196 protein-coding genes, 7 tRNA genes and 2 pseudogenes (1 of these 205 cut by a window edge) are annotated in these 229,590 nt (G+C 72.5%); 107 read left to right on the top strand and 98 right to left on the bottom strand.

Translation table 11 applies throughout. From position 1 onward, the window contains the following. Positions 1-102 precede the first annotated feature (102 nt). Positions 103-738, bottom strand: coding sequence for a uracil phosphoribosyltransferase (gene upp, locus IO40_RS0100200; protein WP_016472207.1), 636 nt, complete (start codon positions 736-738; stop codon positions 103-105). 148 nt (positions 739-886) lie between these two features. On the opposite strand from upp, the gene IO40_RS35400 reads away from it, so the two are divergent. The 9 genes from IO40_RS35400 (at position 887) to IO40_RS0100240 (ending at position 7,672) form a co-directional block, all read left to right on the top strand. Further along, the gene (locus IO40_RS35400; protein WP_016472206.1) at positions 887-1,105 is read left to right on the top strand and encodes a hypothetical protein; all 219 of its coding nucleotides are present in this window, start codon (positions 887-889) and stop codon (positions 1,103-1,105) included. Between the two features lie 249 nt (positions 1,106-1,354). After that, the gene (locus IO40_RS0100205) at positions 1,355-1,906 is read left to right on the top strand and encodes a tRNA adenosine deaminase-associated protein (protein ID WP_016472205.1); all 552 of its coding nucleotides are present in this window, start codon (positions 1,355-1,357) and stop codon (positions 1,904-1,906) included. Positions 1,907-1,940: 34 nt separating this feature from the next. Beyond that, positions 1,941-2,543: a tRNA adenosine(34) deaminase TadA gene (gene tadA, locus IO40_RS32910; protein WP_016472204.1), complete on the top strand. Its 603-nt coding sequence runs from the start codon at positions 1,941-1,943 to the stop codon at positions 2,541-2,543. Between the two features lie 10 nt (positions 2,544-2,553). Beyond that, positions 2,554-2,640: transfer RNA gene (locus IO40_RS0100215), tRNA-Ser, on the top strand. Between the two features lie 532 nt (positions 2,641-3,172). After that, on the top strand, positions 3,173-4,120 hold the full coding sequence (locus tag IO40_RS0100220; protein ID WP_016472203.1) for an NADP-dependent oxidoreductase: 948 nt from the start codon (positions 3,173-3,175) through the stop codon (positions 4,118-4,120). A gap of 136 nt (positions 4,121-4,256) precedes the next feature. After that, positions 4,257-4,421 carry a hypothetical protein gene (locus IO40_RS37865; protein ID WP_016472202.1) on the top strand — a complete coding sequence of 55 codons (165 nt, stop codon included), beginning with the start codon at positions 4,257-4,259 and terminating at the stop codon, positions 4,419-4,421. A gap of 229 nt (positions 4,422-4,650) precedes the next feature. Then, positions 4,651-5,496 (top strand): RNA polymerase sigma factor SigF, encoded by an 846-nt coding sequence (locus IO40_RS0100230; protein WP_016472201.1) that lies wholly within the window; start codon positions 4,651-4,653, stop codon positions 5,494-5,496. Between the two features lie 197 nt (positions 5,497-5,693). After that, positions 5,694-6,677: an RNA polymerase sigma factor SigF gene (locus tag IO40_RS0100235; protein ID WP_016472200.1), complete on the top strand. Its 984-nt coding sequence runs from the start codon at positions 5,694-5,696 to the stop codon at positions 6,675-6,677. Positions 6,678-6,772: 95 nt separating this feature from the next. Next, on the top strand, positions 6,773-7,672 hold the full coding sequence (locus tag IO40_RS0100240; RefSeq protein ID WP_225841358.1) for a hypothetical protein: 900 nt from the start codon (positions 6,773-6,775) through the stop codon (positions 7,670-7,672). A gap of 489 nt (positions 7,673-8,161) precedes the next feature. Here IO40_RS0100240 and IO40_RS0100245 read toward each other — a convergent pair whose 3' ends face one another. Further along, entirely contained in the window at positions 8,162-8,383 is a 222-nt protein-coding gene (locus IO40_RS0100245; protein WP_016472198.1) for a hypothetical protein, read from the bottom strand. A gap of 265 nt (positions 8,384-8,648) precedes the next feature. Here IO40_RS0100245 and IO40_RS0100250 point away from each other — a divergent pair, with 265 nt between their 5' ends. The 3 genes from IO40_RS0100250 to IO40_RS0100260 all read left to right on the top strand — a co-directional run bounded on the left by IO40_RS0100250 (position 8,649) and on the right by IO40_RS0100260 (position 12,818). Then, positions 8,649-9,125 carry a MarR family winged helix-turn-helix transcriptional regulator gene (locus IO40_RS0100250; protein ID WP_016472197.1) on the top strand — a complete coding sequence of 159 codons (477 nt, stop codon included), beginning with the start codon at positions 8,649-8,651 and terminating at the stop codon, positions 9,123-9,125. A gap of 172 nt (positions 9,126-9,297) precedes the next feature. After that, entirely contained in the window at positions 9,298-11,790 is a 2,493-nt protein-coding gene (locus IO40_RS0100255; protein WP_225841357.1) for an MFS transporter, read from the top strand. 161 nt (positions 11,791-11,951) lie between these two features. Then, the gene (locus IO40_RS0100260) at positions 11,952-12,818 is read left to right on the top strand and encodes a YceI family protein (protein WP_016472195.1); all 867 of its coding nucleotides are present in this window, start codon (positions 11,952-11,954) and stop codon (positions 12,816-12,818) included. Between the two features lie 280 nt (positions 12,819-13,098). Here the strand turns inward: IO40_RS0100260 and IO40_RS0100265 are convergent, their stop codons facing one another. The 4 genes from IO40_RS0100265 to IO40_RS0100280 form a co-directional block, all read right to left on the bottom strand. Further along, positions 13,099-13,914, bottom strand: coding sequence for a TetR/AcrR family transcriptional regulator (locus IO40_RS0100265; protein ID WP_030409604.1), 816 nt, complete (start codon positions 13,912-13,914; stop codon positions 13,099-13,101). 124 nt (positions 13,915-14,038) lie between these two features. Beyond that, positions 14,039-14,404, bottom strand: coding sequence for a winged helix-turn-helix domain-containing protein (locus IO40_RS36705; protein ID WP_106967387.1), 366 nt, complete (start codon positions 14,402-14,404; stop codon positions 14,039-14,041). Between the two features lie 523 nt (positions 14,405-14,927). Continuing rightward, positions 14,928-15,000: transfer RNA gene (locus IO40_RS0100275), tRNA-Arg, on the bottom strand. Positions 15,001-15,193: 193 nt separating this feature from the next. After that, positions 15,194-15,284, bottom strand: a tRNA-Ser gene (locus tag IO40_RS0100280). 378 nt (positions 15,285-15,662) lie between these two features. Here IO40_RS0100280 and IO40_RS0100285 point away from each other — a divergent pair. Together IO40_RS0100285 and IO40_RS0100290 are read left to right on the top strand one after the other, a co-directional pair. Then, a complete protein-coding gene (locus IO40_RS0100285; RefSeq protein WP_030409023.1) occupies positions 15,663-16,118 on the top strand; it encodes an SSI family serine proteinase inhibitor in 456 nt (151 codons plus the stop codon). Between the two features lie 323 nt (positions 16,119-16,441). Next, positions 16,442-21,850, top strand: a complete 5,409-nt coding sequence (locus tag IO40_RS0100290; RefSeq protein ID WP_031174599.1) for a PAS domain-containing protein — start codon at positions 16,442-16,444, stop codon at positions 21,848-21,850. A gap of 46 nt (positions 21,851-21,896) precedes the next feature. On the opposite strand, the gene IO40_RS0100295 is transcribed toward IO40_RS0100290, so the two are convergent. From IO40_RS0100295 to IO40_RS0100340, 10 genes are all read right to left on the bottom strand, one after another. Continuing rightward, a complete protein-coding gene (locus tag IO40_RS0100295; protein ID WP_031174600.1) occupies positions 21,897-23,552 on the bottom strand; it encodes a long-chain fatty acid--CoA ligase in 1,656 nt (551 codons plus the stop codon). Positions 23,553-23,716: 164 nt separating this feature from the next. Further along, positions 23,717-24,343, bottom strand: a complete 627-nt coding sequence (locus tag IO40_RS0100300) for a SigE family RNA polymerase sigma factor (RefSeq protein WP_030409020.1) — start codon at positions 24,341-24,343, stop codon at positions 23,717-23,719. Positions 24,344-24,510: 167 nt separating this feature from the next. Continuing rightward, on the bottom strand, positions 24,511-25,773 hold the full coding sequence (locus IO40_RS0100305) for a glycoside hydrolase domain-containing protein (RefSeq protein ID WP_031174601.1): 1,263 nt from the start codon (positions 25,771-25,773) through the stop codon (positions 24,511-24,513). 569 nt (positions 25,774-26,342) lie between these two features. Further along, positions 26,343-27,503, bottom strand: coding sequence for a lipid-transfer protein (locus IO40_RS0100310; RefSeq protein WP_016472177.1), 1,161 nt, complete (start codon positions 27,501-27,503; stop codon positions 26,343-26,345). Continuing rightward, complete coding sequence (locus tag IO40_RS0100315) at positions 27,500-27,961, bottom strand: MaoC family dehydratase (protein WP_031028026.1); 462 nt, start codon at positions 27,959-27,961, stop codon at positions 27,500-27,502. The genes IO40_RS0100310 and IO40_RS0100315 overlap by 4 nt, the downstream gene beginning before the upstream one ends. Continuing rightward, positions 27,943-29,196 carry an acyl-CoA dehydrogenase family protein gene (locus tag IO40_RS0100320; protein ID WP_031174602.1) on the bottom strand — a complete coding sequence of 418 codons (1,254 nt, stop codon included), beginning with the start codon at positions 29,194-29,196 and terminating at the stop codon, positions 27,943-27,945. Before IO40_RS0100320 ends, IO40_RS0100315 begins: the two co-directional genes overlap by 19 nt. Then, on the bottom strand, positions 29,196-30,269 hold the full coding sequence (locus tag IO40_RS0100325) for a Zn-ribbon domain-containing OB-fold protein (protein ID WP_041969172.1): 1,074 nt from the start codon (positions 30,267-30,269) through the stop codon (positions 29,196-29,198). The genes IO40_RS0100320 and IO40_RS0100325 overlap by 1 nt, the downstream gene beginning before the upstream one ends. A 38-nt stretch (positions 30,270-30,307) precedes the next feature. Next, positions 30,308-31,444 (bottom strand): acyl-CoA dehydrogenase family protein, encoded by a 1,137-nt coding sequence (locus IO40_RS0100330; RefSeq protein ID WP_031174604.1) that lies wholly within the window; start codon positions 31,442-31,444, stop codon positions 30,308-30,310. 153 nt (positions 31,445-31,597) lie between these two features. Then, complete coding sequence (locus IO40_RS0100335) at positions 31,598-31,879, bottom strand: hypothetical protein (protein ID WP_016472172.1); 282 nt, start codon at positions 31,877-31,879, stop codon at positions 31,598-31,600. A 552-nt stretch (positions 31,880-32,431) separates the two neighbouring features. After that, positions 32,432-34,807, bottom strand: coding sequence for an ATP-binding cassette domain-containing protein (locus IO40_RS0100340; RefSeq protein ID WP_031174605.1), 2,376 nt, complete (start codon positions 34,805-34,807; stop codon positions 32,432-32,434). 743 nt (positions 34,808-35,550) lie between these two features. Here IO40_RS0100340 and IO40_RS37430 point away from each other — a divergent pair. Beyond that, a complete protein-coding gene (locus IO40_RS37430) occupies positions 35,551-36,012 on the top strand; it encodes a hypothetical protein (RefSeq protein ID WP_137034393.1) in 462 nt (153 codons plus the stop codon). 385 nt (positions 36,013-36,397) lie between these two features. Here the strand turns inward: IO40_RS37430 and IO40_RS0100345 are convergent, their stop codons facing one another. The 3 genes from IO40_RS0100345 to IO40_RS0100355 all read right to left on the bottom strand — a co-directional run bounded on the left by IO40_RS0100345 (position 36,398) and on the right by IO40_RS0100355 (position 39,138). Continuing rightward, entirely contained in the window at positions 36,398-36,868 is a 471-nt protein-coding gene (locus IO40_RS0100345) for an NUDIX domain-containing protein (protein ID WP_030409011.1), read from the bottom strand. 266 nt (positions 36,869-37,134) lie between these two features. Further along, a tRNA-Ser gene (locus IO40_RS0100350) sits at positions 37,135-37,221 on the bottom strand. Between the two features lie 42 nt (positions 37,222-37,263). Further along, positions 37,264-39,138 carry a S1C family serine protease gene (locus IO40_RS0100355; protein ID WP_031174606.1) on the bottom strand — a complete coding sequence of 625 codons (1,875 nt, stop codon included), beginning with the start codon at positions 39,136-39,138 and terminating at the stop codon, positions 37,264-37,266. A gap of 652 nt (positions 39,139-39,790) precedes the next feature. Between IO40_RS0100355 and IO40_RS0100360 the strand changes: the two genes are divergently transcribed. The 3 genes from IO40_RS0100360 (at position 39,791) to IO40_RS0100370 (ending at position 42,874) form a co-directional block, all read left to right on the top strand. Then, a complete protein-coding gene (locus IO40_RS0100360; protein WP_031028013.1) occupies positions 39,791-40,657 on the top strand; it encodes a glycerophosphodiester phosphodiesterase family protein in 867 nt (288 codons plus the stop codon). 245 nt (positions 40,658-40,902) lie between these two features. Then, positions 40,903-41,436 (top strand): ATP-binding protein, encoded by a 534-nt coding sequence (locus IO40_RS38170; protein ID WP_033228225.1) that lies wholly within the window; start codon positions 40,903-40,905, stop codon positions 41,434-41,436. Between the two features lie 439 nt (positions 41,437-41,875). Further along, complete coding sequence (locus tag IO40_RS0100370) at positions 41,876-42,874, top strand: DUF5926 family protein (protein WP_031174609.1); 999 nt, start codon at positions 41,876-41,878, stop codon at positions 42,872-42,874. A gap of 258 nt (positions 42,875-43,132) precedes the next feature. Here IO40_RS0100370 and IO40_RS0100375 read toward each other — a convergent pair whose 3' ends face one another. Both IO40_RS0100375 and IO40_RS34625 read right to left on the bottom strand, forming a co-directional pair. After that, positions 43,133-43,666 carry a hypothetical protein gene (locus tag IO40_RS0100375; RefSeq protein ID WP_016472164.1) on the bottom strand — a complete coding sequence of 178 codons (534 nt, stop codon included), beginning with the start codon at positions 43,664-43,666 and terminating at the stop codon, positions 43,133-43,135. Positions 43,667-43,944: 278 nt separating this feature from the next. Continuing rightward, a complete protein-coding gene (locus tag IO40_RS34625) occupies positions 43,945-44,670 on the bottom strand; it encodes a bifunctional DNA primase/polymerase (RefSeq protein WP_031174610.1) in 726 nt (241 codons plus the stop codon). An 803-nt stretch (positions 44,671-45,473) separates the two neighbouring features. Here IO40_RS34625 and IO40_RS0100385 point away from each other — a divergent pair. From IO40_RS0100385 to IO40_RS0100395, 3 genes are all read left to right on the top strand, one after another. Then, positions 45,474-47,012, top strand: coding sequence for a PP2C family protein-serine/threonine phosphatase (locus IO40_RS0100385; RefSeq protein ID WP_078659676.1), 1,539 nt, complete (start codon positions 45,474-45,476; stop codon positions 47,010-47,012). A gap of 171 nt (positions 47,013-47,183) precedes the next feature. Further along, positions 47,184-48,626 (top strand): aminopeptidase P family protein, encoded by a 1,443-nt coding sequence (locus IO40_RS0100390; protein ID WP_016472161.1) that lies wholly within the window; start codon positions 47,184-47,186, stop codon positions 48,624-48,626. 297 nt (positions 48,627-48,923) lie between these two features. Next, complete coding sequence (locus tag IO40_RS0100395) at positions 48,924-50,003, top strand: PP2C family protein-serine/threonine phosphatase (protein WP_016472160.1); 1,080 nt, start codon at positions 48,924-48,926, stop codon at positions 50,001-50,003. A gap of 35 nt (positions 50,004-50,038) precedes the next feature. Here the strand turns inward: IO40_RS0100395 and IO40_RS0100400 are convergent, their stop codons facing one another. After that, positions 50,039-50,482, bottom strand: coding sequence for an ATP-binding protein (locus tag IO40_RS0100400; protein ID WP_016472159.1), 444 nt, complete (start codon positions 50,480-50,482; stop codon positions 50,039-50,041). A 221-nt stretch (positions 50,483-50,703) separates the two neighbouring features. Here IO40_RS0100400 and IO40_RS0100405 point away from each other — a divergent pair, with 221 nt between their 5' ends. From IO40_RS0100405 to IO40_RS0100455, 11 genes are all read left to right on the top strand, one after another. Then, positions 50,704-51,582 (top strand): hypothetical protein, encoded by an 879-nt coding sequence (locus tag IO40_RS0100405; RefSeq protein ID WP_016472158.1) that lies wholly within the window; start codon positions 50,704-50,706, stop codon positions 51,580-51,582. 348 nt (positions 51,583-51,930) lie between these two features. Then, positions 51,931-52,647, top strand: coding sequence for a YcnI family copper-binding membrane protein (locus IO40_RS0100410; RefSeq protein ID WP_016472157.1), 717 nt, complete (start codon positions 51,931-51,933; stop codon positions 52,645-52,647). Positions 52,648-52,745: 98 nt separating this feature from the next. Next, entirely contained in the window at positions 52,746-53,414 is a 669-nt protein-coding gene (locus IO40_RS0100415; RefSeq protein ID WP_030409004.1) for an SCO family protein, read from the top strand. Further along, complete coding sequence (locus IO40_RS0100420) at positions 53,411-53,932, top strand: copper chaperone PCu(A)C (RefSeq protein WP_030409003.1); 522 nt, start codon at positions 53,411-53,413, stop codon at positions 53,930-53,932. Before IO40_RS0100415 ends, IO40_RS0100420 begins: the two co-directional genes overlap by 4 nt. Positions 53,933-53,942: 10 nt before the next feature. Next, positions 53,943-56,126 carry a copper resistance CopC/CopD family protein gene (locus IO40_RS0100425; protein ID WP_033228223.1) on the top strand — a complete coding sequence of 728 codons (2,184 nt, stop codon included), beginning with the start codon at positions 53,943-53,945 and terminating at the stop codon, positions 56,124-56,126. 19 nt (positions 56,127-56,145) lie between these two features. Continuing rightward, positions 56,146-57,690, top strand: a complete 1,545-nt coding sequence (efeB, locus tag IO40_RS0100430) for an iron uptake transporter deferrochelatase/peroxidase subunit (protein ID WP_016472153.1) — start codon at positions 56,146-56,148, stop codon at positions 57,688-57,690. Positions 57,691-57,732: 42 nt separating this feature from the next. Next, positions 57,733-58,662 (top strand): prephenate dehydratase, encoded by a 930-nt coding sequence (gene pheA, locus IO40_RS0100435; protein ID WP_016472152.1) that lies wholly within the window; start codon positions 57,733-57,735, stop codon positions 58,660-58,662. 954 nt (positions 58,663-59,616) lie between these two features. Continuing rightward, positions 59,617-60,894, top strand: a complete 1,278-nt coding sequence (gene serS, locus IO40_RS0100440) for a serine--tRNA ligase (protein ID WP_031174616.1) — start codon at positions 59,617-59,619, stop codon at positions 60,892-60,894. Next, entirely contained in the window at positions 60,891-61,760 is an 870-nt protein-coding gene (locus tag IO40_RS0100445) for an HAD family hydrolase (RefSeq protein ID WP_016472150.1), read from the top strand. Before serS ends, IO40_RS0100445 begins: the two co-directional genes overlap by 4 nt. A gap of 230 nt (positions 61,761-61,990) precedes the next feature. Next, positions 61,991-62,599, top strand: coding sequence for a TetR/AcrR family transcriptional regulator (locus IO40_RS0100450; protein WP_016472149.1), 609 nt, complete (start codon positions 61,991-61,993; stop codon positions 62,597-62,599). 129 nt (positions 62,600-62,728) lie between these two features. Next, the gene (locus IO40_RS0100455; RefSeq protein ID WP_016472148.1) at positions 62,729-63,610 is read left to right on the top strand and encodes an alpha/beta fold hydrolase; all 882 of its coding nucleotides are present in this window, start codon (positions 62,729-62,731) and stop codon (positions 63,608-63,610) included. 138 nt (positions 63,611-63,748) lie between these two features. Here the strand turns inward: IO40_RS0100455 and IO40_RS0100460 are convergent, their stop codons facing one another. Then, the gene (locus IO40_RS0100460) at positions 63,749-64,885 is read right to left on the bottom strand and encodes an FAD-dependent oxidoreductase (protein ID WP_031174617.1); all 1,137 of its coding nucleotides are present in this window, start codon (positions 64,883-64,885) and stop codon (positions 63,749-63,751) included. Positions 64,886-64,992: 107 nt separating this feature from the next. On the opposite strand from IO40_RS0100460, the gene IO40_RS0100465 reads away from it, so the two are divergent. Continuing rightward, positions 64,993-65,799 (top strand): TetR/AcrR family transcriptional regulator, encoded by an 807-nt coding sequence (locus IO40_RS0100465; protein WP_031028001.1) that lies wholly within the window; start codon positions 64,993-64,995, stop codon positions 65,797-65,799. Here the strand turns inward: IO40_RS0100465 and IO40_RS0100470 are convergent. Continuing rightward, complete coding sequence (locus IO40_RS0100470; protein ID WP_031174619.1) at positions 65,796-66,803, bottom strand: Lrp/AsnC family transcriptional regulator; 1,008 nt, start codon at positions 66,801-66,803, stop codon at positions 65,796-65,798. The genes IO40_RS0100465 and IO40_RS0100470 overlap by 4 nt on opposite strands. Before the next feature lie 96 nt (positions 66,804-66,899). On the opposite strand from IO40_RS0100470, the gene IO40_RS0100475 reads away from it, so the two are divergent. Next, entirely contained in the window at positions 66,900-68,477 is a 1,578-nt protein-coding gene (locus IO40_RS0100475; RefSeq protein WP_030408996.1) for an MFS transporter, read from the top strand. 3 nt (positions 68,478-68,480) lie between these two features. Here the strand turns inward: IO40_RS0100475 and IO40_RS0100480 are convergent, their stop codons facing one another. Next, complete coding sequence (locus tag IO40_RS0100480) at positions 68,481-69,677, bottom strand: helix-turn-helix transcriptional regulator (RefSeq protein ID WP_234335546.1); 1,197 nt, start codon at positions 69,675-69,677, stop codon at positions 68,481-68,483. Between the two features lie 84 nt (positions 69,678-69,761). Here IO40_RS0100480 and IO40_RS0100485 point away from each other — a divergent pair, with 84 nt between their 5' ends. From IO40_RS0100485 to IO40_RS0100505, 6 genes are all read left to right on the top strand, one after another. After that, positions 69,762-70,379 (top strand): TIGR03086 family metal-binding protein, encoded by a 618-nt coding sequence (locus IO40_RS0100485; RefSeq protein WP_016472142.1) that lies wholly within the window; start codon positions 69,762-69,764, stop codon positions 70,377-70,379. A gap of 272 nt (positions 70,380-70,651) precedes the next feature. Further along, positions 70,652-70,999 carry an FAD-binding oxidoreductase gene (locus tag IO40_RS38400; protein ID WP_234336513.1) on the top strand — a complete coding sequence of 116 codons (348 nt, stop codon included), beginning with the start codon at positions 70,652-70,654 and terminating at the stop codon, positions 70,997-70,999. A 4-nt stretch (positions 71,000-71,003) separates the two neighbouring features. Continuing rightward, positions 71,004-72,107, top strand: a complete 1,104-nt coding sequence (locus IO40_RS32920; RefSeq protein WP_234336512.1) for an FAD-binding oxidoreductase — start codon at positions 71,004-71,006, stop codon at positions 72,105-72,107. 245 nt (positions 72,108-72,352) lie between these two features. Further along, complete coding sequence (locus IO40_RS0100495; protein ID WP_030408994.1) at positions 72,353-73,162, top strand: hypothetical protein; 810 nt, start codon at positions 72,353-72,355, stop codon at positions 73,160-73,162. 256 nt (positions 73,163-73,418) lie between these two features. Then, positions 73,419-74,129: a FadR/GntR family transcriptional regulator gene (locus IO40_RS0100500; protein WP_031174621.1), complete on the top strand. Its 711-nt coding sequence runs from the start codon at positions 73,419-73,421 to the stop codon at positions 74,127-74,129. Positions 74,130-74,219: 90 nt separating this feature from the next. Then, positions 74,220-75,575: a CynX/NimT family MFS transporter gene (locus tag IO40_RS0100505; protein ID WP_016472137.1), complete on the top strand. Its 1,356-nt coding sequence runs from the start codon at positions 74,220-74,222 to the stop codon at positions 75,573-75,575. A gap of 117 nt (positions 75,576-75,692) precedes the next feature. Here IO40_RS0100505 and IO40_RS0100510 read toward each other — a convergent pair whose 3' ends face one another. From IO40_RS0100510 to IO40_RS0100525, 4 genes are read right to left on the bottom strand one after another with little or no spacing between them, the layout of a single operon-like run. Further along, positions 75,693-76,415, bottom strand: a complete 723-nt coding sequence (locus tag IO40_RS0100510; protein WP_016472136.1) for an ABC transporter permease — start codon at positions 76,413-76,415, stop codon at positions 75,693-75,695. 22 nt (positions 76,416-76,437) lie between these two features. Further along, entirely contained in the window at positions 76,438-77,388 is a 951-nt protein-coding gene (locus IO40_RS0100515) for an ABC transporter ATP-binding protein (RefSeq protein ID WP_031174622.1), read from the bottom strand. Further along, positions 77,385-78,365, bottom strand: coding sequence for an ABC transporter permease subunit (locus IO40_RS0100520; protein ID WP_016472134.1), 981 nt, complete (start codon positions 78,363-78,365; stop codon positions 77,385-77,387). Before IO40_RS0100520 ends, IO40_RS0100515 begins: the two co-directional genes overlap by 4 nt. Beyond that, a complete protein-coding gene (locus IO40_RS0100525) occupies positions 78,355-79,311 on the bottom strand; it encodes an ABC transporter ATP-binding protein (protein ID WP_016472133.1) in 957 nt (318 codons plus the stop codon). Before IO40_RS0100525 ends, IO40_RS0100520 begins: the two co-directional genes overlap by 11 nt. Positions 79,312-79,796: 485 nt before the next feature. Between IO40_RS0100525 and IO40_RS0100530 the strand changes: the two genes are divergently transcribed. The 3 genes from IO40_RS0100530 (at position 79,797) to IO40_RS0100540 (ending at position 83,687) form a co-directional block, all read left to right on the top strand. Beyond that, positions 79,797-80,651: a M24 family metallopeptidase gene (locus tag IO40_RS0100530; RefSeq protein ID WP_031174624.1), complete on the top strand. Its 855-nt coding sequence runs from the start codon at positions 79,797-79,799 to the stop codon at positions 80,649-80,651. Next, positions 80,648-82,609: an SDR family oxidoreductase gene (locus IO40_RS0100535; RefSeq protein WP_234336511.1), complete on the top strand. Its 1,962-nt coding sequence runs from the start codon at positions 80,648-80,650 to the stop codon at positions 82,607-82,609. The genes IO40_RS0100530 and IO40_RS0100535 overlap by 4 nt, the downstream gene beginning before the upstream one ends. A gap of 73 nt (positions 82,610-82,682) precedes the next feature. After that, positions 82,683-83,687, top strand: a complete 1,005-nt coding sequence (locus IO40_RS0100540; RefSeq protein WP_031174626.1) for a MerR family transcriptional regulator — start codon at positions 82,683-82,685, stop codon at positions 83,685-83,687. 28 nt (positions 83,688-83,715) lie between these two features. Here the strand turns inward: IO40_RS0100540 and IO40_RS0100545 are convergent, their stop codons facing one another. After that, positions 83,716-84,630 (bottom strand): LLM class flavin-dependent oxidoreductase, encoded by a 915-nt coding sequence (locus IO40_RS0100545; protein ID WP_031174627.1) that lies wholly within the window; start codon positions 84,628-84,630, stop codon positions 83,716-83,718. Between the two features lie 162 nt (positions 84,631-84,792). On the opposite strand from IO40_RS0100545, the gene IO40_RS0100550 reads away from it, so the two are divergent. Together IO40_RS0100550 and IO40_RS0100555 are read left to right on the top strand one after the other, a co-directional pair. Next, complete coding sequence (locus tag IO40_RS0100550) at positions 84,793-85,323, top strand: hypothetical protein (protein WP_234336510.1); 531 nt, start codon at positions 84,793-84,795, stop codon at positions 85,321-85,323. Between the two features lie 263 nt (positions 85,324-85,586). Beyond that, entirely contained in the window at positions 85,587-86,054 is a 468-nt protein-coding gene (locus tag IO40_RS0100555; protein ID WP_016472127.1) for a hypothetical protein, read from the top strand. Between the two features lie 65 nt (positions 86,055-86,119). On the opposite strand, the gene arsC is transcribed toward IO40_RS0100555, so the two are convergent. The 4 genes from arsC to htpX all read right to left on the bottom strand — a co-directional run bounded on the left by arsC (position 86,120) and on the right by htpX (position 89,466). After that, complete coding sequence (gene arsC, locus IO40_RS0100560; RefSeq protein ID WP_016472126.1) at positions 86,120-86,473, bottom strand: arsenate reductase (glutaredoxin); 354 nt, start codon at positions 86,471-86,473, stop codon at positions 86,120-86,122. Positions 86,474-87,134: 661 nt separating this feature from the next. Further along, positions 87,135-87,758, bottom strand: a complete 624-nt coding sequence (locus tag IO40_RS0100565; protein ID WP_016472125.1) for a hypothetical protein — start codon at positions 87,756-87,758, stop codon at positions 87,135-87,137. Between the two features lie 192 nt (positions 87,759-87,950). Next, the gene (gene pspAB, locus IO40_RS0100570) at positions 87,951-88,535 is read right to left on the bottom strand and encodes a PspA-associated protein PspAB (protein WP_016472124.1); all 585 of its coding nucleotides are present in this window, start codon (positions 88,533-88,535) and stop codon (positions 87,951-87,953) included. 25 nt (positions 88,536-88,560) lie between these two features. Next, complete coding sequence (gene htpX, locus IO40_RS0100575; RefSeq protein WP_031174629.1) at positions 88,561-89,466, bottom strand: zinc metalloprotease HtpX; 906 nt, start codon at positions 89,464-89,466, stop codon at positions 88,561-88,563. An 843-nt stretch (positions 89,467-90,309) separates the two neighbouring features. Here htpX and IO40_RS0100580 point away from each other — a divergent pair. Next, positions 90,310-91,191, top strand: a complete 882-nt coding sequence (locus IO40_RS0100580; protein ID WP_016472122.1) for a Cof-type HAD-IIB family hydrolase — start codon at positions 90,310-90,312, stop codon at positions 91,189-91,191. Between the two features lie 117 nt (positions 91,192-91,308). Here IO40_RS0100580 and cydD read toward each other — a convergent pair whose 3' ends face one another. From cydD to hisC, 4 genes are all read right to left on the bottom strand, one after another. Next, entirely contained in the window at positions 91,309-95,142 is a 3,834-nt protein-coding gene (gene cydD, locus IO40_RS0100585) for a thiol reductant ABC exporter subunit CydD (RefSeq protein WP_031174630.1), read from the bottom strand. A 22-nt stretch (positions 95,143-95,164) separates the two neighbouring features. Beyond that, positions 95,165-96,172 carry a cytochrome d ubiquinol oxidase subunit II gene (cydB, locus tag IO40_RS0100590; RefSeq protein WP_016472120.1) on the bottom strand — a complete coding sequence of 336 codons (1,008 nt, stop codon included), beginning with the start codon at positions 96,170-96,172 and terminating at the stop codon, positions 95,165-95,167. A 54-nt stretch (positions 96,173-96,226) separates the two neighbouring features. Beyond that, positions 96,227-97,753: a cytochrome ubiquinol oxidase subunit I gene (locus IO40_RS0100595; protein WP_016472119.1), complete on the bottom strand. Its 1,527-nt coding sequence runs from the start codon at positions 97,751-97,753 to the stop codon at positions 96,227-96,229. 252 nt (positions 97,754-98,005) lie between these two features. Continuing rightward, positions 98,006-99,094 carry a histidinol-phosphate transaminase gene (hisC, locus tag IO40_RS0100600; protein WP_016472118.1) on the bottom strand — a complete coding sequence of 363 codons (1,089 nt, stop codon included), beginning with the start codon at positions 99,092-99,094 and terminating at the stop codon, positions 98,006-98,008. Positions 99,095-99,454: 360 nt separating this feature from the next. Here hisC and IO40_RS0100605 point away from each other — a divergent pair, with 360 nt between their 5' ends. From IO40_RS0100605 to IO40_RS32925, 5 genes are all read left to right on the top strand, one after another. Then, positions 99,455-100,639 (top strand): LacI family DNA-binding transcriptional regulator, encoded by a 1,185-nt coding sequence (locus tag IO40_RS0100605; RefSeq protein ID WP_031174631.1) that lies wholly within the window; start codon positions 99,455-99,457, stop codon positions 100,637-100,639. A 288-nt stretch (positions 100,640-100,927) separates the two neighbouring features. Next, on the top strand, positions 100,928-102,316 hold the full coding sequence (locus tag IO40_RS0100610; RefSeq protein ID WP_106963908.1) for a metallophosphoesterase family protein: 1,389 nt from the start codon (positions 100,928-100,930) through the stop codon (positions 102,314-102,316). A 315-nt stretch (positions 102,317-102,631) separates the two neighbouring features. Then, complete coding sequence (locus IO40_RS0100615) at positions 102,632-103,582, top strand: hypothetical protein (RefSeq protein WP_016472115.1); 951 nt, start codon at positions 102,632-102,634, stop codon at positions 103,580-103,582. Positions 103,583-104,169: 587 nt separating this feature from the next. Beyond that, positions 104,170-104,511, top strand: coding sequence for a PadR family transcriptional regulator (locus IO40_RS0100620; RefSeq protein WP_016472114.1), 342 nt, complete (start codon positions 104,170-104,172; stop codon positions 104,509-104,511). Next, positions 104,508-105,275: a hypothetical protein gene (locus IO40_RS32925; protein ID WP_016472113.1), complete on the top strand. Its 768-nt coding sequence runs from the start codon at positions 104,508-104,510 to the stop codon at positions 105,273-105,275. The genes IO40_RS0100620 and IO40_RS32925 overlap by 4 nt, the downstream gene beginning before the upstream one ends. A gap of 5 nt (positions 105,276-105,280) precedes the next feature. Here the strand turns inward: IO40_RS32925 and IO40_RS0100630 are convergent, their stop codons facing one another. The 4 genes from IO40_RS0100630 to IO40_RS0100645 form a co-directional block, all read right to left on the bottom strand. Continuing rightward, entirely contained in the window at positions 105,281-106,477 is a 1,197-nt protein-coding gene (locus tag IO40_RS0100630) for a cystathionine gamma-lyase (RefSeq protein ID WP_016472112.1), read from the bottom strand. 65 nt (positions 106,478-106,542) lie between these two features. Further along, positions 106,543-107,460, bottom strand: a complete 918-nt coding sequence (locus IO40_RS0100635) for a fructosamine kinase family protein (RefSeq protein ID WP_016472111.1) — start codon at positions 107,458-107,460, stop codon at positions 106,543-106,545. After that, entirely contained in the window at positions 107,460-107,954 is a 495-nt protein-coding gene (locus IO40_RS0100640) for a low molecular weight protein-tyrosine-phosphatase (protein WP_030406693.1), read from the bottom strand. Before IO40_RS0100640 ends, IO40_RS0100635 begins: the two co-directional genes overlap by 1 nt. A gap of 5 nt (positions 107,955-107,959) precedes the next feature. Continuing rightward, positions 107,960-108,331: a phage holin family protein gene (locus tag IO40_RS0100645; RefSeq protein ID WP_016472109.1), complete on the bottom strand. Its 372-nt coding sequence runs from the start codon at positions 108,329-108,331 to the stop codon at positions 107,960-107,962. Between the two features lie 273 nt (positions 108,332-108,604). Here IO40_RS0100645 and IO40_RS0100650 point away from each other — a divergent pair, with 273 nt between their 5' ends. After that, a complete protein-coding gene (locus IO40_RS0100650) occupies positions 108,605-108,922 on the top strand; it encodes a cupin domain-containing protein (protein WP_016472108.1) in 318 nt (105 codons plus the stop codon). A gap of 152 nt (positions 108,923-109,074) precedes the next feature. Continuing rightward, entirely contained in the window at positions 109,075-109,290 is a 216-nt protein-coding gene (locus IO40_RS0100655) for a DUF5326 family protein (RefSeq protein WP_016472107.1), read from the top strand. Positions 109,291-109,345: 55 nt separating this feature from the next. On the opposite strand, the gene IO40_RS0100660 is transcribed toward IO40_RS0100655, so the two are convergent. Continuing rightward, positions 109,346-110,635: a YibE/F family protein gene (locus tag IO40_RS0100660; RefSeq protein WP_033228214.1), complete on the bottom strand. Its 1,290-nt coding sequence runs from the start codon at positions 110,633-110,635 to the stop codon at positions 109,346-109,348. Between the two features lie 718 nt (positions 110,636-111,353). Here IO40_RS0100660 and thiC point away from each other — a divergent pair. Beyond that, on the top strand, positions 111,354-113,135 hold the full coding sequence (thiC, locus tag IO40_RS0100665; RefSeq protein ID WP_016472104.1) for a phosphomethylpyrimidine synthase ThiC: 1,782 nt from the start codon (positions 111,354-111,356) through the stop codon (positions 113,133-113,135). A gap of 262 nt (positions 113,136-113,397) precedes the next feature. Further along, positions 113,398-113,901 (top strand): NUDIX domain-containing protein, encoded by a 504-nt coding sequence (locus tag IO40_RS0100670; protein WP_016472103.1) that lies wholly within the window; start codon positions 113,398-113,400, stop codon positions 113,899-113,901. Between the two features lie 220 nt (positions 113,902-114,121). On the opposite strand, the gene IO40_RS39575 is transcribed toward IO40_RS0100670, so the two are convergent. The 4 genes from IO40_RS39575 to IO40_RS0100690 form a co-directional block, all read right to left on the bottom strand. Further along, positions 114,122-116,068, bottom strand: a complete 1,947-nt coding sequence (locus tag IO40_RS39575) for a pyridoxamine 5'-phosphate oxidase family protein (protein WP_324604481.1) — start codon at positions 116,066-116,068, stop codon at positions 114,122-114,124. A gap of 62 nt (positions 116,069-116,130) precedes the next feature. Further along, the gene (locus IO40_RS0100680) at positions 116,131-117,651 is read right to left on the bottom strand and encodes a globin domain-containing protein (RefSeq protein ID WP_078659675.1); all 1,521 of its coding nucleotides are present in this window, start codon (positions 117,649-117,651) and stop codon (positions 116,131-116,133) included. A gap of 220 nt (positions 117,652-117,871) precedes the next feature. Beyond that, complete coding sequence (locus tag IO40_RS0100685) at positions 117,872-118,582, bottom strand: HAD family hydrolase (protein WP_041968373.1); 711 nt, start codon at positions 118,580-118,582, stop codon at positions 117,872-117,874. 92 nt (positions 118,583-118,674) lie between these two features. Then, positions 118,675-120,027, bottom strand: coding sequence for an MFS transporter (locus tag IO40_RS0100690; RefSeq protein WP_016472099.1), 1,353 nt, complete (start codon positions 120,025-120,027; stop codon positions 118,675-118,677). 167 nt (positions 120,028-120,194) lie between these two features. Here IO40_RS0100690 and IO40_RS0100695 point away from each other — a divergent pair, with 167 nt between their 5' ends. Together IO40_RS0100695 and IO40_RS0100700 are read left to right on the top strand one after the other, a co-directional pair. Next, on the top strand, positions 120,195-120,653 hold the full coding sequence (locus IO40_RS0100695) for a MarR family winged helix-turn-helix transcriptional regulator (protein WP_016472098.1): 459 nt from the start codon (positions 120,195-120,197) through the stop codon (positions 120,651-120,653). Positions 120,654-120,837: 184 nt separating this feature from the next. Further along, positions 120,838-121,236 (top strand): GNAT family N-acetyltransferase, encoded by a 399-nt coding sequence (locus IO40_RS0100700; protein WP_041968384.1) that lies wholly within the window; start codon positions 120,838-120,840, stop codon positions 121,234-121,236. 164 nt (positions 121,237-121,400) lie between these two features. On the opposite strand, the gene IO40_RS0100705 is transcribed toward IO40_RS0100700, so the two are convergent. Then, positions 121,401-121,838 (bottom strand): MarR family winged helix-turn-helix transcriptional regulator, encoded by a 438-nt coding sequence (locus tag IO40_RS0100705; protein WP_016472096.1) that lies wholly within the window; start codon positions 121,836-121,838, stop codon positions 121,401-121,403. Between the two features lie 109 nt (positions 121,839-121,947). Between IO40_RS0100705 and IO40_RS0100710 the strand changes: the two genes are divergently transcribed. Then, positions 121,948-122,901, top strand: coding sequence for a quinone oxidoreductase family protein (locus tag IO40_RS0100710; protein ID WP_016472095.1), 954 nt, complete (start codon positions 121,948-121,950; stop codon positions 122,899-122,901). A 503-nt stretch (positions 122,902-123,404) separates the two neighbouring features. Here IO40_RS0100710 and IO40_RS0100715 read toward each other — a convergent pair. After that, the gene (locus IO40_RS0100715) at positions 123,405-123,848 is read right to left on the bottom strand and encodes a YunG family protein (RefSeq protein WP_225841326.1); all 444 of its coding nucleotides are present in this window, start codon (positions 123,846-123,848) and stop codon (positions 123,405-123,407) included. Between the two features lie 279 nt (positions 123,849-124,127). Between IO40_RS0100715 and IO40_RS38415 the strand changes: the two genes are divergently transcribed. Beyond that, positions 124,128-124,514 (top strand): ArsR/SmtB family transcription factor, encoded by a 387-nt coding sequence (locus IO40_RS38415; RefSeq protein ID WP_234336509.1) that lies wholly within the window; start codon positions 124,128-124,130, stop codon positions 124,512-124,514. A 72-nt stretch (positions 124,515-124,586) separates the two neighbouring features. Here the strand turns inward: IO40_RS38415 and IO40_RS0100725 are convergent, their stop codons facing one another. Together IO40_RS0100725 and IO40_RS0100730 are read right to left on the bottom strand one after the other, a co-directional pair. Then, complete coding sequence (locus IO40_RS0100725) at positions 124,587-125,195, bottom strand: class I SAM-dependent methyltransferase (RefSeq protein WP_031174635.1); 609 nt, start codon at positions 125,193-125,195, stop codon at positions 124,587-124,589. 340 nt (positions 125,196-125,535) lie between these two features. Then, entirely contained in the window at positions 125,536-126,210 is a 675-nt protein-coding gene (locus tag IO40_RS0100730; RefSeq protein ID WP_031174636.1) for a helix-turn-helix domain-containing protein, read from the bottom strand. 111 nt (positions 126,211-126,321) lie between these two features. Between IO40_RS0100730 and def the strand changes: the two genes are divergently transcribed. Together def and IO40_RS0100740 are read left to right on the top strand one after the other, a co-directional pair. After that, on the top strand, positions 126,322-126,987 hold the full coding sequence (gene def / locus IO40_RS0100735) for a peptide deformylase (protein ID WP_031174637.1): 666 nt from the start codon (positions 126,322-126,324) through the stop codon (positions 126,985-126,987). A 190-nt stretch (positions 126,988-127,177) separates the two neighbouring features. Beyond that, entirely contained in the window at positions 127,178-127,903 is a 726-nt protein-coding gene (locus IO40_RS0100740) for a dienelactone hydrolase family protein (RefSeq protein ID WP_030406681.1), read from the top strand. A 96-nt stretch (positions 127,904-127,999) separates the two neighbouring features. Here IO40_RS0100740 and IO40_RS0100745 read toward each other — a convergent pair whose 3' ends face one another. Next, complete coding sequence (locus IO40_RS0100745) at positions 128,000-128,605, bottom strand: hypothetical protein (RefSeq protein ID WP_031174638.1); 606 nt, start codon at positions 128,603-128,605, stop codon at positions 128,000-128,002. Positions 128,606-128,682: 77 nt separating this feature from the next. After that, complete coding sequence (locus tag IO40_RS0100750) at positions 128,683-129,222, bottom strand: hypothetical protein (RefSeq protein WP_016472088.1); 540 nt, start codon at positions 129,220-129,222, stop codon at positions 128,683-128,685. Between the two features lie 117 nt (positions 129,223-129,339). Between IO40_RS0100750 and IO40_RS0100755 the strand changes: the two genes are divergently transcribed. Further along, positions 129,340-129,795, top strand: a complete 456-nt coding sequence (locus tag IO40_RS0100755; protein WP_041968374.1) for a MarR family winged helix-turn-helix transcriptional regulator — start codon at positions 129,340-129,342, stop codon at positions 129,793-129,795. 77 nt (positions 129,796-129,872) lie between these two features. On the opposite strand, the gene dnaB is transcribed toward IO40_RS0100755, so the two are convergent. Beyond that, on the bottom strand, positions 129,873-131,441 hold the full coding sequence (dnaB, locus tag IO40_RS0100760; protein WP_016472086.1) for a replicative DNA helicase: 1,569 nt from the start codon (positions 131,439-131,441) through the stop codon (positions 129,873-129,875). A gap of 457 nt (positions 131,442-131,898) precedes the next feature. Between dnaB and IO40_RS0100765 the strand changes: the two genes are divergently transcribed. Next, positions 131,899-133,245: an MATE family efflux transporter gene (locus IO40_RS0100765; protein ID WP_031174639.1), complete on the top strand. Its 1,347-nt coding sequence runs from the start codon at positions 131,899-131,901 to the stop codon at positions 133,243-133,245. 126 nt (positions 133,246-133,371) lie between these two features. Here IO40_RS0100765 and rplI read toward each other — a convergent pair whose 3' ends face one another. The 4 genes from rplI to rpsF all read right to left on the bottom strand — a co-directional run bounded on the left by rplI (position 133,372) and on the right by rpsF (position 135,052). Further along, positions 133,372-133,818 (bottom strand): 50S ribosomal protein L9, encoded by a 447-nt coding sequence (gene rplI, locus IO40_RS0100770; RefSeq protein ID WP_016472084.1) that lies wholly within the window; start codon positions 133,816-133,818, stop codon positions 133,372-133,374. Between the two features lie 18 nt (positions 133,819-133,836). Continuing rightward, a complete protein-coding gene (rpsR, locus tag IO40_RS0100775) occupies positions 133,837-134,073 on the bottom strand; it encodes a 30S ribosomal protein S18 (RefSeq protein WP_003978893.1) in 237 nt (78 codons plus the stop codon). Positions 134,074-134,094: 21 nt separating this feature from the next. Continuing rightward, entirely contained in the window at positions 134,095-134,658 is a 564-nt protein-coding gene (locus IO40_RS0100780) for a single-stranded DNA-binding protein (RefSeq protein ID WP_031174640.1), read from the bottom strand. A gap of 103 nt (positions 134,659-134,761) precedes the next feature. Further along, positions 134,762-135,052, bottom strand: coding sequence for a 30S ribosomal protein S6 (gene rpsF / locus IO40_RS0100785; RefSeq protein ID WP_016472082.1), 291 nt, complete (start codon positions 135,050-135,052; stop codon positions 134,762-134,764). A gap of 265 nt (positions 135,053-135,317) precedes the next feature. Here rpsF and IO40_RS0100790 point away from each other — a divergent pair, with 265 nt between their 5' ends. From IO40_RS0100790 to IO40_RS0100800, 3 genes are all read left to right on the top strand, one after another. Further along, positions 135,318-135,620, top strand: a complete 303-nt coding sequence (locus tag IO40_RS0100790) for a hypothetical protein (protein WP_016472081.1) — start codon at positions 135,318-135,320, stop codon at positions 135,618-135,620. 235 nt (positions 135,621-135,855) lie between these two features. Continuing rightward, positions 135,856-136,986 (top strand): lipid II:glycine glycyltransferase FemX, encoded by a 1,131-nt coding sequence (locus IO40_RS0100795; RefSeq protein WP_016472080.1) that lies wholly within the window; start codon positions 135,856-135,858, stop codon positions 136,984-136,986. Positions 136,987-137,049: 63 nt separating this feature from the next. Next, the gene (locus IO40_RS0100800; protein ID WP_016472079.1) at positions 137,050-138,081 is read left to right on the top strand and encodes an alanine racemase; all 1,032 of its coding nucleotides are present in this window, start codon (positions 137,050-137,052) and stop codon (positions 138,079-138,081) included. Positions 138,082-138,155: 74 nt separating this feature from the next. On the opposite strand, the gene IO40_RS0100805 is transcribed toward IO40_RS0100800, so the two are convergent. After that, positions 138,156-139,238 carry an inositol-3-phosphate synthase gene (locus IO40_RS0100805; RefSeq protein ID WP_016472078.1) on the bottom strand — a complete coding sequence of 361 codons (1,083 nt, stop codon included), beginning with the start codon at positions 139,236-139,238 and terminating at the stop codon, positions 138,156-138,158. Positions 139,239-139,288: 50 nt separating this feature from the next. After that, positions 139,289-139,957 (bottom strand): PadR family transcriptional regulator, encoded by a 669-nt coding sequence (locus IO40_RS0100810; protein ID WP_031174641.1) that lies wholly within the window; start codon positions 139,955-139,957, stop codon positions 139,289-139,291. A gap of 396 nt (positions 139,958-140,353) precedes the next feature. On the opposite strand from IO40_RS0100810, the gene IO40_RS0100815 reads away from it, so the two are divergent. From IO40_RS0100815 to IO40_RS0100825, 3 genes are all read left to right on the top strand, one after another. After that, positions 140,354-143,020, top strand: coding sequence for a transglycosylase domain-containing protein (locus IO40_RS0100815; protein ID WP_031174642.1), 2,667 nt, complete (start codon positions 140,354-140,356; stop codon positions 143,018-143,020). Positions 143,021-143,490: 470 nt separating this feature from the next. Beyond that, complete coding sequence (locus tag IO40_RS0100820; protein WP_031174643.1) at positions 143,491-145,029, top strand: glycosyltransferase family 87 protein; 1,539 nt, start codon at positions 143,491-143,493, stop codon at positions 145,027-145,029. Positions 145,030-145,253: 224 nt separating this feature from the next. After that, positions 145,254-146,600: an MFS transporter gene (locus tag IO40_RS0100825; protein WP_016472074.1), complete on the top strand. Its 1,347-nt coding sequence runs from the start codon at positions 145,254-145,256 to the stop codon at positions 146,598-146,600. On the opposite strand, the gene IO40_RS0100830 is transcribed toward IO40_RS0100825, so the two are convergent. Beyond that, positions 146,566-148,065, bottom strand: a complete 1,500-nt coding sequence (locus IO40_RS0100830; RefSeq protein ID WP_397611683.1) for a CCA tRNA nucleotidyltransferase — start codon at positions 148,063-148,065, stop codon at positions 146,566-146,568. The two genes, IO40_RS0100825 and IO40_RS0100830, sit on opposite strands and share 35 nt — an antisense overlap. Before the next feature lie 265 nt (positions 148,066-148,330). Here IO40_RS0100830 and IO40_RS0100835 point away from each other — a divergent pair, with 265 nt between their 5' ends. From IO40_RS0100835 to trxA, 7 genes and pseudogenes are all read left to right on the top strand, one after another. Further along, a complete protein-coding gene (locus IO40_RS0100835) occupies positions 148,331-150,820 on the top strand; it encodes a DUF6049 family protein (protein ID WP_031174645.1) in 2,490 nt (829 codons plus the stop codon). A gap of 38 nt (positions 150,821-150,858) precedes the next feature. After that, positions 150,859-153,327 (top strand): murein biosynthesis integral membrane protein MurJ, encoded by a 2,469-nt coding sequence (gene murJ, locus IO40_RS0100840; protein WP_016472071.1) that lies wholly within the window; start codon positions 150,859-150,861, stop codon positions 153,325-153,327. Positions 153,328-154,115: 788 nt separating this feature from the next. Beyond that, positions 154,116-155,822: pseudogene (locus tag IO40_RS39580) on the top strand (protein kinase family protein); the annotation flags it as partial. A gap of 84 nt (positions 155,823-155,906) precedes the next feature. Continuing rightward, complete coding sequence (sigM, locus tag IO40_RS38425; protein ID WP_016472069.1) at positions 155,907-156,776, top strand: RNA polymerase sigma factor SigM; 870 nt, start codon at positions 155,907-155,909, stop codon at positions 156,774-156,776. Then, positions 156,773-158,167, top strand: a complete 1,395-nt coding sequence (locus IO40_RS0100855; protein WP_031174648.1) for a hypothetical protein — start codon at positions 156,773-156,775, stop codon at positions 158,165-158,167. The genes sigM and IO40_RS0100855 overlap by 4 nt, the downstream gene beginning before the upstream one ends. A gap of 105 nt (positions 158,168-158,272) precedes the next feature. Beyond that, complete coding sequence (trxB, locus tag IO40_RS0100860) at positions 158,273-159,259, top strand: thioredoxin-disulfide reductase (protein ID WP_016472067.1); 987 nt, start codon at positions 158,273-158,275, stop codon at positions 159,257-159,259. A gap of 91 nt (positions 159,260-159,350) precedes the next feature. Further along, the gene (gene trxA / locus IO40_RS0100865) at positions 159,351-159,680 is read left to right on the top strand and encodes a thioredoxin (protein WP_016472066.1); all 330 of its coding nucleotides are present in this window, start codon (positions 159,351-159,353) and stop codon (positions 159,678-159,680) included. A gap of 88 nt (positions 159,681-159,768) precedes the next feature. On the opposite strand, the gene IO40_RS0100870 is transcribed toward trxA, so the two are convergent. The 9 genes from IO40_RS0100870 to rpmH form a co-directional block, all read right to left on the bottom strand. After that, a complete protein-coding gene (locus IO40_RS0100870) occupies positions 159,769-160,389 on the bottom strand; it encodes a GNAT family N-acetyltransferase (protein ID WP_031174649.1) in 621 nt (206 codons plus the stop codon). Positions 160,390-160,437: 48 nt separating this feature from the next. Next, positions 160,438-161,610 (bottom strand): ParB/RepB/Spo0J family partition protein, encoded by a 1,173-nt coding sequence (locus tag IO40_RS0100875; protein ID WP_016472064.1) that lies wholly within the window; start codon positions 161,608-161,610, stop codon positions 160,438-160,440. Continuing rightward, entirely contained in the window at positions 161,607-162,779 is a 1,173-nt protein-coding gene (locus IO40_RS0100880; protein ID WP_078565951.1) for a ParA family protein, read from the bottom strand. Before IO40_RS0100880 ends, IO40_RS0100875 begins: the two co-directional genes overlap by 4 nt. 241 nt (positions 162,780-163,020) lie before the next feature. Then, the gene (rsmG, locus tag IO40_RS0100885) at positions 163,021-163,788 is read right to left on the bottom strand and encodes a 16S rRNA (guanine(527)-N(7))-methyltransferase RsmG (protein ID WP_016472062.1); all 768 of its coding nucleotides are present in this window, start codon (positions 163,786-163,788) and stop codon (positions 163,021-163,023) included. Next, positions 163,785-164,303, bottom strand: coding sequence for a Jag family protein (locus IO40_RS0100890; protein WP_030406663.1), 519 nt, complete (start codon positions 164,301-164,303; stop codon positions 163,785-163,787). The genes rsmG and IO40_RS0100890 overlap by 4 nt, the downstream gene beginning before the upstream one ends. A gap of 20 nt (positions 164,304-164,323) precedes the next feature. After that, positions 164,324-165,481 carry a membrane protein insertase YidC gene (gene yidC, locus IO40_RS0100895; protein WP_031026959.1) on the bottom strand — a complete coding sequence of 386 codons (1,158 nt, stop codon included), beginning with the start codon at positions 165,479-165,481 and terminating at the stop codon, positions 164,324-164,326. A gap of 3 nt (positions 165,482-165,484) precedes the next feature. Then, entirely contained in the window at positions 165,485-165,775 is a 291-nt protein-coding gene (gene yidD / locus IO40_RS0100900) for a membrane protein insertion efficiency factor YidD (protein WP_016472059.1), read from the bottom strand. After that, complete coding sequence (gene rnpA, locus IO40_RS35415; protein WP_033228208.1) at positions 165,772-166,200, bottom strand: ribonuclease P protein component; 429 nt, start codon at positions 166,198-166,200, stop codon at positions 165,772-165,774. Before rnpA ends, yidD begins: the two co-directional genes overlap by 4 nt. 24 nt (positions 166,201-166,224) lie before the next feature. Beyond that, complete coding sequence (gene rpmH / locus IO40_RS0100910; RefSeq protein WP_016472057.1) at positions 166,225-166,362, bottom strand: 50S ribosomal protein L34; 138 nt, start codon at positions 166,360-166,362, stop codon at positions 166,225-166,227. 455 nt (positions 166,363-166,817) lie between these two features. Between rpmH and dnaA the strand changes: the two genes are divergently transcribed. The 12 genes from dnaA to IO40_RS0100970 all read left to right on the top strand — a co-directional run bounded on the left by dnaA (position 166,818) and on the right by IO40_RS0100970 (position 182,841). Continuing rightward, positions 166,818-168,839, top strand: a complete 2,022-nt coding sequence (gene dnaA, locus IO40_RS0100915; RefSeq protein WP_031174652.1) for a chromosomal replication initiator protein DnaA — start codon at positions 166,818-166,820, stop codon at positions 168,837-168,839. An 820-nt stretch (positions 168,840-169,659) separates the two neighbouring features. Beyond that, positions 169,660-170,790, top strand: a complete 1,131-nt coding sequence (dnaN, locus tag IO40_RS0100920) for a DNA polymerase III subunit beta (protein ID WP_016472055.1) — start codon at positions 169,660-169,662, stop codon at positions 170,788-170,790. 169 nt (positions 170,791-170,959) lie between these two features. Next, a complete protein-coding gene (gene gnd, locus IO40_RS0100925; RefSeq protein ID WP_016472054.1) occupies positions 170,960-171,883 on the top strand; it encodes a phosphogluconate dehydrogenase (NAD(+)-dependent, decarboxylating) in 924 nt (307 codons plus the stop codon). Positions 171,884-171,893: 10 nt separating this feature from the next. Continuing rightward, positions 171,894-173,009 (top strand): DNA replication/repair protein RecF, encoded by a 1,116-nt coding sequence (gene recF, locus IO40_RS0100930; protein ID WP_031174654.1) that lies wholly within the window; start codon positions 171,894-171,896, stop codon positions 173,007-173,009. Then, complete coding sequence (locus tag IO40_RS0100935; RefSeq protein ID WP_031174655.1) at positions 173,006-173,536, top strand: DciA family protein; 531 nt, start codon at positions 173,006-173,008, stop codon at positions 173,534-173,536. Before recF ends, IO40_RS0100935 begins: the two co-directional genes overlap by 4 nt. Before the next feature lie 262 nt (positions 173,537-173,798). Continuing rightward, positions 173,799-175,901, top strand: coding sequence for a DNA topoisomerase (ATP-hydrolyzing) subunit B (gene gyrB / locus IO40_RS0100940; RefSeq protein WP_031174656.1), 2,103 nt, complete (start codon positions 173,799-173,801; stop codon positions 175,899-175,901). Between the two features lie 181 nt (positions 175,902-176,082). Continuing rightward, complete coding sequence (gene gyrA, locus IO40_RS0100945; RefSeq protein WP_016472050.1) at positions 176,083-178,695, top strand: DNA gyrase subunit A; 2,613 nt, start codon at positions 176,083-176,085, stop codon at positions 178,693-178,695. A gap of 65 nt (positions 178,696-178,760) precedes the next feature. Next, entirely contained in the window at positions 178,761-179,321 is a 561-nt protein-coding gene (locus IO40_RS32950) for a DUF3566 domain-containing protein (RefSeq protein ID WP_016472049.1), read from the top strand. A gap of 72 nt (positions 179,322-179,393) precedes the next feature. Beyond that, positions 179,394-179,467, top strand: a tRNA-Ile gene (locus tag IO40_RS0100955). Positions 179,468-179,690: 223 nt separating this feature from the next. Beyond that, positions 179,691-180,905, top strand: coding sequence for a YhjD/YihY/BrkB family envelope integrity protein (locus IO40_RS0100960; protein ID WP_031174657.1), 1,215 nt, complete (start codon positions 179,691-179,693; stop codon positions 180,903-180,905). A 104-nt stretch (positions 180,906-181,009) separates the two neighbouring features. Further along, complete coding sequence (locus tag IO40_RS38430) at positions 181,010-181,144, top strand: DLW-39 family protein (protein WP_016472047.1); 135 nt, start codon at positions 181,010-181,012, stop codon at positions 181,142-181,144. Positions 181,145-181,509: 365 nt separating this feature from the next. Next, the gene (locus IO40_RS0100970; protein WP_135567208.1) at positions 181,510-182,841 is read left to right on the top strand and encodes a hypothetical protein; all 1,332 of its coding nucleotides are present in this window, start codon (positions 181,510-181,512) and stop codon (positions 182,839-182,841) included. Between the two features lie 306 nt (positions 182,842-183,147). Here the strand turns inward: IO40_RS0100970 and IO40_RS0100975 are convergent, their stop codons facing one another. Further along, the gene (locus tag IO40_RS0100975; protein WP_016472045.1) at positions 183,148-184,467 is read right to left on the bottom strand and encodes a serine/threonine-protein kinase; all 1,320 of its coding nucleotides are present in this window, start codon (positions 184,465-184,467) and stop codon (positions 183,148-183,150) included. A gap of 131 nt (positions 184,468-184,598) precedes the next feature. Next, positions 184,599-185,150 (bottom strand): helix-turn-helix domain-containing protein, encoded by a 552-nt coding sequence (locus IO40_RS0100980; protein WP_016472044.1) that lies wholly within the window; start codon positions 185,148-185,150, stop codon positions 184,599-184,601. Between the two features lie 129 nt (positions 185,151-185,279). Between IO40_RS0100980 and IO40_RS0100985 the strand changes: the two genes are divergently transcribed. Then, a tRNA-Ala gene (locus tag IO40_RS0100985) sits at positions 185,280-185,352 on the top strand. A gap of 164 nt (positions 185,353-185,516) precedes the next feature. Here the strand turns inward: IO40_RS0100985 and IO40_RS0100990 are convergent. Further along, positions 185,517-186,203: a FadR/GntR family transcriptional regulator gene (locus IO40_RS0100990; RefSeq protein ID WP_031174659.1), complete on the bottom strand. Its 687-nt coding sequence runs from the start codon at positions 186,201-186,203 to the stop codon at positions 185,517-185,519. 137 nt (positions 186,204-186,340) lie between these two features. Here IO40_RS0100990 and IO40_RS0100995 point away from each other — a divergent pair, with 137 nt between their 5' ends. Beyond that, complete coding sequence (locus tag IO40_RS0100995; RefSeq protein ID WP_031174660.1) at positions 186,341-187,576, top strand: MFS transporter; 1,236 nt, start codon at positions 186,341-186,343, stop codon at positions 187,574-187,576. A gap of 240 nt (positions 187,577-187,816) precedes the next feature. After that, the gene (locus IO40_RS32955; RefSeq protein ID WP_234029896.1) at positions 187,817-188,278 is read left to right on the top strand and encodes an STAS domain-containing protein; all 462 of its coding nucleotides are present in this window, start codon (positions 187,817-187,819) and stop codon (positions 188,276-188,278) included. 33 nt (positions 188,279-188,311) lie between these two features. Here the strand turns inward: IO40_RS32955 and IO40_RS0101005 are convergent, their stop codons facing one another. Beyond that, positions 188,312-189,088: a DUF5324 family protein gene (locus IO40_RS0101005; protein WP_030406653.1), complete on the bottom strand. Its 777-nt coding sequence runs from the start codon at positions 189,086-189,088 to the stop codon at positions 188,312-188,314. A 213-nt stretch (positions 189,089-189,301) separates the two neighbouring features. Between IO40_RS0101005 and IO40_RS0101010 the strand changes: the two genes are divergently transcribed. Next, on the top strand, positions 189,302-189,829 hold the full coding sequence (locus IO40_RS0101010; RefSeq protein WP_016472041.1) for a peptidylprolyl isomerase: 528 nt from the start codon (positions 189,302-189,304) through the stop codon (positions 189,827-189,829). A 97-nt stretch (positions 189,830-189,926) separates the two neighbouring features. After that, the gene (locus IO40_RS0101015) at positions 189,927-190,826 is read left to right on the top strand and encodes a rhomboid family intramembrane serine protease (protein WP_055496092.1); all 900 of its coding nucleotides are present in this window, start codon (positions 189,927-189,929) and stop codon (positions 190,824-190,826) included. A gap of 207 nt (positions 190,827-191,033) precedes the next feature. Here IO40_RS0101015 and crgA read toward each other — a convergent pair whose 3' ends face one another. Beyond that, complete coding sequence (gene crgA / locus IO40_RS0101020; RefSeq protein ID WP_016472039.1) at positions 191,034-191,294, bottom strand: cell division protein CrgA; 261 nt, start codon at positions 191,292-191,294, stop codon at positions 191,034-191,036. Positions 191,295-191,396: 102 nt separating this feature from the next. Here crgA and IO40_RS0101025 point away from each other — a divergent pair, with 102 nt between their 5' ends. The 6 genes from IO40_RS0101025 (at position 191,397) to IO40_RS38435 (ending at position 196,592) form a co-directional block, all read left to right on the top strand. After that, entirely contained in the window at positions 191,397-192,134 is a 738-nt protein-coding gene (locus IO40_RS0101025) for a DUF881 domain-containing protein (RefSeq protein WP_016472038.1), read from the top strand. A gap of 15 nt (positions 192,135-192,149) precedes the next feature. Next, entirely contained in the window at positions 192,150-192,953 is an 804-nt protein-coding gene (locus tag IO40_RS0101030) for a class E sortase (RefSeq protein ID WP_031174661.1), read from the top strand. Positions 192,954-193,037: 84 nt separating this feature from the next. Further along, on the top strand, positions 193,038-193,247 hold the full coding sequence (locus IO40_RS0101035; protein WP_030406651.1) for a hypothetical protein: 210 nt from the start codon (positions 193,038-193,040) through the stop codon (positions 193,245-193,247). Continuing rightward, a complete protein-coding gene (locus IO40_RS0101040) occupies positions 193,244-193,921 on the top strand; it encodes an aminodeoxychorismate/anthranilate synthase component II (protein ID WP_016472035.1) in 678 nt (225 codons plus the stop codon). The genes IO40_RS0101035 and IO40_RS0101040 overlap by 4 nt, the downstream gene beginning before the upstream one ends. A gap of 833 nt (positions 193,922-194,754) precedes the next feature. Next, the gene (locus tag IO40_RS39585) at positions 194,755-195,543 is read left to right on the top strand and encodes a class E sortase (protein ID WP_324604479.1); all 789 of its coding nucleotides are present in this window, start codon (positions 194,755-194,757) and stop codon (positions 195,541-195,543) included. 374 nt (positions 195,544-195,917) lie between these two features. Continuing rightward, positions 195,918-196,592, top strand: coding sequence for a class E sortase (locus IO40_RS38435; protein WP_078616262.1), 675 nt, complete (start codon positions 195,918-195,920; stop codon positions 196,590-196,592). 117 nt (positions 196,593-196,709) lie between these two features. On the opposite strand, the gene pknB is transcribed toward IO40_RS38435, so the two are convergent. The 6 genes from pknB to IO40_RS0101080 all read right to left on the bottom strand — a co-directional run bounded on the left by pknB (position 196,710) and on the right by IO40_RS0101080 (position 204,802). Continuing rightward, positions 196,710-198,683: a Stk1 family PASTA domain-containing Ser/Thr kinase gene (gene pknB / locus IO40_RS0101055; RefSeq protein WP_016472032.1), complete on the bottom strand. Its 1,974-nt coding sequence runs from the start codon at positions 198,681-198,683 to the stop codon at positions 196,710-196,712. A gap of 159 nt (positions 198,684-198,842) precedes the next feature. Continuing rightward, positions 198,843-200,318, bottom strand: coding sequence for a peptidoglycan D,D-transpeptidase FtsI family protein (locus tag IO40_RS0101060; RefSeq protein ID WP_016472031.1), 1,476 nt, complete (start codon positions 200,316-200,318; stop codon positions 198,843-198,845). Then, positions 200,315-201,751 carry an FtsW/RodA/SpoVE family cell cycle protein gene (locus tag IO40_RS0101065; protein ID WP_016472030.1) on the bottom strand — a complete coding sequence of 479 codons (1,437 nt, stop codon included), beginning with the start codon at positions 201,749-201,751 and terminating at the stop codon, positions 200,315-200,317. The genes IO40_RS0101060 and IO40_RS0101065 overlap by 4 nt, the downstream gene beginning before the upstream one ends. A 14-nt stretch (positions 201,752-201,765) precedes the next feature. Then, complete coding sequence (locus IO40_RS0101070; RefSeq protein ID WP_263977211.1) at positions 201,766-203,418, bottom strand: Stp1/IreP family PP2C-type Ser/Thr phosphatase; 1,653 nt, start codon at positions 203,416-203,418, stop codon at positions 201,766-201,768. 36 nt (positions 203,419-203,454) lie between these two features. After that, positions 203,455-203,967: an FHA domain-containing protein FhaB/FipA gene (locus tag IO40_RS0101075; protein ID WP_016472028.1), complete on the bottom strand. Its 513-nt coding sequence runs from the start codon at positions 203,965-203,967 to the stop codon at positions 203,455-203,457. A gap of 10 nt (positions 203,968-203,977) precedes the next feature. Further along, positions 203,978-204,802, bottom strand: coding sequence for an FhaA domain-containing protein (locus tag IO40_RS0101080; protein WP_016472027.1), 825 nt, complete (start codon positions 204,800-204,802; stop codon positions 203,978-203,980). 478 nt (positions 204,803-205,280) lie between these two features. Here IO40_RS0101080 and IO40_RS0101085 point away from each other — a divergent pair. Beyond that, positions 205,281-205,364, top strand: a tRNA-Leu gene (locus tag IO40_RS0101085). Between the two features lie 596 nt (positions 205,365-205,960). On the opposite strand, the gene IO40_RS0101090 is transcribed toward IO40_RS0101085, so the two are convergent. After that, positions 205,961-206,617 (bottom strand): FMN-dependent NADH-azoreductase, encoded by a 657-nt coding sequence (locus IO40_RS0101090; protein WP_016472026.1) that lies wholly within the window; start codon positions 206,615-206,617, stop codon positions 205,961-205,963. 109 nt (positions 206,618-206,726) lie between these two features. Here IO40_RS0101090 and IO40_RS32960 point away from each other — a divergent pair, with 109 nt between their 5' ends. From IO40_RS32960 to IO40_RS0101105, 3 genes and pseudogenes are all read left to right on the top strand, one after another. After that, positions 206,727-207,131, top strand: a complete 405-nt coding sequence (locus IO40_RS32960) for a winged helix-turn-helix transcriptional regulator (protein ID WP_016472025.1) — start codon at positions 206,727-206,729, stop codon at positions 207,129-207,131. A 106-nt stretch (positions 207,132-207,237) separates the two neighbouring features. After that, positions 207,238-208,044 (top strand): annotated as a pseudogene (locus IO40_RS0101100) (hypothetical protein); the annotation flags it as partial. 364 nt (positions 208,045-208,408) lie between these two features. Further along, positions 208,409-208,756 carry a rhodanese-like domain-containing protein gene (locus IO40_RS0101105; RefSeq protein WP_016472023.1) on the top strand — a complete coding sequence of 116 codons (348 nt, stop codon included), beginning with the start codon at positions 208,409-208,411 and terminating at the stop codon, positions 208,754-208,756. 28 nt (positions 208,757-208,784) lie between these two features. On the opposite strand, the gene IO40_RS0101110 is transcribed toward IO40_RS0101105, so the two are convergent. From IO40_RS0101110 to paaA, 6 genes are all read right to left on the bottom strand, one after another. Then, positions 208,785-209,930, bottom strand: a complete 1,146-nt coding sequence (locus IO40_RS0101110; protein WP_031174664.1) for an acyl-CoA dehydrogenase family protein — start codon at positions 209,928-209,930, stop codon at positions 208,785-208,787. Between the two features lie 353 nt (positions 209,931-210,283). After that, entirely contained in the window at positions 210,284-211,354 is a 1,071-nt protein-coding gene (locus tag IO40_RS0101115) for a 2Fe-2S iron-sulfur cluster-binding protein (RefSeq protein WP_016472021.1), read from the bottom strand. 3 nt (positions 211,355-211,357) lie between these two features. Further along, positions 211,358-211,897, bottom strand: coding sequence for a 1,2-phenylacetyl-CoA epoxidase subunit PaaD (gene paaD, locus IO40_RS0101120; RefSeq protein ID WP_031174665.1), 540 nt, complete (start codon positions 211,895-211,897; stop codon positions 211,358-211,360). Between the two features lie 437 nt (positions 211,898-212,334). Then, positions 212,335-213,069, bottom strand: a complete 735-nt coding sequence (paaC, locus tag IO40_RS0101125; protein ID WP_016472019.1) for a 1,2-phenylacetyl-CoA epoxidase subunit PaaC — start codon at positions 213,067-213,069, stop codon at positions 212,335-212,337. Continuing rightward, positions 213,066-213,350 carry a 1,2-phenylacetyl-CoA epoxidase subunit PaaB gene (gene paaB, locus IO40_RS0101130; protein WP_016472018.1) on the bottom strand — a complete coding sequence of 95 codons (285 nt, stop codon included), beginning with the start codon at positions 213,348-213,350 and terminating at the stop codon, positions 213,066-213,068. Before paaB ends, paaC begins: the two co-directional genes overlap by 4 nt. A 3-nt stretch (positions 213,351-213,353) precedes the next feature. Then, complete coding sequence (gene paaA / locus IO40_RS0101135; RefSeq protein WP_063802375.1) at positions 213,354-214,385, bottom strand: 1,2-phenylacetyl-CoA epoxidase subunit PaaA; 1,032 nt, start codon at positions 214,383-214,385, stop codon at positions 213,354-213,356. Positions 214,386-214,759: 374 nt separating this feature from the next. On the opposite strand from paaA, the gene IO40_RS0101140 reads away from it, so the two are divergent. From IO40_RS0101140 to IO40_RS0101150, 3 genes are read left to right on the top strand one after another with little or no spacing between them, the layout of a single operon-like run. Next, a complete protein-coding gene (locus tag IO40_RS0101140) occupies positions 214,760-215,458 on the top strand; it encodes a DUF5819 family protein (protein WP_016472016.1) in 699 nt (232 codons plus the stop codon). A 17-nt stretch (positions 215,459-215,475) separates the two neighbouring features. Beyond that, positions 215,476-216,804 carry an HTTM domain-containing protein gene (locus IO40_RS0101145; protein ID WP_030406638.1) on the top strand — a complete coding sequence of 443 codons (1,329 nt, stop codon included), beginning with the start codon at positions 215,476-215,478 and terminating at the stop codon, positions 216,802-216,804. Positions 216,805-216,813: 9 nt separating this feature from the next. Further along, positions 216,814-217,647 (top strand): TrmH family RNA methyltransferase, encoded by an 834-nt coding sequence (locus IO40_RS0101150; RefSeq protein WP_031026933.1) that lies wholly within the window; start codon positions 216,814-216,816, stop codon positions 217,645-217,647. 61 nt (positions 217,648-217,708) lie between these two features. On the opposite strand, the gene IO40_RS0101155 is transcribed toward IO40_RS0101150, so the two are convergent. The 10 genes from IO40_RS0101155 to pdhA all read right to left on the bottom strand — a co-directional run bounded on the left by IO40_RS0101155 (position 217,709) and on the right by pdhA (position 229,024). Beyond that, positions 217,709-218,275 carry a bacterial proteasome activator family protein gene (locus IO40_RS0101155; protein WP_030406636.1) on the bottom strand — a complete coding sequence of 189 codons (567 nt, stop codon included), beginning with the start codon at positions 218,273-218,275 and terminating at the stop codon, positions 217,709-217,711. Positions 218,276-218,324: 49 nt separating this feature from the next. After that, a complete protein-coding gene (locus IO40_RS37880) occupies positions 218,325-219,362 on the bottom strand; it encodes a chromosomal replication initiator protein DnaA (protein ID WP_033228204.1) in 1,038 nt (345 codons plus the stop codon). 373 nt (positions 219,363-219,735) lie between these two features. Beyond that, positions 219,736-220,716, bottom strand: a complete 981-nt coding sequence (locus IO40_RS0101165) for an NAD(P)H-quinone oxidoreductase (RefSeq protein WP_031174667.1) — start codon at positions 220,714-220,716, stop codon at positions 219,736-219,738. A 250-nt stretch (positions 220,717-220,966) separates the two neighbouring features. Next, positions 220,967-221,134, bottom strand: a complete 168-nt coding sequence (locus tag IO40_RS37885; RefSeq protein ID WP_016472009.1) for a hypothetical protein — start codon at positions 221,132-221,134, stop codon at positions 220,967-220,969. A gap of 82 nt (positions 221,135-221,216) precedes the next feature. Beyond that, complete coding sequence (locus IO40_RS0101175; protein ID WP_016472008.1) at positions 221,217-222,308, bottom strand: potassium channel family protein; 1,092 nt, start codon at positions 222,306-222,308, stop codon at positions 221,217-221,219. Beyond that, complete coding sequence (locus IO40_RS0101180) at positions 222,302-224,047, bottom strand: molybdopterin molybdotransferase MoeA (protein ID WP_016472007.1); 1,746 nt, start codon at positions 224,045-224,047, stop codon at positions 222,302-222,304. Before IO40_RS0101180 ends, IO40_RS0101175 begins: the two co-directional genes overlap by 7 nt. Then, positions 224,044-225,060, bottom strand: coding sequence for a DUF6457 domain-containing protein (locus tag IO40_RS0101185; protein ID WP_078565943.1), 1,017 nt, complete (start codon positions 225,058-225,060; stop codon positions 224,044-224,046). Before IO40_RS0101185 ends, IO40_RS0101180 begins: the two co-directional genes overlap by 4 nt. Positions 225,061-225,063: 3 nt before the next feature. Continuing rightward, a complete protein-coding gene (locus IO40_RS0101190; protein WP_016472005.1) occupies positions 225,064-226,698 on the bottom strand; it encodes a dihydrolipoamide acetyltransferase family protein in 1,635 nt (544 codons plus the stop codon). After that, entirely contained in the window at positions 226,698-227,774 is a 1,077-nt protein-coding gene (locus IO40_RS0101195; RefSeq protein ID WP_031174668.1) for an alpha-ketoacid dehydrogenase subunit beta, read from the bottom strand. The genes IO40_RS0101190 and IO40_RS0101195 overlap by 1 nt, the downstream gene beginning before the upstream one ends. Next, the gene (gene pdhA / locus IO40_RS0101200) at positions 227,771-229,024 is read right to left on the bottom strand and encodes a pyruvate dehydrogenase (acetyl-transferring) E1 component subunit alpha (RefSeq protein WP_031174669.1); all 1,254 of its coding nucleotides are present in this window, start codon (positions 229,022-229,024) and stop codon (positions 227,771-227,773) included. Before pdhA ends, IO40_RS0101195 begins: the two co-directional genes overlap by 4 nt. A gap of 249 nt (positions 229,025-229,273) precedes the next feature. Between pdhA and IO40_RS0101205 the strand changes: the two genes are divergently transcribed. Next, positions 229,274-229,590 carry the 5' portion of an Lrp/AsnC family transcriptional regulator gene (locus tag IO40_RS0101205; RefSeq protein WP_030406628.1) on the top strand. 193 nt of this gene lie beyond the right edge of the window, so the window shows 317 of its 510 coding nt (coding positions 1-317); its start codon is at positions 229,274-229,276; the stop codon falls past the right edge of the window.

Genomic DNA, 229,590 nt, shown 5'->3' on the forward strand with positions numbered 1-229,590 from the left:
CCGACGCCGGCGCGCACGGCCGCAACGCGCACCAGGGGCACACACGCCACCGGCCGGGCGGCAGTCGCCGCCCGGCCGGGAAGAACAAGGGTGGGTGCGGGTTCAGCCCGCGGTGCCGTACATCCGGTCACCGGCGTCGCCGAGGCCCGGGACGATGAAGCCCTGCTCGTCGAGGCGCTCGTCGACCGAGGCGGTCACCACCGTCACCGGCGTACCGGCCAGCTCGCGCTCCATGACGGCCACGCCCTCGGGCGCCGCCAGCAGGCACAGGGCGGTCACGTCGTCGGCGCCGCGCCGGATCAGCTCCTTGATCGCGGCGACCAGCGTGCCGCCCGTGGCCAGCATCGGGTCCAGCACGTAGACCTGGCGGCCGGACAGGTCGTCGGGCATGCGGTTCGCGTACGTCGAGGCCTGGAGCGTCTCCTCGTCGCGGATCATGCCGAGGAAGCCCACCTCGGCCGTCGGCAGCAGCCGGACCATGCCCTCCAGCATGCCGAGCCCCGCACGGATGATGGGCACCACCAGCGGGCGGGGGCGCGAGAGCTGCACGCCCGTGGTCCGGGTGACCGGCGTGGTGATCCCGACCTCCTCCACGCGCACGTCGCGGGTGGCCTCGTACGCGAGGAGCGTCACCAGCTCGTCCGCCAGCCGGCGGAAGGTGGGCGAGTCGGTGCGCGCGTCGCGCAGAGTGGTGAGCTTGTGCGCGACCAAGGGGTGGTCGACGACGTGGATCCGCATGCTTCGACAGTATCCGAGCCGCGCGCGGGGGCTTCCCTCCGGTCCCGGTACGACCGTCTTCTCCCGTCACGTCCCGGCAACTGCCCGTGACACTGGCGTACGCCCGCCGCACCGGGGGAAGGTGGGCAGGTACACCGGAGGTGTGCGTATGACACAGGCACGAGAGCCCCGTCCACCGGCCGGGGAGCAGGACCGTCCCAGTGACCGTCCCACCCGTTCCACCGACGCGGAACGGCTGCGCGCCCGCGCCCGTTTTCTCCGAGAGCTGAACGAGGCCAGAGAGTTGCGCGAGCGCGTCCACCCGCGCCGCTCCCGCGCGGCCCGCAGGCGCCGCCAGGCGCTGCGGATGCGTACGTTCCGCTGGTGAGCGGCGGCGGACCCGGCAGTCGGGCAGCCGCAGGGCGGGCACCGTGCGGACAGCGCTGCGTGGCGAGCCGTCACGGTGCGTCGACCCAGGCGGGGCGCGGGTGAACGATCGGGCAACACTCGGGCAAACAGCGCGACGACGCACTGCCGAAGACCCTTCGCACGGCGCGGGTTTCTGCCACGATTCACGATGGGGCGGGGCACGTCCTCGTCAGCATCGGGCACATCTTGGATCAGTGGGAGAGTCACGGTGTATTTCGCCGCGCTGCTCGCGCGCACCGAAGACGGGTGGGAAGCGAGCGACACAGAGCTGGACGATGTGGAGACCCTGGCCGACCTGGCCGACCTGGCCCGGGAGGCCACGGCGGACGACGAGACGGTGCTGGTCTGCATCGAGCAGGAGGGGGAGTGGTTCGGCGTCGTCCGCGTGGACGGAGAGGACGACCCCCGCGTCTTCGTCTCCGACGCCGCGGCGGCGATGCGCAGCTCGTACGGCGAGATACTGCTCTCGGACGAGCTGCTGGGCCGCCAGCCGGAAGATCCCTCCGCCCTCGACCAACTCGTCGACCTCGACGGTACGGAGGAAGGCGAGCCGGAGGGCGCCGAGAACGACGACGAGGAGGCCGAACGCGCCGCGGTCGCCGAGGCGGAGGCCGCACCGGCCGGGCCGCTGGGCGACTCCGGACTGCTGACCGACCTCGGTATGGACGACAAGGCGCTGCTCACGCTCGCGCCCGAGGACGCCCTCGCCGAGATCGCCGACGCACTCGGCTGCACGGATGTCCTGGAGTCCGTGCGCTGAGACCGGTGCGGGTGCCAGGCGCGACACTGTCCCCATGACCCCCGCGCACGACGATCGGCCGACCGCCGCGTCCCCCTCACCCGCCCCCGGGACCCCCTCCGCGGTGGGCCCCGCGGGCGATCCCGTCCGCGACCCCTGGCACCGGCCCATGCGGCTGGCGCTCACGGAGGCCGCACGGGCGCCCGGAACGGGGGACGTGCCGGTCGGCGCCGTCGTTCTCGGGCCCGACGGGGAGGTCCTGGGCCGGGGCCACAACGCCCGTGAGGCGGACGGTGATCCGACCGCGCACGCGGAGGTCCTGGCCCTGCGCGAGGCCGCCCGCGCCCGCGGCGACAACTGGCGCCTCACCGGCTGCACCCTCGTCGTCACACTGGAGCCGTGCACCATGTGCGCCGGCGCGGCGGTGCTCTCCCGCGTCTCCCGTGTCGTCTACGGGGCGCGCGACGCGAAGGCCGGCGCCGCCGGCTCGGTGTGGGACGCCCTGCGCGACCGGCGCCTCAACCACCGCCCGGAAGTGATCAACGGAGTACTGGCCGAGGAGTGCGCCGCCCTCCTCACCACCTTCTTCCGCGCCCCCCACGCCCCGTCCCCGTCCGGCCCCCCTGTCGATTTCGACGGCGGGCCCTCGGTGGGCTAGAGTTCCTCTCGGTAGCGTGTCCGAGCGGCCGAAGGAGCTCGCCTCGAAAGCGAGTGAGGGGGCAACTCCTCCGTGGGTTCAAATCCCACCGCTACCGCTTCACACGACGAAGGGCCGGACCCCGCGGGGTCCGGCCCTTCGTCGTGTCCCCCTCCCCGCCCGCCGGGCCGGTACGACTGTCAACCGGCGGGCGCGGGCGCTATGTTGGGGGTGTCTCCCTCTCTGTCGGGGGCCGGGATCGCCCCGTGCCGAAAGGGCTCCGGGCGGGTCCGGTGAAGGAGGAGGAGATGCGGATGGCCGACGGAGTCGGAAGCGGGCGGCGCGTGGCGGACCGGGAAGCCGTTCCTTTGCGCCGGAGCGCATTGGGCGGTGTCCGTGGAATTGTCCCGTCGCGGTTCGTGACCACCGGTTAGGAGTCCTGCGCACAGTACGGCCGCCCCCGTCGTTCCCCGGGCGCCCGGGGCGGCACGCGCGCTCCCGTGCCGGGCGGAGCCACCCTCCGCGCAGGGGCGCACACCCTTCGTCGTCGGCCTGTCGCCGGTCCGTCGCCGGTCTGCGAGGGGCCGTGGGCTGTCGTACGTTGAGAGGGCGACCGCTGGTCCCAGGGGGGAGCAGGGAGGCGCGGGCGGATGCGAGCTGTCGGTGTGCGCGAGCGGAACGGGCGGCCCGAGGTTCTGCAGGCGCGGCGGCCCGAGCCGGGCGAGGGCGAAGTTCTGGTGCGGGTGGTGGCGGCGGGCCTCAACCCGCTCGACTGGAAGATCGCGGACGGCATGCTGGAGGACTTCGTGCCGTACGACTTCCCGCTGGTGATGGGCGTGGACTTCGCCGGCGTCGTGGAGGGCAACGGCCCGGAGGCCCGCCGGTTCGCGGAGGGCGAGCAGGTGTACGGGCACGTGGTGAGCGAGCCGGTGGGCCGTGGCACGTACGCCGAATACGTCGTGGTCAACGAGGCGGGCAGCATCGCGCCGGCGCCGCTGACGCTGCGGCTGACGGCGGCGGCGGGGGCGCCGACCGCCGGGATGACGGCCCTGGGGATCATGGAAGCCGCGGCGCTGCGGTCGTACGGCAGCCTGCTGATCATCGGAGCGGCGGGCGGTGTGGGCACGTTCCTGACGCAGCTCGCCGCCGCCGACGGGCTGTGGGTGCTGGCGGCCACGCACGGGCACGACAGCGCGCGGATGGCGGGCTTCGGCGCGTCCCGCACGGTGGACGTACGGGAGCAGTCGCTCGCGGACGCGGTGCGCGAGGAGTACCCGCACGGGGTGGACGCGCTGGTGGACCTCGTCTCGACCGAGCGGGCCGACTTCGCGGCGCACGCGGCGCTGGTGCGGGACGGCGGGGTGGCCGTCTCCACGCTGGACGCGGCGTCCGTCGACGCGCTGTACGGGCGGGGCATCGAGGGCATCAACTACCACATCGACCCGTCCGCCGAGTTGCTCGACCGGCTCGGCTCCGAGATCGACAGCGGGCGGCTGGCGGTGCCCATCGAGGCCGAGGTGCCGCTGGACGAGGCCCCGGGTGCGGTGGCCCGCAGCCGGGCGGGCGGTGCCCGCGGGAAGACGATCCTGCTGCCCTGACCGCCCCCGACCGCCCTGGTGGCCCCCGACCGCCCCGGCCGCCCCATGAGGGCTCCCTCTTCCCGCTACACTCTCAGCGCCGCACAGGTGTACGGGGCGGCCGGTTGCCGGGCACCCCGGGGGGAGGGACAGCGCGATGGCGCAGGCGAAGAAGCTCGTGGGCTACATCCTGGTCGTCTTCGTGCTGTACACGATCATCACGTCGCCCGAACGCGCCGCGGATCTGGTCCAAGTAGGTTTCGAAGGCATCTCCAGTGCGGCGCAGGGTGTCGGCCGCTTCATGACCTCGCTCGTGAACTGAGGGCCCGCTCAGCCCGTTGTGAATCCCTTTCCACCAGCGGTTTTCGGCTGCCCTGGAGCAGCAACACGGAGTGGTCCGGTGCTTGCGCACGGTGCACATGTCTTGTGATGCTATGACCGCTTTTTGGCGGAAGAATCGCGAATAGCCACGACGAGCGACCGATCCGAGCACCGATCCGAGCACGATCAGGACAGTTCCGCACCGTGAACCGTGAAGGGGTGGTGGCTGAGTGGACGGGACCCGTACCCCCACCCAGACTGCCTCCGGCGACGCCGAAGCGCCGTCCTCCCCCGCCGAGGCGCAGAGGGAACGTGCCGCGCGGACCCGGGCGCTGACGCAGTCGCTCTTCGAACAGCTGGCCAGGCACGAGCCCGGCTCGCCCGAACACGAACGCATCCGCGCGGCCCTCATCGAGGCCAACCTCCCCCTGGTGCGCTACGTCGCCGCCCGCTTCCGCAGCCGCAACGAGCCGATGGAGGACGTCGTCCAGGTCGGCACCATCGGACTGATCAACGCGATCGACCGGTTCGACGCCCAGCGCGGCGTGCAGTTCCCCACCTTCGCGATGCCGACCATCGTCGGCGAGATCCGCCGCTACTTCCGCGACAACGTCCGCACCGTGCACGTACCGCGCCGGCTGCACGAGATGTGGGTGCAGGTCAGCGGTGCCACCGAGGACCTGACGACCCTGCACGGGCGCTCCCCCACCACGGCCGAGATCGCCGAGCGGCTGAAGATCTCCGAGGACGAGGTGCTGGCCTGCATCGAGGCGGGGCGCGCCTACCGCGCCACGTCCCTGGAGGCCGCACAGGAGCGCGAGGACGGCATGCCGGGGCTGCTGGACCGGCTCGGCTACGAGGACCCCGAGCTGGACGGCGTCGAGCACCGGGACCTGGTCCGCCACCTGCTGGTGCAACTCCCCGAGCGTGAGCAGCGGATCCTGCTGCTGCGGTACTACCGGAACCTGACGCAGTCGCAGATCAGCGCCGAGTTGGGCGTCTCGCAGATGCACGTCTCGCGGCTGCTCTCCCGCAGCTTCGCCCGACTGCGGGCCGCAAATCGAATCGACGCGTAACCTCTTCGAGCGACCCAACTTCCGCCCCACTGCTCCCAGCTGTGCAGTTTTATCGACATGAGGCTACGTCGCGTTGCCTACTTGTGACATTCTGCAAGAGCTGCGTTTGCCGCGGCGGCGCGCCCGGTATGGAGGGGGAGGTGCTTCCCTCAGCCGAGGGCGCCGCAGCGACCCGTCCGCGACCTCAAGGGGGTGGCATGTCCGTAGAACTGGGCAGCTCCAAGGTGCTCACCGAGAACACGTCCCCGGCCCCGGGGGCACCCGACGGGCCGGCGGGGCCCGGCAGCCTGTCCCACACCCTCGACGGCGCACCCGTCGAGCCCGGCGCCGAGCTGCCGGGCGAGGCACCGGCGGAGCTGGCCGGCGTCGCGGCGGTGGCCGACAGCGAGGCCCTGGACACCCGCACCCTCTCCCGTTCGCTCTTCCTGCGGCTGGCCGCGCTGGACAAGGCGGCGGCCGAGTCCCCCGGCCGGGACGTGACGGCCGAGCGGATGTACGTGCGGGACACACTCATCGAACTCAACCTGCCGCTGGTCCGGTACGCGGCGGCCCGCTTCCGCAGCCGCAACGAGCCGATGGAGGACATCGTCCAGGTCGGCACCATCGGGCTGATCAAGGCGATCGACCGCTTCGACTGCGAACGCGGCGTGGAGTTCCCCACGTTCGCGATGCCGACCGTCGTCGGGGAAATCAAGCGCTTCTTCCGCGACACGTCCTGGTCCGTGCGGGTGCCCCGCAGGCTCCAGGAGCTGCGGCTGGCCCTGACGAAGGCGAGCGACGAGCTGTCGCAGACCCTGGACCGCTCCCCCACCGTCACCGAACTCGCCACCTGCCTGGGCGTCTCGGAGGAGGACGTGGTCGACGGGCTGGCCGTCGGCAACGCCTACACCGCCTCCTCGCTCGACTCCCCCGCGCTGGAGGAGGACGGCGGCGAGGGCTCCCTCGCCGACCGGCTCGGGTACGAGGACAGCGCACTGGAGGGCGTCGAGTACCGCGAGTCCCTCAAGCCGCTGCTGGCCAAACTGCCGCCGCGCGAGCGTCAGATCATCATGCTGCGCTTCTTCGCGAACATGACGCAGTCCCAGATCGGCGAGGAGGTCGGCATCTCCCAGATGCACGTCTCCCGGCTGCTGACGCGCACGCTCGCACAGCTGCGCGAGGGACTGATCGCGGAGGACTGACCATCATCACGACCGGGGGAACGCGTGCAGCGGGGGACACCGAGACAGACGGACAGAGGCTTCACAACTGACGAGGCGTCAGCAACACTGGCGCCATGCGAAGGCAGGGGAGCCAGGGCAGCCGGCAGAAGAACCGGAGTGGCCGCGCACACCACGAGCGGCGGCACAGCGGTACGAGGAACGGCGCGAGGAGCCGTCGGGGCGGTCGAATAGCCGCCTCGGCGGCTCTCGTCTGTATCGGGGTCCCGCTCCTGGGCGGGTGCGGCTCGGGCGACGACGAGGGGTATGTGGCGGTCGGCGCGGGAGGCCGGTCGGACGACGCCGGCACCGTACGCCCCGACGACAAGGTGCGGATGGTGCCGCTTCCCGACGGCAAGGACCACCGCGCCGGGAAGAACGGCGACGACGGCCGCACGGCGGACGGGGACCGCACCGAAGCGGCGGACGGCGACAGCCGGACGGAACGGAAGACGGGCACGAGCGGCAGCGGATCCAGCGGCAGCGCCAGGGGCGGCAGCGGCTCCGGCGGCGCGGGAGCCGGCGGACCGTCCTCCACGACCGGCCCCGGCGACGGTTCCGGCGGCGCGGGCGGCTCCACGGGCACGGGCGACGGCAGCGGGGGCAGCGGTGGCGGCAGCGCCCCGGACGACGGCTCCCCCAGCCCCTCGCCGGGGACCCCGCAGGGCCCGGCCGTACTGGAGGCGAGCGAGCCGGAACGGGCGAAGGGCGAGCACCGCTGGTGCGAGAAGGTGACCGTCCGCTTCTCCAACACGGGCGGCAGTCCGGTCACCAAGGGCAAGATCACCTTCGGTACGCACATCATCGGGGGCCTGGGCGTCGACTGGGACACCCGGGAGACCACCCGCGCCCTCCCCGTACCGATCGGCCCCGGGGAGAAGAAGGAGAAGACCTGGACGGTGTGCGTGGACGCCTGGCGGGTCCCGCTGGGCATGCACATCGAGACCCGCGACGTGAAGCTCACCGGCTGGCGCTGAGCCCCTGCCGGGGCGGCGTCGGGCGGCCTTGAGAAGGCCGGGCGGCCTTGAAGAGGCAGGCCGGGCGGTCCCGGAGGCGCCGGGCGGTCACCAATGGCGCCTCGGCGGCCCCCAAGGCACCGGGCCGGTCCCGAAGGAGCCGGGCCGCCGCGTGGGGCCGCCCTCGTGCGCGCGCCCAGAACACCGGTCAGCCCCGAGCCCCGGGACCACCAGGGCCGCCGGGGCCGCCCAGACCCCCGCGAGCCCATCAGGCCGCCCGCACCCGCACAAGGACAACGACAACGGCAAGGGCAACGACAAGGGCAAGGGCCAAGCACCCCCGCAAAAAACAACGGGCACCCCTCGAAATCGACGGGTGCCCGGCGGAATACGACGGGTTCTCCAGTTGTTGCTGACGAGCGCCGCACCGTCCGCTTCCCGTTTCCCGGGGAGCCGTCGGCCGCGACGGGTGCCGGACCGGACGGTGCTCGCCCCGGACCGGCGGGTCCGTCAGGAGAAGGCCAGCCAGGCCACGCCCGCCAGGACCAGGACGGCGACGACGACGCCGACGATCACGCCGATGCGCGGTCCGGCCGGAGCCGGAGCGGGCTGGCGCCTGCCCTGCTGAGGGGCGCCTTCGTGGACGAAGGCGCGGAACATCTGGGTGCTGCCTGCCGGGTCGGGGTGGCCCTGGGCGTCGGGGCCCTGCGGCATGTGCGGATTGTGAGCCATGCCCCAGGACCCTAGCGAACCCTCCCTCGGATGGCACAGTCCGGACGGGGCGGGGGATGTGCGGTCCCTCACATCGGGGACGGGCACCGGGTGTGACCCGGGGTACCCCCTCTCACCTGGGGGTTTCCGGGCGGGCTTGACCGGGGCTTGAGGCCGGGCACACGGAGACTTTATTGAGTGTTTGCCTCGGTTGCCCGGAATCAACTTGCCTACAGCAACCAACCAATCGTATGGTTGCCTTAAGCAACAAGTTCATGGGGTGCAGATGGCCGAACGCAGTCAGTACGAGGAGCTGGCCCGGCAGATCAGCGCCATAGGCGCCGTCAAACGAGAGATGGCGCGCGGTCTCCCCCCGGAGTGCCCGCCCGCGTCGGCGGCCGTACTGATGCTGTTGCAGAAGCACGGGGAGATGCGCACCAGCCAGCTGGCCGAGCTGATGGCGATCGACATGTCGGTGACCAGCCGGCACGTCGCGCACGTCGCCGACCGCGGCTGGATCGAGCGCCACCCTGACCCGCAGGACGGCCGCTCCCGGCTGCTGAGGATCAGCGAGCGCGGCGAACGGTTCCTCACGGAACTGTCCACTCACACGACCGAGGCGCTCGCCGCCCACCTGGGTGACTGGAGCGACGAGGACGTCGCCCAGCTCAACACCCTGCTCCACCGGCTCCGTACGAGCTTCGGGGACTGCCGCGCCCGCGGCGGGCTACCCCACGAGACGAAAACGACCGCAACACACTGAGTGAGAAGGACGCCGAATGGCAACAACCCGACCCCAGCCGCCGGTTGGGGGGCCCCGCGACGCCGTGCAAGGGGCCGGCAGCGGGGCCCGACACGCGGCTCACGGACACGCCGCCCACACCCCGGCAAAGGGTGCGGGTGCCGCCGCCGCACCGGCATCCGGCGGCACGACGATGTCCCACCGGCAGATCATGGAGGCGCTCTCCGGGCTGCTGCTCGGTATGTTCGTCGCGATTCTGTCGTCGACGATCGTCTCCACGGCACTGCCCAAGATCATTTCTGATCTGAACGGCAGCCAGAGCTCCTACACCTGGGTGGTGACCGCATCGCTGCTGGCGATGACCGCGTCCACCCCGCTGTGGGGCAAGATGGCCGACCTCACCAGCAAGAAGATGCTGGTGCAGATCTCGTTGGTCCTGTTCGTCCTGGCCTCGGCGGGAGCCGGTCTCTCGCAGAACCCGTCGATGCTGATCACCTTCCGGGTGTTCCAGGGCATAGGCATGGGCGGTCTGTCCGCCCTGGCCCAGATCATCATGGCCGCGATGATCTCCCCGCGTGAGCGTGGACGGTACAGCGGCTACCTCGGCGCCACGTTCGCCATCGCCACCGTCGGCGGCCCGCTGCTCGGCGGCGTCATCACCGACACCAGCTGGCTCGGCTGGCGCTGGTGCTTCTACGTCGGCGTTCCCTTCGCCGTCATCGCACTGATCGTCCTGCAGAAGACCCTGCACCTGCCCGTCGTCAAGCGGCCGGACGTCAAGGTCGACTGGCTGGGCGCGTTCCTGATCGCCGCCGCCGCCTGCACGCTGCTGCTGTGGGTGACCTTCGCCGGCGACAAGTACGACTGGCTGTCCTGGCAGACCGGTGCCATGGTCGGCGGTGCCATCGTGCTGGCGCTGCTGTTCATCCTCGTCGAGTCGAAGGCCAAGGAGCCGATCATTCCGCTGCGGCTGTTCCGCAACGGCACGATCTCGCTGGCCGCCGTAGCCTCGCTGTTCGTCGGTATCGCGATGTTCGGCGCGACGGTCTTCCTGAGCCAGTACTTCCAGCTGGCGCGCGGCAAGTCGCCGACGATGGCCGGTGTCATGACGATCCCGATGATCGCCGGGCTGTTCGTCTCCACCACCGTCTCCGGCCAGGTCATCAGCCGGACCGGCAAGTGGAAGCGGTTCCTGATCGCCGGTGGTGTGCTGATGACCGCGGGCATGGGCCTGCTGGGCACCATGCGCTACGACACCGAGTACTGGCACCTGGCCATCTTCATGGCGCTGCTCGGCCTGGGCGTCGGCATGATGATGCAGAACCTGGTCCTCGCCACGCAGAACCAGGTCGCCGCCAACGACCTCGGGTCCGCGAGCTCCACCGTCAACTTCTTCCGCTCCCTGGGCGGTGCGGTCGGTGTCTCGGCGCTCGGCGCCGTGCTCTCCAACCGGATCACCCACTACATGGAGGACGGCTTCGCCAAGCTCGGCATCAACCCGGGCGGCGGCGCCACCGGTGGCGGCGGCAGCGCCCTGCCGGACCTGGACAAGCTGCCCGGGCCGGTGCGCACCGTCGTGGAGAGCGCCTACGGACACGGCATCGGCGACATCTACCTGTACGCCGCGCCGGTCGCCCTGCTCGCCCTCATCTGCGTGCTGTTCATCCGTGAGGTCCCGCTGCGGACCACCAACGCGAACGAGGCGCAGGAAGCCGCCGACACCGCGGCACCGGCCGCGGTCGCCGCGGGGGCGGCAGCAGCCACGGCCGAGCAGCCGGCGGTTGGCCGACAGGCCGCCCAGGGCGGCCCGACCCAGCCTGCCCAGCAGGTGCAGGACGCACAACCGGGGGGCGACACTCAGCAGTTGAGGGAGTACGCAGCCATGGCCACAGCCCAGTCCCCGGCACCGATGCCGACCAGCGACTACGGGGTGTACGGCACCGTCCGCAACGCCGACGGCGTCGGCGTCGCCCGCGCCGCCGTCACGCTGATCTCGCTCAGCGGGCGCCAGCTCGGCCGGTCCGTCGCCCACAGCGACGGCTCCTACGGGCTGGACGCGCCCGGGCCGGGCTCCTACGTCCTGATCGCCGCCGCCGACGGCCACCAGCCGCAGGCGTCCACGATCGTGATCGGCGAGGGTCCCCTCAGCCACGACCTGCTGCTGTCGGGCACCAGCGGCCTGGCGGGTCAGGTCCGCGGGCGGGCCGACGGCGCGCCGGTGAGCGGCGCCATGGTCGTCGTCACCGACGTGCGCGGCGAGGTGCTCGCCACCGGGGTCACCGGCGAGACCGGCGAGTTCCGGTTCGACGAGCTGGTCACCGGCACCTTCACGGTCGCCGTCAACGCCACCGGCTACCGGCCCACCGCCCTGCCCGTCGAGGTACAGGGCCAGGGCGTGACCCGGCTGGACGTCGACCTGGCCGCCGGCGCCCGGGTGACCGGCACCGTGCGCGCGGGAGCCGCCCGTACGCCGCTGCCGGACGCGCGGGTCACGCTCGTGGACGCCGCCGGCAACGTCATCGCCACGTCCACCACCGGTGAGGACGGCGCCTACGCCTTCACCGACCTGGACGCCGGCGACTACTCGGTCATCGCCAGCGGCTACCCGCCCCAGGCGAACGCGCTGCACGTGACCGGGCCCGGAGTGGACGCGTACGACATCGAACTGCACCACCCGGACGAATGACCCCCCGCCCGGACGGCGCGCGGCACGAGCGGAGCGCGCGCCGTCCGGCCGGGTCGGGAAGGGCCCCGGCCGCCCGGCGACCGCACTGAGCGAACGCGGGCAAGGGACGGCCCGCCGCCGAGGCGCCGGGGCCCGTCGTATGCGAGAAGGAGCATGAAGAAATGACAGTCGGGGCAAGCGGAGCAGACCGCGGCCAGGGCGCCGCGGGCGGCGCCGGTGTCCGCGCACGCGTGCGGACACGGGACGGCTGGGCGGTGCAGCACGCCGTGCTGACCGTCACCGACATGACCGGCACCCAGGTGCTGCGCGCCGAGGCCGACGACGAGGGCATCGTCCGCAGCGCGGAACCGCTGCCCGCGGGCCCGTACACGGTGATCGCCACCGCCATCGGCTACGCGCCGGCCGCCTCCACCGCGATGGTCACCGCCTCCGGGCGGGCCGACCTGGGCACCCTCGTCCTGGCACGGCAGGGCGGCGTCGAACTGCCGCCGCCGGGCACCTGGACGATCGACCCGATGCACTCCACCGTCGCCGCCAGCGCCCAGCACCTGGGGATGACCAGCGTGCACGGCCGCTTCACCGAGTTCGGTGGCCGCATCGAGATCGCGCAGGACCCGGAGAAGTCGTCCGTGGAAGCCGTCATCAAGGCGGAGTCCATCAACACCGGCAACGACATGCGCGACCAGCACCTGCGGTCCGGCGACTTCCTCAACATCGAGACGTACCCGGAGATCACCTACCGCAGCACCGGCATCGACGTGGCCGGTCCCGACCGGTGGACGGTCCACGGCCAGCTCGGCCTGCACGGTGTCGTCCGCGACGTGGACCTCGACCTGACCTACCTGGGCACCGGTCCCGACCCGTGGGGCGGCGTGCGGGCCTCGTTCCGCGCCACCGCCGAACTGCGGCGCTCGGACTTCGCGATGAACTACAACCAGGTCGTCGCCGCGGGCATCGCCGCCATCGGCACGACCCTGCGGGTGGACCTGGACATCCAGGCCGTCCAGGGCGACTCCCTGCCGTTCTGACGGCCCCACCCACCGGCCGGCCGGTCCGGACGACGGGACGGCGAAGGCCGACAGCCCGGGTGCCGGGAAGGCCGAAGGCCCGCTGCCCGGCGCCGGGACGGCCGAAGGCCGACTGCCTGGGCGGCGCGAGGGACGAAGGCCACCGCCCGAGCGACGGGACGGCCGAAGGCCACCGCCCGCACGACGGAACGGCCGAAAGCCACCGCCCGCACGACGGAACGGCCGAAGGCCACACCGCCGGACGAGGGGACCGGCGGACCGCGGACAGCCCCTCCCCGCCCTACCGGTCCTCCGGGGCCGGCGGCTGGGGAGGGATCACGGGCGCGGCACGCTCCTGCGGGAGGGTGCCGCGCCCGCCGCGTACCGGGGCGGCCAGGGCCTCGATCCCGGCCAGCACACAGTCCAGCGCGACGCCGAAGTCCCGCTCCGGGACCGGACGTACCGCCTCCGATCCCGCCGCGTACTCCGGACGCGCCCCGAACGCCGACCGCAGCGCGTCGAAACAGTCCTGCGAGCTGACCCCCGCCTCACTGCACCGGCGCTGCCAGCTCGCCTCGACCGCGGCGTGCCCGTAGACGAACGAGAAGAACGCCGCCAGCGCCCCGTCCGCCTGCTCCTCGGACAGCCCCGCACGCAGCAGCACCCGCCGCACACCCGACTGGAACGACATCGCGCTCGGCCCCACGTTGAGGAAACTGCCCAGCGTGCCCGAGGCCCACGGATGACGCCGCAACAGGCCGCGCAGCGCCAGCGCCGCCTGCCGCAACTGCTCGCGCCAGTCGGCACCTTCGGCGTCGGCGTCCGGGACCTCCAGCTGGCCCTCGACCGCGTCCAGGGCCAGCTCCAGCAGATCGTCCTTGCGGTCCACGTACCAGTACACCGACATCGCCGTCACCCCCAGATCGGCGGCCAGCCGGCGCATGGAGAACTTCGCCAGCCCCTCGGTGTCCAACAGCCGTACGGCGGCAGCCGTGATCTTCTCCCGGTCCAGCCCCTCCGTCTGCCCGGCACCGGCCGCTCGGCGGCGCACCTCCGACCGCTCCTCCAGCCAGACGCTGGTCCTGCGCATCCGGCTCGTGCGGCTGCCGTCACTCATGGCACGCGCTCCTTCGGGGCCGGCCCGGCTGTCAAGAACCGGTCTCAGCGACGGGGACGGGACGGGCAACGGCCCCGACGACTCCGGACCGTTACCCCCTCGATGCTAATCCGTATCCGCCACCTCATCCGCCTTCGCCCCCCGAAAACGGGTATGCCGGACTTCCCACTCCCGCCCCGCCCGGCCCCGCCGGCTTGAGGACGTATCCCGCGCCGCGCCGGGTGTGGATCATCCGCTCCCGGCCCGCGTCGATCTTCCGCCGCAGATACGAGATGTACAGCTCCACGAGGTTGTGCCGGTTCCCCGGCCCCCGGCCCAGACCGTGGTCCCACACCCGGTCCAGGATCTGCGTCTTGCTGAGCACCCGGCGCGGATTGCGCATCAGGAAGCGCAGCAGATCGAACTCCCTGCGCGTCAGCCGGATCGCCTCCCCGCCCCGCCACACCTGCCGCCGCACCTCGTCCATCACCAGATCCCCGACGACGAGCACCCCCGCCCCCGCCCTCGCACCGCCGGGCCGGCCCCCGGGCCGCGCCCCCGCAACCGGTACGGCGTTGGCCGGTTCACCCCCGGGCCGCACCCCGGCAGCCCGCACAGTGCTGGCCGGTTGGCCCCCGGTGCGCACCCCCGCAACCGGTACGGCACGGCCGCCGAGAACATCGGGCCCGGCCACGGAACCGTCGAGGGCAACCCCGCCCCCGGTACCGCACGCGTCGGCCCGCCCACCGGGAGGGCTCCCCCTCCCGGCCTTCCCACGCTCCGCCCCGTATCCGTTCCCCACTGCCTGCGGCCCCCCGGCCGCGCTCACTCCGCTCCGGCTCATCCCCCCACCATGGGACGGCCACGTGAGAGGACCCTCAGCGGAACCTGTGAAATCGCTGAGAACCGCACCTCGCCCCCCATGCCCCGCTCGGCCGGCGACGCGGGCCTCCGCGTGGAGCGCCCGGCCAGAGGAACGCCTCGGCAGCAGCAACGCGAGAGGCCCCCGGGAACTCCCGGGGGCCTCTCTGCTGCGCGCTCGGCAGGATTCGAACCTGCAACCTTCTGATCCGTAGTCAGATGCTCTATCCGTTAAGCTACGAGCGCTTGTGCTTCCCGGCTTTTTCTTGCCGGTCGGCGTTGCGGGAACAACATTACATGACCTGCGGCCCGACGCGAAATCCGTTCACCGTGAGGGCGCTGACCTGCGGAAACGCGGGATCCGGGGGTGGGGAGGGCCACAGACGGCGAAAGCCCCGGCGCGGGGCGCCGGGGCTTCGGTGATCGAGAAGATCAGGAGCGGAGGCTGAGGGATTTGAACCCTCGATGGGGTGATAGCCCCAAACCGCATTAGCAGTGCGGCGCCATAGACCAGACTAGGCGAAGCCTCCAGAACACACCCGGGCCGCTCGAAAGAGCGGACAAAGTGTGTGCTGATGATGGCACAACCCGGTGGGCTGTCTCCAATCGACCCCCACCGTACTCGGTCTGCAGACCCCTGGGCAAAGCCTTTGGGCGGTGACTGCCGGTGAGGGGGCGCGCGGTGCGGGGTCCGGCGCGCGGCCGGTCGGGTCCGGATCCGCAACGGTGCGGCTGTGGCGGCGTTAGACCCCAGGGGCGTGCTCGCGGCGCCCCCTCCCTGCGCAAGCCCCTCCCGGCGGGTCCGCTTCCGGGTGCGGGGGGGCGGCGCGGGGCGGTCCGTAAGCCACTCGAAAGGCCACATCGCCCGTCAGTCGCACGGGCGGGCCCTCACTCGTTGGAGTCGCCCGATGTCTCGCCGTACCGTCCACTCCGTCACGTTCGCCCTCACCCTCACTTCACTCGCGGCCACCCTGCTGTCGCTCGCCGGTGCGCCGAAGGAGGCGTTCGCCGAGGGGCGGGGCGGCGAGTCCTCGCGGCCCGCCGACAAGTTGACCTTCGACGTGTCCGGCAGCGGTTCGGGGCGCGACGGGTCGTACACGCTGCGCTGCCACCCGGCCGGCGGCGACCACCCGGCGCCGGTGCGGGCCTGTGCGGCGCTGGACCGGGCGACGTCGGGCGGCCGGGACCCGTTCACGCCCGTCGCGGCCGACGCCACCTGCACGATGATCTACGGCGGGCCCGCGACGGCCCGGGTGACGGGGACCTGGCACGGCCGGGACGTCGACGCGCGGTTCGGGCGCGACAACGGCTGCGAGGTCGCGCGGTGGAACAGTCTGGTTCCCGCCTTGCCGAAGACCGCCTGAACGAGTCCGGCCGGCGCGTGGCGGCGGTGCCGCGCGCCGGTCCGGCCACCCGCACAGCGGCCCGCGACGGAGGTGCCGTATCCGTACGCGGTGGCGGCCGGGGCGGGGTGCGGCGCGGGCGGGGTCCCGCGCATCCGTCGCCGCGCCCGGCACCGCGGCCCGTAGACTCCCCCCTAGTGACGCGCCCGGGGCGACCGGCAGACTGGCAGCCGTGACCTTGCTCCGGACCGACGCCGGACCAGCGGAGGCAGGCGCCGGACCAACAGGGAAGGAACGGGCGGAAGGTCACGCGCACGTGAGGTCAGCAGGAGGGAATTGTCGCCGTGAGCAGCAGGCCATCCCGAGGCGCTGCTCGCCTCGCCGCCATACTCGACGCCCTGCCCGACGCGCTGCTCCTGGTGAACTGCAACGGCACGGTGGTGAACGCCAACGCCATCGCGCTGGAGGCCTTCGAGACGCCCGGTACGGCGCTGGTGGGGCGCGGACTGCTCGACCTGCTGCCCGAGTTCGACTCGAAGCGGATCCCAGGCTCGATGCGGCGTCCCGCCGAAGCCGCGGCGGCCCAGGGCCGCCAGAAGCCGACCCGCATGGTCGCGCGGCGTACCGACGGCACCGAGTTCCCGGTCGAGGTGACCAGCGCCAACCTTGAGGACGGGCGGACGCCTTACGCCTCCGCGATAGACGCGGCCTTCGCCGACTACCCCAGTGGCGCCGGGTACACGGGGGACGAGCTGCTGATGCTCGTCGTACGGGATCTGACGGGCACGCTGGACACCGAGGCGGAACTGGCCCGCCAGCAGCGGCAGACGGAGATGATCCTGCGTGCCGCCTCCGAGGGCGTGGTCGGGGTGGACGCCGCCGGCCGTGTCGTGCTCGTCAACCCCGCCGCCGCGCAGATCCTGGGCTACCGCGCCAGCGATCTGGGCGGCCAGGAGCTCCACCCGCTGGTGCACCACTCGCGGCCGGACGGCAGTCCGCTGCCGTTCGAGGAGACGCCGCTGGCCGACACGCTGCGCTCCGGCCGCAAGCACCGGGTCAGGGCCGGGCAGGTGCTGTGGGCCAAGGACGGGCGTGCGGTGCCGGTGGACATGACGACCGCCCCGGTGCGCGACGGCGACCAACTGGTGGGCGCGGTGCTCACGTTCGCCGACCGCCGCCCCTACGACGCCGTCACCGCCCGGCAGTCCCAGCTGCGGGCCGTGCTGGAGGAGTCGTTGCGCGGGCCGCTGGAGGAGCTGCGCGCGGAGCTGTCCGGTCTGGCGTCCGACCCCGCCGGGCAGCTGTGGCCCGAGGCGAACCAGACCCTCCACCATCTGTCCGCCGGCTACGCCCGGATGACGACGCTGGTGGACAACGTACTCAGCTACCAGCGGCTGGACGCCGGCCAGGAGCGGCTGCGGACCGAGCCGGTGCCGATGGACGCGGTCGTCTCCGCGGGGGTCGAGGGCGCCATCGAGCTGATCGGGCCGGGCCGCGCCCAGTTCGCGGTGCACGCGCCGCCGATCGAGGCCGAGGTCGATCCGGAACGGCTCGCCGTCGCGCTGGCGCATCTGATCGCGGACGTGGCGGGGGTGGATGCGACGGGCCGCGCCCCGTCGGCCCCGTCGGCCGGTACGGACCAGACGATCGTGGTCGCCGCGGCGCAGCGCGGGGAGGTCGTCCGTATCGAGGTGCGTGGCCCGCACGGCGGCGGCAGCCCCGTGCACGAGCCGCTGGTGCGCGGTGTGGTCACCAAGCACGGCGGGGTGCTCCAGACGCACGAGGTGCCGGGTTCGTCGGGCGGCAGCGCCTATGTGCTGGAGGTCCCGGTCAAGGCGGTGGGCAACACCGCGCGGACCTCGGGCAGCCGCGCCCGCAAGGCTCCCGCCGGACCGGCGGCCGGCACGCCCGCTTCCGGGACGCCTGGCGCGGGGACGCCCGCTTCCGGGACGTCCGCCGCGGAGGCGTCCGGTTCCGGTCCGTCCCGTCCCGGGGCCGGGAGCGGTCCGGGCGGTGACGGTGGCGCCCAGGGGGGCTCCACAGGTGGTGGCCGTCGGGCGCGGGGCCGGGGCGCCGGTCGTGCGGGGGGTGCCGGTCACTCCCTCGGCGGGGCCGCGGGTGCCCGGGAAGGCGCCCGGGAGGGTGACGGCGGCGGTTTCGGGGTGCCGAGCGTGGTGCACGGCGCTGAACACGGCGAAACAGCGGTCATGCCCATGCCATCCGCCCCGATGCGCGGCACCATGAACGCTCCAGCCTCCGCCCCCGCCGACAGCGCGCAGGGGCCCGGCCCGTCCCGCGCCCTCGCCCTGCCCGGCCAGGACGACGCGTCGCACCCCGGCCCGTCCGCCGACGCCCAGGCGGCGCCCCACGGTGCGGCGGCACCCGGCGCGCTGGAGCCCGTCGCCGGCCCGCGCCCGGCCCAGCCCGTACCCCCGGGCCGGGGCGCCGCACCCGAGCCCCGGCCCAGCATCGCGCTCGGCCCCGGCCCCTCCGGCGCCCCCGTCCCGCCCACGCCGCCGGCCTCCCCCGCGGGACCCGGTGGTGCGGAGCAACCCGCACTGCCGGGGCCGCCCGCGCTGCCGTCTCCGACGGGGGAGCAGGCGGCGGCGCCGGGTCAGCCGGTGCCCGCGGAGCAGGCGGCGCTGTCCGGTCGGCCCGGGGCGGCGGAACAGCCCGCGCTTCCGGGGCAGTCCGGTCAGCCGACGCCGCCGGGGCAGCCGGTTCCGCCCGGGCAGGCCGCGGCGTCCGGCCGGCCCGAGCTGGGGCCCGCGCAGCCGGGCGGCGGTGTTCCGGGCGGCCACGTGGGTGCCGGGCCCGAACCGGCACCCGGCCCGCAGCCGCCGAACGCGCCCGGGGCAGCCCCGGCTCCCGGCGCCGGCATCGGCATTCCCGCGCAGGCGGGCCCGTACGACGAGGCGGGTCCGTACGACGAGGCAGCCGCCATGCCGCGCCCCACCGGGCGGCGGCGCCGGCGGCCGAACCCGGCCGAGGAGCAGGAGCAGGCCCCCGCCGGGCCGGAGAGTGACGCGGGCGGCGCCGCGGGCGCCCTCGCGCTGCCGGTGGGCCCGGGCTCGGCGCACGCCGAGGGCGCGCAGGCGTCCGTCCCCGCGCAAGGCGGCAGGCGACGTGCCCGGCGCGCGCTGGGCGAGCCCCCGCATGATGCCCCGCACGGAGGTCAGGCGTCCGGCCCGTCCCACCCCGGCGGCCTGCCGGGGCAGGAGGCGTACGCGCTGCCGGGCGGGCAGCCGCCGGGCGGGCCCGTCGAGCAGACGGGCACGGCCGGTGGGCCGGCCGTGCCAGGTGTCCCGGGCATCCCGGGGCAGTTCGTGCCGCCGGGGCAGCCGGACGCGGAGGCCGGGCCGGGCGGGCAGCCGGGCGCGGCGACGCAGCCGGGCGCGGAGGGCCCGGACAGCGGTCAGCAGGCGGCGGACGATCCCGAGCACGCCGGTCAGGGGCGCAGGGCGCGGCGCATCGCAGCCGCTCGTGCGCGGGCGCAGGCGCAGGCCGAGGCCCAGCAAGGGCCCCATCACGCGCCGTTCGCGCTGCCGCCCGCCCCTTCGTCCGAACCCGCCGGCGAGCCCACCGCGGACCCGAGCACCGCGGCCTCCACCACGGCCACGGTGCCGGGCCCCGAGGCGGACGGTCCCGCTGCCGGGGCGGGCGCGGGCGAGCCCGGATACGCGGCGTACCCGGCCCCCGCGGCAACCGGCACCGGCGAGCAGCCGTCCGGCGCGCAGGCACCGGGTGACCAGGCCGCCGGTGCGCCCGCATCCGGTGGTCAGCCGTCAGGCACTCAGCAGTCAGGCGCTCAGCAGTCAGGCGCTCAGCCGTCACCGGCCGTGGGTGCGGGCACCGGTCAGGGTGAGCCCGGGGGTGAGGCGTCCCGTCGGCGGGAGCACCCTGTCGTCGCCGCCAGTCCCATCCTGGGCGGTGGTCAGTTCCCGCAGCAGGCACAGCAGCCGCCGCAGCAGTCCCCCGGCCTGCCCCAGCACGAGCAGGGCCGGCAGGGCGCGGGTCCCGCCGGGTACGGAGCCGACCAGGGGCCGCGGGTGCGGACCCTGGGCCAGGGGCTGCCGTTCGCCGAGCGGCTGGCCGAGCAGGGGGCGCAGCAATGGCCCAACCCGCCGTCCGCGACGCCGTCGGCGGCGTCGGCCATACCGTCCACTCCCTCCACCCCGACGCCGCCGCCCGGCACCGGCAGGCGGCGGAAGCTGGCGACCCCGCAGGAGCGCCCCCCGTCGGGCGCGGCCGGCCGGCCGCAGTCCGGGGGTGCCGCGCCGTCGCGGGGCGACACTCCGGCGCCCGGGCAGCAGACGGGACAGCCCTCCGGCGGCCCGCGGCCGTACGGCGCCGAGGCGCCCGGCGGTGTCTCCGGCGGGCAGCCGGGCGAGGGCACGGGTGACATTCCCCTGGGGCCGGCGCCGGCCCAGCCGTGGCAGACGGGGCCGACGGCAGCCGCGTCGTCCGCCGCGCCCGCGCCCTGGGGCACGGCGCCGGGCCCGCACGCGCAGACCGGCGGACAGCAGGAGCAGCCGGCCCAGGAGGCGGGCCGCCCGACGGTGCCGCAGCCTCATGCGGCAGACCCGCAGCAGTCCGCGCAGGCCCTGGGACAGCCCGGAGCCCAGCAGCCCGTGCACCAAGCCCCCGGTCAGCCGGGCGTGCACGAGGTACCCGGGCAGCCGGGAGCGCAGCAGATGCCGGGGCAGCCCGCCCCGCAGGCGCAGCCCGGCCAACCCGCCCCGCAGACCCAGCCGCCGGGCCGACCGGGCGCGCAGGCACAGGCCGGACCACAGGCACAGGCCGGACCGGAAGCGCGGTCCGGACCACCGGCGCACCCCGCCGCCCAGGCGCACCCCGCCGCCCCGGCGCAGCCCGGCGGTGTGCCGCAGGCCGGCGGTCCGGTGCCGTCCGCCGCGCACGGCGGGGAGGTGACGGAGGAGCCAGAGCCGCTGGACGGTCCGGACAGCCCCGTCGAGATGTCCGACGGGCGCGGTACGGCCGGCCCGCCGCGGCTGATGGACGACGAGCTGCCGCCCGAACCGCTGGACAACCCGCGGCGGCTGCTGGTGTGGCCGGAGCCGGACGTCTCCACCCAGGAGGCGCTCTCCGCGCGGGGCTACCGTCCGGTCCTGGTGCGCTCCCGCGAAGAGGTGGACGCGCAGATCGCGGCCTACCCGGCGGCGCTGTTCGTGGACCCGCTGACGGGGCCGATCACCAGGACGGCGCTCCAGTCGCTGCGTACGGCGGCGGTGGCGGCCGAGGTGCCGGTGCTGGTGACGGCCGGTCTGGGGCAGGCCACCCGGGAGGCGGCGTACGGCGCCGACCCGGCCGTGCTGCTGAAGGCGCTGGCGCCGCGCGACAGCGAGCAGCACCCGCCGCGGGTGCTGCTGGTCGAGGAACGGCAGCCCATCGCCGCGGCGTTCGCGGGGACGCTGGAGCGGCGCGGCATGCAGGTCGCGCACGCTCCGTCGGACACCGACGCGGTGAACATCGCGGGCCAGGTGCGGCCGAACCTGGTGGTGATGGACCTGATGCAGGTGCGGCGGCGCCGGGCGGGCATCATCGACTGGCTGCGCGTCAACGGGATGCTCAACCGCACCCCGTTCGTCGTCTACACCTCCGCGGACCTGGACCCGGCCGAACTGCCGCGGCTGGCCTCCGGCGAGACGGTGCTGTTCCTGGCGGAGCGGTCGACCAGCGGCGAGGTGCAGTCGCGGATAGTGGATCTGCTGACGAAGATCGGCGCCAACTGAGGAGACGCTCCGGGGCCGGCCGGCGCACCGTCCGGCCCCGGGGTACTCACAGCTCGGTGACCGCCAGCTCGCCGGCCGCGTACCGGGCGCGCAGCACCTTCTTGTCGAACTTTCCGACGCTGGTCTTGGGCACGGCGTCGAGGGTCGTCCAGCGCTCGGGCAACTGCCATTTGGCGACGCTGTCCGCCAGGAAGGCGCGCAGTTCCTCGTACGGAACGGCCTCGCGGCCCTCCTTCAGGACGACGGCGGCCAGTGGCCGTTCGCCCCACTTGTCGTCGGGGACGGCGATGACGGCCGCCTCGGCGACGGCCTCGTGCGCCATCAAGGCGTTCTCCAACTCGACGGAGGAGATCCACTCGCCGCCGGACTTGATGACGTCCTTGGCCCGGTCGGTGAGCGTCAGATAGCCGTCGGGGCTGATGACGCCGACGTCCCCGGTGCGCAGCCAGCCGTCCGGGCTGAACCTGTCCTCGGGCCGCAGCGGGGGTTCGCCCGCGCCGCCGAAGTACGCGGCGGCGATCCACGGACCGCGCACCTCCAGCTCGCCCGGCGATGTCCCGTCCCACGGCGCGAAGCCGCCGTCGGGGGCGGCCAGCCGGGCCTCCACACCGGCGGGGAAGCGGCCCTGGGTGATGCGGTACGGCCACTCCTCCTCCGGGCTGAGCCCGCCGGGCGGATGGGCCAGGCTGCCCAGCGGTGACGTCTCCGTCATCCCCCAGGCGTGGCAGACGCGTACGCCGTGCCGCTCCTCGAAGGCCCGCATCATGCTGGGCGGGCAGGCGGAGCCGCCGATGGTGACGGTCCGCAGGCTGGAGATGTCGCGGGGCGTGGCGGACAGCTCGGCCAGCAGGCCCTGCCAGATGACGGGCACGGCGGCGGCGTGGGTGGGCCGTTCGGCCTCGATCATCTCGGCGAGCGGCGCGGGCTGGAGGAAGCGGTCGGGCAGCAGCAGGCCGACGCCCGTCATGAACACCGCGTGCGGCAGCCCCCACGCGTTCACATGAAACATGGGCACTACAGGCAGTGTGGTGTCGGCGGTGGTGAGCCCCATGGACTCCGCCATGTTGACCTGCATCGAGTGGAGATACACCGAACGGTGCGAGTAGACGACGCCCTTGGGGTCGCCGGTGGTGCCGGACGTGTAGCACATGGCCGCCGGGGTGCGCTCGTCCACCTGGGGCCAGTCGTAGCTGGTGGGCCGCCCGGCCAGCAGGTGCTCGTACTCGTGCACGCGCGGGGCGCAGCCCTCCAGGAGGGAGGTGTCGCCGGGGCCGACGACGACCAGGTGCTCCACCGTGCTCAGCCGCGGCAGGAGCGGCGCGAGCAGCGGCAGCAGACTGCCGTTGACGAGGATGACCCGGTCCCGGGCGTGGTTGACGATGAAGGCCAGCTGTTCGGCGGGCAGCCGCAGATTGAGGGTGTGCAGCACGGCGGCCATCGAGGGCACCGCGAAGTACGCCTCGACGTGTTCGGCGTTGTTCCACATCAACGTGCCCAGAACATCTCCCGGCCGCACGCCGAGTTCGTCGCGCAGGGCGTGGGCGAGCTGGGCGGCGCGGGCTCCGGTCTCCGCGAAGCTCTGGCGCCGGGGTTCCCCCTCGCCGGTCCAGGTCGTGATCCGGGACCGCCCGTGGACGGTCGACCCGTGGGTCAGTATCCGGGAGACCAGCAGCGGTACGTCGTCGTGCATCGTGCTCTGCATCGCGGAGCCTCCGCAGGGCTGATTACGCGCGGGTAGGTTCCGCCGATTGTTACGGCATACCGCTCGGTATGTCACTACCCGCGGAGCACTCGGCTCGACGACCGCGCACGGCTCCGGCTCCCGCGCCCCCTGGCAGGCCGCCGGTTCGCGGTGCGCCCCGCGGGTCAGGCCGCCAGGCGGGTTTCCTGGGGGCCTGCCGCGGCCTCAGCGCGGACGTCCGCGGCCAGCTGGGGGTCCTCGCGCAGCTTGGCCAGGGCCCGGGAGACGGCGCTCTTGACGGTGCCGACGGAGACGCCCAGCACCCGCGCGGTCTGCATCTCGCTCAGGTCCTCGTAATAGCGCAGCACCACCATGGCCCGCTGCCGGGCCGGCAGTTTGAGCACGGCCCGCCACATGGCGTCCCGCACCGCCTGCTGTTCGGCGGGGTCCGGGGCGGGCAGCGGGTCCGGCTCGGGCAGTTCGTCGCAGGAGAACTCGTCCACCTTGCGCCGGCGCCACTGCGAGGTGCGGGTGTTGACCAGCGCCCGCCGGACGTAGCCGTCCAGCGCACGGTGGTCCTCTATCCGCTCCCAGGCCAGATACGTCTTGGTCAGCGCGGTCTGGAGCAGGTCCTCCGCGTCGCTCGGGTTGGCGGTCAGGGAGCGGGCGGTGCGCAGCAGCACGGGCCCGCGCGCCTCCACGTAGGAGGTGAACGTGAGCGGTGATCCCCCGGAGCCTGGCGGCATCGCAGGGGACCCCGCGTGCGTCGTGGTCGTGGTCCGGGGAGTCCGAACTGTCCCAGGCGTGGTCATGCCTCCACGCTAGGAGCCGCCCGGTTGTCCCGGATCGCCCCAAGGTCCCGAAGCTGCGTCCGCCTCAGGGTGTAGGGGTGGTGGTAGCTACACCTCCTCTGGGTGGAGGGGGTCCGCCGGGGGGATCAGGGTGGTCTCGGGGGCTCCCCCGGGAACCGGGCGGGGGCTCACTTGATGATGGCCACCGGGGCGTCGACCAGGTTGTGGTCGACGGAGACCGTACGTCCTCCGTAGGTGCGCTTCTTGTTGCCGGTGTGCTGGTGGATACGGCGGTGCGGCTGCCACGCCTTCGGGTTCAGATTGCGTTCCCCGTTCACCGACGGGCGTACCCGCCAGCGCGCGAACCACACGGCGGTCGGCAGCCCGCGCGCCCCCGCGGCGCGGGCCTTCTCCAGATGCGCGATCCCGGAGTTGGCGCTGCTGTAGAAGCCCGCCACATAGCCCTGGGCGCGTACCGCGCTGTTCCAGCCCTGCACGAACCGCAGCGTGGTGTCGGCGCACTTCTTGTTCTTGTAGCGGTACGCCTCCATGTCGAGGTAGACCGCGCTGCGCTGCGTCATGCCGAGCTTCCGTGCCTGGCGCACCGCGTCCTGCCCCTCCCGCCGCCCCTGGCCGTAGGGGTCCTTGCCGCTCATACGGACCTTGCGCTTGTTCTTGGCGATGACGCACGGGGACTGCGAGCCGACGTAGACGGGCAGCAGTTTCCAGCCCTGCTTGTGCACGGCGGCGACCCAGGCGGGGCTCAGATGCTTCTGCTTAGGGCAGGCCCGGCCCCGCCCGCCGATGTAGACGCCGACGGCACCGAACGGGGAGGCCCCCTTCCACGCCCGCATGGTCGAAACCGACGGGGCCTGGCAGGTGTCGAAGGCGTTGCCCCGGAAGATCTGCGCCCCGAAGTCGCGGGGGTCGCCGGTCACGAGGGAGGGCGGGCCGCCCGGTACGCCCGGGGCGCCGGGGGCGCGCGGGTCGAGAGGGGCGTCGGGCGCCGCCGGGTCGGGAAGAGCCCGGGGGTCGGAGGGCGAAGAGGGCGAAGAGGGCGAGGGGGGAGTGCCGGGCGCGTCGGACGCCGTACCGGACGGTGCGTCGGGAGGGGTGGAGGGGCTGCCGGACGAGTCGGGCGTGGTGGGCGGGGTCGGGGTGGTGGACGAGGAGGACGAGTCGGGTGCGCCGGGTGTGGCCTGCCCGGAGGGGGTCGTGGACTGCTGCGGGGCCGTCTCCTTGCCGGAGGACGCGCCGGTGGCGCCGGAGGACGCGCCGGAGGATGCCCCGGAGGGCTCGCCGGGCTGGCCGGAGCCGGACGGGCGGGCCGTGGTGGGGCCCGGCGGGGTGGGCTCCGCACCGGACGCGGGCATCACGCCGCCCGTCGCCATGCTGGCGAGCGCGGCGGAGAGGAGGACCGCTCTTCTGATCATCTGATTTTTTGTCGCCATGGGGCGAGTGAACGAGCAGCCCCCCTCGTCAGCGGTCAGGCACGCCCGTCGCACCGGCGGATTCAGCCATCTGCCCGGCGCCGTCGGGTGGTGCCCGCGGCCGGCGTCACCCGCCCGGACGTACGCCCCCCGCCGGGCGGCGGGGGGCGGCTCCTCCTGCGGAACGGCTGCGGGGTGGTCGCCGGTCCGGGAACCGGCCACCCGCTGGTCGGGGACCGACCACCCACCGGTGAGGGAACCGGCCACCCACCGGTCAGGGGGCCGGCCGCCGCCGGTCCGACGTCGGCCGCCGCTTCCGTGATCCGTCCGGAGGCCGGCCACCACCCCGGCAGCGGTCCGGAGGTCGGCCACCGCCTCCCTATCGGTCCGGAGATCGGCCCCTGCCTCCGCAACCGGTTCGGACAGGGCCGGCCACCGGGCGAACATCAACCCGGGGGGCCGGTCACCAGACGCGCACCAGCCCGGTCGAGCCCGTCACCGGATCAGGACCGCTCCGAAAGGGTCGGCCACGGCAGCACCAGCCCAGCCGGGCCCGTCACCAGGCCCGCACCGACCCGGGCGGGCCCCCGTCACCGGGTCAGGACCAGGCCGGAGGTCGGTACGCCCGTGCCGGCCGTCACCAGGACACGTGCGCAGTCGGCCACCTGGTTGACGGCTGTGCCGCGCAGCTGCCGTACCGCCTCGGCGATGCCGTTCATCCCGTGCAGGTACGCCTCGCCGAGCTGCCCGCCGTGCGTGTTGAGCGGCAGTGTCTCCTCCGCGACGAAATCGGCCGCCTGGCCGCGCGGGCAGAAGCCGAACTCCTCCAGCTGCATGAGCACGAACGGGGTGAAGTGGTCGTAGAGGACAGCCACGTCCATCTCGTCGGGCCGCAGTCCGCTGGTGCGCCACAGCTGGCGGGCCACCACGCCCATTTCGGGCAGCCCTGTCAGATCGTCGCGGTAGAAGCTGGTCATCTGCTCCTGGGCGCGTCCCGCGCCCTGCGCCGCGGCGGCGACGACCGCGGGGCGGTGCCGCAGATCGCGGGCCCGCTCGGGGGTGGTGACGACGAGGGCCTGGCCGCCGTCCGTCTCCTGGCAGCAGTCCAGCAGGCGCAGCGGTTCGACGATCCAGCGGGAGGCGGCGTGCTCGGCCAGGGTGAGGGGTCTGCCGTGGAAGTAGGCGGCCGGGTTGGTCGCCGCGTACTTCCTGTCCACCACCGCGACATGGCCGAACGCCTCCGGGGTGAGCCCGTAGGTGTGCAGATAGCGCCGCGCCGCCATGGCGACCCAGGAGGCGGGTGTCAGGAGTCCGAACGGCAGCGACCAGCCGAGTGCGGCGCCCTCCGCGGACGGTTCGCGCTGCTGGACGCCGGAGCCGAAGCGGCGCCCGGAGCGCTCGTTGAAGGCCCGGTAGCACACGACGGTCTCCGCGAGGCCGGTGGCGACCGCGAGGGCCGCCTGCTGGACCGTGGCGCAGGCCGCGCCGCCGCCGTAGTGGACCCGGGAGAAGAACGACAGCTCGCCGATGCCGGCGGCCTGGGCGACGGTGATCTCCGGGCTGGTGTCCATGGTGAAGGTGACCATGCCGTCCACGTCGGCCGGGGCGAGTCCCGCGTCGTCCAGCGCCGCCCGCACGGCCTCGACGGCGAGCGCCAGTTCGCTGCGGCCGGAGTTCTTGGAGAACTCGGTGGCCCCGATGCCGACGACGGCGGCCCGACCGCCGAGGGAGTCGGCCGCGCGCAGACTCATGCCGCTTCCCCCTCTCCGGGCCCGGCGGCCGGCAGCGTCACGGTCACGGTGCCGGTGACGTGTGCGCCGAGCCGGTTGGCCCCCCGTACGGCGACCTCCACGGTGGCGCCCTCGCTCCCGGGCGCCCCGGCCGGGGGCGGGGTGACGGCGGTGACGCGGCCGGACAGTGCCATGGTGTCGCCCGGGTAGTTGGGGGCGCCCAGCCGGATGGCGACCTTCCGCAGCACTGCCCGGGGGCCCGCCCAGGTGGTGATGTAGCGGCCCACCAGTCCGTTGGTGGTGAGGATGTTCATGAAGATGTCGGGTGAGCCCTTCTCCCTGGCCGCCTCCGCGTCGTGGTGGACGTCCTGGAAGTCGCGGGAGGCCAGGGCGCCGGAGACGATGAGCGTCCGGGTCACCGGTATCCGAAGGGGCGGCAGCTCGTCGCCCTCGCGCGGTGTCAGGGCTGGTCCCGCCATGCGGCGTCTCCTTCCGGATCGGCAAGTGCCTCGCCCAGTTCGGCCAGCAGTGCGGCCGGCGGGCCGAGGTAGGCGTCGAGCTGGCGTCCCCACAGGAAGTGCCGGTGCACCGGGTGGGTGATGTCGGCGCCGACGCCGCCGTGCAGATGCTGCCCCGCGTGCACGACGCGGCGGCCCGCCTCGGCGGCCCACCAGGCCGCCGTCAGCGCGTGCGGTCCGGCGGGCAGTCCCGCATCGTGCCGCCAGGCCGCCTCGTAGCAGGTGACGCGGATGGCCTCGGTTTCCATATGGGCGTCGGCGGCGCGCAGTTGCACCGCCTGGTTGGTGGACAGGGGCCGCCCGAACTGTTCGCGCTCGCAGGTGTGCGCCACCGCGAGGGCGAGGGACCCGGCGCACACGCCCGCCTGGAGCGCGGCGAACGCGGTACGGGCCCGCTCCAGCGTGGCCGCGTAGGCGCCGCCGTCCCCCAGCGGCTCCCCGCGCGCCGCGGACAGCTCCAGCCGTCCCGCCGCCCACGGTGCCGTCGTCTCCACCGGGGTGACCGCGACGGCGTCCTGGTCCGTGCCGACGAGGAAGAGCCGCGCCGTCCCGCCGCCGGCCGCCCGCCCGACGGGCACCAGGACGTGGGTGGCCGTCCGCAGCCAGGGGACGACCGGCACCGTTCCGGTCAGCAGCCCGCCCTCCTCCGTGACGGGTCCGGCGCCCTCGTCCGGCAGCGGGAAGGCACCGGTGGCCACGAGTGTGCCGTCCCGCAGTCCGGGCAGCAGGCGGGCGCGCTGCGCGGGGGTGCCGTGCGCCGCGACGGGCAGCAGCCCGTACACACTGGTGGCCGCGAGCGGCACGGGTGCGGTGCGTCTGCCCTGCTCCTCCAGGACGAGGGCGAGGCCCACCAGGCCGGTCTCCTCCGCCGCGCCGACGAGTCCCGCCCCGCACAGCGCCTTCCACAGCTCCTCGTCGACGCCGGTGCCGGGCACGGTCCGAGCGGCCGGCGTGCCCTGCGTGCCACCCGGCGCTGTCGCCGCGGACGGCTCCTGAGTGCTCGGTCGTTCCTGCGCGCTCGGCCGTTCCTGCGCGCTCGGCCGTTTCTGCGCACTCGATCGTTCTTGCTCGCTCAGCCGTGTCTGCGCGCTCGATCGTTCCTGCTCGCTCAGCCGCTCGTGTGTCGCCAGGTCGGCGAAGATCCCGGCCGCCAGATCGCGTGCCGCCGTCTGTTCCTCGGTGGGCGTGAAGTCCATCAGGCCCCGCCTCCCGCCGCCGCCCGGAAGACGGGCAGCACCAACTCGTCGTCCACCCGCAGGAACTCCAGCTCGACGGGCATGCCGATACGGATCCCGTCGAGGGCGACGCCGGTGAGGTTGCTGACGATCCGCACCCCCTCGTCCAGTTCGATCAGGGCGACCGCGTACGGCGGGTCGAAGGCGGGGAAGGGCGGATGGTGCATGACCACGTACGAGTAGACGGTGCCGTGCCCGGCCGAGGCGACGGGCGTCCACTTCGGGGAGCCGCAGGCGTTGCAGCCCGGCAGCCAGGGGAAGCGGGGCGTGCCGCAGTCGTCGCAGCGCTGGTGGAGCAGTTCGCCGCGGGCCACGCCCTCCCAGAAGCCGGCGTTGTCCCGGTTGACGACGGGACGGGGGCGCAGGGGCCGACCGGCCTGGGGCTTGGCGTCCTGGGGCCTGCTGTCATGGGGCTTGCCCAGCGCGGGCTTGCCCTGCGGGGACGCGGTGTCCTGGGGCTTGCTCCCCCCTGTTTCGGTGTCCCGCACCTGCTGGCCTGCGCCGGGCCTGTGCGCGGGGCGGTACTTGAGGATGCGGAAGCGGTGGGTGCCCGCCGGCTCGCTGTCCGCCCGCACCTCCATACGCGTGGTCACGAAATAGCCGGTGCCCAGCTTGGTGGTCTTGCGGGGGGAGACCGACTCGATCACCGCGTCGAAACCGATCTCCTCACCGGGCCGCAGCGGGCGCAGGTACTCCTGTTCGCAGTCCGTCGCGACCACGGAGGTGTATCCGGCCTCGTCCAGGGCGCGCAGCAGTTCGTCGTACGGTCCCGCGCGCCCCGTGCCGCCGCCGGCCGGACCGGCCATCGTCCACACCTGGAGCATCGTCGCGGGCGCGGAGCCGTCCGGCGGGACGGGATGGCCCAGCGCCTCGCACCAGTGGCGGATCATCACCGTGTTGACCGGGTCGGGGCCGTGCGCGGCGGCGGCTGCCGGGCGGCCCTCGTAGCCCCGCAGCCGCTCGAACAGATCGTCCGCCGCCGCCCCGTCGAGTCCCCCGGCCGGCCGCCTCTCCGTCCCCGGGGAAGCTCCCACGGCCGTCCCCGTAGCCGGGTTTCCACCGTCGTCCGTGCTCACCGGCGCCTCCTGAGCATGCCGAGCCGCATCGTCGCGACGATCTCCTTCTGGACCTCGCTCACACCGCCGCCGAAGGTGTTGATCTGGGCGGCCCTGTTCATCCGTTCGACCTCGCCGTCGGCGAACGCGCCCGGCGAGCCGGCCCGCAGCGTGCCCGTCTCGCCGAGCACTTCCTGGCAGAGGGCGTAGACGGCGACGGTGCTCTCCGTGCCCGCCGCCTTCACCCCGCTCGCGTCGCCCGGGGCGAGCGTGCCCGCGCCCACGTCCTGGACCAGCCGCCAGTTGAGCAGCCGGGTCGCCGCGAGGCGGGCGTGCGCCTCCGCGAGCCGGGAGCGCACCCACGGCCGGCGGATCAGCCCGCTCTCCCGGGCGTGGTCGAGTACTGCCTGGTAGTGGTCCTCGGCCTGCATACCGAGTGCGGCGAGCGCCACCCGTTCGTGGTTGAGCTGGTTGGTGATCAGCCCCCAGCCGCCGTTCTCCTCCCCGACGAGAGCGCCGGCCGGTACCCGTACGCCGTCGTAGTACGTGGCGGTGGTCGTCAGCCCGCCGACGGTCTCGATGGGCGTCCAGGAGAAGCCGGGCGCGTCGGTCGGCACCAGCAGGACGGAGATGCCCTTGTGCTTGGGCGCCTCGGGATCGGTACGGCAGGCGAGCCAGATCCAGTCGGCGTTCTGGGCGTTGCTGGTGAACGTCTTGGCGCCGTCGATCCGCCAGCCGCCGTCCTCGGTCCGCACGGCGCGGGTGCGGAGCGAGGCGAGGTCGGTGCCCGCCTCCGGCTCGGTGTAGCCGATGGCGAAGACGGTCTCGCCGCGCAGGATGCGGGGCAGGAAGTACGCCTTCTGCTCCTCGGTGCCGTACTTCATGAGTGTGGGGCCGACGGTGTTGAGGGTGACCATCGAGACGGGTGCGCCCGCCCGGTACGCCTCGTCGAAGAAGACGAACTGCTCCTCGGGGCCGCGCCCCTGGCCGCCGTACTCGACGGGCCAGCCGAGGCCGAGCAGTCCGTCGGCGCCGATCCGCCGCAGGACGGCGCGCGGGGAGTCGTCGGCCGTGTCCTGGGAGCGCAGCGCACGGAAGTACGCGCGCAGCTCGGCGCGGAGCGCGCGCTGGCGCTCGGTGGGAGCCAGATGCATTTTCTGACTGTCCGTCAGATACCGGAGGCATGTCAACAGCCCGGCGCCCGCACACGGACGACCGCGCGCCCGCGATCCGCAGATCACGAGCGCGCGGCCTCAGCCCATCCCCAAGGAAACCCGGCCCGTCAGTCCGGACGGCCGGTCACCCCGTCACCACAGGTTGCTGAAGATGACGGTGGTGGTCTCGTTGTGCGTCTCGTTGAGCTGGTTCACCACGGCGCCGTTGCCGTTGACGGTCGCGTTGTTGGCGTTGTTGGTGTTGTTCCCGTTGCCCACGGCCCCCTGCACCTGGGCGCTGGAACTCGCGTTGGAATTCGATCCGTCGTCCGCGATCGAGCCGTTGTCCGCCTGGGCCACACCGGACATCACGGCGAGGGCGAAGGGAAGGGCGGCGACTGCGGCGATGACGCGGGCGGTACGGACACGTGCCATGTTCATTCCTCCAGGAACCGTCAGGGCGCCACCATGGCGGCGCTGCACCGTAACTGCTGAGCTGCCGACGGCGGTTGGCCCACTGCCGCCGGTCTCGCTTGCGACGTCGCGGGACCAGAGTTGCCCATCGGATCCCGGGGGAATCCCTCGGATCCCGGCGTTTCCCCCGCACGTATGACGACGTGTCGATAAACCCGCGGCGCCTGCCCGCGCCGGGCACCGTGCTCCCGTACGCCCCGCCCGGCGGCCCCACCACGCCCTTTCCGGCTACGCGGCAGACTACGCGGTACGCCACGGCGCCCCCGGCCGTGACGGCACACCCGTTCGACAGAGGCAGAGCCGCGCGACCTCGGCGCCCCCTCGCCGCGTACCAGCCGCCCTCACCCCCGGAGGGGGACCCCACAACCGGCGCACCCACCCCCTCCCACCCCTCTCCGGGCGCCGCGCACGCCGCGGGGCAAGCGCCCCCGGTGCTTCCCGGCCACCCGCGCCGAGGGGGCCGGGACACACGGGGGCCGGAACACACGGAAGAGAACACCGGCGATGCCCGCATCACCCCAGCGACCGGCGCAAATACTCCGCCGTGTGCGTCTGCGCCGTGCGCGCCATCTCCTCCGGCGTACCCGTGAAGACGACCCGGCCGCCGTGCGCGCCCGCCTCCGGGCCGATGTCGATCACATGATCGGCATGCTTGACGACGTCCAGGTCGTGCTCGACGACGACCACCGTGTTCCCCGCGTCCACCAGCCGGTCGAACAAGGCCAGCAGCCGTGTCACATCGGCCATGTGCAGCCCCGTAGTGGGCTCGTCGAACAGGAGAACGGCGCCGCTCTCGTCCAGCCTGTGCGCCAGTTTGACCCGCTGCCGCTCCCCTCCGGACAGCTCGGACAGCGACCGCCCCAGCGTGAGGTACCCCAGGCCGACCTCACGCAGCGGCGCCAGCCGGCTCAGCACCAGCGGGGGAACGGACCTGTCGGGGCACTCCGGGTCGGCGGCAAGAGCGGCGAAGTGGTCCATCGCCTCGTCCACGGTCATGGCCAGCAGCTCCGCCACGTTCCTGCCCGCCACCCGGTGGCCCAGGACCTCCTCGCGGAACCGCCGCCCCCCGCACGCCTCGCACACCGTGGTCACCGGGTCCATGAACGCCATGTCGGTCGTGATCGTGCCCCGCCCCCGGCACTCGGGGCAGGCACCGGCGGAGTTGAAGCTGTACAGCCCCGGCTCCGTCCCGTGCGCCCGCGCGTACATCCTGCGCACCGGGTCCCAGATGTCGGTGTACGTCGCCGGGGTGGACCGCGACGAGATGCCCGCCGCCGACTGGTCCAGCACCGCCGCCCGCGGGCAGGCGGCGGCCAGCATCCGCGTCACCAGGGTGCTCTTGCCGGACCCGGCGACCCCGGTCACCACCGTCAGCACCCCGGTGGGGAAGTCCACGCTCACGTTCCGCAAGTTGTGCAGCGACGCGTTCCGCACCGCCAGCTTCCCGGTGGGGGGCCGGCGCCGTGCCGCCGGTTTGAGGCCGGTCCGCGAACGGAACCGCTCCCCTGTGACGGTCCCGCTCGCGGCCAGTTCCTCGACGGTGCCCTCGAAGACGACCTCCCCGCCGTCACCGCCCGCGCCCGGCCCCATGTCGATCACATGGTCGGCGAGCGCGATCACCTCCCGGGCATGTTCGACGACCAGCACCGTGTTGCCCTTGTCGCGCAGGGCCCGCAGCAGTCCGCCGAGCCGCTCCACGTCGCGGGCGTGCAGCCCGACGCTGGGCTCGTCGAAGACGTACGTCATGCCCGTCAGGCTGCTGCCCAGGTGCCGTACCGTCTTGAGCCGTTGGCCCTCGCCGCCCGACAGCGTCCGGGTGGGCCGGTCCAGACTGAGGTAGCCCAGCCCCACCGCGTCGATGCGCCGCAGCACCGCGAGCGCCGCCGCGACGGCGGGACCGCCCACCGGATCACGCGCCACCCGCGCCCCGGCCAGCCACTCCACCAGTTCGCGGATCTCCCACCCGCACAGCTCCGGCAGCGTGCGGCCCTCGATACGGGAGGCCCGCGCCCGCTCGTTGAGCCGGGTCCCCTCGCACCCGGGGCACTCGACGTCGCTGACGAACCGTTCGGCGTGCTTGCGGTCCCGCTCACTCAGCGACTCCACGCCCGGCGTGATGAAACGCCTGGTGAAGCGGGGCACCAGCCCCTCGTAGTCGTTCACCGCGATCGACTCGAAGCCCTCGCCGCCGGCCGGCCGGTGCGGGCGCTGCGTCCGGAACCCCTCGCCGTGCAACAGCAGTTCGCGCTCGGCGGGCGTGTAGGCACGCAGCGGCTTGTCCGGGTCGAACAACGGTGCGGCGTCCTCCCACCGGGGCCCGTCCGCACCCTCGTACCGGCGGGCCTCGGCGTACCGCTTCCAGTAGTTGGTGCCCACCGCGAACGCCGGGTGCAGGATCGCCCCCTCGTTGAGCGACCTCGACTCGTCCAGCAGCCTGGTCACATCCAGCCGCGCCGTACGGCCCAGCCCCTGGCACTCGGGGCACATGCCCTCCGGGTCGTTGAACGAGTACCGGTTGGAGCCTCCCGCACTCGGCCGGCCGCAGCGGGAGAAGAGCACCCGCAGCACGGGGTTGACCTCCGTCATGGTGCCCACCGTGGACCGGGCACCACCGCCCACCGGCCGCTGGTCGACCACGATCGCCGGGGTCAGATTCTCCATCGCGGCGAACTTCGGCCGCTCGTACCGCGGCAGCCGATTGCGTACGAACCAGGGGAACACCTCGTTCAACTGGCGCTGCGACTCCGCCGCCACCGTGCCGAACACCAGCGACGACTTGCCCGACCCCGACACCCCCGTCACCACCGTGAGCCGCCCCAGCGGTACGCGGAGCGTCACCCCCCGCAGATTGTTCTCCCACCCCTCGCGGACCACGATCTCCCCGCGCACCAGCACCCTCCGATCCAGCCGAAACGGCCCCCACCCTCCCTGGAAAACCTGACATCTTCTGTCGGGTTTTCCAGGCGCATGCACTTCTTGCGGCCCCGGCGTACGGCATTGAAAAGGAGAGGAGTCGGCATGCGAACCACACCGCACGTGCACGCCCAAGGTCTATCTCAGGTCTCACAGCGCGGGTTGAACGAACCGGGTGCCGCGATTCAGTAGACCCACCTGCGCGATTTGAGTACTCGTACTCATTCGTTCGGCTCTGTAGAGGATGGTTGACTCTACGAGTTCGCGAGTCCGCTCCGGCCGTTGACGCACCTGAGGCCGATACGAGTGTCACCAATACTGGCCGCACGGAGGCAGTGTCAAAGGACCTGCAGGATTTCATCAAAGGCTTTCGAGTAGGGAAACTCCTATCGGGGCCTCGGATCTCACTCTCAGCCGTGACCCCGCGTCGGAAGAATTCGGCGCTCAGCCCGTGCAAGCCAACGATGGAGGGCACAGCCACTACTGGAACGAGGGCCAGGAAAACCTGCTGAACCAGGGACGAGTAATTGCTGGTCTCGCCAGCCAGAATCGGCTCCTATCACAGGAGGGGACAAGTTGAACTGAGCCCCTATGGGCACACTCCGGGGATCGAATGATGGATGTGAAAGGTATTGACACGCATGCAGGGGACCAGAAAAACCAGGACTCGCCTGGTGGTGGCTGCGGCTGCCGCTGGAGTACTACTTGTCGGTGGGTGCATGAACGAAGAAGACAAGGACATCAACAAACCGTTGCCGCGAATGAGTCAGAAGGAAGCGGAGAAAAAGGCACACAGCGTCACCCAATCTCTTACGCATAGCGCTGGCCTTGAGGTCGACGAAAAGTCGATCAGCGCTGACTACACCAAGTGCGTCGGGGCGAACGATGAGGTTCCCGAAGATGGGCGGTTCGTTCTGCAGTACGGCGCTCGAACTCCGCTCGCCGGGGAGAAACATAAGTACGCCATACAGAAGATGCGAGAGCACCTCAAGGAGATCGGTTACAAGATACAGGGCTACCAGGAGACAAAGGGAGTGAACGGTTCCATAATCCTCGACGCATCAGACCCTGACAGTGGTTTCACCCTGGCTGTCGACGGCGTACCCAAAAAAGATGAGATCACTCTCAGGCTGGTTACTCCTTGCCTTCTTCCTCCCGGCGCGAAACAACAGCGGTATTAGACCACTCAGGAAGCTACGAAAGCTGTGCCCGGAGGCGCTGAAGCATTTTTCTGAGACGAGCGCTTGGACCACTTCCTCAGCGGTGCCACGGCGGAAAGGAGCGTCCCTCTCTCGCCCGGCAGCACCTCCTCATGGAGCACAAGTCCGTCACGTCGGCAACAACGGCTCCCCGGCAACGATCGCAGGCAGGGGGACGCCGGCCCGAGACGTATAAGTTTCAGCGCGGCAAGCGACTCACCTGGGCAGCGGACGCCACACCCCCTCGGCGGTCCGAGGCCACGACTGAGCATGGGGAAGAGAGACACCGCAATGCCTGTGAAAGGGACGAAGGGGTGACGCGCACTGCGCGGCACCCTTCGTCGGCAGCGGCCCGCGGAACTCCGGATCAGCCCAGGTACGGCCGCTCGCGGTGCTCCAGGAAGTGTTGGATCCTGAGCCGCTGGGTGTGGTGCATGGGGAGCTGATCGAGCTCCTCCGGCTGGATGAACCGCAGCTCGGTGGACTCGTCCGAGATCGTGAGCTGCCCGCCGACGACGCGGGCCGTGAAGCAGACGTTGAACTGCCGCCGCACTTCACCGTCCGAGTACGCGATGACATGGCGAGGGTCGGTGTATGTCCCCACCAGGCCGGTGATCTCCACGTCCAGGCCGGTCTCCTCCTTCACCTCCCGGACAGCCGTGCCCGGTAGTGAATCGGACATCTCCATACCGCCGCCGGGCAGCGCCCACAGGTCGTTGTCCCGTCGGCGCTGAAGCAGAACGCGGCCCTCGTCGTCGGTGACCACCGCTGACGCGGCAACCACCAAGCTGTTCGGTTCGGGTGCGGACGGATCGTCGTAGTACTCGGTTCGTGCCATGGTCACCCTTCGCGAACTGGCACAGCGGTCTCCCACACTGCGTCGCAGCTTTCGGCGTGCGTGTCGAACGTGCCGCCCTTCTCCTGCGCCGAAGTTGCCCCAACGGAGCGCGAACGGGCGCCAGGCCGGTTCCGACCCGTGCCATGCAGTCCCGTCCGCGATGAGGCGGCAGAGCCGGTACGCCGGAACAGAGCAGGGCCGACACCGCGAAGGGGCACCACCTGTGCGGTGGTGCCCCTTCGTGAGCTGGGTCTTCATCCAGGCTGCGGAGGCGGTGGGATTTGAACCCACGGAGGTGTTGCCACCTCTACGGTTTTCAAGACCGCTCCCTTCGGCCGCTCGGGCACGCCTCCCCGCGTCGTCCCGGGACGACGCGGGGACAGCCTAGCGTGTGGTCAGTCGTCGCCCTTCCGGGTGCCGAGGGTCACCTCGACGGTGCGCTCCTTGCCGTCCCGTTCGAAGGTCAGCTTGACCTTTTCGCCCGGCTTGTGGGACCAGATCGTGCCGATGAGGGTGGGGCCGCTGTCGATCACCGTGTTGTCGAGCTTGGTGATGACGTCACCGGGCTCCAGGCCCGCGTCGTCAGCGGGTCCGTTCGGGGTGACGGGGTCGGTCCCGTTCTCGCCGGTGCGCGAGATGGTGGCGCCGCGCCCCTCGCCGCCGAGCTCGACCGTCGCGCCGATCACCGGGTAGACGGGCTCGCCCGTCCTGATCAGCTGCTTGGCCACGCGGTCCGCCTGGTTGGAGGGGATGGCGAAGCCGAGGCCGACGCTGCCGGACTGGCCGCCGTCCATGCCGCCACCGCCGCCGCCCGACTGGATGGCGGAGTTGACGCCGATGACCGCGCCCTGTCCGTTCAGCAGGGGGCCGCCGGAGTTGCCCGGGTTGATCGAGGCGTCGGTCTGGAGGGCGTTCATGTACGACGCCCGGCTGCCCTGGCCGTCGCTGGAGGCCACCGGGCGGTTCTTCGCGCTGACGATGCCGGTGGTGACCGTTCCGGACAGGCCGAAGGGGGCACCGATCGCGATGGTCGCGTCGCCGACGGCCACGTTGTTGGAGTCGGCCAGCGGCAGCGGGTCCAGCTTGCGGTTCCCGACGCCGCTCAGCTTGAGCACGGCGATGTCGTACCCCTGGGCGTTGCCCACGACGTGTGCGTCGTACTTCTTGCCGTCGGAGAAGGTCGCCGTCAGCTTGCCGCCCTGCGCGGCGTTGGCCACCACGTGGTTGTTGGTGAGGATGTGGCCTTCCTTGTCGAAGACGAAGCCGGTGCCCGTCCCTTCCTCGCCGCCGCCGGAGGAACGGATCGTGACAACGCTGGGCAGCGCCTTGGCCGCTATCCCGGCGACCGACTTGGGGGAGCGGTTGAGCTTCCCGGGGTCGCCGGAGGAGCTGATCGTGGTGCTGCCGCCGTTGGCGCTGCGGTCGGCCACCCAGTAGCCGATCCCGCCGCCGACGCCGCCCACCACGAGGGCCGCGACGACTACCGCGGCGACCAGGCCGTTGCGGCGCTTCCGGCCGCCCGGCTCCGGGGCGCCCGGGCCCGGCGGCATCGCCCAGGGGTCGTGGGGCGGGACGCCGCCGCCGGGGGCGCCGCCGTACGGGGGCGGGGGCGGGGGCGTGCCGTCCCCGGCGCCGTAGCCCCAGCCGCCGGGCTGTCCCGTGCCGCCCGCGCCCGGCCCCGCGGGGCCCGCCGGGCCGCCCGGTCCCGTCGGGCCGGCGGTCGTCGGATCCTGCTTGCGCAGATCGGGCGACGCGGCTGCCGGGGACGCGGCCGGGACCGGCGGGGTGTCGGGCTGGGACGGGACGGACGACGGCGGTGCGTCGGCCGGCGCCGGGCGGACCTCGTCGGCGGCTGCGCGTTCCGCGGTGAGTGCTCCGGTTTCGCTACGCGGGTCGACGGAGGCTTCCTGCGACGTCTGTACGAGCGTGTCCGTCGCGGTGCCGCCCTGCCGGGCCTCCGCGTCCTGGACACCGGCACTGTTCGGCGTACGGCCGGCGGCGGTCTCGGCACCCGGCGTACGGGCGGCGGTTCCGTTGCTGCCGGCTGAGGCCGAAGGGGAGGAGGACGCGGCGGACGCTTCGGACGCGGCGGACGCTTCGGATGCGGTGGCGGACGCGGAAGCGGCGGACGGGTCGGGGGAGGGCAGCGAGAAGTCGCCGTCCTCGCCGCTCGTCGGGGCGCCGGCGGACGGGGCCTGGGCCGGCGCCGGAGGCGTGGGGTCCGACCCCGCCGCAGGCGGCACGGAAGCGCCCTCGTTCTCGGTGCTCACAGCTCACTCCTCATCAGGTACACGACATCGCAGGGACGGGTGCGGCCACGTATGCGGGTATCCAAGGACAGCTTTTCCCATCGCACGTCAGGCGGGCGTAAGCCGTTCCTGAGCGGTCCCGCCCACGTCCTTACATCGGGCCGATGCGGAACAGTACGGAAGAAACCGGACGTATCCCCCGAACCGTCCTCTGCCGACGCGTACGGCGCGCACCGCACGGACGGCCCACCGCCGTACCGCGCCGCCACCCGCGACGGCCCGTGATGTCCCGCGATCACAGCACCCAGCCTATGCGCGCCCCCACCGGACCGCCCCTCGGCGGCCCCGCGTCCGGACCTCCCGACGGCGACCACCCGACGGACGCGACCTCCCGGCGGACGCGGCCTCCCGGCGCGCGGGCAGTCACCCCCGGCCTGCGGCGAAACCGTCGGCGGCCCCCTGAGCACCGGAAAGGGGCCGCGGCGTATCCGCGGACGGGCCGCGGGCCGGGCGCAGTTGCGCCGCAGTCGGGCCGCGCGGCGGACGGACACCGTGCGCCCCGCGTCGCCCGTGCGCGGCCTACCGCACGGCGTACCGCACCGCACCGCCGACAGGCACTCCCGGGCCTCGCCCCGCACGGCGTACGCACCGCCCGCGGTGGCACCATGATCCGGTGAGCATCGACAGCGACGCCGGGCCGGGCCGCCGTCCCGCCCGCCGCCCGTCCGTCATCGCCCATCGCGGGGCGTCCCAGGAGGCACCGGAGCACACTCTCGCCGCCTACCGCCGTGCCATCGAGGAAGGGGCCGACGCCCTGGAGTGCGACGTGCGGCTCACAGCCGACGGCCATCTGGTCTGCGTCCACGACCGCCGCGTCAACCGCACCTCCAACGGGCGGGGCGCCGTCTCCGCACTTGAGCTCGCCGACCTGGCCGCACTCGACTTCGGCTCCTGGATGGACCGCCACGCCGACCCGTACGAATCGCCGGACACCACCTTGGACGCCGGCGACAGCGCCGCCCGGAACGGCACCGGCACGGCCGACCCCGAACGCACCTCCGTGCTGACCCTCGAACGGCTGCTCACGCTGGTGGAGGAGGCGCCGCGGCCGGTCGCGCTCGCCATCGAGACCAAGCACCCCACCCGCTGGGCGGGCCAGGTCGAGGAGCGGCTGCTGGAGCTGCTGGACCGGCGCAGGCCGCGCACACCCGTGCGGGTGATGAGCTTCTCCGCACGGTCCCTCCAGCGCATCCGTACGGCGGCGCCGCACATCCCGACCGTCTTCCTGATGCAGTTCCTGCTCCCCCGGCACCGCGACGGGCGCCTGCCCAACGGGGTGCGCGTGGCGGGGCCGAGCATCCGGCTGCTGCGGGCCCACCCGGAGTACGTGGCACGGGCGCACCGCGCGGGCAACGAGGTGCACGTGTGGACGGTGGACGAGCCGGAGGACGTCGATCTGTGCGTACGGCTCGGCGTCGACGCGATCATCACCAACCGGCCCCGGCAGGTCCTCGACCGGCTCGGTGTGCCCCCGTCCTGACGCCGCCGGTCCCCCGGCGCCGGGGTGCCGTGCCCCGGCGCATGCGCCGCCTACGGCAGTACGGCCAGTGCGTCAAGAGAACGGATGTGGCCGGTTTCCGCCGCACTCGTCGGGGGCATTCATCCGGATGGCGTGGGGCAAAGGAGGTCTCGGGGGTGGCGTTGGTGGTGGCACAGGAGGTGCCTACTTCGTCGACCATGGCCGTGCCCCATGGTCCGTCGGGTGTACGCGTCGCACGGCGCAGGATGCGCGAGGAACTCCGCGCATGCGGGGCACCGGACACGGTCGTCGACGATGCGATCTTGATTCTTTCGGAACTTCTCAGCAACGCGTGCCGTCACGCACGGCCGCTGGCGGAGGGTCCGACGGCCGCGCACGGGGCGGACGACGGCACCCCCACCGTGCGGGCCTCGTGGCGGCGTGACACACGGGGCGAGGTGACCATCGCGGTCACCGACGGTGGTGGTCCGACCCGTCCACTTCCGGCCAATCCGTCGGTCACCGCTCGCGGCGGCAGAGGGCTCGCCATCATCACGGCGCTGGCCCGTGACTGGGGCGTACGGTCCGAGCCGGCCGGCCGGGCCACCCGCGCCCCGGCCGCCGGTATCGCGGACCGTGCCGTCGCCGACGACGAGCCCGCAGTGACGGTCTGGGCGGTCGTACGCCCCGACACCTCCTTCAGCGGCCGGGTCGCCGCGAGTCTGGAGGGTCTCGACAGCGGCTTGGAAGGCGAACACGGCGGCGGCTTCGACCTCGCCTCCGTGGAAGAGCTCAGGTAACACCGCCGGCGACGTCCCGCCGGTAACGGCAACCACGGGCGAGCGACGTCCCGCCGGTCACGGTGGCGGTCGCCGCAGCCAAGACCGTGCGGCGCCCACCGGGGTACGGCTGCACGGTGGTACGGCTCCACGGCCGCACGGCGTCCACCCGGGGTGCGACTCCACGGCAGTACGGCGCCCACGGGCCGCACAGCTACGGCACCCACCGGCCGCACGGCGCGCCCCAACGGTGGTACGACGCGCGCCCCACGGCAGCACGGGGAAGCCCACAGCGTCCCCCGCACCGTCCCAGGACCGCCCCGAACGGCCCCGTACGGCCCCGGCACGGTCCCCGGCGGCGTACGGCGGCCGGGTCCGCGTCACGCGGGCAGCGCCGCGTACCCGGCAGCCACTAGGATCGCGGCGCCTACACATGCCGCACATCTGGAGAACCGCTCGCATGGCAAAGAAGCGCCGACCCCAGACAGCCACCGGGGCCCCCGCGAGGGCGGCGGCCGACGGGAACTACCCGGTCGTGGGGGCGCGCCAGCCGTGCCCCTGCGGTTCGGGACGCCGCTACAAGGCGTGCCACGGAAGGGCCGCCGCGCAGGCCGCGACCGAGCTGGTGCGTCGCCCGTTCGAGGGACTGCCGGGGGAAGCGGACTGGGTCGCGCTGCGCGAGCTGGTACCCGCGGCCACCGCCCGGCTGACTCTCAAGGACGGCCTGCCGGAGGGTGTGCCGGCGGTGACGCTGGCGACGGTGCTGCCGATGGCGTGGCCCGCGCTGCGCCGGGAGAGCGGCGAGGTGCTGCTGGGCCTCCAGAACGACACCGCCTCGGGTGACCTGAGCCGGGATCTGGCCGACACGCTGACCCGTGCGCTGGCCGCCGAGCCGGGCACCCCCGTCGACGCGGGCCGCGCCGATCCGCAGGGGCCGCGCCTCCAGGACCTGCTGGACCTGGACGCGCCGTTCACGCCGCAGGTGCACTCGGGGTTCGAGTTCTGGCTGGAGGGCGAGGAGCAGCCGACCGGCGAGGTCGCCGCCTCGCTGGAGAGCGCGAATTCGGCCGCCATCCCCACCGCCCGGCTGACCGGCGTGGAGGGCGCCTACTGGTGCCAGGTGCCGGACAAGAACCATCTGCGCTGGGTGATGATCCACCCGGAGGAGCAGCTGCTGGACGCGCTGGCGCGGCTGCACGCGGCGAGTGCCTCGTCGCTGGGCGGGCCCGCGGCCGGTACGGACGCCGAGAGCTCCCGGCTGGTGGGTTCGTTCCGTGCGCACGGGCTGACGGTCCCGGTGTGGGACCTGCCGTCCGGGATGACCGCGGAGGACTGCGAGAAGCCCGCCGCCGCGTTCGCCGAGCGGCTCGGTGAGGCGCTGGCGGTGACGGCGCCGCTGAAGGCGGAGGAGCGCCGGGCGCGCAGCGGTCTCATCAACCGTCAGGTGACGCTGAACTGAGGGCAGTCGGGAGATTCGGTAGAGGCTTCACGGAGAACCTGTGACCGTGAGTTGGCTCACATCGGGGGTCCAACTTGCCCTACTCCCAGGTAAATCGGCGTCCGGATCCGGGCGATCGAATTTGCTAACCGCCGATCTCTTGTTACGGTTCTAGGAGCCCGGTCGCTGGTGCATCCCCCGTCGCCAGCGACCGGGTTCTTTTTGTGGGCCGTGACGCCCGGTACGGGGCGTCCCCGTACGGGTGGGCGAGCGATCGCCCTAACTCCTTCTGACGGCCGGTGAGTTGCTCCCGGCCCGCAGCCAACGCCGCTCCCCCTCGGGTGAGCTGACCTCGGCGACGGCGGTGTAGGCCTCCCGTACCGCCGCTTCGCCGCGGACCTCCCTGGCGCCGGTGCGCTTCGTCTCGCACGTCCGGTGCCTGCCGTCGCCTTGGAGCGTGCAGTGCACCCGTACCGTGCGCCCGTCCGGTCCCCGCAGGGTGAGCACCGCCGGCAACGGGCTGCGGGTCGCGTTGCGGTAGGCGGCGCGGGCCCAGACCTCGTCACCCTGCGTGCGCACACAGGTGCGAAGGCTCACCCCTTCGGGAGCGGTGCTCTCCCTGCCGCAGAAGGACGCCGGACGTTCGGGCCCGGAGCGCACCTGGCGGGGCTGAGCGGCCTCGAACGCCTTGGCCGCCAGCCGGGCGTCCTCCCCGGCGACCGCCGCCGCGAGCGGAAGCGCGGCGATCAGCCCCACCGTGCTGGCGAGGGCGATCACGCCGAGCCGGGGCGCGCGCTGTTGCGGCTGGAGCATGAGAGGACCCACCTGGACGGAGCGGAACGGGGACGGACGTGGTGACACGGAGAAGCGGGGCGCGGGGATGCGACGCGGTGGTGAGCGGGCGGGAAGCGGGCCGACTGATGAGGTGAACATATCGGGGTCAAGGCGGCATACGCGCGCGTCGGGCGTCCGTTTTCCCCACAACTCCGCACCGCTGTGACCCGTTCGAGTGAACGGGTCGTGCACCTGTTTCCGGCCCGCCCCCGGCCGCCGCGAGCGGTCGGCAGCCGGGACGGCGGCCGGGCGGACGGTCAGTAGCTGAGCCGGCTGCCCGTGTCGGGGGTCGCCGCGCTCTCCCGTACGAGGACGTCGAGCAGCGTCTCCAGACGGGGCAGCCACAGGCGGCCCCGCGCGTCGCGCTCCGGCTCGCGCTCCCAGCGCACCTTGCCGGCCCCGGTGACCGAGCCGGGCAGCGCGACATAGCCACCCTCGCCGTGGAACCGCAGCGAACTGGGCACCCAGTCCTGGGCGTACAGCAGCTCGCCCAGCTCCTCCAGGGCGTACGGCTCGACCAGCACGGAGAAGCGGGTGGGGGTCGCCAGGACCGGTCCCGGCCGCACGCCGGTGCGCTCGAAGGCGGCCAGCGCGCGGGCCCCGGCGACGGCGGGCAGGCTCAGCGCGCAGGGCGCCGTGCCGCCGGTCGCGAGGATGACGGGGGCGTCGGGGCGGTTGGTCCACCACCAGCGCACCATCGCCTCGTCGGTGGTGGCCGCGAGCAGCACGGGGTCGAAGGGGTGGGCGCCGGGCACCACGCATTCGGGGTCGCGGCACGCGCAGACGGCCGCCTCACCGCGTCCCGCGCAGGACGCCAGCGCGGCGCCCGGGACGACGGGCCACTGCCACTCGATGGCCGCCGTCAGCGCCGTGTTCCACAGTTCGGAACCCTGGGGATACCGTCCGGGCCGCGTTCTGAACCGCCGACTCCACAGCTGCGCCCAGGGCCGCAGGGAGCGTCGCCTTCCGGGGATCTCGCGCATGAGCGCTCGTTCCTTTCCGTGAACGCCGAACAACGCCGGACAACGCCTACTAAGCAAACAATGCAAAGCCGAACACATCGAACACATCGACAACGCCGGATCCGCCGAACCACCTGCGAACGGCGCGGGGAACACCACCTGCCTGGGCCGGACGGACCGGCCCGACCGGGCGACCGCGCTGATCTTCGCTGACCGAACGCCGACTGACCGTGCCGATCGCCCCCCAGACCACTACACGACGTGATGCGATTACCGTGCGTGCCAAGCAGCGCGTCATGCTGCGGGACGAGCGTGGAACAGGGCGGGGGTGGCGCACACATGGCGTTCGCGTTCCGGGCTGCCACCTGCGCCGATACTGCTCGTACTTGCTCGTTGCCCGCCGAGAACTCCCCCAGCCCCGGGCTGGGAGGTACCCCGGAATCCGCTCGTACCGCGTCCGTGCTGCCTGGTGCAATCCCGCGACTGGTGCAGTCCCGTGAAGAGCGGGCGGGGCCCGCTGCTTACTAGGACGCCATGTTTCCCCACAGGGTTCCGTACCCGCAGCTGCGGTGCCAACGCGCTGCCGAATGGCCTCAGTCGACCGCAGTATGCATGCCAGGTAAGCAATTTTCAGCCAATCTTTCCGACCCTCGGCCTGCCCCCGTGAGCCGGCACCGTTCCCCGGACATGCTCGGCACCGCGGTACACATGCTGGACATGCCCCAGCAGCATGTGTACATGTAGTGGCATTGATGGCGGAGCAGTACGACATGGGGGTTCGCGATGCTATTGAGACAGTTCACCCGCAAACCGAGCCACCGCCCATGAGCTCCCGGCGCCTGCCGAAAGTGGCTGGAATCCAACCACCGGTTTCCCCGAACTCCCCGGCCGCGGCGGGTTCGTCCGGCTCGGCCGAGTCCCCGCCGACTCCGGCCTCCTCCCCGGCCACCTCCTCCCCGGCCTCCCCCGTGGCACCGTCGGCGGCGGCTCCCGGGCCGGCGGTCCCGGCCCCGGCGGCCGTGCCCGCCGCCGCCCGCGCCACCGTCGGCCGGGCCGGCAGCGGCGCACCTCCCGACGCCTGCGCCCCGGCCGAGAGCCTGCCGGCCGACCGCGACCGGATCTGCGATCTGTCCGCCCTCCTCGATCTGACCACCCGCCTCCTGCGCACCGACTGCCTCGGCAGTGCGCTGCGCGAGACGCTGCGCGCCGGTGCCGCGCTGCTGGGCGCCTCCCGCGGCATGGTCGTCCTCGCCCCCGGCACCCGGCCCACGGCCCGGCCCGGCCTCACCCCCGAACGCACCATCGGACTCGGCCTGGAACGCGCCGATCTGGGTGAACTCGAGACGGTTCCCTGCCCCACAGCAGGCAGCGAGCCCGCGCCCGCCGCCGGCCCCGGCGTCGCCTGCCCCGACATCGCCGCCGACCGGCAGCTCACCCCGCACCACCGGCAGGTCGCCGCCCGCCTCGGCTACGCCGCCACCTACGCCGTCCCGTTGCGCACCGATTCCGGCACCCGGCTCGGCGACGCCGTCTGGCTCTACGACGACCCCCAGGAACCGACCGCCCGCCAGCGCGAACTGCTCGGCGGATACCTGCGGCACGCCACCGAGCACTGCGCCCGCCTCGGCGAACTGGCCCGCACCCGCGCCGAGTCCGCCGTCCTCGGCGAGGAACTGCTGCCCGCCACCCTGCCCCGGCTCCCCGGGGTGACGCTGGCGGTGCGGCACCGCACGACGCCCGCGGGCGGCGGCGACTGGTACGACGCGCTGCCGCTGCCCGACCGGGCCGTCGGGCTCGCCGTCGGCTCGGTCACCGGCGAGGGCCCCGCGGCGGTTGCCGCCATGGGCCGGCTGCGGGCCTCCCTGCGCGCGTACGCGGTGATGGAGGGCGAGGACCCGGTCGCCGTCCTCTCCGATCTGGAACTGCTGCTGCGGCTGACCGAACCCGCCGCCTCGGCCACGGCGCTGTTCGCCTACGCCGAGCCCGCCACCCGCAAGATCCTGCTGGCCGGCGCCGGACACTGCGCACCGCTGATCGTGGGGCCCCGCCGGGTCGAGCCGGTGGAGACCGCCGTCTCCGCCCCGCTCGGCATGCTGGCCTGCTGGGAGGCGCCGAGCGCGGAGGTCGTCCTGGCCGAAGGCGAAACGCTTCTGTGTTACACCGACGGGCTGCTGCACCGCACCGGCCAGTCCATGGACCGCGCCTTCGCCCGGCTGCGCTCGGCCGCCGCCGGGGCGCCGCGGGCCACCCGCCAGGACCCGGAGGCGCTCGTCGACCACGTGCTGCGCACGGTGCTGCCCGAGCCCCTGGCCGATCTGCCGGACCACCCCGAGGACGTGGTGGTGCTCGCGGCCCGCTTCTGACCGCCCGCTTCCGGCCCGGCACCCGGCCCGCGGCCCCGGCACCCGGAGCCGCGGCGGGTCCGGCACGGCGCCGCGCCCCGCAGGCTGAAGGTCACATCCGCACGGCTCTGGACCAGCCGTGTGCCCCCCATACGATGGAAGGTGGTTTTATCCGTCCAAGAGGAGGCAGACGTGGCAGACGACGCCGCTGACGAACAGCCGATCAAGCAGCGGAAGAACGGCCTGTACACGGGCGTCTCCGACGAGCTGGCCGAGAACATGAAGTCCGGCTGGGCCGACACCGAGCAGCGGGACCTGGAGCCGATCGCCCAGGTCGCCGAGGTGGCCCGGCGCCGCGAGCGGCTGTCGGAACGGTTCCCCGGCGAGCGTCTGGTCATCCCGGCGGGCAACCTCAAGACCCGCTCCAACGACACCGAGTACCCCTTCCGGTCGTCCGTCGAGTACGCCTACCTCACCGGCAACCAGACCGAGGACGGGGTGCTCGTCCTGGAGCCCACCGGCGAGCGGGGGCACCGCGCCACGCTCTACCTCCTGCCCCGCTCCAACCGGGAGAACGGCGAGTTCTGGCTGGACGGCCAGGGCGAGCTGTGGGTCGGCCGTCGCCACAGCCTCACCGAGAGCGAGCAGCTGTACGGTCTGCCGTGCGCCGACGTACGCACGGTCACCGACGTGCTGCGCAAGGCGACCGGCCCGGTGCGCGTCGTGCGCGGCCACGACGCCGGTGTCGAGGCGGCGCTGGCCGACAAGGTCACCGCCGAGCGGGACGAGGAGCTGCGCGGCTTCCTGTCGGAGCTGCGGCTGGTCAAGGACGAGTTCGAGATCGGCGAGCTGCAGAAGGCCGTCGACTCGACGGTGCGCGGTTTCGAGGACGTCGTCCGCGTGCTCGACAAGGCCGAGGCCACCTCCGAGCGGTACATCGAGGGCACCTTCTTCCTGCGCGCCCGGGTGGAGGGCAACGACGTCGGCTACGGCTCCATCTGCGCCGCCGGGCCGCACGCCACCACGCTGCACTGGATGCGCAACGACGGTCCGGTCCGCTCCGGCGAGCTGCTCCTGCTGGACGCGGGGGTGGAGACCCACACCCTCTACACCGCCGACGTGACCCGCACCCTGCCGGTCAACGGCCGGTTCACCGAGCTCCAGCGGAAGATCTACGACGCGGTGTACGAGGCCCAGGAGGCGGGCATCGCCGCCGTCAAGCCGGGCGCCAAGTACCTCGACTTCCACCACGCGGCCCAGCGGGTGCTGGCCACCAGGCTGGTCGAGTGGGGGCTGCTCGAAGGGCCGGTGGAGCGCGTGCTGGAGCTGGGTCTCCAGCGCCGCTGGACCCTGCACGGCACCGGTCACATGCTCGGCATGGACGTGCACGACTGCGCGGTCGCCCGGCGCGAGACCTACGCCGAGGGCACCCTGGAGCCCGGTATGTGCCTGACCGTCGAGCCGGGGCTCTACTTCCAGGCGGACGACGAGACGGTGCCGGAGGAGTTCCGCGGCATCGGCGTGCGCATCGAGGACGACATCCTGGTCACCGAGGACGGCAACCGGAACCTGTCCGCGGCGCTGCCGCGCAGCAGCTTCGATGTCGAGAGCTGGATGGCCGAACTCCGGGCCTGAGGGCCGGTTCACGGCCTAAGATCCGAGCACAGCGGCAGGCCCCGGATCCGGGGCACAACGGGACGCACCGGGCAGGAAACGGACGGTACGGACGGGTGAGCCGGCGCGGGGGAGACCCGCTCCGGCCGCCCGGGCCGCCCCCGTCGGACGTCCGGGCCGGGCGGACCGGAGGACACAACCGGCCGGCAGGCGGGCCCACCAGGCCCGCCGGTACGGCACGGACAAGGGGACGGAGTGACGGCACAAGCCCGCTGAGCCTGTCACCGACGAGGAAGAGAGCGCGCTTTGGTCTCCCGGATGAGGACCGGACTGCTGTCCGCGTTTCCCTTCCTCGCCATGGCCGCGGTCGGTGCCGCCGACATGATGGGCGGGCCGGGGATCGGTCTCCAGCCGATGATGGCGCTCGGCCCCGCGTTCGCCGGCCTCACCGGCGGCAAGCGGCGCACCGCGCTGGTCGGGGCGCTGGCGATGGCGCTGTCGATCGCTCTGAGCCTCTACAACGACCAGTTCGGCGAACGCCGCGGCAACGCCACGCTGATATCCGTCGCGGGCGTCTCCGTCGCCGCCCTGGTGGCCACGGCCATGCGCCAGCGGCGGGAGGCCGAACTGGCCAACGTGCGCTCCATCGCCGAGGCCGCACAGCGCGTCCTGCTGCGCCCCGTACCGCGCGGCGCCGGCCGGCTGCGGGTCGCCGTCTCCTACACCTCCGCCGTCGCCGACGCCCGCATCGGCGGCGACCTCTACGAGGTGGTCACCTCCCCGCACGGGGTGCGCGTCATCATCGGTGACGTCCAGGGCAAGGGTCTTGAGGCCGTGGAGACGGCCGCCGTCGTACTCGGCGCCTTCCGCGAGGCCGCCTACGACGAACCCGACCTGCCCGCCGTGGGGGAGCGTCTGGAACGGGCCCTGGACAGACACCTGCTGGGCGAGAAGTTCGTCACCGCCGTACTCGTCGAGGTGCCGCACGGGCAGGGCACCCGCAGCGCCACACTCCTCAACTTCGGTCACCCCGCGCCGCTGGCGATCCGCCACGACGGCAGCGTGCACTTCGCCGAACCGCCGCGCCGCTGCCTGCCGCTCGGCCTGGGCCTGCACGGCAGCGACCCGCCCAGCCCGCACGAGGTGCCCTTCGCACCCGGCGACCAGCTGCTGCTCTACACCGACGGGGTCACCGAGGCCCGCGACGGCGACAATCACTTCTACCCGCTGGACCAGCGCGCCCATCTGCTCAAGGACCCCGATCCGGAAGGCGCCCTGGAGGCCGTGCACCAGGACATCCAGGAGCACGTCGGCGGCACCCTCAACGACGACGCGGCGATGCTGCTGCTGCGCTACCGCGACTACTCCGTACCGCGGCGGCCCGCCACCGAGGAGTGACCACCGCCCGCCGGGACACGGGCAGCAGGGGGCGGTCAGGACGCCGTCAGCAGGGAACCCCCGCGCCGGGGCAGGACCTTGTCGAAACTGACGACCGCCCCGCCCTGCCCGGGCCGGTTGCGGAACCGTACGTGGTCGGCGAGGGATTCGATCAGATACAGCCCCCGGCCGTTCTCCGCCTCGTCGGCGCAGCGGGCCCCGTCATGACCGACGGGGAAACCCGGCCCCGTGTCGGCCACCTCGATGCGGCACCGGTCGCCCTCCAGATAGGCGGAGACACGGTACGCGCCCGCGGGCTCACCGTCCGCGCTGCCGTGCTCGACCGCGTTCGCGCACGCCTCGGACAGCGCCAGGGACATGTCGTAGGCCACCTCGGGATCGACCCCCGCCGCCTCCATCGAGCTCAGCAGGAGATGCCGCGCGAGCGGCACACTGGCGGCTTCGCGCCGTAGCCGGAGAGACCACCACAGGCTGCTCATGCTCACCCTCCACGCGGCTCGACACACGGCTTACCTATTGCCTGCGCACCGGACGGGTACGCGGCGCCGTCACGATGACCCCCGTACGGCGGAAACGCCCGCGCCGCGCCGCGCCGCCCGCGCGGGCCCTGCCGGTGTTCCAGAGGTCTCTCGAAGCCCGGCGGAGCACTGCCGGACCTGCCGTTCACCGCAGCCGCGCGCGGTGAGATGATGGCGCGGCCATGACTGCCGGTACGGACCTGAGAGTGCTGCGGGCCGCGATCTTCGCCGCGGTCTGCGTCACCGTGTCCGCCGCCGGGCACCTCCTCGCCGCCGACGCGGCGATACCGCCGGGTCCGCTCGCGCTGGGCTTCGGCTGCGTCTTCCTCGTCGCCCTCGCCCTCGCCGGCCGGGAACGCTCCCTGCCGGGCATCGCCGCGCTCCTGGCCGTGGGGCAGTTCGCGCTGCACCTGGTCTTCTCCCTCGGCTCCACGCCGCCGGCCGGCGGCTCCGGGCAGGCCGCGGGCGGCTCCCCCGGGCACCCGGGCGGGGTCCGCGCGCTCGCCGGGAAACTGCTGTGCAACCACAGCGCGATGGGCATGAGCGAGGCCGAGGCCCGCCGTGTCGTCGCCCGCGCCGGACTGGACCCGCAAGCCGCAGCAGCCGCCACCGGCGGCGCCGAGGGCGCGGGCCACGCCGGGCACGCCGGGGTGCACGCCGTCACCGGCACGCCCTTCCCCGAAACGCCGCTCGACTGCCTGCGGGACGCGGCACGCGCCGCCGTCGGCATGTTCGACGCGCCCATGCTCCTCGGCCACCTGTGCGCCGCGCTGCTGCTCGGCCTGCTGCTGCGGCGCGGTGAGGCGGCCCTGTGGCGCCTGGTGCGGCTCTCCGCCGACACCGCCGCCGCGGCCGACGAACTCGTCGCGGCACTCGCCCTGGGCCGGGCCCTGGCCTACGTGAGGGCCCTGCACGCCGGGCTGCTGCCCAGGACGCCGCCGCGGTCCGCCTCCGGGCCACCCCGCGACGAGGTGGCACCGCCCTCCGTCACGCTGGAGCACTCGCTCGCCCGACGCGGACCGCCCGCGCGCCGGGCGGACGCCTTCCTGCTCGCGGCCTGACGGCCCGGCACGGACACAGCGCCCCTCCCGCGCCCCCACCCCCACGGCACCGGGCCCCGGCTCGCGTGCGGCCACTGACTGTTCGCGGTCGTGCACGGTCGCTCTCGGGCCGCCGACCGCCGTCGTCCCGTGACGCCCGCGGGGCACCGGTCCGCCCTCGTCACCGCGACGACGGCCCGGCTGCCCTCCGGGCCGACGACGGTCCGGTACCGGCTGCCGTGCCGGCCGAGTGCTGCGGGGACGCGGGGCGCGCGGGCCGGTTGCCTGCGCCGTACTGCCGTGCCGTGTGCCCGCGCGTCCGCCCGCTCCCGGTCCTGTCACTTCTCCGTGCCACTCAGGAGCACACTCATGAAGATCGCCAACCGTCGCGTCGTCACCGTCGGTGCGCTCGCCGCCGGCGCCGTCCTGCTCGTCGCCGGCCCCGCCTCCGCCCACGTCAGCGTGGACCCGCAACAGGCGCCCAAGGGCGGTTACAGCACGGTCAACTTCAAGGTCCCCAACGAGAAGGACGACGCCTCCACCGTCAAGCTGGAGGTCACCTTCCCCGCCGACCACCCGCTGGTCTCCGTGATGCCGCAGCCCGTACCGGGCTGGGACGTCAAGGTCGAGAAGAAGAAGCTCGACAAGCCGCTGGTCTCCCACGGCGAGAAGATCACCGAGGCGGTCTCGAAGGTCACCTGGAGCGGCGGCAAGGTCGAGCCGGGCCAGTTCCAGCAGTTCCCCGTCTCCATGGGGCAACTGCCCGAGGACGGCGACCAGCTGGTGTTCAAGGCCCTCCAGACCTACGACGACGATGACGTCGTACGGTGGATCGAGCAGCCGCGCAAGGGCGAGCCCGAGCCCGAGAACCCGGCGCCGGTGCTGAAGCTGACCGCCGCCCAGCAGGAGGAGACGGACGGTTCCTCCGCCGGTGACGGCAAGGCCGCCGAAGCAGCCGCGGCCTCCTCCGACAGCGGCACGGACTCCGATTCCGACACCACCGCCCGGGTCCTGGGCGTGGTGGGCATCGTCGTCGGCGCCGCGGGCATCGCCTACGGCGTCCTCGCCGGACGCCGTCGCGCCTGACCCACACCCGCGAGGGGCGGTGCGGCCCGGGCCACCGCGCCGGGGCCGCACCGCCCCCGCACCCTCCCCTGTCCCCCAGCACGATGCGGACCAGCACTATGCGCACCACGAGAACGGCCACCGCAGCAGCGACCCTCGCCGTGGCCGCCGCCCTCGCCCTGACCGGCTGCGGTTCCTCCGACAGCGGCGACAAGGCCGCCGACCGGCCCGCGAAGGTCGAAGGCGGGCAGCAGAAGAAGGGCGGCACGGTCCTCGACCAGCCCTTCGCCAAGCCCGATCTGAAACTGACCGACACCCACGACGAGACCTACGACTTCATCGAGGAGACGAAGGGGCACCCCACGCTCCTGTACTTCGGGTACACCAACTGCCCGGACGTGTGCCCGCTGACGATGAGCAACATCGCGGTGGCCAAGTCGAAGCTGCCCAAGGAGGAGCAGAAGGACCTGCGGGTCGTCTTCGTCACCACCGACCCGAAGCGGGACACGCCGAAGGAGCTCGGCAAGTGGCTGCGCGGCCAGGACCCGTCCTTCATCGGGCTGACCGGTGACTTCGACACCATCCAGGCGGGCGCCCGGAGCGTGGGCGTGAGCGTGGAGCCGTCGTACAAGAAGAAGAACGGCGACATCGTCTCCACGCACGGCGCCCAGCTGCTGGCGTTCTCGCCCAAGGACGACAAGGCGCACGTCCTCTACACGGAGGGCAACACCGACCCGCGCATCCTGGAGAAGGAACTCCCCAAGATCGTCAAGGGGGAGAAGCCGTGAGCGCCCGTCCGTCCCGCGCGGTGCGCCGGCCGCTCGCCGCCGTCGCGTGCGGCGCCGCCCTCACCCTGGCGCTCGGCGCCTGCTCCTCGTCCGGTGACGACGGCGGTGCGGGCGGCGGCAAGGGCAAGGGCACCGCCTCGGACAGCAGCCGCCCGCAGTTGAAGATCAGCGGCGCGTACGTGCCGCAGCCGCCGACCGACAAGATGGCCGGCGGTTTCCTGACCGTCCGCAACAGCGGCGGCACGGCCGACGAACTCACCTCCGTCAGCAGTGACGTGGCGGGCGAGGTGGAGATCCACAGGACCGTCAAGCAGCGGATGGAGAAGGTCGACTCCCTGCGGGTGCCCGCCCACGGCACCCTCACCCTGGGGCGCGGCGGCAACCATCTGATGCTGATGGATCTTGAGCGCAAGCCGGTGAAGGGCCAGACGGTCACCTTCGTCCTGCACTTCGCCGAGTCCGGTTCCGTCACGGTCAAGGCCCCGGTCGAAGCGACGAACTACACACCCGAGAAGTGAGGTCGCAGGCGTGCCGCACACCACCGAACCCCGCAGACGCACCGTCGGCCGGGCCCTGGCGCCCGGCCGGTCCGCCGCCCGGCCGGGCGTGCTTCCCCGCGCGCTGCTGGCCGCACTGCTGGGGGGCCTGGCGCTGCTCGGCGTCCTGGCCACCGCGTCCCCTGCCGCGGCGCACGCCGCGCTCACGGGCAGCGATCCGGCCCAGGGCTCGGTGGTGCGCGACGCGCCCGAGCAGGTCTCGCTCGACTTCTCCGAGGGCGTGACCATGTCCGAGGACTCGATCCGGGTCCTCGACCCGCACGGCGAACGCGCCGACACGGGGAAAATCCGCGACACCGGCACCGCCGGGAAGGTGCAGCGCACCGTCTCGCTCAAGCCGGGCGTCCCGCAGGGCACCTACACCGTCGCCTGGCAGGCGGTCTCCGCCGACAGCCACCCCGTCTCCGGCGCGTTCACCTTCTCCGTCGGCAAGCCCTCCAAGACCACCGCCACCGTCCCGCAGGAGGACAAGAACACGGGCGGCGGCGCGGTAGGCACGCTGTACGGGATCGGCCGGTACGCCGCGTACGCGGGGTACGTGCTGCTGATCGGCGGGGCCGCGTTCGTGCTGCTGTGCGCGCCGCGGGCCGCCTCCTCCCGCGCCGTGCAGCGGCTGACCGTCACCGGCTGGACCGTGCTGACGGCGGCCACGCTGGCGCTGTTGCTGCTGCGCAACCCCTACACCGGGTCCGGCAAGCTCGCCGATGTCGCCGACCTCGGCGGACTGGGCGACGTGGTGGCCACCAAGCCGGGCGCCGCACTCGTCTCCCGGCTGCTGCTGCTGGCGGCGGCCGGACTGTTCGTCTCGGTGCTGTTCGGCGCGTACGCACGGCGTGAGAACGGCGGCCGGGACACGGACGGCCGTACGGGCGGCGCCACGCAGGGAGCCGCCGCCGACGCGGGCACCGGCAGCGCGAAGCCCGACGGGACTGCCGCCGAGGGGACCGGGACCGACGGCGCGGAAGCGGTGCGCGAGCGGCGCGACCTGCGCTACGGGCTCGCCATCGGCGGCACCGTCGTGGCCGCCGGTCTGGCCGCCACCTGGGCGATGGCCGAGCACGCCTCCACCGGCCTCCAGACAGCGGTAGCCATGCCCGTGGACGTGCTGCACCTGCTGGCCGTCGCCCTGTGGCTGGGCGGACTGGCCGCACTCTTCTGCCTGCTGCGCTGGGGCCCGTCGCCCACCGGCGCCGAAGCGCGGCGCTTCTCCCGGGTGGCGTTCACCAGTGTGACCGTGCTCGCCGCGACGGGGCTGTACCAGTCGTGGCGGCAGGTGGGCACCCTGGACGCGCTCACCAGCACCTCGTACGGACAGCTTCTGATCGTCAAGGTCGTGCTGGTGGCCGCCTTGGTGGCGGTCGGCTGGTTCTCCCGGCGGTGGACGGCCCGTCTGACGGAGGACCCGGCGGCCGGCGAGCGCCCGCAGGCCGCCCGCGCGGCGGCCGTCCCCGGCAGCCGCAGCCCCGAACGCGCCGCCACGCCGGCCGGCACCGCACGGGCCGCCGGCACCACGCGGCCCAGCGCTCCCCCGGCCGGCGAGGGGGACGAGCCCGAGGGTGACGGGGCCGCACCGGCCGACCCCGTACGCGCCGCGCAGCTCGCCCGGCAGCGGGCCGCCGCCAACGCCGCCCGGCGGCGCCGGCAGCGCGAGGCCGATCCGCAGCGCAGCGGACTGCGCCGCTCCGTCCTCACCGAGGCCGGGATCGCGGTCGTCCTGCTGATCGTCACCACCGTCCTCACCAGCACCGAACCCGCCCGTACGGAGGAGCAGGCACGGGCGGCGGGCGGCGCCTCGCAGGGCGCTTCCGGGCCCGTCGACGTGAAGATCCCCTTCGACACCGGCGGCCCCCGCGGCAAGGGCACCGCGGAGCTGGAGCTCGACCCCGGTACCAGCGGCGAGAACACCCTGGAGCTGCGCACCACCGACCCCGCGGGCCGGCCCGTCGAGGCCCCCGAGGTGAAGGTCTCCTTCACCCTCCCCGCGAAGGACCTCGGGCCCCTGTCGGTGACGCCCGAACCGGTGAGAGGTGAGAAGGGGCGCTGGAAGGCTCCCGACGTCCGGCTGCCCCTGCCCGGAAAATGGAAAGTCGCCGTCACCGTCCGCACCTCGGACATCGACCAGGTGACCGCGTACAAGACCGCCACCATCGGCTGAGCCGGAACCGAGCGACACGATGAGCACGCACAGCGACAAGCACACCGCCGGGGACACCACCGGCGACGGCGCCGTCCCCGCCCCCGCACCGGGCGGCGGAAAGAAGACCCCGCGCGCCGGGCGGCCCGCGAAGACCCGGCGTACCGGGGGGCCCGGCACCGCAGGCGGCGGCAAGCCGGGCGCCCAGCGCGCCACGGCCCCGGACGACGCACCCGGCACCGCGGGGGCCACCCGGCGCAGGCCCGGCGCGCAGCGCGGTGCCCCGGACGGGCACGCGGAGGGGACTGCCGGAAAGACGGCCCCGCAACAGCACGCGGCGGGCGCGGGCAGCGGCGCCGGGGTGTCCCGCCGGCGGCTGCTGGGCGGCGCCTCCGCGGCGGGCGCGGCCGGGCTGGTGCTCGGCGGGGCGGGCGGCGCCTGGGCGCACTCGGCGGCGCAGGGCGACCCGCCGCCGGCACTGTCCTCGCTGGGCTCCTCCCGGGTGCCCTTCCACGGCACCCACCAGGCGGGCATCCTCACCCCGGCCCAGGCGCACGGCCATCTGCTCGCCTTCGACCTGGTGCCGGACGCGGGCCGCAAACAGGCCGCCGCACTGCTGCGCCGCTGGTCGGACGCGGCACGGCGGATGATGGCCGGACAGCCGCCGCGCGACGGCGACCAGGACACGGGGATCGCGCTGGACGCCGGCCCCGCGTCGCTGACGGTGACGTTCGGTTTCGGCCGGTCGTTCTTCACCCGTACGGGTATGAAGGACCGGCTGCCCGAGCAGCTGGCCCCCCTGCCCGACTTCTCCGCGGACGCGCTGGACAAGAAGCGCTCCGACGGCGACCTGTGGGTGCAGATCGGCGCCGACGACGCACTGGTCGCCTTCCACGCACTGCGCGCCCTCCAGCGGGAGGCGGCGGGCACGGCACGGGTGCGCTGGCAGATGACCGGTTTCAACCGTTCGCCGGGCGCCACGGACCGGCCCCGCACCACCCGCAATCTGATGGGACAGCTGGACGGCACCAACAACCCCTCCCCGGACGACGACGACTTCACCGAGCGCGTCTTCGTGCCCTCCTCGGGCGAGCCGTCCTGGATGGCGGGCGGCTCCTATGTGGTGCAGCGGCGCATCCGGATGCTGCTGGACACCTGGGACAAGCAGTCGCTGAAGGAACAGGAGAAGGTCGTCGGACGCCGTAAGTCGAACGGCGCCCCACTGTCCGGCGGGGACGAGCACACCGCGCCCGACCTGGAAAAGCGCGGCGCAGACGGGCTGCCGGTGATCGCGGCGAACGCCCACATCCGGGTGGCGGCGCCCGAGACGAACGGCGGGGCCGCGATGCTGCGCCGCCCCTTCTCCTTCCACGACGGCTTCCGCGACGACGGCTCCCCGGACGCCGGGCTGCTCTTCCTGGCCTGGCAGGCGGACCCGCTGCGCGGTTTCGTGCCCGTCCAGCGCAAGCTCGACCGGGGCGACGCGCTGTCGGCCTTCCTGCGGCACGAGGCCAGTGGTCTGTTCGCCGTACCGGGCGGCCCGGCCGAGGGCGAATACGTGGGGCAACGGCTGCTCGAAGGCTGAGACCGGCGCCCGGCGGGGGTGCGGCGGGACTACCGTTGCGGCATGTCATCTGCGAGCCGCTACACCTATCTCGGTCCCGAAGGCACCTTCACCGAAGCCGCCCTGCACACCCTCCCCGAGGCCGCCACCCGCCAGCTCACCCCGATGGTGTCGGTCCCGGCGGCGCTGGACGCCGTACGGAACGGAGAGGCGCAGGCGGCGTTCGTGCCGATCGAGAACTCGGTGGAGGGCGGTGTGACCGCCACCCTGGACGAGCTGGCGGGCGGCAGCCGGCTGATGATCTACCGGGAGGTGCTGCTGCCGATCGCCTTCGCGCTGCTGGTGCGGCCCGGCACCACGCTGGAGGAGATCAAGACGGTGACCGGGCACCCGGTGGCGCAGCCGCAGGTGCGCAACTGGCTGGCCGAGCATCTGCCGGAGGCGGTGTGGGAGTCGGCGGCCTCCAACGCGGACGGTGCCCGGCTGGTGCAGGAGGGCCGGTACGACGCCGCGTTCGCGGGGGAGTTCGCGGCGGTCACCTACGGGCTCGAACCGCTGGTGACCAACATCCACGACGCGGAGAACGCGACGACGCGGTTCGTGCTGCTGGGCGAGCCGGCCCGTCCGGCGGCGCCCACGGGGGCCGACAAGACGTCGGTCGTCTTCTGGCTGCGCGGGGACCAGCCCGGTGCGCTGCTGGAGGTGCTGCACGAGTACGCCTCCCGCGGGGTGAACCTGATGCGGATCGAGTCCCGGCCCACGGGCAAGGGCATCGGCCAGTACTGCTTCTCGGCGGACTGCGAGGGCCATGTGCAGGACCGCCGGGTGGGGGACGTGCTGATGGGGCTGAAGCGCTCCTGCCGCGCGGTGCGCTTCCTGGGCTCGTACCCGCGGGCCGACGAGCAGCCGCCGACGGTGCGCTCGGGGATGGCGGACAGTGACTTCGTGGCGGCGGCGGACTGGCTGACACGGTGCCTGGACGGGCGGGACTGAGCCGGACGGAGAGCCGGTGAGCGGGCCTGCGGGCCTGCGGGCCCGGGCTGGGGCTGAGTCGCACCGGGGGGCCGGACGGGCTGGAGCTGGGGCTGATTCGGGCCCCGGGGGCCGGGCGGGCGGGGACTGGGGCTGGAGCTGCGTCGGGTCCGGGGCCGGACGGGCGGGGACTGGGGCTGGAGCTGCGTCGGGTCCGGGGCCGGACGGGCCGGGGCCGCCCCGGAGCAGGGCGCGGAGGGCCGGGTCTGCCGGGGACCAGGGGTCCAGGAAGGCCGTGCCCGGGCCGGACCAGGCCCCCGGGAACGCCGTGTCCGCGGCGTGCCGGGGAGGGCGGACGGGTCGGGTCCGGGCCGGAGCGGGACGGGGATCACCGCTGTGCACAGCCGGGACGAAGTTATCCACAGGCGCGGATGGCGACCTGTGCACAAGTCGACAGGCGAACCGGGCTCTGTCGACAAAACGGCATGATGCTCACATCGCCGTCCACAGCCCACACACCGCCTCCCGTCACCACAATTCCTCTGATCAATCCTTTGGGGTGAGCTGATCCCCCTCGAATGAGTGGGTATTCCGGGTTTGCGCGGGGAATTTCCGGGTGGCCGAACAGGTGCCGGAACGCATTGCCACCATTTCCACAGCCCTTCTTCTTTCCCTGTGGAAAAGTCAGTGCACGGTCGGCCACGCTGTGGATAAACCACGGGAGGAGGGGCGCCAACTCGCCCCGGAGCACCCACAGTCCGCCAGCTCGGCAAGTGCCGCACCACGGCGTACGGGACCCGCGGTGGACCCGGATCACCGAAGAGGACCGGGGTACGGCGGGCCCACCACCGTACCCCCCGGACAATTCCCGGAATGCACCCCCACCCTCGGAGAGCAAAACTCTCAATTCGGACAAATTACATGCAAAGGGATTTCGCTTGGAGGCGCGTCGGAGCCCACCGGTACCCTGGCGGGGTGATTGACCTTCGCCTGCTCCGTGAGGACCCCGACCGTGCGCGCGCCTCGCAGCGCGCCCGTGGAGAGGACGTCGACCTGGTCGACGCGGTGCTCTCCGCCGACGAGCGGCGCAGGTCCTCCAGCGTCCGCTTCGACGAACTCCGCGCCGAGCAGAAGCAGCTCGGCAAGCGCATCCCCAAGGCCGAGGGCGAGGAGAAGGCGGAGCTGCTGCGCCGCACCGGCGAGCTGGCGAGCGCCGTCAAGGCCGCCGACGCCGAGAAGGACGAGGCGGCGGCCGAGACGCAGCAGCTGCTGCGCCGGCTGAGCAACCTCGTCCACCCCGACGTACCGGTCGGCGGCGAGGAGGACTTCACCGTCCTGGAGACCATCGGCACCCCGCGCGACTTCGCCGCCGAGGGCTTCGAGCCGAAGGACCACCTGGAGCTGGGCCAGCGGCTGGGCGCCATCGACGTCGAGCGCGGCGCCAAGGTGTCCGGCTCGCGCTTCTACTTCCTCACCGGCGTCGGCGCCCTGCTGGAGCTGGCCCTGGTGAACGCGGCCGTCGCACAGGCCACCGAGGCGGGCTTCACCCCGATGCTCACCCCGGCCCTGGTCAAGCCGCAGGCCATGGACGGCACCGGCTTCCTCGGCCAGGCCGCGCAGGACGTGTACCACCTGGAGAAGGACGACATGTACCTCGTCGGCACCTCCGAGGTGCCGCTGGCGGGGTACCACATGGACGAGATCATCGAGGCGGACCGGCTGCCGCTGCGCTACGCCGCCTTCTCGCCCTGCTTCCGCCGCGAGGCCGGCTCGTACGGCAAGGACACCCGCGGGATCTTCCGCGTCCACCAGTTCGACAAGGTGGAGATGTTCTCCTACGTCGACCCGGAGGACTCCCAGGCCGAGCACCGCCGGCTGCTGGAGTGGGAGAAGCAGTGGCTGTCCTCGCTGGAGCTGCCGTTCCAGGTGATCGACGTGGCCAGCGGTGACCTGGGCTCCTCGGCCGCCCGCAAGTACGACTGCGAGGCGTGGATCCCCACCCAGGGCAAGTACCGCGAGCTGACCTCCACCTCGGACTGCACCGAGTTCCAGGCGCGCCGGCTCTCCATCCGGATGCGGGAGGGCAAGCAGGTCAAGCCGCTGGCGACGCTGAACGGCACCCTGTGCGCCGTGCCGCGCACCATCGTGGCGCTGCTGGAGAACCACCAGCAGGCGGACGGTTCGGTGTGGGTACCGCCGGTGCTCCGGCCCTACCTGGGCGGACGCGAGGCGCTGGAGCCGGTCGCCAAGTGAGCGCAGCCGACACCGCCCCGGACGGCCCCGCGTTCCCCTACCGGCTGGTCGCCACCGACCTCGACGGCACACTGCTGCGCTCGGACGACACCGTCTCGGCGCGCACCCGTGCCGCGCTCGACGCCGTCGCCGGGCGGGGCGCGGCGCACATCGTGGTGACCGGCCGGGCGGTGCCGTGGACGAAGCAGATCCTGGCCGACCTCGGCTACCGGGGGCTGGCGGTGTGCGCACAGGGCTCCCAGGTCTACGACGCGGGCAGCGGACGGCTGCTGACCTCCGTCACGCTGGACCGGCGGGTGGCCCAGGAGGCCCTCGAGCGGCTGGAGAAGGAGGTCGGCACGGTGGCGCTGGCCGCCTCCCGGGACGGGGTGGACGGCGAGGTGCTGGCCGGCCCCGGCTACCGGGTGCACGACGGCCCCCTGCCGTACGTCCCCTTCCACGACCGTGCGGAGATCTGGCGGGAGCCGCTCAACAAGCTCTACGTCCAGCACCCGCGGCTCGGCGACGACGAGCTGGCCGAGGCCGCGCGGGCGGCGGTCGGCCACCTGGTGGGCGTGGTGATGGCCGGCGAGGGCATCGTGGAACTGCTGCCGCTGGGCCTCACCAAGGCCAAGGGGCTGGCCCTGGCCGCCCGCCGGCTGAAGGTCCGCGCGGCCGAGACCGTCGCGTTCGGCGACATGCCCAACGACATACCGATGTTCGCCTGGGCGGGGCACAGCGTGGCCATGGCCAACGCCCACGAGGAGCTGCTGGCCGTCGCCGACGAGGTGACCGCCGCCAACGACGAGGACGGCATCGCCCTCGTGCTGGAGCGACTGCTCGACGGGCGGGACGCCCCCGCCGCCGGGGCCCCCGTCTCCTCGTAGCCACCTCCCCGGCGGGCGGTTTTCCGGCCCGCCGGGCGGGCGCCGCCGGTCCGGGGTGCGCTTCCACCGGTCCGTACCGTCCGGCCGGCGCGTGGCCTTTCCGGTCGTCCGTGCGGCACCGGCCCCTGTGTGAACCGCCGCCTTCCCCTGTGTGAACCACCGCCATCCGGGCCGTCCGGCGGCACAGACAGATATTTGACTGGTCGGTCTCGAAAGAATAGAGTCCCGGCATGGCGCGAACGAAGGAATTCGATCCGGAGGCCGCCCTGGACGCGGCGATGCGGCTGTTCTGGCGCAAGGGCTACGAAGCGACCTCCACCAGCGATCTGACGGAGGAGCTGGGCATCGCCCGGGCCAGCCTGTACGGGACGTTCGGCTCCAAGCACGCCCTCTATCTGGCCGCCCTCGACCGATTCCTCGCCGGCGCCACAGGACCGACCCCGGCCGACATCCTGACCTCCCGCACCTCCGCGCTGGAGTCGGTCCGCGACCTGCTGGAGACCAGCCTGGTGCCCGAGCAGGGGGACACGCCGCCCGGTTGCTTCGCGGTCAACGCCACCGTGGAGCACGGCGACACCGACCCCGAGATCGCGCGGCGCACCACGGGCAACGTCAGCCGCCTGGAGACGGCGCTCTACGGGGCCCTCCTCCGGGCGCGCGCCGAGGGCGAACTAGCGGCCGGCGTGGACCCGAAGGCGGCGGCGACGATGCTGACCGGGCTCAACCACGGCCTGAAGGTGCTCGCGAGGGCGGGCGAGGGCCAGAGCGACCGCATCCGTACGGCGATCGATTCGGCGATGTCGCTGCTCGCCGCACCGCCGCGCGCCGACGCCGGCTGACCGTCCCGTCTGTGGCACCCCGGGCCGGGTGCCACAGGCATGCCCTGATTCGAGACCGGCCAGTCTCGAAAAGCCCTCCCGGACCACTCGCCGCGCCACAGCACACGCACAAGGAAGAAGGAACAGGACATGATCTCCGACCACCGCGGACAGCCCCTCGGCACCGGCCGCGCCGCCGTCAACGGGACGAGCCTGCACTACCGGACGGGCGGCTTCGGCCCGGCGCTGGTGCTGCTGCACGGCGTACCCAAGACCAGCTACCACTGGCGGCACCTGATCCCGAAGCTCACCGACCGGTACACGGTCGTCGCGCCGGATCTGCGCGGCCTGGGCGACTCGGCCCGCCCGGCGGACGGCTACGACTCCGCGACGATGAGCGACGACATCGCCGCACTGATGGCCCACCTCGGACACGAGACCTACGCCGTGGTGGGCGAGGACTGGGGAGCGGTCGTCGGCTACCAGCTCGCCGCCCGTCACCGGGACCACGTGCGGGCGCTCGTCTTCGCCGAGGCGCTGCTCCCCGGGTTCGGCTTCGAGGACCACACGGCACTCACCCGCGAGAACGTCTCCAGCGGCATGCACCTGTGGCACCTGGGCTTCTACTTCCAGCCGGACGTCCCCGAAATGCTGATCGCCGGGCACGAGCGGGAGCTGATCAGCTACATGATCAAGAACGAGCGGAGCCACCCGGACACGGCCACCCCCGACGCCATCGAGGAGTACGTGCGCTGCTACTCCATGCCCGGGGGCATCCGGGCGATGCTGGCGGTCTACCGCGCGATGCTGGTGGACGCCGAACAGAACCGCGAAGCGGCACGGAAGAAGCTGGACATACCAGTGCTGGCGCTCGGCGGCTCGGCCTTCATCGGCGAGCGGAACGAGGAGATGGCACGGCACGTGGCCCACGACGTGACCGGACAGGTCTTCACGGCGGGGCACGACCTCGCCGAGGAGGTCCCGGACGAGATGGCCGCCGCGGTGCTGCCGTTCCTGGCCGGGCACCTGTGACGGGAGGGGCGTGACCTGACCGCGGTCCCGGGACGCGCATCCCCCGCCGCGCCCCGGGACCGCCGTCCGGCCGGGAGCCGTCCGGGCGGGAGCCGTCCGGGCGGCCATGTGGCCGCTGCTCGACCGGCCGGACGAGTTCTAGTGGCCGGACGGGTCCTGGTCGTGCGCCTCGAACATGGCGATCAGGTCGTGCGGGGTGTTGTCGCCGTAGAGGAGTTCATGGAGTGCATACCCGTCCCTGGCGGCTGCGGCACTGCGGGGGAACATGTCCTGCTCGTAGCCGGTGAGTGCGGCCTCGATGTCGCCGGGGTGCGCGGCGATGGCCTTGGCCAGCTCGGCGCCGTCGTACATGGCCAGGTTGGCGCCTTCGCCGTTGGGGATCGAGAGATGGGCCGCATCGCCGATCAGGGTCACTCCGGCAGTGCGGTCCCACAGGTGGTCCACGGGTAGGGCGTTGAGGACGCGCAGGACCGGTGCCGTGTCGCCGTCGGTGATGAGGGCGGTGAGCTCGGGCGCCCAGCCGGCGAACTCCTGGGCGACACGGGCCGTGGCTGTGGCGGGATCGGTGAAATCGATGGCGCGGAACCAGTCCAGCGGCTTGGCGAGTCCCACATAGGCGTGGAGCGTCCCGCCGCTCTCCCGGTGCGCGTGGATTCCCTTTTCCGGCGCGAGCGCGTACATCGCCCCGCCGCCGACCGCCTTCGCGCTGGCCGGGTGCCGGGTGTCGCCGTCGTACAGCCACGTCTCGACGAACGAGGTGCCGGTGTACTCGGGCCGGGCTTCGGACAGCAGCGGCCTGACGCGCGACCACGCGCCGTCCGCGCCCACCAGCAGGCTCGTCGTCGTGGTGGTGCCGTCGGCGAAGGTCACCTCGTGACGCCCCTCACCGAGGGGGCGCGCTTCCCTGACCGCGCGCCCCCACCGGACGGTGCCGGCCGGCAGTGAGTCGAGCAGGATGCGCCGCAGTTCACCGCGTTGCACCTCGGGGCGCCCCCGCTCGCTGTCGTCGGCGTGCAGCAGGGCGCCGTCGGGGCCGAGGACCCGTATCGCCTCCCGGCCCTCCAGGATGATCCCGCGGAACGCGTCCATCAGGCCCGCCGCCCGGAGCGCCGCCTGGCCGTTCTCCTCGTGGATGTCGAGCATGCCGCCTTGTGTGCGTGCGGCCGGCAAGGACTCCGCCTCGTAGACGGTGGCCGGGATTCCGTGGACGTGCAGGACGCGGGCGAGTGTCAGGCCGCCGAGGCCGGCGCCGACGATCGTGACGTGCGGGTTCATGAGGCTCCTTCGGAGAGGTCGACGCAGCCGGAAGCGGTCGCGAACAGTGTGGAATGCCATTCCACAGCCAGTCTGGAATCCGATTCCAGCCATGTCAAAATGGTGGAGTGACATCACGGACGGACAAGAAGGCGCAGCGGCGGGCGGATCCGCTCACGCGGGAGCGGATCGCCGAGGCCGCGGTCGAACTGCTCGACACGGCGGGCGAGCGCGGGCTGACGTTCCCGGCGTTGAGCGAGCGCCTGTCGACCGGCCCCGGAGCGATCTACTGGCACGTGTCGGACAAGAACGACCTGCTCGGCGCGGCCACCGAGGCCGTCATCGGCACGGCTCTGCCCGCCCGGCCCGCCCCGTCACCGTCGTCGCAGCCGCAGCCGCAGCCGCAGCCGCAGCCGCAGCGGGAGCAGGTGCACGCCGTCGCACTGGCCCTGTACGACGCGATCGAGGCGCACCCGTGGCTGCCCGCGCAGCTCGCCGCCCAGCTCTCCCGCAACCCCTGGGGGCCGGTGACGGCTCGGATCTTCGAAGGCATCAGCCGCCAGGTCATCGCACTGAACGTGCCCGCCCACAGCTGGTTCACAGCGACGTCCGCGCTGATGCACTACATCCTCGGCGCCGCCGCGCAGAACGCCGCGAACACGGCGAGCGCCCGCGATCTCGGCCCCGACGTGAGCCGTGCCTCGTTCTTCGAGTCCGTCGCACAGGCGTGGCAGGAACTCGACCCGCACACCTACCCGTCCGCCCGGGCCGTGGCGGGACAGCTGGGCGATCACGACGACCGCGAACAGTTCCTCGCCGGGATCGACCTCATCCTCGCCGGCTTCGCCGCGACCTACCCTGCCGCCACCGAGCGGACACCTTCCGCCACCGAGCGGACGGCTCCCCGGCCACCACACCGGCCGGACAGCCCCTAGCCGCGCACCGGTCCGGGCGGCAGGGGGCCGGGGCCCTTGAGGGTGCGGACCAGTGGGTACGACTCGACGTGCTGGACGTCGGGCAGTTCGGCGACAGGGCCGGTCAGATACGCGTACAGCGCCTCGCTGTCCTTGACCACCACCGTCAGGAAGAGGTTCGCGGGGCCGGTGGTGGCGCAGGCGAACGCCACCTGCGGATGGGCGGCCAGTGCCTGGCCGGTGGCGTGCAGCTTCGCGGGCGGCACGGACAGCAGCACCGCGGCCCGCAGGCCGTTGTCGAACACGTGTGTGGCGTACTCGACGTCGAAGTACAGCACTCCGCTCGCCCGCAGCTCCGCCACGCGCCGCCGCACCGTGGAGGCCGACCAGCCCGTCGCGGCCACCAGTTCCGGGACGGGGGTGCGGCCGTCCTGTGCCAGCACGGCCAGCAGCCGCTCGTCCTCGGCCGTCAGCCGGACGGGTTCCGCAGGCGGGCGGGGCGCGGGCGGGGAGAGCGCCGCCACCTGCTCGGGGGAGAGCATCCCCGACTTGAGGATGAGCCCCTCCGCCCCGCCGAAGAACTGGTGGAGCCGGCAGTAGGCGGTCACCGCCAGCACGCGCGGGGTGCGCGGCAGCTCCCGCAGCAGCAGCGCCTCGCCGCCGTCCCGGGACCGCCCGCTCCCGGAGCGGGCGACCACACTGACCTCGGTGCCGCCCGCCATCAGCCCCACCCACGAGGTGTCCGCCCGGCGCGCGAGGGCCTCCGCGAGCGGGACGGCGGCGTCGGGCGTCGTCGAGACGCGGACGAGCCAGACCGTCTCGCCCAGCACATCGGGTTCCGTCAGACCGAGGACCCGCATGCTGCCGGTGGCGCGCAGCTTCGCCCAGCGCCGGGCGACCGTCTGGTCGGAGACGCCCAGCACCTCGGCGATCCGGGAGAACGCGGCACGCCCGTCGAGCTGGAGGGCGTGGCCGAGCCGGCGGTCGAGGTCGTCCAGCCGCGGGGGCGCGGCGGATCTGCGCATGTCGGTTCGCACCGCCAAGACGGTAGCCGATGTCGGATTCCGCCGTACGAACCGTCATGGCTCGGCCGAATGCCCGCGCTCGCGGAGTCTGGCGGCATGAAGCACAACAACGGGAACGGCGCCCGGGGCACCTCGTGGTGGCCCCTGGTCGCCCTGTCGCTCGGCGGTTTCATGCTGCTGATCGACGTGACGATCGTGAACACCGCACTGCCCAGAATGGCGACCGCGCTGGACGCCTCCTTCTCCTCCCTCCAGTGGGTGGTGGACGTCTACGCCGTCGCCCTGGCGGCCCTCCTGCTGGCCGCCGGTTCGCTGGCCGACCTGCACGGCCGGCGCCGGGTCTTCACCAGCGGGCTCGCACTGTTCGCGGTGGCCTCGCTGGCCTGCGGGCTCGCCCCGGACGCCGGCTGGCTGATCGCGGCCCGCGCCGTGCAGGGCATCGGCGCCGCGGCCGTCTTCGCCGCGAACGCTCCCCTGATCACCGCCGTCTACCACGGCCGCGCTCGGGGGGTGGCGTTCGGCGTGTGGGGCGCGGTCAACGGCGCCGCCGCCGGGTGCGGACTCGCACTGGGCGGGCTGCTGACCGAGTACGTCAACTGGCGGGCGATCTTCTTCGTGAACGTGCCGCTGACAGCGGTCGCCCTGTGGATCACCTACCGGACGGTCCCCGAGTCCCGGCCCCCGCGACGGGAAGGGGCGCGCGTGGACTGGGCGGGCGCCGCGCTGTTCACCCTGAGCGCCGGCGCGGGAACGTACGGCCTGGTGCGCGGCGGGGACGCCGGCTGGAGCGATGCGCTCACCGTCCTCGCCCTGGTGACAGCCGCGCTCGCCGCCGCCGCGTTCGTCCTGGTGGAGCACACCCTGGCCACCGCACGGCAACGGAACCCCCACACCGGCACGGCACCCCTGCTCGACCTCGCACTGCTGCGCAACCGCTCGTTCGCCGTCCTGATGGCCGCCGCGCTGCTCACCCAGGCCGCCGCCTTCACCCACTTCGTCTACAGCGCGCTGTGGGCCCAGTCCGTCCTGGGCATGAGCCCGCTGGGTGCCGGACTGGCGATGCTGCCCATGTCGGGCGTCTCCTTCCTGGTCGCCGGCGTCTTCGGCGGACGGCTCCAGCGGCTGCGGCCCCAGTACCCGCTCGGCATCGGCATCCTGGTGATCGGTGCCGGCGTACTGGCCCAGACCCTGGTGGCGCCCGGCTCGGACTGGACGGCGCTGCTGCCCGGCTGCGTCCTGATCGGCGTGGGGGTCGGCATGTCCCTCACCGTGCTCGTCTCCGCCGCCCTCAGCTCCGTACCGCCCGAACGCGCCGGACTGGCCAGCGGCGCCGTCAACACCTTCCGGCAGCTGGGCTACGCCCTCGGGGTCGCCGTGCTCGGCACCCTGTTCGCCACCCGCGTGCGCGAGGCCCTGACCTCGCACGGCATACCGCGTGAGGCCGCCGAGGCGGCGGGCGGCGGACGCGCCCGCGAGGCCGGTGTGCCGATGCCCCTGGTGCGCGAGGCGTTCGCCGCCGGGCTCGACCGCATCTACGTCGTCTGCGGCGCGGCGGCGCTGCTCGCCGGGGTCGCGGTACTGCTCTTCGTCCGGGCGCGGTCCGCGACACAGCACCACCCTCCGCAGGGCTCGGGCACGCCCGCACCGGAACCGGCCCACGCCTCCGCGGCCTGAGCCTCACGTCCCTCCCGGGGCGCCGGGCGCCCCGGGAGGAAGGACCGGCGCCGATGTGTCGCCGTCCGGCCCGTCGGACGGCGACGCACCGTACAGGTCCAGCACCTCGCGGGCGCGGCGGACGAGTTCGGCGCGGGCACAGGGCGGGTCGACGACCTCCACCCAGGGGCCGAACTGGAGGAGCTGGCCGACAGCGGGCAGCACCGGGTAGTCGAGGCGGACGGTGACCCACTCGTCCGCCGCCTCGGCTTCCCCTGTCCGCTCTCCTGCTTCCGCCGCCCCGGCTTCCCCGGTTTTCCCGGCTTCCTCGGCTTCCTCGGCTTCCTCGGCTTCCCCGGTTTTCCCCCTCCCCTCCGCCGCCTCTTCCGTACCGTCCGGTCCCGCCTGCGGTCCCGACTGCGGTCCCGACTGGGGTGTCTCGGCGAGCATCGGGCCGACGATGCGGGTGAACATGCCGTACCGGGAGCGGTGCACCCGTGCTGTCACCCGTATCCGAGCGGGCCGCTCCTCGACCCGGCGCCGCAGCACGCCCCACACCTCGGCCAGCTCGACCCCGGGCCGGCGGCGGACCGCCTCGTCGACGACGGAAGCGGTCACGACACGGTCCACGCGGAAGAGCGCCGGGGAGCGCCGCCGGTCGGCCACCAGATACCAGACGCCGGCCTTGCTGACGAGGCCGTACGGATCGACCGTGTAGGTGCGGGCGGGGCCCTCGCCGCCGTGCCGGTAGCGCAGCCGCAGCCGGCGGTCGGTGAAGACCGCGGTGTGCAGTTCGTCCAGCCGTACGTCGGCGCGCGGGCCGCTGAGCCACGGGTCGGGGTCCACCAGGATGCGGCGGCTGGTCAGTTCGGCGGCGGGGCGGTGCGGTGCGGGCAGCGCGGCCATCACCTTGCGCAACGCGGTGCCCAGCGCACCGTCGAGGCCGAGCGCCTGGTGCGCGCCCTGGGTGGCCAGCACGAACAGGGCGCGTGCCTCGTCGGAGGTCAGCCCCGTCACATCGGTGCGGTACCCGGGCAGCAGGCGGATTCCGCCGCTGCGGCCCCGCTCCGCGTACACGGGCACGCCGGCGGCCGACAGCGCCTCCACGTCCCGGTAGATGGTGCGTCTGGACACCTCCAGCTCCGCCGCGAGCCGGTCGGCCGTGATACGGCCACGGGTCTGGAGCAGCAACAGGACGGACAGCAGCCGGTCGGATTTCACGAACATCAAGAGTGGCCCGGATAGATGACGGGCGATGTCACATTTCGGCGGCAGACTCCTCACCAGTCGAACGAGGAGCGGACTGTGAACAGCACACACGACATCCCCGACCCGCGTCCGGTGTACGCCCGTGCCGCGGGGCAACTGGCACGGACCGTCGCCGCCGTCGGCCCGGGGCACCTGTCCGCCGCGACACCGTGCGCCGAGTACGACGTACGCGCCCTGCTGGGGCACGTGGTGGGCGGCACGCGGCGGATCGCGGCGGTCGCCGAGGGCGGCAGCGCGGAGGGCCCCGACGTCCCCGCGTGGACGTCGGAGGTACCGGCGGAAGAGTGGCCCCGCCTGTACGACGAGGCCAGCGCCCGCCTGACCGCCGCCTGGGCCGACGACACGCTGCTGGACGCCCCGGTCACCGTTCCGTGGGGGCGCGTACCCGGGCGCATCGCCCTGGCGGGCTCCGTGATGGAGACAGTCACCCACACCTGGGACCTGGCCCGCGCACTGGGGCGGGACCAGGAGCTGGACGAGGAACTGGCCGCCTTCGCGCTGACCGTCGCACAGCGGGCGCTCCCGGCCGAGGGCCGCGAGCACGTCCCCTTCGGCGCGGTGCGCAGCGCCCCGCAGGACGCCGGCGCCCAGGCCCGGCTGGTGGCGTGGCTGGGCCGGGACCCGGAATGGAGCGCTCCGACGGCGGACAGGTGAGCGGCCCGGGGCGGCCGGTACCGGCCGCCCCGGGGACGGCGCGCCCTGGAGCACGGGCGGGCGCCGAAGCACGGACGGGCGCCGGATGACACGTAGGCACCGGGCGGCACGTACGCACCCGGCGTCACGTACACGCCCAGCGGCACGTGCACGCCGAGCGGCGCATGCACGCCGGACGGCACGTACGCGCCCAGCGGCACGTACAGCACGGTCCGGCGCCACCGGTGCGGCACGGCGGCGGCTGCCGGGACAGCGGGAAGGCACGAGAAGCGATGAGGACGGACATGGGGTTCGCGGGAGCGGAGGCACTGCGGGAAGCGGTGCGCGGCAGCGTGCTCGTACCGGGCGATCCGGAGTACGACCAGGAGTGCGCCGGTTTCCAGGCGGGCGACCGGCACCGCCCTGACGTGCTGGTGGTGGCGGACGGGCCCGACGACGTACGGGCGGCAGTCGACGCCGCGCGACGGCACCGGCTGCCCGTCGCCGTCCAGGCGACCGGCCACGGGCTGGGCGAGGCGGCGCGCGGGGGCGTGCTCGTCTCCACCCGCCGGATGGCGGGCATCCGCATCGACGCGGAAGCGCGCACCGCCTGGGTGGAGGCGGGCGTACGCGGCCGGTGACCTGGTGGCGGAGGCGGCACGCCACGGGCTGGCCCCCGTCAACGGCTCGGCACCGGGCGTCGGCGTCGTCTCCTACACGCTGGGCGGCGGAGTCGGACTGCTCGGCAGGCGGTTCGGCTACGCGGCCGACCGGGTGCGGCGGATCGACCTCGTCACCGGGGACGGCCGGCCGCGCCGGGTGACCGCGGACAGCGACCCGGAGCTGTTCTGGGGGCTGCGGGGCGGCGGGGGCGGCCTGGGCGTCGTCACCGGCATGGAGATCGGCCTCGTCCCGGTGGCCGGGATCTACGGCGGACAGCTCGTCTTCGACGGCGCGCGGCACGCCGACGAGGTCCTGTCGGCCTGGCAGCGGTGGACGGCCACCGTGCCCGAGACGATGTCCTCCGCCGTGTCGCTGCTGCCGGTACCGGACATCCCCGCCGTCCCCGCACACCGGCGGGGCCGCTACCTGGCCCAGGTGCATCTCGCGTTCACCGGCAGCCGCGAGGAAGGCGAACGGCTGGTCGAACCGCTGCGCACGATCGGCGCCCCGCTGGCGGACGATTTGCGGGAGATGCCGTACGCGGAGTGTGCCTCGATCTTCAGCGAGCCCGACACCCCGCACGCGTACCGCAGCACCAACCTCCTGCTGGGGCCGGACGGTCTGGCGGAGGACGCGCTGCGGTCGGTGCGGGCTGCGACCGGTCCGGAAGCGGAGGCCATGTGCGTGCTGAGCATGCGTCACATGGGTGGTGCCTTCGCCCGCCCGCCCCGGGTGCCGAACGCCGTACCGCACCGGGACGCCGGGTATCTGCTGTACGTGCTCTCGCCGTTCACCGCACCGGGTGAGGGCTTGGACGCGGAGGCGGTGCGCGCACTGCACGAGAGGGCGCTGGCTCCCGCGGCGGGGTGTGCGGTGGGGCGGAACGCCAACTTCCTGTACGGGCCGCAGAGTCCGGGCACTCTGCGGGAGGTCTACGGGGACGGCCGGGCCGCGGGGGAGTGCAGCCGCCTGGCACGGCTGCGCGCCCTCAAACAGCAGTACGACCCCGAAGGGCTGTTCCGGTTCAGTCTGTTGGGTGCGGGGGGCGAGACGGGCGCGCCGAACGATGCTCCGGTAATCGCGTAACCGTACGAGTCGCATCTCGTTGCACAGGCTGCGCGGAGGCGACTGGAGCAGACGGCGACGAGAGTGCGTGAAGTGGTGGTGGCCGGCCGAGGCACAGCCCGCAACGGGCCCCTCGCCGGTAGTGCGGTACGCGGGAAGACATGAGCTGACCTCCGCTCCTGGTTCCTGGATACGGACACCTGACAGCCCCCAGGCGATCGGGGCCGACCAGACATGTCCGCAACCAGGACCCAGGAGGGTCTGCCATGGAACACACCTATCCCGAAACCGTGCTGCTGGAGTCGCGCAGCGCCCGCGGCGGGCTGGTGCACCGGGTCGAAGTCCTCGACAAAGTGAAGGCGTTGGCGTTTTCCACAGGCCGTGCACAGGCCACCACCCGGGATGTGGCCAACTACTTCGAAGTGCCCCTGAAAACTGTGGAAAAGTTGGCCGAGCGCCACCGCGAAGAGCTCGAAAGCAACGGCATGACCGTACTGCGGGGCTCTGACCTGCCAGAATTTGAGACCGACAAGATGTCGGTCGCCGATTTCCACAGGCCGAGTTATCCACAACTCCGGCGCAGTCTCACCGTCTTCGACCGCCGCGCCGTCCTCAACGTGGCCATGCTGCTGCGGGACAGCACCGTCGCACGGCGGGTCCGCGCCTACCTTCTCGACGCCGAGGGGAGCAGCCGTGCGGCCGTGTCCCCCGCGGGGGTCGAGGAAGTGCGGCGCTCCACGTACGAGTTGCGGCAGACGGTGCGCACCCTGGCGGCCGGGTACGGCTCCCTCGACCGCCGCGTCGGCACCCTGGAGGCGGCCGGCGCCGAACTGGGCGCCGTACTCCAGGAGCTGGGCCCGCTGATCGGCCGGCTGTCCACGCGGGTGGAGCGGATGGACCACCGGCTGGCGGAGACCGAGCGGCACACGGAGCGCACGGAGGAGCTGGTGTGCGCCATGAGCCAGCGGCTGGCCGGCATGGGTGAGGAGATGCGCGGGATGCGCCGGGAGCTGCGCGAGGTGATGCGGGCCGTGCAGGCCGGGCCCACCCCGCCGCAACCCCACGACGCCTCCTGATCCGCACGGGCCGCCCGGATGTGCGCCTCGGCCCTCCCCGCGGGGAGGGCCGAGGCGCCCCTTGGAGGCCGGGATCCCGGGGGCCGGTCCGCGGGCGCCCCGGGACGGTGTGAGGGGTTTCTCCCTCTCCCGGCCGTCGGACCGGCCGCAGGCAGTTGTAGGATGACTGGGCAACCGGGTGAATCGGGTGCCCGACCACCGGAAAGCCCGGTTGCCCACAAGCGCAGGATTCCGGGAACCGACAGGAGTCGAGGGCATGGCACTGCGGGCCGCCGGACGGCAGTCACTCGTCGACACCGTCGTCGCCCAGCTACGGGCCCAGCTCACCGCCGGTGAATGGCCGGTGGGCGAGCGCATCCCCACCGAGCACGCCCTCGCCGAACAGCTCCAGGTCGGCCGGAACACCGTGCGCGAAGCCGTCCGCGTCCTGGTGCACGCCGGGATGCTGCGGTCCCGGCAGGGCGAGGGCACTTTCGTCGTTGCCACCGCCGACCCGGGCGAGATCGTCCGCGGCGTGCAGCGCGCCGACGTACGGGACGTGCTGGAGCTGCGGATCGCGCTGGAGGCGGAAGGCGCCCGGCTCGCGGCCCTGCGGCACAGCCCCGCCGACCTGGAGCGCATGCGGGCCGCGCTCGCCGCCCAGGCCGCCTTCCGGGACGGCACGGGCGAGCCGGCCGACGGCCAGTACGAGTTGTACGCGGAACACGACATCGAGTTCCACATCGCGGTCGTGGACGCGGCGCACAACGCCGCGCTGAGCGCGACCTACGCCTGGTTCAGCAGCTCGGTGCGGGACGCGCTGGTCGCCTCGCTGCACGACCGGCACATGCCCCGCATCCACGCCAGGGACCACCACGACCTGGTGGACGCCATCGAGAGCGGCGACCCGGAGGCCGCGGAACGAGCGGCCAGGGCGCTGCTCGCCAAGCCGAAACAGGCCGTGGACGCGCTCCTCGGCACCGAGTGAGCACCCGTCCAGGCCGTGCGTGAACGGCCGCCGCCCGGCTGCGGGCGGCGCCGTACCGCGCAGCACCGTTCGTCAGAAAGGCACCACCCCATGTCCCCGTCCCCCAGGGAAGGACTCACATCCCCCGCGGAAGGACTCACGGCCGAACAGCTCCTCGAAGCCGAACTGATCGACGCCGAGGAGGACCTGTCCCCCACCCCGCCCGTCGCCGCGGCCCGCCGCCGCCTGCGGGCGCATCCGCTGCTGCTGCTCGTCGGCATCGTGCTGGCCTCGCTCAACATGCGGGCCGCCCTCGCGGGCGTCTCGCCCGTCCTGAGCGAGATCAGCGACGACTTCGGGATGACCGCGACCGTCAGCAGCCTGGTCACCACCATTCCGCTGATCTTCATGGGTGTGGTCTCGCCGCTGGCGCCCAAGCTCGCGCGCCGCTGGGGCACCGAGACGGTCCTGTTCGGGGCGCTCGTCCTGCTGGCGGGCGGCATAGTGCTGCGCGTGGCGCCGCCCGTCGTCGCGCTGTTCGCCGGGTGCGCGGTGGTCGGTGCGGGCATCGCGCTGCTGAACGTGCTGATGCCCGGCCTCATCAAGCGGGACTTCCCCGAGAAGGCCGCCGGGATGACGGCGCTCTACTCGACGGCGATGATCATGGGTGCGACCGTCTCGGCCGCCGCCGCCGTGCCGCTGGAGCACGCACTGGGCGGCTGGCGCGGCTCGCTGGTCTCCTGGGCGCTGCTGGCCGCCGTCGCGGCCTGCGCCTGGCTGCCGCAGGCAGTGCTCGCCCGGCGCGGCACCCGGCACGGACAGGCCGCCACCGTTCCCGCGCAGCCGGCCCCCTCGGCGGCCGGCGCGGGCTCCGGGGCCGGTCCGAAGCTGGCCCGCTCGGCACTGGCCTGGCAGGTGACGCTGTTCATGGGCTCGCAGTCGCTGATCGCCTATGTGACGATCGCCTGGCTGCCGACGATCTTCACCGACCACGGGATGAGCAAGGCGAGCGCCGGACTCGTCTTCGCGTTCAGCACGCTGGTGCAGATGGGCGGCTCGTTCGTGGTGCCGACGCTGGCCGGACGGATGCGCCGGCAGCGGCTGCTGTGCGCCGTGGTGGCGCTGTTCATGGCCGTCGGTGTGGCCGGGCTGCTCGTCGCCCCGGTCGGCGGCGCCTGGGTGTGGGCCACCCTGCTGGGGCTCGGCCAGGGCGGTGCGCTCGGTATCGCGCTGACCTTGATGGTGCTGCGCTCCGGTGACCCGCACACGGCGGCCCGCCTGTCGGGCATGGCCCAGACGTGGGGCTACCTGCTGGCCGCCGCGGGACCGCTGCTGCTGGGTGCGGTGCACCAGGCGACCGGGGGCTGGACGGTGCCGATCGTGCTGCTGCTGTGCGTGTGCGCGGCCCTGGTGCTGCTCGGGCTCGGCGCGGGCAGGGACCGCAGGATCGGCGCCGCGGCCGGCTGAGGCGACGTCCGGTACGCACGGGCCCGGACATGACGGCGGGTGGGGGCGCAAGCTGCGCCCCCACCCGCCGTCGTCCGTCTCCGCACGCCCCCGGTGGGCCGTGCCGTCCCGGCGCGGTTACTCCTCGGCCGCGAGCGTCAGCGAACGGAGCTTCTGCCCGGCCAGCACCGTGCCGCCCACCGTGACGACGACGATCAGCACCAGCGCCACCGGCAGCCCCACCGAGGAGTCGACGTCCGCGCCGGAACCGGCGACCTTCTCGGCCAGTGCCAGCGCCCACTGCTGCACGCTGAGGGTCTTGGCGCCCTCCACGAGGCTGCCGATCAGCGCCTCCCAGATCAGCGCGTACACCAGGCCGAGCACCACGGCGTGCCGGCTGACGGTCCCCAGCAGCAGGAACAGCGCGCTGTAGGCGACGGAGGCGACCACGGCGGCCAGCGCGTAGGCGACCGCCAGCTGCTGGCTGTTGCCGTTCAGCACGAAACCGGCGATCAGCACCGGGACGGCGGAGAAGACAGCCGTCACCCCGGTGGCGACGATCAGTTTGGTGACGATCACGGTGGACCGGCGTACCGGCTTGGACAGCAGATAGACGACCGAACCGTCGTCGATCTCCGGGCCGATGGCGCCGGTGCCCGCGATCACGCCGATCAGCGGCACCAGGGTGGCCAGTGCGAAACCGCCCAGCAGCTGGCTGGTGACCGCGTCGTCGGCGCCGTTCATCGCGCGGACGGCGGCGGCGACCACCAGCAGCAGCGCCGGCAGGACGCACAGGATGAGGGCGCGGCGGCGGCCCAGCAGCGCGCGGTAGGTGAGCCGCGCGACCGTCGGGTTGAACATCAGGTCAGCTCCTTTCCGCCGCTCAGGCCGCGACGAGGTACGAGAAGACGCTCTCCAGGGACTCGTCGGAGGGCGAGACGGTGTAGAGCCGGATGCCGTGCTCCTTGGCGACGCGCGGCAGCAGTGCGGTGAAGCGCACGAAATCGACGGCCTGGATGCGCAGCGCGCCTTCCGACCGGTCCAGTTCGATGCCCGCCGTGGAGGGGTCGGTGATGAGGGCGGCTGCCAGCCGCCGGTCGTCGCTGGAGCGCACCAGATAGCGGTGCGGCCGGTCGGTCATCAGCCGCCGGATCTTGCGGAAGTCGCCGCTGGCCGCGTGCCGCCCGGCCACGATCACCTCGATGTGCGAGGCGAGCTGTTCGACCTCCTCCAGGATGTGCGAGGAGAACAGCACGGTGCGGCCCTCGTCGCCCATCCTGCGCAGCAGTTCCATCAGCTGCATGCGCTGGCGCGGGTCCATCCCGTTGAACGGTTCGTCCAGCAGCAGCACCGAGGGGTGGTGCACCAGTGCGGACGCCATCTTCACCCGCTGGCGCATGCCCTTGGAGTAGGTGGCGATCCTGCGGTCCTGCGCGTGCTCCATCTCGACGGTGGCCAGCGCCTCGGCCGCCGCGGCCCGCGGGTCCGGCAGGCCGTGCAGTTCGGCGTTGGCCAGGACGAACTCATAGCCGGTCAGGTAGTCGTACATACCCTCCCGCTCGGGCACCAGGCCGATGTGCCGGTAGGACTCCTCGTTGCGCCAGATCGGCGCCGCCACCGGCTGCCCGCCGCCCGGTCCCGCGGAGGGCTCCAGGGTGACGCTCCCGTTGGAGGGCGCCAGGAAACCGCCCATCATGTGGATGAGGGTGGACTTGCCGGCGCCGTTGGGGCCCAGCAGGCCGGTGACACCGGGGCCGATGTCCATGGTGATGTCGTTGACCGCGACGACGTTCCCGAACCAGCGGGAGACCCGGTCGATGTGGATAACAGTCACAGTCCGGCCTTTCGGTAGCGGCGCAGCAGCAGGGTCGTGAAGCACGCCAGCAGCGCCACGAGGACGACGAGGTAGACGGCGCCCTGGGCGGCGTCGAGCGTCTGCGCCGCCGGGAACCCGGAGGGGCCGCCGAGGAACTTGCTCTGGACACCGTCCAGCAGGGTGCCGGGGGAGCCGACACCGAGCCAGCCGATGGCGGTGTTCTTGTCGGTGGTGGCGGCGATCCCCTGGAGCGCCGACACCAGGAAGTACGGCACGGTGATGGCGACGATGATCGCGGCGACGCCGAAGCCGCGGCGGGGGGTGAGAGCGGCGATCCAGGCGGCGATGGCGGCGTGCAGCAGGGCGAACAGCGCGCAGAAGACGAGCCCCTGTGCGAACTTCTCCGTCTGGTGGGCGACACCCAGCTTCGCCAGCAGCGCCCCCACGTACATGATCAACAGTGGCACAGCGGTGAAGACGAACAGCGCCGCGGTCAGGGCCGCGTATTTGGCCGCCACGTAGTCGCCGCGCGTCAGCGGCCGGGAGAAGTACAGCGGTGTGGTGCGGAACCGCAGGTCCAGGGAGAACGCCTGCGGTGCGGCGGCGGCCAGGTAGATACCGATGATCGGCTGCATCAGCAGCACGTACTCGGAGTAGGTGACCTGCAGGTCCTTGCTCTTGGCGAACACCGCGATGGCGACGACCAGCGCCGCCGGGACGCACATCGTCGCGAACAGCAGCATCGGCAGCACCTTGGACTTGGCCGAACGGCCCAGCCCGTACGCGCCGCGCAGCGCCTGGGTGAACAGCGCGCGACGGGCGTAACCGCGGCCCAGCCGGGGCCCCTCGTAACCGCGGTAGCCGATGTTGTGGATGACGTCCTGGCCGCGGCCGGCGGCGCCCGCGGACCCGGACTGCTCCCACTGCCCGGGCGCGGCCTGACCGGGTACGGCGTGCGGGCTGGTGGTGTGCGCGGGAGTGCGGTCAGGCGACATCGCCGGCGCTCCTTTCCGTGAAGACCTCGGAGATCTGGTGCCTGCGCTGCTCCATCCGCACCAGGCCCAGGCCGAGCCCGGCGGCGGCGTCGCGCACGGTGTCGTAGACCGACTCGTCGGCGGCGTCGAGCGTCACCAGATGCCCGGCACCGGGTGCGCGTCCGCCGTCGGGGCCCGGCTCGTGCAGCGCCACACCCGCCTGCCGGAGCGCCTCGCGCAGCGCGGCGGCGCCGTCCGGGTGCGTGTCCGTGTCGGTGACCTCGACTGCCAGGACGGCGGTGCGCTGGGTGAAGTCGGCCGTCGAGGAGGAGCGCAGCAGCTTGCCCCCGTCGATGACGACGATGTGGTCGCTGGTGCGCTCCAACTCGCCCAGCAGGTGCGAGGTGACCAGGACGGAGATCCCGAAGTCGCTGTGCACGCGCCGGATCAGGCCGAGCATCTCGTCGCGGCCGACCGGGTCGAGCCCGTTGGTGGGCTCGTCCAGCAGCACCAGACGCGGATCGTGCACCAGCGCCTGCGCCAGTTTGACCCGCTGCTTCATGCCGGTCGAGTAGCCGCCCATGGGCCGGTACCGCTCCTCGTACAGCCCGACATGGCGCAGCGTGTCCGCCGTCCGCTCGCGGGCCGCGGTGGCCGGCAGCCCGGACATGCGCGCCATGTGGACGACGAACTCGGTGGCGGACACGTCCGGCGGGAGACAGTCGTGCTCGGGCATGTACCCCACACGTTCCCGGATCGCGCCGCCCTGGGTGGCCACGTCCATGCCGAGGACGGTGGCGGAGCCCTCGGTCGCGGGTGACAGCCCGAGCAGAATCTTGATCAGGGTGGACTTGCCGGCCCCGTTGGCGCCGACCAGCCCGGTGACACCCGGCTCGATGCCGACGGTCAGCCGGTCCAGTGCGGTCACCCTGGGGAACCGCTTGCTGAGGCTTTCGATCGCGATCACAGTCACCCTTCGACGCTATGGGCGTCTCGCCGCGTCCGCGTCAGACACGGCGCCGGTTTCCGGGGCGGGGACGTACCTCTCAAGTGCTCCGAGCCGTCCCTCTCAGGGTGGAGAAACCCGTAGGGGAGGCCGCCGGGCGGGGGTGTGACCGGGCCGTACCGGGGAAGGGGCGCGGGCGGTCAGGAGGCGGGGCGCAAGCCTGCCGGGCGCGGGTCGGCGGGCCGGCCGGGGCGGTCCGCGGGAGTTATCCACAGGCGGGGAGGGGGCCTTGACCGGGCCACGGGCCGATGTCACATTCGTCGGTGTCAACGTGCTCACGCTGCGGCACGCCCCGCTCACGGAAGGCTCCCACGACCGCGCGCTCCGCGCAGCTCCTCGCGCGCCCGACGCTCCACCCGCCCCGGTTCTCCGGGTGTCCCGGTCGCTCCGGGCACCCCCGGCACTCCTCACCCCGCGCGTCCACGCGCCCGGACGGAAGGTTGGCGATGCTCCCGACGAAGACCGGCCGCACCACCGCCGAGCTGCCCGCGTTCCGCAGGGCACAGCAACGGGCCTACGCCTGCGCCGAGTCGGTCGCCGCCCGCCTGCGCCCGGGAACCACCGAGCGCGAGGCCGCGCGGATGCAGCTGGAGTGGCTGCGCGAGCACGGCGGCGTCAACCGTTCCCGGCCTCCCCTCGCCTGGTTCGGGGACCGCACCGTCCTCCCCGCCCCGGCCGGCCTGGGCCGGACTGCCGGGCTGAGCCGGACGGCGGGACTGGCGGGGTGCGCCCCGCCCCGCCGGCTGCTGCCCACCGACCGGAAACTGGCAGCGAGCATGCCCTTCGTCCTCGACATGGCGCCGGTACTCGCCGGCCGCACCACGGTCGTCGGCTACTCCGGCTGCCTGGGCCCCGACCCGGTGCACGAAAGGCTGATGACGGACCTGCGCGCCCACCGGGAGCTGCTCCTGCGGCGGGTGCGGGAACGAAGGACCCTGCGCGAGCTGCACGAGGAAGTGGAACGGCTGAGCGCGGTCCAGGGCTACGGCACCCCTCCGCACACCCGGCCCCTCGGCGCCCTCCTCCACCCGGTGGCAGCTTCCCCGTATGAACGGGAGAGCGGCCCCGCGCACCGCCTTCCGCCACGGTGGTCCGGACGGTACGGGTGCCGCGCCCCCGACCGGCCGCCCCGGCCCGGCCTGTGGGTGGCCGAACCCCACCTGTGGTTCCGGGGCACCGGCGCCAAGTTCGCGGAGCTGCTGGTCGTCACCGACTCGCGGGATCCGGAACAGAGCGCGTTCTGGCTGGACGACGATCTGCCGCATGTGCGGCGCTGGCAGGAGGAGGCACAGGCGGTATGAACACATCCCCCACGGGCCGTCCGGACGGCCCCGAGCCCGGCCGGCCGGACGGCCGCGGGCCCGATCAGCGGGCCGGCCACGGACCCGAGCGACGGGCCGGCCACGAACAGGGCCGGCGGAACACCCCCGAGCCCGGGCGGCGGACCGGCGGCGGAGCCGAGGGCACCACGCAGCCGGACGGCACCGCGCAGCCGGGCAACGGTCTGCCCGCGGACACACGCGTACGCCAGGTCGCCACCGGAGGGATCGAACTGTGCGTCGCCGAGCTGGGCGACCCCCGGCATCCGACGGTGGTGCTCCTGCACGGCTACCCGGACAACAAGGAGGTCTGGGCCCAGGTCGCGGATCTCCTCAAGGACCGCTTCCACGTGGTGCTCTACGACGTGCGCGGCTGCGGCCACTCGACCGCGCCCAAGCCGCTGCGCGGCGGCTTCACACTGGAGAAGCTGACCGACGACTTCCTCGCCGTCGCCGACGCGGTCAGCCCGGACGAACCGGTGCACCTGGTCGGCCACGACTGGGGCTCCGTGCAGGGCTGGGAGTTCGCGACGGTCGCCCGCACCGAGGGGCGGATCGCCTCCTTCACCTCCGTCTCCGGCCCCTCCCTGGACCACTTCGGCCACTGGATCGCACGGCGGCTGTCCCGCCCCACCCCGCGCCGCGTGGCGCAACTCCTCGGCCAGGGCGCCAAATCGTGGTACGTGTACGCGCTGCACACCCCCGTGCTGCCCGAGCTGGCCTGGCGGGGCCCGCTGGGCAAACGCTGGCCCCGCATCCTGGAGCGCACCGAGAAGGTGCCCGCCACCGGGCGCCCCACCACCCTGGCCCGGGACGCGGCACACGGCGCCTGGCTCTACCGCGACAACATCCGCGCAAGGCTGCGCCGCCCCCGCACCGACTGCTACGCCCACGTGCCCGTCCAGCTCATCACGCCCACCGAGGACGCCTTCCTCAGCACGTACCTCTACGACGACCTGGAGCAGTGGGCACCCCGGCTCACCCGCCGCACTCTGCGCGCCAAGCACTGGGTGCCCCGCACCCGGCCCGAGCAGCTCGCCTCCTGGATCGCCGGTTTCGTGGACGGCCACCAGCCGGGCCTGCCCGCCGTCGAGCCGGCGGCCACCGGTCCCTACGCGGACCGGTTCGCCGACCGGCTGGTGCTGGTCACCGGGGCGGGCAGCGGCATCGGCCGGGCCACGGCGTTCTCCTTCGCCGAGGCGGGCGCCCGCGTGATCGCGGTGGACCGCGACGGGGACGGCGCGCACCGCACCGCACAGCTCGCCCGCCTGGCGGGAGCGCCCGAGGCATGGGCGGAGACCGTGGACGTCGCCGACGAACAGGCGATGGAGAAGCTGGCGGAGAAGGTGGCCGCCGAGTACGGCACGGTCGATGTGCTGGTCAACAACGCGGGCGTCGGGATGGCGGGGCCCTTCCTGGACACCACGACGCAGGACTGGAAGCACACACTGGACGTCAACCTGTGGGGCGTCATCCACGGCTGCCGCCTCTTCGGCCGGCAGATGGCCGAACGCGGCCAGGGCGGCCACATCGTCAACACCGCCGCGGCGTCCGCCTACCAGCCCTCCCGGACCCTGCCCGCGTACAGCACCTCCAAAGCCGCCGTCCTGATGCTCACCGAGTGCCTGCGTGCGGAACTGGCCGACCAGGACATCGGGGTGACAGCCGTCTGCCCCGGCTTCGTCAACACCGGACTCACCCGCACCGCGCGGTTCGCGGGAGCGGACGAGCGGGCGCGGCAGCGGCTCAGGAGCCGCGCCGCACGGCTGTACGGCATACGCAACTATCCTCCGGAGAAGGTCGCCGAGGCCGTGCTGCGCGCCGTCGTCCGCAACCAGGCGGTGGTCACGGTCACCCCCGAGGCCCGCGCAGCCCGGCTGCTGTCCCGCCTCGCGCCGCGCGTCCTGCGCGGCATGGCCCGCATCCAGCCACCGGTATGACCCACGCCGTGGGGCCCGTCCCGCACCGGGCCGCACGGGGCGGGCCGCCGGCACCCACCCAGGAGCCCGCACGATGACCCCCACCCCGCCTCCGGCCCCCGAGTACCGCATCGAGGATCTGGCGCACCGCAGCGGGGCGACGGTGCGCACGATCCGCGCCTACCAGGACAAGGGCCTGCTGCCCAGGCCCGAGCGGCGCGGCCGGGCCAACGTGTACGACGACTCGCACCTGGCCCGGCTGCGGCAGATCGCCGACCTGCTGGAGCGGGGGTACACGCTGGCGTCGATAAAGGAGCTGTTGCAGGCGTGGGACGAGGGGCGCGGGCTGGGCCGGGTGCTGGGCCTGGTGGCCGAGGTGGACGGACCGTGGAGCGATGAGGAGTCCGGCCACGTCTCCCGCGCGGAACTGGACGAACTCTTCGGCGGCGAGCGGGACGAGGCGGCCGTCGCCGAAGCGGTGGCACTGGGCGTGCTGGAACCGCTCCCCGGGAAGGACGGCGTGTTCCGGGTCCCCAGCCCCCAGGAGCTGTCGGTGGCCGCCGAACTGCACAGGGCGGGCGTCCCGTTGCTGGCCATCACCGAGCAGCTGCGGGAGCTGCGCGGACAGGTCGAGCACATAGCCGCACGCTTCCTGGAGTTCACCGACGAGCACGTCTTCGCCCGCTACACAGGCCCCCACCTCGCCGGGGCGGACGCCTCCGAGGCGGCGGATTTGGTGCGCCGCCTCCGGCCGCTGGCGCAGCAGACCGTGGAGGCCGAACTCGCCCGGGCCATGCAGAAGCTGGCGACCCGCAGCCTGCGCGCCCATCTGCGCTCGGCCGGCGCCTCCACCACGGCGCCGGCGCCCGGTGCCGCCCCGCGAACCGAGCAGGTGCGGTTGCCGGCCGGCACGGTGGAGGCGGTACGCGATCTGGTCGGCGAGTCCCGCACGCCCGCCTTCATCGCCGCCGCGGCGGACCGGGAGGTACGGGCCCGCACGATGGACCGCATGGCGGCGGAACACGGCAAAGGTGGCACGGAACGTGTGGACCACGCTGAACACGCCGAACGCGCGGCCGACCCCGCCCCGGGGGACTAGCGGCCGGCCGACCGGCCGTGCGGCACGGCTACCGCTGGGCGGTCGGGTCGTGTCCCAATTGGGCGAGGCCTTCCGTGGCGATGCGTTCGAAGACAGTCTCGTCGGCCTCGAACCGCGTACCGGGCAGCGGCCAGTGCACCACGATCTCGTCGAAGCCGAGGGCGTCGAGCCGGCCGGCGAAGTCGACGAAGGCGTCGAGGGAGTCGAGGAGGCGGTCGGAGGTGAGTCCGGTCAGCAGGGTGCGGCCGATGGTGGCCGGGTCCCGTCCGGCCTCCGCGCACGCCTTGGCCAGCGCCTCGGTCTGGCGGGCGAGGGTGTCCAGCGTGGCGTCGGGCGTTCCGCTCTCCTTGCCGCCGGGCTCGCCGGTGGTCACCCAGGACTGTCCGTAACGGGCGGCCAGCCGCAGTCCGCGCGGCCCGGTCGCCGCGACGGTGAACGGGATGCGGGGCCGCTGGACGCAGCCGGGCAGCCCCCGCGCCTCGTGCGCGGTGTAGTAGGTGCCCTCGGCGGAGACCTCGTCCTCGGTCAGCAGCCGGTGCAGCAGGGGGACGAACTCCGCGAAGCGGTCGGCGCGTTCGCGGGGTGTCCAGGGCTGTCCGCCCAGGACGGTCGCATCGAAGCCGGAGCCGCCCGCTCCGATGCCGAGGGTCAGGCGGCCGTCGCTGAGGTCGTCCAGCGTGATCAGGTCCTTGGCGAGCGGGACGGGGTGCCGGAAGTTGGGTGAGGTGACCAGGGTGCCCAGCCGCAGTCGGCTGGTGGTCGCCGCGGCGGCCGTCAGGGTGGGTACGGCCCCGAACCAGGGACCGTCCCGGAACGGCACCCGCCACGTGAGGTGGTCGTAGGTGTACGCGGTGTGGAAGCCGAGCTGCTCGGCCCGCTGCCACCTTTCCCGGCCGCCCTCGGACCAGCGGCGGACGGGGAGGATCACAGTGCTCAGACGCATGCCACGACCCTATGCCCCGTCCGCGCGGGCGGCCGGAGTGTCCCGTCGCCGTCGGGCCGAGGGGGCGCGCCCCTTCCTCCGTTCTCCCGTGCCCCTCCTCCGAGGGCCGGCCGGTCCGCTCGCGGTTCGCGGGTGGCCGTCGCGGCGGGCATCCTCGGTGGTGTGGACCAGTCACGACCGCCGCACGGGAACCAGCCGCATCATCCGCAGCACCCGCCTCAGATCCACAGCACGGAGGCGGCCGTCGCGGTGCTGTGTGCGCTGGCCGAGCGGCGCCTGCTGCCGGTGACCGTGGAGCATGCGATCGGCGTGGACCAGTCGTCGCGGCGTACGGCGGCGGGGGCGTTCGCCGTCACGGACGAGGACGGTTCCCTCCCCCACGAGGCGCTGCTGGAGATCCCGGCGACCGACGGCCCGGACGGCACGCCGTTCACCCCGCACGTCACGGTGCAGATCTTCGAGGAGGGGGACGCGCACATCACGCTGGACCAGGTGACCTTCCACGACCTGCCGCGTGAGGCCACTCCGGCCTTCCTGGAGGCGGTCTTCGACAGGCGGGCCCATCTGCACAGGACGTGGTACCCGCCGTTCTGCCGGCTGGTGGTGACGCTGGACGACGGGCTGGCGTACAAGGAGATCGTGCCGATGGCCTACGGGGGCGTCTCCCGCTGGATGAGCCACCTGCCGTCCTGAACCGGCTCCGGCGGACGCCGCTCGGCCGGGCCCCTCCCGCGGGCCCGGCACCCTCGGTCATCATGAGGGGAACATGACCAGACGAGAAGCCGACAGAGCCGCAGTCGCCCCTCACGACCACGAGCGGCGGACCGTTTCCCGTCGCCGCGCCGCCGGCCGGGCGACGGAGCGGCCGTCCGCGACCCGGCGGCCCGTGCAGCCGTCCGCGACCCGGCGTTCCGTGCGGCCGTTCCGTCCGGCCCCGCCGCGCCGAGGGCGGCGCGGTGGAGGCGTTGTGGGCGAGTGCCGTCGCGGTACTGGGCACGCTGCTGGGGTCGGTCGTCACGCATGCCTTCCAGCGCCGTGACGCCCGCCGGGCGGAGGAGTTCGCGCGGTCCGAGGCGCTGCGGCAGGAGCGGATCGCCACCTACAGCACGTTCGCCGCGGCGGTGGAGGATTACCGGCACGGCCAGTCGGACCGCTGGTACCGGAGCGTCGGCGATCCGGGCGGGGCCGCCTTCATCGCCGCCCGCGACGAGGCGCACCGCCTGCGGACTGTGGCGCGTCAAGCGCTCTACCGCGTCAAACTCCTCACCGACGACGCCCAGGTGACCGCCGCCGCCGAACGCGCCTACCGGTGCACCTGGGCGGTGTCCACCGCGCGGGAGCAGGAGGAGCACGACGCGCTGGACACGGAGTCCCGGCGGGCCATCGAGGGGTTCGTCTCCGTGGCCGCACCCCTGGTCCGCTGAGCACGGCGGCCGACGGCCCACCCCGTCCCCGGCCCACCGGCCGGCCGACCGGCCGACCGGCCGCGTCAGAGGATCTCGTCCACCGTCTCGGCCGGACGGGCCAGCCGGGTGCCGTTCTCGGTGACGACGAAGGGGCGTTGGATGAGGACGGGGTTCGCGACGAGCGCGGCGATCAGCTCGTCGTCGCTCAGCTCGGGCCGGTCGAGCGCGAGTTCGCGGCAGGCGGGCTCCTTGGTGCGGATGACGTCGCGGACGGTCAGCCCCGCGTCCGCGACAAGGGTGCGCAGGGTCGCCTCGTCGGGCGGGGTCTTGAGGTACTCCACGATCTCCGGTTCGTACCCGGCGTCGCGCAGATGGGCCAGCACCGTGCGGGACGTGCCGCAGCGGGTGTTGTGGTAGATCGTCGCGGTCTTCGCCATGCCGTCATGCTAGGGGCGGCGCGGCGGAATCGGTGAGATCGGCGAGGACCGGCATCTGCGGAGGCGCCGGCCGTGTGCTGGCTGCGTGCTGTCCGGGATGTGTGTGGGCGCGACGAGGCGTACGGCCCTCGTCCGGGACCACCGCGTCGTCCTTCCACACGCCGCGCACGCCGCGCACGACGTGACGACGTGCACGACGCGCACGCCACGTACGAGGCCCTGACGGCGGACCGGCTGCGGACCGGCGGTGGACCGGCAGCGGGCCGACGGCGGAGCACTTCGGCGAGGTGGTGCCTGCGGCGATTGCCGCCCGTGGGGCGGAAGGGGCGTTGGACGACGAGATCGAGAACGTCCCCCGCACCACAGACGTCCGCTTCCGCGAGCCACGACGCCCGGCGGGCCCCCGCTGGAGAACGGCCCCGCTGAAGCGCGGCCCCACACGCGGCGCGGAACAGCGCGCCGCAGGGGCGCGGATCGGCCCCGCGCGGCGCGACCACCGCACGCGGCGCACGGCACGACAGAGCGCGACACGCGGCGCACGGCTCAACACCGCACGCCGCGCACAGCGCGACAACCGCACGCGGCCGGCCGCCCGCCCGGCGACAGGGTGGACCCGGCCCCAGGGCCGGGTCCCACCGCAGGTCCGCGCCTCGTGCCGGTGTCAGTTCTTGACCGGCCACTCCAGGGGCTTCTTGTAGAAGCCCCGCGACAGCTCGACGGCTGCCGCCTTCTCCCCCTCGGGGACGAGGAAGGCGGTGCAGATCTTCTCCGACTGGCCGGGGTTCAGCTTCTTGCTGGTGTCGGGCGCCGGGCAGTTGGGCCACTTGGCCTCGCCGAGGATGACGATGAGGGCCCTGGTGCGGGTGCCCTTGTCCGTCTTGACGACCAGGTCGTCGTCCATGTCGCCGATCTCCATCGGCTTGCCGCTCTTGTGGGTGAGCGTGGACCAGACGTAGACCGGGATCTTGGGCTTGTCGTCCTTGTCCTTCTCCAGGCCGGAGTTGTCCATGTCGGCCTTGGTACCGGTCTGCACCTTGGTCGGTGTGACCGTGAACGTCGCGCCCTTGGACTTGGCCTCGTCGCTCTTCTGGACCGGGCTGGCCTCGCCGAGCCGGTAGCTGGTCTTGTCCTCGGAGGAGGAGTCGGAACCGCCGCCGGAGGAGGACGAGGACGTGTCCGATTTCCCGTGCCCCTTCTTCCCCGTGTCCGAGTTGCACCCGGTGACTGCCAGGGCGAGCACCAGCGCGCCGGCCGTCACCGGAACAGCGCGAGTCCACGTACGCATGTCTTCCTCACTTTCCCCGTTGGGTCCCCGTTGGACGCGCCGGACTCTCGTTGCCACGGGCACGTCAAATTCGGCGTGACACCGCACGCCTGTCCGAGTTCGTGTGGCGCAAGATCCTGCCAGAGACCGTCAGGCCGTCGCGACCAGGGGGGGCCGCGGGCACAGACCCGGGACCAAGCGGTTTCCCGATGGTCACAGACCGGGGGCGCCCCACACGGGGAACCAGCGGCCGAGGTCCTCCTCGACCGGCAGATCGTCGGTGAGCAGCCCGCTGACCTGGAGTTCGAGTGCGTTGTCGCGCTTCTCGGCGGTGCCCGGCAGCGGGGCGAAGGGGTAGAAGGTGCCGCGCTTGTAGAGGTAGATCAGCGCGAGGGAGCGCCCGGACTCCGCACGGAACGCCACGACGGAGCAGAGCAGTTGGGGCCCGAAACCGGCCTCTTCCAGCAGGGTGTTGACGGCGTGCAGATCGTTGACGAGGTCCGCCATGGCGTCGGCCGGGTGGCGGGCGGTCAGCCAGGTGTAGCCGTAGTCGTCCCGGCCGAACTCGACGGGGATGCCGCCGCGCGAGGTGTCCGCGTCCAGCAGTTGCCGCACCTCCCGCTGGAGCCGGGTGAAGGCGCCGCCCTCGACGCTGGCGAAGCAGACGGCGCCGACGCCGGCCGGCCGGAAGTCCGTACCGGCCTGGAGGGTGAGGGCCGCAGCGGGGAGGGCGAACAGTTGGTCGAGGTCGGGCCGCTTGGGTTTGCTGCGGCCCAGGAGCACGTCCCACAGGCCCACGGGGCTCCCCTTCCGAATGGAGCGGTCACTGCCCGAGCTGGGTGGAGATCCGGCGGAGCTGTTCCAGTCGCCTCTCCAGCGGCGGGTGCGAGGAGAAGAGGGTGGCGAGGCTCTCGCCGGAGAAGGCGGGCACGAAGAAGAACGCGTTGTACGGCTCGGCCTTGCGCAGGTCCCGGGTGGGGATGCGGGACATGTCGCCGCTGATCTTGGTGAGGGCGGAGGCGAGCGTGGAGGGACGACCGGTCAGCAGGGCGCCGGCGCGGTCGGCCGACAGTTCGCGGTAGCGCGACAGCAGCCGGGTCAGCAGGAAGCTGATCACGTAGACGACGGCGCTGACCAGCGGGACGATCAGCACGAGCAGCCCCACCCCGTTGTTGTCCCGGCCGGCGCTGCGGCCGATGCCGCCCCACAGGGCGACGCGGGTGAGGATTCCGGCCAGCACCCCGAGGAACGAGGCGATGGTCATGACGGTGACGTCACGGTGCGCGACGTGGGACAGCTCGTGGGAGAGCACTCCTTCGAGTTCGTCGCGCTCCAGGCGGCGCATCAGCCCGGTGGTGGCGCACACCATCGCGTTGCGCTGGTTACGGCCCGTGGCGAAGGCGTTCGGTACGTCGCTGTCGGCGATGGCCACCCTGGGTTTGGGCATGTCGGCGAGGGCGCACAGCCGGTCGACGGCACCGTGCAGTTCGGGAGCCTGCTGGGGGGTGACCTCGCGGGCGCCCATGCTGAAGGCGGCGATCTTGTCGCTGAACCAGAACTGGGCCACGAACAGCCCGCCCGCGATCACCAGGACCAGCGGCCAGGCATTGCCCAGCGCCGCCACCAGGACGCCGACGAGGACGACGTAGAGCAGGCCGATGAAGAACATCGTGGTGACCATCCGGGTGGTCAGGCCACGGTCGGCGACGTAGCGCGAGTGAGGGGCCATGACGGCCGCTCCTTCCCGAAGCGCGGAAGCACAGCACTCATGAAGCGCTCACTTCGATTGTGCCCGGTTTGGTGCGGTAAGTCGCTTCCGCTCCGGTTCGGGGCAACGTTCCGGGCCGCGTCCCTGGGCCCACTACCGTGGCATGCCCCTGGCCCCACTACCGGGCACGTCCCTGGCCGCACCACCGGGCACGCCCCTGCCCCGCACCACCGGGCACGCCGCTGGGCCCCCACTACCGGGAACGCCCTCGCGCAGCCCCACCGGACACGTCGCCTGCGCCCACCTACCGGCCACGTCCGCCGCCGCCCCGCACCACCGGCCACGCCCCCCGACCCCACTACCCGGCACGTCCCCCACGCCGCCCCCACCGGACACGTCGCCTGCGCCCACCTACCGGCCACATCGCTCCAGCCCGCACTCCAGCCCGCATCACCGGGCACGTCCCCGGCCCGCACCACCGGGCACGTCCTCCGCGCCGCACCACCGAACACGTCCCCCGCGCCCCTACCGGCCACGTTCCGGCCCCCGCTGCCAGGCCCCGCTCCAGCCCTCACTTCAGCCCGCGCTGCCGGGCCCCACACCGCCGGCCGGACGCCGCGCCGCCCCACCGGCCGCACCCCGCGCCGTACTCCCGACAGCACCCCGCACGTACCCCGCACGTACCCCGCACGTACTCCCCGCCGCACTCCGGGTGGTGGCCGTCCCCTCCCGTCCGGGTGGCCGGAAGTCGACGCTCCGGTGCCACACCGTGCGCCCTGTCATGCGCCTGGCGTGCATCAGCTTCTCCCTGTGTGCTCTCATCTGTGCGCCATTTCGCACGCTTGTTCAGGCATATGCGCGAAGATGGTGCCTGTGACTCATCCGCCTGAACACCTCACCCCGAAGAGCCCCCGCCCGCAGCCCGACGGCACCCGCCCCGCGCCCCGGCTGATCGCCACCGACCTGGACGGCACCCTGCTGCGGGACGACAAGACGGTCTCTGCCCGCACCATCGCGGCCCTCGCCGCCGCCGAGGCGGCCGGGATCGAGGTGTTCTTCGTCACCGGGCGCCCCGCCCGCTGGATGGGCGTCGTCAGCGACCACGTCCACGGTCACGGCCTGGCCATCTGCGCCAACGGCGCCGCCGTCGTGGACCTGCACGCGGGCCGCCGCGTCGTCCGCGTCCGCGAACTCGCCCGGCGGGACGCGGTCGCCGTCGTCGACGCCCTGCGGGCCGCCGCCCCCGGCGTCACCTTCGCCGTCGAGCGCACCGAGGGCATCCACTACGAGCCCGACTACCCGTCCTTCCCGATGGACCCTGGCGCGTCCTTCGCCCCCGTCGACGACCTGCTCACCGACAGCAGCGAGGGCCACTACGCGCAGCCCGTCGTCAAGCTCCTCGCCCACCATCCGACGATGGACCCCGACGACTTCCTGGCCCTCGGCCGCAAGGCCGCCGGGGCGCACGCCGAGTTCACCCGCTCCAGCCCCAGCGCCCTGCTGGAGATCTCCGGCCGCGGGGTCAGCAAGGCCAGCACCCTCGCCCTCGCCTGCGAGGAACGCGGCATCACCCGCGACGAGGTCGTCGCGTTCGGCGACATGCCCAACGACCTGGCCATGCTCACCTGGGCCGGCACCTCCTACGCCATGGCGAACGCCCACCCGGACGTCCTGATGTGTACGACGTACACGGCCGCCTCCAACGAGGAGGACGGTGTGGCCAAGGCGATCGAGAGCTTCCTCTGAGGCGCGGCCTCCCGACAAGGACTCCGCACGGGAGGCGCGGCACGAAAGACGCGGCCTCCCGACAAGAGCCCCGGCGGAAGACGCGGCCTCCCGCCGGGGAGCAGGCCCCGCCCGCCGTCACGCGTACTGCGGGACCGGGACCCGCCCGGCGGCATCGCTCGCGGACTCGTTCTCGCGGGCCAGCATGGCCGCGAAGGGACCGCCCGCGCGGGCGAGTTCCCGGTAGGAGCCGCGTTCGACGGTGCGCCCGCCGGACAGGACGATGATCTCGTCCACCTGGTCCAGACCCTTCATCCGGTGGGTGATCAGCAAGGTGGTGCGGCCCTCCGTGGCGGCCAGCAGATCCGCGGTGAGGGCGTCGGCGGTGGGCAGGTCCAGATGTTCGGCCGGCTCGTCCAGGACGAGGACGGGGAAGTCGGCCAGCAGGGCGCGGGCCAGAGCGAGCCGCTGCCGCTGGCCGCCGGAGAGGGTGGCGCCGTGTTCGCCGACCAGGGTGTCCAGCCCCCGCGGCAGCGTCGTCACCCAGTCGTCGAGGCGGGCGGCGGCCAGTGCGGCGTGCAGTTCGGCCTCCGTCGCGTCGGGCCGGGCCAGCCGCAGGTTCTCCCGCAGCGAGCTGTCGAACAGGTGGGCGTCCTGGGCGCACAGTCCCACGTGCCGGCGGACCGCGTCGCTGTCCGCGCCGCGGGCGGGGACGGCGGGCGAGCCGAGCGTGTAGGAGCCCGTCGCGTCCACGAACCGCAGCAGGGCGTGGGCAAGGGTGGTCTTGCCGGAACCGGACGCGCCGACCACCGCGACGCGGCGGCCCGGCGTCAGGTCCAGGTCGAGTCCGGCCAGGGCGGGCGCGGCGTCGGCCGGGGCGTCCGGATAGCGGACGGTCAGCCCGCGGGTGCGCAGCGGGAAGGGATCGGCGGGCAGCGGCGCGGGGTGCCGCGGTTCCGCGACCGGCGCCGGCGCGTCCAGCACTTCCTGCACCCGTTCCGCGGAGCGCTGCACCCGCTGCCGGAACTGCACCGCCTGCGGCAGCGGCGTGACGACCTCGAACGTGGCCAGCGGAGTCAGGACGACCGTCGCCAGCAGCAGCCCGTCCAGGGCGCCGCCCGTCGTCGCGCGCGCCCCCGCCCAGGCGGCGGCCGTCACCGTCAGGCCGGTGGCCAGGGTGCTGAGCCCGGCGGCCAGCGCGGTGCGGGACGCCGAGCGGGCGGCGATGCCGGTCAGTGCCGCGTCCGCGTCGGCGACGTCGCGGCGGCGGGCCGCCAGCGCCCCGGTGACGGGCAGTTCCCCGGACGCGGTGCCCGTCAGCAGGTCCACCGTGCGGGTCGCGAGCCGGGACCGTGCGGGGGCCAGCCGGCGTTCCGTACGGCGGGAGAGGGCGGCGGTCAGTACGGGGACGGCGATGCCCGCGACCGCCAGCCCGACGGCCAGTGCGGCGCCCGCCGCCGGCAGCAGCCAGCCGGTGAAGGCGACGGCGCCGAGCGAGACGGTGCCGGCGACGGTCACCGGCAGCAGCCAGCGCAGGAAATAGTCCTGCAACGCGTCCACGTCGGCGACCAGCCGGGTGAGCAGATCGCCGCGGGCCGTGCGCCGCAGGCCGGCCGGGGCCAGGCGCTCCAGCCGGCGGTAGACCGTCACCCGCAGCGCCGCCAGGACGCGGAGGGCCGCGTCGTGGGAGACGAGGCGCTCCGCGTAGCGGAAGACGGCCCGCCCGATGCCGAACGCGCGGGTCGCGGTGACCGCCACCATCAGATAGAGGATCGGCGGCTGCTGGGCGGCCCGCGAGATCAGCCAGCCGGAGGTCGCCATCAGGCCGACCGCGCTGCCGAGCGCGAGGGCGCCGAGTGCGAGGGCCAGCGCGAACTTGCCGTACAGGCCCCGGGCCATGGCGCGGACCCGCGCGAGGGGGTGCCCGGCAGGCGCACGCCGGGCCTCCCGCGCGGCACCGGTGGCGGCATCCGCCGCCGGGCGCGGCCACGGCCCCGCCGCCGGCTCCGGACGCGGCCACGATCCCGCCTCCAGCTCCGGACGCGACGAAGGCGAAGGCCGAGAGGAAGGCGAAGGCGAAGGCGACGGCGGAGGCGAAGGCGACGGCGGAGACGAAGGCGACAGCGCCGACGCCGGCCCGGCCCCGGTACCCAGCTCCGGCCCGGCCCCGGTACCCAGCTCCGGCCCGGCTCCCGGCCCCGCCTCCGCGCCCAGCCCCGGCCCGGTCTCCACGCCCGGCCCCGGCCCGGCCTCCATCCCCGGCTCCGGCCCGGACGGGACCCCGGAACCCGCGATCGCGTCCCGGCGCCCGTGGACGGCCTGCTCCGCGGGCGAGGTGTGCGCCGGGCTGCCGGAGCCCGGCCCGTCCGGGGTGAGGGTCAGCACCCGGTCCGCGGTGGCCAGGAGGGCCGGGCGGTGGGTGACCAGCAGGACGGTGCGGTCGGCCCCCAGCCGCCGTACCGCGTCCAGGACGGTCGCCTCGGTGGTGCCGTCGAGCGCGGCGGTGGGTTCGTCGAGGAGGACGAGGGGCCGGTCGGCGAGGAAGGCGCGGGCGAGGGCGACGCGGCGGCGCTGACCGGCGGACAGTCCGGCGCCGAACTCGCCCAGCTCCTGCGCCGGGTCGAGGTCCGCCGCACCGGCGTCGGCGAGGGCGCGGACGACGGCGCGCTCGTCGGCGTCGGGCCGGGCGAGGCGGACGTTGTCGGCGACGGTCCCGGCGAACAGGTAGGGGTGCTGGGGGACCCAGGCGATCTGCCGGTGCCAGTCGTCGGGGTCGAGCGTGTCGAGGGGGGCGCCGTCCACCAGGACGCGGCCTTCGGTGGGTGGGGTGAAGCCCAGCAGTACGGACAGCAGGGTGGACTTGCCGCCGCCGGACGGGCCGGTGAGGGCGACGGTCTCGCCGGGGCGGAGGGTCAGATCGGTGGGGGCGAGGGAGTACCCGGCGCGGCCTTCGTGCCGTACGGCGACGCCCTCCAGGGTGAGGGTGGCCCGCCGTGCGTCGGTGCGGGCGGTGCCGGCCGCGGGCAGGGGGCGTTCGAGGACGTCGAAGACGGACTCGGCGGCGGCCAGCCCCTCGGCGGCGGCGTGGTAGTGGGTGCCGACCTGCCGCAGCGGGAGGTACGCCTCGGGGGCGAGGATCAGCACCATGAGGCCGGTGTGGAGGTCGAGGTCGCCGCGCACCAGCCGGGTGCCGATGCTGACGGCGACGATGGCGACGGAGATCGTGGCCAGCAGTTCGAGGGCGAAGGAGGAGAGGAAGGCCAGGCGCAGGGTGCGCAGGGTGGCGCGGCGGTAGTCGCCGGTGATGGCGCGGATGTTGTCGGCCTGGACCTTGGCGCGGCCGAAGATCTTGAGGGTGGGCAGTCCGGCGACGACGTCGAGGAAGTGGCCGGACAGCCGGGTCAGCAGTTTCCACTGGCGGTCCATGCGGGACTGGGTGGCCCAGCCGATGAGCGCCATGAACAGGGGGATGAGGGGGAGGGTGACGACGACGATGGCCGCGGAGATCCAGTCGGCGGTGACGATTCGCGCCAGTACGGCCACCGGCACGACGGCGGCGAGGCCGAGTTGGGGCAGGTAGCGGGCGAAGTAGTCGTCGAGCGCGTCGATGCCGCGGGTGGCGAGGGTGGTGAGTTCGCCGGTGCGCTGACCGGTCAGATAGCCGGGGCCCAGCGCGGTGGCCCGCTCCAGCAGCCGCCGCCGCAGCTGGGACTTGACGGCGGCGCCGGAGCGGTGGGCGGCCAGTTCGGTGAGCCAGGAGACCAGGCCGCGGGCGACCGAGACGGCGGCCAGCCACCACAGGGCCTCGCGGGCGAAGGTGCCGTGCCGGTAGGCGTCGACGACGACGTCCGCGATGAGCACCGCCTGGGCGATGAGGAGCCCGGCGCCGGCGAGGCCGAGCGCCACGGTGGCGAGGAGGAAGTACCGCGTGGTGCGGGCGTACCGCAGCAGTCGCGGGTCTACCGGCCGCATTCGATCACCTTCCCGTGCCGGTTCAGTGCCCGCCGGAGGGGGCGAGGTGCTGGGTGCCGATGCGCTTGCGGAACACCCAGTAGGTCCAGCCCTGGTAGAGCAGGACGATCGGGGTGGCGAAGGCCGCGCACCAGGTCATGATCTTCAGCGTGTAGGGGGTGGAGGCCGCGTTGGTGACGGTCAGGCTCCAGTCCGGGTGCAGCGTCGAGGGCATGACGTCGGGGAAGAGGGCGAGGAAGAGCATCGCGACGGCGGCGACGATGGTCAGCCCGGAGAAGGTGAACGACCAGCCCTCGCGCCCGGCGAGGTTGGTGCCGATGGCGGCCAGCAGGGCGACGACGGCGACGAGCAGGGCCACGAGGGAGGCGGTGCCGCCGCGCTGGGCCTGGGTCCACAGCAGGAAGGCCAGGGCGAGCACGGCGGTAGCCGCGCCGAGTCCGGTGGCCAGGCGCCGGGCGCGGGTGCGGATGTCGCCGAGGGTCTTGAGCGCGGTGAAGACGGCGCCGTGGAAGGTGAAGAGCACCAGGGTGAGCAGGCCGCCGAGCAGGGCGTAGGGGTTGAGCAGGTCGCCCAGGGAGCCGACGTACTCCATGTGCTGGTCGATCTTGACGCCGCGCACGATGTTGGCGAAGGCGACGCCCCACAGGAACGCGGTGACCAGCGAGGTCCAGAAGATGGCGTGCTCCCAGTTGCGCTGCCAGCGCTCGCCGTCCCGCTTGGCGCGGTACTCGAAGGCGACGCCGCGCACGATGAGGCAGACGAGGATGAGCAGCAGCGGCAGGTAGAAGCCGGAGAAGAGGGTGGCGTACCACTCGGGGAACGCGGCGAAGGTGGCGCCGCCGGCGCTGAGCAGCCACACTTCGTTGCCGTCCCAGACGGGTCCGATGGTGTTGATCAGTACGCGCCGCTCGGCCCGGTCGCGGGCGAGCAGCTTGGTGAGGATGCCGACTCCGAAGTCGAAGCCCTCCAGGAAGAAGTAGCCGATCCACAGGACGGCGATGACGACGAACCAGACGTCGTGGAGATGCATGGCGGTGTCCCTGTTCTCGGGGTCCTCGGGGTTCCTCGCGGTTCCTCGGGCGGCTCAGTAGGAGAAGGCCATCGGCCGGTCGTCGGCGCCGTCCCCGGTGTCGCCGCCGATCCGGGTGGGCGGGTTGAGGTCGGCCTCGGTCAGCTCGGGCGGCCCGGCCTTGACGTACTTGACCAGCAGCTTGACCTCGATGACGGCGAGGATCGCGTAGAGCGCGGTGAAGACGAGCAGTGAGGTGAGGACCTCGCCCTGGGAGACGCCGGGGGAGACGGCGGAGGCGGTGGGCAGCACGCCGTAGACGACCCAGGGCTGGCGGCCGGTCTCGGTGAAGATCCAGCCCCAGGCGTTGGCGATCAGCGGGAAGCCGAGGGTGAGGGCCGACAGCCGCCAGTACCAGACGCCGAGGCGCGGGGAGAGTTCACGGTTCCTGGTGAGGGCGAGGCGGGGCCGCTCGTCCTCGCCGGTGCGCAGCCGCTCGGCCAGCCAGAAGCGGCGGCGGGTGAGGTAGAGCCCCACGGCGCCGAGGGCGAAGGAGGCCATGCCGAAGCCGATCATCCAGCGGAAGGACCAGTAGGCGACGGGGATGTTGGGCCGGTAGTCGTCCAGGCCCACCGTGTCCTTGTACTTCTCCTTCAGCTGGGCGTTGGTGTCGTTGATGCCGGGGACGGCCTCGTAGAAGTTGTCGTGGGCGAGGAAGGAGAGGACGCCGGGAATCTCGATGGCGACCTTGTTGTGGCCCTTGTCGACGTCTCCGTAGGAGAAGACGGAGAACGGTGCGGGTGCCTGGGTCTCCCACAGGGCCTCGGCGGAGGCCATCTTCATCGGCTGCTGCTCGTACATGACCTTGCCGAGCCGGTCGCCGCTGATGACGGTGAGCAGGCCGGCGATCACGAGGGTGACCAGTCCGAGCCGCAGGGAGCTGCGCATCACGGGTATGTGCTTCTTGCGCAGCAGGTGGTAGGCGGATATGCCGACCATGAACGCGGCGCCGGTGAGGAAGGCGGCGGTCATGGTGTGGAAGAACTGGGCCAGCGCGGTGTTCTGGAAGAGGATGCCGAAGAAGTCGGTCATCTCGGCGCGGCCGGTCTTCTCGTTGAGCCGGTAGCCGACCGGGTGCTGCATCCAGGAGTTCGCGGCCAGGATGAAATAGGCCGAGGCGACGGTGCCGAGGGCGACCAGCCAGATGGTGGCCAGGTGGAGCTTCTTGGGCAGCTTGTCCCGGCCGAAGATCCACAGTCCGATGAACGTGGACTCCATGAAGAAGGCGATCAGCGCCTCGAAGGCGAGCGGGGCGCCGAATATGTCGCCGACGAAGCGGGAGTAGTCCGACCAGTTCATGCCGAACTGGAACTCCTGCACGATGCCGGTCACCACGCCCATGGCGATGTTGATCAGGAAGAGCTTGCCCCAGAAGCGGGTGGCCTTGAGGTACTTCTCCTTGTTCGTCCGCACCCACGCGGTCTGGAGGATCGCGGTGAGGGTGGCCAGTGAGATGGTCAGCGGGACGAAGAGGAAGTGGTAGACGGTCGTGATGCCGAACTGCCACCGCGCCAGTGTCTCCGGCGCCAACGCCAGGTTCACGTCGTTCACTCCTTACCTGCGACGCCCCCGTTCGGGCGAGCTCTCGTGAATGCGTTCACATTCACAAGCCCCAGCGTACGACGCCCCCATTCCGGACATGTCCCCGGGGGTCCCCGGTACCGGACCCGGACCCCGCCGGATGCGCACCCCGCTCGCCTGACCCGGCGCCGCACACGCCGCGGGGGCGGGCGGGAACCCTCCCCACCCGCCCCCGCGGACTGCCGGAAGCGACGCGGCACGCAGCCGGTGCGGTCAGCGGAAACCCTCCGCGACCTGCAAGAAGATGTCGTTGGCAGCCGTCTCGCCGATGCTCACCCGCACGCCCTCGCCCGGGAAAGCGCGCACCGTCACCCCGGCCGCCTCCGCCTTCTCGGCGAAGTCGGACGTGCGCTCCCCCAGCCGCAGCCACACGAAGTTGGCCTGCGACTCGGGCACCGTCCAGCCCTGGGAGCGCAGCCCCGCCAGCACGCGTGTGCGTTCTTTCACAAGCGCCTCGACCCGCTCCAGCAGGGCGTCCTCGCTGCGCAGCGAGGCGATGGCCGCCTCCTGTGCGAGCTGGCTCACACCGAAGGGCACGGCCGTCTTGCGCAGGGCCGCCGCCACCGGCTCGTGGGCGACGGCGAAGCCGACCCGCAGACCGGCCAGGCCGTACGCCTTGGAGAAGGTCCGCAGCACGCACACGTTGGGCCGGTCGCGGTAGAAGTCCAGGCCGTCGACGACGCTCTCGTCCCGGACGAACTCGCGGTACGCCTCGTCCAGCACCACGAGCACGTCGCGCGGCACCCGGTCGAGGAAACGTTCCAGTTCCTGACCGGAGATGGCGGCGCCCGTCGGGTTGTTGGGGTTGCAGACGAAGACGAGACGGGTGCGGTCGGTGATCGCGTCCGCCATCGCGTCCAGGTCGTGCGCCTCCCGCTCGGCTCCCCCGGTCAACGGCACCTGCACCGAGGCGGCACCGGAGATCTGGGTGACGATCGGATACGCCTCGAAGGAGCGCCAGGCGTAGATCACCTCGTCCCCCGGACCGGCCGTGACCTGGAGGAGCTGCTGGGCGACGCCCACGGAGCCGGTGCCGGTCGCCAGGTGCGCAAGGGGCACGTCGAAGCGGTCCGCCAGCTCGGCGCAGAGCGCCGTGCAGGCCAGGTCCGGGTAACGGTTGAACGAGGAGGCGGCGGCCGTCACCGACTCCAGCACGCCGGGCAGGGGCGGGTACGGGTTCTCGTTCGAGGACAGCTTGTAGGAAACGGGACGGCCGGCCGCGGCCGGCCGTCCCGGCTTGTAGCTGGGGATCCCCTCCAGCGCGCCGCGCAACCGCGGGCCGGTCACCTGCTCGTCACTCACCGCTGCTCCTTCTCGTGGGTTCCGGGGGCGCCAATACTCATCACCCTAAGAGGATTCACCCGTGCGGCGTAGCCCTGCTGCGGGCTCGCCTTCCTTCGGCATGCGCTCCCGCGCACACCGCGCGCGGGTGGCGGGCGCGGTGGCGCTCATCGCTCGTAAAGGTGACGTCCGAGCCGCGCGCACCCTGGCGTACGCCACGCCAGGACCGTCCGGCCCAATTGCGCCTGACGCCGCCGGCACCGCCCCCGAACTGGGCTTTTGCCTGCCGCGGTGAGGACTCCTGCACGCAGAATCGTGTCTTCGCGCGGCATGTGCGCGACCCCTGGCGTCAGCACCGTGCGGGCCTACGATCGGCTCGCCATGACAGCAGCAGAGAAGCATCAGGCGGGCCGTAACCCGGCCGCCGTCCCCCAGCCACCGGGCGGGAGGTGCCCCCAGCCCCGTGGCGGAGGGCGTCTGAACGGGCGCGCCGGCATCAGGGACGTCGCCGCCGCGGCCGGTGTCTCCATCACGACTGTCTCCGACGCCCTCAACGGAAAGGGCCGTCTCCCGGACGCCACCCGCAGCCACGTCAGGGAGGTCGCCGAGCGGCTGGGTTACCGCCCGTCGGCCGCCGCCCGGACACTGCGCACCGGGAAGTCGGGCCTCATCGGTCTGACGGTGACGACCTACGGCGAAGAACCGTTCACCTTCACCGAGTACGCCTACTTCGCCGAGATGGTCAGAGCCGCCACCTCGACGGCGCTGGCCCGCGGCTACGCGCTGGTGATCCTGCCCGCGCCGGCCCGCCGCGGCCCCGGCGGCACCGTCGTCGCGCTCGGCCCCGACGTCTGGTCGAACGTCGCACTCGACGGCACCGTCGTCGTCGACCCCTCCGACCAGGACCCGGTCGTCGGTGAACTCGTGCGCTCGGGGCTGCCGGTCGTCTCCGACGGCCGGCCCAGCCCCTCGCTGCCGGTCGCCGCCTGGGTGGACAACGACCACGAGGCCGCGGTCCGCGGCATCCTCGACCACCTCGCCGAGAACGGCGCCCGCCGCATCGGCCTGCTCACCGGCACCAGCACCGACACCTACACACGCGTCTCCACCACCGCCTACCTGGAGTGGTGCCGCCGGGTGGGCCAGGAGCCGGTGTACGAGCGGTATCCGGCGCACGATCCCTGTGCGGGCGCCGTCGCCGCAGACCGGCTGCTGGCCAGGCCCGACCGGCCCGACGCCGTCTACGGACTCTTCGACCCCAACGGCACCGACCTGCTGGCCGCCGCCCGCCGCTACGGACTGCGGGTGCCGGAGGACCTGCTCCTGGTCTGTTGCAGCGAGTCCGCCTCGTACGCCACCACCGCCCCGCCGATCACCACGCTCTCCCTCAAGCCCGGGCGGATCGGCACCGCCGTCGTCCAACTGCCGATCGACGTCATCGAGGGCGTCGGCCCCACCCGGCCGGTGCAGCAGGTGATGCCGACGGAGCTGATCGTGCGGACGTCCTCGCGGCGCGCCGGAAGGCCGGTGACGGTCAGCCCGCCACGCGTCCCCGCCACCGAGTGAGCGGTCCGCTGGCGCGCCGTACGGGCACGGGCGACGGATTCCGTAGGGTACGTCAGCGGAGAATTCAGGAGGAATTCACACCGGGTTGGGCCACCTCTCCTGATGCGCGCCCCCAGGTGCGTCACAAGCCGCGACCAGCGTTCCTATGATTGGGGGCGCCCCCCGCCGAAGGCTGGGGGAGGACGACACCGGGACCGGCTCCCGACCTGGGGCGGCACCCCGGCCGAAAGACCAGCGACTGGGGCCCCATGGGAAGGGGGAGGTCCTGCGGTGCACGGCGGCGGCGCGATGGTGGAGGGGTCGATGACTCAGGGGGCCGGTCAAGGACCCGACGTGTGGCACGACGGGGCGACGACAGGCGGCACGGGCACCGCGCGGACGCTCTCGCCCGCGCAGACGGCCCCGGGTGCGCCGGTGGCCGCTCCACAGCCGGGAACGCCCGGCCTGCCGGTGGACACCACCGGCCCACAGGCCGACCGGACCCCGCCGGTGGCGCCCGGCGGCCCGCTGAGCGCCCTGCGGACCGGCGGCCCGGTCCCGGTCCCGGCCCCGGTCCACCACGACCCGAGGCCGGCCGCGGACCCGGCACTCCGGGCGGCACCACCGACGCCCGGCGCCGACCCGCTGACCGTCACCGCCGCCACCCCGCCGCCCCCGCCCGCCCCCGGCGGCCCCGAGCCGGTGGCCCCCGGCCCGGCCCCCGCCGCGCCGGGCACGCCAGGCCCCGTCGAGGGGATGCCCGAGGAGTACACGCCGACCGCCCGCGACCTGCCGGTCATCGGTGCCGCGGCGGCCGTGACGGAGGGCCGGGAGCCGACCATGGTGGACGTCCCCGCCGCGGCCACGTCCGGGAACGAGGGCGACGGGCCGCTCTACGTCGTCGGCGACGTGCACGGCTACCTGGACGAACTGCGGGCGGCCCTGCGCCAGTTCGGGATCATCGACGCCGACAACAAATGGATCGCCGGCAACGCGCGACTGTGGTTCCTGGGCGACTTCACCGACCGGGGCCCGGACGGCATCGGCGTCATCGAGCTCGTCATGCAGCTGTCGGCCGAGGCCGCCGCGGCCGGCGGCTACTGCAAGGCGCTGATGGGCAATCACGAACTGCTGCTGCTGGGCGCCAAGCGGTTCGGGGACACGCCCGTCAACTCGGGTGCCGGCACCGCCTCGTTCCAGGCGGCCTGGCTGCTCAACGGCGGGCAGCGCACCGACATGGAACGGCTGGCCGACCACCATGTGCAGTGGATGTCCCGGCTGGACGCGATGGCGCTGGCCGACAACCATCTGCTGGTCCACTCGGACGCCTCCTGCTACCTGGACTACGGCTCCACCATCGAGGACGTCAACGACGCGATCACCGAGGCGCTCCAGCGCAACGACGCGGAGGAGACCTGGGAGCTGTTCCGCAAGTTCACCAAGCGGTTCGCCTTCCGTGAGGAGACCGCGGGCCCGGCCGCCGTCCGCGACATGCTGGACACCTTCGGCGGCAAGCGGATCGTGCACGGGCACAGCCCGATCCCGTATCTGCTCGGCGAGGTGGACAGCGAGGACGGGGAGAGCGCGCCCAACGTGACCGGCCCCCATGTGTACGCCGACGGGCTCGCCATCGCCATGGACGGCGGCGTGACCATGGGCGCCAAACTGCTGATCGCACAGCTGCCCCTGGTGCAGTGACACCCCCGCTCCCCGGGGCGCGCGGGCCGCGGCACCGGGGTGGTGCGGGGTGGGACGGCAGGGGCGCACGGAACGCGGTTCGACACCCCTTTTGATTTACGCGCCAATTCCCGGGCAGGTGTCTCTTCCAGAAGTGATCGGCCGGGGGCACAGCGGTAGCGGGTCGATTTCGTGAACCCACTGCCATCCGGGGCCGTACCGGCCCTACCATCGTCCTTCCCTCGGGGACTTCTCCGTCCGCCGAACCGTCCCGACCCCTCCCGCCCCACCCTCGTCCGGTCGTCTGAGGCCCTACGCCCTACGGAGCATCGGGGGATGCACATGAACAGCGCTCCGCACCTGCTGCGTGAAGACCGGCCCGAGTTCGAGCGGGTCCTCGACGAGGCACTGCGCACCGCTCACCGCCGTCCCGGTCTCGCGGGGATCGGCCGGCGGCTGACCGCCGACCAGCTCCGCACGATGGCGCTCAGCGCCGCCACGGCGATAGCCGCGTGCGCCGAGTCGGAGTACCGGCAGTTCGTCCGGCTGCGCGAGGAGCTGCGCCGTCCGCACGACACGCCCGCCCCCGCCCCCGAGAGCGACGCGGTGGACGACGACGGGACGGGCGGTGCGGGCGCGGCCGTGCGGGAAGCGAGCGAGGGCGGCGGGGGCAGCGTCGGGGACCGGCTGGTCGGGGCCATGGGCGGGGAGAGCCTCGTGGAGGCGACCGGCGCCGGGCTGTTCGCCGTCGTCTCCGTGCTGCTGCCGGTGCTGGCGGGGACCGCGGCCGTCATCTTCCTGCTGCTCGGCTACGCGCTGCACCTGATGTCGCCCGAACCCGCGATGGCGGGCCCCATCCGCAGTGCCGGCTGGGTGTTCGCCGCGCTCGCCGCGGCCGGCGCCCTGCTGGCCATGACGGCGCTGCTGCGGGCCGCGCTGCGCAACGGGGCGAGTTCGGTACGGGCCGACGGCGGCCGGGGCCCCGACCCCGGGGACAGCAGGCTCTCGGAGGAGGTGGCGCTGGCGCGGGCGGCGTGGCGGGAAGCCCTGCTGGAGCGGGGCATCGTGCCGTTCCTCCGCACGGCGCTGGCCGACCCCGACTCCCCGCACCAGGCGCCGACTGCCCACGTCCCGCCGACCGCCCGGCTGGGCTACTCGCACCCGGGCTTCTCCAGCCGTCCGGCCACCGAGCCGGCCCCGGCGGACGGGGGACGAGCCGGACCGCGGTTCAGCAGCCCGGACTACTCCAGCCCGGAGTACGGCGGGCCACAGACCCCGCCCGCATGACGCTCGTCCGGCGCCCCCTGCCCTCCCGCCGGCCTGACGGCCCGTTCGAGCCTCCCGGGGCCCCGCCGGCCTGACAGGCGTGCGGGCCTCCCGGGCGCATTCGCCGGACAGCGCTTCGGCTGTCGGACCCCGCACCGCCTGACGGGCGTGCGGGGCTTCGGGTTCATCGGCCCGACGGCCCTTTCGAGGCCTACCGCACCCCGCACGGCCTGACAGGGCTCCAGCGGCACCCGGCCCCTCGCGGCCCGGCGATCGTTCAAGCCCCCGGCACCCACCGGCCTGACGGGCGTGCGGACTTCCCTGACTCATTCGCGGGACAGCGCTTCGGCTTGCGGTCCCCGCACCGCCTGGCGGGCGTTCGGGGCTCCCGGGTTCATCGGCCCGACGGCCCTTTCGGGGCCTCCCAAGCTCCGTCCAGCCGGACGGGCCTTCGGCGGTTTACTGCCCCGCGCGGCCCGGCGGCTCTTCAGGGGCCCCCGGGTGCATGCCGGGTGGGGCGTCGTCGGGTGCGCAGAACCGTTCCGGCTTCCGGCAGTCGCACAGCCACCTAGGTTGTATTCCTATCTAGGCTGTGGTGTCATCTAGTCATGGCTACCGACCGCCGGGCGAGCTGGCTCAAGGGTGTTCTGGACCTCCTGGTGCTCTCCTGCCTCACCGAGGGCGAGAGCTACGGCTACGCGATCGCCCACACACTCGACGCGGCCGGGCTCGGCCACATCAAGGGCGGCACCCTCTATCCGGTGCTCAACCGCCTGGAGGAAGCCGGGCTGGTGCGGGCCGAGTTCCGCGCCGCCGAACGGGGGCCCGGCCGCCGCTACTACCGGCTGACCGACGAGGGCCGCGCGACCCTGCGCCACCAGAGCGCCCAATGGGAGACGTTCCAGGACTCCGTACGGCGCGTGCTGACCACACCGGGGGGAGAACGATGACGACGACCGGGAACTCCGGGCACTCCGGATACTTCGAGGAACTGGCCGACCGGCTGCGGGCGCACGGGATGGACGAGGAGCGGGTCACCGCCACCATCACCGAACTGCGGGGCCACACGGCCGAGTCCGGCACCGCACCGGCCGAGGAGTTCGGCCCCGCCGACGAGTTCGCCGCGCAGCTCGCGGCCCGCGGCGCCGACGCGGCCGAACCGCACGCCGGCGCCGAGAGGTGGGTGTTCACCAGCGACATCTACGCCGACCGGGACCTGCTCGCCCGGTTCGGGCAGCAGGGCTGGGAGGTGGAGCGGATCGACCGGCTCGGCCGCTTCGTGTGCCGCCGCGCCACCGAACGCCCGATGCGCTGGGAGTACCGGCGCGAGTACGTCCGGCGCTCGCGGCGTGCCGCGCTCGCCGCCGAGCTGGCACCCGACGGCTGGGAACCGTGCGGGAGCTGGACGACGCTCAGCTACTTCAAGCGCCCCGTCTCGGTCAGCGCCGGCCCCGCCGCCGAACTCGCCGAGACACCGCGAACGCCCGAGCGGCGCACCTACTTCACCTCCCGCACCCACGCCCTGATCGCGGTGGGTGTCGTCAGCTGGGCGGTGCTCGTCGTCGTGCTCGTCACCGCGGATGCCGACACCCGCCTGTGGGTGAGCGTGCTGGTCGGCGGTCTGATCGGCGCCGCAGCCGGCTGGGCGGGGGCGCGCAAGGACCACCGCAAGGGCACCACCGGAACGGTCAAGGGCGTGACGGGCCCGTCATGACGGGCTCAGGGCGCCGGTGACGGGGCCGCCTCGTCCAGCGCCCGGCGGAGGTCCCGCACCAGGTCGGCGCTGTCCTCGATGCCGGCCGAGAGCCGTACGAAGCCTTCCGGCACCCTGTCGCCGCCCCAGCGTCCGCGCCGTTCGGCCGTCGAGCGGACCCCGCCGAAGCTGGTGGCCTCCCCCACCAGCCGCAGCCGGGCCAGGAACCGCTCGGCGTGCGCCCGGTCGGGCAGGGTGAAGGAGACGACACAGCCGTAGCGGCTCATCTGACGGGACGCCAGCGGGTGGGCCGGGTCGCCGGGCAGCCCCGGATGGCGCACGTCGCTCACCTCGGGCCTGGCCCGCAGGGCCTCGGCGACGGCGAGCGCGTTCCCGGCCTGCCGCTGGGTGCGCACCTCCAGGGTGGCCAGCGAGCGGTGGGCCAGCCACGCCTCCATCGGTCCGGGGATCGCGCCGACCGTCTTGCGCCAGGCACGCACGGTGGCGGCCAGTTCGGCGTCACGGGTGGCCACGTACCCCAGCAGCACGTCGCCGTGCCCCGTCAGCGCCTTGGTGCCGCTGGCCACCGACAGATCGGCGCCCAGCAGGAGCGGGCGCTGGCCCAGCGGGGTGGCCAGGGTGTTGTCCACGGCCACCAGTGCGCCCCGCTCGTGCGCCGCGTCCGCCAGCCTGCGGATGTCGCACACGTCCAGCCCCGGATTGGACGGGGTCTCCAGCCACAGCAGGCTCGCCCCGTCCAGTTCGGCGAGCTGGGCGTCACCGCCGGTGGGGGCCGTACGCACCTGGACGCCGTTGTTCTCCAGCCGCTCCCGCAGGGCCGCCAGCAGGTTGTAGCCGTCCGAGGGCAGGACCACCGTGCGGCCGGGCCGGGTCAGGGAGAGCAGCACGGCGGAGATCGCGCCCATGCCGGAGGAGAAGACGACCACCTCGGTGTCCGGGTCCCCGGGCACCTCCAGTTCGGCGATCGCCCGCTCCAGCCGGGTCCAGGTGGGGTTGGCGTCCCGCCCGTAGGCGTAGGGGACATCCTCCACCTCGCCCGGCAGGTGGTAGTGCGCGGCGAAGACCGGGCCCGGCAGCGGGGGCTCGTACGGTTCCTCCGTCGGGAGCCCGGCCCGCACCACGCGGGTGCCGTCGGCGTCGTTGGCGGAGCCGTGGTCGAGCCGCCCTCCGGTGAGGGGCCGCTCGTCGTCCGGTGGGGTCATGGTGCATCCTCCTGCTCGCCCGGCGCCGGGGTCGGTCCGCGGGCCGCCGCCCGGTGCCCGACCGGTCAGCCGCCGAGCGCCGCGCGGGCCGCGGCGCCGCTGGAAGCACCGTAACCGCCGCCGAAGAGCACCGCGTGGACGAGCAGGTGCTGCAACTGGTGCAGCGGCACCCGGGCCTGCCGTCCGGGCAGCGGGCGGACCTCCTCGTACGCGGCGAGGACGCGGGGGAGTTCGGGGCAGCCGAACAGCTGGAGCATCGCCAGGTCGGTCTCGGGGTGGCCGCCCTGGGCGGCCGGGTCGATGAGGACCGCGCGGCCGTCCGCCGTCCAGTGCACGTTGCCGGACCACAGGTCACCGTGGATCACGGCGGGCGGCTGCGGCGGCCCGGAGACCTCCTCGTCGCCGAGGCGGTCGCACAGCCGCTCGATGTCCCGTGCGTCCTGGGGCGCCAGGTGTCCGCTGTCCACGGCGGCGCGCAGCAGCGGCAGCAGCCGGTGCTCGGCGTGGAAGCGGGGCCAAGCGGCCGGGTCCGCGACCGGTTCGCGGGGTGAGGTCAGCGGCAGCGGCCCCAGGTAGCAGGGCTCGCCGGGGGTGCCCCAGGAGGGTGCGGGGCTCTCGTGCAGGGCGGCCAGGAGGCGGCCGAACCGTTCGGCGGCGGTCCGGTCGGGTGCGCCGGGCTCCAGCCACTCCAGGACGAGCACGTCGCGTTCGGCGGCGTACACCTCGGGCACGGGCACGGTGCCCGTCGCCCGCAGCCGGGCCAGGCCGGCGGCCTCGGCGGCGAAGAAGTCGGCGGGGGCAGCGTCCAGCGCCTTGGCGAACACCGCGCCGTCCCCGCCGCCCGGGGCATCGCCGAGCACCACCCGGTAGGCGTCGCAGATGGAGCCGCCGCCGACGGGGGAGGCCGCCCGCAGTGGCCGTCCCAGCAGTTCGGCGGTCCGCGCGGCCGGGCGCGGCGCCGGCCGCGGGGACGGGGCGGCCATCAGCCGGCCTCCCGGACGTCGAGGGCGGCGGCGACCTCCGAGAGCAGTCCGGGAACGGCCGCCTCGACCATCTCCAGGCAGGCGGTGAAGCCCTGCCGCCCGCCGTAGTACGGGTCGGGGACGTCCAGGTCGTCCGGATCGGCGTCGGGGTCGTAGGAGCGCAGCAGCCGCACCTTGGCCGCCTCGCCGCTGTTGCGGGCGAGTGCGCGCAGTTCGGCGGCGTGGCCCTCGTCCAGTGCGACGACGAGGTCGTACCGCTCGAACCACTCCGGCTCGAACTGGCGCGCGACGTGGGTGAGCGGGTAGCCCGCGCCCTCCAGCACGGCCGCCGTCCGCGGATCGGCCGGCTCCCCCAGGTGCCAGCCGCCGGTGCCCGCGCTGTCCACCTCGACGAGCCCGTCCAGTCCCGCGTCCCGCACCTGTGCGCGGAAGACGGCCTCGGCCATGGGCGACCGGCAGATGTTGCCCGTGCACACGAAACACACCCGGTACACGGCGGTCACTCCCGGTCCAGCGCCATGTGCAGCGCCCAGGAGACGACCGAGATGATCAGGCCGCCGAGGAACGCCGCCCCGAAGCCGTCCACGTGGAAGCTGACGTCCAGTTTGTCGGCCACCCAGGAGGTGAGCATCAGCATCAGCGCGTTGATGACCAGGGTGAACAGGCCGAGCGTGAGCACCAGCAGCGGCAGCGCCAGCAGCTTGACGACCGGCTTGACCACGACGTTGACGACGCCGAAGATCAAAGCCACGACGAGCAGTGTGAGGGCCTTCTCGCCCCCCGAACCGCCGGTCAGTGCGATGCCGCCGATCAGCCAGGTCGCCACGGCGAGAGCCGCGGCGTTGGCCAGCGTCTTGATGAGAAAGTTCATGAACAGATCGTGACAGAGACCGGGGCCGAAGCGGTGAGCCCGGTGACGTGGGACCGGCTGCGGGACCACGGGGTACGACCGGGCGGGACGGGAAGAAGACGGCGCAGGGGCGGGCGGAGCCGGGAGGGGACGCGGGGAAGCGCGGGGTACGGCGGCGGGCGGCCGGACGCGGTGGGGCACAGTGGTGCTCGACAGCGGACCACAGTGGACGACAGCGGACGACGAGACGCAGCCCGCGCACGCACCGACGGGCAGGGACGAGAGGGGACAGCGGTGAAGGCATTCCGGCTGGAGGAACTGGAAGCGGAACGCGCCGCCAACGACGGCGCCTATCTGCGGTTCCTGCGGGAGAGGAACATGTCGGCCGGGCTCTACGCGCTCGACGCCGGCGCCACCGACCCCCAACAGCCGCACGCCCAGGACGAGATCTACTTCGTCGCCAGCGGACGCGCCTCCCTGACCGTCGGCGACGAGACGACGCAGGTGGCGCGGGGCAGCGTCGTCCACGTCCCGGCCGGGGTGCCGCACAAGTTCCACCACATCACCGAGGACCTGCGCGTTCTCGTCGTCTTCTCACCCCCGGAAGGCTGAGACCGCACCCGACGCTCGTCAGGGTTGACTCAGGGTCGGGTTCAGGGGACGACGGGGGCCACAGCAGCCCCACCGGCTTGCCGACCGCCCTAGCATCGAAGCCAGAGGGCACGAGAAGCCTTCGACCACACCAAGAGACGGAGCACACACTCATGGACGCGAAAGGCACCCTCGCCGGCCTGCCCTGGTGGGTCACATGGATCGTCATACCCGTGATCGCCCTGGTCGTCTTCGGCGGGCTGATCGCGAGCCTCGTCGGCTTCCTCGTCGGCCTCCTGTTCAAGGTGCTGGTCTTCGTCGCCCTGGTCGGCGGCGTGGTCTACCTCGTCCGCCGCTTCAAGGCGGGCTCCTCCCGCAGCGACTGGTAGCCGCCGCTCCGGTCGGCGACGGGCCCACCGCGAAGGCCCGCCCGCCGGGCCGCCGTCAGGACTGTCGCTTCGGCTTCCGCCGTCGCCCGCCCCGGCGGGCGGCGGCCGGCGCCGCGGGAACGGCGGGCTCCCCAGGAGCCGGAGGCCCCGCGGGAGCGGCGGCCCCGACGGCCGGCCGGGAGCGGTCGGCCGAGACCACGAGCGCCGCGAGCAGGGTGGTCACCGGCACGGACGCCACCAGCCCGATGGACCCGACGAGGGTCCGGATGATCTCCTCGGCCACCACCTCGCTGGTGGCCACCATCGTCACATCGCTCCGCGCGATGGAGAACAGCAGCAGCAGCGGCAGCGCCGCCCCCGCGTACGCCAGCACCAGGGTGTTGACCACGGACGCGATGTGGTCGCGCCCGATCCGCATCGCGGACCGGTAGATCTTGACCCAGCTCGCCCCCGGATCGGCCTCCCTCAGCTCCCACACGGCGGACGTCTGGGTGACCGTCACGTCGTCCAGCACCCCGAGCGAGCCGATCAGCACCCCGGCCAGCAGCAGACCGCGGATCTCGATTCCGGGGTAGAGGCCGTGCACCAGCCCCGTCTGGTCGTCGGTGTTGCCCGTCAGCTGGGCCCAGTCGATGAACAGCGAACCCAGCAGCCCGATCAGCAGCAGGGACACCAGCGTCCCCAGTACCGCCACCGACGTTCGCGCGGACAGACCGTGGCACAGATACAGCGTGGCCAGCATGATGGCGCTGCCCCCGACCACGGCGACCACCAGCGGATTGGAGCCCTGGAGTATCGCCGGCAGGATGAACAGCGTCAGCACCGCGAAACTGATGACGAGCCCCGCCAGCGCCAGCACGCCGCGCAACCGCCCGATCGCCACCACCACCACGGCGAACACGGCGGCGAGCAGCACCATCGGCACATCACGGTTGGTGTCGATGACGCTGTACTGGAGCTCACGCGGCGCCTTCTCGGAGTACGCGACGACGACCTTCTGCCCCGCCTCGTAGCTGCGGGTGGCATCAGGCGGCACGACCTCGGTGAAGGTGCGGCCCGCGTCCTTGCCCTCGGTGATCTCCACCGTCGCCTTGCGGCACGGCCCGTGCGCCCCCGAGCCCTCCCCCGGCGCGGCGCCCTGCTGCTGGGTGCCGCCGCCCGAACCGGCAGGCGGCTGGCGCACGTTGACGTCCTCGCAGTCGACCTCGACCAGCTTGGTGATCCGGGCGCCGAAGGTCGGCCGGTCGAAGCCCAGCCCCGAGTGGTCGTGCTGATGTCCGGGCGCACCGCCGGGCCACAGCACCACGAGTCCGGTCAGCACCGCCACCGCGAACGGCACCAGCACGGCGGCGATGACCTTCCGCAGATGCCGCGAGACGGGCGCGGCGGGCCCGTGACTGTGGCCGTGGCCGTGGCCGTGGCTGTGGCCGTGACCGGCTCCGTGGCCGTGACCGGTTCCGTGGCCGTGACCGGTTCCGTGGCCGGGCGCGTGCGCCTGCCCGTGTCCGGGACCGTTTCCGTGCCCCTGGCCATGTCCGGCTCCGTGGCCGTGGCCGGGCGCGTGCGTTTGTCCGTGGCCCGGCCCCTGGCCCTGTGCCTGGTCGTGCCGCCCCTGGTCCCGTGCCCGGTCGTGGACATGGCCCTGCTCCTGCTCGTGGACATGGCCCTGCGCCCGGGCGGGCCTGCGGCCGGGCCCGGGGACCTGGCCCGGCCCCGGCTGCGGGTACGGGCCGGCTCCCGGGCCACCGCCCCGGCCCGGGGGAGGGCCCGGCGGTCCGTACGAGGGGCCCGGCGGGCCGTACGAAGGGCCGGGCGGAGGGCCGTCGGGGCGCGTCGGTCGGTCCGGCGAGTGCGAAGGGGTCACCGACCGATCATCGCAAGAACGGCCATGCGGGGTGTTCAGTCCGGGCGGTGTGCCGTTAGCGTAGAGGCGCCTTTGCACATCGCGGGAGCTCCGAGCACGGGGCTGAGAGGGCGCTGACCTCCGTGGAAGGGACCACGGAAGCAGCTGCGCCGACCGCCGAACCTGTTACCGGGTAATGCCGGCGTAGGGAGTGGGTCTCATGACCACGCAGGATGCACACGCGCGCGCCGAGAACGCGACGGACACCGCCGCGGCCGGGAAGGCCCTCGGCTCGCACAAGGGATATCTGCAAGGACCGCGCCCGGACATCCGGGTCCCCGTCCGACGGGTGCATCTCACCAACGGCAAGGACGTGACGCTCTACGACACCTCCGGGCCGTACACCGATCCCGCAATCGACACCGACGTGCGCCGCGGTCTCGCACCGCTGCGCGAGAACTGGATCGTCCAGCGGGGCGACACCGAGGAGTACGCGGGCCGCGAACTGCGGCCCGAGGACGACGGCATCAAGCACACCAGCCCACGCGGTGGACTGCGCAACCTGGACGCCGTCTTCCCGGGGCGGCCACGCCAGCCCCGCCGCGGGCGGAACGGCGCCTCCGTCACGCAACTCGCCTACGCCAAGCGGGGCGAGATCACACCGGAGATGGAGTTCGTGGCGCTCCGGGAGAACCTGTCCGCCGAGTTCGTGCGGGACGAGATCGCCGCGGGCCGCGCCGTACTGCCCGCGAACGTCAACCATCCCGAGACCGAGCCGATGATCATCGGGAAGAACTTCCTGGTGAAGGTCAACGCCAACATCGGCAACTCGGCCGTCACCTCCTCCATCGAGGAGGAGGTGGAGAAGATGACGTGGGCGACCCGCTGGGGCGCCGACACCGTCATGGACCTGTCCACCGGGCGCAACATCCACACCACACGCGAGTGGGTGCTGCGCAACTCGCCCGTGCCCATCGGCACCGTGCCGCTCTACCAGGCGCTGGAGAAGGTGGACGGCAAGGCGGAGGAACTGTCCTGGGAGGTCTACAAGGACACCGTCATCGAACAGTGCGAACAGGGCGTCGACTACATGACGGTGCACGCGGGCGTACTGCTGCGCTATGTGCCGCTGACCGCCCGCCGCAAGACCGGCATCGTCTCGCGCGGCGGCTCCATCATGGCCGCCTGGTGCCTGGCGCACCACAAGGAGAGCTTCCTCTACGAGCACTTCAGCGAGCTGTGCGAGATCCTGCGCACCTACGACGTGACGTTCTCGCTCGGCGACGGCCTGCGCCCCGGCTCCATCGCGGACGCCAACGACGCCGCGCAGATGGCCGAGTTGGACACCCTCGGCGAGCTGAACCGGATCGCCAAGGCGCACGACGTGCAGACCATGATCGAGGGCCCGGGCCATGTGCCCATGCACAAGATCAAGGAGAACGTCGACCGCCAGCAGGAGGTCTGCGAGGAGGCACCGTTCTACACCCTGGGCCCCCTCACGACCGACATCGCGCCGGCCTACGACCACATCACCAGCGGCATCGGCGCCGCGATGATCGGCTGGTGGGGCACCGCGATGCTCTGCTACGTCACGCCGAAAGAACACCTGGGGCTGCCGGACAAGGACGACGTCAAGACCGGCGTGATCACCTACAAGATCGCCGCACACGCCGCCGACCTGGCCAAGGGCCACCCCGGCGCCCAGCAGTGGGACGACGCGCTGTCCGACGCGCGGTTCGAGTTCCGCTGGGAGGACCAGTTCAACCTGGCCCTCGACCCCGAGACGGCACGCGCCTTCCACGACGAGACGCTGCCTGCCGAACCGGCCAAGACCGCGCACTTCTGCTCCATGTGCGGACCCAAGTTCTGCAGCATGAAGATCTCCCAGGAGATCCGTGAGCAGCACGGGGCCACCATGGAGGAGGTCGAAGCGGGAATGGCCGAGAAGTCCCGGGAGTTCGCCGCCGCGGGCAACCGGGTGTACCTGCCGCTGGCCGACTGACCCCGGCAGCCGCCGTGTGGCCGCCCGCCCTGCCCCTGGGCGGGCGGCCACACAGGTGAGGGCGGTTCGCAGCTCCCCCCTCGTGCCACGAACCGCCCGGCTCTACGCGCGAAGCTGCGCGCGGGAACACAAGAGTAGTTGACTGAGCGTCAGTGTCCAATCACCTATCGATATAGGCGCATCGAGAGATTTACTCGGTTCGACACGTAGGGTGACCGAAGCGGAGGGTTTGACCCCAGCCACCACGGGCCAGACCTCCTGCATGTTCGTGGAACGTCCCGTGCTCAAACGGACCGCGCGCGCCGTACTCCTCGCCCCCTCCGACGGCCCGGGCCCCGGGGAACTGATCCTCATCAAACGCACCAAACCCGGACGCGAACCGTACTGGATCACCCCCGGCGGCGGCGTCGAACCCGGCGTCGACCGCACCGTCGTCGACGCGCTGCACCGCGAGGTCGCCGAGGAACTCGGCGCCCGGATCACCGACGTCGTCCCGGCCTTCGTGGACACGGTCAGTGACCCCGAAGAAACACCGGGCGGCGTGAAAGTGCAGCATTTCTTCGCCTGCCGGCTCGTCTCCATGGACCCGAGCCTCCGTCACGGACCCGAAGTCGAGGCCCCCTGCGGCGAGTACGAGATCGTCCGGCTCCCCTTCACGCCCGCGGGCGTGACCTCCGTCGGACTCGTCCCGGCGACCCTGCGCTCCTATCTGGCCGCCAACATCGAGGGCGTGCACGCCCTCCTCGCGCCCGATCTGGGGCGGTGACACACAGGACCGCCCCCGCGCCCCTCCCGGCCCCTCGGTCCGTTCAGGCGCTGGGGCCCTCGGTTCCCTGCCAGCCCCTTCGGCGCCCTCAGCCCTTCAGTTCCCTTCAGCCCTTCAGTTCCTTCCGCCCTTCGCCTGAAGGGCCGCGGGCGGCTGCCGCGCTGCCGTCTCCCATCGGCCTGCCGCCCTGCTGCCCTGCCCTGCCCTGCCGCCCGAATTTTCAGCCGAACCAGCCCTGGAACGCCCGGTCCGCACGCTCGCTCTCCATCTCGGCGCCCCTCCGCTGTGCCTCGGCCAGCGCCCGTTCGGCCTCCCTGCGCCAGGCGGAGACGTGCCGCGAATAGACGTCCTCGTCCCCGTCCTCGCCGCTCTCGCCGCCCTCGACGGCACCGCCCCGCGCCGTGATGGCGGCGGAGACCGCCGATGCCGCGCTCGGCCTCGTGGGCCGCGACGGCGCGGCATGCCGCCCGCGCGAGACCCGCGCCGGCACCGGCGCCACCTCGTGCGACGGCACGGCCCGGGGAGACGGGACCGGCGCCCGGTGCGCCTCCTGGGGCAGCCCCGCGCCTGGCGCTCCTCCTGTTGCCGGCGGGCCCGGTTCGGCGGGGGAGGGAGCGGAAGGACCGGCGCCGTCGGCCGGGGCGTGGGGCGGGTACGCCGGCAGGGGCGGCACCGTGGGGGGCGGTCCCGCGGCCGTGACCGCCGCGTCGGAGTCCGCGCCATGGGACCCGGCGCCTCCGGCCGCGGCCCCCGACCCGCCCAGGGGCCAGCCGGGCGCCGGCAGCCAGCCCGGCGCGGGGACGCCCGGCACCCGACCGCCCGGCACCGCCGCGTCCGCGCTCGGCGGAGCGCCCGCGGTGTCCGGGGCGTTCCCCACCGGCTGGGTGTTCGCCATCGGCGGGGTGTTCGCCTGGGCGGAGTGGTCCGTGGTGGCGGCCGGTGCGGGTGGGTTGCCCGTGGCGGAGGGGTTCCCCGCATCACTGCCCGGGCCCGGCAGGGTGCCTGCGACCGACGGAACCCGACCACCGTTCAGACCACCGTCCGGACCGCCCTTCGGCGGGACCTCCGCGGCCGACGCGGCGTCCCGGGCCGGACGGCCTCCCGTGGCCGGGGCGGGGTGCGTTCCCGGGGAGGCGTCCGTGGCCGGCGAGCCTCCCAGCACTGGCGGGGCCCCAGTGACCGGAGCGGCTGCCGGAGACCCGCCCGCCGCCGTTTCGGGGCCCGCCACCGACGCGGTGTCCGCCACCGATGCGGAGTCCGTCGTCGGCCCGGTGTCGCGCGTCGGCGCGGAGTCCGTCCCCGGCGCGGAGTCCGTCGTCAGGGCGGAGCCGGCGGCCTGCGCGGAGCCGGCGGCCCGTGCTGCGTCAGCAACCGGAGTGGGGACCGCCCGCGCGGGGGCCGCCGGGCCGGGGGTCGCCGGTGTGGTCGTCGTCGGGGTGGTGCGGGTCGGTTCCGACTCGTTCGCGGCGCGCGCCTTGCGTGCCTCACGGGCGTCGCGGGCCGCGCCGAAGAAGTCGCCGCCCTTGCGCTTGTAGTCGTCGGTGCCCCAGTCCCGCGCGGAGCGGCGGGGTGCCTTCTGAAGGTGCGGTATGTGCTTGGCGCAGTGGATGTACGCCTCCTCCACGTCGATGCGCACCCACAGCACGGCCCGTCGCCCCGGCACCGGGTCCTCGGGCAGGTCGGGGACCCAGGGGCGCAGTTCGGCGTCGTCCAGTACTTCGGCGCGGCCGTTGATGTGCAGCCCGATGCGGGCGCGGAGGAAGTCGATGAGGATGAGCCCGGCGTGCGGGTTCTCCTGGATGTTGCCGAGGCTGGCGTGGACGCCGTTGCCGCGGTACTCGGGGAAGACGAGCGTCCTCTCGTCGAGTACCCGCAGGAAGCCGGGCGGGCCGGCCCGGAAGCTGTTGTCGCACTCGCCGTTGCGGTCGGCCGTGGCGAGGAAGAACATCTCCTGCCGGCCCACGAAGTCCCGCATGCGCGCGTTGAGGTGGTCGAGCACCTGGTCGTCGTAGAAGCGGTTGGCGCGGTTCTGGGACCCGATGCGCTCCTGGAGGGCGTGTTCGCCGTCGCTGCCGGGGCGTCTTCTGGGCGGCGGCGGCCCGTAGCGGGCGTGTCCCGCGTGCCCGGTGGGTCCGTCCCCGTCGCCGTGTCCGTTCGCCTCACTCACCGCCGACATTCGTCCCTTTCTTCGAACCGGTCGTCCCGCGCCGTGCCGGAGCACCCCATCACTCAGGCCCCCTGTGCGACCAGTTCGTCGAGCGAATCGTGGCGTATGCGGTGGGTGGGGATGCCGAGTCCGACGAGTGTCTCGACCGCGATCCGGATCATTCCTGGCGGACCGGACAGGTACCCGTCGTAGGCGGACCAGGGCCCGTATCTGCGGACCGCGTCGGGGAGTTCACCGGCGAGCGCGTCGGGCGCGTCGGGGGTGCGGCCGGCGGCGACGACAGGGCGTACGGACAGCCAGTCGTAGCGGTCCTGGAGCCGCAGCATGGTGTCCAGGTCGTAGAGGTCGTGGTCGGTACGGGCGCCGTAGAAGACCTCCACGGGGCGGGGCCTACCCCGCCCGGCCACGTCCTCGACCAGGGCCTTGATGGGGGCGATGCCGGTGCCGCCGCCCAGGCACAGCAGTCCGCTGTCGGCGCTGTGGTCGACGGTCATCGAACCGGCGGGCGGCCCGAGCCGCAGCACGTCGCCGGGGCGGGCACGCTGCACGAGGGCGGTGGAGACCCAGCCGGCGGGAACGGCCTTGACGTGGAAGGTCAGCAGCCCGTCGGAGCGGGGCGCGGACGCGAACGAGTAGTGCCGCCACACGCGCGGCCACCAGGGGGTCTCCAGGCTGGTGTACTGGCCGGCGCGGAAGGGGTAGGGCTGGTCGGGACGGACGGTGATGACAGCGATGTCGGCGGTGCGGCGCTCGTGGGAGACGATCTCCGCGTCCCACCAGGGCGGCGAGTGGCGCTCGGCCTCGGCCGCGGCGTCGATCATCGTCTGGGAGATCGCGGTGTAGGCACGCACCCACGCCGCCTCGGTGCGCGGGCCCCAGGTGCGGGGCGTGTAGCGGGCGAGCGCCGCCATCAGGCATTCGCCGACGGCCGGGTAGTGGGTGGGCAGGGTGCCGTACTTGCGGTGGCCCCGGCCGAGGCCGGAGAGGTAGTCGCCGAGGAGTTTGCCGTCGTCGTAGAGGCGTACGGCCGTCAGCAGTGCGCGGAAGAGCCGGTCGCGCTGGCCGTCCATGGCGGCGGGGAACATCTCGCGCAGGTGCGGGTACTGGACGAAGAGCAGGGCGTAGAAGTACGCGGTCGCGGCGTCGGAGGAACGTTCCAGCTCCGCCATGCTGGCCCGGATCAGGTCCGCGTCCCCCAGCTCGGTGCCCTCGGCAGGAACGATTCCGCCGGTCTCGGCGGGGGCGCCGCCCGTACCGGCTCCCGCAACGGCTCCCGCGCCGCCCCCCGTTCCGCCGGGGCCGGCCCATCGGGCGTCAGCCGTACCGCCGTCGCCCCGCCCACCACCCGGAGCACCGGCCACCGGGCGCAAGCCGCGCACGGCGCGCAACCTGCTGAGGGCGGGGGTGCCGGCCGCCGCGGGCGCGCCCGCCGTCTTCGGCGTCGCGCCGGGGGGCTGTCCGGTGGTTCCGTCATCTGCCGGAGCGGGGCGCTCCGCGGGTGCCGCATCGGACGCCGGGGTGAACCACCCCCGTCCGCCGTTGCCACCGGCGGACGCTCCGTCGCTGCCCGACATGGTGGTCATGCTCGCCTCGCCTCGCACATCCTCCGGACGTCACATGTGCCGTCCGTGTTCCGAAAGTTTCGGCAATCCGCTCCCTGTGAACATCGTGCGGGGAACGCGCGGAAACCGTCGCCGTCCTCAAACACGATGCGGGAGGGACCCGACCATACCGTGAAGGCATCACTCCACAACCCCCGTTCGCGGTTCCGCCGAATTCCGTGATTCGGAACACCGCGGCGAATTACCGCGGCCGGGATACGAGTCCGTACGCCTCACGCAGATCGCGGCCGTTGTAGTGGTGGGAGGCTAGAGAGCGCACGTGGTGGTCGGCGTTGACGGCGACCGAGACGGGTACGGTGGCGAACAGCGCGGCGTCCGACATGGAGTCGCCGTAGGCGACGCAGTCCTGGGCGTGTACCCCGAATTCGGCACAGAGTTGCCCCGCGATCTTCACCTTGGAGCCCGGCGAGAGAATCCCGGAAGGGTCGAGGGGACGCAACGGATACTTCGTACCTCCGTTCGGCATTGCACGCGGAACCTCCGGCCAGTGAGAACCGTGCGTAGCGTCGGCCCCCCACTCCTGTAGTCGCCGCACAAAAAAATCCGGCGAGAGCGAAATCACCGCGCAGTGCTCGCCGTCGGCCCTGATCCTGGCCCAGACCTCGCGAATACCCGCCAGCCAGGGCGCACCGTCGAACGCGGCGTGCACGATCTCGTCGGTCAGCTCCGTCCACAGCGCGCAGGCCCGCGCGGCGAACTGCGGCGGCGTCAGCCCGCCTGCCGCGAAGGCCGCTTCGAGCTGCCGGATCTCCCGCTCGACGCCCAACTGCTGGGAGATCTCCACCGCCGCCGCCGAACCGTACAGGAGGGTGCCGTCGAGATCGAAGAGGTGCAGCCTGGGGCGGCGCCGCCCCGGCACGGGTCGCGTCCTCGTCCGCTGAGCCGGGTCCATGCGCCGATCGTACGAGGAACACCGGCGGCCCGACGAGGGAGTGCCCCCCGGGGTGGAGCCCCCGGGGTGGAGCCCCCCGGGGGCGGCGGGTCTCAGACGTTGCCGGTCCCGGCCGAGGAGCACGCGGCACTGCTCTGCACCGACGACACCGGGGACACCGACGACGCCGGGGACACCGACGACGCAGGGGAGAGCGACGGTGCCGGGGACGCCGAGCCCGCGCGGACCGGGGAGCCCTCGTGCGCCCGGGCCGTCCCCGTCGGCCGGCGCCGCTCCAGCAGGGCGGAGGCCGCCGCCAGGACGAGGGCGCCGACGGTGAGCGCGGCGCCCACCGGATTGGGCGAGGTGGGGCCGAACCCGGCGTCGAGGACCAGCCCGCCGAGCCAGGCGGCCAGCGCGTTGCCGAGATTGAAGGCGCCGATGTTCATGGCCGAGGCCAGGGTGGGCGCCTCAGCCGTCTGGTCCAGCACCCGCTTCTGCAGGGGCGGTACGGTCGCGAACCCGAAGGCGCCGATCAGGGCCAGGGTGACGGCTGCGGCGACCTTGTCGTGCGCGGTGAGGGTGAAGACCGCCAGCGCCACGGCGAGCGCGATCAGCGCGGTGAAGAGCAGCGGCAGCAGGGCCCGGTCCGCGAAGCGTCCGCCGGCCAGGTTCCCGGCGACCATGCCGACGCCGAAGAGGACCAGCAGCCAGGTCACGGAGCTGTCGGCGTATCCGGCGGCCTGCGTCATCATCGGCGCGATGTAGGTGAGGGCGGCGAACACGCCGCCGAAGCCGAGGACGGTCATCCCCATCGCGAGCAGCACCTGCACGTTGCGGAAGGCGGCGAGTTCGCTGCGGATCCGGGACCCGGTCCCCTGCCCGGCGCCCCGCGCCGGGCCGGAGCCGGCCTCGGGCGCTACCTGCTGGGGCACCAGCGCGGCGACTCCGGCCAGCCCGAGGACCCCGAGGGCGGCCACCGCCGCGAAGGTGACCCGCCAGCCGGCCTGCTGTCCCAGCAGGGTGCCGAGGGGTACGCCGACCACGTTGGCGACGGTGAGCCCCGTGAACATCAGGGAGATGGCGGCGGCCTTGCGGTGCGGGGCCACGAGGCCGGCCGCGACGATCGAGCCGATGCCGAAGAAGGCGCCGTGCGCGAGGGAGGCCACCACCCGGCCCGCGAGCATCACGCCGAAGACGGGCGCGACCGCGGAGATCAGATTGCCGAGGACGAACAGCCCCATCAGAAGCATCAGCATCCGCTTGTGCGGGATGCGGGTGCCGAGGATCGCGAAGACGGGGGCGCCGAGCAGGACCCCCACCGCGTAGCCGGAGGCCAAATAGCCGGCGGTGGGGACGGAGACGCCGAAGTCGGCGGCGACCTCGGGCAGCAAACCCATGATCACGAACTCGGTCGTCCCGATACCGAAGGCACCGACGGCGAGTGCCAGCAGGGCGAGAGGCATGAGCGGGCCTTCCCACAGTAGATGCGTATAACGTTTAGCAGCGTGCACATTAATTGCACACGCCTGCTATTTGCAAGCGCGGGTATACCGTCGAATGGCCTACTCTTGGTGGGGAGCCCCGTGGACGAGCGAACGAGGCAGCTCGTCGACGACGGAAGGAGCCCCCGATGACCCAGCGCCCCGACCCCGGCCTCGCGCACGGCTGGTGCGCGCTCTCCGCCCTGCACGGCCGGATCGAGGCACACATCGAACGGGCCCTCCAGACCGGCCACGGCCTCAGCGTGCGGGAGTTCTCCCTCCTGGACGTGCTCAGCGAGCAGCACGACGGGGACGGCGGCCACTTCCGGATGCACCAGCTCGCCGACGCCGTCGTCCTGAGCCAGAGCGCGACGACCCGGCTCGTCACCCGGCTCGAGGACCGCGGGCTGCTGCGGCGGTACCTGTGCCCCGACGACCGGCGCGGCATCTACACCGACGTCACCGAGGCGGGCCACGCCCTCCTCGACGCGGCCCGCCCCACCCACAACGCGGCCCTCCGCGAAGCACTCGACGCCGCCGAGGCCCGGCCCGAGCTGGCCCCGCTGGTCGCGGCAGTCCGCTCCCTCCCGGCGGAACGGCAGGCGTAGCTCATCCGCGCCGGCCGGCCGGCGCCCGCCGCGGCCGTGCCCGTGGAACGGGGGGCGTAGGCTGCGGAGGATGACCACCGCAGCCACCGGTGCGGCGGCGTCGGACGAACCGGCCGCCGCACCCCACACCGAGGGGTTCACCGTCCGCCGGGCCACCGCCGAGGACCTTCCCGAGATCGTCGCGATGCTCGCCGACGACCCGCTGGGCGCCACCCGCGAGAGCCCCGACGACCCGGCCCCCTACCGCGAGGCGTTCGCCCGCATCGACGCCGACCCCAACCAGCACCTCGTCGTCGCCGAACGCGACGGCCGCACGGTCGGCACCCTCCAGCTCACCGTGATCCCCGGCCTGTCCCGGCGCGGCGCCTCGCGCGCGCTGATCGAGGCCGTCCGCATCCACGCGGACGCACGCGGCTCCGGACTGGGCACGCAACTGATCACCTGGGCGATCGACGAGGCCGGGCGCCAGGGGTGCGCACTGGTGCAGCTCACCTCCGACGCCACCCGCGTCGAGGCCCACCGCTTCTACGAGCGCCTCGGCTTCGAGGCCTCGCACCTGGGCTTCAAGAAGCCCCTGACCTGAACCGGCCGGCCCGGGCGGGTCCGTTCATCGCCCCTCCGCCCCGCACCCGCTGGACCGGGGCCGGGCCTTGGGCGGGTCCGGTTCGCGGGACCGGCCCGGCAGGCCGACCTGCCGCCGGCCACCGCCCTCCCGGCCTCGGGGCAGCGCCCGGGGCCCCGGGGGGGTCACAGCCGGGCCGCGCGCTCCAGCATCGCCAGGAAGTCCGCGCGCTCCCGGGCGGTGAAGCCCTCCAACAGCGCGTCGTTGGCGCGTTCGGCGGCAGCGGCGCAGCGCGCCAGCAGCCGCTCCCCCTCGGGCGTGAGACTCACGGCGTTCTTGCGCCGGTCGGCGGGATCGGGTGCGCGCCGCACATAGCCGTCGCCCTCCAGGTCGTTGAGGATGCCGACGACGTCCTTGGGGTCGAGGGCGACGCTGCGGGCGAGTTCCGCCTGTGCGACGGGCTGGTGGTCACTGGTGGCGGCGAGCACCACGTGGTGCCACATCCGCAGTCCCTCCGCGGCCAGGGCCTCGGCCACCAGAGCGCGGCCCCGCGCGGCGGCGCGTCCCAGCAGCCAGCTCGGCAGCGTACGGATGAGGGCGGGGGCGTGCGGCGTCTCCGGCATGACAGCACCCTATCGTGAACGTTGGGGTTCCCCACGAAAAACCGTTGGCATTCCCCACGATTCGACTTACTGTTGGTTTTCCCAACGATTCGTCGATCCCGGGAGCACGATGCGCCGCGTCCGACACACCGCCGAAGCCCTCACCCTCCAGCACGTCCCCGCCCCCGCACCCGGCCCCGGCCAACTCCTGGTGCGGACCGAGGCGATCGGCGTCACCCTCCCCGCCGTCCGCGCCCTCACCCCCCGCCCCGGCCACACCGGCCCCACCCCGGACACCGCGCCCCGGCCCGTCGCCGGAGAGGTCGCGGGAACCGTCGAGGCCACCGGCCCGGACGTCACCGGATACGCCCCCGGCGACCGCGTCACCGGGCTGTGCTTCGGCGACGCCTACGCCGAACTCGCCGTGCTGGAGGTCGCGATGGCCTCACCCGTACCCCGAACCGCCACCGCGGACGAGGCCGTGGCCCTCCTGCGCGGCGGTCTCGTGGCGTACGGCGCACTGGATGCGGCACGGCCGCAGCCGGGCGAGACCGCACTGATCACCGGCGCGGCGAGCGGGGCCGGCCACCTCGCCCTCCAACTCGCGCGCCTCCGGGGCGCCGGCCGCGTCGTGGCGGCCGTCAGCGACCCCGCCGCCAAGGGGCCGTTCCTGCGCGACCTGGGCGCCGACTCGGTCATCGGCTACGACGGCCCCGACTGGCCGGCCGCCGCGCGGGAGGCCCCTGCCTACGTGCTCGACGCCGTGGGCGGCGAGCTGCTCGCCCCCGCCGTCCGCGCCCTGGCGGACGGCGGACGGCTGATCGCCTACAGCTCGGGCAGCGGCCCCCTCACCGGTCACGACCTGCTCTCGGGCGGCAAGACCGTCACCGGGTTCCAGCTCGCCCGCGTCGCCCGCGACCAGCCACACCGCTACACGGCGTGGCGCGACGAACTGTGGCGCCTCCACGCCACGGGAGAGCTACGCCCCCGGATCGCGGCCCGCATCCCCCTGGAGGACGCCGCCACCGCGCACGCGCTCCTCACGGACCGCGCCAACCTCGGCAAGGTGCTGCTCATCCCCTGACCCCGCCCGTCGCCCCTCCGGCCCCTCCGGGCCCACTGCCCCACCGGTGCCGCGGCTTCAGGGGCCCGGCCGGGGCACGGGTCCGGAATCCGGGGCCAGGCGGCCGAAGTCCGGGGAGTGTTGACGGAATTCGGCTCCCGGGCCCCCGGGGTGGGCCAAGGCCCGAGCTCACAAGCCGTCCAGCCCACAGCCGGACAGCTCGCAGGCCACAGCCACAGCTCGCAGGCGGCGGCAGACCACGACCCGCGATCCACAGACCGCACCCGTCACCTCGCAGCCCGCAACTACCGGCTCACAACTCGCGGCCACACGGCCCACGGCCAAGGGCACGGCCCACGGCCCACGGCCCACGGCCCACAGCATGGGCCAAGAGCCCCCCGGCCAGGGGAACGGGCCAGGGCGCGAACCACGGCACGCAAACCACGACACGCGAACCCCGGCAGGCGAACCACAGCCCTCACCCCACAGCCCTCACCCCACGGACCGCGGCCCCACGGCCCGTCTCAGCGGCCGAGGCGCTCCAGCACTCGGGCGCGCAGCAGGGTGTACTCCTCCGAACGCCGCAGCGGGCGGCCCACCGGGCGGGGTACGGACACCCCCTCCGTCACCACCTGGCCCTCCCGGAACTGGTCCCGGGTCAGGTCAACTTCGCGGCCACCCGGCAGCCGGTTCCACCAGTGGAAGCCCTGCCGTTCGCCGTTCAGCGCGTACACCTCGCCGCACATCAGCTCGCCGCCCAGCAGATCGTGCACCACCAGGGCCGTCACATCGCACTGTCCCCACGCGGGGTTCGCGGGGCTCCAGCCCGCGCGGGCCAGGTCGTCCGGCGAGCAGGTGTCCGCGCCCCAGGACTGGCGCAACGCCCACTCGATACGACCCAGCGCACCGTCTATCCCGCCCGATTCCCCCGCACCCGCGCCCGCGACCTCGACCGCATCCACACTCATGCCCGCAAGCATGCCCCACCCCACTGACAACGACCCCTCCTTTCCTCCGCCACCTGCCCCGCACACCGATCCGTCCGGCATGCGACCCGCATCGCGGCCACCGGTCGCGGAGGCCCCTGCGTAGCTGCCTCCCGGCGACGAGGACGGCGAGTCGCTCGGTATACCCGGGAATGTGCGTACTCGCCCGTGCCCGACCAGCCGGTGCCACGGCATCGACTGCTCGGGCACGGGCTGCCCTTCGCGGTTCACCGGACGGAGCCGCACGGTGCGGCCGGCCGCGTGGTCGGGGATCGTCCGGATGACGGCCAGCAGACCGTCCGCCGCGCCGCGCACCAGACCGATCCGCTTCGTGTGGGTGGTGGAGGCGATCAGCGTTCCGATGGCGGTGTCGTCCATGGCGGCGCGGTTGTCCACGACGGCGGGCGCCCCGCTGAGCACGTCGCGGGCCCCGGCGGCGAACCGGCGTGCACCACCTTCGCCCTCCCCGTCAGCAAGTCCACCCAGAGCGGCCACTTCAAGGTCCTCCGGGAGGCGGGCGTCATCCACCAGCGTCACGAGGGGACCCGGCGTCCGAACCGGCTGCGCCGCGACGATCTCGAAGCGCGCTTCCCCGGCCTCCTCGCCCTCGCCGTCCCCCGGGGCCGGGACGTGATCGCCGGCTGGTGACCCGGGCCGCCGCCGTCCGGGTCCCCTCGGCGGAGCGGCCCGGCGACGGTGCTCGGGGCCGAGCGTCGCGCGTCAGCGCAGGCGGCGCGCCCGCAGCACGACGTCGTGGGTGTGGTGCGTACCGGCCGGAGCGGGTGTGGTGCGCGGGCGGGTCTCGTCGACCACCACGGCCCAGTCGTCGCCGAGCAGCGGGACGAAGTCGTGCGGATGGCAGAAGTCGGCGGCGGTGAAACCGCCCTCCAGACGCTCCGGCAGCCCGTCCAGGGCGTGGAAGACGAACAGGAACGTGCCACCGGGGGCGACGGCGTCCAGCAGACCCCGCATGGCGCTGTCGCCGGACCGGCGCAGCAGCGGGAGGAAGTGCGCGGACACCAGATCGAACGCCCCGGCCGGGAGCGGCGTCTCAGCCGGATCGGCCCGCATCCAGGTCACCCGGTCGGCGACCCCCGCGGCGGCAGCGGCGGCGGCAGCGCGCTCCAGGGCCACATGGGAGATGTCCACCCCGGTGACCCGCCAGCCCTGCCGGGCCAGCCACAGAGCGTCGCCGCCCTCCCCGCACCCCACGTCCAGCGCCCGCCCCGGCGCCAGGCCGGTGATCTCGGTGACGAGCACCCCGTTGGGCTCGCCGCTGAAGAGCTGGTCGTGACCGCGGTACTTCTCGTCCCAGAACTCTGCGTCCATGTGCTGCTCACCTCGGGTCGGGGGCCAGGGGCCGGGATCGGGGGGATCACGGGCCGGGGGCCGCGCCGCCGTGGCGCAGCGCCGACGGACCACCGTGCCGCCGTGCGGTACGCGCGGTCGCCGGCTTCCGGACCGGACGGGAGGGCCCGTATGTCCCACCCTGTGACCACCTCCCGGGCACCGACAAAATTCTTTGCCGAAGCCGCAAGTGGCATGGAGGGCGGCGCAGCAGGGCCTCGACGGCCCGCGAGGACTCCCCGGACGCGGGGACAACGGGGAACACGGGGCGTCGTGGAGGCCGTGGACGCCTCGTGACCGGGAGCCGATGGGTGCGCGGCTCTCAGCCCTGTTCCCCGTCGCCTCCCTCGCGGCTCCCCTGAGCACCGGCCGCCGTACCTGACTCTGACGCACCCGTGGCACCCGTCGCGTCCATCCCGCCCGGCACGCCGCTCTCCTGGGTCTCGTGCGGAAGCAGCGGGAACAGCCGGGCGATGAGGGCCACCGGCCGGGCGCCGTCGGGCCTGGCCAGCGGACGGCTCTCCCGGTCCTGGTAGGGGGCGAGGGCCCGGCGGACGGCGTCCGCCACCCGGTGCATCTCCTCGGGGGTCAGATAGGTGATCGCGCTGAACGACTCGTCGTGACGCCACTCGGAGGGTGCCTGGTCGCGGTGGCCGAGCCACCGCTGCCAGCTCTCGTCCTCCAGGCCGCGCGCGAGATCGCCGAACGGGGCGGCCGGCGGCGCGTCCGTGGTCGCGGTCCGCCGTCGCAGCCGCCACGGCCGAGCCCGGCCCCCGCCGTGCGGGGCCTCCTCGACGAGTCCGTGACGTGCGAGCTGACGGAAGTGGAACGAGCACAGGCCGGAGCTGTGGCCCAGCCGCGCGGCTGCTTCCGTCGCCGTGGCGGTGCCGACCTCCGCGAGGAGTTCCAGCAGGGCCGTACGCACCTCGTGCTCGGGCAGTCCGCCGTCGGCACCGGGTGTCGGGCGGGGTGCGGGGGCGAGGTCGTCTTCAGTCACTTTGCAAAGTCTGCTACTTTGCAAAGCGCTCGGCAAGTGGCAGCACGAGGAACACCCGGCGGCGGTGGCATCCGTACGCCCCGGACGGTGTGCGCAGAAGAGGAGACAGCAATGGCTGTTGACGGTGAACGGTCCCGGTTCGTCGCCCGGCAGGTCCACGTCCAGGGGCGGCCCGTCGACTCCTTCCCCGACCTGCCGCCCGAGGCGGAACGGGGCTCTCCGCGCCGCATCACCGAGGTCGGCGAGGAGGTCCTCAGCCGGCCCTGCCGCGAGGTGACGGCGTTCGGCACCTCCGAGCTGTCCTCGCTGATCGACGACATGTTCCTGACTATGTACATCGCCGACGGAGCCGGTCTCGCCGCCAACCAAGTGGGCGTCGACCTGCGGCTGTTCGTCTACGACTGCCCCGACGACGAAGGGAACCGGCACGTCGGCCACCTCATCAATCCCGTCCTGGAACTGCCCGACGCCGGCAGCCGCAGGCTCATCGACGACTACGAGGGCTGCCTGTCCGTGCCCGGCGCGGCCATGCCGCTCCCCCGTACGGACCGGGCCGTCGCCCGCGGCTTCGACAAGGACGGCAATCCCCTGGTGATCGAAGGGACCGGCTATTTCGCCCGGTGCCTGCAACACGAGACCGACCACCTCTTCGGCCACCTCTACCTGGACCGGCTCTCCAAGCGGGACCGCAAGGAAGCCCTGCGCCAGAGCGAGGCCCGCCGCGAGGGGGTCTTCGCCCGGCGCGCGAGGAAGACCGCCGAACTGGGACACGGCTGAGCCCGCCACGGCCTGCCCGCCCTGCCCGCCTTGCCCGCCCGGACAGCAGGTTTCACGTGAAACAGCGCCCCGACAGCTCCGTTCCACCGGCGCGGCCCGCAACTCCCGCCCACGGGCCCGCGTCCGGCGCCGTTCCGCTCATGGTGAAGCCCGCCCGCACCGGGCCCCGCCCTCACTACAGTCCCACCGCATGACGACGGTCACCACACGCACGGTCACATACCCGGCGGACGGCCTCACGATGGTCGGGCACCTCGCGCTCCCCGCAGGCGACGGCCGCCGGCCCGCGGTCCTCATCGGCCCCGAGGGGCCGGGCCTCAACGACTTCCAGCGCCGCCGGGCCGACGCCCTCGCCGAACTCGGCTACGTGGCGCTGGCCTTCGACCTCCACGGCGGGCGCTGGTTCACCGACCCGGAGGAGATGCTGGCGCGCGTCACTCCCTTGCTCGCCGACCCCGACCGGATGCGGGAGATCGGCCATGCGGCACTCGACGTGGTACGGGCCGAGCCGCGGACCGACCCGGCGCGGATCGCCGCCATCGGCTACGGCACCGGGGGCGCCATCGCGCTGGAACTGGGCCGCGACGGTGCCGACCTGCGGGCGATCGGGACGGTCAACGCACTCACCACGGGCCGGCCGGGCGAGGCGGCGCGCATCCGCTGCCCCGTGTGGGCGGGGGTCGGTTCGGAGGACCCGATCATGCCGCCCGCGCAGCGGGACGCGTTCGCCGCCGAGATGCAGGCCGCGGGCGTGGACTGGCGCCTCGTGGTCTACGGCGGGGCCCTGCACGCCTTCCACCACCCGCCGGTCGATCAGAACGTGGTGCCCGGCGTCGGCCACCACCCGAAGCACGCCCGGCGCGCCTGGCAGGACATCGTCGCCCTGCTCACCGAGTGCCTGCCCGTGACGGAGTGACCCGGAGCATCGGGACGGCCCCATTCCCTCCCCGGAGCGGGGGCGGCGGGACCGGGCCGCGGTGACCACCTCGGCCGGTGTCCCCGAGATGCTCTCTCACGAGCGTGGGCCGTGGCCGGCGGTGGCGGCGGGGGGACGGACCTCCAGCACGACCGCCGTACCGGCCACGGTCCGGTCCTCGTGCATGCTGATCCGCTGACCGGTTTCGACGTGCCGCCAGTGGGACGGTGTGAGAGGCAGGAGGCGAACGGTGGCCCGGCCGCCGGGTTCCAGGAAGGGCAGGTCCTCGATCCAGAGCCCGGCGATGCTCACCGCGGCACCGCCGGTGGGCGAGAGGTTCCCGATGTCCCACATGGGCCGCAGGACACCGTGACCGGGGATCGGTGTCCGGCGGCGGGCTTCTGCGGCCGGGCGGAGCGTCAGGTCCGCGCGGACCATCCCGTTGCGGATCTCGGAGGACCGCCAGCGGCACCACGCCGCACTCCGCTCAAGACGGAGCTGCTCGGCCGCCTCGGCCAGCTGCTCCCAGAACGACAAGGGCAGTGGATGCCCGTCCCCGAGCTCCTCGAGCAGGTTCAGGGCGATCTGCCATTCGTCGCGGACGAGGTGGTCCCGGACGTCCCGCACCGTGAGGTCGTTCTCGGTGGCGCTCTCTTCCGGGACCAGGAGAGAAGCCGATTCGAGCAGTTCGGTGACGTCCATGGGCTGATTGTCGAGGTCGTGGCCGGGGCGCGTCGCCACCCGGGAGGGAGGGGCGCCCGCCGGCCGGCCGGCAGTGCTCAGCGGGCGAAGCGGCGGGCGATGCCCAGCGCGCTGAAGTCGACGGTGGCGCCCACCATACGGGCACGGATGAGCACGCCGACGGTCCGCACGGCGATCATCGCCAGGACCATCAGGACGAAGGCGGTGCCGTAGGTCTCGGGCGCGACCTGGTGCTCGGCCGAGAAGGTCGCGAGCGAGTGGGTGAACCAGTGGGTGGAGCCGTAGGCGAAGCCCATGCGCAGGGCCATCGCGGCCGTCCACAGTGCGGCGTAGGGCCAGCCCGCGACGGTGACCAGGCGGGAGTCGTCCGGGTCGCGGCGGACCTGGATGAGGGCGATCGAGGCCAGCCCGAACAGCAGGCCGACCGCGAGCCCGGCCGCCTCGATCAGGTGGGCCGTGGTTCCGGAGGGGATCTCCTTCAGGTACTTGAAGCCGACACCCGCCACGATCCCGACGGGCAGGAGCAGCCGCCTGGCGTCCGGACGCCGTGTGCCGAGCTGGGTGGCGAGGATCGCGATGAACAGGCCGGTGTAGAGCAGGTAGTCGCCAAGGCTCACGGTGTCTCTCCAGTGGGGTCGGGCTCGCCGTTTACATCTCCGATGATGTATCTCTAGAGATTGATCTGTCAAGATGCATATATTGGAGATGCATCGCAGGAGATGTAAATTGAGGGGATGGAGATGAGCGACCTGTATCAGCTCGGCCGCCGACTGGCCGAGATCGCCCTCGACGGCATGGGCGCCGACGCACCCGATCTCGCCCCCGGCGAGTTCCTGGTCCTCCAGGACCTCTTTCTGAACGGCCGCAGCTCCGTGGGCGACATCGCCAAACGCACGGGCCTGGCCCAAAGCCGCGTCTCCACCAGCGTGCGGTCCCTGGTCGGCCGCAACTGGGTCATCACCGCGGCCGACCCCGCAGACAAGCGCAAAACGCTGGTCGACGTCACCGAACCCATCCGCGCCGCAGGCCAGCAGCGCCGGGCCGGACGCGCCGACAAGACCCTGACCGACGCCCTGACCGAGGCGGACGACAGCGAGCGGGCCGCCCTCATCACGGCGCTCGAACGCCTCCACCAACTCCTCGTCGCCGGCCGCACCCATCGGCGCTTCCCGGACACGGTCAAGCGCTGAACCGCCGGGTGTCCCCCGTCAGCACCGCACCGGCCATGCCCCCGTGAGGGACCGAGAAGGGTCCTCAGATCCGTCCCTCAGGTCTGGGCCATGTCCACGAAGCGGGAGTAGTGGCCCTGGAAGGCGACGGTGATGGTGGCCGTGGGGCCGTTGCGGTGCTTGGCGACGATCAGGTCGGCCTCGCCCGCGCGCGGGGACTCCTTCTCGTAGGCGTCCTCGCGGTGCAGCAGGATCACCATGTCGGCGTCCTGCTCGATGGAACCGGACTCGCGCAGGTCGGAGACCATCGGCTTCTTGTCCGTGCGCTGTTCGGGGCCACGGTTGAGCTGGGAGAGGGCGATCACGGGGACCTCAAGCTCCTTGGCCAGGAGCTTGAGGTTCCGGGACATCTCGGAGACCTCCTGCTGGCGGCTCTCGGGGCGCCGTGAGCCGCCCGTCTGCATCAGCTGGAGGTAGTCGATGACGATCATCCGCAGGTCGTTGCGCTGCTTGAGGCGCCGGCACTTGGCGCGGATCTCCATCATCGACAGGTTGGGCGAGTCGTCGATGTAGAGCGGCGCGTCGGTGACCGCGGGCATCTGCCGGGCGAGCCGCGTCCAGTCCTCGTCGGTCATGGAACCGGACCGCATGTGGTGGAGCGCCACCCGCGCCTCGGCGGAGAGCAGCCGCATCGCGATCTCGTTCCGCCCCATCTCCAGCGAGAAGATCACGCTCGGCAGGGCGTGCTTGATGGAGCAGGCCCGGGCGAAGTCGAGGGCCAGGGTGCTCTTGCCCATGGCCGGGCGGGCCGCGATGACGATCATCTGGCCGGGGTGGAGGCCGTTGGTGAGGGAGTCGAGGTCGGTGAAGCCGGTGGGGACACCGGTCATCTGGCCGCTGCGCGAGCCGATGGCCTCGATCTCGTCGAGGGCGCCCTCCATGATGTCGGCGAGGGGGAGGTAGTCCTCGGTGGTGCGCTGCTCGGTGACGGCGTAGATCTCGGCCTGGGCGTTGTTGACGATGTCGTCCACGTCGCCGTCGGCGGCATAACCCATCTGGGTGATACGGGTGCCGGCCTCGACGAGACGGCGCAGCACAGCCCGTTCGCGGACGATCTCCGCGTAGTAGAGGGCGTTGGCCGCGGTGGGGACGGCCTGGACGAGGGACTGGACGTAGCCGGGGCCGCCGACGCGGGCGATCTCGCCGCGGCGGGTGAGTTCGGCGGTGACGGTGATGGGGTCGGCGGGCTCGCCCTTGGCGTACAGGTCGAGGATCGCCTGGTAGACCGTTTCGTGGGCGGGGCGGTAGAAGTCCTGGCCCTTGAGCGTCTCGACGACGTCGGCGATGGCGTCCTTGGACAGCAGCATGCCGCCGAGGACGGACTTCTCGGCCTCCAGATCCTGCGGGGGCACCCGTTCGAAGCCGTTGGAGGGGCTCTCCGCACCGCGTTCGTGCTGTTCGGGGAGGGCGGCTCTGTCTCCCGTGCGGCTGCCGGGGCGGGGGCCGCGGGAGCCGGCGCCGTTGGCGTAGCCACCGCTTCCGTTGCCGTACTGGGCGCGGGGGGCGGGCTCGTGGGCGACGGGGAAGCCGTCCTCGGGGGGCAGGCCCGCGGCCCAGGCCTCGTCGGCGGGGTCGATGTGGTCGACGTGGTCGGGCTGCTGCGTCATCCGCTGCCTCCTCCCACGGCTCCGTCGTACGGCACAGTCTTACGGCACAGCACTGACAAAGGCTGGCAGTCGTCTGGCCCTGTTCCGGGTTACGGCGCGTCGGTACGGCAGTGAAGAACCGGGGAACGGCGGGCAGGCGCTGGTACACCGTAGGGGGCTCGGGCGGTTCAGCCAATCACCTTATCCACAGGGTGGTGTGGACAGTCGCCCCCATCCTGTGGAGAAGCTGCCGAAAGCTGTGCACGATCCGGGGGACAGCGCTGTGGATTACTCGCGACGACCCCTCGCCCACCCACTCTGACCTGCATATTCGCCATCCACCGGCTGTGCGGGGAAAAAACTTCCCCACCATCCTCCCCGGAGGGTCACCCTGGGTGTACGAGCCTGTCCTGTACGACGTACGGTAAGCACCCCTCGCCCCTTGCGCTCATTACCTGTGGATGTTTGGATCGAACCTATGAGCTCCGCTTCCCCGACCGGGCGCACCGATGTGCGGCGCCACGACCGCGAGATCATCGCGCTCGCCCTCCCGGCCTTCGGCGCGCTCGTCGCGGAACCCCTCTTCGTGATGGTCGACAGCGCCATCGTCGGACACCTGGGCACCCCGCAGCTCGCCGGTCTCGGCGTCGCGGCGGCCCTCCTCCAGACCGGCGTCAACATCTTCGTCTTCCTCGCCTACGCGACCACCGCCGCCGTGGCCCGCCGGCTGGGCGCCGACGATCTGCCGGCCGCCCTGCGGCAGGGCATGGACGGCGTCTGGCTCGCCCTGCTGCTGGGCCTGGCCGTGATCGCCGTCGCGGTGCCGACCGCGCCCTGGCTCATCGACGCCTTCGGCGCCTCCGCGACGGCCGCCCCGTACGGCACCACCTATCTGCGGGTCAGCGCCCTCGGCATCCCCGCCATGCTCATCGTGCTGGCGGCCACCGGAGTGCTGCGCGGACTCCAGGACACCAAGACGCCGCTGTACGTGGCCGTCGGCGGCTTCAGCGCGAACGCGGCACTCAACGCACTCCTCGTCTACGGCGCCGGACTGGGCATCGCCGGCTCCGCGTGGGGCACCGTGATCGCCCAGTGGGGCATGGCGGCCGTCTATCTGACGGTCGTGATCCGCGGCGCCCGCCGCCACGGCGCCTCCCTGCGGCCCGACCTCGCCGGTATCCGCGCCAGCGGCCGGGCCGGAGTGCCCCTGCTGATCCGTACGCTCTCGCTGCGTGCCGTGCTGATGATCGCGACGGCGGTGGCCGCCCGGCTCGGCGACGCGGACATCGCCGCCCACCAGATCACCCTCACCCTGTGGTCCCTGCTGGCGTTCGCGCTGGACGCCATCGCCATCGCGGGACAGGCCATCATCGGCCGCTATCTGGGCGCCTCGGACGCGGCGGGCGCCCGGGCGGCCTGCCGCCGGATGGTGCAGTGGGGGGTGCTCTCCGGTGTGGTGCTGGGACTGCTGGTCGCTCTGGTCAGACCGCTGTTCATGCCGCTGTTCACCACCGACGCCGACGTCATCCACCAGCTCACGCCGGTGCTGCTGGTGGTGGCCGTCACCCAGCCCGTCGCCGGGGTCGTCTTCGTGCTGGACGGGGTGCTGATGGGCGCCGGCGACGGCCCGTACCTGGCCGGCGCCATGCTGGTCACCCTCGCCGTCTTCGCCCCCGTCGCACTGCTGGTCCCCGTCTTCGGCGGCGGACTGACCGCCCTGTGGTGGACCGTCGCCGGCGTGATGATGGGCACCCGACTGATCACCCTGGCGCTCCGGGCCCGCTCCGGGCGGTGGGCCGTGACGGGCGCGGTCCGCGCCCGGTGACGCCCGAGCCGGAAGCGGTGCCCGCCCCACCGGGGGCGGCCATCGCCCGGGAAGGGGCTCGCGGACGACGAAGAAGGGCGCACCCGCAAGGGGTGCGCCCTCCTGTGTGAACCGTACCGACGCGCGTCAGGCGGCGGCGACGTTCACCTCGACCGTCGCGGCCACATCGGCGTGCAGCCGGATGGTGACCTGGTGGGCGCCCAGCGACTTGATGGGCGAACCCACCTCGATGCGGCGCTTGTCCACGTCGGGGCCACCGGACGCCTTGATCGCGTCGGCGACGTCCGCCGGGGTGACGGAGCCGAAGAGGCGGCCCTGGTCGCCGGCGCGCACCTTCAGGCCGACGTTCAGGCCCTCGAGCTGGGTCTTGATCTCGTTGGCCTGCTCGATCGTCGCGATCTCGCGGATCTTGCGGGCGCGGCGGATCTGCTCGACGTCCTTCTCGCCGCCCTTGGTCCAGCGGATGGCGTAGCCGCGCGGGACCAGGTAGTTGCGGGCGTAGCCGTCCTTCACCTCGACGACGTCACCGGCGGCACCGAGGCCGGAGACCTCGTTGGTCAGGATGATCTTCATGCTGTGGTCACCCTTCCCTTATCGCGCGGTGGAGGTGTAGGGCAGCAGCGCCATCTCACGGCTGTTCTTCACGGCCGTGGCGACGTCGCGCTGGTGCTGGGTGCAGTTGCCGGTGACCCGGCGGGCACGGATCTTGCCGCGGTCGGAGATGAACTTCCGCAGCAGGTTCGTGTCCTTGTAGTCGACGTAGGAGATCTTCTCCTTGCAGAACACGCAAACCTTCTTCTTCGGCTTGCGAGCAGGCGGCTTCGCCATTGTCTACTCCTATGAGTTCGCTCAGAAGGGTGGCTCGTCCGAGTAGCCGCCACCGTTGCCGCCGGGGCCGCCGCCCCAGCCGCCGCCACCGCCCTGGCCGCCACCGGCCGGGGCACCCGTGGCCCACGGGTCGCCCGCGGGAGCGCCGCCCTGGGAACCGCCGGGGCCGCCGCCCCAGCCGCCACCGCCGCCGAAGCCGCCGCCGCCCTGGCCACCGCGACCGCTGGTCTTGGTGACCTTGGCCGTGGCGTTGCGGAGGCTGGCGCCGACCTCGTCGACGTCCAGCTCGTAGACCGTGCGCTTGATGCCCTCGCGGTCCTCGTAGGAACGCTGCCGAAGACGGCCCTGCACGATGACGCGGGTGCCCTTGGTGAGGGACTCGGCGACGTTCTCAGCCGCCTGTCGCCAGACCGAGCAGGTCAGGAACAGGCTCTCGCCGTCCTTCCACTCGTTGGTCTGCCGGTCGAAGGTGCGGGGGGTGGACGCGACGCGGAACTTCGCGACCGCCGCTCCGGAGGGGGTGAAGCGCAGCTCGGGGTCGTCGACGAGATTGCCGACGACCGTGATGACGGTCTCGCCTGCCATGGGGGAACCTCTCGGCGTGCTGCTGGCTGCTGTGGTGCTCGGGTGCTGCGTGCTCGATGACGCTGCGGTGTGGCGTGATGCCGGTGCTACTCGGGGGTCGGCCTCAGTGGGTCGACGGGCGCAGGACCTTGGTCCGCAGGACGGACTCGTTCAGGTTCATCTGCCGGTCGAGCTCCTTGACCACAGCAGGCTCGGCCTGGAGGTCGATGACCGAGTAGATGCCCTCGGGCTTCTTGTTGATCTCGTAGGAGAGACGACGACGGCCCCAGGTGTCGACCTTCTCGACCTTCCCGTTGCCCTCGCGGACGACGGAAAGGAAGCTCTCGATCAGGGGGGAGACAGCGCGCTCCTCCAGATCGGGGTCGAGGATGACCATCACCTCGTAGTGACGCATGTGGAACCCACCTCCTCTGGACTCGGCGGCCACGGTCGTTCCGTGGCAGGAGGGTCGTGATGCGTGGTCCGTGCCCGGACGCGGCCGGGAGCGTTCCCGGGGCGGGGCACAGAAGGGACAGCGTACCCGGCCGCTGCCTTCCGGTTGAAATCCGGGGTGGTTCCGGCGCAATCTGGACACGTCAGGTGTGAGCGGCGTTACAGTTCCGCCCCGCCTGAGCAGGAACCCGGAACGAGGAGCCCGGAACTCTTCCAGGAGGTGCCGTATGGCTCAGGCAGTCCGCTGGAACAATCCTCTGTCCTATCTGAACTCCGACGGCAGGCGGCATCCTGTCGAGAACTCGTTCGCGACCGTCACGCTGGTGCTGGGCGTCATCGCCGTGGTGTGCGCATGGTGGCAGGGCCTGCACGTACTGGGGTCGGTGGTCGGGCTGGCCGGTGTGCTCACCGGGGCCTGGGGCCAGTACATCTCGGCGACCACCGGTGAACGGTTCGTCACGATCATCGGTCTGGGCGCCGCGGGTGCCGGCTTCTACATCAACATGATGCACGGCGGTTTTCTGATCTAGCCGCGCCCCGCGGGCCACCGGGCGACAGGGCCCCGGCGGGGCCCCGGCGGTGCGCCGGCCGGGCGCCGACGGGGCACGGGCGGTACGCCGGCGGTGCCGCAGCGGTACGCCGGCAACGCGCCGGCGGGGCCGCGGAATGCGCCCCGGCCCGCCCGGCCCTGGGCCGAACGGGGCGTTGCGGGGCACAGTAGGCTTCCGGCGAGCATCTCTCAGTTCGCCGGAGGAGCGTCCCGCCATGAGCCTGACCCTGAGGACCATCAGCCGAGAGCAGCATCTGGCGTATATCCAGAGTCTGCCGTCGGCCAGCCACTGTCAGGTGCCCGCCTGGGCGGATGTCAAGAACGAATGGCGCTCGGAGAACCTGGGCTGGTTCGACACCCGCACGGGTCAGATGGTGGGTGCCGGGCTCGTGCTCTACCGGCAGCTGCCGAAGGTCAAGCGGTATCTGGCGTACCTGCCCGAGGGCCCGGTGATCAACTGGTTCGCCCCCAATCTGGACGAGTGGCTGCGCCCGATGCTGGACCACCTCAAGAAGCAGGGCGCCTTCTCCGTGAAGATGGGCCCGCCCGTGGTGATCCGCCGCTGGGACGCCGCCGCCATCAAGAAGGGCATCCAGGACCAGGACGTCAAGCGGCTGCGGGACATCGAGGCCACCCACATCGAGCCGCGGGCCTTCGAGGTCTCGGACAAGCTGCGCCGGATGGGCTGGCAGCAGGGCGAGGACGGCGGCGCCGGCTTCGGCGACGTCCAGCCGCGCTACGTTTTCCAGGTGCCCCTGGAGGGCCGCTCCCTGGAGGACGTCCACAAGGGCTTCAACCAGCTGTGGCGGCGCAACATCAAGAAGGCCGACAAGGCCGGTGTGCAGGTCGTGCAGGGCAACATGGCCAACCCGTACGACCTGGACGAGTGGCAGCGGCTGTACGAGATCACCGCGGAGCGCGACAAGTTCCGGCCGCGTCCCAAGGCGTACTTCCAGCGGATGTGGAACGTCCTGAACGCCGAGGACCCGCACCGGATGCGGCTCTACTTCGCCGAGCACGAGGGCGAGCGGATCTCGGCGGCCACGATGCTCATCGTCGGCGGCCACGTGTGGTACTCCTACGGCGCCTCCGCGAACCACAAGCGGGAGGTGCGGCCCTCCAACGCGATGCAGTGGCGGATGCTCCAGGACGCCTACGCGCTGGGTGCCAGCGTGTACGACCTGCGCGGCATCAGCGACTCCCTCGACGAGAACGACCATCTCTTCGGCCTCATCCAGTTCAAGGTGGGGACGGGCGGGCAGGCGGCCGAGTACCTCGGTGAGTGGGACTTCCCCCTCAACAAGCTGCTGCACAAGGCGCTCGACATCTACATGTCGCGGCGCTGAGTCCCGCCGCGGCGGCTGCCTCCCGTACCCCCCGACTAGACCCAGAAAGGTTCCGTACCGGCCATGGCGCTCTCCCTCTATGTCGACACCGATCGCTGGCGGGCGCACCAGCAGGCGGTGATTCAGCAGTTCCCCGGGATCGTTCCGGTCTGCAAGGGCAACGGTTACGGCTTCGGCCACGAGCGTCTGGCCGAGGAGGCCACCAAGTTCGGCGCCGACATCCTGGCCGTCGGGACGACGTACGAGGCGGCCCGCACCAAGGACCTGTTCAGCGGTGACCTGCTGGTGCTGACCCCCTTCCGCAAGGACGAGGAGCCGGTGCCGCTGCCGGACCGCGCCGTCCGTTCCGTCTCCTCGGTGGAGGGCGTGGGTCTCATGCGCGGGGCCCGCGTCGTCATCGAGGTGATGAGCAGCATGAAGCGGCACGGGGTGACCGAGCAGGACCTGCCCCGGCTGCACGCGGCGATCGACGAGGTGCGGCTGGAGGGCTTCGCCATCCATCTGCCGCTGGACCGCACGGACGGTTCGGACGCGGTGGAGGAGGTCATCGCCTGGATGGACCGGCTGCGCGCCGCCCGGCTGCCGCTGCACACGATGTTCGTCAGCCACCTCAAGCCGGAGGAGTTCGCCCTTCTCCAGCAGCAGTTCCCGCAGACCCGGTTCCGCGCGAGGATCGGCACCCGGCTGTGGCTGGGCGACCACCGGGCCACCGAGTACCGGGGCGCGATCCTGGACGTGACGCGGGTGGCCAAGGGTGACCGGTTCGGCTACCGGCAGGCCAAGGCGCCGGGCGACGGCTGGCTGGTCGTCGTCGCGGGCGGCACCTCGCACGGGGTGGGCCTGGAGTCCCCCAAGGCGCTGCACGGCATGACGGACCGCGCCAAGGGCGTGGCCCGCGCCGGACTGGCCACCGTGAACCGCAATCTGTCCCCGTTCGTGTGGGCCGGCAAGCAGCGCTGGTTCGCCGAGCCGCCGCACATGCAGGTCTCCATCCTGTTCGTCCCGTCGGACGCCCCGGAGCCGCACGTGGGTGAGGAGCTGACCGCCATCCTGCGGCACACCACGACGACGGTGGACCGCACCGTGGACCGCTGACCGGCCGCGCATGCGTGAGGGCCCGGCAGGTGCGCACCTGCCGGGCCCTCACGCATGCGGTCGGGGGAACGCCGTCAGCGCTCCACCTTGCCGTCGATGAAGTCCTGCACGTTCTGGCGGGCCACATCGTCGAAGTACTGGACGGGCGGGGACTTCATGAAGTAGGAGGACGCCGAGAGGATCGGGCCGCCGATGCCGCGGTCCTTGGCGATCTTCGCGGCGCGCAGCGCGTCGATGATGACACCCGCCGAGTTCGGCGAGTCCCACACCTCCAGCTTGTACTCCAGGTTCAGCGGCACGTCACCGAAGGCGCGGCCCTCCAGCCGGACGTAGGCCCACTTGCGGTCGTCCAGCCAGGCGACGTAGTCGGAGGGGCCGATGTGCACGTTGTCGGCGCCCAGGTCGCGGTCCGGGATCTGGGAGGTGACGGCCTGCGTCTTGGAGATCTTCTTCGACTCCAGCCGCTCCCGCTCCAGCATGTTCTTGAAGTCCATGTTGCCGCCGACGTTCAGCTGCATCGTGCGGTCCAGGATGACGCCGCGGTCCTCGAACAGCTTGGCCATCACCCGGTGCGTGATGGTCGCGCCGACCTGCGACTTGATGTCGTCGCCGACGATCGGCACACCGGCGGCGGTGAACTTGTCCGCCCACTCCTTGGTGCCGGCGATGAAGACCGGCAGCGCGTTGACGAAGGCGACGCCCGCGTCGATGGCGCACTGCGCGTAGAACTCGACCGCGGTCTGGGAGCCGACCGGCAGGTAGCAGATCAGCACGTCGGCCCGGGCGTCCTTGAGCGCCTGGACGACGTCCACGGGCTCGGCGTCGGACTCCTCGATGGTCTCGCGGTAGTACCGGCCCAGGCCGTCGTAGGTGTGGCCGCGCTGGACGCTGACGCCGGTGGGCGGCACGTCGCAGATCTTGATGGTGTTGTTCTCGCTGGCGCCGATCGCGTCCGCGAGGTCGAGTCCGACCTTCTTGCCGTCGACGTCGAAGGCGGCGACGAACTCGATGTCGCGCACGTGGTAGTCGCCGAACTGGACGTGCATCAGGCCCGGGACCTTGCTGCCCGGGTCGGCGTCCTTGTAGTACTCGACGCCCTGCACCAGCGATGCGGCGCAGTTGCCGACGCCGGCGATGGCTACGCGAACCGAACCCATTCCGGTTGCTCCCTGTGTGTTCTCGCTGAGGCCGCGCCAGGCGCGGGACCTCATCTGTCGGTGTTGTCGGACGGACCCGGCGCGGGACGGTCCGGACGGGTCTCGCGCGCCGGGCGCCCCGTGTGCTCGTCGCTCTTCCGCTCGCTCCCCTTGCGTTCGCTCTCGATGAGCTCGGTGAGCCAGCGGACCTCGCGCTCCACGGATTCCATGCCGTGGCGCTGGAGTTCGAGCGTGTAGTCGTCGAGGCGCTCGCGCGTACGGGCCAGGGAGGCGCGCATCTTCGCGAGCCTCTCCTCCAGCCGGCTGCGGCGTCCTTCCAGGACGCGCATCCGTACGTCGCGCGAGGTCTGGCCGAAGAAGGCGAAGCGGACACCGAAGTGTTCGTCCTCCCACGTATCGGGACCCGTCTGGGAGAGCAGGTCCTCGAAGTGCTCCTTGCCTTCGGCCGTAAGCCGGTAAACGATCTTCGCCCTGCGCCCGGCGAGCGAGCCCGCCTGGGCGCGCGCGGACGGGGACGTCTCCGGTCGGCCACTGTGCTCCTCCACCAGCCAGCCGCGCTGCACCAGCGCCTTGAGGCAGGGGTAGAGGGAGCCGTAGCTGAAAGCTCGGAAGACGCCGAGCGAGGTGTTGAGCCGCTTGCGCAGCTCGTAACCGTGCATGGGGGACTCACGGAGCAGTCCGAGCACGGCGAATTCGAGGACGCCGGAGCGTCTGCTCATCGTCCGCCACCTCCGTCCGCTTCCGGTCGTCCCGCACGTGGCCGGGCACGTGTCCCGGCCGGTGTCTCGCTCTGATGTATCGACTCGATACATCCCGACGATAGAACGGCCCTTCGGGAGCGACAAGAGGGGGACAGGTGAAGGGACGTACATCACCGATTCACCGCAGCTGCTTTGCGTCGATTGAGGCGAATACGGCCTAAGAGGCGTTTTGGAGCTGCGTAGTCTGTCGGCTGTGCAGACCACCGGGAACCGTGCGACGTACAGAAACGTCCTCGTCCTGGGTGCAGTGCGTGCGGGCGGGGCAAGGCCGTCGTCCCCGCGCACTCGGGGGGACCAGAAGCCAACTGCCACCTTCAGGCGCTACGCCCGCCTGCCCGAGGAGTAACTGTTCCAATGAGCGGAAACCGTCGAAAGCCGCCGCAGGGGCGCGGCCGTCGCGCGGCACAGCCGCCACCGTCTTCCGGACGCCGGGCGGCACAGCGCGGCGGGGGGCACACACCGGCCTCCAACCCGGGCGACGCCTACGGCAGGAGCGAGCCGGGCGCGTACGGGGGCCGCGCCGCCGCCCGGCGAGCCGCCCAGGGAGGCGGACGGCGACGGGCCGCCGCGGCGGCCAACGCCCAGACCGGCCGGCGCGGACGCGGACGTGCGCCCGAGCGCAAGCGGTTCATCGATTACCCGCGCGCGGGCAAGTACGGGGTACGGCGCTGGCTGCCGTCCTGGAAACTGCTGACCGGGCTCTGCCTCGGCGGCCTCGCCCTGCTGGTCGGCCTGGTGGGCATCGGACTGCTGATCGTGCAGGTGCCCAACGCAAAGGCCGCGGCGCAGCAGCAGAAGAACGTCTACTACTGGGACGACGGCACGCAGATGGTGGTGGCCGGCAAGGGCGACCGCAACCGGCAGGTCGTCGACATCAAGGAGATCCCCGCGTCCATGCAGTGGGCGGTGATCGCCGCGGAGAACGAGTCCTTCTACCAGGACAGCGGTGTCGACCCGATGGGTATCGTCCGCGCGCTCGGCCGGATGGCGATGGGCGGCGAGACCCAGTCGGGCTCCACCATCACCCAGCAGTACGTGAAGAACACCTACCTCGACCAGTCGCAGACCATCTCGCGAAAGGTCAAGGAGCTGCTGATCTCCATCAAGGTCGACGCCAAGATGGACAAGAAGGACATCCTCGCCGGCTATCTGAACACCGGCTACTACGGTCGTGGCGCCTACGGCATCCAGGCCGCGGCCCAGGCGTACTACGGCAAGGACGCGGTCGACCTCAGCGCCAGCCAGAGCGCGTTCCTGGCCGCGACGCTCAACGGCCCCAACCTCTACGACCCGGCGGGCGGCATCGGCTCGGCGGCGACCAAGGAGAAGAACCTCAAGCGGGCGGAGGCCCGGTGGTCCTGGACGCTGGACCGCGAGGTGGCCATCGGCCGGATGCACAAGTCCACCCGCGACCGGATCAAGGCCGAGGGCTTCCCGATGCCCCGTGAGCCGCAGAAGGCCACCGAGCTGAAGGGGCAGATCGGTTATCTGGTCGACCTGGCCGACAACTACGTCGTCAGCGCCACCAAGGACAGCAGCCACCCCATCACCAAGCGCCAGCTGGAACTGGGCGGGTACCGCATCCACACGACCTTCAACAAGAAGAAGATCGACCAGATGGAGAAGACGGTCGCTCAGGTCAAGAAGGCCAACATCGACCCGAAGGCCCGCAAGCGCGACAAGTACGTGCAGTTCGGCGGCGCCTCCGTCAGACCGTCGGACGGTGCCATCAAGGCCGTCTACGGCGGCGAGAACGCCATCACGCACTTCACCAACAACGCCGACTACACCGGTGTGCAGGTGGGCTCCACCTTCAAGCCGTTCGTCATGGCAGCGGCCATGCGCGACGGCGTCCGCGACCCCAAGGGCCCCGTCGAGCAGGGGCCGGACACCCGCACCCGGGTCTCGCCCAAGAGCATCTACGACGGCGACAACAAGGTGAAGCTGCGGGACTACAACGGGACCGTCTGGCACGACAAGGACGGCAAGGAGTGGCACCAGCGCAACGACGGCGACGAGAGCTACGGCGACATCTCGTTGCGCACCGCGATGCAGCACTCGGTCAACACGCCGTTCATCCAGCTCGGCATGGACGTCGGCCTCAGCAAGGTCAAGCAGGCGTCGCTGGACGCCGGTGTCAATGAGGACAGCCTCGCCAAGACGACCCCGACCTTCTCCCTGGGCACCTCGGCGCCCAGCGCCATCCGGATGGCCAGCGCGTACGGCACCTTCGCCGAGGACGGGACCCAGACGGACCCGTACTCGGTCACCAAGGTCGAGCGGAAGGGCGTGCAGGTCTACAAGCACACCAAGAAGACCAAGAACGCCTTCGAGCCGGCCGTCGCGCACAACGTCACCAACATGCTGGAGACCGTGGTCCAGAAGGGCACCGGTACCACCGCGAAGGCGCTCGGCCGCCCCGCGGCGGGCAAGACGGGTACCACCGACGACAACAGGTCGGCCTGGTTCACCGGCTACACCCCGCAGCTGTCGACCTCGATCGGCATGTGGCGGGTCAACGACAAGGCCAAGTCCCAGCGCTTCTTGTCCATGTACGGCGTGGGCGGCGAGAAGCAGATCCACGGTGCCTCGTTCCCGGCCGAGATCTGGACGAAGTACATGAAGGAAGCGCTGGAGGGGACCCCGGTCAAGTCCTTCCCGCCGCCGGAGCCGATCGGCGAGAAGATCTACGGGGACGGCGCGAGCCCCGACCCGACGCACACCGAGACGGCCACCACGCCGCCGCCGAGCCAGGACCCCACCGACGACGAGTCCCCCTCCAAGGAACCGTCCGACGAGCCGTCCACCACGCCGCCGCCGAGCAAGTCGAGCTGCCCGCCGCTGGACCCGTCGTGTGATGACGACGATGACGGTGGCAACAAGCCACCGAACGGCGGCAGCGACAACGGAGGACCCGGCGGAGGACCCGGCGGTGGTCCGGGTGGCGACGACGGGGACACCGGCGACAACGACGACGGACCCGGCCAATGGTGGGGCGGGCCCAACGGCCGGAGAGAGTGAGCAGGACAGCCGTCCCACGACGGCACAGCTGAGGGAAGGCCCCCGGCGCGGACCACGCGCCGGGGGCCTTCGCGTGGGAGCGCGCGGACAGGGGCGTCCGCGTCCGAGCCCGTGAGGGCGGCGTTCACGTCCGGTCTGTGAGGGGGCCGTTCGCGTACGAGCCCGCGTGGGAGGCGTCCGGGTGGGAGGGCGCTGTGAGGGAGGTGTTCGCTCGTGGACCCGTTGCAGGAAACGTTCGCCTGCGGGCGCACGCAGCAGACTTTCGCCTGCCGACCCACGCAGCAGACGTCCGCGCGACAGGCCGTGCCGGTGCCTCCGCGGTGGGAGCGCGCGCCAGGGCAGGCGGCCCCTGGGGGCCGGAGCGCGGGCCCCATCCGGCGGGCTGCGGTCACGTCGGCGTCTTCCTCTTCCGCATTCCTCGGCCGGGCGGGTGCCGGGTTCGTACGGTGCCGTGCGGCAGGATGAGGGCCATGACGAGCGCCCCCACCGCCCGGAATTCCTCAGAACCGTCCCGGCCCGCCGCGGAAGGCGACTCCCCGGACACGTCCTTCCCGGTCCGCCCCACCGACCAGGACGAGGTGGCCGCCGCGGCGAGCGAAGTGGTCGGCGGGCGCGCGGGACGGCGCGCCCTGCACGGCAGCGGCTGGTGGACTCCGGTCCGCGCGGTGGTCGCGGTCGCCCTGGGGATGTTCGCGCTCGGCATGCTCCAGAAGGTGCCCTGCCTCGACGACGCCTGGTTCTCCGGTCAGACGGCGCAGTACGTCCACGCCTGCTACTCCGACATCCCGCACCTCTACACCGGCCGCGGCTTCGCCGACGGACTCCTGCCGTACTTCGACCACCTCCCCGACCGGATCTCCGGCGGTATGGAGTACCTCGAATACCCGGTGCTGACCGGTGCGTTCATGCAGATCGCCGCGATGCTGACGATCGGCGGGGACTCACTGCGCCAGGACCAGCAGCTCTACTGGGTCGTCAATTCCGTGATGCTGATGGTGTGCACGGCGGTGCTGGTGGTCTGCGCCGTACGCACCCACCGCAACCGTCCCTGGGACGCCATGCTGGTCGCCCTCGCGCCCGCCCTCGCCCTGACGGCCACCATCAACTGGGACCTGCTGGCCGTCGCCATGACGGCCGCAGGCATGCTCCTGTGGTCCCGTTCGCGCCCGCTGGCGGCCGGCGTGCTGATCGGTCTGGCGACGGCGGCGAAGCTCTACCCGGTGCTGCTGCTGGGGCCGCTGCTGGTGCTGTGCTGGCGGGCCGGCCGGTGGGGTGCCTTCTTCCGGGCGGCCGGCGGCGCCGCCCTCTCCTGGCTGGTGGTGAACGTACCGGTGATGGTGCTGGCGCCCGACGGCTGGGCGAAGTTCTACACCTTCAGCCAGGAGCGGCCGGTGGACTTCGGCTCCCTGTGGCTGGTCATCCAGCAGCGCACCGGGAACCCGCTCGGTGACGCCAATGTGTACGCCATCATCCTGATGGTCCTGGGCTGCGCCGGTATCGCCGCCCTCGCCCTGTGCGCACCCCGCAGGCCCCGGTTCGCCCAGCTCGCCTTCCTGGTGGTCGCGCTGTTCATCCTGACCAACAAGGTCTACTCCCCGCAGTACGTGCTGTGGCTGATCCCGCTCGCCGCGCTGGCCCGCCCCAAGTGGCGTGACTTCCTCATCTGGCAGGGCTGCGAAGTGCTGTACTTCGTGGGCATCTGGATGTACCTCGCCTACACGGGGAGCGGGGACAAACGGCAGGGGTTGCCCGAGGACGGCTACCAACTGGTCATCCTCGCCCATCTGTTGGGCACCCTGTTCCTGTGTCTGATGGTGGTCCGCGACGCACTGCGGCCCGAGCACGACCCGGTACGCCGCGACGACGGCTCCGACGACCCCGGTGGCGGTGTCCTGGACGAGGCACCCGATGTCTTCACCCTCGGCGCCCGGACCGCCACTCCGAAGCTCCAGCGTTCCACTCCCCAGCCGGCGCGGAACGTCGTGCGGTGGGGCACGGCACGGGAATGAGTACGTGGCCCTGCGTGCCGTCGCGGCGCGGCACGGGAATGAGCGCGCAGGTCGAACCAGCCGTCCAACTTGCCCTCCCGCAACTCGGTCGCGGCGCGGCACGGGAGTGAGCACGCAGGACCATGCGTCCCGGCCCGGCGCGGCACAGGAGTAAGTAAGGGGAGCACGCGTGATGTTTCACGTGAAACCGCCGGAGTCCGGCACCGCTGTGTGAGGCTGTTCCCATGTCCGTCGCCCGTGACCTGCGCGCTCTGCTCCGCTTCCCCGACTTCCGGAAGCTGCTGACGGTACGACTGCTCTCGCAGCTCGCCGACGGCGTCTACCAGGTCGCGCTGGCGGCGTACGTCGTCTTCTCCCCCGAGAAGGAGACCTCTCCCGCCGCCATCGCCTCGGCCCTGGCCGTACTGCTGCTGCCCTACTCGCTCCTCGGCCCCTTCGCCGGCGTCCTGCTGGACCGCTGGCGCCGGCGGCAGGTGCTGTTCTTCGGCAATGTGCTGCGTACGGTGCTGGCCTCGGTCACCGCAGCCTTCGTCCTCGGCGCCGTCCCGGACTGGCTGGTGTTCCTCTCCGCGCTCACCGTCACCGCCGTCAACCGCTTCGTCCTCGCCGGACTGTCCGCCGCCCTGCCCCGCGTGGTGGACGGCGAACGCCTCGTCCTCGCCAACTCGATCTCCCCGACCGCCGGCACCCTGGCCGCGACCCTCGGCGGCGGTGTCGCCTTCGTGGTGCGCTTCCTCGCCCCCGGCACCGGCCGCTCCTCCGACGCCCTCGTCCTGCTGACCGGTGCCGGGATCTACCTGCTCAGCGGTCTGGCCGCACTGCGGCTGGGCAAGAACCAACTCGGCCCCGACCCCTCCGAGGTCCAGCCCAGGGTGCTGGCCGCCGTGGCGAGCACCGCCCGCGGACTGCTGGCAGGGATGCGCCACCTCGGCGCCCGCCCCACCGCCGCGTACGCCCTGGGGGCGGTCACCCTGATGCGGTTCTGCTACGGGGCGCTCACCGTGACGGTGCTGATGCTGTGCCGGTACGCCTGGAACGGTGCCGACTCGGCCGAGGGCGGGCTCGGGCTGCTCGGTCTCGCCCTCGGTCTTTCCGGGCTCGGCTTCTTCGCCGCCGCCGTGCTCACCCCCGCCGCGGCCGGACGGCTGGGGGTCTTCCGCTGGATGGCACTGTGCGCGGGTGCGGCGGCGGTGCTGGAACCCGCGCTGGGGCTGCCGTTCGCACCGGTGCCGACCCTGACCGCCGCCTTCGTGCTGGGGCTGGTCACCCAGGCGTCGAAGATCGCCACCGACACCGCCGTGCAGACCTCGGTGGACGACGCGTACCGGGGCCGGGTCTTCTCCCTCTACGACATGCTCTACAACGTCGCCTACGTCGGGGCCGCCGGTGTGGCCGCGCTCATGCTGCCGCCCGACGGCCGTTCCGCCGCGGTCGTCCTCGGGGTCGCGGTGCTGTACGCGGTCATCGCCCTCGCCGTCCTCCGTGTTTCACGTGAAACAACCACGCTCGGCGGGGGCGGGGAACAGTCGGAGCCGGTCAGCCCTGCTGCTGGGCCGCCCACCACTTCCTGAGCTCCGCCACCGCGGCATCGTGCCCCAGCGGCCCGTGCTCCAGTCGCAGCTCCAGCAGGTGCTTGTACGCCCGGCCCACCGCGGGGCCCGGCTTGATGCCGAGTTCCCGCATGATGTCGTTGCCGTCCAGATCGGGACGGATCGCGTCCAGCTCCTCCTGCTCCTTGAGCCGCGCGATGCGCTCCTCCAGCCCGTCGTACGCCCGGGAGAGGGCCTGGGCCTTGCGCTTGTTCCGCGTGGTGCAGTCCGAGCGGGTCAGCTTGTGCAGCCGCTCCAGCAGCGGGCCGGCGTCCCGTACGTAGCGGCGCACCGCCGAGTCCGTCCACTCGCCGGTGCCGTAGCCGTGGAAGCGCAGATGCAGCTCGACCAGCCGGGAGACGTCCTTGATCATCTCGCTGGGGTACTTGAGCGCGGTCAGCCGCTTCTTCGCCATCTTGGCGCCTACCACTTCATGGTGGTGGAAGGAGACCCTGCCGTCCTTCTCGAACCGCCGGGTCTTCGGCTTGCCGATGTCGTGCAGCAGTGCCGCGAGCCGCAGCGTCAGGTCGGGACCGTCGTCCTCCAGGTCGATGGCCTGGTCCAGCACGGTCAGTGAGTGCTCGTAGACGTCCTTGTGCCGGTGGTGCTCGTCCCGCTCCAGCCGGAGCGCGGGCAGCTCGGGCAGCACCCGCGCGGCGAGCCCGGTGTCCACCAGCAGCCGCAGCCCCTTGCGGGGCCACCGCCCCAGCAGCAGCTTGTTGAGCTCGTCCCGCACCCGCTCCGCGGAGACGATCTCGATCCGGTCCGCCATCTGCGTCATGGCGGTCACGACCTCCGGCGCCAGATCGAAGTCGAGCTGGGCGGCGAACCGCGCGGCCCGCATCATCCGCAGCGGGTCGTCGGAGAAGGAGGACTCCGGCGTCCCCGGCGTACGCAGCCGGCGGGCGGCCAGGTCCTCCAGGCCGCCGTGCGGATCGACGAACTGCTTCTCCGGCAGCGCGACGGCCATCGCGTTGACCGTGAAGTCGCGGCGGACGAGGTCCTCCTCGATGGTGTCGCCGTAGGAGACCTCCGGCTTGCGCGAGGTGCGGTCGTACACCTCCGACCGATACGTCGTCACTTCCAGGACAAAGTCCGACTTCTTGATCCCCACGGTGCCGAAGGCGATACCGACCTCCCACACCGCGTCCGCCCACGGCCGCACGATCCGCAGCACGTCCTCGGGCCGCGCGTCGGTGGTGAAGTCGAGATCGTTGCCGAGCCGGCCCAGCAGCGCGTCCCGTACCGAGCCGCCGACCAGCGCCAGGCGGTACCCGGCCTCCCGGAAGCGGCGTGCGAGCTCGTCCGCCACCGGCGAGACCCGCAGCAGCTCGCTGACGGCACGCCGCTGCACCTCGCTCAACTGCTCGGCCACCGGACGGTCGGCTGGCGGCGTCGAGGGCGCGGCGGAGGGCTTGTCCTGGCTGTCACTCATGGCGTTCGGCACAGCAGCACAGGGTACGTTGCCACGGCCCGGCGCGGTGCGCCCGTGCCCGGGGGAGGCCCGGCGGACGCATTGGTGATCTTGTAAGGGACGGCGCGGCACTTCCGCCCTCCGGGCATCGTTACCATCAGGGATCCAGAACGGGGACCGCACCACCAGTACGGCATCGAGTACGGCATCAGTACGGCAGCACAAATCCGCACGATCCAGTACGGCACCACCCAGTACGGCACCACCCAGCACCAATCGACGACGGACAGACGACGGGATGGACGAGCGCGTGGCCGAGGCGGCTGAGAGGCAGGCTCCCCCTGGCCGGAGGGGGACGAACCGCTGGAGGCGCCGCGCCACGGCGCTCCTCCTCGCCGCGCTCCCCGCCCTCGGGAGCACCCTCCCGGCGGCGGCCCCCGCCACCGCGGCGCCCGCCTCCCCGACGGCCGCACAGAGCACCACGGCCCAGTCCGCGGCCCACCGCGCCACCACGCAGGCGGCGGCCGGCCGGACGGCCGCCACAACAGCCGCTGCGGCGCTCCAGGGCACCGGCTCCCGCAGCGCCCGCGTCTCCGTGAACGAGGTCACCCCCGCCGTCCCCGCGGCCGGCGACACCCTCACCCTCAGCGGCACCGTCACCAACACCAGCGGCAGCACGCTGAGCCACCTGGAGATCGCCCCCCGAATCGGCCCCACCCTCGGCTCCCGCAGCGCCATCGAGCAGGCCGGGCGCCGGCAGGGCTATCTGTCCAGCGCCGACGGCACGGAGGTGTCCGGCGGGCACCGGGTGAAGCTCTCCGGGCTCGCCCCCGGCATCACGAGGTCCTTCGCGCTGAAGATCCCCGTCAGCGATCTGCACCTGGGGGCCGACGGCGTCTACCAGCTCGGCGTCTCCCTCACCGGGCAGACCCGCACCCGCCCATACCCGCAGGTGCTCGGCATCGGCCGCACCTTCGTGCCCTGGCACAAGAAGAACACCGCGTCCCGGACGCGGATCACCTACCTGTGGCCGCTGATCTCCAAGCCGCATGTGACCGCCCGCACCCAGTCCGACGAGCAGCAGACGCCGGTCTTCCGCGACGAGTCGCTGGCCAAGGAGCTGGCCCCCGGCGGGCGCCTCCAGGAGATGCTCGAACTCGGCAAGGACCTGGACGTCACCTGGGTGATCGACCCCGACCTGCTGGCGAGCGTCGACATGATGGCGGGCCGCTACCGGGTGCTCAAGCCCGGGGGCACCCCGGACGACACCGTCGCCGGCAAGGGCCAGGAGTACGCGCAGCACTGGCTCGACGAGCTCCAGCGGGCGGTCCGCGGCAAGGACGTCGTCACCCTGCCGTTCGCCGACCCCGATCTCGCCTCGCTCGCCCACCGCGGGACGACCGTGCGCGGCGCGCTCGGTTCGCTGAGCCACGCCACGACGCTGGCCCGGAACACGGTCGAGACGGTGCTCCACGTGAAAGCGAACACCGACTTCGCCTGGCCCTACGAGGGCGCCGTGGACACCTCCGTCGTGGACGTGGCCACCTCGGCCGGGGCCCACAACGTCATCGCCCGCAGCGACAGCGTCCGCGACCCGGGCCTCTCCTACAGCCCGACGGCCGCCCGGCCCATCGGCAGCGGCACCACCGCGCTGGTCGCGGACGCCCGGCTGTCCACCGCCTTCGAGGGCGACCTGTCCCGGGCGGGCGCCTCCTCGCTGGCCGTGCAGCAGTTCCTGGCGCAGTCGCTGGCGCTCGCCGACCAGGCGCCCTCCCGTACCCGCAGCATCGTCGTCGCCCCGCAGCGCATGCCGAGCGTCTCGCAGGCGCAGGCGATGGCGGCCGGTGTGAAGGCGCTCAGCGACAGCAGCTGGGCGGGCACCGCCGACCTGACGGACGCCGCGGAGGCCACGCCCGACCCGCGCGCCCAGCGCCGGATGCCCGCCCCGTCCTCCTACCCCGCCTCGCTGCGCCGCAGCGAGCTGCCCACCGCCGCCTTCGAGCAGGTCCGCAAGACGAAGGAGGGGCTGGACGACTTCAAGGCGATCCTCGACACCCCCGAGCGCGTGATGCCGCCCTTCAGCACCGCCATAGACCGTGAGGTCTCCAACGCCTGGCGGGACCACAGCGGAAGCGCACGCGACTACCGCGACTCCGTGGAGGAGTACCTGCTGGAGCTGCGCGGTGCGGTGAAGCTGATCAAGAAGTCGGACATCACGCTCTCCGGCCGTGAGGCCACCATCCCCGTGACGGTCCAGAACAACCTCGCCCAGGGAGTGGACGGGCTCGTCCTGGAGCTGCGCTCCAGCCGGGTCGGTCTCGATGTGGGCGACCGCAAGCGGGTCAAGGTCGACGGGGAGCACACCCAGTCCCTGAAGTTCGACACCACCGCCAAGAACAACGGCCGCGCCTACGTCTACGCCCAGCTCTACACCGAGGACGGCGAACCGTACGGCAAGGTGATGCGGTTCCAGGTGAACGTGACCTCCATCACCTCCACCGTGCTGCTGGTGATCGCCGGCGGAGTGCTGCTGATCGTGCTGGCGGGCATCCGGATGTACACCCAGCGCAAGCGCTCCGGCCCGGCACCGGACCCGGACGCACCCCTGGAGGAGCCGGACGGCGAGGAAGACGGCGACGGCAAGGACGGTGACGCCCCCGCCGAGGAGCCGGACGAGGACCGGCAGGAGAAGGCCGACGGCACGGCCACGGCCGGGTCCGGCGAGGGGGACGACACCGTACGGGAAAACGACAACCCCCCGGCCACGGGTGAGAAAGTGGACCGTTGACGCATCCGGGCGAGCAGGGGCAGGGGTAGGTAGCGACGATGAACGCGCCGTATGGCGACGACCGGGGCCACGCCCCCGGTGACGGCTCTGGCCAGCCGGAAGACCCGTACGCGCGGGACGCGTACGGCCGTGACCCGTACGAGGACCGCGCCCCCTCGCCCCAGGACCCCCAGCCGTGGCAGCACCACCCCCAGGGCGGGCAGCAACCCCGGACCGCGCAGCCCCAGGGGCAGTACCCGCAGAACGGGCCCGCGCAGGGGCAGGGCCCGCACGCTCAGCCCGGGCCTCAGCCGCAGCAGCCGTACCACGACCAGCGGCCTCACCAGGGGCAGCAGCCGTACCGGGGGCAGCAGGGCCAGAGCCAGAGCCAGAGCCAGGGCCAGGGGCAGCCGCAGGACCGGCAGCCGTACTCGGCGCAGGGTTACCGGGGTGAGCAGTACCCGCAGGCACCGCAGACCGCCCAGACGCCACAGGCCCCCCGGAGCCCGCAAGCCCCCCAGGCGCCCCAGCAGGGTGACGCCTTCGCACATCTGTACCGCGATCAGGGCCACCCGCAGCCCCAGCAGCCCCACCCGCCCCAGCAGTCGCGCCCCTCCCCGTACCAGCAGCAGCAGAACCCGCAGTACCCCCAGAACCCGCAGCACGCCCAGGCGCCCCACCACGGCCGGCGGCCCGCTCCCGCACCGCAGGGCACCCCCGCCACCCAGGTCACGCAGCCCCTCCAGGCCGTGCAGCCCCCGCAGCCGTACCCGCCGGAGCCCGGCGCGCCCGGCGCCGCCGAGGAGCCGTCGGCCCAGACGGTCAATCTCGGCACCGTCCCCGGCAAGGAGCCGGAGGCCCCGGCCGAGGGCGCACCGGACTCCGGGAAGGGCGGCGGAGGCGGCCTCCTCAAATCCAGCGCGATCATGGCCGCGGGCACGATGGTGTCCCGGCTGACCGGGTTCGTCCGCTCCGCGATGATCGTCGCGGCACTCGGCGCCTCCGCCCTCGGCGACAGCTACCAGCTCGCCATCACCCTTCCGACGATGCTGTACATCCTCACCGTCGGCGGCGGCCTCAACTCCGTCTTCGTGCCGCAGCTGGTGCGGTCCATGAAGGAGGACGACGACGGCGGCGAGGCGTACGCGAACCGGCTGCTGACGCTGGTCGCGGTGATCCTGGGGGTGATGGCGGCGGCTGCGGTGTTCGCGGCGCCGCTGCTGGTGCGGATGATGTCGGTCAAGCTGGCCGGCGATCCCGCCGCCAACGAGGTCACCGTCACCTTCGTGCGCTACTGCCTGCCCTCGATCTTCTTCATGGGGATCCACGTGGTGATGGGCCAGGTGCTCAACGCGCGCGGACGGTTCGGGGCGATGATGTGGACGCCCGTCCTGAACAACATCGTCATCATCGCCACCATCAGCATGTTCCTGTGGGTCTACGGCTCGGCCGCGACCTCGCGTCTGAACGTGACCACCATCCCGCCGGAGGGCGTGCGGCTGCTGGGCGTCGGCACCCTGCTGGGGCTGGTCGTCCAGTCGCTGGCCATGTTCCCGTACCTGCGGGCCGCCGGCTTCCGCATCCGGCCGCGCTTCGACTGGCGCGGTCACGGCCTGGGCAAGGCCGCGAAGCTGGCCAAGTGGACGATCCTGTTCGTCCTCGCCAACCAGGCCGGCGTCCTGGTCGTCTCGCAGCTGTCCACGTGGGCGGGCGACACGGCCGCCCGGAACGGCGACCCGGGCACCGGCTACATCGCCTACTCCAACGCGCAGCTCATCTGGACGATGCCGCAGTCGATCATCACGGTCTCCGTGATGGCGGCTCTGCTGCCCCGCCTCTCCCGTGCCGCGGCGGACGGCGACCCCGGCGCCGTCCGCGACGACATCTCCCAGGGCCTGCGCAACTCGGCCGTCGCCATCGTCCCGATCGCCTTCGGCTTCGTGGCGCTGGGCATCCCCATGTGCACCATGATCTACGGCTCGGCGGGCGTGGACGCGGCCCGTTCCATGGGGTACATGCTGATGGCGTTCGGCGTCGGGCTGATCCCGTACTCGGTGCAGTACGTCGTCCTGCGTGCCTTCTACGCCTACGAGGACACGCGCACCCCGTTCTTCAACACGGTCATCGTCGCGGCGGTCAACGCAGCCGCCTCCGCCCTGTGCTTCCTGCTGCTGCCCGCCCGCTGGGCGGTCATCGGCATGGCCGCCTCCTACGGGCTCGCCTACCTCATCGGGGTCGGCATCGCCTGGCGGCGGCTGCGCGACCGGCTCGGCGGCGACCTCGACGGGCGCCGGGTCGTCCGTACGTACATCCGGCTCGCGGGCGCCAGCATCCCGGCCACGCTTGCCGCCGGCGCCGCAGCGTGGGGCATCACCCGTGCCCTGGGCAGCGGCACCTTCGGTTCGATCGCCGCGCTCATCGGCGGAGGGATCGTTTTGGGCGCGGTTTTCGTCCTAGCGGCGAAGCGCATGCGGATCGCGGAGATGACAGCCATGCTCGGCATGGTGCGCGCCAGACTCGGCCGATGAAATCCGGGCGGGAAACCGGCGCATACAACCATCATTCGCCCCCGCGTGTCGTGCATAGCGGCGAGGTGTAGGCACAATTGTTTTCGGTCGTTCCCCGAGGGAACGGCGCAACGGATGGGGAGGCAGGAACGACGGTGGCGGAACGGAGCACAGCCGCTGTCGACGTGGCCGAGACCAGCGGCATGAACGGCACGCCGCTGCCCGCCCGCCTGGGCGGGGCCACGAGCGACGGTGCGACGGACGCGACGAACGGACACAGCCGCGGCACCGGGGCCCCCGCTCCCGCGGCGCCCACGCCCATCCCCTCCGGCACCGCTTTCGCGGCACTTTCCAGAGACGCCGGCGACTCCACACCACCCGATGAGACCAGCGCCCAGGATCCCGCCGGCGCCGGTGCCGGACACAGCTCCGGCAAGACCGTCGGCCCCGAGGACGGCAGCTCCGCCCACACCGGCCCCAAGAGCACCACCACCGCCACACCCACCCCCGCCGCACCCCGCGCCGACAACCCGGCCGGCAAGGACCGGCCCGCCGACGACAGCACGGACACCGCGGACACCGCGGACGCCACCGGTGCTTCCGGTGAGGAGGGCGGCGGCGGCAGCGCCGACGCCGGAGACAGCGCTCCGAAGAACGGCGGTGCCGCCGAGCAGCCAAAGCCGGACGCCGAAAAGGACAGTGCCGCAAAGGACAGCTCCGAAAAGCCGGACCCCGAGCAGAGCGGCGCCAAGAAGGGCGACAAGAGCGACGCAGCCAACGCCAGCGCCCCGGCCGGAACCTCCCCCGAAACATCCGCCACCGCCTCCGCCAAGGACGCAGACGGCGACACGGACAGCGACACGGACCGGAACGACGCGGACAGCGACTCCGCCGACGCCACCGGGAAGAGCTCCCCCGACGAGGAGGCCGGCTCGCGGAAGGACTCCGGAAAGTCCGCCGCGTCGCCTGCGGCCGTCGAACTGCGGGTGCCCGAACTGCACAGCGGCCACAAACTCGCCCGCCGCTACCGCCTGGAGGAGTGCGTCACCCGGCTCGACGGCTTCAGCAGCTGGCGGGCCGTCGACGAGAAACTCCGCCGGGCCGTGGGCGTCCACGTCCTTCCCGCCGGGCACTCCCGCGCCCGCCAGGTGCTCTCCGCCGCCCGCTCGGCTGCGCTGCTGGGCGACCCCCGGTTCGTGCAGGTCCTCGACGCGGTCGAGGAGGACGACCTCGTCTACGTCGTGCACGAGTGGCTGCCCGACGCCGTCCCGCTCAGCGAGGTGCTGACCACCCGCCCGCTGGAGGCGCACGAGGCCTACCAGCTCGTCGGCCAGCTCTCCCAGGCGCTCGCCGCGGCGCACCGCGAGGGCCTGGCACATCTGCGGCTGAACCCGACGTGCGTCCTGCGCACCGGGATGGGCCAGTACCGCATCCGCGGGCTCGCCGTGAACGCCGCGCTGCGCGGGGTGACCAGCGAGAACCCCCAGCGCGACGACACCGAGGCGATCGGTGCCCTGCTGTACGCGGCGCTCACCCAGCGCTGGCCGTACGAGGAGGACGCGCACGGTCTGCCGGGGGTCGGCTCGCTCGACATGAGCACCCTCGCCGCGCCCGAGCAGGTCCGCGCGGGCGTCCACCGGGGGCTGTCCACGCTGGCCATGCGCGCGCTGGTCAACGACGGCGCCACCGCCTCCCGGCAGGAGCAGCCCTGCACCACGCCGGACGAGCTGGCCAAGGCCGTCTCGGCCCTGCCGCGCATCCGCCCGCCGGAGCAGGCGTTCCCCGTGCCCCCGCCGTTCCCGCGCGCGGCCTACCAGCAGGGCGCCGCGCAAGGAGCCGGCGGCGCCGCGGGCCGGGCGGCCACCGCTCCGCGTGCCGAGCCGCCGACGCCGCCCACGCTGCCGGGCCGTACCGGCAAGGTCCTCAAGTGGGGCGTCTCCGCGCTGCTGATCGCCGCGCTCGGGCTGGGCAGCTGGCAGATCGCCGACGCGCTGTTGTCGTCCGACACACCGGAGAAGAAGACCACCAAGAACGTCCAGGCGCACGACACGTCCGCGCACGACACGGGCAAGCCGATCAAGATCGAGGACATCAAGGACTTCGACCCGCAGGGCGACGGCTCCGAGAACCCGGACAAGGTCGGCGACGCGATCGACGGCAAGCCCGGCACCTACTGGCTCACCAGCAAGTACATCGGCCACGCGGACTTCGGCAATCTCAAGTCCGGCGCGGGCCTCATCCTGGACCTGGGCAAGGCCCGGCAGGTGAGCAGCCTCAAGGTCGACTTCATCGGCAAGACGTCGGTGAGCTTCCTGGCCGCGCCCAGCAGCGTGACGAGCATGCCGACGTCGCTGGGCAGCTTCAGCAAGGTCACCAGCGGCTCGGGCGAGCACGTCACCCTGAAGGCGAAGAAGCCGATCAAGACCCGCTTCGTACTGGTGTGGCTCACCAAGCTCCCCCTCTCCGAGGACGGCAACTACCGTGGTCGCGTCACGGAGGTCCAGGTCCTCAGCTGATCCCGTCCCGCAACGGGACGGGGGCCGGCCGGGGCCGCGGGCGCCGCTTCCCTCCGTGGACGCGGCAGGGCGAGGGGAGGGCTGATGGCGAGCGACGACAAAGAGCGGGACAAGCAGCTGCTCGCCCGCCATGTGGCGGGCGACCCCGACGCGTTCGGAGAGCTCGTCCGCCGGCACCGGGACCGGCTGTGGGCCGTCGCCCTGCGGACCCTGGGCGACCGTGAGGAGGCGGCTGACGCCGTGCAGGACGCCCTGATCTCCGCGTACCGCGCCGCGCACACCTTCCGCGGACAGTCGGCCGTCACCACCTGGCTGCACCGCATCACCGTCAACGCCTGTCTGGACCGCGCCCGTAAGACCGCCTCCCGACGCGCCACCCCCACCGACGACACCGAACGCCTGGAGCAGGTGCTGGAGCCGCACGAATCGGCGGCCGGCCCCGTGGAGCGTCAGGACGTACGGCGGCAGGTGGTGGCGGCGTTGTCGGAGCTGCCCGCCGAACAGCGCGCCGCACTGGTCCTGGTGGACATGCAGGGCTACCCCGTCGCGGAGGCCGCCGAAGTGCTCGACGTGGCCGTCGGGACGGTCAAGAGCCGCTGCGCACGGGGCCGCGCCCGGCTCCTGCCGCTCGTCTCCCACCTGCGCCCCGGCCGCCGCCGCGAGGACAAGGAGACGAAGGGCAAGGGGTCTGAGGCCAAGGGGACTGAGACCAAGGGGACTGAGGGCAAAGGGACACCGGGCAAGGGGACGAAAGAGAAAGGGGCTCCGAAGAAGGAGCCGCAGGAGAACCCCACGGCCCGGACCGGCGGCGCCGGCAGTGGCGGCGACGGGGGAGGGAACCCGGCTGCCGGGACGTCCGTCCCAGCACCGAGAGGCGCACAGCGGAAGTCTCCTCAGCACACCGCGCAGGGCACCACCGGCTCCGGGGCCGTGAAAGGAGGGGGACAGGCATGACATCCGCCCCTTTCCCGTACGACGAGCGGCCGGGCACGGAGAACCGGCAGCCCGGCGACGGGCGGCCGGACCGCGACGAGCATCCCGACGTCGAGGAGATCTCCGCGTTCGGCGAGGGGATCTCCCCCGCCGCCCGTGCGCCGCAGATCCGGAGCCACCTCGCGGAGTGCCCCCAGTGTGCCGGTGTACTGGCCTCGCTGGAGGAGATCCGCGAGACGCTGGGCACACTGTCCGGTCCGGTGCGGATGCCCGAAGACGTGGCGGACCGCATCGACGCCGCTCTGGCCGCCGAGGCGGCGAAGGCCGGAGCGTCGCCCGAGGCGGCCTCCGCGACGGAACCGCCCTCCACGGAGCCCAGCACGAAGACTCCCGGCACGACGACCCCCGGCACCGCGGCACCCGGCACCGCAAAAGGCGCCGCACCGGAAACCTCGCCTGGTTCCGACTCGGACGCCTCGCCCAACGCGGCGCCGGAAGCGATGCCGGGCCCGCCGCCGGACGCATCCGTGCCCCACGGAGCGGTTTCACGTGAAACCACGACCGAGGACGAGCCCTCGGACCGCACGCCGGAGGCGCGCCCCGGCAAGGACAGCGGTGTTTCACGTGAAACCAGCGCCACGCCATCCGCGGAAGCCGCCTCGAAACGTCGCCGCCCGACCACCGACCGTCCGCCGGGCCGCGCCGCCTCCGCCACGGGTCCCGGCACCCCTGGCCCCGATCGCAAGGGCACGAGCGCGGCCGGCCGCGGCAGCTCCGGGCCGACCCCTCAGCGGGCACGCAGGCGGAGGCGGGCAGTGTTCGCCGTGGTCGCCTCCGTCGCGGCGCTGACCGTCGGCGGAGTCGCCCTCCAGGCGCTCTCCGGCTCCCCCGCCACCGAGGTCGCCTCGGATGCCGCGCGACCCACCCCCGAGCAGCACGTTCCCGGCGCCTCGCCGCTTGGCCCGTCCACGGGAGCTCCGCAGGGGGACGACAGCGGCAGCGGTGACGACAAACAGCTCCGCAAGCGCGTCCAGCGGCTCCTGTCCGGACAGCACACGCCCTCTCCGTCGGCGAGCCCGCGTTCCTCGGCTCCCTCCCGACCGAGCGAGCCGCCCTCCCCCGGCACCCGGAAGAGCCCCGACACCGGTCAGAACACACTCCGCGACGACGCGCTGGGCGGCGGACAGACCGTGCCCTCCTGTGTACGCGACGCCATCGGCCGGGCGGAGCCGCCCCTGGCTGTCGATCCGGAGGCCACGTTCCACCACCGGTCCGGCTATCTGGTGGTCCTGCCCCACCAGGGCGGGGACACCCGGCGGGCCGATGCCTACCTGGTGGATCCCTCCTGCATCAGTGTGGACCCGCCCCAGCCGGGACGGGTGCTGTACAAGGGCACGTACGCGCGCGGGTGACACGGGTTTCCGGCCCGGGAATGTCCGCCCCGTAGGATCCGTTGGACGGGGTGCAAGCCTCGGTGCAAGATCCCGGAAAGCAGTCGGCAGACAAGGAAGACTCCCGTGAGCGACGTCCGTAACGTCATCATCATCGGCTCGGGCCCGGCCGGATACACGGCTGCGCTCTACACCGCCCGCGCGTCGCTGAAGCCGCTGGTGTTCGAGGGCTCCGTCACGGCGGGTGGCGCCCTGATGAACACCACCGATGTCGAGAACTTCCCCGGCTTCCAAGAGGGCATCATGGGCCCGGAGCTCATGGAGAACATGCGCGCCCAGGCCGAGCGCTTCGGCGCTGAGCTGATCGCGGACGACGTCACGGCCGTCGATCTGTCCGGCCCGGTCAAGAGCGTGACGGACTCGGCGGGCACCGTCCACCGCGCCCGCAGCGTCATCGTCGCCACCGGTTCCCAGCACCGCAAGCTGGGGCTGCCCCAGGAGGAGGAGCTCTCCGGCCGCGGTGTCTCCTACTGCGCCACCTGCGACGGCTTCTTCTTCCGTGAGCAGCACATCGCCGTGGTCGGCGGCGGTGACACCGCCATGGAGGAGGCGACCTTCCTCTCCCGGTTCGCAGCCTCGGTGACGATCGTCCACCGCCGTGACACCCTGCGTGCCTCGAAGGCCATGCAGGAGCGCGCTTTCGCCGACCCGAAGATCTCGTTCGCCTGGAACAGCGAGGTCTCCGAGATCCACAGCAAGGACGGCAAGCTCTCGGGGCTGACGCTGCGCGACACCGAGAACGGCGAGACCCGTGAGCTGGATGTCACGGGCCTCTTCGTGGCCATCGGTCACGACCCGCGGGTGGAGCTGTTCAAGGACGTGCTCACGCTGGACGAGGACGGCTACCTCAAGGTGGACGCCCCGTCCACCCACACCAACATCCCCGGTGTCTTCGCGGCGGGCGACGTCGTGGACCACACCTACCGCCAGGCCATCACCGCGGCCGGCACCGGCTGCTCCGCGGCGCTGGACGCCGAGCGCTACCTGGCGGCGCTCACCGATGTGGACGCCGAGGAGACCCCCGAGCCGGAGAAGACCGCAGCCGCCATCTGAGGCGGGCCGTTCCCGCTCCGCCGGGGAGAACGGGCTGCCGCCCGTCGGCTCCCACCCGACCCGCAGTCAACACAGAATGAGGAGAAGCACCATGGCCGGTGCCACCGTGACCGCGACCGACGCCGACTTCGACGACGTCGTCCTCAAGAGCGACAAGCCCGTACTGGTCGACTTCTGGGCAGCCTGGTGCGGCCCCTGCCGGCAGATCGCACCGTCGCTGGAGGCCATCGCCGCGGAGAACGCCGACAAGCTGACCGTCGTCAAGCTGAACATCGACGAGAACCCGGGCGTCGCGGCGAAGTACGGCATCATGTCGATCCCGACGATGAACGTCTACCAGGGCGGCGAGGTCGTCAAGACCATCGTCGGCGCCAAGCCGAAGGCCGCCCTCGAGAAGGACCTCGCCGACTTCATCGGCTGAGCGCCTGACATACGGCTCCGAAGGGGCGCGGTTTCACGTGAAACCGCGCCCCTTCGTCATGTCCGGAGCCACCACGGGGACCCGAGCCTCACAGCGGACGCAGAGCCGGTTCCTTGCTGTGGACCTTGCCCAGCAGTTGGTCCAGCGCCCGCTCCATGTCCTGCCGCCAGGAGACGGTCGAGCGCAGCTCCAGCCGCAGCCGGGGGAAACGCTGGTGAGGGCGTACGGTCTTGAAGCCGACGGCCAGCAGATGATCGGCGGGCAGCAGACAGGACGGCTCGGACCAGCGGGCGTCCCCGAACGCCTCCACCGCCTTGAAGCCGCGCTGCAGCAGATCCTTCGCGACCGTCTGCACGATGACGCGGCCGATCCCCTGCCCCTGGAACTCCGGCAGCAGATAGGCCGTCATCAGCTGCACGGCGTCCGGTGAGACGGGGCTGGTGGGGAACGCGAACGAGCGCGGCACATACGCCGGCGGCGCGTAGAGGACGTAGCCGACCGGCGCATCGTCCACATAGACGACCCGTCCGCAGGATCCCCACTCCAGCAGCACGGAGGAGATCCAGCCCTCCTTCTCCAGGTCGGGCCGGCGCGAGGCGGTCGTCTCCTCGTCGCTGACCGGTCCCAGCTCCCAAAAGGCGCAGGCCCGGCAGCGCTCCGGCAGATCCGCGAGGTTGTCCAGCGTGAGCGGAACGAGCTGTCGCCCCATGGCAGACATCGTAGCCATGGGGCGACAGCTCGTCGGGGGTTTCTTCGGTCAGTCCGAGGCCGCGTCCTCCTCGCCGGCGTCCCCCTCCGCCAGCTTCTGCTGGAGCACCCGGCCCTCACCGGGGGCCAGCTGGCCCAGGATGCGCTCCAGGTCCTCCATGGAGGCGAACTCGACGACGATCTTGCCCTTCTTCTGACCGAGGTCCACCTTCACCCGGGTCTCGAAGCGGTCCGAAAGCCGCCCCGCGAGGTGGTTGAGGGCGGGTGAGACCCGGGCACCGGCCCGGGGCCCCTTGGGCTTGGACCGGCTCTTGGGCTCGGAGCTCATCAGCGTGACGATCTCCTCGACCGCCCGCACCGACAGCCCCTCGGCCACGATGCGGTGGGCGAGCTTGTCCTGCTCCTCACCGTCCTCCACGGCCAGCAGCGCCCTGGCGTGCCCGGCCGAGAGGACCCCGGCGGCCACCCGACGCTGCACGGCGGGGGAGAGTCGCATCAGCCGCAGGGTGTTGGACACCTGGGAGCGCGAGCGGCCGATGCGCCCGGCCAGCTCCTCGTGGGTGCAGTCGAAGTCCTTGAGGAGCTGGTCGTAGGCGGCTGCCTCTTCCAGCGGGTTGAGCTGTGCCCGGTGCAGGTTCTCCAGCAGGGCGTCCAGGAGGAGCTTCTCGTCCTCGGTGGCCCGGACGATGGCCGGGATCCGCTCCAGGCCCGCCTCGCGGCAGGCCCGCCAGCGGCGCTCACCCATGATCAGTTCGAAGCTGCCCGCTTCGATCTCACGGACGACGACGGGCTGGAGGAGGCCGACTTCCTTGATGGAGGTGACCAGTTCGGCGAGGGCGTCCTCGTCGAAGACCTCACGCGGCTGCCGCGGGTTCGGGGAGATGGCGTCGAGCGGGACCTCCGCGAAGAAGGCGCCGGCAACCTCGCCGGTCACCCCCTCCTCGGCCGGCTCCGCCTCGGTTTCACGTGAAACCGGCTTCTTCTCCGCCGACTGGGATTCGTCCCGCTGGGCGAGAGCCGCGAGCTTGGCCGCCGCCACCCCCCGTGCGCCCTGCTCTAGGTCGAGCGGCGGGACGGCGGTGGGGGAGGCGGAGCCTCCCGTGATGCTCGGCTTCCGACCGTTCCCCGTCACCCCTGGGGCCTCTGCGGACTCCGTGCCCGACGGGGCCGCCGGGATCAGCGCACCGAGCCCCCGCCCCAGGCCCCTACGTCGCTCGCTCACTGAGTCCCCTCCGCCATGCTGCCGTGCTGCTGCGCTTGTTGTGGTTGTGGTTGTTGCTGCATCTGGAACTGTGCCACCTGCTGTGCCTGCTGCGTCTGGTGGGCCAGCTGTGCCTGTTGGGCTTGTTGGGCCTGCTCGACATGCGGATCCCGCAAGGCGATCTCCCGCGCCGCCTCCAGGTAGGAGAGCGAACCGCTGGAGCCAGGATCGTAGGTGAGCACCGTCTGCCCGTAACTGGGGGCCTCGGAAATGCGCACCGAGCGGGGGATGTTGGTGCGCAGGACCTCCTTGCCGAAGTGCCCCCGCACCTCCTCCGCCACCTGCGACGCCAGCCGGGTACGGCCGTCGTACATCGTCAGGATGATCGTCGAGATGTGCAGCCGCGGGTTCAGATGGCCCCTCACCAGCTCGACGTTCCGCAGGAGTTGACCCAGCCCCTCCAGCGCGTAGTACTCGCACTGAATGGGGATCAGCACCTCCGCACCGGCCACCAGGGCGTTGACCGTGAGCAGACCGAGGGAGGGCGGACAGTCGATGAGGATGTAGTCGAGCGGCTGGTCGTAGGCCTCCAGGGCCCGCTGAAGGCGGCTCTCCCGCGCGACGAGCGACACGAGTTCGATCTCCGCACCGGCGAGATCGATGGTCGCCGGCGCGCAGAAGAGCCCCTCCACGTCCCGCACGGGCTGGACGACCTCGGAGAGCGGCCTGCTCTCCACCAGGACGTCGTAGATCGACGGCACCTCGGCGTGGTGGTCCACGCCCAGCGCCGTCGAGGCGTTGCCCTGCGGGTCGAGATCGACGACCAGTACCCGGGCCCCGTGCAGGGCCAGCGAGGCGGCGAGGTTCACGGTCGTCGTGGTCTTGCCGACCCCGCCCTTCTGGTTGGCGACCACCATGACCCGGGTGCGGGCCGGACGGGGCAGGCCCTCCCCGGCGCGGTTCATCGCTTCGACCGCCTGCTGGGCAGCACGGCCGATCGGTGTGTCGTCCATGGGCGGTGGCGTTTCACGCGCCGCGTCACCGCGGGGAGCGACCACACCCGCGCTGGTATCGCCCGGTTCTGTCCGGGGACCGGGGACCGGGTCGGCCATCGGTCCCGCGATATTGGCGTCGGACCGCAACGGTTCACACTCCTCACCATCAGGCTCGCTATGGACGAAGCCTCCCATGCTTTCGGTGCGGTGAACCAGCGAACCCCGCTCAGTTGTGGAGGAATCCACTTCCGAGCGGGGCTCAGGGGCGGTCCGGCCGCGCGCGCCGGCAGCGGCGGCGCGGCCTCGGTTGATGATTCCGTGCAACAGAGAGCGGCGTTTCACGTGAAACACGATGCACAGCCCCCGGACGGGGACTGCCGCGACACTCCGCTCCGCACGGCCGCATGCGTTTTGATGGAGTAACCGGATCAGCGACTCAGCGCCGCCGACGGCCACCCCGCGGGGAGCGGTCGCCCCCGCGCCGGGCCGCCTTCTCCGCCTTCGCGCGGCGGGCCGCGAACCGGACACCGCCGGGGCTCTCACCGACCCGGGCCCGCACCACCGTCGAGGGCGGATCGACAACGCCCTGGCCGATCTGCTCCACGGTGGTCTCCACGACCCCCAGCTTGTGCAGCGCGTCCCGGGCGGCCCGGACCTCGTCCTCGGCCGTGTCGCCCTTGAGCGCCACCATCTCGCCGTACGGCCGCAGCAGCGGAACGCCCCAGCCGGCCAGCCGGTCCAGCGGCGCCACCGCGCGGGCGGTCACCACATGCACCGGGCGGAGCCGGCCCAGCATCTCCTCGGCCCGCCCCCGCTGGACCGTCACATGGTCCAGCCCCAGCAGCTCGACGACCTCCTGGAGGAAGGTCGTACGCCGCAGCAGCGGTTCCAGCAGGGTGATCTCCAGGTCCGGCCGCACCAGGGCGAGCGGGATACCCGGCAGCCCGGCGCCCGACCCGACATCGCAGACCGAGACGCCCTCGGGCACCACCTCGGAGAGCACCACGCAGTTCAGCAGGTGCCGTTCCCACAGCCGGGGCACCTCGCGCGGGCCCAGCAGCCCGCGCCGTACCCCGGCGTCCGCCAGCAGCTCCGCGTACCGTTCGACAGCCGGCAGGCTGTCGCCGAACGCCTTGTGTGCCGCCTCGGGAGCGGGAGGAAGCTCCTCCTCGTACTCCTGCGGCTCCCCCGGGCCCCGGGTCACGGGAGGACGACCACGCAGCGCTGCGGCTCCTCGCCCTCGGACTCGCTGCGCAGTCCGGCGGCCTTCACTGCGTCGTGCACGACCTTCCGCTCGAAGGGCGTCATCGGGCGGAGCTTCACCGGCTCGCCGGAGCCCTTCGCCTCCTTCGCCGCCTGTTCGCCCAGTTCGGTCAGCTCTTCGCGCTTGCGGGCCCGGAAGCCGGCGATGTCCAGCATCAGTCGGCTGCGGTCACCGGTCTCGCGGTGGACCGCGAGCCGGGTCAGCTCCTGGAGCGCCTCCAGGACCTCGCCGTCCCTGCCGACGAGCTTCTGCAGGTCGCGCGAGGTGCCCTCGCTGACGACCGAGACCACGGCACGGTCCGCCTCGACGTCCATGTCGATGTCGCCGTCCAGATCGGCGATGTCGAGCAGTCCCTCAAGGTAGTCGGCCGCGATCTCACCCTCCTGTTCGAGACGGGTCAGGGTGTCGGTGCCGGCTTCGGTGGCCTCGGGGGCGGTGGTGTCCGTGTCCGTCACGGCGGGGACTCCTTCGGTGCTCACTTCTTGGAGGGGTGCTTGGGACGCTGCGGGCCCTTGCGCTGCTGCCCGGTCTTCTTCTGACCGGACTTGCTCTGGGAGCCCTTCTGCGAGCCGGCCTTCTGACCGGACTGGCCGGACTGGCCGGACTGGCCGGACTGCTTCTCGGCGGTCTTCGGGCCGGTCTTCTGCATGGAGTCGGCGGCCGAGGAGGACCCGCTCTTCTTGGCGCCCGCGGCGACCGGGCCGCCACCCTGGCGCTGCGACTTGCTCTGCCGCTTCGGCTGCTGACGGCGGGCACGGGCGGCCTCAACGGCCTCGCGGGCCTCGACCTCCTTCGGGTCCTCCTTCAGCTTGCCCTTGGCACGCAACCGCTCCTGGCGCTCCTTGAAGGCGCGGGAGCCGGGCGTCGGGTTCCGCTTGATGACGTACATCTGCTGACCCAGCGTCCACACGTTGGTGGTCAGCCAGTAGACGAGGACACCCACGGGGAAGTTGATGCCGAAGACGGCGAACATGATGGGGAAGACGTACATCAGCATCTTCTGCTGCTGCATGAACGGCGTCTTCACCGTCAGGTCGACGTTCTTGGTCATCAGCTGGCGCTGCGTGTAGAACTGCGACGCCGACATCAGGACGATCATGATGACGGTCACGATGCGGACGTCGGTGAGGGAAGCGGCCAGCTCGCGCACCTGGTCGGCGCTGTCCATGAACTTCGCGGCGATCGGGGCGCCGAAGATCTTGGCGTTACGGGCGCTGTCGACCTGCTCGGCGTTGAGCACGCCCACCGGCTTGTTCGACGCGATGTGGCTGAGCACCCGGAAGAGGGCGATGAAGAAGGGGGACTGCGCCAGGATCGGCAGGCAGCTGGAGAGCGGGTTGGTGCCCGTCTCCTTGTAGAGCTTCATCATCTCTTCGCTCTGGCGCTGCTTGTCGCTCTTGTAGCGCTCCTGGATCGCCTTCATCTTCGGCTGGAGCGCCTGCATGTTCCGCGTCGACTTGATCTGCTTCACGAAGAGCGGGATCAGGCAGATCCGGATCAGTACCACCAGGAAGAAGATGGACAGACCCCAGGCCCAGCCGCTGTCCGGGTCGAAGACCAGGCCGAACAGTGAATGGAACTGGACAATGATCCAGGAGACAGCGGTATAGAGAGGACTCAGGATCGTGTCCACGAATCAGGCTCCTTGGGCGTTGGACTGGGTCCGGTGCTGCTGCCAGCGGGAGCGGAGCCGCTGGTGCCATACCGGGTGCTTCCGGGCGGGGACATGGTCGACGCCACCGGGCGACCACGGGTTGCAGCGCAGAATGCGCCAGGCCGTCAGGGCGGTTCCCTTCACGGCGCCATGGCGGTGGATGGCCGTGTAGCCGTAGTGGGAGCACGACGGGTAGTACCGGCACACCGGGCCGAGCATCGGACTGATCGTCCACTGGTACAGCTTGATCAACCACAGCAGCGGGTACTTCACTGTGCTCTCCCTCCCGGTTCGGGGCCGGGATTCCGGGGGCTGTCCCCCGGTTCGGCAGAGCGAGGGGACCCTTTGAGCAGCTTCCGCAGCGCGACATCCAGATCACGGACCAGCTCCGCGTGGTCCGCCTCTCCCGCGCCGGGCAGCGCCCGTACGACAACCAGGCTACCTGCGGGCAGCTGGTACAGGCGTTCGCGCACGAGATGCCGCAGGCGCCGTTTCACACGGTTACGGATCACCGCGTTGCCCACGGCCTTGCTCACGACGAAACCCGCACGCGTCGGGGGGACCTCTCCCCCCGACGCGTGCGGGTCCGTTCGACTGCGTAGGTGGACGACGAGGAGCGGGCGTCCGGCCCGGCGCCCTCGGCGTACCGCGGTCGCGAAGTCCTCGCGCCGCCTCAGCCGGTTCTCGGTAGGCAGCACGTCATGGACCTGTGGTCAGGCTGCTCAGGCCGACAGGCGGGCGCGACCCTTGCTGCGGCGGTTCGCGATGATCGCGCGGCCGGCACGGGTCCGCATGCGCAGCCGGAAGCCGTGGGTCTTCGCGCGGCGGCGGTTGTTCGGCTGGAAGGTGCGCTTGCTCACTCGGGGGCTCCTGGGTGCTTCGAGTCCCACGGGCGACCGCGGGACTGGGTGTGGGGAGTCGACCGGCTGTCACCGTGCGCCCACGAGTAGCTCGCAACGCCCGAGTGTGCACCGCTTCATGATCGTCCGGTGGAACCAGCTGATCTTGCCCATCGGAGGCAGGCGGCAGCAGCCGTCGACACTCGACCTGGTTAAGGTACGCGCGCCTACGCCATCCGGTCAAACCAGCACCGGCGGGGCACCCCGGCCACGGTACGGGCCACTGCACTCGTACACAGCCTGTGGACAACGACTTGAACGCGACAGGGCCGCGTGACTACCGTGGCCGAACTTCCTTTCCTTCCCGACCGTCCCGAGAACCACACATGAGTGGGACTGCGTGGGATCCGGTCGATCACCGAGCGACCGTCACACTGTGAGTGACCCGTCACCAAGCGAGTGAGAGAGCGTGCCCCGTGGCTGACCTACCTGCCGATCTTGCCGCAGTGTGGCCACGGGTGCTGGAACAGCTGCTCCGCGAGGGTCAGGGCGTCGAGGCGAAGGACCAGCGGTGGCTGCGGGACTGCCAGCCGCTGGTACTGGTGTCGGGCACGGCCCTGCTCGGCGTGCCGAACGAGTACGCGAAGGGGGTCCTGGAGGGCCGCCTCGCCCCGCTGATCACCGAGGCCCTCAGCCGGGAGTGCCAGCAGCCCATCCGGCTCGCGATCACCGTGACAGGGCCCGCACCGGAAGCACCCACTCCGCCGGCCCCGCAGACCCCTTCCATCCCCTCGCCCACCCCCGCGCCCGAGCAGCAGCACCAGCAGCACCAGCCGCCGCAGCGCGAGGGCTCGTACGAGGTGGGGTACGACACATACCCGCCGCGTGAGACGTACGAGTCCTACGAACAGCGCGGTGACCACGGCGGACCCCCGCACGGTTCCGGACCCGGCCCCCAGCAGAACCCGCAGAACCCGCAGAGCCCGCGGGAGCCGCAGGGGCAGCAGCAGGGCCAGCCGGAGCGCTACGAGCAGCCCGACCGTTTCGAGCAGTACGAGAACCGGGAGATGCCCGGCGCCCGCTCCGCGTACCAGGACTACGCGCAGAGCCCGCTGCCCGCACCGGGCCCCGGGTCCTGGCAGCAGCAGCAGCGACGCGACCCGTACGCCCCGCAGCACCAGCAGCGGCACCAGCCCTACGACCACCGGCAGCAGGGCGGGTACGAGCAGCAGTCCCCCTACGACCAGCAGCCGTACGAGCAGCAGGGCTACGACCAGCAGAACTACGAGCAGCAGTCGTACGAGCCCTATGAGCAGCAGCACCAGCAGCGGCCCCGTCCGCAGGTGCCGCCGCAGGGCCGGCCGCCCGCCCCGCACTACGACAGCCCGTCCCAGCTGCCCGCGCCCAGCGGGGCTCCGGGCCCGCTGGCCGCACAGCCCGCGCCGGCGACCGGACCGGGCGAGCCGACGGCGCGGCTGAACCCGAAGTACCTCTTCGACACGTTCGTGATCGGCGCCTCGAACCGGTTCGCGCACGCCGCGGCGGTCGCCGTGGCCGAGGCGCCGGCCAAGGCGTACAACCCGCTGTTCATCTACGGCGAGTCCGGGCTGGGCAAGACGCACCTGCTGCACGCCATCGGGCACTACGCGCGCAGCCTCTACCCGGGCACGCGGGTGCGGTACGTCAGCTCGGAGGAGTTCACCAACGAGTTCATCAACTCCATCCGCGACGGCAAGGCGGACGCGTTCCGCAAGCGCTACCGCGACATGGACATCCTGCTCGTCGACGACGTCCAGTTCCTGGCGGACAAGGAATCGACGCAGGAGGAGTTCTTCCACACCTTCAACACCCTGCACAACGCGAACAAGCAGATCGTGCTCTCCAGCGACCGGCCGCCCAAGGCCCTGGAGACGCTGGAGGACCGGCTGCGCAACCGGTTCGAGTGGGGTCTGATCACCGATGTGCAGCCGCCCGAGCTGGAGACGCGCATCGCGATCCTCCGCAAGAAGGCGGTGCAGGAACAGCTCAACGCGCCTCCCGAGGTGCTGGAGTTCATCGCCTCGCGCATCTCCCGCAACATCCGTGAGCTGGAGGGCGCCCTGATCCGGGTGACGGCCTTCGCGAGCCTCAACCGGCAGCCGGTGGACCTGGGCCTGACGGAGATCGTGCTCAAGGACCTGATCCCCGGCGGTGAGGACGCCACGCCGGAGATCACCGCCCCGGCCATCATGGCCGCCACGGCCGACTACTTCGGGCTGACGGTGGACGATCTGTGCGGTTCCTCGCGCAGCCGGGTGCTGGTGACGGCTCGGCAGATCGCCATGTACCTGTGCCGGGAGCTGACCGATCTGTCGCTGCCGAAGATCGGCGGCCAGTTCGGCGGGCGCGACCACACGACGGTCATGCACGCCGACCGGAAGATCCGCGCCCTGATGGCCGAGCGGCGCTCCATCTACAACCAGGTCACCGAGCTGACCAACCGCATCAAGAACGGCTGACAGAACGGCTAGCAGAACGGCTGACGGCCGGCTGACGGCCGCCTGAGCGCCGTACCGGGCCCCCGGGGAGAGCTCCCCGGGGGCCTTTCGCTGTTCGAATCGGGGGTCGTCGGCCGCCTCGGTCCACAGGAAACGGCGGTTTGCCGCGTCCACACCTTGGGGACCTTTCCGGTTGTCCCAAGGGCGTCCACAACAGCCCCCTCGGGAGGCCGGTTCACCCAGGTCACCCGGCTGTGTACTTGTGGGCTCGCGTCGTCCACAGCTGTGGAGGGGCGCCGGGCTCCGCGGCGGCGCTTCGGCTTGTCCACCGCCCGCCCACAGGAAACGGCCTGTTTTCCCCAGTGATCAGGCACTTCTCCACAGAGCTGTCCACTGTTCGGCAACGCAACGCGCCCGCTCACTGCTCCGAGTGAAAGCGGTCACATCGAGACCGAGGATTGGGCTGTGGGAAAGGTGGGTAAAACTGTGGGCGCAGCTGTGGGGAAACCCCCTCTTCCTGTGGGCGGGGTGTGGGCAACTTTTCGGCGTCCACAGCGACCCCCCGTTCCTCCACGGCTCCACCCACAGGCGCGGTGGACAAAATCTCGGCTCTGAGCTGCGGAAACGGGCTTTTCCACGGTTTCCACAAGCCCTACTACTACGACCACACAGAGAGAGCTCGGGATTCGTTTCGAAGTCGGGGCTGTGCACAACTCGGCGCCGAGCGCCTCGCGGCGGATCGCTCCGACTTGACCCGTGCCCGCACTCGCTGTCGGTCCCGTGCGTCAGACTGGTCCCCGGCAACAGCACGAGCGACGGCAGCAGCGGGAGGCGGCTGAAGGTGAAGATCCGGGTTGAACGCGATGTCCTCGCGGAGGCGGTGGCGTGGACGGCGAAGAGCCTCCCCGCCCGCCCGCCGGTGCCTGTCCTCGCGGGCCTTCTGCTGAAGGCCGACGACAGTGCCCTGAGCCTGTCCGGCTTCGACTACGAGGTGTCGGCGCGGGTCTCGGTCGACGCGGAGGTCGAGGAGGAGGGCACCGTCCTGGTCTCCGGCCGGCTGCTGGCCGACATCTGCCGCGCCCTCCCCAACCGGCCGGTGGAGATCTCCACAGACGGTGTACGGGCGACGGTGGTCTGCGGCTCCTCGCGGTTCACCCTGCACACCCTCCCGGTGGAGGAGTACCCGGCGCTGCCCGAGATGCCGTCGGCCACCGGCACCGTGCCGGGTGAGGTCTTCGCCGCCGCCGCCCAGCAGGTCGCCATCGCGGCCGGCCGGGACGACACCCTCCCGGTGCTGACCGGTGTGCGCATCGAGATCGAGGGCGACACCGTCACCCTGGCCTCCACCGACCGCTACCGCTTCGCCGTCCGCGAGTTCCTGTGGAAGCCGGAGACGCCCGACGCCTCCGCGGTGGCCCTGGTGCCCGCGAAGACGCTGCTGGACACCGCGAAGTCGCTCAGCGGCGGGGACCACGTCACGCTCGCGCTGTCCGGCTCGGGGTCCGGCGAGGGGCTCATCGGTTTCGAGGGCGCGGGCCGGCGGACGACGACGCGGCTGCTGGAGGGCGATCTGCCCAAGTACCGCACGCTGTTCCCGACGGAGTTCAACTCCGTCGCCGTGATCGAGACGGCGCCGTTCGTGGAGGCCGTCAAGCGTGTCGCGCTCGTCGCGGAGCGCAACACCCCGGTGCGGCTCAGCTTCGAGCAGGGCGTCCTCACCCTGGAGGCGGGCTCCAGCGACGACGCACAGGCTGTGGAGCGCGTCGACGCCGACCTGGAGGGCGAGGACATCTCGATCGCCTTCAACCCCGGGTTCCTGCTGGAGGGGCTGAGCGCGATCGACGCTCCGGTGGCGCAGCTGTCGTTCACGACGTCCACCAAGCCGGCGCTGCTGAGCGGGCGCCCGGCGAAGGACGCCGAGGCGGACGAGTCGTACAAGTACCTGATCATGCCGGTCCGCCTCTCCGGCTGAGCCTGCCGCCCGGCCCTGGGTGCCGTCGCCCGCCGCGGGCCGGCGGTGCGCCCTCTTCCGCGGCCGTCGGCGGGAGGTACCGCCGTTCCGCCCTGCGGAAGAGCTGCTCACAACCCTTGGGCGTAGGGTCGAAACAGTACGAAAACGTTCGGATCCGTAAGGGGCAGTGATGGAGCTCGGTCTGGTCGGTCTCGGGAAGATGGGCGGGAACATGCGGGAACGCATCCGCCGAGGGGGCCACACGGTCATCGGGTATGACCGGAATCCGGACGTCGCGGATGTCGGCAGCCTCAAGGAGATGGTCGACTCGCTCAGCGGGCCGCGCGTGGTGTGGGTGATGGTCCCGGCGGGTGCCGCCACCCAGTCGACCATCGACGAGCTGGGCGAGCTGCTCTCCCCCGGCGACCTGGTGGTCGACGGCGGCAACTCGCGCTGGACCGACGACGAGAAGCACGCCGAGGAGCTGAAGGCCAAGGGCATCGGCTTCGTGGACTGCGGCGTCTCCGGCGGCGTATGGGGCCTGGAGAACGGCTACGCGCTGATGTACGGCGGTTCCACCGAGGACGTGGCGAAGGTCCAGCCGATCTTCGACGCGCTCAAGCCGGAGGGCGAGTTCGGCTCGGTCCACGCGGGCAAGGTGGGTGCGGGCCACTTCGCGAAGATGGTCCACAACGGCATCGAGTACGCCATGATGCAGGCCTTCGCCGAGGGCTGGGAGCTGCTGGAGGCCGCCGACTCGGTGACCGACGTGCGGGAGGTCTTCCGCTCCTGGCAGGAGGGCACCGTCATCCGCTCCTGGCTGCTGGACCTGGCGGTCAAGGCCCTGGACAGCGACGAGCACCTGGAGCAGCTGCGCGGCTACGCGGCCGACTCGGGCGAGGGCCGCTGGACGGTCGAGGCCGCGATCGACAACGCGGTGCCGCTGCCGGCGATCACCGCGTCGCTGTTCGCCCGGTTCTCCTCCCGGCAGGAGGACTCCCCGCAGATGAAGATGATCGCCGCGCTGCGCAACCAGTTCGGCGGCCACGCGGTCACCGCCGCCGGCAAGGGCGGTGCGCAGGGCTCCGACGTCACGCCGCCCACGGGGGGCTGACAGCGCACCGATGCACGTCACGCATCTCTCGCTCGCCGATTTCCGGTCGTACGCCCGGGCCGAGGTGCCGCTCGGTCCGGGCGTGACCGCGTTCCTCGGGCCGAACGGCCAGGGCAAGACGAATCTGGTGGAGGCCGTCGGCTATCTGGCGACGCTCGGCAGCCATCGGGTCGCCGCGGACGCGCCGCTGGTGCGCTCGGGAGCCCTGCGGGCCGTCGTCCGTGCCCAGGTGCGGCAGGGCGAACGGGAGCAGCTGGTCGAGCTGGAGCTGAACCCGGGGAAGGCCAACCGGGCGCGGATCAACCGTTCGTCGCAGGTGCGGCCCCGTGACGTGCTGGGCATCGTGCGGACCGTGCTGTTCGCGCCGGAGGACCTGGCGCTTGTCAAGGGTGATCCGGGTGAGCGGCGCCGGTTCGTGGACGAGCTGGTGACGGCCCGGGCCCCGCGGATGGCGGGGGTGCGCTCGGACTACGAGCGGGTGCTCAAGCAGCGCAACAGTCTGCTGAAGTCGGCGGCGATGGCCCGCCGGCACGGCGGCCGGGCCATGGATCTGTCCACGCTCGATGTGTGGGACCAGCATCTGGCCAGGTCCGGGGCGGAGCTGCTGGCGCAGCGGCTGGACCTGCTGGCCGTGCTGGGCCCGCTGGCGGACAAGGCGTACGAGCGGCTGGCGCCGGGCGGGGGCCCGGTCGCCTTCGAGTACCGGGGCCCGGTGGTGGGCGCCTCCCGCGAGGAGCTGTACACGGGGCTGCTGGCAGCGCTCGGTGAGGCCCGCAAGCAGGAGATCGAGCGCGGGGTGACCCTGGTGGGTCCGCACCGGGACGATGTGCTGCTGCGGCTGGGGGAGCTGCCCGCGAAGGGGTATGCGAGCCACGGCGAGTCCTGGTCGTACGCGCTGGCGCTGCGGCTGGCCGCCTACGAGCTGCTCAAGAGCGAGGGGCACGAGCCGGTGCTGATCCTGGACGACGTGTTCGCCGAGCTGGACGCGCGCCGCCGCTCCCGGCTGGCCGAGCTGGTCGCCCCGGCCGAGCAGGTGCTGGTCACGGCGGCGGTGCCCGAGGACGTGCCCGAGGGGCTTGAGGGCGCCCGCTTCACGGTGGCGGACGGGGAGGTGGCCCCGGCGTGAGCGACGGGTCGCCGGAGAAGGAGACCCCGGCCCGCGGGGTGGATCTCGCGCGGGTGGCGTTGCGGGCGGCCAGGGAGCAGGCGCGGGCCCGTGGTGCGGAGGCGCAGCAGCGGCGGCAGGCCCGCCGGGGCGGTGGGCTGCGTTCGGGGGCCCGGCGGGACGGTCGTGACCCGTTGCCGCTGGGTGCGGCGGTGAGCCGCCTGATCGCGGAGCGCGGCTGGGAGACCCCGGCCGCGGTCGGTGGGGTGATGGGCCGCTGGCCGCAGCTGGTGGGCCCGCAGGTCGCCCAGCACTGCGAGCCCCAGCACTACGACGAGGAGGAGCGCACGTTGCTGGTGCGCTGCGATTCGACGGCGTGGGCGACGCAGTTGCGGCTGCTGGCTCCGCGGCTGGTGGCCCGGCTGAACGAGGACCTGGGCCACGGCACGGTGAAGGTGATCAAGGTGCGGGGTCCGGAGGCGCCGCGCAGGGGGTACGGACCCTTGCGGGCACCGGGCAGCAGGGGGCCGGGGGACACCTACGGGTGAGGGCCGGGAGGGGGTCGTCGCGGTGTGTGTGCGGACCGGAACTGATGGAGACCGGCCGAAGCGCTCAGTGCCACTGTGAGGCTCCTGGCCCCCCTGTCCAGATATGGGGAGTCGATGGACGCCGGTTGAGGGCGCCACATGTGGACTCAGGCACCGGCAAACCCCCACTCATATGGCGGCCACCGGTACACTGGGGGACTACCGCACCGTTGCGGAACATGTCGAACGACGCAGCCGCTCCGCATTGCCCAGGAGACGGCCTGTGCTGTGCCAGAAAGGGCGCTTCGTGGCCGATTCCGGCGATCTCAACGAGAACGACAAGACGACTCCGCCGCAGTCCGCGGAGGCACACCCCGAATCCCCTGATCACGGCGAGGGCGCCGGGCCCGGTGTCGCGGCCGGTGCGGCGGCGCCCGGGCCGGAGCCGTCGTACGACGCGAGTGCGATCACGGTCCTGGAAGGGCTGGACGCGGTCCGCAAGCGGCCCGGTATGTACATCGGGTCGACGGGTGAGCGTGGCCTTCATCACCTCGTCTACGAGGTGGTCGACAACGCCGTGGACGAGGCGCTGGCCGGCTACGCGGACACCATCGATGTGACGCTGCTCGCCGACGGCGGGGTGCGCGTGACCGACAACGGCCGCGGTATCCCGGTGGACATCGTCCCCTCGGAGAACAAGCCGGCCGTCGAGGTCGTGCTGACCGTGCTGCACGCGGGCGGCAAGTTCGGCGGGGGCGGCTACGCGGTCTCCGGTGGTCTGCACGGCGTGGGTGTCTCCGTCGTCAACGCGCTCTCCACGCGGGTGGCGGTGGAGGTCAAGCGGGACGGCTACCGCTGGACGCAGGACTACAAGCTGGGTGCGGCCACGGCGCCGCTGGCCCGGAACGAGGCCACGGAGGAGACCGGCACCACGGTCACCTTCTGGGCGGACGGCGACATCTTCGAGACGACGGACTACTCGTTCGAGACCCTCTCGCGCCGGTTCCAGGAGATGGCGTTCCTCAACAAGGGGCTGACCATCACCCTGACCGACGAGCGTGAGGGCCACGTCGACGAGGAGGGCCGGCCGAACGGGGTCCGCTACCACTACGAGGGCGGCATCTCGGACTTCGTCCGCTACCTCAACTCGCGCAAGGGCGAGCTGGTCCACCCCACGGTGATCGACTTCGAGGCCGAGGACAAGGAGCGGATGCTCTCGGTCGAGGTCGCCATGCAGTGGAACAACCAGTACAGCGAGGGGGTCTACTCCTTCGCCAACACGATCCACACGCACGAGGGCGGCACGCACGAGGAGGGCTTCCGGGCGGCGCTGACCGGTCTGATCAACCGGTACGCGCGGGACCGCAAGCTGCTGCGCGACAAGGACGACAACCTCACGGGTGAGGACATCCGCGAGGGGCTGACGGCGATCATCTCCGTCAAGCTGGGCGAGCCGCAGTTCGAGGGCCAGACGAAGACGAAGCTGGGCAACACGGAGGCGAAGACCTTCGTCCAGAAGATCGTCCACGAGTATCTGACGGACTGGCTGGACCGGAACCCGAACGAGGCCGCGGACATCATCCGCAAGGGCATCCAGGCGGCCACCGCGCGGGTCGCGGCCCGCAAGGCGCGGGACCTGACGCGGCGCAAGGGGCTGCTGGAGACGGCCTCGCTGCCGGGCAAGCTGTCGGACTGCCAGTCGAACGACCCGGCCAAGTGCGAGATCTTCATCGTGGAGGGTGACTCCGCGGGCGGTTCGGCCAAGTCCGGCCGTGACCCGGAGTACCAGGCGATCCTCCCGATCCGCGGCAAGATCCTCAACGTGGAGAAGGCCAGGATCGACAAGGTCCTCCAGAACGCGGAGGTGCAGGCGCTGATCTCGGCGTTCGGCACCGGGGTGCACGAGGACTTCGACATCTCCAAGCTCCGCTACCACAAGATCATTCTGATGGCGGACGCCGATGTCGACGGCCAGCACATCAACACCCTGCTGCTGACCCTGCTCTTCCGCTTCATGCGGCCCCTGGTGGAGTCCGGGCACGTGTTCTTGTCGCAGCCGCCGCTGTACAAGATCAAGTGGAGCCGGGACGAGTTCCAGTACGCCTACTCCGACCCGGAGCGCGACAGCCTGATCCAGCTCGGCCGCGAGCAGGGCAAGCGCATCAGGGACGACTCGGTGCAGCGCTTCAAGGGTCTGGGCGAGATGAACGCCGACGAACTGCGGGTGACCACGATGGACATCGAGCACCGGGTGCTGCGCCAGGTGACGCTGGACGACGCCGCCGCCGCGGACGACCTGTTCTCCATCCTGATGGGCGAGGACGTCGAGGCCCGTCGCTCGTTCATCCAGCGCAACGCCAAGGACGTCCGCTTCCTGGACATCTAGTCGGAGGCGCCGGCCGAACTGGTCGCCCAGCCTTCCCCGGCCTTCGGACGGGAGGGCCCCGGACCCACGCCCCTTCCGGCTTCGGCCGGCAGGAGCCCCCAGGCCGGTCGCCGCCGCGGCGGGAGAGTTCTCCCGCCGCGGCGCCCGACGGCCGTACAGACACGAGGACTTGAACTGAGCCATGGCCGACGAGACCCCCACCACCCCAGAGCCGACGCCTGAGAACGCCCCCGCGCCCGACAGCGCGCTGGTGGACACCGAGGCGGGCGCCCGCGTCGAGCCCGTCAGCCTTGAGACGGAGATGCAGCGCTCCTATCTCGACTACGCGATGAGCGTGATCGTGAGCCGTGCGCTGCCCGACATCCGCGACGGCCTCAAGCCGGTGCACCGCCGGGTGCTGTACGCGATGTACGACGGCGGGTACCGCCCCGAGAAGGGCTTCTACAAGTGCGCCCGCGTCGTCGGTGACGTCATGGGTACCTACCACCCGCACGGCGACACCTCGATCTACGACGCGCTGGTGCGGCTGGCCCAGCCGTGGTCGATGCGGATGCCGCTGGTGGACTCCAACGGCAACTTCGGCTCGCCGGGCAACGACCCGGCCGCGGCCATGCGGTACACCGAGTGCAAGATGGCGCCGCTGGCCATGGAGATGCTCCGGGACATCGACGAGGAGACCGTCGACTTCCAGGACAACTACGACGGCCGCAACCAGGAGCCGACGGTGCTGCCGTCGCGTTTCCCGAACCTGCTGATCAACGGCAGTGCCGGCATCGCCGTCGGTATGGCGACCAACATCCCGCCGCACAACCTGCGCGAGGTCGCCGCCGGTGCCCAGTGGTTCCTGGACCACCCGGACGCCTCCAACGAGGAGCTGCTCGACGCCCTCATGGAGCGGATCAAGGGCCCCGACTTCCCCACCGGTGCCCTGGTGGTGGGCCGCAAGGGCATCGAGGAGGCGTACCGCACCGGGCGCGGCTCGATCACGATGCGGGCCGTGGTGGAGGTCGAGGAGATCCAGGGCCGCCAGTGCCTGGTCGTCACCGAGCTGCCCTACCAGGTCAACCCGGACAACCTCGCGCTGAAGATCGCCGATCTGGTGAAGGACGGCCGGGTCGGCGGCATCGCCGACGTCCGCGACGAGACCTCCTCGCGCACCGGCCAGCGGCTGGTGATCGTGCTCAAGCGGGACGCGGTGGCCAAGGTCGTCCTCAACAACCTCTACAAGCACACCGATCTCCAGACCAACTTCGGCGCCAACATGCTGGCCCTGGTCGAGGGCGTGCCGCGCACCCTGTCGCTGGACGCCTTCATCCGGCACTGGGTCGCGCACCAGATCGACGTCATCGTGCGCCGTACCCGGTTCCGGCTGCGCAAGGCCGAGGAGCGGGCCCACATCCTGCGCGGTCTGCTCAAGGCGCTGGACGCGATCGACGAGGTCATCGCGCTGATCCGGCGCAGCCAGACCGTCGATGTGGCGCGCGAGGGCCTGATGGGTCTCCTCCAGATCGACGAGATCCAGGCCAACGCCATCCTGGAGATGCAGCTGCGCCGGCTGGCGGCCCTGGAGCGGCAGAAGATCACCGCCGAGCACGACGAACTCCAGGCGAAGATCGACGAGTACAACGCCATCCTGGCCTCGCCGCAGCGGCAGCGGCAGATCATCGGCGAGGAACTGTCGGCGCTCGTCGAGAAGTACGGCGACGACCGCCGTACCCAGCTGATCCCCTTCGAGGGCGACATGTCCATCGAGGACCTGATCGCCGAGGAGGACATCGTCGTCACCATCACCCGGGGCGGTTACGTCAAGCGCACCCGGACCGACGACTACCGCGCCCAGAAGCGGGGCGGCAAGGGTGTGCGCGGCACGAAGCTGAAGGAAGACGACATCGTCGACCACTTCTTCGTCTCCACGACCCACCACTGGCTGCTGTTCTTCACCAACAAGGGCCGCGTCTACCGGGCCAAGGCGTACGAACTCCCGGACGCGGGGCGGGACGCACGCGGCCAGCACGTGGCCAATCTGCTGGCCTTCCAGCCGGACGAGCAGATCGCCGAGATCCTCGCCATCCGCGACTACGAGGCCGCGCCGTACCTGGTGCTGGCCACCAAGTCGGGTCTGGTGAAGAAGACTCCGCTCAAGGACTACGACTCGCCCCGCTCCGGCGGTGTCATCGCCATCAACCTGCGGCAGATGGAGGACGGCCGCGACGACGAGCTGATCGGCGCCGAACTGGTCTCCCCCGACGACGATCTGCTGCTCGTCAGCAAGAAGGCGCAGTCGATCCGGTTCACCGCGACCGACGACGCGCTGCGTCCGATGGGCCGGGCCACCTCCGGCGTCAAGGGGATGAGTTTCCGCGAGGACGACGAACTCCTCTCGATGAACGTCGTGCGGCCGGGTACGTTCGTGTTCACGGCCACCGACGGCGGGTACGCGAAGCGCACCGACGTGGACGAGTACCGGGTTCAGGGCCGCGGCGGACTGGGCATCAAGGCAGCGAAGATCGTCGAGGACCGGGGGTCGCTGGTGGGCGCGTTGGTCGTCGAGGAGAGCGACGAGATCCTCGCCATCACGCTCGGCGGCGGTGTGATCCGTACGCGGGTCAGCGAGGTGCGTGAGACCGGCCGTGACACCATGGGCGTCCAACTGATCAACCTGGGCAAGAAGGACGCCGTCGTCGGAGTGGCGCGGAACGCCGAAGCCGGCCGCGAAGCCGAGGAAGTGGACGCCGCGGTGGGCGCCCCCGACGAGGGGGAGCAGCAGGACGAGCCCGGCTCCGACGACGAGTAGTACCGACTGGTACCGACCTAGTACCGACTGGTACCGACCAGGACGACGAGGACTAGGAGCAGGGCGTGAGTGGTGCTCAGCCTCAGCCGAAGGCGCAGCCGCAGCCGGAGGCGAAGCCACCTTCACCGACGGAGTCCGAGGCCGAGCAGCAGCCGCACCGGCCGCCCCAGGCGTATCCGTCCCCCCGGTCGGGGAAGGACGAGGGGCGGCCGGAGGCCGTGCGCAAGCCCCGCACCGGGGCCCGCACGGTGCCCCGGACCCGCAAGGCCCGGCTGCGGGTGGCCAAGGCCGATCCGTGGTCGGTGATGAAGGTCAGTTTCCTGCTGGCCGTGGCGCTGGGCGTGTGCACCGTGGTCGCGGTGGCCGTGCTGTGGATGGTGATGGACGCGATGGGCGTCTTCTCCACCCTGGGCGGCACCGTCAGCGACGCCACCAGCGCCGACGGCAACGGCGGCTTCGACCTGGAGACCTTCCTCTCGCTGCCCAGGGTGCTGGCCTTCACCTCCCTCATCGCCCTGATCAACGTGGTGCTGGCCACCGCCCTGGCCACCCTCGGTGCCTTCATCTACAACCTTTCGGCCGGTTTCGTCGGCGGCGTGGAGCTGACCCTCGCCGAGGACGAATAGGCCCGCCGGGGAGGGGTCGCGGAACCGATTTGGGAACACGGCCTGAGGTGCGCTAATCTTTCCGTGCAGCGCGCGGCTATAGCTCAGACGGTTAGAGCGCTTCCCTGATAAGGAAGAGGCCCCTGGTTCAAGTCCAGGTAGCCGCACCGGCAGCGAGGCCCGGCCCCTCTCGGAGGGGCCGGGCCTTTCGCTTGGGAGCGGAAGACTCCGCCCGGGACCGCGCGGGTGTGCCGGCCGGTGTCCGGGGCTTCGGCGGCGGGCGCCGGGCCGGCTCGGGCGGGGACGTTTGCCCCGGGTGCGGCCCTGGTACCGGTAGCGCGTCCGTGACGCCGGTACGGCCGGCGTCCTGTCGGCGAGCGGAGTGCTGCGATGACCAGTTCCGAGCCCGATCCGGAGTACGGGCCCAGGCCCGGGCCGGACCCTCGGTCCGAGCCGGGGCCCGGCCCTCAGGGCACGCCCGCACCCGAGAACCGTCCTGAGCCCGACGGCGCGTCCGGAGCAGGCGGGGCGCCCGGGCCAGGCGGCGGCCAGGCACCGCGGGACGGCGGCGAGAGCGGGGGCACCGGTGGCCGTCCGCACCCTGGGGGCGGCGCCGGCGCGGAGGCGGGCCCCGAGCGGGAGAAGACGTCCGGGCGGCGCCCCGAGGGGCCGGCACACCGGCGCAGCGGCGGCATGGGGCAGGTGCTCAAGCGGACGCTGACCGAGTTCAAGGAGGACAATCTCTCCGACTCGGCCGCCGCGCTCACCTACTACGCGGTCCTGTCGATCTTCCCCGCGCTGATCGCGCTGATCTCCCTGGTCAGTCTGGTGATGAGTCCGAAGAAGATCATCAGCACGCTGACCGACCTGGTCTCCTCCATCGGCCCGGCCTCGGCCGTGGACACCTTCAAGAAACCCATCGAGTCCATGGCCTCCGGCTCCGGCACACCGACCGTGCTGCTGATCGTCGGCGCGCTGGGTGCGCTGTGGACCGCCTCCGGGTACGTGGGGGCGTTCATCCGCGCCTCCAACGTGATCTACGAGGTGGAGGAAGGGCGCTCGTTCTTCAAGCTCCGCCCCGTGCAGCTGCTGGTGACGCTGATCGCTGTACTGCTCCAGGCCGCGGTGCTGGTGGCGCTGGTGGTCAGCGGGCCGCTCGCCCGGAAGGCGGGCAGCGCCCTGGGTGCCGGCGACACGGCGGTCACCGCGTGGAACTGGGCCAAGTGGCCGGTGATGGTGCTGGTCGTCATCCTGATCATCGCCGTGCTGTACTACGCCTCGCCCAACGCGAAGCTGCGGGGCTTCTCCTCGGTGCTGCCCGGCGCGGTCATCGCGCTGGTCGTCTGGCTGGTCGCCTCGGTGGGCTTCGCCTTCTACGTGGCCAACTTCGGCTCGTACAACAAGACCTACGGCGCGCTCGGCGGCATCGTGGTCTTCCTGGTGTGGCTGTGGCTGACCAATCTGGCGATCCTGCTGGGCGCCGAGTTCAACGCCGAGCGGGAACGCGGCCGGCAACTGGGCGAGGGGGTGCCCGGAGCGGAGCGGGAGCTCCAGATGGAGGAGCGGTCCAGGACCAAGCACAAGAAGCGCTCGCGCACGGCTTGACGGCACGTGTCGGCGCACTCGGCCCGACCCCTTGGTGCCAGGACACGGTTGGGTATCATCGGCCGCCTAGAGGTCCCAATGTCTACGAAGGACGAGGTAGCCCGGTGAAGAAGCTGATCCTGGTCGCACTGGCCGCCATCGGCGGTCTCCTCGTGTACCGCCAGATCCAGGCGGACCGCGCCGAGCAGGACCTGTGGACGGAGGCGACCGACTCCGTGCCCGCAGGTTCGGGCGTGTAACCGCGCGAACGACACCACCAGACGAGTTTCCGGCCCCGGACCGCCCTTGTGCGGCCGGGGCCTTCTCGTTGCCGTACCGTGACACGCACCCCCTTGTGACTTGCTCGTGCAAATCCATACGGTGCTGGCGGCGGAGCCGGGGACGCCGGGACGGCGCTCTCTTGGGGGGCCGTGCCCGGCGGGCACACCGGCCGGCTCCCCGACAAGTTGCGTACGACAACGGATCGCCGCACGTGCCGCCGCGGGCCCGCGACGCCCGGGCCCGGCGCGGAGGAGTGACGAGGGGGCACGTGGTGAGGCGGAACGAAGGGCCCCGGCGGGCAGGCACGCCGGCGCGGCTCCGGTCGGTCACGGTGGCGGCGGCGGTGTGCGCCACGGCGCTGTCCGCGGGCCCCGCGGTGCCCGGCGCCCACGCGGCGGACCGGCCGCGCCCGTACGAGACGGCCGACGACGCGCAGCGGGTGCACGGCTCCCCGAGCAGCGCCGACGCCCCCGCGCTCGGCACCGGCCCGGCCACCGACCGGATCGGACCGGGCGAGGAGCACTTCTACGCCCTCGACCTCGATGCCCGCTCCGATGTGCATCTCAGCGCCACCGCGCTCCCCGCCCCCGGCACCCGGATCGACTACCGGGACGGTATCGAGATCTCGCTGCGCACCACCGACGGGGACTCCTGCGGCAGCGAGAAGGTGACGGGCACCGGGCAGACCGCCTTCCCGCTCACCGCCTACGTGGCCCGGCTGACCGGCGCGGACGGGAACAGCTCCTGCCGCGCCGCCGGCCCCTACCTGGTGCGGGTCGTACGCGAGGACGGCGACGACCCATCGCGCTGGCCGCTGGAGCTGTCCGTCCTGCGGGAGCCGGCCCTCAAGGGCAGCATTCCCGCGCCGCACCCGGGCACGGAGAACGAGTCCGACGCCGACAGCCCCCGTCCCGCCCCGCCCTCCGGTACGCCCCGCCCGGTGGCCGGCGGCTCCGGCTTCAACGACGCGCGCGCGGTGGGCGGCGGAGTGTGGAAGGACCGGCTGCGCCCCGGCGAGACGCGCTGGTACCGGGTGCCCGTCGACTGGGGACAGCGGCTCCACACCGCCGTGGAACTGCCCAACGCCGCCCGGCGCGAGGACGGGGCCGGCCGGTTCGTCGCCCGCGGCTTCCGGATGAACGTCTACAACCCGGCCCGCGGACCCCTCTACTCCGAGAGCTTCACCAGCTACGACGGGGACGGCGGAAAGACCGACCACTACAGCAACCCCGTCCGCTACGAGAACCGGTTCGCCTCCGCCAACTCCGCGACCCGGCTGGCGGGCTGGTACTACGTGGCCGTCACCGCCGGGCCCGACCTGGCCGGGCCCTTCCCGCAGGGCGTTCCGGTCACCCTGCGGATCGCCGTGCGGGGCAAGCCGAAGCCGGGGCCCCGCTACGGCGGTGACGCGCGGGCGGCCGGGATCGGCGTGAGCGACGAGGACCGTGAGACGGCCGCCAAGAGGCTGACCCGGGCCGAGGCCGACGACGCCGCGGCCGAGGCCGCACTGCTGCGCACGGTCGGCTGGAGCGGGATCGGCACCGGAACGGCACTCCTGGCCGTCCTGGCCGCCTGGACGCTGCTGGCCCGGCGGGGCGGCGCCGCTGCCGTCCAGCCGGTCGCGGGCCCGCCGGGCGGCACCCCCGGGCCCGGAGGATTCCCCCCGTCCCCGTGAACTTTTCCGTCCGGCTCCGCATCCCACCCGTTGTCCGGCCGGCCTGGGAGTGACCGGTGCCCCCCTCACCGGGATGAGGCCGGGCGTCCCCTGGGAGCGGGGCCGCCCACCGGACATACGGTGCCCGGCCCGTTGACCGCGGGCCGGGCACCGCTGTTTTCGCGGGGGGCCGCCCTTTCCCCGGGTGGCGCGTGTTGGTTGGCGCCTGTTGGTTGTGAGCCTGTCGGGTGGCACGCCGCTGGGGCGCGGGCCGCCGCCGGGCGCGGTCCGGCTCGCGGCTGCGAGGGGGCATGCCGGTGGTGCGTGTCAGCCGGCGGCTGCGAGGGCCCAGAAGCCTGTGATCAGGCACACCACTGCCACCACCAGCATCGGTACGGCCACCTTCGCCGGCGGGCCGGGCCTGCGCGGCGGTGCCGGCGGCGCGGTGAGGGGCGGCACGGCCGTCCGCGCTGCCGCGTACGGGTGGGTGCCCGGTCCTTGTGGGACGGCGCCCGGGTACGGCCCCTGCGCGGGGTGCGGTACTGCGGGGGCCACGGCCGTGGAGGCATGGGGTGCCGGGGGCTGCAGCACGAAGCTGCCCGTGTCGGACGGCCGCGGCACGGTCGGCGTCGTCAGCGGCGCGGGAGCCGCGTGCGGGGCGGCTCCACGAGCGGAGGAGGCAGCCGTGGGCGGGGCGGCTGCGGAGGCGTGCGGCGCGGAACCGGTCGCAGGGGTGTGGGGGCCGGCCGGGTGCGGTGTCGCGGCGCGGACCGGTCCGTCGGGGCCGAACCCCTCGGGGAGCGGGCCGAGATGGTCGAAGACCTCGACGGTCTCCCGCTCCACCGTGGCGTCCCCGTCCAGCAGTTCGGCCGCGCTCGCCAGCGCCTTGCGGGCCCCGGTCGCGGTCCTGAAGCGGGCGGCCGGGTCGGGCTGCAGCAGCTGCCCGAGGACCTGCCACAGCGGCTCGGGCACACCGCCGGGCGGCGGGGGCGTGCCGTTCTCGTAGCTCTCGAACAGCGCCTGGCTGTCCGGTTTGCGGCCCGTGAGCAGGAAGAGTCCCACGAGGCCCACCGCGTACAGGTCGGAGGGGAAGTCGGCCTCGGCCTCCAGCATCTGCTCGGGCGCGAAGTATCCGGGCGTACCGACCACGTAGTTGGTCTCGGTCAGCCGGGGCTCGCCCTTGCGCATGGCGATGCCGAAGTCGGACAGCCTCAGATGGGGCCGGCCGGTGCCGGTGGGCTCCAGGAGGATGTTGGCGGGCTTGATGTCGCGGTGCACCACGTCCTCGGCGTGCACGGCGGCCAGGCCGGACAGCAACTGGTCGAGCAGCGTGCACACGAACGTGGGAGGCAGCGGCCCGTAGTCACCGACGAGGTGCGCCAGCGAACCGCCGGCCACCAGGTCCATGGTGAACAGGACCTTCTCGTCGTCCGCCGCCCAGCTGTGCGGCGCCAGCACATGCGGATGGTCGATGCGCAGCGCCTGTTCGCGGACGAAGCGCAGCAGGGCGTACGCGTCGGACTGCTGGAGCACCTTCGCGGCGACGTACCGGCGGCGCCGGTGGTCCCAGGCCCGCCACACGGTGCCGACGCCGCCGCGTCCGACCGGATCGACCAGCTCGTACCTGCCGGCGAAGATCTCCCCCATGGTGCCGCGCCGCTCCCTGTCCGTGCCGCTCTGCCGCTGGTGCTGTTTGCCGGGTGGCCGTTGTGCCGTCGTCGTGCCGCCGTCGAGTGTTCCGCCGTCGTGCGGTGCCCTGCCGGTGGGCTCCAGCAGGCTCAGGACTGGTGTGCCTCGTAGTGCTTGACGGCGTCCGAGGTGCGGCCGGCGCCGTAGACGCGCAGGAACTCGGCCAGTTCGGGGTGGGTGGGGGCCAGGGCGTTGGAGGCGTCGATGATGTCGGCGGCGTCCGAGACCGAGCGCAGCAGAGCCTGGATCTCCCGCACGACACGCTTGACGGGGGTCTGGGAGGTGCCCGAGGAGGCCGTCTGCGAAGTGTTGCCCAGCACGCTGCCGCCCGCGGTCCGGCGGATCTCCTCCATGCGGCTGGTGGCGTCCGCCGCGCTGACATCACCCCGGGCCACCTCGGCGGCCAGTTCCTGGAGGGCCTGGACACGCTGGACGACCGCCGGGTTGCCGATCTTTGCGCGCTGCCCGCTCATGAGCTGCGAAAGCATAGGGGCGGACAGTCCGAGCACGGTTGCGAGGCGGGCCTGGTTGAGGCCGAGGTCGTCGATCAGCCGGCGGAAGAGAGTCCCCAACGGCTCGCCGTACCACTGACTCTGGAGCTGGCGCGCTTTCGCCGTCGGGTCCTGTGCTGCTGCGTCCATGGCGTCTCCCCTGGGCTCCCCTGTGTCACTTCGCTCCCGCGAACTTGCCGTGCATCCTACGGACGGCGGCAGGTGCGGGCGATACCCGGTCGGAAGGAGGGCGCGGAAGCCAGTATCCTGGTGCCCGACGGGGCCATAGCTCAGTTGGTAGAGCGCTGTCTTTGCATGGCAGATGTCAGGGGTTCGACTCCCCTTGGCTCCACCTAGGAAGAGGCCCCTGGCCTGCGGTGACGCAGGCCAGGGGCCTCTTTTCGCGTGCGCGGGCGCGCCGTGCGGGCGGTGGCGCCCCGGTCTCCGGCCGCCCGCCCGGCGAGCCGTGCACGCGCCTCGCCCACGCGGCTGCCGAGGGCCGCCGGGTGGGGTGGCCTACTTCCGTGCGGGCGGTCCTTCGAGCCGGGTCAGGGCGTCGAGTCCGGGGCGGATGGCGGCCTCCGCGGCGGCGGCAGCAGCAGCGGCGTCCCCGCGCTCCAGTGCCTCGACGAGGTCCTCGTGCGGCTTGCTGCCGCTCTCCACGACGACATCCTGCCTGCGCAGCGCTTCGAGGCTGTCGCGCAGCCGGCCGACGAAGAAGCGATAGCACTCCAGCAGCACCTCGTTGCCCGCCGCCTCGACCACGGCGAGGTGGAAGTCGGCGTCGGCGCCGGCGAAGAGCACTGCCTCGGTCGCGTGGTTACGGGCGTGCAGGAGTTTCCGCAGCCGCGCGAGATCGTCCTCGGTGCGGCGCTCGGCGGCCAGGCGCGCCGCGTGCACGTCGAAGCCGAGCTGCATCTCGAAGATCTCCCGTACGTCGGCCATGCCGAGCCGGCGCAGCAGCGGCGCGGGGTCGGCGGTGGAGACGACGAACGTGCCCGAGCCGTGGCGCGTCTCGAGCGTCCCGAGGTGCACCAGTGCGCGGATCGCCTCACGCACGACGGTGCGGCTCACTCCGAGTTCCTCGGCCATGCGGTGCTCGCCCGGGAGCTTGTCACCGGGCTGCCACTCACCTTGGGCCAGGGCCTCGTTGAGGCTCGCGATGGCCCCCTCCACGGAGGACCGGCGGCCCACTGCACGCATGTGCGTCCCCTTTCACGCTGCCGTCCACCCATTGTCCGGGTGGTTGCCGGGGCTGTGGACAGGGTGGCACACTGCCTCCGCAACTTGTCAGACATCACACAAGTTCGGTGGCGGTCCGCCACGGTGGAGGAGCACCCATGACCACCTCGCCCGCCCGCGAGTCGACCGCGCCCGCACGGCACGGCGGCACCGGGAGCGGCTCCCTCCCGGTCGTGCGCCTGCTGGCGTTCACGACGGCCGGCTTCCTCGCGATCATGACCGAGACGATGCCGGCCGGCCTGCTGCCGCGCATCAGCGCGGGACTGCACATATCCGAGGCCCTGGCCGGGCAGTTCGTCTCGCTGTACGCGCTGGGTTCGGTGTGCAGCGCCGTGCCCGTCATCGCGGCGACGCGCCGAGCGCCCCGCCGCCACGTGCTGTTGGCCGCCGTCGTGGGGCTGCTCGTCTGCAACACGGTCACCGCGCTGTCCGGACAGTGGGTGCTCACGCTGGCCGCCCGCTTCTGCGCCGGCGCCTCGTCCGGAGTCGTCTGGGGGCTGCTGACCGGCTACACCCGCCGTCTCGTCCCCGCCCGTCTGCAAGGGCGTGCCCTCGCGCTGGTGGGGGTGGGCCAGCCCGTCGCACTGGCTTTCGGGGTCCCGCTGGGGACGTGGCTGGGCTCCCTCGTCGACTGGCGCGGCGTCTTCTGGATCATGTCGGCGGTGGCACTGCTGCTGCTCTTGTGGATCCGGCTGCTCGTCCCGCAGATGCCGGGCGGGCCGGCCGGACCCGGCACGCCGCCGGGTGCCGCACTCACCATCCCCGGGGTGCGCACCGTGCTCGCCGTGACGCTGCTGTGGGTGCTGGCGCACAACCTGCTCTACACCTACATCGCGCCGTTCCTCGCCACCTCTGGGCTCGGCGGCCGGGTCGATGTCGTGCTGCTCGTCTTCGGTGTGGCGGCGATGGCCGGAATCTGGGTCACCGGCCTCCTCGTCGACAGACGGCCGAGGCCGGTGACGCTGTCGAGCCTCGCCGTCTTCGCCGCAGCCGCCCTCGCGCTGGGCCTGTCGGCCGGACTGCCGGCCGTGGTCTTCGCCGGAACGGCGGCCTGGGGGCTGACCTTCGGCGGCGCACCGACTCTGCTGCAGACCGCGCTGGCCGACGCGGCCGAACCGCACACGGACGTGGCCCAGTCGATGTTCGTGACCGTCTTCAACGGCGCCATCGCGGTGGCCGGTCTCCTCGGCGGAACGGTGCTCGGCCGGCTGGGGAGCGGAGCCCTCCCGTGGGGGCAGTCGGTGCTGTGCGGCGGAGCGTTGCTGCTCGTCGCACTCGCCCGGCGCCACGCCTTCCGTCCCGGCCCTCGCGCGGCGGGCGGCGAGGAGGGTTAGTCGTCCCGTGGGTCTTCGGGGTGCGGGCAGCCTGTCGGCTTGACGCGCGGCATTTCCGGTATTCCCGGACCCGACGACTCCGCTCGGTCGTGACCCTCCCCGTGCGTCAACTCGCAAGCCATACTGGAGTTTTCCACTCGATCGAGTGATGGTGCGGGGGTGGCGCAGCGCCAGTCAGGGGGGTGCTGCCTATGCTTACGGGCCGATTTCCCCCGGACTCCTACGGTCACAAGGTCATACGTGAGGGCACCGATGGCACCGCAGATGGACGACAGCGCCCACACACTGACGTGCGCCGTCGGGACGGAGGAGCCGCCGCCGGCCGGCACCGTGCTGTCCCGTACGGACGGCGGATACACAGTGGTGGAACTGCACGGGGAGATCGACCTCGCCGTGGTGCTCGCCACCACACCCCAGCTCTACGCGCTCACCACGGCGCCCGCACCCCGGCTGGTGGCGGACCTGCGGCCGGTCTCCTTCATCGACTGCAGCGGACTCGCCCTGCTGGTGGACATCCGCGCCCGGGTCCTGGCGGGCGGCGGCACCTTCACCCTCGTCTGCGCCGACCCGCGCGTACTGCGACTGTTGCGGATCACCGGGCTGGCCGCCGTACTGGCCCCGGTACCCGGGCTTCCCGAGCTCTCGGCGCCGGGCGCCGCGGGTGCGGGGCAGGGCGCGATGCGCGAGGGGCGGAAGACCTGAAGGTCCTCCGCCCCTCGCGCGTACCGGGCGTGCTCACTTCTCGCGGCGCTCCTCGGCGTCCGCACCGGTGTCGCCGTCCTTGGAGTCACCCTTCGCTTCCTTCTCGGCGTCTTCCTTCGCCTGCACCTGCGGGTCCAGCCCCGGGCCGTCGCTCTCGGCCGGGGAGCCGTTGACGCTGGTGAGCGGGGAGCGGTCGGCGACCTCCGTCGCGGCCGGGGGCTCCACCAGCCAGTCCGGGTTGGCCTGCCGGTCCCACCAGCGCCAGGCGGCGTACGCCCCGCCGGCCACCAGCCCGACCAGAGTGGCCCGCCACACGAACCGTCCCGCACGGGAGCGCCTGCGGCGGCGCCGCGCGAGCTTCTCGATGTCCTGGGCCGTCACCTGGTTGCGGAGCGCGGCCACGGCGGCGGCTCCCCGCTGCACTGCCTCCTCACGGGCCGGAGCGGTGGCGGCGCGGACGTCGGTCACCGCGCTCTCGATCCGGGGCCCCGCGTAGTCGGCGGCCTTGCGCGCGGCCTTGCGGGTGCGCTTGGCCGCACGCCCGGCGGCCCGCTCGACCTCGACGGGGAGGGCGTCACGCGCCTGGGCGACCCGGGGACCGACATACTGCTCGTACCCTTCGCGGGCGGTGTGCCGGGCCTGCTCGGCCGCCTTGGCGACCTTCGGTCCCAGCCGGGCGCCGGCCTCCTGCGCGTAGCGTGCCGCGGTGTCCATGGCCTGGCCCGCGTGGGGCTTCACCACCTCCGCTGCGTGCCGCACGCTCTCCTTGGCGGTGCCGGTCGCCGTGCGCACGCTGTCCTTGGCGGTCACGGGATCCTCCTCCTCGGTGGCTCATGACATGTGCAGTCTCTCCGAAAACGGAGGACAGGAAGTCGTTTTTCCACCTGTTTAGAAGATCATGCCTGACAGTCCGCTGCCCGTGCCCCGCCCCGCGCCGTGGGCGTGGGGCATCCGGGTCAGCAGGCGCCCCCGGCGTCCGTGGGAGGATCGGGACAGTCACTGCAGACAGATGGAAGGTAGATCGTGGCCGAGCAGCTCTACGCCACCCTGAAGACCAACCAGGGAGACATCCGGGTCAAGCTCTTCCCGGACCACGCCCCGAAGACGGTCAAGAACTTCGTCGAGCTCGCCGAGGGCTCCCGCGAGTGGACCCACCCCGCGACCGGCCAGAAGACCACCGACCGGCTCTACGACGGCACCGTCTTCCACCGCGTCATCAGCGGCTTCATGATCCAGGGCGGGGACCCGCTGGGGAACGGCACCGGCGGCCCCGGTTACGAGTTCGCCGACGAGATCCACCCGGACCTCGCGTTCACCAAGCCGTACCTGCTGGCCATGGCGAACGCCGGGCCGGGCACCAACGGCTCGCAGTTCTTCATCACCGTCGCGCCGACCACCTGGCTGACGGGCAAGCACACCATCTTCGGCGAGGTCGCCGACGAGGCGGGCCAGAAGGTGGTGGACGCCATCGCCGGCACCCAGACCAACCCGCGCACCGACCGTCCGGTGCAGGACGTGGTCGTCGAGTCGGTGGTCGTCGAGCGCGCGTAAGCGGCAGCCGGGACCGGCCGCGGCCGGCCGGGAACCGTACCGCCCCGCCCGTCCGTAATCAGGGCGGGCGGGGCAGTGCGTGGGGGAGACTGGAGGGGTGAGCGTGGCGCAGGACGGACAGCCCGGGGGCGGGGCGGAACAGCAGGGCCCCAGACACTGCTACCGGCACCCGGAGCGGGAGACCGGTATCTCCTGCACGCGTTGTGAGCGGCCCATCTGCCCCGACTGCATGGTGCCGGCCTCGGTGGGCTTCCAGTGCCCCGAGTGCGTCAGGTCCGGCTCGGGCACCGGGCACCCGCCGGGTGCGACCCGGCCCAGGACGGTGGCCGGGGGCCGGGTGACGGCCGATCCCAGGCTGGTCACCAAGGTGCTGGTCGGCATCAACGTGGCCGTCTTCATCGCCGTGCTGGCGGTCGGCAACCGGCTGCTGGATCCGCTGCTGCTGTTCGGGCAGGCGGTGACTCAGCCGTACGGTCCTCTGGAGGGCGTGGCCGAGGGACAGTGGTGGCGGCTGCTGACCTCGATGTTCCTGCACCAGGAGATCTGGCACATCGCGATGAACATGCTCGGGCTGTGGTTCCTGGGCCCGCCGCTGGAGGCGGCGCTGGGCCGGATCCGCTTCCTGGCCCTCTATCTGCTCTCCGGCGTCGCCGGCGGTGCGGTCACCTATCTGCTGGCCGCCCCGCAGCAGGCTTCGCTGGGCGCCTCGGGTGCGATCTTCGGACTGTTCGGTGCGACCGCGGTGCTGATGCGGCGGCTGCGCTACGACATGCGGCCGATCCTGATCCTGCTGGCGATCAATCTGATCTTCACCTTCACATGGAAGAACATCGCCTGGGAGGCGCACGTCGGCGGGCTGGTCGCGGGGCTGGTGCTGGCCTACGCGATGGTGCACGCGCCCCGTCGGCAGCGTGCGCTGGTGCAGTACGGGGCGGTCGCGCTGGTGCTCGCGGTGATCGTGGTGCTGCTCGTGGTGCGTACGCTCCAGCTCGGCTGAGCCCGGGTTTTCCACAGCGGGTACGGGATCTTGTGCACGGAGTGGCCCGACCGGCCGGGATTCGGTCAGGTGTGCGTTTCCCTTGTGGTTACTGGCCGGACGGGTCTCCGGGTGCCGTCCGGCCGGTCACATCGGCGTCAACACCCTGAAAGTTATCCACAGATCTTGTGAGTTATCCAAGGCTGTGGATCAGCCTGTGGATAACTCTTATTTCCACTGCGTGGAGACCACGAAGCCGGTCGCGATGAAGCCGAACCCGACCACGATGTTCCAGTTCCCCAGCGCCTCGATGGGCAGCGAGCTGTTCGTGACGTAGAACACGACGATCCAGGCGAGCCCGATACCGAACATCGCCAGCATCAGGGGGGCCACCCAGCCGCGCCCGCCACCACGCAGGTCGATGTTGGTGGCCTTCTTCTCCGGCGGGGGCGTGAAGTCCGCTTTCTTCCGGGTACGTGACTTCGGCACGAGAGACTCTCCTGTCGATGCGCTGCTGACCGCCGCACGGCCCATGGGGACGGTGGTCCGTTAGCGTAGTGCTTTCCCAGGGCGGAGGGAGACAAGGGTACGGTGACCAGATCCATCGTCCGGCCTGCCCGGCTGGCCGCGATAGGCGTCTTCGCCCTCGCAGGTCTCATCTTCTGGGTCAGCTTCGACACCGCGCAAGGCACCAATCTGCGCAGCGACTCCTCGATGCTCCGGCTCTCCGACCTCATCCAGGAGCGCAGCAGACAGAACGCCGAACTGGAGAACCAGGCCGCCGGCCTCCGCCGCCAGGTCGACTCCCTCGCCCGGCGCGACGACGGCAGCACCCGCGGTGAGGACCGCCGGATCGACGCGCTGGAGAAACGCGCCGGCCTGAAGAAACTGACCGGCCAGGGCCTGACCGTCACCCTCGACGACGCCCCCAGCAACGCCACCGCGAAGGTCCCCGGGCTGCCCGACCCCGAACCCAACGACCTGGTCATCCACCAGCAGGATCTGCAAGCCGTCGTCAACGCCCTGTGGAAGGGCGGCGCCAAGGGCATCAAGGTGATGGACCAGCGGCTGATCTCCACCAGCGCCGTGCGCTGCGTCGGCAACACCCTGATCCTCCAGGGGCGCGTCTACTCCCCGCCCTACAAGGTCACCGCCGTGGGGGACCCGGACCGTCTCAGGGCCGCCCTGGACGCGGCGCCCGCCATCCAGAACTACCAGGAGTACGTCGATGCCTACGGCCTCGGCTGGAAAGTCGAGCAGCACAAGGCGATGACTCTTCCGGGTTACTCGGGCACAGTGGATCTCCGGCAGGCCGAACCCGTCGAGTGAACGGGAGTGAGGCACGTGGCGTTACGAGCGGTCGTACGGAGCCTGAGCGAACTGTGCATCACGGTCGGGGTCCTCATCGTGCTCTTCGTCGTCTACCTCCTCTACTGGACCGGGCTGCGCGCCGACAGCGCCTCCGACGACGAGATCGCCCGGCTCCACAAGCAGTGGGCGGCCGGGCCCGTGGACGGCGGCGCACCGGGCGGCGGCACCCCCGAGGAGACGGGCGGCTCCCCGTCCCGTGGCCAGGACACGACGGGTGACGGCCAGGCCGGCGGCACGGCCGAACGCGGAGCCGCGCCAGGCACCGCGCGCGGCACCGCTCCGGGCGGGTACCGCAGCGGCAACTCCTTCGCCGTCATGTACATCCCGCGCTTCGGCGGCGGCTGGTCCAAGCCGGTCCTGGAGAACACCGGGAAACAGACCCTCCGCAAAGGGCTGGGTCACTACACCCGCAGCGCGCCCCTCGGCGCGAAGGGCAACTTCGCGGTCGCCGGACACCGCCGCACCTACGGCGACCCCTTCAAGGACTTCCCCCGGCTGCGGCCCGGCGACCCGGTCGTGGTGACCGACGGCGACACCTGGTACACCTACACGATCGTCGCGCGCCCCTACCGCACCCTGCCCAGCGACACCGGCGTCCTCGACGCGGTGCCCGCCCCCGTCGACGAGGCCGCCACCCCCTTCGACCGGCCCGGACGCTACCTCACCCTCACCACCTGCGACCCGGAATGGGGCAGCAGCCACCGGCTCATCGCCTGGGGACGACTGGACGCCACACAGTCCGCGAGCGAAGGGAAACCGGACGCGCTCACCCGGTGAGGCCGTACCCTGACGCCGTACTCTGGGTGGGCCGGAAGCACGCGCCCGATGCAGGCGCGGGAGGAGAGAGGACACCATCGGGGCATGTACGGCTGGATCTGGCGGCACCTGCCGGGCAACGTATGGGTGCGCACACTGATTTCGATCGTGCTGATCGTCGGCGTCGTCTTCCTGCTCTTCCAGTACGTCTTCCCCTGGGCGGAACCCCTGCTGCCGTTCAACGACGTGACGGTGGACGGGGCCGCTCCGGCCGGCCACGCCGCGGCCACCGCACTGAAGGGAAATGTGGCATGAGCGCCCGCGTCCTGGTCGTCGACAACTACGACAGCTTCGTCTTCAACCTCGTCCAGTACCTCTACCAGCTCGGCGCCACCTGCGAAGTCGTCCGCAACGACGAGGTGGAACCCCACCACGCCGAGGACGGCTTCGACGGCGTCCTGCTCTCCCCCGGACCCGGCGCCCCCGAGGAGGCCGGCGTCTGCATCGGCATGGTGCGGCACTGCGCCGAGCGCCGGATCCCCGTCTTCGGCGTCTGCCTCGGCATGCAGTCCATGGCCGTCGCCTACGGCGGCATCGTCGAGCGGGCCCCCGAACTGCTGCACGGCAAGACGTCCGTCGTCTCCCACGAGAACACCGGCGTCTTCACCGGACTCCCCTCACCCTTCACCGCCACCCGCTACCACTCGCTGGCGGTACGCAACGGCACGCTGCCCGACGAGCTGGAGGTCACCGCCCGGACCGCACCCGGCGGCGAGGCAGTGGACGGCGGCGGCCTGGTGATGGGCCTGCGCCACCGCGAACTCCCCGTCGAGGGCGTCCAGTTCCACCCCGAATCGGTCCTCACCGAATGGGGCCACCGCATGCTCGCCAACTGGCTGGTGCAGTGCGGTGACACCGACGCCGTGGAACGGTCAGCCGGCCTGACGGGGGTGCCGCGGGCCGCCGGTCTGGGGACGGTCACCGGGTGACGACGGGCCACGGCGACAGTGCCGGGCGCGGTGCGGAGTTCGACCCGTACCGCGCTGCTGTGGACGCCCTCGCCGACCCGCTCAACGACCCCCTCCCCGACCAACTCCCCACCGCGCCGGGCCCTGCGCCCGGGCCGGCCCCCGGGACCGGCCCGGGCTCCGCTCCGGGGTCCGGGAGCGCGACGGAGGCGGCTGCGCCCCCGGTGCGGCAGGCGGCTTCCCAGGCGCCCGCAGCGCCCCAGGCGCCGCCCAGGGAGGCCGCGTCCGAGGGACGGAGACCGGAAGGCCCGGAAGCCCCCGCGGGGCCGCGAGAGGGCCCGGGGGCGGGCGCGACGGCCGTCTGGCAGAGCCCCGCAGGCCCCGTCGGGCACCAGGACCCTGCCGCCCCGGTGCGGCAGGAGGGCCCTGTCGGTTCTGCGCGGCAGGAGGGCCCTGTCGGTCCCGTGCGGCAGGAGGTGCCGATCGGTCCCGTCGGGCAGCAGAGTCCCACCGGCTCCGTACGGCAGGAGGTGCCGGAAACGCCGGCCGGACCCCTCGGGCAGGCCGAGCCGCCCGGTGCGGTCCGGCAGGTCCGGCAGGATGCGGCCACCGGGTCAGTGCGGCACACGGAACCGCCGCCCGCCGTCCGGCAGGAGATGCCACCCGGTCCCGTCCGGCCAGAGGCGGCACCCGGTCGTGTGGGGCACGCGGCGGCGCCCTACGAGTCCGCTCCCGGCGTCCAAAAGCGGCCGGCCGGGTACGCCGCGCCGGCGCCGTCCCAAGGGCGCACCGGACACTCGCACGGGGCCGGCCCGGCCCACCCGGCGGGGCAGCCCCCGGAGGACGACGCGACGATGCCGCTGGGCGTCACGGAGCCGCTGCCCGGACCCCGTACCCAACGCCCGCCAGGCCCCTCCCGGTTGGAGGCCCGCAGGGCCGCACGCGCCCTGCGTCCGGGGCCCGGCATCATCGCCAGCCGGGTCATCGGCGAGCTCTTCATCACGTGCGGCGTACTGATGCTGCTCTTCGTGGCCTACCAGCTGTGGTGGACCAATATCCGCGCCGACCAGCAGGCGGGCGGCGCGACCGACGCGCTGCACGAGAAGTGGGAGCACAAGCCCGACACCGTGGACCCCGAACGCAAGGCGGGCGCCTTCGAACCGGGCGAGGGCTTCGCCGTCATCCACATCCCGAAGATCGGCATCACCGCTCCCATCGCGCAGGGGGTCTCCAAGACGGCGGTGCTGGACAAGGGCATGGTGGGGCACTACGACAAGGCGCCGCTCAAGACGGCGATGCCCTGGGACAAGAAGGGCAACTTCGCACTGGCCGGCCACCGCAACACCCATGGCGAGCCGTTCCGTTACATCAACCGGCTGGAGCCGGGGGACTCCGTCGTGGTGGAGACGCAGTCGAAGTTCTACACGTACGAGGTGACGCGTCAACTGCCGTCCACCCTGCCGTCCGACACGGGGGTGATCGATCCGGTCCCGCCCAAGTCCGGCTTCACCAAACCGGGTCGGTACGTCACCCTGACGACCTGTACTCCCGAATTCACCTCGAAGTACCGTCTGATCGTCTGGGGCAAAATGGTGGACGAACGTCCGCGCAGCAAGGGCAAGCCGGACGCGCTCGTCGAATGAGACCGGCCGGGCGCCCCAGGGCGTCCGGCGCGCCGCGTCCGGCGGGCGGGCCCGGTGGGGCTCCGCCAGGGGGCTGCGCAGGGACGAGTGACAAGCGCGGAGGCGGCACAGTGAGTGACGGCAAGCGGGAGTCCACGGCCGAGACCGTGGACCCGGGGGAGACCGCCGAGGCCGTGACGGAGGACTCCCCGGCACGGGACTCCGCCGCGGGAGGCCCCGCGCCCGAGGACTCCGCACGCAAGGACTCCCCACCCGAGGACTCCGCGCCGGAGGATCCCTCATCCCCGGAAGACGCCTCATCCCACAAGGCGGCCGAGAAGGAAGTCGAGAAGGGCACCCAGGAGGCGGCCGGGGAGGCCGGCCGGAGCAAGCCGGTGCGGCGGGGGCGGCTGGCGGCGGTGATCGGTGTCGTCGGGGAACTGCTCATCACGGCGGGCCTGGTGCTGGCGCTCTTCGTCGTCTACTCGCTGTGGTGGACGAACGTGCTGGCCGACCGGCAGGCCGCGAAGCAGGGGGACCGGGTCCGCGAGCACTGGGCCGCTGGCCGGGGGCCGGGCGATCTCGACACCCGTGACGGGATCGGTTTCCTGCACGTCCCCGCGATGTCGGGCGACGACATCCTCGTCAAGAAGGGCACCGACCCCAAGGAGCTCAACCAGGGCATCGCCGGCTACTACACCGAGCCGGTCAAGTCGGGGCTGCCGCAGGACCAGTCCGGCAACTTCTCGCTGGCCGCGCACCGGGACGGGCACGGCGCGAAGTTCCACAACATCGACAAGATCGACAAGGGCGACGCGATCGTCTTCGAGACGAAGAACACCTGGTTCGTCTACAAGGTGTTCAAGATCCTGCCGCAGACGTCCAAGTACAACGTGGACGTCATCGATCCGGTGCCGAAGGGTTCCGGGAAGAAGGAGCGGGGCCGCTACATCACCCTCACGACGTGCACGCCCGTCTACACCTCGAAGTACCGCTACATCGTGTGGGGCGAGCTGGTCCGCACCCAGGACGTCGACGAGGACCGCACGCCGCCCGCCGAACTGCGCTGAGGTCCCCGCGGGGCGCGCCCGCCTCGCCCGCCGTCAAGCCCCGCCCGCCGTCAAGCACCGAGGCCGTCCCCCGGCGAAGGGGACGGCCTCGGTGTGTTCCGTGTGGAGCCGGCGGGCTCAGTGGTGGCGGCGGCCCCAGCCGCCGAAGAACCCGCCGTCGTCATCGTCCCCGCCGTCGCCCTCGTCGGGGCCGCCCGGTCGGGTGATGACCGTGACCTTGTCGCCCTTCTTGCCCTGCGAGTTCGCCGGCGGGTTGGTGCCCATGACGATGGCGTTGTCGTCCTGCGGCCCCTGTACGCGTTCGACGGAGAACCCGGCGCCCTCCAGCGCGGACCTGGCGTCACCGAGCTTCTGGTTGGTGACGTCCGGCACGGTGGCGGGCTGGTCGTCGGACGCCTTGGCCACGGTGAGGGTGATCGTGGTGCCCTCCGGCTGCTTGCCCGGGCCGGGGTCCTGCCGCAGCACGGTGCCGGCGGACTTGTCCTCGTTCTCCTCCTCCGACTTGGCGACCTTGAAGCCGAGCGCCTCCAACTGCTGTTTCGCCTTGTCGAAGGGCTGGTCCACCACGTTGGGCACGGTCGGCTGGGACTCCGTGGCGACGGTCAGCGTCACCTTGGTGCCCTTCTTCGCCTTCTCGCCCGCGGCCGGGTCCTGGCTGAGGACGGTGCCGGCCGGCTGGTCGGACTCCTGCTGCTTCTTGCCGACCTTGAAGCCCGCCTCGCTGAGCTTCTGCTTGGCGTCGGCGAAGATGTCGCCCGTCACGCCGGGAACCTCGCGCGGCGCCTGGTCGCGCGGGCCCTTGGACATGATGAGGGTGACGGTGCTGTCGGCCTCGACGCTCTCCCCCTGGCCGGGGTCGGTCTTGCAGACGGTGCCCTTCTTCTCGCCGCAGAACTCGCTGGTGCCCTTGGTCGCCTTCAGCCCGGTGTTCTCCAGCTGGTCGGTGGCCTCGGACACGGACAGTCCGGCGACGTTCGGCACGTCCACGTTGTTGTCGGAGGAGGCGAACAGCGCCTTGCCGACGAAGATCGCGCCGACCAGCACCAGGATCACCGCGAGCGCGAGCAGGATCGTGGACCAGGGGCTCTTGCTCTTGCGGCGGCTGCCGGGCTGGTCGTCGTAGTAGCCGCCGTCGTCGGAGCGCATCGGCGGCAGCATGGAGGTCTGCGGGTCCTGGGCCCGCAGCGCCGTGGTGGGCTGGTCCTCGGGCGGATAGCCGTAGCCGCCGGCCATCGCGGTGGCGGCGACGGGCTGGCCGTCGAGGCACGCCTCGATGTCGGCGCGCATCTCATCGGCGCTCTGGTACCGGTAGTCCGGGTCTTTGACCAGGGCCTTCATCACGATCGCGTCCATGGCGGGCGAGATCTCAGGATCGAAGGCGCTGGGCGGCTGCGGCTCTTCCCGTACGTGCTGGTAGGCGACGGCGACGGGCGAGTCGCCGACGAACGGCGGCCTCACCGTCAGCAGCTCGTACAGCAGGCAGCCGGTGGAGTACAGGTCGGAGCGGGCGTCGACGGTCTCGCCCTTGGCCTGCTCGGGGGAGAGGTACTGGGCGGTGCCGATCACCGCCGCGGTCTGCGTCATCGTCATGCCGGAGTCACCCATGGCGCGGGCGATGCCGAAGTCCATGACCTTCACCTGGCCGGTGCGGGTCAGCATGACGTTGGCGGGCTTGATGTCGCGGTGGACGATGCCGTTGCGGTGGCTGTACTCCAGGGCCTGGAGGATGCCGGTGGTCATCTCCATGGCCCGCTCGGGCAGCAGCTTGCGCCCCGAGTGCAGCAGCTCACGCAGCGTGGAGCCGTCCACGTACTCCATCACGATGTACGGGATGGAGACCCCGTCCACGTAGTCCTCGCCGGTGTCGTACACGGCGACGATCGCCGGGTGGTTCAGCGAGGCGGCCGACTGTGCCTCACGGCGGAAGCGGGCCTGGAACGACGGATCGCGGGCGAGGTCGACGCGGAGCGTCTTGACCGCGACCGTGCGCCCCAGCCGGGTGTCCTGGGCGAGGTAGACCTCGGCCATGCCTCCCCGGCCGAGCACCGAGCCCAGCTCGTACCGGCCGCCAAGGCGACGCGGCTCTTCCATAGTCTCCAGCCCTCTCCGGTCTTCCGTGCCGCGGCGCGTGGCACCTCAAGTCCCACGCGTTCTGCGGCACGGCGGTGTGCTGCTCGGCATACGGTACCCGCCACAGGACGCTTGCCCGGTGTGGCCGCGGTGACCCGGATCACCTCCGTTGCTGGTGCGTCACCGCTTCTGCTCGTCGAGGACGGCCTCCATCACGCTCTTCGCGATGGGCGCGGCGAGCCTGCCACCCGCGATGTCGCTGCGGAGTGTGTCCGAGCTCTCCACAACGACAGCGACGGCGACAGGAGATCCGTCACTCGTCTTCGCGTACGAGATGAACCAGGCGTAAGGGTTGTCCTTGTTGTTCTCGCCGTGCTGGGCCGTACCCGTCTTGCCGCCCACGGTGACGCCGGGGATCTTGCCCGCGGTTCCGGTGCCCTTCTCGACGACCGTCTCCATGGCCGACTGGAGCTTCTGCGCGTTCTCCGAGGAGACCGGCTGGCTCAGCTCCTCCGGCTTGGTCTGCTCGACCACGTTCAGGTTCGGGGCGACGAGCTGGTCCACCATGTAGGGCTTCATCAGCTTGCCGTCGTTGGCGACCGCGGCGGCGACCATGGCCATCTGGAGCGGAGTGGCGCGGTTGGACGCCTGGCCGATGCCGGCCTGGGCGTTCTGCGGCCGGTTGTCCTTCGGGTAGACGCTGGGCGAGGGGCGGACCGGGGTGTCCTGCGAGCCGTCCTCCTGGTCCCGGTTGAAGCCGAACTTCTCGGCCGCCTTCATCATCTCGTCGTTGCCGAGCTCGTCGCTCATCTTGGCGAAGACGGTGTTGCAGGACCACTGGAGCGCGACCCGGATGGAGGCGTTCTTGCAGGCCGGGTTGTTGCCCTCGTTGCCCAGGTCCCTGGTGGTCAGCGGCAGCCGGTAGGGGTCGGGCGAGTCGGTCTTGGAGTCGATGTCGTACTTGCCGCTCTCCAGGCCCGCGGCGGCGGTGACGACCTTGAAGGTGGAGCCGGGCGGGTAGGTCTGGCGCAGCGCCCGGTTGAGCATCGGCTGCTCTTCGCTCTTGTCCAGCTTCGCGAAGGTCTCGCTGTCCTTGGTGTTGACGCCGGCGAAGCTGGAGGGGTCGTAGGAGGGCTTGTTGGCCAGCGCGAGGATGGCGCCCGTCTTCGGGTTGATCGCGGCGACCGCGCCCTTCTTGTCACCGAGCCCGTCGTAGGCGGCCTTCTGCGCCTTCGCGTTGAGCGTGGTGACGATGTTGCCGCCCTTCTGCGGCTTGCCCGTGATCATGTCGACTGTGCGGTTGAAGAACAGCCGGTCGTCGTCGCCGGTCAGGAACGGGTCGTAGAGCTTCTCCAGCTGGTTGGCACCGACGGCCTGGGAGGCGTACCCGGTGACGGGCGACCACAGCTCGCCGTTCTTGTAGGTGCGCTTGTACTTGAAGTCGGTGCCGTTGACGACCGTCGAGCCGGTGATGGACTTGCCGTCGACGATGATGTTGCCGCGCGGCTGGGCGTAGCGGGCGATGTCCACACGCCTGTTCTTCGGATCGGTCTTCAGTTCGTCTGCCTGGACGAACTGGAGCCAGTTCGTCCGTACCAGCAGGGCCATCACGAGCAGACCGCAGAAGATCGCGATCCGGCGCAGGGGCTTGTTCACGGTCGGACCACCTGAGTCATCTCGGCATCGGGTGAGGGGGCCGGGGCCGGCGCGGGGCGGCGGGCTGTGTCGCTGATCCGGATGAGAATGCCGATCAACGCCCAGTTGGCGATCACGGACGAACCACCGGAGGCGAGGAACGGCATCGTCATACCCGTCAGCGGGATGAGGCCCATCACACCGCCGGCGACGACGAAGACCTGGAGCGCGAAGGCGCCGGACAGGCCGACGGCCAGCAGCTTGCCGAACGGGTCACGGGCCGCCAGCGCGGTCCGCACGCCGCGCTCGACGATCAGCCCGTACAGCATCAGGAAGGCCATCATGCCGGTGAGGCCCATTTCCTCGCCGACCGTGGCGAGGATGAAGTCGGAGTTGGCGGCGAATCCGATGAGGTCGGAGTTGCCCTGGCCCCAGCCGGTGCCGAGCACGCCACCGGAGCCGAACGCCCACAGGGCCTGCATGGCCTGCTCGGAGTAGCCGGGGATGCCCTGCTTGCTCTTGAGGTAGGTGGCCATCGGGTCGAGCCAGGCCTGGACGCGCTGCTGCACGTGCGGCTCGAAGGAGGCCACGGCGGTGGCGCCGCCGGCCGACAGGAGCAGACCGAAGACGATCCAGCTGGTGCGCTCGGTGGCGACGTACAGCATGATCACGAAGAGGCCGAAGAAGAGCAGCGAGGTGCCCAGGTCGGTCTCGAAGACCAGGATCATCAGGCTGAGGCCCCAGATCACCAGGATCGGGCCCAGGTCGCGTCCGCGCGGCAGGTACAGCCCCATGAAACGGCGGGAGGCCAGCGCGAGGGCGTCCCGTTTGACCATCAGATAGCCCGCGAAGAACACCGCGATGATGATCTTCACGAACTCGCCGGGCTGGAGGTTGACGGAGCCCACGCTGATCCAGATCCGGGCACCGTTGACCGGCTTGAAGAACACCGGCAGGACGAGCAGCACCAGGCCGACGGCCATGGAGATGTAGGTGTAGCGCTGGAGGACGCGGTGGTCCTTGAGCAGCAGCAGGATCGCCACGAACAGCGCCAGCCCGATGGACGAGTAGAGCAGCTGCTTGGGGGCGTCGGGGGTGAACGCGCCGAAGATGTCCTCGGCGCGCTGGTGCAGCCGCTCGGACTGGTCCAGCCGCCAGATCAGCACCAGGCCCAGGCCGTTGAGCAGGGTGGCCAGCGGCAGCAGCAGCGGGTCCGCGTACGGGGCGTAGCGGCGCACCACCAGGTGGCCGACGCCCGCCAGCAGGGCCAGTCCGAAGCCGTAGCCGAGCATGCCCGAGGGCAGCCGGTCGTTCATGGCCAGGCCCACGTTGGCGTAGGCGAAGATCGGGATCAGCACCGCGAAGACGAGCATCGCCAGCTCGGTGTTGCGGCGGCTCGGCAGTCCGCCGGAGGACACGGTGGTGTTGCTGCCCGTGGTGGTGAGGTTGCTCATGCCTGTGCCGCCCCCTACGGCGCGGTGCACTGCTTGGCCAGCTCCTGCTGCTTCTCCGTGAGCTTGGGGCTCGGGGTCGGAGTGCTGGAGTCGGCGCCAGTGGTGTCGTTGGTGGAGCCGGAGGTGAAGGCGGTGGGGGTGGCGGTGCCGATGCCGGCCTCACCAGCACCCGTGCCGGCCGTGCCGGTGCCGACCCCGCCGTCGGTGGTCGCGTCACCGGGACGGTTCTGCTCGTCCTTGCGCTGCTTCTCGCTGTCCTTGCCGCTCTTGTCCTGCTTGTCGTTCTTGTTGGGCTTGGGGTGCTTCTTCTCCTCGGCGACGATCTTGCAGACCTCCGCCTGCTCCCCCAGCTCCGCCAGCTTGCTCTTGGCCTCCCCGCGGCCACTGAGGGCGATCGTCTCCTTCACCTGGTTCCGCTGGAAGACCGGAAGGTACTTGAGTTCGATCTCGGGGTGGTCCTGGTCGACCTTGTGCAGCGCGACACCGGCCAGCTCCTGGCTGATGCCCCGGTACAGAGCGACGTGGTCACCGTTGGCACCGACGTAGTACTGCGTCTGCGTCCAGCGGTAACCGCCGTACATACCGCCGCCCACCACGGCCAGCGCCAGCGCGATCCACAGCGAGCGCTTGATCCAGCGGCCTTTGCCACCGCCGCCCTTGGTGAAGTCCTCGTCGGTGAACGGGCCGAACGCACCCGTCGGCGCCGACGGGTCCGCGGTGGGCGGTCCGAAACCCTCGGGGGCGCCCTGCCCCTGCTGCGGCACCCCGCCCCGGCCCAGCTCGGCGGCGCGGGCCGCCGGTGTGCTGCGCAGCGAACCGCCTGTGCCCAGCGGCTGCTGGGTCTCGGCGACCGCCCCGACGATGACGGGGGTGTCGTTCAGCTGGCCGTGCAGGGTGTCGTCGTCCGACAGCTGCCCCACGTCCAGCACGTCGGCGACGATGCAGGTGATGTTGTCCGGGCCGCCGCCGCGCAGCGCGAGCTGGATCAGCTCCTGCACCGTCTCCTGCGGGCCGTGGTAGCCGGCCAGCGTCTCCTCGATCGTCTGGTGCGAGACGACCGCGGACAGGCCGTCCGAGCACAGCAGATAGCGGTCGCCGGCCCGCACCTCGCGGATCGACAGATCCGGCTCGACGTGGTCGCCGCTGCCCAGCGCGCGCATCAGCAAGGAGCGCTGCGGGTGGGTGGTGGCCTCTTCCTCGGTGATCCGGCCCTCGTCCACCAGCCGCTGCACCCAGGTGTGGTCCTGGGTGATCTGGGTGAGCTGCCCCTCGCGCAGCAGATAGGCCCGCGAGTCGCCGACGTGCACCAGGCCGAGCCGCTGGCCCGTCCACAGCAGCGCCGTCAGCGTGGTGCCCATGCCCTCCAGCTGCGGGTCCTCCTCGACCATCATGCGCAGCTGCTCGTTGGCGCGCTGCACCGTGGTGCCGAGGGAGGTGAGGATGTCCGAACCGGGGATGTCCTCGTCGAGCTGGACCATCGCGGAGATCACCTCGGAGGAGGCGACCTCGCCGGCGGCCTGGCCGCCCATGCCGTCGGCGACCGCGAGCAGCCGGGGGCCGGCGTAGCCGGAGTCCTCGTTGTGCTCGCGGATCATGCCGTCGTGTGATCCGGCGGCAAAGCGCAGTGACAGGCTCATGCGCACCTCGCCCGTCGGCTCCGGGTACATCCGCACGGTGCCCACCCTCCGGTCGTCATGTCGGTACTACTTCCGCAGCTCGATGACCGTCTTGCCGATGCGGATCGGCGCTTCGAGCGGGATCGGCGTCGGTGTGGTGAGCCGGGTCCGGTCGAGGTACGTGCCGTTGGTCGACCCGAGATCCTCGACGATCCACCTGCCGTCACGGTCCGGGTAGATCCTGGCATGCCGGGACGAGGCGTAGTCGTCGTCCAGCACGATCGTGGAGTCGTGCGCACGGCCCAGGGTGATGGTCTGGCCCTGGAGGGCCACGGTGGTGCCGGTGAGCGAACCCTCGGACACCACCAGCTTGGTGGGGGTGTTCCGGCCGCCGCCACGGGCCCGCCGGCCGCCGCCCTGCTGGGCACGCTGGGGCTGGGACCGCTGCTGGGGGCGCTGAGCGTCCGCGCGCCGTCCGGTGCGCTGCGTCACCCTGGTGCCGAACAGGTCACTCCTGATGACCTGGATGGACACGATGACGAACAGCCACAGTACGGCGAGAAACCCCAACCGCATGACCGTGAGGGTCAGCTCTGACATTGCCCCCGCTTCACCCTTCGGCTTGCCGGTAAATGATCGTGGTACTGCCCACGACGATGCGTGAGCCGTCGCGGAGCGTAGCGCGCGCGGTGTGCTGCCCGTCCACCACGATTCCGTTTGTGGAGCCCAGATCCTGGATGGACGACGGATTGCCCGCGCGGATCTCGCAGTGGCGGCGCGAGACCCCGGGGTCGTCGATCCGCACGTCGGCCTCGGTGCTGCGGCCCAGCACGAGCGTCGGCCCGGAGATCTGGTGGCGGTTGCCGTTGATCTCGACCCAGCGCCGCGTCTCGGTGCCCGGCAGCGCTCCACCGGGGCCCGCGGCGGTGCCCGGTGCGTAGGGGGGTGGCCCGGAGGGCACGGGCGGGGCGGAAGCGGGGCGTGGAGGGTATCCGTGACCGCCGTACCCGGCGCCGGACTGGCCCGCGCCTCGCTGGGCCTGTGCCTGCGGCTGGGAGGTGCTGGAGGCGAGAGTGCGGCTGCGCACGCGGTAGAGGCCGGTGTCGAGGTCGTCGGCCTTCTCCAGATGGACCTTGATCGGGCCCATGAAGGTGTAGCGCTGCTGCTTGGCGTAGTCCCGCACCATGCTGGCGAGTTCGTCACCCAGCTGGCCGGAGTAGGGGCTGAGCCGCTCGTAGTCGGGCGGGCTGAGCTCGACGATGAAATCGTTGGGGACAACCGTACGCTCACGGTTCCAGATCGTGGCGTTGTTGTCGCATTCGCGCTGGAGGGCGCCCGCGATCTCGACGGGTTGCACTTCGGACTTGAACACCTTCGCGAAGGTGCCGTTGACGAGACCTTCGAGTCGCTGCTCGAACCGCTTCAGAACTCCCACGACGCACCTCCTTCCCAGATGCTCTCGGACCTAGCCGATCCAGTCGGCCCAGTGTGTCCGCTCCCAGTGTCCCCCGGGACGCGGGCACAGCGCTCCTGCGGTACTGCTTACTGATCGTATCCACGCACGGGGAAATCGACTGGTTCCCCGAGGAGGCTCAAGTGTCGCCCCTCACAGTGGTCGCGCGCGGCCCCCGCCCACAGTTGCCCGTACCGCCCTACAGCGTCGCATGGATCGCGGGGTTCCTGTACTGAGTCCCGCCGGAGGGCCGGCACACCGGCAGGCGGGAGCGCCGGGGTGGGGCCGGCCGGAGTGCCGCGAGGCTGACGCCGGGGGCGGACGGAGGGGGCGGACGGAGGGGCCCGGCGGGGTGCGGGACGGGTGGTCGGAATACGGATGTGAGTCCACCCCGGTGGGCGTGCTAATCTTCTGGATGTCGGCAGGCGCCCGGACCGGGCAAAAGGCGACAACACCCAATGCGCGGGTGGCGGAATAGGCAGACGCGCTGGATTCAGGTTCCAGTGTCCGAAAGGACGTGGGGGTTCAACTCCCCCCTCGCGCACACAGAGGCGAAGGCCCCACCGGATCCCGGTGGGGCCTTCGGCGTATCGATGTGCTCCCTCTCACAAGGGGGCCGGCGGCGCACGCGGCCACCCCGCTCCTGTCCGTCCGGCCCACGCGGTTTCCCCTTTTCCTGCTTCTCCCGTACGCGGTGTGTTTCCCGTACTACGGGGTTCTTCCGTGCGGGGTCCTTCTGCGTGGACGGCGGGTTCTCCCGTGCGGGGTCCTGATCCTGTGTGGATGAGGGGTCCCTGTGGGTGGAGCGGGTCGCCTCGCCTTTCGTACGGGGCGTGGTGCACTCCTCACTCAGGGCGGTGCTGCCGTTTCCGGGCGTCCCGGCGGTGCTTCCGGACGGGTTTTCCGGGCTGGTTTTCCGGGCGGTGCTTCCAAGGGGGGAAGCGGGCGGACATACGGCAGCGGAGCGTGCGCGTTCCGCTCGTGGCGGGCGCACGCTCCGCGAGGAGGCGTGAGGCCGGTCTGTTCCGGTCTGGCTGTTTGCCGTCTGCCGTTTGCCCTCTGCTGTCGGCCTTCCGTGCCGTGCAGGGGGGATCGGGGCCGGCCGGACCCGGCGGGTGTCGGGGGCCGGCCGTCCGGTCGTCAGGCGGAGAAGCGGGCGGCGAGGGCCTTGCCGCGCGTCTCGGCCGCCTCGTGGGCCTTGGCGCGGGACGTCTTGGCCAGGTCGACCAGGCCGGCCATGGCCGGGTTCGACTCGGCCAGCGTCAGCTCCGGCACGATGAACTCGACGTCCAGGCCGAAGCCCTCCTTGCCGAGCACCTTCTCCAGGTACGTCAGCACGAACTCGAAGCTCTCCCGCGGGGTGCCCGGGCCGTAGCCGCCACCGCGGCTGGCGACCACCGTGGCGGGCTTGCCGGCGACGGTCGTGGTCGGCGCGGCGGTGGTGCGGCCCATCACGATCACGTGGTCGAGCCACGCCTTGAGGGTCGAGGGGATCGTGTAGTTGTACATCGGCGCGCCGATCAGCACGGCGTCCGCACGCTCGAACTCGCTCGTCAGCTCCTCGCGGAGCCGGAAGGCGGCGGCCTGCTCCGGGGTGTGCTCCGACGGGTCGACGAAGCCGGCCGCGGCGGCCGGGCCTTCCAGGTGCGGGATCGGGTCGCTGCCCAGGTCCCGGTAGACGACCGTGCCGTCGGGGTGCTCGGCCTCCCAGGCCTTGCGGAAGGAGGCGGCGACGTCACGGGAAACGGACGCCTCCCGCGGGTAAACGGACGAGTCGATGTGCAGGAGGGTGGCCATGGTGGTGCTCCAAGTGTTTCGTAAGCTGAGTTGCTTTCCGATGTAACTATGTATAACACAGGTACTTACTTTTCTGCACCACCTTGTGTCGGCGCAGTACCATGGGGGCATGTCAGAGCGTCGAAAGCTCGATCTCCCGCCGCCGCCCGCTCCGCCGGCGGCGACAGCAGCCTGTACCGAGCCCGAGAGCGCCATCACCCGCGTCTTCCAGCTGCTGGGCAAGCGCTGGACGGGCCTGATCCTGGCCGCCCTGATGAGCGGCCCCGGACACTTCGCCGAGCTGCGCCGCGCGGTGCCCGGCATCAGTGAGCGGATGCTCTCCGACCGACTGACCGAGCTCGCGGCACTCGGGCTCGTCTCCCGGTCCGTGGAGGAGGGCCCGCCGCTGCGGGTCAGCTACAGCCTCACCGACTCCGGGCACGCCCTGCGGCCCGCCATGGTGGAGCTGACCCGCTGGGCCGACGGTCACCTGCCCCACTCCTCCACCGGCTGCCCGGAGGCCTTCCGGGAGTGAGCGTCGCCGCCCGTGAGCGCCGTAGCTCCTGAGCGCCGCCGCCCGTGGGCGGGCCGCACCGGCGGGCGGGGCGCGCGGGGCCGGCGGCGGTCGTAGGGTGGTGCCGATGAACGCCAACTCCCCCGCCCAGGCGAGCGAAGAACCCGGTACCGAACGGCTGGAGCGGGCCGTACGCGCCGCGGAGACCGCGCTGATCGAGTACGAGATCGCGGTCGAGACCTTCCGGGTGGAAGTGGAGAACTTCTCCCGGCTGCACCACCAGCGGCTCGGCCCCGTCTACGCCCGCCTCGACGAGCTGGACGCGTGCATCGCCGAAGCCGTCGCCGCGCGCACCGGTGCGCCCGAGGACATCCGCAAGGCCGACGAGGCACGCGGCGCCGTGCTGCCGATGCCGAAGGTGGAGGAGCTGTTCTTCGGCTGGATCGACTCCACCGGGATGCTTCCCGAGGCGCAGGCCATGCTCAACGAGCAGCCCGTCAGCCCGCCCAGCCGGGTACGGCCCAGCGAACAGGCCCGCCAGACCTATCGCGAGCTCGTCCGCAAGGCGCACCCCGACCTCGTCCAGGACGAGACGGAACGCAAGCGCCGCGAGGACTTCCTCGTCAGGGTGAACAAGGCGTACGCGGACGGTGACGAGGCCACTCTCGCCTCGCTGGCCGAGGAATGGGCCGCCGGGCCGCTGCCGGAACCGGTGGCCGCGCTGCTGCGCAGCGAGGAGTTGTACGCACGCCTCGAATGGCTCGCCCAGCGCAAGGAGATGCTCGCGGAAATGGCCGCGGAGCTGGAGAACAGCGCGATCGGCACGATGCTCAAGATGGCGCCGGACGATCCCGACGCGCTGCTGGACGAGATCGCCGAGCAACTCCTCGCCCAGGTCGAGGAACGCGAACGCGAACTGGCCCGGCTCACCGGCGGCGGAGGACAGGGCGCACAGCAGGGTGCCCCTCAGCAGTTCGAGGGACAGGCCGGGTACGACGGCCGGACTGCGTACGGCGAGCAGTCGGCGTACGGCGAGCAGCCGGCGTACGGGGAGCAGACCCAGAACGGCGGCCGGACCCAGCAGGGCGGCCGGTCCGGGTACGGCGATCAGTCACCGTACGGCGGCTCGCCCGGCTACGACGATCCGTCCCAGCACGGCGGGCAGTGACCGACGGCTCTGCGGGTGCCGTACCGCCGTACCGCCCCGGCCGGAACGGCGGGCAGCCGGGGCCCGGGCAGCAACGGCTGGCAGCCGGGGCCCGGACAGCAGGAAAAGCGACAACACAGGAGACCCCAAGATGAACGCCTTCCCCGGACAGGTGCCGCAGATCGACGCCGCCTCCGTACCGTCCGACGCCCTTCTGCTCGACGTCCGCGAGGACGACGAATGGGCAGCCGGACACGCGGAAGGTGCGCTGCACATCCCCATGAGCGACTTCGTCGGCCGGCAGGGCGAACTGACCGAACGGCTCGGTGAGGGCGAACGCGTCTACGTCGTCTGCCGTGTCGGCGGGCGCTCCGCCCAGGTCGCCGCGTACCTCGCCCAGCAGGGCATCGACGCCGTCAACGTGGACGGCGGCATGCTCGCCTGGGAGAGCGCGGGCCGCCCGCTGGTGGGGGACGCCGACTCGGCCTTCGTCCGCTGACCGTCCCTCCGCGCCCCGGCGGGGGGCGTCAGTCCGGGGCGGAGGCGGCGAGCAGGCCGGCGAGGGCCTCCTCGTGGGCCGCCGCCGAACCGTACGACAGCTCCCACTGCTTGGCCCACGCGTGGAAGCGGTGCAGCGGATAGTCCGTGTCGGCGCCCAGACCGCCGTGCAGATGCTGCGCCGTCTGCACCAGACGCCGCACCCCGTCGGACGCCCACATCTTGGCGACGGCCACCTCTTCCGGGCCGGTCCGCCAGGCGGCCTGCCAGAGCGTGGCCTCCATCGCGCGCAGGTCGATGTAACGGTCGGCGGTCTGCACCGCCACCGCCTGGAACGTGGCGACGGGGAACCCGAACTGCTCACGCCGGCTCACATACGCGCTGGTCATCTCCAGCACCTTGGAGCCCAGCCCGAGCGCCAGCGCACAGGTGCCGGTGGCCAGGAGGCGGAGCAGCCGGCCACAGGCCGCCGGGTCGGTCAGCACGTGGCGGGAGGGCACCCGTACGCCGTCCAGCCGCACTTGCGCGTACCGCTCGCCGTTGGTGGACGCCTGCTCGGCGAGAGCGACCCCCGGCGTTGAGCGCGGATCCACCAGGGCCAGCACCGGGCGGCCCTGCGGAGTGTGAGCCGGCACGACGACCAGATCCGCGGTCTGCCCCCAGGGCACCGCCGTCTGCACCCCCTCCAGCAGCCAGTTCCCCTCCTGGTCCGCCGCCTTCGTCCGGGCGCCGTCAGCGGGCTCCGGTGTCGCCGTGACGGCCTGTTCGGGCGGCTCGTGGCCGGTACGGCCGTGCCCGGCGACCGTCAGCGCCACCTCGCCCGCCGCGACGCGGGGCAGCAGCGCCGAACGCAACTGCTCGCTGCCCGACTCGGCGAGGACCAGCGCCGCCGCACCGGTCTCCAGCAACGGGACGCGGGCCAGCACCCGCCCCGCCTCGCGCAGCACCAGACAGAGTGCCACCGCATCGAGACCCGAACCGCCGTAGACAGCCGGCACGGTGAGGCCGAGCAGGTCCGCCCGGGCCAGTCGCTCCCACAGCGGGCGGTCGAAGTCGTCGGCGACCGTGCCCGGCACCAGGGCCGGGCTGGCCACATCCTCGGGCGTCACCTGGGAGAAGACGCCCTTCGCGGCCTCCTGGGCCGCCTGCTGCTCCTCGCTGAAGCCGAAGTCCATGGTCCCCGCCCGTCCTGGTCGGTGTCCGTCCTGGTGGCTTGCCCGGTCTGGTCGCTGCGCGTGCTGGTCGCTGCGCGCTTTGATCCCCGCCCATGCCGGGAGCTGTCCGTGCTGGTCGTTGCCCGTGGTGGTCGTTGCCCGTGCCGGGGGCTTGTCCGGCTGTGGGCGGCTGCGGCTGTACCTGGCGAGTGGAACTGACGCGCCGTCAGGTTACGACTGCGGGGGTGAACTGGCCAGAGGGCGGCGGCGGTGGGTGGCGGATCGGTGACGCCGTGCGGAGGGCGGTGGCGGCGATGGTGACGGCGGCCGTGATGACGGTGGGGGCGATGGCCGTGGGGGGTGAAGGCAGTGGGTCAGGCGTCGAAGTCCAGGGCTATCTGCGGGGTGAGGGGGCGGGACTGGCAGGCCAGTACGTAACCGGCCTCCACCTCCTCGTCCTCCAACGCGAAGTTGCGGTCCATATGCACCTCACCGCCGAGCAGTCGGGCGCGGCAGGTGCCGCACACGCCGCCCTTGCAGGCGTACGGGGCATCGGCCCGGTTCCGCAGCACCGTCTCCAGCAGCGTCTCGCCTTCGCGCGCGGGCCAGCAGCCGCCCCGGCCGCCCAGCGTCGCGCTGACCGTCACCGAGCCGGTGACGGCACCGGTCGCCACGGGCCGGGCCGGTGCGGTCGCGTCCGCGTGGAAGATCTCCTGGTGGACCCGCGCGCGGGGCACGCCCAGCGTGCGCAGCGCCATGGCCGCTCCCTCCACCAGTCCGAGCGGTCCGCACAGGTACCAGCCGTCCGTCTGCCGCACACCCTCCGGGGAGAGCAGCGCGGGCAGCAGCGCGGAGAGCCGGTCCCGGTCGAGCCGCCCGGAGGGGAGGCCGCTGTGCTGCTCCTCGCGCGAGAGGACCGTCACCAGGTGGAAGCGGTCCGGGTAGCGGTCCTTCAGATCGGCGACCTCCTCCAGGAACATCGTGGAGGCCGTCGTGCGGTCGCTGCGGATCAGACAGAACCGGGAGGCGGGCTCGGTCGCCAGCAGGGTGGCCGCGATGGAGAGCACCGGGGTGATGCCACTGCCGCCCACCACGGCGGCGAAGCGCCCGGGCCGCGGCTCCAGCACGAAGCGTCCCCGTGGCGGCAGCGCCTCCACCACACCGCCCTCGCTCAGCTCCTTGAGGGCGTACGTGGAGAACTCGCCGCCCTCCACCAGACGGATGCCGACCCGCACCGTTTCGGGCCGCGGACGCGCCGGGCCGCACAGCGAGTAGGTGCGGCGGATCTCCTCGCCCCTCTCGTTCACGCGCCGCAGCGTGAGGTGCTGGCCGGGCGCATAGCCGTAGGTCTCACGCAGTTCGGGCGGGACGGCCAGGGTGAGGGCGGCCGAGTCGTCGGTGAGACGTTCGACCGCCTGGACACGCAGCGGGTGGAAGGACGGCACCCCTCACACCTCCTTGAAGTGGTCGAACGGCTCCAGACAGCTATCGCACCGGCGCAGCGCCTTGCACGCCGTGGAGGAGAAACGGCTGAGCAGACGTGTTTCGGCAGACCCACAGCGGGGGCAGCGCACCGGCTCTTCACCGGGGAGCGTCCGCCGCGTGGCGGGTCGGCCGCCGGAGCCCTCGGAGTCCCCACTTGTACGGCGGGTGGCGGAGAGGGTGAGGGGGACGGGACCCCGGGAGCGGGCGCCGGCGCGGGGCGGGGCGACGCCGTGCTCGGCGAGTTTGCGGCGGCCCTCGGCGCTGATGTCGTCGGTCGACCAGGGCGGTGTCAGCACCGTGCGGACCTCCACCCGGGCGGCTCCGGCTCCGGTGAGGACCCGCTCGATGTCGGCGGCCATCGCCTCGACCGCCGGGCAACCGGTGTAGGTGGGGGTCAGCTCGACGAGGACCTGGCCCGGTTCGGGCTCGGCGACCCGGCGCAGCACGCCCAGTTCGGCGAGGGTGACCACGGGGAGTTCGGGGTCGGGCACCGTACCGGCCAGCCGCTCCCACGAGCCGGCACCGGGCGGTTCTCCCGGGGCCGGGCCCGTCGCCGTCCCGCGCGGCTCTGACGCTGTTCCGCCCGGATTCTCCGCCGTTCCGCCCGGCGTCTTCACCGGCCCTTCGTGCCCGGGCGCCGTCCCTTCGCGCCTGGGTGCCGTCCCTCGGGGGTTGGGCGCAGTGCCTGCGGGATCGGGCGCCGGGCCTGCGGGATCGGGCGCCGGGCCTGCGGGATCGGGCGCCGGGCCTTGGGGCTTGGGCGCCGGGCCGTTGTGGCGAGACATCGGCCCGTCTTGGCTGGACACCGTTCCGCTCGGCTTGTCCACCGTTCCGGCCGGTTTGGACGTCGGCCGGTCTGGTTGCGCCGTCTGCCCGTGCGGCCTCGGCATCGGGCCGCATGCCTTCTCCGTCGGCCCGTTCGTGCGGGCCGCCTTCTCCGTCACCATGTCGCCCCCGGGTGGCTGCGGTGCAGGTGCTGCATCTCGGCGAGCATGCGGCCGAACGGCTCCGTGTGCAGGCCCTGGCGGCCCGCGCCGGCGGACCAGGCACCATGGCGCGGGGTTTCGGGGACGGTCAGCCCGGCACGGTCGAAGACGTCGCGGACATCCGCCGTCCACTCCGCCTCCAGCTCCTGCCAGGGCACGTCGAGCCCTTCGACGGGCTGGAACAGCTCACCGGTGAAGCGCCACAGCGCATCGGCGGCCCGCTGGGTGCGGGTATGGCTCTCCTCGGTGCCGTCGCCCAGGCGGAGCGTCCACTGCTCGGCGTGGTCGCGGTGGTAGGCCGTCTCCCGTACGGCTTTGGCGGCCAGCGGGAGGGAGGGGGACAGCCGGTCGTAGAGCGGCAGTTGGTAGGCGGAGAAGAACAGCTGGCGGACGATGGTGTGGGCGAAGTCGCCGTTGGGCTGCTCGACCAACTGGCAGTTGCGGAACTCCCGTTCCTCACGCAGGTAGGCGATCTCGTCCTCGCTGCCCAGCACATCGGCGAGCCCGGCGTACAGCGCACGGGCCTGACCGAGGAGGTCCAGCGCGATGTTGGCCAGGGCGACCTCTTCCTCCAGGACGGGGGCGTGGCCCGCCCACTCGCCGAGCCGGTGGGAGAGGACCAGCGCGTCGTCGCCGAGGGGCAGGGTGGCGAGGGCGCCGACCGGGTGGCCGGCCGGGTGCGTGCTCACAGGTTCCGCACCCCTTCCGGGACCTCGTAGAAGGTCGGGTGGCGGTAGGGCTTGTCGGCGGCCGGTGCGAAGAACGGGTCCTTCTCGTCGGGGGACGAGGCGGTGATCTCGGCGGCGGGGACCACCCACAGGGAGACGCCTTCGGAGCGGCGGGTGAACAGATCGCGGGCGTTGCGGAGTGCCATCTGGGCGTCCGGGGCGTGCAGGCTGCCCGCGTGGGTGTGCGAGAGTCCGCGCCTGCTGCGTACGAAGACCTCCCACAGGGGCCAGTCGGCGCTCATGGCTCAGCTCCTCGCTGTCTCGGTGGGGCGGGCGGCCTGTCCGGAGGGCTGCCCGGGCGGCTGGGCGGCGGCCCGCCTCGCGGCCTGCTTGGCGGCGTGGGCCGCTGCCGCCTCGCGGACCCAGGCGCCGTTCTCGTGGGCCCTGCGCCGCTGGCTGAGCCGCTGTTCGTTGCAGGGGCCGTTGCCCTTGAGCACGTCACGGAACTCCTGCCAGTCGATGGCGCCGAAGTCCCAGTGGCCGCGCTCCTCGTTCCAGCGCAGGTCCGGGTCGGGGAGGGTGAGGCCCAGCGCCTCGGCCTGGGGGACGCAGATGTCCACGAAGCGCTGGCGCAGTTCGTCGTTGGAGTGGCGTTTGATCTTCCACGCCATGGAGCGGGCGCTGTGCGGCGACTCGTCGTCGGGCGGGCCGAACATCATCAGGGAGGGCCACCACCAGCGGTTCACCGCGTCCTGCGCCATCGCACGCTGGGCCTCGGTGCCGCGGGAGAGCGCCAGCAGCAGTTCGTAGCCCTGGCGTTGGTGGAAGGACTCCTCCTTGCAGATCCGCACCATGGCGCGCGCGTAGGGGCCGTAGGAACAGCGGCACAGCGGCACCTGGTTGGTGATCGCCGCGCCGTCCACCAGCCAGCCGATGGCGCCGACGTCGGCCCAGGTCAGGGTCGGGTAGTTGAAGATCGAGGAGTATTTCTGCCGGCCCGTGTGCAGCTTGTCGAGCAGTTCGTCGCGGCCGGCGCCCAGCGTTTCGGCCGCGCCGTAGAGGTAGAGGCCGTGGCCCGCCTCGTCCTGCACTTTGGCCATCAGGATCGCCTTGCGGCGCAGGGACGGGGCGCGCGTGATCCAGTTGGCTTCGGGCTGCATCCCGATGATCTCGGAGTGCGCGTGCTGTGCGATCTGGCGGACGAGGGAGGCACGGTAGGCCTCCGGCATCCAGTCGCGCGGCTCGATCCGCTCGTCGGCGGCGACGGCGGCGTCGAACGCGGCCTGGAGCGCCTGCTCCGCCCCCGACGGCGGCCCTTCCGCCGCGTCCGCTCCCATGCCCCTTTCCGCCTGCTGGTGCGGCGGTGTCGACGGCGTGGTCACCGGTGTCATAGAGCCCCCTCTCCCGACCGACCGATCGTTCGGTTCAAGGATGGATGCGCTCCACGGGCCTGTCAAGAGCGGGCTGTCCCGTCCACGACCCCTCGCGAGGGCAGCGGAGAAGCCCGGCGGTAGGCGCAGGGGAGGGGAGAAAAGGGGCGGGGAGTCGGGGCTGCCGTGCGTCGTGGCCGGAAGCGGAACGGATGTGGGCGGGTGCCCGGACGAATGCCGCCGACCCGCCGGGGCGGACTCCTGTGCCCCAGTAGTCTCTGAGAGTCTCTGAGACGGACCGGTCCAGTCATGGGCATGAAGAAATGGGGAGCAGGGAGGGCATGGAGCCAGCAGCGCGCCAGGTGCCCGGGACGGACAGCAGCGCGGGGGGAACGGACGGCATGCGGGGCATCGCCGCGCTCTCCCTGCCCGCGCGGGTCTTCGTCGCGATAGCCGTGGCCGTCGTCACCGTCGGAGTCGCCTTCCACGTGGCGATGGTCTTTCTGCAGACAGCACCGGACAACACGATCAGCAAGCGGCACGCGGACGTCGTCGACGCGTACGTCTACCCCGAGTTCGAACGCAACTGGAAGCTCTTCGCCCCCAACCCCCTCCAGCAGAACGTCGCGGTGCACGCCCGGGCACGGATCGCCAAGGACGACGGGACGACCGAGACCACCGGCTGGGTCAACCTCACCGCCATGGACGGAAAGGCCATCCACGGCAATCCGGCGCCCAGCCACACCCAGCAGAACGAACTGCGCCGCGCCTGGGAGTTCTACGCGGACTACCACGACGACAACGGGCTGCCGGTCGGACTGCGCGGACGGCTGTCCGAGCAGTACCTCAAGCGCATCGTGATGATGCGCTTCGGCGCGGAGCTGAACGGCGGCAGCGTCGAGCGCATCCAGGTGCGCTCCGCCGTCACGCCGGTCGCGCCGCCCGCCTGGAGCGAGGAGAAGGCCGACATCAAGACGCAGTACGCCGTGCAGCCCTGGTGGCAGGTCACCAGTGCCGACCTGCCGGGGGGTGCCGAGTGACGGACCAGGGGCGGTACATGGTGCGCAGCGGCCCGCGCGCGTGGCTGGAACGGTGTGTGTCGCGGGGCCTGTCCAAGGTCACCACCTATGCGCTCGGGCCGTACCAGACGGCGATCGTCCGTATCGGCTTCGGCACGGCCTGGCTGCTGTTCCTGCTGCGCGAATTGCCCCACCGGCACGAGCTGTACGGGCCCGACGGGCCGTGGAGCTTCGGGCTCGGCAAGCAACTGATCGAGACCAACCGCGCCTTCACCGTGCTGCTGTGGTCCAGCAGCGACAGCTGGTTCGAACTCGTCTACGTACTGGCCATGGCCTCGGCCGCGGCCATGGTGCTGGGCTGGCACACCCGGGTCTCCTCCGTGGTGTTCATGGTCGGGGTGCTCTCGCTCCAGAACCGCAGCGTCTTCATGGGGGACGGCGGGGACAACGTCATCCACCTGATGTCGATGTACCTGGTGCTCACCCGCTGCGCCCAGGTGTGGTCCCTGGACGCACGCCGGGCCCGCAGGGCACGGGAGCGGGCCGCGGCCGAGGGCCTCCCCGTGCCGGCCAACGCGGTCGCGGCGACCGGCGGTGTGGTGCTGTGGGCGGTGCTGGGCGCCGTACTGCTGGGCGGCACGTTCGCGGGCGCGCTCAGCACCGGCTGGGCGCTGTTCTTCTGGGCGCTGTGGGCGGTGCACGGGCTGTGGTGGGGCCTCGAAAAGGCGGCCGGGAGCGGCGGTGCCACGGTGCGCGAGGCGCGCGCGGTGGGCGACATCCTCGCCAATCTGGCGCACAACGGTGTGCTGCTCGTCATCATGGTCGAGGTCTGCCTGGTCTACTCCACGGCCGGCTGGTACAAGATCCAGGGCAGCCGGTGGCAGGACGGCACAGCCGTCTACTACCCGATGAACCTGGACTACTTCACGCCCTGGCCCGCGCTGAGCCATCTGCTGGCGGGCAGCGGCCTCATGATCTTCCTGGTCACCTACGGCACGGTCGTCACCCAGGTGGCGTTCCCGTTCACGCTCTTCAACCGGCGGGTGAAGAACGTGCTGCTGGCCGCCATGATCATGGAGCACATCGGCATCGCCGTACTGCTCGGCCTGCCGTTCTTCTCGCTGGCGATGATCGCGGCTGACGCGGTCTTCCTGCCGACGGTCTTCCTGATGTGGACCGGCCGGCACGTCACCGCACTGGGCGGACGCGTCAGGAGGCTGCTGCCGGGCGGGCGGAAAGACCCCGCCCCGGCCGCCCCCGGTGGGCCGCCCGGCGGGGGCCCCGGCGTACCGGAGCAGACGCGGCCCCAGGTGACCTGGCCCGCCACCGAGCCGGCGTCCGACGGGCCCGGGCCGGGCCGCCCGTAGGGTGGCGGCGTGACACGAAAGGATGAGCAGGCGGAGCGGACGGCGCCCGCGGGGACGGCGGCGTCGGAGAAAGCCGTCGAGCCGGTGACGGCAGAGTGGGCGCGGCACGCCGCCGACGGCGTGCTGCTGGACGGTTTCCACGCGCTGAAGCACGCCCTCCGCTTCGGTGCGCGGGTGCCGGTCGCCGTCACCACGGACCGGCTGGCCGTCCGCGAACTGGCGCGGTCCCTGGCCCCCGACCTGCTCGACGTCCTAGACGGACTGCTGCGAGAAGTGCCCGAGGCCACACTGCGCGGCCTGGTGCCGCGTGCGCACCCGACCGGCGTTGCCGCCCTCGCACTGCGTTCGAGCGCCCCTGACTGGGACGGGGCAGGGGACGGAGTACCGGGACCGGGTGCGGGCGCGGGGACCCAGGAGGGTGCTCCGCTCGTCGTCCTCGACAACCCGCGCAACCTCGGCAACGTCGGGGCCGTCGTACGGCTGGCCGCGGGCGCCGGCGCCGCAGGGGTGCTCACCACCGGGGACCTCGACCCCTGGCACCCCGCCGCCGTACGCGCCGGTGCGGGGCTGCACTTCGCCGTTCCGGTCGCCCGGCGGCAGGTCGGTCGGTTGCCGCGGCGGCCCTTGCTGGCCTTCGACCCGGAAGGCGACGATCTGCGCTCCGTGCCGCTGCCGCCCGGTGCCATGCTGGCCTTCGGCTCGGAACGGCACGGCCTCACGGACGCGCTGCGGGACCGCGCCGATCACCTGGTGGCCCTTCCGATGCGGCCCCAGGTCTCCAGTTACAACCTCGCCACCAGTGTGGCGATGGCCCTGTACCACTGGATGGCCCGGCCGTCCTGACCGTGGTGGCCGGGACAGCCGGGCGCCGTGGTGGTGGGGTGCCGCTCCCCGCGGCGGGCCGTCACAGGTAGGGGCCGCCCGTGCGGCGCTGGGCCTCGTTGGCCTGCGCCGCCTCGTCCTGTGGCATCGCACCGGCCGGGAGCGCCCTGCGCATCTGCTCCAGCTGGGCGCGGGCCGCCATCTGCTGGGCGAACAGCGCGGTCTGGATGCCGTGGAAGAGCCCTTCCAGCCAGCCCACGAGCTGGGCCTGCGCGATGCGCAGTTCGGCGTCGGTGGGGGTCGAGTCCTCGGTGAAGGGCAGCGAGAGCCGCTCCAGCTCCTCGATGAGCTCGGGCGCGAGCCCGTCCTCCAGTTCCTTGATCGAGCTGGTGTGGATCTCCTTGAGGCGGGCCCGGCTGGCCTCGTCCAGCGGTGCCGCCTTCACCTCCTCGAGCAGCTGCTTGATCATGCTGCCGATGCGCATGACCTTCGCGGGCTGCTCCACCATCTCCGTAACAGGGACCTCAGCCTGCTCATCGCCCTCACCGTCGCCACCCTTGGCGGCGGTACTGCCGAGAGCCATCCCGTCCGGGCCGACGACCAGGACCTGCGGGCTCTCCTGCGACTGTTCGTTGCTCGGCTGCGTCATGCCCCCATTCTGCATCGGTGCCGGAGCGGGCGCCGAGCCGCCCGGTGGCTCAGCCGCGCCGCAGCCGCAGGCCCAGGAAGGCGAGCCCCAGCCCCATCAGCGTCATACCCGTGCCCAGCGGCAGCACGGGCAGCACCTGGCCGGACGGCTGGGTCGTGAAGGGGTCGTCGGGCGGCTCCCGGCGGTCCTTGGGGGAGTCGTCCGACGCGTACAGGTCGTACTGGCCGATCGCCTGGTCGGAGCGGTTCGGGGCGCTCAGGGTGTCCTCGTCGGACCCGTCCTCGTCGGATCCGGAGCCCGGGCCCGGACCTGAACCGGTGGCGGGTCCCGCGTCGGATGCGGCACCGGTTCCGGACCCGGCCCCGGGAGGTGCGGGCGCGCCCTGTCGTGCCGTGCTCGGTGCGGACCCGCCCGGAGCGGGAGCGGACGTACGGTTCGGCCCGCGCTGCTGTTGCCGTTTTTCGCTCTTCCGGGTGTCTTCCGGCCGACTGTGACCGGGCTGCTGCCGCCCGGGTTCGCCGGGGCGCCCGTCACGCAGGGTCGGGCCGGTTTCTTCCGGCCGGCCTGTGCCCCGTTCTTGTTGCTTGCGTCGCGCCTCTTCGTGCTGCGCGCCGGTGCTCGCCAGGGACTCGTGCTCCGGGCGCTCCCGGTGCTTCCCGTGTGTGCCCTTGTCCGGCCGGTGGGGCCCCGGCCCGACCGGTGCCGGCTGTGTGCTGTCGCCCGGCCCGGTGGGGAGCTGTCGCGGCGCGGAGCGCCCGGGTTCGGCGTCCGGGCCGCGGGAGGAGCGCTCGTACGGTGCCGGGCCCGCCAGCGGCTCCGCCTCCGTGTCGAAGCGGACGGGGCCGAGGGAGGCGGGGGAGAGCGACGTGGCGGCACCGAACGTGGGGGGTGCCGGTGGTGCGGGCGGTTCGGGGGGAGTCGGCGGTGCGGGCGGGGACGGTGGCGCGGGCGGTGGGGGCGGGGCCGCGGCCGGTGGCATCGGGGGCGGCGCCGGCATCGGGGGCAGCACCGACCGGGTGGCGGCGTGGTCGCCGGTTTCCGGTTCCTCCGTCCCCGGATCGGCTTCGGGGCGGGTTCCGCCTAGCACTGCCAGGTGAGTCCCGGTGCCCTTTCCGGGGTGGGATTCGCTGTGCCCGCCGGTCGGGTTGATCGTCGCGGCGGTGCCCGGCTGGGGGGAGGTCTCCGCGTGCGTATCGTCATCCGCCAGGGCGACCGGGGCAGGAAGTACAAAGAAAGCGCAGGTCAAGAGGGTGAGTCCCCTGTTGCGCCGCTGAGAGTGCCGCACGGCGGTGGCCCTTCCGAGCTGGATGGTCCGCAGACCAATCCAGCGTCACACAAAAGGGCAAAACCGGCATTCCGGGCAAAGCGGGAGGTGGGTGTCCGGGCGGCCAGGGGCGGGGCGGACGGGAAGGGCGCAGCAGCGCTCCCGTCCGTCCCGCCGCACACAGCCGGTCCGCCGGTCACCCCGTGGTCAGAAGGATCTTGCCGATGTGTGTGCTCTCGTCCAGCGTGCGGTGTGCCTGGGCGGCGTCCCACATGGGGACGGCGCTGTCCACCACCGGGCGTACCCGGCCGTCGGCGATCAGCGGCCACACGTGCTCGCGGACCGCCGCGACGATCGCGGCCTTCTCGTCCGCCGGACGGGCACGCAGCGAGGTGGCCGTCACCGCGCCGCGCTTGGCCAGCAGGGCACCCAGGTTCAGCTCGCCCTTGCTGCCGCCCTGCATCCCGATGATGGCCAGCCGGCCGTTCACCGCGAGCGCCTTGACGTTCCGCTCCAGGTACTTGGCGCCCATGTTGTCGAGGATGACGTCCGCGCCCGCGCCGTCGGTGGCCGCGCGCAGCTCCTCCACGAAGTCCTGCTCGCGGTAGTTGATCAGGATGTCGGCGCCCAGTTCCGCGCACCGCTCCAGCTTTTGCGCCGTACCCGCCGTCACCGCCACCCGGGCGCCGACGGCCTTGGCGAGCTGGATGGCCATGGTGCCGATGCCGCTGGACCCGCCGTGCACCAGCAGGGTCTCCCCGGGGCGCAGATGCGCCACCATGAAGACGTTCGACCACACGGTGCAGGTCACCTCGGGCAGTCCGGCAGCCGCCGCGACGTCCACCCCCTCGGGTACGGGCAGCAACTGGCCGCTGGGCACCGCCACCTTCTCCGCGTAGCCGCCTCCGCCGAGCAGGGCGCACACCTCGTCGCCGACCGCCCAGCCGGCCACACCGGGGCCGACGGCGGAGATACGGCCCGCGCACTCCAGGCCGGGGTAGGCGGGGGAGCCGGGCGGCGGGTCGTAGAAGCCCTGCCGCTGGAGGACGTCGGCGCGGTTGACGGCGCTCGCCACGACGTCGACGACGACTTCCCCCTCACCAGGTTCCGGGTCCGGGACCTCGGCCCAGACCAGCGCCTCGGGGCCGCCGGGTTCGGGAATCGTGATCGCATGCATACGGCCGACGCTACCGGCCGCCGTGCCGCACCGTCGGCGCCACCCGGCCACCCGGCTGTGCGGCCACCTTGGTCATCCGGTTGTGCGGCCACCTGGCCATGTGGTCACCCGGCTGTGCGGCCACCTGGCCATGTGGTCGCCCGGCTGTGCGGTCACCGCCGCCCGGTCCTCCTGGGTGCTGCCCGGTCCTGCTCGCTCGGGCCTGTCCGGTCACCGGGCCAGCCGGCCCGGTCGTGCCGGGCGCGGGCGCTCAGGCGGCGTAGGTGAAGCGCAGCTTCTGGTCCGGCGTCGGCACGTACGCCTGGTGACAGCCGGAGCAGAACCAGAACCAGGAGTCCTCCTTGCCGGGCCCGGTCTCGCGGGTGTCCTTCCACAGGAGGCGTTCGGGACAGTTGGGGCAGGTCGGCGGCGGGTCCACCGCGTCATCGTCACGCGCGGGCGCCGACGGGGTCCGCCAGGCGCCCGACAGTCACCTGAAGGGGTGAGGGGCGCCCGGCGGGTCACCGGTACTCGCCGCGCCGCTCGTCCCCGTCGGGCAGCGGCCGGGAGGCGCGGTGGATGACGACCAGCCGGTCGGTGAGTTGCAGACTGGCCGCCTCCGGGTCGTCGAAGGGGAGTATCCGGTGGCCGCGCACCACCGAGACGACCAGGTCGTCGCACTCGCGCGGGGAACGGCCGGCCTCGGCCTTGGTGACGGGCCGCTCCTTCAGGTCCAGGCCGCTGCCCTGCTGGATGAGGTCCTCTATCACCGAACTGGCGTTGGGACTGAGCATGGCGAGGCCCAGCAGCCGGCCCGCCGCACTGGCGCTGGTGATGACCTGGTCGGCGCCGGACTGGCGCAGCAGCGGGGCGTTCTCCTCCTCCCGTACCGCGGCGACGATCTTGATGCGTGGATTCAGCTGCCGTGCCGTCAACGTCACCAGTACCGAGGTGTCGTCCCGCTGCGGTGCGATGACGATCTGCTTGGCCCGCTGCACCTGTGCCCGCACCAGTACCTGGCTGCGGGTCGCGTCCCCTTCGACGCCCGCGAAGCCCTCCCCGTTGGCGGCTTTGACGACCTGTGGGTGAGTGTCGATGACGACGACCTGGTCGCGTACCAGACCAGTCGACAGCAGCGTCTGGATCGCCGAGCGGCCTTTCGTGCCGTATCCGACGACGACGGTGTGGTCGCGCAACGCGGACCTCCAGCGGTTCAGGCGCCACTGCTGACGGGTGCGGTCGGTCAGCGCTTCGAGCGTGGTGCCGATGAGGATGATCAGGAACAGGACGCGCAGCGGCGTGATCACCAGGGCGTTGACCAGCCGCGCGCTGTCGGAGGCGGGCGTGATGTCGCCGTAGCCGGTCGTCGAGAGGGTGACCGTCGTGTAGTACACGCAGTCCAGGAACGACATGCCGTCGTCGGCGGCGTCCCGGTAGCCCTCCCGGTCGATGTAGACCAGCAGGACCGTCACCCACAGGACGACAAAAGCGGCCAGCAGGCGACGCAGCACCTGCCGCAGCGGGGAGGCGCCGAAAGTGGGCAGCACCACCGCACCGTGCTGCTCGGCCTCGTCCTCGCTCTCCTGGGCGACTCCGTACAACCGCTTCACCACGGCAGCTCCACCAGCGGTACGTCCTCACCGGGTGCGGCACCGCCGGGCGGGACGACCGCCAGCGCGTCGCACGAGGCGACCCCGCGCAGCATGGACGGGCCCGCGTAGCGCAGCGGCCTGATGCGCGCCCGGATACCGGATCCCTCGTGCCGTACGGGCACCAGCCGGGTGTCCCGCGGGTGGCCGGACACCTCGGCGCCCAGCGTCGCCTTCCGCAGCTCCGGTTCGGCCCGGCCGGCCAGCGCACGCAGCAGGGGAGCCGCCAGTGTCACCAGCCCGGACAGCGCCGCCAGCGGATTGCCGGGCAGTCCCACCAGATGGCTGCCGCGCCGACGGCCCTGCTGCGGTCGCAGTGCGGCCAGCAGCATCGGGTGCCCCGGACGGACCCGTACGCCGCGCACCAGCAGCCTCGCGTCCATGCGGCGCAGCGTCGGCTGGAGGTGGTCGACGGGGCCGCGGGCGGTGCCGCCGGTCGTCACGATCAGATCGGCCGTCGTCCCGGACACCGCCTCGTGCAGCGCCTCGGCGTCGTCGCCCAGCAGCCGGGTCGCGACCACCTCCGCGCCCAGAGCCGTCAGCCACGGCCCGACCATCGGCCCCAGCGCGTCCCGGATGCGGCCGTCCCGGGGCAGGCCGCTGTGCAGCAGTTCGTCGCCCAGGACGAGCACTTCGGCGCGCGGACGCGGAACGATCTCCAGCTCGTCGTAGCCCGCCGCCGCCGCCAGACCCAGCACCGGCGGGGTGACGATCCGCCCCGGCGGCAGCAGCGCGTCGCCCTCACGGCACTCCTGGCCGCGTGGCCTGATGTCGGCGCCCGCCTGCGGGGGAGAGGGACTGCGCAGCCGGGCGCCGCCGATGCGCTCGGCCGCCTCCCAGCGCAGTACCGCACTGGTGCCCGGCGGAACCCGGGCGCCGGTCGCGATGCGGATGGCCTCGCCGTCGGCGAGCTGCGGCGGCTCGCTGCGGTCCCCGGCCAGCAGCCCGGGCCGCTCGGCGCCGTCCGCCGTGCGGGCCGGCACCCACGGCCCCGGACCGCAGACGGCCCAGCCGTCCATCGCCGAGGTGTCGAACGGCGGCAGATCGGTGAGGGCCGTCACCGCAGCGGCCAGCGTGTGCCCCAGCGCCCGGTCGAGCGGCACCGTGGCCGACGGCAGCGCATCGGCCGCCCCGGCCGCCGTGGCCACCGCCTCCGACCAGGTGGCGGCCGACACCCGGGAGCGGTCGCCGTGCTGCCGGGGCGCGGTGTGCCGGGCCTCCCGGGAGGCTGACTCGCGGGAGGCGGTCCGCCGTGCCGTGCCGCCGGTGTCGGTGCCGGCGTCCGCGCGGGAGTCGGCGGGGTGTGCGTCGTAGGACGGTGCGCCGGGGGACGGAGCGCCGCCCGGCCGGGCCTCGCCGCTCCGGCCGCCTGTGCCCTGGTCGCCCTTGCCCCGGTTGCCCGCGTTCCGGCCGCCTGTGTCCTGGTCGCCGTGGCGGGTGTCACCGGGGTGTCCGCCGCGCGCGGGGCCCTGGCCGGGGGCGGTACCGGACCGGGCGCCCTGGCCGGCCCACGCGGGCTGTTCGCCCTCCCCCTCCTCGTCCTCGCCGGGGCCGGGGTCGAACTCGTCCTCGTCCAGGTTCTCCCAGTCGTCCCACCTGATACGCCGGATGCGTTTGAGTCGTGGTGCGGGGGGCGGCGTCGGCCGGGCCCGGCCGCTGTTGGCCAGGGCGATGGCCTCGTCGAGTTCGTCGGATCCGCTCATCGTTCGCCTGTGTTCCCGGCCGTGCCGGTCTCGTCGTTCCCGGTGGTCCCGTCGGCATCGGTGGTCCCGCCTCTGCCGCCGGTTCCGTCCGCCTCGGCGGCCCACCGGCGGGCGAGCCGGGTGAGGGCGGCTGCCGCCTCGTCCACGTCCACGGACGAACCACCTGCCCGCCCCGCCGCGTAACCCGCCAGGAACGTGGTGAGGGGCGCCGCCGGCCGGGCGACGCCGTGTGCGGCGTCACGGGCCAGATCGAGCAGCACGGTGGTGTCCACGTTCAGTTCGATGCCCAGTTCGGCCTTGGCCGCGGCAATCCATTCATCCAGCACCCTGTCATGCTCCCTGATCCTGGCCCGCGCTGTGACGATGTCGTCCCAGGTGTCGCAGTCGAACGCCGCGGCAGCGAGGGACGGCGCGGACAGGGCGGCCACCCGGTGCAGTCGCAGCCCCTGGAGTACCAGACGCAGCGGAAGCCCCGAAAGATGACCGTACTCCGTGCGCAACAGGGCGAGTTCGCGGCGCAGCGGCTCCATCCGGTAGGCGGCGAGCAGGGGTTGGTCGCGCCCGTCGTGCAGCACCACGCCCTCCGCGTCCTCCGGGACCGTCACCAGTGTGCCGACCGTCGCGGCGTCGAGGAACGGCAGATCGGCGGAGACGACGAGCACGGGTGTTCGCCCTGCGGCGCCGTCCGGCCCGCCGCCGTCCTCGCCCAGAGCCTCCAGACCCGCGCGCAGGGCGGCGAGCGGGCCGCCGCCGGGCGGGTCCTCACGGGCCCACACAACGGGCCGGCAGGACGGGCGGCGCGGCCCCACGACGACGGTCGCCGCCGCGTCGGCGCACGCCGCGAGAACCCGGTCGAGCAGCGTCCTGCCGCCCACCGTCACGGCGGGCTTGTCGACGCCGCCGAGCCTGCGCGCGTCCCCGCCCGCGAGGACGAGCGCCGCGTACGGGCGGGGAGCACCGCCCGGTCCGTACTGCTGCCGACGGGCGGACGGTGGTGCTGGAGGCTGCGTCACACCTCAGAGCGTACGGAGGAGCCTCGCCGGTTGCTCCACGCAGTCCGCGACATGACGCAGGAAACCGCCCGCCGTACCGCCGTCGCACACCCGGTGGTCGAAGGTGAGCGACAACTGGACGACGCTGCGCACGGCCAGTTCGTCACCGACGACCCAGGGCTTGCGCGCGATACGGCCCACACCGAGCATCGCCGCCTCGGGGTGGTTGATGATCGGGGTGGAGCCGTCCACACCGAAGACCCCGTAGTTGTTCAGCGTGAACGTGCCGCCCGTCAACTCGGCCGGGGAGAGCCGCCCGGCGCGGGCCGCCTCGGTGAGCCGGGCCGTCTCGGCGGTCAGCTCCTCGGCGGTCATCGTGTGCGCGTCGCGGACCACCGGTACGACGAGCCCCCGGTCCGTCTGCGCCGCGAACCCCAGATGCACCTCGGGCAGGACGACGATCTCCCGCGCCTCGGTGTCCACCGTGGCGTTCAGCTCGGGGAACCGCGCCAGTGCCGCCGTGCAGACGCGGGCCAGCAGGGCCAGCAGCGAGACGGGCGGCACCTGCCCGCCGTGCCCGGGAGCCGCGTTCATCCGGGCCCGGGCGGCGAGGAGTTCGGTGGCGTCGGCGTCCACCCAGCAGCTCGCGTCGGGGATTTCGCTGCGGCTGCGGGACAGGCGTGCCGCAGCCGTGCCGCGCACGCCGCGCAGCGGGATACGGCGCTCGTGCCGGACGCTGCCGACGGCGTTGCGTACGTCGTCGGCGCCGGGTACGCCATCCGCATCGCCGGGCACGGTGCGCGCGTCACCCCGTACGCCGTCCGCGCCGCTGCGGGTGCCTTCCCGTGCGGCCGTACCGGTCGGTGCGGGCGGCGGACTGTGCGGGTCGGCGGGCGCCCCTTCCGGCACGGCGGTGCGCAGTGCCCGCTCCACGTCCGCGCGCAGGATGAGCCCGTCCGGTCCGCTGCCGGTCACTCGGGACAGGTCGAGGGAGTTCTCCCGGGCGAGCCGGCGAACGAGGGGCGAGATGACGGGCACGGGCGTACGGGCGTCGCCGTTCGCCCGGGAGGCGCCGCGCCTGTCCGGGTGCGCGCGGGTGCTCCGGTCGGTGCCGTTGTGGGGTGTGCCGTCTGCTCGGGGCCCGGCTCCTGCGGCGCGTGCGGGCGAGGGGGACACGGGGCCGGCGAGGGAGGAGGGGAGGACCCGGCGGCGCCGGCCGGGAGCCGGCGCCGTCCCGTAGCCGACCAGGACGTTGCCCGACCCGCCCACGTGCTCCGGATCGGGAGGCGCGGTCCGTCCCGCGGCCGGCCCGGTGACAGCTTCCGCGGCCGTGCCGGGGGTGTGGTCCGGCGTCGCGTCTTCCGTGCGCGGGGCCGCGTCACCGTCCGGCCCGCTGCCCGGCGCACCGTTTTCGGGGCCGACCGCGACGGTGACCAATGGCGCCCCCACCGCCACCTCCGCGCCCTCCTCGGCGGCGTGCGAGGTCACCACGCCGGCGTACGGGCAGGGGACCTCCACCAGCGCCTTGGCGGTCTCCACCTCCACGACCGGCTCGTCCACCCGCACCGTGTCACCGACCGCGACCAGCCACCTGACGATCGTGGCCTCCGTCAGCCCCTCCCCCAGGTCCGGGAGGGCGAACTGCCGCACCTCGCCCATCAGCGCGCACCCCCGCCCCGGCCCGTGTCCTGCCGTGAAGTCCAGCCGCTCTCCCACTGGAGGCGGGCGACGGCGTCCAGGATCCGGTCCACACCGGGCAGGTGGTGGCGTTCCAGCATCGGCGGCGGGTAGGGGATGTCGAACCCGGCGACGCGCAGCACGGGAGCCTCCAGATAGTGGAAGCAGCGCTCCGTGACGCGGGCGGCGATCTCCCCGCCGGGCCCGGCGAAACCGGGGGACTCATGGACGACGACCGCCCTCCCCGTGCGCCGCACGGAGGCGGTGACGGTCGCCTCGTCGAACGGCACCAGGGAGCGCAGATCGATCACTTCCAAATCCCAGCCCTCCGCACGCGCGGCCTCGGCGGCCTCCAGGCAGACGGGCACCGAGGGGCCGTAGGTGATGAGCGTGGCGGAGGTGCCCGTCCGGCGGACGACGGCCTCACCGATACCCGGCACCGCCTCGGGCGCCTCCGGGTCCCAGTCGGCCTTCGCCCAGTACAGCCTTTTTGGTTCGAGGAAGACCACAGGGTCGTCGGAGGCGATGGCCGCCCGCAGCAGCCCGTAGGCGTCGGCCACGGTCGCCGGGGTGACGACGTGCAGCCCGGGGGTGGCCATGTAGTACGCCTCGGAGGAGTCGCTGTGGTGCTCGACACCGCCGATGCCGCCGCCGTAGGGGACGCGCACCGTCAGCGGCATGGGCATCCGCCCGCGCGTGCGGTTGCGCATCCGCGAGACGTGCGAGACCAGTTGCTCGAAGCCGGGGAGGGCGAACGCGTCGAACTGCATCTCCACGACCGGCCGCAGCCCGTACATCGCCATCCCGACCGCCGTGCCCAGGATGCCCGCCTCCGCCAGCGGGGTGTCGGCGCAGCGCTCGGGGCCGAACTCCGCGGCCAGACCGTCCGTCACGCGGAAGACGCCGCCCAGTGTGCCGACGTCCTCTCCGAAGATGTGCACATCCGGGTCGTCGGCCATGGCGTCCCGCATGGCCCGGCGCAGCGCCTGCCCCAGGGTCGCCGGTTTGCGTTCCGCCGTGCCGCCAGCCGCAGGGGGCTGCCGTACTGCCGTGCTCATCGGTTCTCCTCCCCCGTCGCGCCGCCCTCGGTCGCCTGCTCGGCGGCCAGTTCGGCGCGCAACTGTGCCGCCTGTTCGCGCAGTTGCGCGGTCGGCTCCGTGTAGACGTGGGTGAACAGCTCCATCGGGTCCGGCCGGGGCTCGGTGTTCATCCGTGCCCGCAGGTCGGCCGCCTGCTGTTCGGCCGCCTCGGCAGCCGCCGTCACCGTCTCCTCGTCCAGCAGCCCCCGCTGCCGCAGCGCCCGCTCCAGCACCGTCACCGGGTCGTGCTCGCGCCAGGCTGTGACCTCCTCCTCGGTGCGGTAGCGGGTCGCGTCGTCGGCGTTCGTGTGCGCCTCCAGGCGGTAGGTGACCGCCTCGATCAGTGTCGGGCCGCCGCCGGAACGGGCCCGCTCCAGCGCCTCGGTGAGCACCTCGTGCACGGCCACCGCGTCGTTGCCGTCCACCAGCCGGCCCGGCATCCCGTAGCCGACCGCCTTGTGCGCCAGGGACGGTGCCGCAGTCTGCTTGGCCAGTGGTACGGAGATCGCGAACCCGTTGTTCTGCACCAGGAAGACCACCGGGGAGCGCCAGACGGCGGCGAAATTCAGCGCCTCGTGGAAGTCGCCCTCGCTCGTGCCGCCGTCCCCCACGAGGGCCAGCGCGGCCACGTCGTCACCCCGCAGCCGCGCGGCGTGCGCCAGCCCCACCGCGTGCGGCAACTGGGTGGCCAGCGGCGTGCACAGGGGCGCCACCCGGGTGCGGTGCGCGTCGTAGCCGTGGTGCCAGTCGCCGCGCAGCAGCGACAGGACCTCCACCGGGTCGACGCCGCGGGCCACGGCCGACAGGGTGTCGCGGTAGCTGGGGAAGAGCCAGTCCTGCTCCCGCAGGGCCAGCGCCGCGGCGACCTGGCACGCCTCCTGTCCACGCGACGAGGGGTAGACGGCGAGACGGCCCTGCCGCGTCAGCGCGGTGGCCTGCTCGTTGAACCGCCGGCCTTGCACGACGGCCGCGTACAGCCGGCGCAGCAGCTCGGCGTCGGGTTCCTTCACCTTTCCCGCCCCGGCCGCCCCCTCCGCCCCGGGCGTCGGCGTCCCGGAACCGTCCTGCGGCGCGGTCGATCCGTCGGACCCGTCCGGGAGCCGTCCCGTACGGGCGCCGAGCACCCGGTACGGCTCGGCGTCGGGCAGCAGCGGGCCGGCCTCGGTGCGGGGCCGCCAGGCGGGAGGAGATGCGGGGGCGTGGGTACCTGGCTGCTCTAGGACCGTCATGACGAGCACCTCCTCGTGGGCGGGCTACCGCGTGCCGCTCGGCGGATACGCCTGGCGCGCCGGCCTGCCGATGGCCGTACCACCGGCAGGCCGGGACGGTGACCGGTTCGGCCACCCCTACCGATTGTTCGGTCGTCGGCACATTTTGGCTACGGGTGGCCTCAGCCTGTGGACAACTGGCACGGAAAACCGTTCGATGGCCGCAGGGCGTCCATGCAGGGGAGGCGGGGCACCGTGCCGGATGAACAGATGGCCAGCGGGCCGGGACGCGCGCCGGAGGGGGCCGAGGACCGCGCCGGGCCCCGGCCGCCGGCCCGCCCGCTGGACCCGATCGACCGCGACATCCTGCGGCTGCTCCGGGCCGACGGCCGGGCCTCGATCCGCTCCGTCGCCGAACGCGTGCACGTGTCGCGGGCCAACGCCTACGCGCGTATCAACCGGCTGCTCGACGACGGTGTCATCCGCGGCTTCAGCGCCCGTATCGACCAGGAACGGGCGGGACACGGCGCCTCCGCCTACATCACCCTCAAGATCGTCCAGAATTCGTGGCGCGACGTGCGCGAGAA

This window comes from Streptomyces albus subsp. albus (genome assembly GCF_000725885.1).
Classification (GTDB): Bacteria; Actinomycetota; Actinomycetes; order Streptomycetales; family Streptomycetaceae; genus Streptomyces; species Streptomyces albus.

What these genes read in the sequence shown, in the direction of transcription:
- IO40_RS0101180 (WP_016472007.1), bottom strand. Translation starts at nt 224,047, where the DNA reads ATGAGCGGATCCGACGAACTCGACGAGGCCATCGCCCTGGCCAACAGC.
- IO40_RS0100345 (WP_030409011.1), bottom strand. Translation starts at nt 36,868, where the DNA reads ATGGCACGAACCGAGTACTACGACGATCCGTCCGCACCCGAACCGAAC.
- IO40_RS0100670 (WP_016472103.1), top strand. Translation starts at nt 113,398, where the DNA reads ATGTTCGTGGAACGTCCCGTGCTCAAACGGACCGCGCGCGCCGTACTC.
- IO40_RS0100610 (WP_106963908.1), top strand. Translation starts at nt 100,928, where the DNA reads ATGGTGGAGGGGTCGATGACTCAGGGGGCCGGTCAAGGACCCGACGTG.
- IO40_RS0101035 (WP_030406651.1), top strand. Translation starts at nt 193,038, where the DNA reads ATGTACGGCTGGATCTGGCGGCACCTGCCGGGCAACGTATGGGTGCGC.
- IO40_RS0100685 (WP_041968373.1), bottom strand. Translation starts at nt 118,582, where the DNA reads ATGGACCCGGCTCAGCGGACGAGGACGCGACCCGTGCCGGGGCGGCGC.
- IO40_RS0100990 (WP_031174659.1), bottom strand. Translation starts at nt 186,203, where the DNA reads ATGCGTGCAGTGGGCCGCCGGTCCTCCGTGGAGGGGGCCATCGCGAGC.
- IO40_RS0100615 (WP_016472115.1), top strand. Translation starts at nt 102,632, where the DNA reads ATGCACATGAACAGCGCTCCGCACCTGCTGCGTGAAGACCGGCCCGAG.
- IO40_RS0100635 (WP_016472111.1), bottom strand. Translation starts at nt 107,460, where the DNA reads ATGGCCGCCCCGTCCCCGCGGCCGGCGCCGCGCCCGGCCGCGCGGACC.
- IO40_RS0100505 (WP_016472137.1), top strand. Translation starts at nt 74,220, where the DNA reads ATGTCCCCGTCCCCCAGGGAAGGACTCACATCCCCCGCGGAAGGACTC.
- IO40_RS0100450 (WP_016472149.1), top strand. Translation starts at nt 61,991, where the DNA reads ATGGCGCGAACGAAGGAATTCGATCCGGAGGCCGCCCTGGACGCGGCG.
- rplI (WP_016472084.1), bottom strand. Translation starts at nt 133,818, where the DNA reads ATGAAGATCATCCTGACCAACGAGGTCTCCGGCCTCGGTGCCGCCGGT.
- sigM (WP_016472069.1), top strand. Translation starts at nt 155,907, where the DNA reads ATGGCGAGCGACGACAAAGAGCGGGACAAGCAGCTGCTCGCCCGCCAT.
- pknB (WP_016472032.1), bottom strand. Translation starts at nt 198,683, where the DNA reads ATGGAAGAGCCGCGTCGCCTTGGCGGCCGGTACGAGCTGGGCTCGGTG.
- IO40_RS0100395 (WP_016472160.1), top strand. Translation starts at nt 48,924, where the DNA reads ATGAGGACCGGACTGCTGTCCGCGTTTCCCTTCCTCGCCATGGCCGCG.
- rpsF (WP_016472082.1), bottom strand. Translation starts at nt 135,052, where the DNA reads ATGCGTCACTACGAGGTGATGGTCATCCTCGACCCCGATCTGGAGGAG.
- IO40_RS0100740 (WP_030406681.1), top strand. Translation starts at nt 127,178, where the DNA reads ATGACGACGGTCACCACACGCACGGTCACATACCCGGCGGACGGCCTC.
- def (WP_031174637.1), top strand. Translation starts at nt 126,322, where the DNA reads ATGGCTGTTGACGGTGAACGGTCCCGGTTCGTCGCCCGGCAGGTCCAC.
- IO40_RS0100335 (WP_016472172.1), bottom strand. Translation starts at nt 31,879, where the DNA reads ATGGCACGTGTCCGTACCGCCCGCGTCATCGCCGCAGTCGCCGCCCTT.
- gyrA (WP_016472050.1), top strand. Translation starts at nt 176,083, where the DNA reads ATGGCCGACGAGACCCCCACCACCCCAGAGCCGACGCCTGAGAACGCC.
- IO40_RS0100415 (WP_030409004.1), top strand. Translation starts at nt 52,746, where the DNA reads ATGCGCACCACGAGAACGGCCACCGCAGCAGCGACCCTCGCCGTGGCC.
- IO40_RS0100780 (WP_031174640.1), bottom strand. Translation starts at nt 134,658, where the DNA reads ATGGCAGGCGAGACCGTCATCACGGTCGTCGGCAATCTCGTCGACGAC.
- upp (WP_016472207.1), bottom strand. Translation starts at nt 738, where the DNA reads ATGCGGATCCACGTCGTCGACCACCCCTTGGTCGCGCACAAGCTCACC.
- IO40_RS0100310 (WP_016472177.1), bottom strand. Translation starts at nt 27,503, where the DNA reads ATGAGTCTGCGCGCGGCCGACTCCCTCGGCGGTCGGGCCGCCGTCGTC.
- IO40_RS35400 (WP_016472206.1), top strand. Translation starts at nt 887, where the DNA reads ATGACACAGGCACGAGAGCCCCGTCCACCGGCCGGGGAGCAGGACCGT.
- IO40_RS0100870 (WP_031174649.1), bottom strand. Translation starts at nt 160,389, where the DNA reads ATGGGGCGACAGCTCGTTCCGCTCACGCTGGACAACCTCGCGGATCTG.
- IO40_RS0100980 (WP_016472044.1), bottom strand. Translation starts at nt 185,150, where the DNA reads ATGGACGCAGCAGCACAGGACCCGACGGCGAAAGCGCGCCAGCTCCAG.
- cydD (WP_031174630.1), bottom strand. Translation starts at nt 95,142, where the DNA reads ATGCGGCCGGTAGACCCGCGACTGCTGCGGTACGCCCGCACCACGCGG.
- IO40_RS0100330 (WP_031174604.1), bottom strand. Translation starts at nt 31,444, where the DNA reads ATGCATCTGGCTCCCACCGAGCGCCAGCGCGCGCTCCGCGCCGAGCTG.
- IO40_RS0100240 (WP_225841358.1), top strand. Translation starts at nt 6,773, where the DNA reads ATGCGAAGGCAGGGGAGCCAGGGCAGCCGGCAGAAGAACCGGAGTGGC.
- IO40_RS0100540 (WP_031174626.1), top strand. Translation starts at nt 82,683, where the DNA reads ATGACCCCCACCCCGCCTCCGGCCCCCGAGTACCGCATCGAGGATCTG.
- IO40_RS0100510 (WP_016472136.1), bottom strand. Translation starts at nt 76,415, where the DNA reads ATGTTCAACCCGACGGTCGCGCGGCTCACCTACCGCGCGCTGCTGGGC.
- IO40_RS0101090 (WP_016472026.1), bottom strand. Translation starts at nt 206,617, where the DNA reads ATGGCCACCCTCCTGCACATCGACTCGTCCGTTTACCCGCGGGAGGCG.
- IO40_RS0100810 (WP_031174641.1), bottom strand. Translation starts at nt 139,957, where the DNA reads ATGAGCAGACGCTCCGGCGTCCTCGAATTCGCCGTGCTCGGACTGCTC.
- IO40_RS0100800 (WP_016472079.1), top strand. Translation starts at nt 137,050, where the DNA reads ATGGCGCTCTCCCTCTATGTCGACACCGATCGCTGGCGGGCGCACCAG.
- IO40_RS32960 (WP_016472025.1), top strand. Translation starts at nt 206,727, where the DNA reads ATGTCAGAGCGTCGAAAGCTCGATCTCCCGCCGCCGCCCGCTCCGCCG.
- IO40_RS0100475 (WP_030408996.1), top strand. Translation starts at nt 66,900, where the DNA reads ATGAAGCACAACAACGGGAACGGCGCCCGGGGCACCTCGTGGTGGCCC.
- IO40_RS0100405 (WP_016472158.1), top strand. Translation starts at nt 50,704, where the DNA reads ATGACTGCCGGTACGGACCTGAGAGTGCTGCGGGCCGCGATCTTCGCC.
- IO40_RS34625 (WP_031174610.1), bottom strand. Translation starts at nt 44,670, where the DNA reads ATGCGCGAGATCCCCGGAAGGCGACGCTCCCTGCGGCCCTGGGCGCAG.
- arsC (WP_016472126.1), bottom strand. Translation starts at nt 86,473, where the DNA reads ATGGCGAAGACCGCGACGATCTACCACAACACCCGCTGCGGCACGTCC.
- efeB (WP_016472153.1), top strand. Translation starts at nt 56,146, where the DNA reads ATGAGCACGCACAGCGACAAGCACACCGCCGGGGACACCACCGGCGAC.
- IO40_RS0101110 (WP_031174664.1), bottom strand. Translation starts at nt 209,930, where the DNA reads ATGGACTTCGGCTTCAGCGAGGAGCAGCAGGCGGCCCAGGAGGCCGCG.
- IO40_RS0100995 (WP_031174660.1), top strand. Translation starts at nt 186,341, where the DNA reads ATGACCACCTCGCCCGCCCGCGAGTCGACCGCGCCCGCACGGCACGGC.
- IO40_RS0100765 (WP_031174639.1), top strand. Translation starts at nt 131,899, where the DNA reads ATGAGCTCCGCTTCCCCGACCGGGCGCACCGATGTGCGGCGCCACGAC.
- IO40_RS0100220 (WP_016472203.1), top strand. Translation starts at nt 3,173, where the DNA reads ATGCGAGCTGTCGGTGTGCGCGAGCGGAACGGGCGGCCCGAGGTTCTG.
- paaB (WP_016472018.1), bottom strand. Translation starts at nt 213,350, where the DNA reads ATGAGCGCCGACTGGCCCCTGTGGGAGGTCTTCGTACGCAGCAGGCGC.
- IO40_RS0101145 (WP_030406638.1), top strand. Translation starts at nt 215,476, where the DNA reads ATGGTGCGCAGCGGCCCGCGCGCGTGGCTGGAACGGTGTGTGTCGCGG.
- IO40_RS0100470 (WP_031174619.1), bottom strand. Translation starts at nt 66,803, where the DNA reads ATGCGCAGATCCGCCGCGCCCCCGCGGCTGGACGACCTCGACCGCCGG.
- IO40_RS0100855 (WP_031174648.1), top strand. Translation starts at nt 156,773, where the DNA reads ATGACATCCGCCCCTTTCCCGTACGACGAGCGGCCGGGCACGGAGAAC.
- IO40_RS32925 (WP_016472113.1), top strand. Translation starts at nt 104,508, where the DNA reads ATGACGACGACCGGGAACTCCGGGCACTCCGGATACTTCGAGGAACTG.
- IO40_RS0101155 (WP_030406636.1), bottom strand. Translation starts at nt 218,275, where the DNA reads ATGACGCAGCCGAGCAACGAACAGTCGCAGGAGAGCCCGCAGGTCCTG.
- recF (WP_031174654.1), top strand. Translation starts at nt 171,894, where the DNA reads ATGCACGTCACGCATCTCTCGCTCGCCGATTTCCGGTCGTACGCCCGG.
- gnd (WP_016472054.1), top strand. Translation starts at nt 170,960, where the DNA reads ATGGAGCTCGGTCTGGTCGGTCTCGGGAAGATGGGCGGGAACATGCGG.
- IO40_RS0101070 (WP_263977211.1), bottom strand. Translation starts at nt 203,418, where the DNA reads ATGTACCCGGAGCCGACGGGCGAGGTGCGCATGAGCCTGTCACTGCGC.
- IO40_RS0100805 (WP_016472078.1), bottom strand. Translation starts at nt 139,238, where the DNA reads ATGGGTTCGGTTCGCGTAGCCATCGCCGGCGTCGGCAACTGCGCCGCA.
- IO40_RS0100455 (WP_016472148.1), top strand. Translation starts at nt 62,729, where the DNA reads ATGATCTCCGACCACCGCGGACAGCCCCTCGGCACCGGCCGCGCCGCC.
- IO40_RS0100235 (WP_016472200.1), top strand. Translation starts at nt 5,694, where the DNA reads ATGTCCGTAGAACTGGGCAGCTCCAAGGTGCTCACCGAGAACACGTCC.
- IO40_RS0100370 (WP_031174609.1), top strand. Translation starts at nt 41,876, where the DNA reads ATGGCAAAGAAGCGCCGACCCCAGACAGCCACCGGGGCCCCCGCGAGG.
- dnaB (WP_016472086.1), bottom strand. Translation starts at nt 131,441, where the DNA reads ATGACGCAGCAGCCCGACCACGTCGACCACATCGACCCCGCCGACGAG.
- IO40_RS0101195 (WP_031174668.1), bottom strand. Translation starts at nt 227,774, where the DNA reads ATGAGCACGGCAGTACGGCAGCCCCCTGCGGCTGGCGGCACGGCGGAA.
- rpsR (WP_003978893.1), bottom strand. Translation starts at nt 134,073, where the DNA reads ATGGCGAAGCCGCCTGCTCGCAAGCCGAAGAAGAAGGTTTGCGTGTTC.
- pdhA (WP_031174669.1), bottom strand. Translation starts at nt 229,024, where the DNA reads ATGACGGTCCTAGAGCAGCCAGGTACCCACGCCCCCGCATCTCCTCCC.
- IO40_RS0100565 (WP_016472125.1), bottom strand. Translation starts at nt 87,758, where the DNA reads ATGCGTACGTGGACTCGCGCTGTTCCGGTGACGGCCGGCGCGCTGGTG.
- IO40_RS0100630 (WP_016472112.1), bottom strand. Translation starts at nt 106,477, where the DNA reads ATGACCCCACCGGACGACGAGCGGCCCCTCACCGGAGGGCGGCTCGAC.
- IO40_RS0100975 (WP_016472045.1), bottom strand. Translation starts at nt 184,467, where the DNA reads ATGGGGGAGATCTTCGCCGGCAGGTACGAGCTGGTCGATCCGGTCGGA.
- IO40_RS0100260 (WP_016472195.1), top strand. Translation starts at nt 11,952, where the DNA reads ATGACAGTCGGGGCAAGCGGAGCAGACCGCGGCCAGGGCGCCGCGGGC.
- IO40_RS0100790 (WP_016472081.1), top strand. Translation starts at nt 135,318, where the DNA reads ATGGCTCAGGCAGTCCGCTGGAACAATCCTCTGTCCTATCTGAACTCC.
- IO40_RS0100400 (WP_016472159.1), bottom strand. Translation starts at nt 50,482, where the DNA reads ATGAGCAGCCTGTGGTGGTCTCTCCGGCTACGGCGCGAAGCCGCCAGT.
- IO40_RS0100520 (WP_016472134.1), bottom strand. Translation starts at nt 78,365, where the DNA reads ATGTCGCCTGACCGCACTCCCGCGCACACCACCAGCCCGCACGCCGTA.
- IO40_RS0101105 (WP_016472023.1), top strand. Translation starts at nt 208,409, where the DNA reads ATGAACGCCTTCCCCGGACAGGTGCCGCAGATCGACGCCGCCTCCGTA.
- IO40_RS0100645 (WP_016472109.1), bottom strand. Translation starts at nt 108,331, where the DNA reads ATGAACTTTCTCATCAAGACGCTGGCCAACGCCGCGGCTCTCGCCGTG.
- IO40_RS0100500 (WP_031174621.1), top strand. Translation starts at nt 73,419, where the DNA reads ATGGCACTGCGGGCCGCCGGACGGCAGTCACTCGTCGACACCGTCGTC.
- IO40_RS0100255 (WP_225841357.1), top strand. Translation starts at nt 9,298, where the DNA reads ATGTCCCACCGGCAGATCATGGAGGCGCTCTCCGGGCTGCTGCTCGGT.
- IO40_RS0100315 (WP_031028026.1), bottom strand. Translation starts at nt 27,961, where the DNA reads ATGGCGGGACCAGCCCTGACACCGCGCGAGGGCGACGAGCTGCCGCCC.
- IO40_RS0100695 (WP_016472098.1), top strand. Translation starts at nt 120,195, where the DNA reads ATGACCCAGCGCCCCGACCCCGGCCTCGCGCACGGCTGGTGCGCGCTC.
- IO40_RS0100545 (WP_031174627.1), bottom strand. Translation starts at nt 84,630, where the DNA reads ATGCGTCTGAGCACTGTGATCCTCCCCGTCCGCCGCTGGTCCGAGGGC.
- IO40_RS0100410 (WP_016472157.1), top strand. Translation starts at nt 51,931, where the DNA reads ATGAAGATCGCCAACCGTCGCGTCGTCACCGTCGGTGCGCTCGCCGCC.
- IO40_RS0100745 (WP_031174638.1), bottom strand. Translation starts at nt 128,605, where the DNA reads ATGGACGTCACCGAACTGCTCGAATCGGCTTCTCTCCTGGTCCCGGAA.
- IO40_RS0100835 (WP_031174645.1), top strand. Translation starts at nt 148,331, where the DNA reads ATGGACGAGCGCGTGGCCGAGGCGGCTGAGAGGCAGGCTCCCCCTGGC.
- IO40_RS0100495 (WP_030408994.1), top strand. Translation starts at nt 72,353, where the DNA reads ATGGAACACACCTATCCCGAAACCGTGCTGCTGGAGTCGCGCAGCGCC.
- IO40_RS0100250 (WP_016472197.1), top strand. Translation starts at nt 8,649, where the DNA reads ATGGCCGAACGCAGTCAGTACGAGGAGCTGGCCCGGCAGATCAGCGCC.
- IO40_RS0101165 (WP_031174667.1), bottom strand. Translation starts at nt 220,716, where the DNA reads ATGCATGCGATCACGATTCCCGAACCCGGCGGCCCCGAGGCGCTGGTC.
- IO40_RS0100690 (WP_016472099.1), bottom strand. Translation starts at nt 120,027, where the DNA reads ATGCCTCTCGCCCTGCTGGCACTCGCCGTCGGTGCCTTCGGTATCGGG.
- murJ (WP_016472071.1), top strand. Translation starts at nt 150,859, where the DNA reads ATGAACGCGCCGTATGGCGACGACCGGGGCCACGCCCCCGGTGACGGC.
- cydB (WP_016472120.1), bottom strand. Translation starts at nt 96,172, where the DNA reads ATGCATCTCCACGACGTCTGGTTCGTCGTCATCGCCGTCCTGTGGATC.
- IO40_RS0101140 (WP_016472016.1), top strand. Translation starts at nt 214,760, where the DNA reads ATGGAGCCAGCAGCGCGCCAGGTGCCCGGGACGGACAGCAGCGCGGGG.
- IO40_RS0100725 (WP_031174635.1), bottom strand. Translation starts at nt 125,195, where the DNA reads ATGGACGCAGAGTTCTGGGACGAGAAGTACCGCGGTCACGACCAGCTC.
- tadA (WP_016472204.1), top strand. Translation starts at nt 1,941, where the DNA reads ATGACCCCCGCGCACGACGATCGGCCGACCGCCGCGTCCCCCTCACCC.
- IO40_RS0100820 (WP_031174643.1), top strand. Translation starts at nt 143,491, where the DNA reads ATGACGAGCGCCCCCACCGCCCGGAATTCCTCAGAACCGTCCCGGCCC.
- IO40_RS0100530 (WP_031174624.1), top strand. Translation starts at nt 79,797, where the DNA reads ATGCTCCCGACGAAGACCGGCCGCACCACCGCCGAGCTGCCCGCGTTC.
- IO40_RS0100880 (WP_078565951.1), bottom strand. Translation starts at nt 162,779, where the DNA reads ATGGGAGGCTTCGTCCATAGCGAGCCTGATGGTGAGGAGTGTGAACCG.
- IO40_RS39585 (WP_324604479.1), top strand. Translation starts at nt 194,755, where the DNA reads ATGCCGCTGGGCGTCACGGAGCCGCTGCCCGGACCCCGTACCCAACGC.
- IO40_RS0100715 (WP_225841326.1), bottom strand. Translation starts at nt 123,848, where the DNA reads ATGAGTGTGGATGCGGTCGAGGTCGCGGGCGCGGGTGCGGGGGAATCG.
- trxA (WP_016472066.1), top strand. Translation starts at nt 159,351, where the DNA reads ATGGCCGGTGCCACCGTGACCGCGACCGACGCCGACTTCGACGACGTC.
- IO40_RS0100825 (WP_016472074.1), top strand. Translation starts at nt 145,254, where the DNA reads ATGTCCGTCGCCCGTGACCTGCGCGCTCTGCTCCGCTTCCCCGACTTC.
- IO40_RS0100605 (WP_031174631.1), top strand. Translation starts at nt 99,455, where the DNA reads ATGACAGCAGCAGAGAAGCATCAGGCGGGCCGTAACCCGGCCGCCGTC.
- IO40_RS0101065 (WP_016472030.1), bottom strand. Translation starts at nt 201,751, where the DNA reads ATGAGCAACCTCACCACCACGGGCAGCAACACCACCGTGTCCTCCGGC.
- IO40_RS38170 (WP_033228225.1), top strand. Translation starts at nt 40,903, where the DNA reads ATGCGCGAGGAACTCCGCGCATGCGGGGCACCGGACACGGTCGTCGAC.
- pheA (WP_016472152.1), top strand. Translation starts at nt 57,733, where the DNA reads ATGTCATCTGCGAGCCGCTACACCTATCTCGGTCCCGAAGGCACCTTC.
- thiC (WP_016472104.1), top strand. Translation starts at nt 111,354, where the DNA reads ATGACCACGCAGGATGCACACGCGCGCGCCGAGAACGCGACGGACACC.
- IO40_RS0100755 (WP_041968374.1), top strand. Translation starts at nt 129,340, where the DNA reads ATGGAGATGAGCGACCTGTATCAGCTCGGCCGCCGACTGGCCGAGATC.
- IO40_RS0100265 (WP_030409604.1), bottom strand. Translation starts at nt 13,914, where the DNA reads ATGAGTGACGGCAGCCGCACGAGCCGGATGCGCAGGACCAGCGTCTGG.
- IO40_RS0100580 (WP_016472122.1), top strand. Translation starts at nt 90,310, where the DNA reads ATGGTGCCTGTGACTCATCCGCCTGAACACCTCACCCCGAAGAGCCCC.
- IO40_RS0100295 (WP_031174600.1), bottom strand. Translation starts at nt 23,552, where the DNA reads ATGCAGAGCACGATGCACGACGACGTACCGCTGCTGGTCTCCCGGATA.
- IO40_RS0100535 (WP_234336511.1), top strand. Translation starts at nt 80,648, where the DNA reads ATGAACACATCCCCCACGGGCCGTCCGGACGGCCCCGAGCCCGGCCGG.
- IO40_RS0100700 (WP_041968384.1), top strand. Translation starts at nt 120,838, where the DNA reads ATGCTCGCCGACGACCCGCTGGGCGCCACCCGCGAGAGCCCCGACGAC.
- IO40_RS37430 (WP_137034393.1), top strand. Translation starts at nt 35,551, where the DNA reads ATGAACGAAGAAGACAAGGACATCAACAAACCGTTGCCGCGAATGAGT.
- IO40_RS0100710 (WP_016472095.1), top strand. Translation starts at nt 121,948, where the DNA reads ATGCGCCGCGTCCGACACACCGCCGAAGCCCTCACCCTCCAGCACGTC.
- IO40_RS37865 (WP_016472202.1), top strand. Translation starts at nt 4,257, where the DNA reads ATGGCGCAGGCGAAGAAGCTCGTGGGCTACATCCTGGTCGTCTTCGTG.
- IO40_RS0100300 (WP_030409020.1), bottom strand. Translation starts at nt 24,343, where the DNA reads ATGACCACGCCTGGGACAGTTCGGACTCCCCGGACCACGACCACGACG.
- IO40_RS0100285 (WP_030409023.1), top strand. Translation starts at nt 15,663, where the DNA reads ATGTCTCGCCGTACCGTCCACTCCGTCACGTTCGCCCTCACCCTCACT.
- IO40_RS38400 (WP_234336513.1), top strand. Translation starts at nt 70,652, where the DNA reads ATGAGGACGGACATGGGGTTCGCGGGAGCGGAGGCACTGCGGGAAGCG.
- IO40_RS0100460 (WP_031174617.1), bottom strand. Translation starts at nt 64,885, where the DNA reads ATGAACCCGCACGTCACGATCGTCGGCGCCGGCCTCGGCGGCCTGACA.
- IO40_RS0100655 (WP_016472107.1), top strand. Translation starts at nt 109,075, where the DNA reads ATGGACGCGAAAGGCACCCTCGCCGGCCTGCCCTGGTGGGTCACATGG.
- IO40_RS0100375 (WP_016472164.1), bottom strand. Translation starts at nt 43,666, where the DNA reads ATGCTCCAGCCGCAACAGCGCGCGCCCCGGCTCGGCGTGATCGCCCTC.
- IO40_RS0100815 (WP_031174642.1), top strand. Translation starts at nt 140,354, where the DNA reads ATGAGCGGAAACCGTCGAAAGCCGCCGCAGGGGCGCGGCCGTCGCGCG.
- IO40_RS0100960 (WP_031174657.1), top strand. Translation starts at nt 179,691, where the DNA reads ATGACCAGTTCCGAGCCCGATCCGGAGTACGGGCCCAGGCCCGGGCCG.
- IO40_RS0100320 (WP_031174602.1), bottom strand. Translation starts at nt 29,196, where the DNA reads ATGGACTTCACGCCCACCGAGGAACAGACGGCGGCACGCGATCTGGCG.
- IO40_RS0100385 (WP_078659676.1), top strand. Translation starts at nt 45,474, where the DNA reads ATGAGCTCCCGGCGCCTGCCGAAAGTGGCTGGAATCCAACCACCGGTT.
- IO40_RS0101190 (WP_016472005.1), bottom strand. Translation starts at nt 226,698, where the DNA reads ATGGGCGAGGTGCGGCAGTTCGCCCTCCCGGACCTGGGGGAGGGGCTG.
- IO40_RS0100245 (WP_016472198.1), bottom strand. Translation starts at nt 8,383, where the DNA reads ATGGCTCACAATCCGCACATGCCGCAGGGCCCCGACGCCCAGGGCCAC.
- paaA (WP_063802375.1), bottom strand. Translation starts at nt 214,385, where the DNA reads ATGGGAGCGGACGCGGCGGAAGGGCCGCCGTCGGGGGCGGAGCAGGCG.
- IO40_RS0100305 (WP_031174601.1), bottom strand. Translation starts at nt 25,773, where the DNA reads ATGGCGACAAAAAATCAGATGATCAGAAGAGCGGTCCTCCTCTCCGCC.
- IO40_RS0100620 (WP_016472114.1), top strand. Translation starts at nt 104,170, where the DNA reads ATGGCTACCGACCGCCGGGCGAGCTGGCTCAAGGGTGTTCTGGACCTC.
- IO40_RS0100705 (WP_016472096.1), bottom strand. Translation starts at nt 121,838, where the DNA reads ATGCCGGAGACGCCGCACGCCCCCGCCCTCATCCGTACGCTGCCGAGC.
- IO40_RS0100795 (WP_016472080.1), top strand. Translation starts at nt 135,856, where the DNA reads ATGAGCCTGACCCTGAGGACCATCAGCCGAGAGCAGCATCTGGCGTAT.
- htpX (WP_031174629.1), bottom strand. Translation starts at nt 89,466, where the DNA reads ATGGCCCCTCACTCGCGCTACGTCGCCGACCGTGGCCTGACCACCCGG.
- IO40_RS0101040 (WP_016472035.1), top strand. Translation starts at nt 193,244, where the DNA reads ATGAGCGCCCGCGTCCTGGTCGTCGACAACTACGACAGCTTCGTCTTC.
- IO40_RS0100680 (WP_078659675.1), bottom strand. Translation starts at nt 117,651, where the DNA reads ATGACCACCATGTCGGGCAGCGACGGAGCGTCCGCCGGTGGCAACGGC.
- IO40_RS0101075 (WP_016472028.1), bottom strand. Translation starts at nt 203,967, where the DNA reads ATGTCAGAGCTGACCCTCACGGTCATGCGGTTGGGGTTTCTCGCCGTA.